This is a genomic window from Citromicrobium bathyomarinum, from assembly GCA_001306305.2.
GTDB lineage: Bacteria > Pseudomonadota > Alphaproteobacteria > Sphingomonadales > Sphingomonadaceae > Alteriqipengyuania > Alteriqipengyuania bathyomarina.
Map to the genome: position 1 here is coordinate 1797665 of CP155577.1, position 224061 is coordinate 2021725.

General features: G+C 64.7%; 227 protein-coding genes and 5 tRNA genes (2 of these 232 only partly in view). 132 read left to right on the top strand and 100 right to left on the bottom strand.

Translation table 11 applies throughout. The annotated features are described in order from the left end of the window. The 13 genes from VO57_009005 to VO57_009065 all read left to right on the top strand — a co-directional run. Positions 1 to 606: the 3' portion of a heme o synthase gene (locus tag VO57_009005; protein ID XBL68283.1), read on the top strand. 345 nt of this gene lie to the left of the window's left edge; only the last 606 of its 951 coding nucleotides appear in the window; the start codon falls outside the window, past its left edge; it ends in the stop codon at positions 604 to 606. After that, positions 603 to 755, top strand: coding sequence for a hypothetical protein (locus tag VO57_009010; protein XBL68284.1), 153 nt, complete (start codon positions 603 to 605; stop codon positions 753 to 755). Before VO57_009005 ends, VO57_009010 begins: the two co-directional genes overlap by 4 nt. Continuing rightward, positions 755 to 1336, top strand: coding sequence for a cytochrome c oxidase assembly protein (locus VO57_009015; protein ID XBL68285.1), 582 nt, complete (start codon positions 755 to 757; stop codon positions 1334 to 1336). The genes VO57_009010 and VO57_009015 overlap by 1 nt, the downstream gene beginning before the upstream one ends. A 62-nt stretch (positions 1337 to 1398) precedes the next feature. Beyond that, entirely contained in the window at positions 1399 to 2262 is an 864-nt protein-coding gene (locus VO57_009020) for a cytochrome c oxidase subunit 3 (GenBank protein XBL68286.1), read from the top strand. Between the two features lie 187 nt (positions 2263 to 2449). Continuing rightward, the gene (locus VO57_009025) at positions 2450 to 3058 is read left to right on the top strand and encodes an SURF1 family protein (protein ID XBL68287.1); all 609 of its coding nucleotides are present in this window, start codon (positions 2450 to 2452) and stop codon (positions 3056 to 3058) included. Between the two features lie 2 nt (positions 3059 to 3060). Continuing rightward, the gene (gene thrC / locus VO57_009030) at positions 3061 to 4455 is read left to right on the top strand and encodes a threonine synthase (protein XBL68288.1); all 1395 of its coding nucleotides are present in this window, start codon (positions 3061 to 3063) and stop codon (positions 4453 to 4455) included. After that, complete coding sequence (locus VO57_009035; GenBank protein ID XBL68289.1) at positions 4455 to 5354, top strand: class I SAM-dependent methyltransferase; 900 nt, start codon at positions 4455 to 4457, stop codon at positions 5352 to 5354. Before thrC ends, VO57_009035 begins: the two co-directional genes overlap by 1 nt. 9 nt (positions 5355 to 5363) lie before the next feature. After that, positions 5364 to 5735: a dihydroneopterin aldolase gene (locus VO57_009040; GenBank protein ID XBL68290.1), complete on the top strand. Its 372-nt coding sequence runs from the start codon at positions 5364 to 5366 to the stop codon at positions 5733 to 5735. Between the two features lies 1 nt (position 5736). Next, positions 5737 to 6117: a Rossmann fold domain-containing protein gene (locus tag VO57_009045; protein XBL68291.1), complete on the top strand. Its 381-nt coding sequence runs from the start codon at positions 5737 to 5739 to the stop codon at positions 6115 to 6117. After that, on the top strand, positions 6101 to 7138 hold the full coding sequence (moaA, locus tag VO57_009050) for a GTP 3',8-cyclase MoaA (protein ID XBL68292.1): 1038 nt from the start codon (positions 6101 to 6103) through the stop codon (positions 7136 to 7138). The genes VO57_009045 and moaA overlap by 17 nt, the downstream gene beginning before the upstream one ends. 1 nt (position 7139) lies before the next feature. After that, on the top strand, positions 7140 to 7382 hold the full coding sequence (locus VO57_009055) for a MoaD/ThiS family protein (protein ID XBL68293.1): 243 nt from the start codon (positions 7140 to 7142) through the stop codon (positions 7380 to 7382). 3 nt (positions 7383 to 7385) lie between these two features. Continuing rightward, complete coding sequence (locus VO57_009060; GenBank protein XBL68294.1) at positions 7386 to 7853, top strand: molybdenum cofactor biosynthesis protein MoaE; 468 nt, start codon at positions 7386 to 7388, stop codon at positions 7851 to 7853. An 86-nt stretch (positions 7854 to 7939) separates the two neighbouring features. Further along, a complete protein-coding gene (locus VO57_009065) occupies positions 7940 to 8470 on the top strand; it encodes a hypothetical protein (protein ID XBL68295.1) in 531 nt (176 codons plus the stop codon). A gap of 72 nt (positions 8471 to 8542) precedes the next feature. Here VO57_009065 and VO57_009070 read toward each other — a convergent pair whose 3' ends face one another. Beyond that, positions 8543 to 9115: a hypothetical protein gene (locus tag VO57_009070; protein XBL68296.1), complete on the bottom strand. Its 573-nt coding sequence runs from the start codon at positions 9113 to 9115 to the stop codon at positions 8543 to 8545. Between the two features lie 200 nt (positions 9116 to 9315). Here VO57_009070 and rplU point away from each other — a divergent pair, with 200 nt between their 5' ends. From rplU to VO57_009085, 3 genes are all read left to right on the top strand, one after another. Next, complete coding sequence (gene rplU, locus VO57_009075) at positions 9316 to 9825, top strand: 50S ribosomal protein L21 (GenBank protein ID XBL68297.1); 510 nt, start codon at positions 9316 to 9318, stop codon at positions 9823 to 9825. A gap of 31 nt (positions 9826 to 9856) precedes the next feature. Beyond that, positions 9857 to 10126: a 50S ribosomal protein L27 gene (gene rpmA, locus VO57_009080; protein ID XBL68298.1), complete on the top strand. Its 270-nt coding sequence runs from the start codon at positions 9857 to 9859 to the stop codon at positions 10124 to 10126. A 163-nt stretch (positions 10127 to 10289) separates the two neighbouring features. Then, on the top strand, positions 10290 to 10847 hold the full coding sequence (locus VO57_009085) for a GNAT family N-acetyltransferase (GenBank protein ID XBL68299.1): 558 nt from the start codon (positions 10290 to 10292) through the stop codon (positions 10845 to 10847). Positions 10848 to 10872: 25 nt separating this feature from the next. Here the strand turns inward: VO57_009085 and VO57_009090 are convergent, their stop codons facing one another. Next, positions 10873 to 11718 (bottom strand): metal-dependent hydrolase, encoded by an 846-nt coding sequence (locus tag VO57_009090; GenBank protein ID XBL68300.1) that lies wholly within the window; start codon positions 11716 to 11718, stop codon positions 10873 to 10875. A gap of 132 nt (positions 11719 to 11850) precedes the next feature. Between VO57_009090 and VO57_009095 the strand changes: the two genes are divergently transcribed. Then, positions 11851 to 12456, top strand: coding sequence for a helix-turn-helix domain-containing protein (locus VO57_009095; GenBank protein ID XBL68301.1), 606 nt, complete (start codon positions 11851 to 11853; stop codon positions 12454 to 12456). A gap of 225 nt (positions 12457 to 12681) precedes the next feature. Further along, positions 12682 to 13821 carry an alpha/beta hydrolase-fold protein gene (locus tag VO57_009100; GenBank protein ID XBL68302.1) on the top strand — a complete coding sequence of 380 codons (1140 nt, stop codon included), beginning with the start codon at positions 12682 to 12684 and terminating at the stop codon, positions 13819 to 13821. Positions 13822 to 14028: 207 nt separating this feature from the next. On the opposite strand, the gene VO57_009105 is transcribed toward VO57_009100, so the two are convergent. After that, positions 14029 to 14772, bottom strand: coding sequence for a folate-binding protein YgfZ (locus VO57_009105; GenBank protein XBL68303.1), 744 nt, complete (start codon positions 14770 to 14772; stop codon positions 14029 to 14031). A gap of 215 nt (positions 14773 to 14987) precedes the next feature. Here VO57_009105 and pyrC point away from each other — a divergent pair, with 215 nt between their 5' ends. Next, complete coding sequence (gene pyrC / locus VO57_009110; protein XBL68304.1) at positions 14988 to 16028, top strand: dihydroorotase; 1041 nt, start codon at positions 14988 to 14990, stop codon at positions 16026 to 16028. On the opposite strand, the gene rarD is transcribed toward pyrC, so the two are convergent. The 3 genes from rarD to VO57_009125 form a co-directional block, all read right to left on the bottom strand. Next, on the bottom strand, positions 16025 to 16864 hold the full coding sequence (rarD, locus tag VO57_009115) for an EamA family transporter RarD (GenBank protein ID XBL71316.1): 840 nt from the start codon (positions 16862 to 16864) through the stop codon (positions 16025 to 16027). The genes pyrC and rarD overlap by 4 nt on opposite strands. Positions 16865 to 17169: 305 nt before the next feature. After that, the gene (astD, locus tag VO57_009120) at positions 17170 to 18570 is read right to left on the bottom strand and encodes a succinylglutamate-semialdehyde dehydrogenase (protein ID XBL71317.1); all 1401 of its coding nucleotides are present in this window, start codon (positions 18568 to 18570) and stop codon (positions 17170 to 17172) included. An 81-nt stretch (positions 18571 to 18651) separates the two neighbouring features. Beyond that, on the bottom strand, positions 18652 to 20076 hold the full coding sequence (locus tag VO57_009125) for a protein adenylyltransferase SelO family protein (GenBank protein ID XBL68305.1): 1425 nt from the start codon (positions 20074 to 20076) through the stop codon (positions 18652 to 18654). Positions 20077 to 20145: 69 nt separating this feature from the next. Between VO57_009125 and VO57_009130 the strand changes: the two genes are divergently transcribed. The 5 genes from VO57_009130 (at position 20146) to VO57_009150 (ending at position 25938) form a co-directional block, all read left to right on the top strand. Next, complete coding sequence (locus VO57_009130; protein ID XBL68306.1) at positions 20146 to 21033, top strand: alpha/beta hydrolase; 888 nt, start codon at positions 20146 to 20148, stop codon at positions 21031 to 21033. Then, complete coding sequence (locus VO57_009135) at positions 21033 to 22187, top strand: glycosyltransferase family 4 protein (protein ID XBL68307.1); 1155 nt, start codon at positions 21033 to 21035, stop codon at positions 22185 to 22187. The genes VO57_009130 and VO57_009135 overlap by 1 nt, the downstream gene beginning before the upstream one ends. A 129-nt stretch (positions 22188 to 22316) precedes the next feature. Beyond that, a complete protein-coding gene (locus VO57_009140; GenBank protein ID XBL68308.1) occupies positions 22317 to 23120 on the top strand; it encodes a tetratricopeptide repeat protein in 804 nt (267 codons plus the stop codon). Positions 23121 to 23172: 52 nt separating this feature from the next. Beyond that, on the top strand, positions 23173 to 24510 hold the full coding sequence (locus VO57_009145; protein XBL68309.1) for a PQQ-binding-like beta-propeller repeat protein: 1338 nt from the start codon (positions 23173 to 23175) through the stop codon (positions 24508 to 24510). 72 nt (positions 24511 to 24582) lie between these two features. Further along, positions 24583 to 25938, top strand: coding sequence for an isoprenylcysteine carboxylmethyltransferase family protein (locus VO57_009150; GenBank protein ID XBL68310.1), 1356 nt, complete (start codon positions 24583 to 24585; stop codon positions 25936 to 25938). Between the two features lie 10 nt (positions 25939 to 25948). On the opposite strand, the gene VO57_009155 is transcribed toward VO57_009150, so the two are convergent. Together VO57_009155 and VO57_009160 are read right to left on the bottom strand one after the other, a co-directional pair. Further along, the gene (locus VO57_009155) at positions 25949 to 27319 is read right to left on the bottom strand and encodes a glutamate--cysteine ligase (GenBank protein XBL68311.1); all 1371 of its coding nucleotides are present in this window, start codon (positions 27317 to 27319) and stop codon (positions 25949 to 25951) included. 40 nt (positions 27320 to 27359) lie between these two features. Beyond that, on the bottom strand, positions 27360 to 28127 hold the full coding sequence (locus tag VO57_009160; GenBank protein XBL68312.1) for a 16S rRNA (uracil(1498)-N(3))-methyltransferase: 768 nt from the start codon (positions 28125 to 28127) through the stop codon (positions 27360 to 27362). A gap of 40 nt (positions 28128 to 28167) precedes the next feature. On the opposite strand from VO57_009160, the gene ubiA reads away from it, so the two are divergent. From ubiA to VO57_009180, 4 genes are all read left to right on the top strand, one after another. Continuing rightward, the gene (ubiA, locus tag VO57_009165; protein ID XBL68313.1) at positions 28168 to 29091 is read left to right on the top strand and encodes a 4-hydroxybenzoate octaprenyltransferase; all 924 of its coding nucleotides are present in this window, start codon (positions 28168 to 28170) and stop codon (positions 29089 to 29091) included. A gap of 97 nt (positions 29092 to 29188) precedes the next feature. Continuing rightward, the gene (locus tag VO57_009170; protein ID XBL68314.1) at positions 29189 to 31960 is read left to right on the top strand and encodes an ATP-dependent DNA helicase; all 2772 of its coding nucleotides are present in this window, start codon (positions 29189 to 29191) and stop codon (positions 31958 to 31960) included. 27 nt (positions 31961 to 31987) lie between these two features. Beyond that, positions 31988 to 32515, top strand: coding sequence for a histidine phosphatase family protein (locus tag VO57_009175; protein XBL68315.1), 528 nt, complete (start codon positions 31988 to 31990; stop codon positions 32513 to 32515). Between the two features lie 51 nt (positions 32516 to 32566). Then, complete coding sequence (locus VO57_009180; protein ID XBL68316.1) at positions 32567 to 34048, top strand: S41 family peptidase; 1482 nt, start codon at positions 32567 to 32569, stop codon at positions 34046 to 34048. Here VO57_009180 and soxR read toward each other — a convergent pair. Continuing rightward, entirely contained in the window at positions 34045 to 34485 is a 441-nt protein-coding gene (gene soxR, locus VO57_009185; protein ID XBL68317.1) for a redox-sensitive transcriptional activator SoxR, read from the bottom strand. The genes VO57_009180 and soxR overlap by 4 nt on opposite strands. Before the next feature lie 114 nt (positions 34486 to 34599). On the opposite strand from soxR, the gene VO57_009190 reads away from it, so the two are divergent. Both VO57_009190 and VO57_009195 read left to right on the top strand, forming a co-directional pair. After that, entirely contained in the window at positions 34600 to 34971 is a 372-nt protein-coding gene (locus VO57_009190) for a VOC family protein (GenBank protein XBL68318.1), read from the top strand. A 76-nt stretch (positions 34972 to 35047) separates the two neighbouring features. Then, positions 35048 to 36694, top strand: a complete 1647-nt coding sequence (locus VO57_009195; protein ID XBL68319.1) for a lysine--tRNA ligase — start codon at positions 35048 to 35050, stop codon at positions 36692 to 36694. Between the two features lie 6 nt (positions 36695 to 36700). Here the strand turns inward: VO57_009195 and VO57_009200 are convergent, their stop codons facing one another. Then, positions 36701 to 37381 (bottom strand): 2OG-Fe(II) oxygenase, encoded by a 681-nt coding sequence (locus VO57_009200; GenBank protein XBL68320.1) that lies wholly within the window; start codon positions 37379 to 37381, stop codon positions 36701 to 36703. A gap of 67 nt (positions 37382 to 37448) precedes the next feature. Between VO57_009200 and VO57_009205 the strand changes: the two genes are divergently transcribed. Next, the gene (locus VO57_009205; protein ID XBL68321.1) at positions 37449 to 38006 is read left to right on the top strand and encodes a cytochrome b; all 558 of its coding nucleotides are present in this window, start codon (positions 37449 to 37451) and stop codon (positions 38004 to 38006) included. A 59-nt stretch (positions 38007 to 38065) separates the two neighbouring features. On the opposite strand, the gene VO57_009210 is transcribed toward VO57_009205, so the two are convergent. Then, the gene (locus tag VO57_009210; GenBank protein XBL68322.1) at positions 38066 to 38992 is read right to left on the bottom strand and encodes an RcnB family protein; all 927 of its coding nucleotides are present in this window, start codon (positions 38990 to 38992) and stop codon (positions 38066 to 38068) included. A gap of 211 nt (positions 38993 to 39203) precedes the next feature. Between VO57_009210 and VO57_009215 the strand changes: the two genes are divergently transcribed. Together VO57_009215 and VO57_009220 are read left to right on the top strand one after the other, a co-directional pair. Then, positions 39204 to 39773 carry a pyridoxamine 5'-phosphate oxidase family protein gene (locus VO57_009215; protein ID XBL68323.1) on the top strand — a complete coding sequence of 190 codons (570 nt, stop codon included), beginning with the start codon at positions 39204 to 39206 and terminating at the stop codon, positions 39771 to 39773. 33 nt (positions 39774 to 39806) lie between these two features. Next, positions 39807 to 41168 carry a chloride channel protein gene (locus tag VO57_009220; protein ID XBL68324.1) on the top strand — a complete coding sequence of 454 codons (1362 nt, stop codon included), beginning with the start codon at positions 39807 to 39809 and terminating at the stop codon, positions 41166 to 41168. Between the two features lie 8 nt (positions 41169 to 41176). On the opposite strand, the gene VO57_009225 is transcribed toward VO57_009220, so the two are convergent. The 3 genes from VO57_009225 to VO57_009235 form a co-directional block, all read right to left on the bottom strand. Then, positions 41177 to 41677, bottom strand: coding sequence for a hypothetical protein (locus tag VO57_009225; GenBank protein ID XBL68325.1), 501 nt, complete (start codon positions 41675 to 41677; stop codon positions 41177 to 41179). Positions 41678 to 41880: 203 nt separating this feature from the next. Beyond that, positions 41881 to 42162: an acylphosphatase gene (locus VO57_009230; GenBank protein XBL68326.1), complete on the bottom strand. Its 282-nt coding sequence runs from the start codon at positions 42160 to 42162 to the stop codon at positions 41881 to 41883. After that, positions 42152 to 42808: a TetR/AcrR family transcriptional regulator gene (locus tag VO57_009235; protein XBL68327.1), complete on the bottom strand. Its 657-nt coding sequence runs from the start codon at positions 42806 to 42808 to the stop codon at positions 42152 to 42154. The genes VO57_009230 and VO57_009235 overlap by 11 nt, the downstream gene beginning before the upstream one ends. A gap of 69 nt (positions 42809 to 42877) precedes the next feature. Here VO57_009235 and VO57_009240 point away from each other — a divergent pair, with 69 nt between their 5' ends. Then, a complete protein-coding gene (locus VO57_009240; protein ID XBL68328.1) occupies positions 42878 to 44311 on the top strand; it encodes a DUF1254 domain-containing protein in 1434 nt (477 codons plus the stop codon). 69 nt (positions 44312 to 44380) lie between these two features. On the opposite strand, the gene VO57_009245 is transcribed toward VO57_009240, so the two are convergent. From VO57_009245 to ettA, 5 genes are all read right to left on the bottom strand, one after another. After that, complete coding sequence (locus tag VO57_009245; protein ID XBL68329.1) at positions 44381 to 46144, bottom strand: methyl-accepting chemotaxis protein; 1764 nt, start codon at positions 46142 to 46144, stop codon at positions 44381 to 44383. 181 nt (positions 46145 to 46325) lie between these two features. Beyond that, positions 46326 to 46904 (bottom strand): TMEM165/GDT1 family protein, encoded by a 579-nt coding sequence (locus VO57_009250; GenBank protein XBL68330.1) that lies wholly within the window; start codon positions 46902 to 46904, stop codon positions 46326 to 46328. Positions 46905 to 47164: 260 nt separating this feature from the next. Then, on the bottom strand, positions 47165 to 47506 hold the full coding sequence (locus VO57_009255; GenBank protein XBL71318.1) for a DUF4238 domain-containing protein: 342 nt from the start codon (positions 47504 to 47506) through the stop codon (positions 47165 to 47167). A gap of 4 nt (positions 47507 to 47510) precedes the next feature. After that, positions 47511 to 48344, bottom strand: coding sequence for an IS5 family transposase (locus VO57_009260; GenBank protein XBL68331.1), 834 nt, complete (start codon positions 48342 to 48344; stop codon positions 47511 to 47513). Positions 48345 to 49044: 700 nt separating this feature from the next. Beyond that, complete coding sequence (ettA, locus tag VO57_009265) at positions 49045 to 50718, bottom strand: energy-dependent translational throttle protein EttA (protein ID XBL68332.1); 1674 nt, start codon at positions 50716 to 50718, stop codon at positions 49045 to 49047. Positions 50719 to 50831: 113 nt separating this feature from the next. Here ettA and VO57_009270 point away from each other — a divergent pair, with 113 nt between their 5' ends. The 3 genes from VO57_009270 to VO57_009280 are packed head-to-tail and all read left to right on the top strand — an operon-like array spanning position 50832 to position 53393. Then, the gene (locus VO57_009270) at positions 50832 to 51761 is read left to right on the top strand and encodes an FAD-dependent oxidoreductase (GenBank protein XBL68333.1); all 930 of its coding nucleotides are present in this window, start codon (positions 50832 to 50834) and stop codon (positions 51759 to 51761) included. Positions 51762 to 51799: 38 nt separating this feature from the next. Next, entirely contained in the window at positions 51800 to 52879 is a 1080-nt protein-coding gene (locus VO57_009275) for a L,D-transpeptidase (protein XBL68334.1), read from the top strand. Positions 52880 to 52895: 16 nt separating this feature from the next. Further along, positions 52896 to 53393 (top strand): DUF427 domain-containing protein, encoded by a 498-nt coding sequence (locus tag VO57_009280; GenBank protein ID XBL68335.1) that lies wholly within the window; start codon positions 52896 to 52898, stop codon positions 53391 to 53393. 13 nt (positions 53394 to 53406) lie between these two features. Here the strand turns inward: VO57_009280 and VO57_009285 are convergent, their stop codons facing one another. Continuing rightward, entirely contained in the window at positions 53407 to 53814 is a 408-nt protein-coding gene (locus tag VO57_009285) for a hypothetical protein (GenBank protein ID XBL68336.1), read from the bottom strand. A gap of 145 nt (positions 53815 to 53959) precedes the next feature. Between VO57_009285 and VO57_009290 the strand changes: the two genes are divergently transcribed. The 3 genes from VO57_009290 (at position 53960) to VO57_009300 (ending at position 56942) form a co-directional block, all read left to right on the top strand. Beyond that, complete coding sequence (locus VO57_009290) at positions 53960 to 55351, top strand: M20/M25/M40 family metallo-hydrolase (GenBank protein XBL68337.1); 1392 nt, start codon at positions 53960 to 53962, stop codon at positions 55349 to 55351. Between the two features lie 61 nt (positions 55352 to 55412). Beyond that, complete coding sequence (locus VO57_009295) at positions 55413 to 56675, top strand: cation:proton antiporter (GenBank protein ID XBL68338.1); 1263 nt, start codon at positions 55413 to 55415, stop codon at positions 56673 to 56675. Between the two features lie 117 nt (positions 56676 to 56792). Then, positions 56793 to 56942 carry a hypothetical protein gene (locus VO57_009300; GenBank protein ID XBL68339.1) on the top strand — a complete coding sequence of 50 codons (150 nt, stop codon included), beginning with the start codon at positions 56793 to 56795 and terminating at the stop codon, positions 56940 to 56942. A gap of 224 nt (positions 56943 to 57166) precedes the next feature. On the opposite strand, the gene VO57_009305 is transcribed toward VO57_009300, so the two are convergent. Then, positions 57167 to 57694 carry a nuclear transport factor 2 family protein gene (locus VO57_009305; protein XBL68340.1) on the bottom strand — a complete coding sequence of 176 codons (528 nt, stop codon included), beginning with the start codon at positions 57692 to 57694 and terminating at the stop codon, positions 57167 to 57169. A gap of 401 nt (positions 57695 to 58095) precedes the next feature. On the opposite strand from VO57_009305, the gene VO57_009310 reads away from it, so the two are divergent. Continuing rightward, positions 58096 to 60564, top strand: coding sequence for a TonB-dependent receptor (locus VO57_009310; GenBank protein ID XBL68341.1), 2469 nt, complete (start codon positions 58096 to 58098; stop codon positions 60562 to 60564). An 87-nt stretch (positions 60565 to 60651) separates the two neighbouring features. Here VO57_009310 and VO57_009315 read toward each other — a convergent pair. Together VO57_009315 and VO57_009320 are read right to left on the bottom strand one after the other, a co-directional pair. Continuing rightward, positions 60652 to 60728 (bottom strand) — tRNA-Pro (locus VO57_009315). 212 nt (positions 60729 to 60940) lie between these two features. Then, positions 60941 to 61678: a reverse transcriptase domain-containing protein gene (locus tag VO57_009320; protein ID XBL68342.1), complete on the bottom strand. Its 738-nt coding sequence runs from the start codon at positions 61676 to 61678 to the stop codon at positions 60941 to 60943. Positions 61679 to 62074: 396 nt separating this feature from the next. On the opposite strand from VO57_009320, the gene VO57_009325 reads away from it, so the two are divergent. The 3 genes from VO57_009325 to VO57_009335 all read left to right on the top strand — a co-directional run bounded on the left by VO57_009325 (position 62075) and on the right by VO57_009335 (position 64898). Then, the gene (locus VO57_009325) at positions 62075 to 62767 is read left to right on the top strand and encodes a helix-turn-helix transcriptional regulator (GenBank protein ID XBL68343.1); all 693 of its coding nucleotides are present in this window, start codon (positions 62075 to 62077) and stop codon (positions 62765 to 62767) included. Between the two features lie 20 nt (positions 62768 to 62787). Continuing rightward, entirely contained in the window at positions 62788 to 63357 is a 570-nt protein-coding gene (locus VO57_009330; protein ID XBL68344.1) for a HEPN domain-containing protein, read from the top strand. A gap of 521 nt (positions 63358 to 63878) precedes the next feature. Next, the gene (locus tag VO57_009335; protein ID XBL68345.1) at positions 63879 to 64898 is read left to right on the top strand and encodes a reverse transcriptase domain-containing protein; all 1020 of its coding nucleotides are present in this window, start codon (positions 63879 to 63881) and stop codon (positions 64896 to 64898) included. On the opposite strand, the gene VO57_009340 is transcribed toward VO57_009335, so the two are convergent. Next, positions 64878 to 65468: a recombinase family protein gene (locus VO57_009340; GenBank protein XBL68346.1), complete on the bottom strand. Its 591-nt coding sequence runs from the start codon at positions 65466 to 65468 to the stop codon at positions 64878 to 64880. The genes VO57_009335 and VO57_009340 overlap by 21 nt on opposite strands. Before the next feature lie 232 nt (positions 65469 to 65700). Between VO57_009340 and VO57_009345 the strand changes: the two genes are divergently transcribed. Next, complete coding sequence (locus tag VO57_009345; protein ID XBL68347.1) at positions 65701 to 67413, top strand: hypothetical protein; 1713 nt, start codon at positions 65701 to 65703, stop codon at positions 67411 to 67413. 149 nt (positions 67414 to 67562) lie between these two features. Here the strand turns inward: VO57_009345 and VO57_009350 are convergent, their stop codons facing one another. Further along, the gene (locus VO57_009350; protein XBL68348.1) at positions 67563 to 68105 is read right to left on the bottom strand and encodes a hypothetical protein; all 543 of its coding nucleotides are present in this window, start codon (positions 68103 to 68105) and stop codon (positions 67563 to 67565) included. A 122-nt stretch (positions 68106 to 68227) separates the two neighbouring features. On the opposite strand from VO57_009350, the gene VO57_009355 reads away from it, so the two are divergent. Next, positions 68228 to 68554: a helix-turn-helix transcriptional regulator gene (locus VO57_009355; protein XBL68349.1), complete on the top strand. Its 327-nt coding sequence runs from the start codon at positions 68228 to 68230 to the stop codon at positions 68552 to 68554. Between the two features lie 85 nt (positions 68555 to 68639). Here VO57_009355 and VO57_009360 read toward each other — a convergent pair whose 3' ends face one another. The 4 genes from VO57_009360 to VO57_009375 form a co-directional block, all read right to left on the bottom strand. Next, positions 68640 to 70370, bottom strand: a complete 1731-nt coding sequence (locus VO57_009360) for a site-specific integrase (protein ID XBL68350.1) — start codon at positions 70368 to 70370, stop codon at positions 68640 to 68642. Between the two features lie 85 nt (positions 70371 to 70455). Beyond that, a tRNA-Ile gene (locus tag VO57_009365) sits at positions 70456 to 70532 on the bottom strand. Positions 70533 to 70603: 71 nt separating this feature from the next. Next, positions 70604 to 71593 carry a polysaccharide deacetylase family protein gene (locus VO57_009370; GenBank protein XBL68351.1) on the bottom strand — a complete coding sequence of 330 codons (990 nt, stop codon included), beginning with the start codon at positions 71591 to 71593 and terminating at the stop codon, positions 70604 to 70606. A gap of 40 nt (positions 71594 to 71633) precedes the next feature. Further along, entirely contained in the window at positions 71634 to 73565 is a 1932-nt protein-coding gene (locus tag VO57_009375) for a histidine kinase dimerization/phospho-acceptor domain-containing protein (GenBank protein ID XBL68352.1), read from the bottom strand. A gap of 243 nt (positions 73566 to 73808) precedes the next feature. Here VO57_009375 and VO57_009380 point away from each other — a divergent pair, with 243 nt between their 5' ends. The 3 genes from VO57_009380 (at position 73809) to VO57_009390 (ending at position 75520) form a co-directional block, all read left to right on the top strand. Then, positions 73809 to 74273: an Lrp/AsnC family transcriptional regulator gene (locus tag VO57_009380; GenBank protein ID XBL68353.1), complete on the top strand. Its 465-nt coding sequence runs from the start codon at positions 73809 to 73811 to the stop codon at positions 74271 to 74273. An 11-nt stretch (positions 74274 to 74284) separates the two neighbouring features. Continuing rightward, positions 74285 to 74719, top strand: coding sequence for a GFA family protein (locus VO57_009385; GenBank protein ID XBL68354.1), 435 nt, complete (start codon positions 74285 to 74287; stop codon positions 74717 to 74719). 93 nt (positions 74720 to 74812) lie between these two features. Further along, positions 74813 to 75520, top strand: a complete 708-nt coding sequence (locus VO57_009390; GenBank protein XBL68355.1) for a class I SAM-dependent methyltransferase — start codon at positions 74813 to 74815, stop codon at positions 75518 to 75520. Positions 75521 to 75522: 2 nt separating this feature from the next. On the opposite strand, the gene VO57_009395 is transcribed toward VO57_009390, so the two are convergent. From VO57_009395 to VO57_009410, 4 genes are all read right to left on the bottom strand, one after another. Continuing rightward, a complete protein-coding gene (locus VO57_009395) occupies positions 75523 to 76182 on the bottom strand; it encodes a hypothetical protein (protein XBL68356.1) in 660 nt (219 codons plus the stop codon). 116 nt (positions 76183 to 76298) lie between these two features. After that, positions 76299 to 77654 carry an acetyl-CoA carboxylase biotin carboxylase subunit gene (gene accC, locus VO57_009400; protein XBL68357.1) on the bottom strand — a complete coding sequence of 452 codons (1356 nt, stop codon included), beginning with the start codon at positions 77652 to 77654 and terminating at the stop codon, positions 76299 to 76301. Positions 77655 to 77665: 11 nt separating this feature from the next. After that, the gene (accB, locus tag VO57_009405) at positions 77666 to 78121 is read right to left on the bottom strand and encodes an acetyl-CoA carboxylase biotin carboxyl carrier protein (protein XBL68358.1); all 456 of its coding nucleotides are present in this window, start codon (positions 78119 to 78121) and stop codon (positions 77666 to 77668) included. A gap of 105 nt (positions 78122 to 78226) precedes the next feature. After that, positions 78227 to 78661, bottom strand: a complete 435-nt coding sequence (locus VO57_009410; protein ID XBL68359.1) for a type II 3-dehydroquinate dehydratase — start codon at positions 78659 to 78661, stop codon at positions 78227 to 78229. Positions 78662 to 78815: 154 nt separating this feature from the next. Here VO57_009410 and VO57_009415 point away from each other — a divergent pair, with 154 nt between their 5' ends. Further along, positions 78816 to 79568 (top strand): SDR family oxidoreductase, encoded by a 753-nt coding sequence (locus VO57_009415; protein XBL68360.1) that lies wholly within the window; start codon positions 78816 to 78818, stop codon positions 79566 to 79568. A 102-nt stretch (positions 79569 to 79670) separates the two neighbouring features. On the opposite strand, the gene VO57_009420 is transcribed toward VO57_009415, so the two are convergent. From VO57_009420 to VO57_009430, 3 genes are all read right to left on the bottom strand, one after another. Beyond that, positions 79671 to 80126, bottom strand: coding sequence for a MarR family transcriptional regulator (locus VO57_009420; GenBank protein ID XBL68361.1), 456 nt, complete (start codon positions 80124 to 80126; stop codon positions 79671 to 79673). 8 nt (positions 80127 to 80134) lie between these two features. Further along, positions 80135 to 80560 carry an organic hydroperoxide resistance protein gene (locus VO57_009425; protein XBL68362.1) on the bottom strand — a complete coding sequence of 142 codons (426 nt, stop codon included), beginning with the start codon at positions 80558 to 80560 and terminating at the stop codon, positions 80135 to 80137. Between the two features lie 97 nt (positions 80561 to 80657). After that, on the bottom strand, positions 80658 to 81071 hold the full coding sequence (locus VO57_009430; protein ID XBL68363.1) for a holin family protein: 414 nt from the start codon (positions 81069 to 81071) through the stop codon (positions 80658 to 80660). A 126-nt stretch (positions 81072 to 81197) separates the two neighbouring features. Between VO57_009430 and VO57_009435 the strand changes: the two genes are divergently transcribed. The 12 genes from VO57_009435 (at position 81198) to VO57_009490 (ending at position 94152) form a co-directional block, all read left to right on the top strand. Next, positions 81198 to 81656 (top strand): MaoC family dehydratase, encoded by a 459-nt coding sequence (locus VO57_009435; protein XBL68364.1) that lies wholly within the window; start codon positions 81198 to 81200, stop codon positions 81654 to 81656. Positions 81657 to 81843: 187 nt separating this feature from the next. Beyond that, a complete protein-coding gene (locus VO57_009440; GenBank protein ID XBL68365.1) occupies positions 81844 to 82167 on the top strand; it encodes a hypothetical protein in 324 nt (107 codons plus the stop codon). 287 nt (positions 82168 to 82454) lie between these two features. Continuing rightward, positions 82455 to 83015 carry a lytic transglycosylase domain-containing protein gene (locus VO57_009445; GenBank protein XBL68366.1) on the top strand — a complete coding sequence of 187 codons (561 nt, stop codon included), beginning with the start codon at positions 82455 to 82457 and terminating at the stop codon, positions 83013 to 83015. Positions 83016 to 83019: 4 nt separating this feature from the next. Continuing rightward, positions 83020 to 83328, top strand: coding sequence for a TrbC/VirB2 family protein (locus VO57_009450; GenBank protein ID XBL68367.1), 309 nt, complete (start codon positions 83020 to 83022; stop codon positions 83326 to 83328). A gap of 21 nt (positions 83329 to 83349) precedes the next feature. Beyond that, positions 83350 to 83634, top strand: coding sequence for a VirB3 family type IV secretion system protein (locus tag VO57_009455; protein XBL68368.1), 285 nt, complete (start codon positions 83350 to 83352; stop codon positions 83632 to 83634). 23 nt (positions 83635 to 83657) lie between these two features. Further along, positions 83658 to 86096: a VirB4 family type IV secretion/conjugal transfer ATPase gene (locus VO57_009460; protein ID XBL68369.1), complete on the top strand. Its 2439-nt coding sequence runs from the start codon at positions 83658 to 83660 to the stop codon at positions 86094 to 86096. Next, positions 86093 to 87301, top strand: a complete 1209-nt coding sequence (locus VO57_009465) for a type IV secretion system protein (GenBank protein ID XBL68370.1) — start codon at positions 86093 to 86095, stop codon at positions 87299 to 87301. The genes VO57_009460 and VO57_009465 overlap by 4 nt, the downstream gene beginning before the upstream one ends. Next, the gene (locus VO57_009470; protein XBL68371.1) at positions 87298 to 88077 is read left to right on the top strand and encodes a TrbG/VirB9 family P-type conjugative transfer protein; all 780 of its coding nucleotides are present in this window, start codon (positions 87298 to 87300) and stop codon (positions 88075 to 88077) included. Before VO57_009465 ends, VO57_009470 begins: the two co-directional genes overlap by 4 nt. Before the next feature lie 25 nt (positions 88078 to 88102). Further along, positions 88103 to 89251, top strand: a complete 1149-nt coding sequence (locus VO57_009475; GenBank protein XBL68372.1) for a TrbI/VirB10 family protein — start codon at positions 88103 to 88105, stop codon at positions 89249 to 89251. Between the two features lie 21 nt (positions 89252 to 89272). Beyond that, the gene (virB11, locus tag VO57_009480; protein ID XBL68373.1) at positions 89273 to 90313 is read left to right on the top strand and encodes a P-type DNA transfer ATPase VirB11; all 1041 of its coding nucleotides are present in this window, start codon (positions 89273 to 89275) and stop codon (positions 90311 to 90313) included. Positions 90314 to 90445: 132 nt separating this feature from the next. After that, positions 90446 to 92596, top strand: coding sequence for an RNA degradosome polyphosphate kinase (locus VO57_009485; GenBank protein ID XBL68374.1), 2151 nt, complete (start codon positions 90446 to 90448; stop codon positions 92594 to 92596). Beyond that, on the top strand, positions 92596 to 94152 hold the full coding sequence (locus tag VO57_009490) for a Ppx/GppA family phosphatase (GenBank protein XBL68375.1): 1557 nt from the start codon (positions 92596 to 92598) through the stop codon (positions 94150 to 94152). Before VO57_009485 ends, VO57_009490 begins: the two co-directional genes overlap by 1 nt. On the opposite strand, the gene VO57_009495 is transcribed toward VO57_009490, so the two are convergent. After that, positions 94149 to 94817, bottom strand: a complete 669-nt coding sequence (locus VO57_009495; GenBank protein ID XBL71319.1) for a queuosine precursor transporter — start codon at positions 94815 to 94817, stop codon at positions 94149 to 94151. The two genes, VO57_009490 and VO57_009495, sit on opposite strands and share 4 nt — an antisense overlap. A 145-nt stretch (positions 94818 to 94962) precedes the next feature. Between VO57_009495 and VO57_009500 the strand changes: the two genes are divergently transcribed. Next, positions 94963 to 95039: transfer RNA gene (locus tag VO57_009500), tRNA-Arg, on the top strand. Positions 95040 to 95064: 25 nt separating this feature from the next. Next, on the top strand, positions 95065 to 95799 hold the full coding sequence (locus VO57_009505; GenBank protein XBL68376.1) for a DUF1499 domain-containing protein: 735 nt from the start codon (positions 95065 to 95067) through the stop codon (positions 95797 to 95799). A 4-nt stretch (positions 95800 to 95803) separates the two neighbouring features. Here VO57_009505 and VO57_009510 read toward each other — a convergent pair whose 3' ends face one another. The 3 genes from VO57_009510 to hppD are packed head-to-tail and all read right to left on the bottom strand — an operon-like array spanning position 95804 to position 98493. Then, entirely contained in the window at positions 95804 to 96727 is a 924-nt protein-coding gene (locus VO57_009510) for a mechanosensitive ion channel (GenBank protein XBL68377.1), read from the bottom strand. Positions 96728 to 96781: 54 nt separating this feature from the next. Then, the gene (locus VO57_009515; GenBank protein XBL68378.1) at positions 96782 to 97378 is read right to left on the bottom strand and encodes a VOC family protein; all 597 of its coding nucleotides are present in this window, start codon (positions 97376 to 97378) and stop codon (positions 96782 to 96784) included. Then, on the bottom strand, positions 97375 to 98493 hold the full coding sequence (gene hppD, locus VO57_009520) for a 4-hydroxyphenylpyruvate dioxygenase (protein ID XBL68379.1): 1119 nt from the start codon (positions 98491 to 98493) through the stop codon (positions 97375 to 97377). Before hppD ends, VO57_009515 begins: the two co-directional genes overlap by 4 nt. 230 nt (positions 98494 to 98723) lie before the next feature. Between hppD and VO57_009525 the strand changes: the two genes are divergently transcribed. From VO57_009525 to VO57_009535, 3 genes are all read left to right on the top strand, one after another. Beyond that, positions 98724 to 99065 (top strand): septum formation initiator family protein, encoded by a 342-nt coding sequence (locus tag VO57_009525; GenBank protein ID XBL68380.1) that lies wholly within the window; start codon positions 98724 to 98726, stop codon positions 99063 to 99065. 145 nt (positions 99066 to 99210) lie between these two features. Further along, a complete protein-coding gene (gene pdhA / locus VO57_009530; protein ID XBL68381.1) occupies positions 99211 to 100299 on the top strand; it encodes a pyruvate dehydrogenase (acetyl-transferring) E1 component subunit alpha in 1089 nt (362 codons plus the stop codon). 3 nt (positions 100300 to 100302) lie between these two features. Further along, a complete protein-coding gene (locus tag VO57_009535; protein ID XBL68382.1) occupies positions 100303 to 101715 on the top strand; it encodes a pyruvate dehydrogenase complex E1 component subunit beta in 1413 nt (470 codons plus the stop codon). A 60-nt stretch (positions 101716 to 101775) separates the two neighbouring features. On the opposite strand, the gene VO57_009540 is transcribed toward VO57_009535, so the two are convergent. Genes VO57_009540 through VO57_009550 form a run of 3 tightly spaced genes read right to left on the bottom strand, consistent with a single transcriptional unit; the run spans position 101776 to position 104968 of the window. Then, positions 101776 to 102549: a TadE/TadG family type IV pilus assembly protein gene (locus tag VO57_009540; protein ID XBL68383.1), complete on the bottom strand. Its 774-nt coding sequence runs from the start codon at positions 102547 to 102549 to the stop codon at positions 101776 to 101778. Next, positions 102543 to 103139 (bottom strand): TadE family protein, encoded by a 597-nt coding sequence (locus VO57_009545; protein XBL68384.1) that lies wholly within the window; start codon positions 103137 to 103139, stop codon positions 102543 to 102545. The genes VO57_009540 and VO57_009545 overlap by 7 nt, the downstream gene beginning before the upstream one ends. Next, a complete protein-coding gene (locus VO57_009550) occupies positions 103139 to 104968 on the bottom strand; it encodes a TadE/TadG family type IV pilus assembly protein (GenBank protein XBL68385.1) in 1830 nt (609 codons plus the stop codon). Before VO57_009550 ends, VO57_009545 begins: the two co-directional genes overlap by 1 nt. Positions 104969 to 105124: 156 nt before the next feature. On the opposite strand from VO57_009550, the gene VO57_009555 reads away from it, so the two are divergent. Then, positions 105125 to 105802, top strand: a complete 678-nt coding sequence (locus VO57_009555; protein ID XBL68386.1) for a hypothetical protein — start codon at positions 105125 to 105127, stop codon at positions 105800 to 105802. 24 nt (positions 105803 to 105826) lie between these two features. Continuing rightward, positions 105827 to 106285, top strand: coding sequence for an EF-hand domain-containing protein (locus VO57_009560; GenBank protein ID XBL68387.1), 459 nt, complete (start codon positions 105827 to 105829; stop codon positions 106283 to 106285). On the opposite strand, the gene trmFO is transcribed toward VO57_009560, so the two are convergent. Next, on the bottom strand, positions 106282 to 107649 hold the full coding sequence (gene trmFO, locus VO57_009565; GenBank protein XBL68388.1) for a methylenetetrahydrofolate--tRNA-(uracil(54)-C(5))-methyltransferase (FADH(2)-oxidizing) TrmFO: 1368 nt from the start codon (positions 107647 to 107649) through the stop codon (positions 106282 to 106284). The two genes, VO57_009560 and trmFO, sit on opposite strands and share 4 nt — an antisense overlap. 78 nt (positions 107650 to 107727) lie before the next feature. Here trmFO and VO57_009570 point away from each other — a divergent pair, with 78 nt between their 5' ends. Further along, positions 107728 to 108372, top strand: coding sequence for a lysoplasmalogenase family protein (locus tag VO57_009570; protein XBL68389.1), 645 nt, complete (start codon positions 107728 to 107730; stop codon positions 108370 to 108372). A gap of 78 nt (positions 108373 to 108450) precedes the next feature. On the opposite strand, the gene gyrA is transcribed toward VO57_009570, so the two are convergent. Next, entirely contained in the window at positions 108451 to 111276 is a 2826-nt protein-coding gene (gene gyrA / locus VO57_009575) for a DNA gyrase subunit A (protein ID XBL68390.1), read from the bottom strand. A 300-nt stretch (positions 111277 to 111576) separates the two neighbouring features. On the opposite strand from gyrA, the gene VO57_009580 reads away from it, so the two are divergent. Beyond that, the gene (locus VO57_009580; GenBank protein XBL68391.1) at positions 111577 to 112836 is read left to right on the top strand and encodes a hypothetical protein; all 1260 of its coding nucleotides are present in this window, start codon (positions 111577 to 111579) and stop codon (positions 112834 to 112836) included. 83 nt (positions 112837 to 112919) lie between these two features. On the opposite strand, the gene VO57_009585 is transcribed toward VO57_009580, so the two are convergent. Next, positions 112920 to 113648, bottom strand: coding sequence for an NYN domain-containing protein (locus VO57_009585; protein ID XBL68392.1), 729 nt, complete (start codon positions 113646 to 113648; stop codon positions 112920 to 112922). A gap of 79 nt (positions 113649 to 113727) precedes the next feature. Here VO57_009585 and lipA point away from each other — a divergent pair, with 79 nt between their 5' ends. Both lipA and VO57_009595 read left to right on the top strand, forming a co-directional pair. Further along, on the top strand, positions 113728 to 114696 hold the full coding sequence (gene lipA / locus VO57_009590) for a lipoyl synthase (GenBank protein XBL68393.1): 969 nt from the start codon (positions 113728 to 113730) through the stop codon (positions 114694 to 114696). Next, positions 114696 to 115154: a type II toxin-antitoxin system RatA family toxin gene (locus VO57_009595; GenBank protein ID XBL68394.1), complete on the top strand. Its 459-nt coding sequence runs from the start codon at positions 114696 to 114698 to the stop codon at positions 115152 to 115154. Before lipA ends, VO57_009595 begins: the two co-directional genes overlap by 1 nt. On the opposite strand, the gene VO57_009600 is transcribed toward VO57_009595, so the two are convergent. Together VO57_009600 and VO57_009605 are read right to left on the bottom strand one after the other, a co-directional pair. Further along, positions 115115 to 115615 (bottom strand): CinA family protein, encoded by a 501-nt coding sequence (locus VO57_009600; GenBank protein ID XBL68395.1) that lies wholly within the window; start codon positions 115613 to 115615, stop codon positions 115115 to 115117. The two genes, VO57_009595 and VO57_009600, sit on opposite strands and share 40 nt — an antisense overlap. 3 nt (positions 115616 to 115618) lie before the next feature. Further along, positions 115619 to 116773 (bottom strand): bifunctional 2-C-methyl-D-erythritol 4-phosphate cytidylyltransferase/2-C-methyl-D-erythritol 2,4-cyclodiphosphate synthase, encoded by a 1155-nt coding sequence (locus tag VO57_009605; GenBank protein ID XBL68396.1) that lies wholly within the window; start codon positions 116771 to 116773, stop codon positions 115619 to 115621. 62 nt (positions 116774 to 116835) lie between these two features. On the opposite strand from VO57_009605, the gene dusB reads away from it, so the two are divergent. The 5 genes from dusB (at position 116836) to hflX (ending at position 123794) form a co-directional block, all read left to right on the top strand. Further along, positions 116836 to 117855: a tRNA dihydrouridine synthase DusB gene (gene dusB / locus VO57_009610; protein XBL68397.1), complete on the top strand. Its 1020-nt coding sequence runs from the start codon at positions 116836 to 116838 to the stop codon at positions 117853 to 117855. Between the two features lie 117 nt (positions 117856 to 117972). Then, positions 117973 to 120192 carry an ATP-binding protein gene (locus VO57_009615; protein XBL68398.1) on the top strand — a complete coding sequence of 740 codons (2220 nt, stop codon included), beginning with the start codon at positions 117973 to 117975 and terminating at the stop codon, positions 120190 to 120192. Between the two features lie 28 nt (positions 120193 to 120220). Beyond that, entirely contained in the window at positions 120221 to 121600 is a 1380-nt protein-coding gene (locus VO57_009620) for a sigma-54 dependent transcriptional regulator (GenBank protein XBL68399.1), read from the top strand. A 182-nt stretch (positions 121601 to 121782) separates the two neighbouring features. Next, positions 121783 to 122430 carry an RNA chaperone Hfq gene (gene hfq / locus VO57_009625; GenBank protein ID XBL68400.1) on the top strand — a complete coding sequence of 216 codons (648 nt, stop codon included), beginning with the start codon at positions 121783 to 121785 and terminating at the stop codon, positions 122428 to 122430. 41 nt (positions 122431 to 122471) lie between these two features. Continuing rightward, the gene (gene hflX, locus VO57_009630; GenBank protein XBL68401.1) at positions 122472 to 123794 is read left to right on the top strand and encodes a GTPase HflX; all 1323 of its coding nucleotides are present in this window, start codon (positions 122472 to 122474) and stop codon (positions 123792 to 123794) included. A 96-nt stretch (positions 123795 to 123890) separates the two neighbouring features. On the opposite strand, the gene mazG is transcribed toward hflX, so the two are convergent. Further along, complete coding sequence (gene mazG / locus VO57_009635; GenBank protein ID XBL68402.1) at positions 123891 to 124661, bottom strand: nucleoside triphosphate pyrophosphohydrolase; 771 nt, start codon at positions 124659 to 124661, stop codon at positions 123891 to 123893. 196 nt (positions 124662 to 124857) lie between these two features. Here mazG and VO57_009640 point away from each other — a divergent pair, with 196 nt between their 5' ends. Further along, positions 124858 to 126072, top strand: coding sequence for an MFS transporter (locus tag VO57_009640; GenBank protein XBL68403.1), 1215 nt, complete (start codon positions 124858 to 124860; stop codon positions 126070 to 126072). On the opposite strand, the gene VO57_009645 is transcribed toward VO57_009640, so the two are convergent. From VO57_009645 to VO57_009685, 9 genes are all read right to left on the bottom strand, one after another. Beyond that, on the bottom strand, positions 126056 to 126223 hold the full coding sequence (locus VO57_009645) for a hypothetical protein (GenBank protein ID XBL68404.1): 168 nt from the start codon (positions 126221 to 126223) through the stop codon (positions 126056 to 126058). The two genes, VO57_009640 and VO57_009645, sit on opposite strands and share 17 nt — an antisense overlap. Then, the gene (locus tag VO57_009650) at positions 126220 to 126987 is read right to left on the bottom strand and encodes an MBL fold metallo-hydrolase (GenBank protein ID XBL68405.1); all 768 of its coding nucleotides are present in this window, start codon (positions 126985 to 126987) and stop codon (positions 126220 to 126222) included. The genes VO57_009645 and VO57_009650 overlap by 4 nt, the downstream gene beginning before the upstream one ends. After that, the gene (locus tag VO57_009655) at positions 126984 to 127778 is read right to left on the bottom strand and encodes a TatD family hydrolase (GenBank protein XBL68406.1); all 795 of its coding nucleotides are present in this window, start codon (positions 127776 to 127778) and stop codon (positions 126984 to 126986) included. Before VO57_009655 ends, VO57_009650 begins: the two co-directional genes overlap by 4 nt. Continuing rightward, a complete protein-coding gene (gene metG, locus VO57_009660; protein XBL68407.1) occupies positions 127778 to 129340 on the bottom strand; it encodes a methionine--tRNA ligase in 1563 nt (520 codons plus the stop codon). Before metG ends, VO57_009655 begins: the two co-directional genes overlap by 1 nt. Next, positions 129333 to 130232: a DNA polymerase III subunit delta' gene (locus VO57_009665; GenBank protein ID XBL71320.1), complete on the bottom strand. Its 900-nt coding sequence runs from the start codon at positions 130230 to 130232 to the stop codon at positions 129333 to 129335. Before VO57_009665 ends, metG begins: the two co-directional genes overlap by 8 nt. A 56-nt stretch (positions 130233 to 130288) precedes the next feature. Next, the gene (gene tmk / locus VO57_009670; protein XBL68408.1) at positions 130289 to 130936 is read right to left on the bottom strand and encodes a dTMP kinase; all 648 of its coding nucleotides are present in this window, start codon (positions 130934 to 130936) and stop codon (positions 130289 to 130291) included. Then, positions 130933 to 132084: a D-alanyl-D-alanine carboxypeptidase family protein gene (locus VO57_009675; GenBank protein XBL68409.1), complete on the bottom strand. Its 1152-nt coding sequence runs from the start codon at positions 132082 to 132084 to the stop codon at positions 130933 to 130935. The genes tmk and VO57_009675 overlap by 4 nt, the downstream gene beginning before the upstream one ends. 68 nt (positions 132085 to 132152) lie before the next feature. Beyond that, the gene (locus tag VO57_009680; protein ID XBL68410.1) at positions 132153 to 133352 is read right to left on the bottom strand and encodes an SPOR domain-containing protein; all 1200 of its coding nucleotides are present in this window, start codon (positions 133350 to 133352) and stop codon (positions 132153 to 132155) included. Then, entirely contained in the window at positions 133336 to 134355 is a 1020-nt protein-coding gene (locus tag VO57_009685) for a lytic murein transglycosylase (protein XBL68411.1), read from the bottom strand. Before VO57_009685 ends, VO57_009680 begins: the two co-directional genes overlap by 17 nt. A 116-nt stretch (positions 134356 to 134471) precedes the next feature. On the opposite strand from VO57_009685, the gene VO57_009690 reads away from it, so the two are divergent. Together VO57_009690 and VO57_009695 are read left to right on the top strand one after the other, a co-directional pair. After that, positions 134472 to 134561: transfer RNA gene (locus tag VO57_009690), tRNA-Ser, on the top strand. A 127-nt stretch (positions 134562 to 134688) separates the two neighbouring features. Further along, positions 134689 to 134844, top strand: coding sequence for a DUF1328 domain-containing protein (locus VO57_009695; GenBank protein ID XBL68412.1), 156 nt, complete (start codon positions 134689 to 134691; stop codon positions 134842 to 134844). A 30-nt stretch (positions 134845 to 134874) separates the two neighbouring features. Here the strand turns inward: VO57_009695 and VO57_009700 are convergent, their stop codons facing one another. The 5 genes from VO57_009700 to VO57_009720 form a co-directional block, all read right to left on the bottom strand. Further along, a complete protein-coding gene (locus tag VO57_009700; GenBank protein ID XBL68413.1) occupies positions 134875 to 135066 on the bottom strand; it encodes a hypothetical protein in 192 nt (63 codons plus the stop codon). Between the two features lie 31 nt (positions 135067 to 135097). Then, positions 135098 to 136510 carry a dihydrolipoyl dehydrogenase gene (lpdA, locus tag VO57_009705; GenBank protein ID XBL68414.1) on the bottom strand — a complete coding sequence of 471 codons (1413 nt, stop codon included), beginning with the start codon at positions 136508 to 136510 and terminating at the stop codon, positions 135098 to 135100. Between the two features lie 160 nt (positions 136511 to 136670). Next, positions 136671 to 137090, bottom strand: coding sequence for a hotdog domain-containing protein (locus VO57_009710; GenBank protein XBL68415.1), 420 nt, complete (start codon positions 137088 to 137090; stop codon positions 136671 to 136673). Positions 137091 to 137181: 91 nt separating this feature from the next. Next, a complete protein-coding gene (locus VO57_009715; protein ID XBL68416.1) occupies positions 137182 to 137682 on the bottom strand; it encodes a hypothetical protein in 501 nt (166 codons plus the stop codon). Beyond that, positions 137679 to 139001, bottom strand: coding sequence for a pyruvate dehydrogenase complex dihydrolipoamide acetyltransferase (locus VO57_009720; GenBank protein ID XBL68417.1), 1323 nt, complete (start codon positions 138999 to 139001; stop codon positions 137679 to 137681). The genes VO57_009715 and VO57_009720 overlap by 4 nt, the downstream gene beginning before the upstream one ends. A 170-nt stretch (positions 139002 to 139171) precedes the next feature. Between VO57_009720 and VO57_009725 the strand changes: the two genes are divergently transcribed. Beyond that, positions 139172 to 139630, top strand: coding sequence for a universal stress protein (locus tag VO57_009725; GenBank protein ID XBL68418.1), 459 nt, complete (start codon positions 139172 to 139174; stop codon positions 139628 to 139630). Between the two features lie 24 nt (positions 139631 to 139654). On the opposite strand, the gene VO57_009730 is transcribed toward VO57_009725, so the two are convergent. The 11 genes from VO57_009730 to radA form a co-directional block, all read right to left on the bottom strand. Then, on the bottom strand, positions 139655 to 140170 hold the full coding sequence (locus tag VO57_009730) for a peroxiredoxin-like family protein (GenBank protein ID XBL68419.1): 516 nt from the start codon (positions 140168 to 140170) through the stop codon (positions 139655 to 139657). A gap of 59 nt (positions 140171 to 140229) precedes the next feature. After that, positions 140230 to 142584 carry a ribonuclease R gene (gene rnr, locus VO57_009735; protein ID XBL68420.1) on the bottom strand — a complete coding sequence of 785 codons (2355 nt, stop codon included), beginning with the start codon at positions 142582 to 142584 and terminating at the stop codon, positions 140230 to 140232. 83 nt (positions 142585 to 142667) lie between these two features. Then, a complete protein-coding gene (locus VO57_009740; GenBank protein XBL68421.1) occupies positions 142668 to 143213 on the bottom strand; it encodes a DUF805 domain-containing protein in 546 nt (181 codons plus the stop codon). Between the two features lie 22 nt (positions 143214 to 143235). Next, positions 143236 to 144780: a proline--tRNA ligase gene (proS, locus tag VO57_009745; GenBank protein XBL71321.1), complete on the bottom strand. Its 1545-nt coding sequence runs from the start codon at positions 144778 to 144780 to the stop codon at positions 143236 to 143238. 84 nt (positions 144781 to 144864) lie between these two features. Then, entirely contained in the window at positions 144865 to 145458 is a 594-nt protein-coding gene (locus VO57_009750) for a hypothetical protein (protein XBL68422.1), read from the bottom strand. A 38-nt stretch (positions 145459 to 145496) separates the two neighbouring features. Next, positions 145497 to 146066 carry a polyhydroxyalkanoate synthesis repressor PhaR gene (gene phaR / locus VO57_009755; protein XBL71322.1) on the bottom strand — a complete coding sequence of 190 codons (570 nt, stop codon included), beginning with the start codon at positions 146064 to 146066 and terminating at the stop codon, positions 145497 to 145499. A gap of 38 nt (positions 146067 to 146104) precedes the next feature. Beyond that, on the bottom strand, positions 146105 to 147202 hold the full coding sequence (gene alr / locus VO57_009760) for an alanine racemase (GenBank protein XBL68423.1): 1098 nt from the start codon (positions 147200 to 147202) through the stop codon (positions 146105 to 146107). Then, a complete protein-coding gene (locus VO57_009765) occupies positions 147199 to 148833 on the bottom strand; it encodes an MFS transporter (GenBank protein ID XBL68424.1) in 1635 nt (544 codons plus the stop codon). Before VO57_009765 ends, alr begins: the two co-directional genes overlap by 4 nt. Before the next feature lie 35 nt (positions 148834 to 148868). Continuing rightward, positions 148869 to 149297 (bottom strand): iron-sulfur cluster assembly scaffold protein, encoded by a 429-nt coding sequence (locus VO57_009770; GenBank protein ID XBL68425.1) that lies wholly within the window; start codon positions 149295 to 149297, stop codon positions 148869 to 148871. Continuing rightward, positions 149294 to 149845 carry a CvpA family protein gene (locus tag VO57_009775; protein XBL68426.1) on the bottom strand — a complete coding sequence of 184 codons (552 nt, stop codon included), beginning with the start codon at positions 149843 to 149845 and terminating at the stop codon, positions 149294 to 149296. Before VO57_009775 ends, VO57_009770 begins: the two co-directional genes overlap by 4 nt. 25 nt (positions 149846 to 149870) lie before the next feature. Beyond that, positions 149871 to 151235: a DNA repair protein RadA gene (radA, locus tag VO57_009780; GenBank protein ID XBL68427.1), complete on the bottom strand. Its 1365-nt coding sequence runs from the start codon at positions 151233 to 151235 to the stop codon at positions 149871 to 149873. 86 nt (positions 151236 to 151321) lie between these two features. Here radA and VO57_009785 point away from each other — a divergent pair, with 86 nt between their 5' ends. Next, positions 151322 to 153637, top strand: coding sequence for a patatin-like protein (locus VO57_009785; GenBank protein XBL68428.1), 2316 nt, complete (start codon positions 151322 to 151324; stop codon positions 153635 to 153637). A gap of 24 nt (positions 153638 to 153661) precedes the next feature. Here the strand turns inward: VO57_009785 and dnaJ are convergent, their stop codons facing one another. Together dnaJ and dnaK are read right to left on the bottom strand one after the other, a co-directional pair. Next, complete coding sequence (gene dnaJ / locus VO57_009790; protein XBL68429.1) at positions 153662 to 154777, bottom strand: molecular chaperone DnaJ; 1116 nt, start codon at positions 154775 to 154777, stop codon at positions 153662 to 153664. Positions 154778 to 154863: 86 nt separating this feature from the next. Next, complete coding sequence (gene dnaK / locus VO57_009795; GenBank protein XBL68430.1) at positions 154864 to 156816, bottom strand: molecular chaperone DnaK; 1953 nt, start codon at positions 156814 to 156816, stop codon at positions 154864 to 154866. A gap of 174 nt (positions 156817 to 156990) precedes the next feature. Here dnaK and VO57_009800 point away from each other — a divergent pair, with 174 nt between their 5' ends. The 4 genes from VO57_009800 (at position 156991) to VO57_009815 (ending at position 159830) form a co-directional block, all read left to right on the top strand. Then, the gene (locus VO57_009800; GenBank protein ID XBL68431.1) at positions 156991 to 157455 is read left to right on the top strand and encodes a copper chaperone PCu(A)C; all 465 of its coding nucleotides are present in this window, start codon (positions 156991 to 156993) and stop codon (positions 157453 to 157455) included. A 23-nt stretch (positions 157456 to 157478) separates the two neighbouring features. Further along, positions 157479 to 158006, top strand: coding sequence for a vgr related protein (locus VO57_009805; GenBank protein ID XBL68432.1), 528 nt, complete (start codon positions 157479 to 157481; stop codon positions 158004 to 158006). Further along, positions 158003 to 158575, top strand: a complete 573-nt coding sequence (locus VO57_009810; protein ID XBL68433.1) for a hypothetical protein — start codon at positions 158003 to 158005, stop codon at positions 158573 to 158575. Before VO57_009805 ends, VO57_009810 begins: the two co-directional genes overlap by 4 nt. A gap of 91 nt (positions 158576 to 158666) precedes the next feature. After that, the gene (locus tag VO57_009815; protein ID XBL68434.1) at positions 158667 to 159830 is read left to right on the top strand and encodes an indoleamine 2,3-dioxygenase; all 1164 of its coding nucleotides are present in this window, start codon (positions 158667 to 158669) and stop codon (positions 159828 to 159830) included. A 53-nt stretch (positions 159831 to 159883) separates the two neighbouring features. Here VO57_009815 and VO57_009820 read toward each other — a convergent pair whose 3' ends face one another. The 4 genes from VO57_009820 to VO57_009835 all read right to left on the bottom strand — a co-directional run bounded on the left by VO57_009820 (position 159884) and on the right by VO57_009835 (position 162498). Continuing rightward, complete coding sequence (locus VO57_009820) at positions 159884 to 160192, bottom strand: glycine zipper domain-containing protein (GenBank protein ID XBL68435.1); 309 nt, start codon at positions 160190 to 160192, stop codon at positions 159884 to 159886. Positions 160193 to 160263: 71 nt separating this feature from the next. Beyond that, the gene (gene grpE, locus VO57_009825; protein XBL68436.1) at positions 160264 to 160887 is read right to left on the bottom strand and encodes a nucleotide exchange factor GrpE; all 624 of its coding nucleotides are present in this window, start codon (positions 160885 to 160887) and stop codon (positions 160264 to 160266) included. Between the two features lie 24 nt (positions 160888 to 160911). After that, a complete protein-coding gene (gene hrcA / locus VO57_009830) occupies positions 160912 to 161952 on the bottom strand; it encodes a heat-inducible transcriptional repressor HrcA (GenBank protein ID XBL68437.1) in 1041 nt (346 codons plus the stop codon). A 27-nt stretch (positions 161953 to 161979) separates the two neighbouring features. After that, a complete protein-coding gene (locus VO57_009835; GenBank protein XBL68438.1) occupies positions 161980 to 162498 on the bottom strand; it encodes a DUF6438 domain-containing protein in 519 nt (172 codons plus the stop codon). Positions 162499 to 162607: 109 nt separating this feature from the next. Between VO57_009835 and rph the strand changes: the two genes are divergently transcribed. The 4 genes from rph to VO57_009855 are packed head-to-tail and all read left to right on the top strand — an operon-like array spanning position 162608 to position 166053. Further along, entirely contained in the window at positions 162608 to 163321 is a 714-nt protein-coding gene (gene rph / locus VO57_009840) for a ribonuclease PH (GenBank protein ID XBL68439.1), read from the top strand. Then, positions 163318 to 163944: an RdgB/HAM1 family non-canonical purine NTP pyrophosphatase gene (gene rdgB / locus VO57_009845; GenBank protein XBL68440.1), complete on the top strand. Its 627-nt coding sequence runs from the start codon at positions 163318 to 163320 to the stop codon at positions 163942 to 163944. The genes rph and rdgB overlap by 4 nt, the downstream gene beginning before the upstream one ends. A gap of 40 nt (positions 163945 to 163984) precedes the next feature. Beyond that, positions 163985 to 165148: a radical SAM family heme chaperone HemW gene (hemW, locus tag VO57_009850; protein XBL68441.1), complete on the top strand. Its 1164-nt coding sequence runs from the start codon at positions 163985 to 163987 to the stop codon at positions 165146 to 165148. Then, positions 165145 to 166053, top strand: a complete 909-nt coding sequence (locus VO57_009855; protein ID XBL68442.1) for a tyrosine recombinase XerC — start codon at positions 165145 to 165147, stop codon at positions 166051 to 166053. The genes hemW and VO57_009855 overlap by 4 nt, the downstream gene beginning before the upstream one ends. On the opposite strand, the gene VO57_009860 is transcribed toward VO57_009855, so the two are convergent. Beyond that, positions 166050 to 166655 (bottom strand): DedA family protein, encoded by a 606-nt coding sequence (locus tag VO57_009860; GenBank protein ID XBL68443.1) that lies wholly within the window; start codon positions 166653 to 166655, stop codon positions 166050 to 166052. The genes VO57_009855 and VO57_009860 overlap by 4 nt on opposite strands. Positions 166656 to 166855: 200 nt before the next feature. Here VO57_009860 and VO57_009865 point away from each other — a divergent pair, with 200 nt between their 5' ends. After that, complete coding sequence (locus VO57_009865) at positions 166856 to 167596, top strand: SIMPL domain-containing protein (protein ID XBL68444.1); 741 nt, start codon at positions 166856 to 166858, stop codon at positions 167594 to 167596. Between the two features lie 132 nt (positions 167597 to 167728). Here the strand turns inward: VO57_009865 and gshB are convergent, their stop codons facing one another. From gshB to rsmI, 3 genes are all read right to left on the bottom strand, one after another. Then, positions 167729 to 168700: a glutathione synthase gene (gshB, locus tag VO57_009870; GenBank protein XBL68445.1), complete on the bottom strand. Its 972-nt coding sequence runs from the start codon at positions 168698 to 168700 to the stop codon at positions 167729 to 167731. Positions 168701 to 168797: 97 nt separating this feature from the next. Next, entirely contained in the window at positions 168798 to 169154 is a 357-nt protein-coding gene (locus tag VO57_009875; GenBank protein XBL68446.1) for a YraN family protein, read from the bottom strand. Next, on the bottom strand, positions 169151 to 170005 hold the full coding sequence (rsmI, locus tag VO57_009880; GenBank protein XBL68447.1) for a 16S rRNA (cytidine(1402)-2'-O)-methyltransferase: 855 nt from the start codon (positions 170003 to 170005) through the stop codon (positions 169151 to 169153). Before rsmI ends, VO57_009875 begins: the two co-directional genes overlap by 4 nt. Before the next feature lie 39 nt (positions 170006 to 170044). Between rsmI and VO57_009885 the strand changes: the two genes are divergently transcribed. Both VO57_009885 and parE read left to right on the top strand, forming a co-directional pair. After that, entirely contained in the window at positions 170045 to 171280 is a 1236-nt protein-coding gene (locus tag VO57_009885) for a penicillin-binding protein activator (GenBank protein XBL68448.1), read from the top strand. A 71-nt stretch (positions 171281 to 171351) separates the two neighbouring features. Beyond that, positions 171352 to 173340 carry a DNA topoisomerase IV subunit B gene (parE, locus tag VO57_009890; protein XBL68449.1) on the top strand — a complete coding sequence of 663 codons (1989 nt, stop codon included), beginning with the start codon at positions 171352 to 171354 and terminating at the stop codon, positions 173338 to 173340. A 100-nt stretch (positions 173341 to 173440) separates the two neighbouring features. Here parE and VO57_009895 read toward each other — a convergent pair whose 3' ends face one another. Then, positions 173441 to 173782: an endonuclease domain-containing protein gene (locus VO57_009895; protein ID XBL68450.1), complete on the bottom strand. Its 342-nt coding sequence runs from the start codon at positions 173780 to 173782 to the stop codon at positions 173441 to 173443. A 188-nt stretch (positions 173783 to 173970) separates the two neighbouring features. Between VO57_009895 and VO57_009900 the strand changes: the two genes are divergently transcribed. Together VO57_009900 and VO57_009905 are read left to right on the top strand one after the other, a co-directional pair. Then, positions 173971 to 174492 carry an RNA polymerase sigma factor gene (locus VO57_009900; protein ID XBL68451.1) on the top strand — a complete coding sequence of 174 codons (522 nt, stop codon included), beginning with the start codon at positions 173971 to 173973 and terminating at the stop codon, positions 174490 to 174492. After that, positions 174482 to 175054 carry a hypothetical protein gene (locus VO57_009905; GenBank protein XBL68452.1) on the top strand — a complete coding sequence of 191 codons (573 nt, stop codon included), beginning with the start codon at positions 174482 to 174484 and terminating at the stop codon, positions 175052 to 175054. The genes VO57_009900 and VO57_009905 overlap by 11 nt, the downstream gene beginning before the upstream one ends. A 26-nt stretch (positions 175055 to 175080) precedes the next feature. Here VO57_009905 and VO57_009910 read toward each other — a convergent pair whose 3' ends face one another. Further along, complete coding sequence (locus VO57_009910; protein XBL68453.1) at positions 175081 to 176295, bottom strand: bifunctional alpha/beta hydrolase/OsmC family protein; 1215 nt, start codon at positions 176293 to 176295, stop codon at positions 175081 to 175083. 103 nt (positions 176296 to 176398) lie between these two features. Here VO57_009910 and VO57_009915 point away from each other — a divergent pair, with 103 nt between their 5' ends. From VO57_009915 to VO57_009925, 3 genes are all read left to right on the top strand, one after another. After that, the gene (locus VO57_009915; GenBank protein XBL68454.1) at positions 176399 to 177718 is read left to right on the top strand and encodes a serine hydrolase; all 1320 of its coding nucleotides are present in this window, start codon (positions 176399 to 176401) and stop codon (positions 177716 to 177718) included. A gap of 71 nt (positions 177719 to 177789) precedes the next feature. Further along, complete coding sequence (locus VO57_009920) at positions 177790 to 178635, top strand: MoxR family ATPase (protein XBL68455.1); 846 nt, start codon at positions 177790 to 177792, stop codon at positions 178633 to 178635. Between the two features lie 74 nt (positions 178636 to 178709). Beyond that, complete coding sequence (locus VO57_009925) at positions 178710 to 179765, top strand: hypothetical protein (GenBank protein XBL68456.1); 1056 nt, start codon at positions 178710 to 178712, stop codon at positions 179763 to 179765. Positions 179766 to 179795: 30 nt separating this feature from the next. Here VO57_009925 and VO57_009930 read toward each other — a convergent pair whose 3' ends face one another. Beyond that, positions 179796 to 180848 carry a L,D-transpeptidase family protein gene (locus VO57_009930; GenBank protein ID XBL68457.1) on the bottom strand — a complete coding sequence of 351 codons (1053 nt, stop codon included), beginning with the start codon at positions 180846 to 180848 and terminating at the stop codon, positions 179796 to 179798. Positions 180849 to 181009: 161 nt separating this feature from the next. On the opposite strand from VO57_009930, the gene VO57_009935 reads away from it, so the two are divergent. Genes VO57_009935 through VO57_009950 form a run of 4 tightly spaced genes read left to right on the top strand, consistent with a single transcriptional unit; the run spans position 181010 to position 184339 of the window. Next, positions 181010 to 182191 (top strand): VWA domain-containing protein, encoded by a 1182-nt coding sequence (locus VO57_009935; GenBank protein ID XBL68458.1) that lies wholly within the window; start codon positions 181010 to 181012, stop codon positions 182189 to 182191. Positions 182192 to 182221: 30 nt separating this feature from the next. Beyond that, the gene (locus VO57_009940; protein XBL68459.1) at positions 182222 to 182593 is read left to right on the top strand and encodes a hypothetical protein; all 372 of its coding nucleotides are present in this window, start codon (positions 182222 to 182224) and stop codon (positions 182591 to 182593) included. A 34-nt stretch (positions 182594 to 182627) separates the two neighbouring features. Further along, positions 182628 to 183524 carry a DUF817 domain-containing protein gene (locus tag VO57_009945; GenBank protein ID XBL68460.1) on the top strand — a complete coding sequence of 299 codons (897 nt, stop codon included), beginning with the start codon at positions 182628 to 182630 and terminating at the stop codon, positions 183522 to 183524. Between the two features lie 11 nt (positions 183525 to 183535). Next, complete coding sequence (locus tag VO57_009950) at positions 183536 to 184339, top strand: lipid II flippase Amj family protein (GenBank protein XBL68461.1); 804 nt, start codon at positions 183536 to 183538, stop codon at positions 184337 to 184339. A gap of 22 nt (positions 184340 to 184361) precedes the next feature. Here VO57_009950 and VO57_009955 read toward each other — a convergent pair whose 3' ends face one another. The 3 genes from VO57_009955 to VO57_009965 are packed head-to-tail and all read right to left on the bottom strand — an operon-like array spanning position 184362 to position 187122. Further along, a complete protein-coding gene (locus VO57_009955; GenBank protein XBL68462.1) occupies positions 184362 to 185381 on the bottom strand; it encodes an aspartyl/asparaginyl beta-hydroxylase domain-containing protein in 1020 nt (339 codons plus the stop codon). Beyond that, positions 185381 to 186577, bottom strand: coding sequence for a DUF1343 domain-containing protein (locus VO57_009960; GenBank protein XBL68463.1), 1197 nt, complete (start codon positions 186575 to 186577; stop codon positions 185381 to 185383). The genes VO57_009955 and VO57_009960 overlap by 1 nt, the downstream gene beginning before the upstream one ends. Next, positions 186574 to 187122: a DOMON-like domain-containing protein gene (locus tag VO57_009965; GenBank protein XBL68464.1), complete on the bottom strand. Its 549-nt coding sequence runs from the start codon at positions 187120 to 187122 to the stop codon at positions 186574 to 186576. Before VO57_009965 ends, VO57_009960 begins: the two co-directional genes overlap by 4 nt. A gap of 64 nt (positions 187123 to 187186) precedes the next feature. On the opposite strand from VO57_009965, the gene tyrS reads away from it, so the two are divergent. The 5 genes from tyrS (at position 187187) to VO57_009990 (ending at position 191883) form a co-directional block, all read left to right on the top strand. After that, entirely contained in the window at positions 187187 to 188410 is a 1224-nt protein-coding gene (gene tyrS / locus VO57_009970) for a tyrosine--tRNA ligase (protein XBL68465.1), read from the top strand. Between the two features lie 134 nt (positions 188411 to 188544). After that, positions 188545 to 188877, top strand: a complete 333-nt coding sequence (locus VO57_009975; protein ID XBL68466.1) for a PilZ domain-containing protein — start codon at positions 188545 to 188547, stop codon at positions 188875 to 188877. Positions 188878 to 188960: 83 nt separating this feature from the next. Beyond that, entirely contained in the window at positions 188961 to 190265 is a 1305-nt protein-coding gene (locus VO57_009980) for an MFS transporter (protein ID XBL68467.1), read from the top strand. Further along, the gene (cysK, locus tag VO57_009985; GenBank protein ID XBL68468.1) at positions 190262 to 191179 is read left to right on the top strand and encodes a cysteine synthase A; all 918 of its coding nucleotides are present in this window, start codon (positions 190262 to 190264) and stop codon (positions 191177 to 191179) included. The genes VO57_009980 and cysK overlap by 4 nt, the downstream gene beginning before the upstream one ends. Next, positions 191176 to 191883: a dienelactone hydrolase family protein gene (locus VO57_009990; GenBank protein XBL68469.1), complete on the top strand. Its 708-nt coding sequence runs from the start codon at positions 191176 to 191178 to the stop codon at positions 191881 to 191883. The genes cysK and VO57_009990 overlap by 4 nt, the downstream gene beginning before the upstream one ends. Before the next feature lie 202 nt (positions 191884 to 192085). On the opposite strand, the gene VO57_009995 is transcribed toward VO57_009990, so the two are convergent. The 4 genes from VO57_009995 to VO57_010010 all read right to left on the bottom strand — a co-directional run bounded on the left by VO57_009995 (position 192086) and on the right by VO57_010010 (position 195836). Further along, positions 192086 to 193891, bottom strand: a complete 1806-nt coding sequence (locus VO57_009995; protein XBL68470.1) for an acyl-CoA dehydrogenase C-terminal domain-containing protein — start codon at positions 193889 to 193891, stop codon at positions 192086 to 192088. Between the two features lie 31 nt (positions 193892 to 193922). Further along, the gene (locus tag VO57_010000; GenBank protein ID XBL68471.1) at positions 193923 to 194363 is read right to left on the bottom strand and encodes a MerR family DNA-binding transcriptional regulator; all 441 of its coding nucleotides are present in this window, start codon (positions 194361 to 194363) and stop codon (positions 193923 to 193925) included. A gap of 32 nt (positions 194364 to 194395) precedes the next feature. Beyond that, on the bottom strand, positions 194396 to 194773 hold the full coding sequence (hisI, locus tag VO57_010005) for a phosphoribosyl-AMP cyclohydrolase (GenBank protein XBL68472.1): 378 nt from the start codon (positions 194771 to 194773) through the stop codon (positions 194396 to 194398). Positions 194774 to 195068: 295 nt separating this feature from the next. Then, the gene (locus tag VO57_010010) at positions 195069 to 195836 is read right to left on the bottom strand and encodes a ComF family protein (GenBank protein XBL68473.1); all 768 of its coding nucleotides are present in this window, start codon (positions 195834 to 195836) and stop codon (positions 195069 to 195071) included. A 42-nt stretch (positions 195837 to 195878) separates the two neighbouring features. Between VO57_010010 and VO57_010015 the strand changes: the two genes are divergently transcribed. After that, the gene (locus VO57_010015) at positions 195879 to 196643 is read left to right on the top strand and encodes a methyltransferase domain-containing protein (GenBank protein XBL68474.1); all 765 of its coding nucleotides are present in this window, start codon (positions 195879 to 195881) and stop codon (positions 196641 to 196643) included. On the opposite strand, the gene ppdK is transcribed toward VO57_010015, so the two are convergent. The 3 genes from ppdK to VO57_010030 are packed head-to-tail and all read right to left on the bottom strand — an operon-like array spanning position 196640 to position 202458. Further along, a complete protein-coding gene (gene ppdK / locus VO57_010020) occupies positions 196640 to 199309 on the bottom strand; it encodes a pyruvate, phosphate dikinase (GenBank protein ID XBL68475.1) in 2670 nt (889 codons plus the stop codon). The genes VO57_010015 and ppdK overlap by 4 nt on opposite strands. Before the next feature lie 57 nt (positions 199310 to 199366). Next, complete coding sequence (gene glyS / locus VO57_010025; protein ID XBL68476.1) at positions 199367 to 201562, bottom strand: glycine--tRNA ligase subunit beta; 2196 nt, start codon at positions 201560 to 201562, stop codon at positions 199367 to 199369. Further along, complete coding sequence (locus VO57_010030) at positions 201559 to 202458, bottom strand: glycine--tRNA ligase subunit alpha (GenBank protein ID XBL68477.1); 900 nt, start codon at positions 202456 to 202458, stop codon at positions 201559 to 201561. The genes glyS and VO57_010030 overlap by 4 nt, the downstream gene beginning before the upstream one ends. 301 nt (positions 202459 to 202759) lie before the next feature. Between VO57_010030 and VO57_010035 the strand changes: the two genes are divergently transcribed. From VO57_010035 to VO57_010110, 16 genes are all read left to right on the top strand, one after another. Beyond that, positions 202760 to 203080 carry a UrcA family protein gene (locus VO57_010035; protein ID XBL68478.1) on the top strand — a complete coding sequence of 107 codons (321 nt, stop codon included), beginning with the start codon at positions 202760 to 202762 and terminating at the stop codon, positions 203078 to 203080. Positions 203081 to 203176: 96 nt separating this feature from the next. After that, positions 203177 to 203311, top strand: coding sequence for a hypothetical protein (locus VO57_010040; protein XBL68479.1), 135 nt, complete (start codon positions 203177 to 203179; stop codon positions 203309 to 203311). Continuing rightward, on the top strand, positions 203308 to 203694 hold the full coding sequence (locus tag VO57_010045) for a hypothetical protein (protein XBL68480.1): 387 nt from the start codon (positions 203308 to 203310) through the stop codon (positions 203692 to 203694). Before VO57_010040 ends, VO57_010045 begins: the two co-directional genes overlap by 4 nt. Next, on the top strand, positions 203691 to 203888 hold the full coding sequence (locus tag VO57_010050) for a helix-turn-helix transcriptional regulator (protein XBL68481.1): 198 nt from the start codon (positions 203691 to 203693) through the stop codon (positions 203886 to 203888). Before VO57_010045 ends, VO57_010050 begins: the two co-directional genes overlap by 4 nt. A 2-nt stretch (positions 203889 to 203890) precedes the next feature. Then, positions 203891 to 204343 carry a hypothetical protein gene (locus VO57_010055; GenBank protein ID XBL68482.1) on the top strand — a complete coding sequence of 151 codons (453 nt, stop codon included), beginning with the start codon at positions 203891 to 203893 and terminating at the stop codon, positions 204341 to 204343. A gap of 57 nt (positions 204344 to 204400) precedes the next feature. After that, positions 204401 to 205282, top strand: coding sequence for a TraB/GumN family protein (locus VO57_010060; protein XBL68483.1), 882 nt, complete (start codon positions 204401 to 204403; stop codon positions 205280 to 205282). Next, on the top strand, positions 205279 to 206169 hold the full coding sequence (locus VO57_010065) for a TraB/GumN family protein (GenBank protein XBL68484.1): 891 nt from the start codon (positions 205279 to 205281) through the stop codon (positions 206167 to 206169). Before VO57_010060 ends, VO57_010065 begins: the two co-directional genes overlap by 4 nt. Positions 206170 to 206283: 114 nt before the next feature. Next, a complete protein-coding gene (locus VO57_010070; protein ID XBL68485.1) occupies positions 206284 to 206964 on the top strand; it encodes a 50S ribosomal protein L25/general stress protein Ctc in 681 nt (226 codons plus the stop codon). A 251-nt stretch (positions 206965 to 207215) separates the two neighbouring features. Beyond that, on the top strand, positions 207216 to 207785 hold the full coding sequence (gene pth / locus VO57_010075) for an aminoacyl-tRNA hydrolase (GenBank protein XBL68486.1): 570 nt from the start codon (positions 207216 to 207218) through the stop codon (positions 207783 to 207785). 8 nt (positions 207786 to 207793) lie between these two features. Continuing rightward, positions 207794 to 208402 carry a CPBP family intramembrane glutamic endopeptidase gene (locus VO57_010080; GenBank protein ID XBL68487.1) on the top strand — a complete coding sequence of 203 codons (609 nt, stop codon included), beginning with the start codon at positions 207794 to 207796 and terminating at the stop codon, positions 208400 to 208402. A 4-nt stretch (positions 208403 to 208406) separates the two neighbouring features. After that, positions 208407 to 209405 carry an SDR family oxidoreductase gene (locus VO57_010085; GenBank protein XBL68488.1) on the top strand — a complete coding sequence of 333 codons (999 nt, stop codon included), beginning with the start codon at positions 208407 to 208409 and terminating at the stop codon, positions 209403 to 209405. A 138-nt stretch (positions 209406 to 209543) separates the two neighbouring features. After that, a complete protein-coding gene (gene ychF / locus VO57_010090) occupies positions 209544 to 210644 on the top strand; it encodes a redox-regulated ATPase YchF (protein XBL68489.1) in 1101 nt (366 codons plus the stop codon). A gap of 71 nt (positions 210645 to 210715) precedes the next feature. After that, on the top strand, positions 210716 to 211516 hold the full coding sequence (locus VO57_010095; GenBank protein XBL68490.1) for a DUF1206 domain-containing protein: 801 nt from the start codon (positions 210716 to 210718) through the stop codon (positions 211514 to 211516). Between the two features lie 62 nt (positions 211517 to 211578). Next, positions 211579 to 212841, top strand: a complete 1263-nt coding sequence (locus tag VO57_010100; GenBank protein ID XBL68491.1) for an ectonucleotide pyrophosphatase/phosphodiesterase — start codon at positions 211579 to 211581, stop codon at positions 212839 to 212841. 28 nt (positions 212842 to 212869) lie between these two features. Next, positions 212870 to 213607: a MauE/DoxX family redox-associated membrane protein gene (locus VO57_010105; GenBank protein ID XBL68492.1), complete on the top strand. Its 738-nt coding sequence runs from the start codon at positions 212870 to 212872 to the stop codon at positions 213605 to 213607. A 20-nt stretch (positions 213608 to 213627) separates the two neighbouring features. Beyond that, positions 213628 to 214089, top strand: coding sequence for a MaoC family dehydratase (locus VO57_010110; protein ID XBL68493.1), 462 nt, complete (start codon positions 213628 to 213630; stop codon positions 214087 to 214089). A gap of 3 nt (positions 214090 to 214092) precedes the next feature. Here VO57_010110 and VO57_010115 read toward each other — a convergent pair whose 3' ends face one another. Beyond that, positions 214093 to 214617, bottom strand: coding sequence for a hypothetical protein (locus tag VO57_010115; protein ID XBL68494.1), 525 nt, complete (start codon positions 214615 to 214617; stop codon positions 214093 to 214095). After that, positions 214617 to 216446, bottom strand: a complete 1830-nt coding sequence (mutL, locus tag VO57_010120) for a DNA mismatch repair endonuclease MutL (protein ID XBL68495.1) — start codon at positions 216444 to 216446, stop codon at positions 214617 to 214619. The genes VO57_010115 and mutL overlap by 1 nt, the downstream gene beginning before the upstream one ends. Before the next feature lie 192 nt (positions 216447 to 216638). Here mutL and VO57_010125 point away from each other — a divergent pair, with 192 nt between their 5' ends. The 6 genes from VO57_010125 (at position 216639) to VO57_010150 (ending at position 222638) form a co-directional block, all read left to right on the top strand. Further along, positions 216639 to 217682 carry a rod shape-determining protein gene (locus VO57_010125; protein ID XBL68496.1) on the top strand — a complete coding sequence of 348 codons (1044 nt, stop codon included), beginning with the start codon at positions 216639 to 216641 and terminating at the stop codon, positions 217680 to 217682. Between the two features lie 31 nt (positions 217683 to 217713). Then, entirely contained in the window at positions 217714 to 218685 is a 972-nt protein-coding gene (mreC, locus tag VO57_010130; protein ID XBL68497.1) for a rod shape-determining protein MreC, read from the top strand. Further along, positions 218682 to 219239, top strand: a complete 558-nt coding sequence (locus tag VO57_010135) for a rod shape-determining protein MreD (GenBank protein ID XBL68498.1) — start codon at positions 218682 to 218684, stop codon at positions 219237 to 219239. The genes mreC and VO57_010135 overlap by 4 nt, the downstream gene beginning before the upstream one ends. Then, complete coding sequence (gene mrdA, locus VO57_010140; protein ID XBL68499.1) at positions 219239 to 221314, top strand: penicillin-binding protein 2; 2076 nt, start codon at positions 219239 to 219241, stop codon at positions 221312 to 221314. Before VO57_010135 ends, mrdA begins: the two co-directional genes overlap by 1 nt. Before the next feature lie 41 nt (positions 221315 to 221355). Continuing rightward, on the top strand, positions 221356 to 222432 hold the full coding sequence (gene rodA / locus VO57_010145) for a rod shape-determining protein RodA (GenBank protein ID XBL71323.1): 1077 nt from the start codon (positions 221356 to 221358) through the stop codon (positions 222430 to 222432). A 130-nt stretch (positions 222433 to 222562) separates the two neighbouring features. Beyond that, positions 222563 to 222638 (top strand) — tRNA-Lys (locus tag VO57_010150). A 336-nt stretch (positions 222639 to 222974) separates the two neighbouring features. Here VO57_010150 and VO57_010155 read toward each other — a convergent pair. Beyond that, positions 222975 to 223184 (bottom strand): hypothetical protein, encoded by a 210-nt coding sequence (locus tag VO57_010155; protein ID XBL68500.1) that lies wholly within the window; start codon positions 223182 to 223184, stop codon positions 222975 to 222977. A gap of 317 nt (positions 223185 to 223501) precedes the next feature. On the opposite strand from VO57_010155, the gene ribB reads away from it, so the two are divergent. Beyond that, positions 223502 to 224061, top strand: partial view of a 3,4-dihydroxy-2-butanone-4-phosphate synthase gene (ribB, locus tag VO57_010160; GenBank protein XBL68501.1) — the 5' portion only. The gene runs 706 nt beyond the window's last position; only the first 560 of its 1266 coding nucleotides appear in the window; its start codon is at positions 223502 to 223504; its stop codon lies off the right edge, out of view.

Here is a 224061-nt window from a genome sequence, read left to right on the forward strand (position 1 = left end):
GTGATGGGGCTGGCGATCGGCTGGCTCGCCGCCGCGATCCTCGCCGTCTCGATCTTCTACTACGTCGTCGTCTACACGATGTGGCTCAAGCCGCGCACACCGCAGAACATCGTGATCGGTGGCGGCGCGGGCGCGTTCCCGCCGCTGATCGGCTGGGTCGCGGTGACGGGCGACATTACGCTCACCCCGGTGCTGCTGTTCGCGATCATCTTCTTCTGGACGCCGCCGCACTTCTGGGCGCTCGCGATGTTCGTGAAGAGCGACTACGCGCAGGCCGGCGTCCCGATGATGCCGGTGGTGCATGGCGAGGCGGCGACCCGTCACCAGATCCTGGCCTATGCGCTGTTCATGGTCCCGCTCGCCGCGGCACCCTGGTATCTGGGCACGGCAGGCGTGGTCTACGGCGCTGCCTCGCTCGCGCTGACTGGCTTCTTCGCGGCACTCGCAGTGCCCGTGGGCCTGCGCCGCTCTGTCGACGGCGACACGATGAAGCCCGAAAAGCGGCTGTTCGCCTATTCGATCCTTTACCTGTTCGCGCTGTTCGGCGTGCTGGTGATCGACCGCGTGCTGCAGAACGCCGGTATTATTGCAGGAGGTCTCGCATGAGCGACGACAACCGTCCGCCCCGCATGAGCCCCGAAGAGGAAGCGCGCTTCAAGGAAGCCCGCAAGGGCCGCAATCTCGCGATCGGCGCGGTGCTGCTCTTCTTCGCCGTGCTGTTCTACGCGATCACGATCGTGAGGATGGGCGACTGATGTCGAGCGCGTCCGCCTCCAGTCTCGACCGTCGCAATCTGCGCATTGCGGCCCTCGCTTTTCTGGCGGCGGCCTGCATGGTCGGCCTCGGCTTCGCATCGGTGCCGCTGTACCGGATGTTCTGCCAGGTGACGGGCTTCGGCGGGACCACCCAGGTGGCGAACGAGAGCGATGCCGCGATCGCCGAACGGCTCGCCTCGAGCGCGGGCACGCCGCCGATCTCCGTCCGCTTCGATGCGAATACCGCGAGCGGGATGCCGTGGACCTTCAAGCCGGTGCACACCAGCGATTCGGTGCAGATCGGCGTACGCGACCTCGCCTTCTTCACCGCGAAGAACAATTCCTCCGTGCCGATCACCGGGACCGCGACCTTCAATGTCGAGCCCGAGCAGGCGGCACCTTATTTCAACAAGATCCAGTGTTTCTGCTTTACCGAGCAGACCCTGCAGCCGGGCGAGGAGGTGCGGATGCCCGTGCTCTTCTATGTCGATCCGGCCGCGCTCGACGATCCCAACATGGAAGGGGTCGAACAGATTACCCTGAGCTACACCTTCCACCGCAAACCGCCTGAAGACAGCTGACCCTCTGGACCGCGGCAAGCCTCCCGGTTAAGGGCGGAGCCGCTGAATAGGAAAGACGAAAAATGGCCGGCGCCAAGAACCACGATTATCACATTCTCGCTCCCGACATCTGGCCGTTCGTCGGTGCCTTTGCGGCGCTGACCTTCACCACGGGCATGGTTTTCTTCATGCACACGATGGCCGGATGGGAAGTGATCCTTGGCGCAGGCATCGCGCTGCTGATCGCCACCTTCTGGGGCTGGTTCTCGAAGATCGTCAAGGAAGCGCAGGCGGGCGACCACACTCCGGTGGTCCAGCTGCACATGCGCTACGGCATGATCCTGTTCATCCTTTCCGAAGTGATGTTCTTCGTCGGGTGGTTCTGGGCCTTCTTCGATTTTGCGCTGTTCCCGGCGCCGCTGGAGATGGTTGCCGAGGGCACTTGGCAGAACCTGATCGGGCAGGATGGCGCAGCTGCACTCGTCCAGTTCCCGGCCGATGGCATTCACGTCATCGACCCGTTCGACCTGCCGCTCATCAACACCCTTATCCTGCTGTGTTCGGGCACCACGGTCACCTGGGCGCACCACTCGCTGATCAATGGCGATCGCGAAGGGCTCAAGCTCGGCCTGTGGGCGACGATCGGCCTCGGCGTTCTGTTCACCGCGATCCAGGCTTACGAATACCTGCACGCGCCGTTCGGCTTCGGCGGTGTGAACTATACCAGCGCCTTCTACATGGCGACTGGCTTCCACGGCTTCCACGTGATCGTCGGCACGATCTTCCTGATCGTCTGCCTGCGTCGCGCCTATCTCGGCCACTTCACCCCGCGCCAGCACTTCGGCTTCGAAGCTGCTGCTTGGTACTGGCACTTCGTCGACGTGGTGTGGCTGTTCCTGTTCATCTCCGTTTACGTCTGGGGTGGCTGGGGCGCCGAAGTCCACTGATGACAGATAACGGCCGTGAGGCCTCCGGCGATCATGCCGGGACGAAAGGGCAGCCCGCCTTGCGCGAGGCTGCCCTTTTCGGCCTGTGCGCCCCGCGCGCAGCTGGGCGATCGGTCCGCGCAGTGCTGGCTTGCAGCGATGTGCTGATCGGGTCCGGATATCGCCTGAATGCGCAGAAGGCTGGACGATGAATTATCTGCAACGCCTGCCGCTGATCCCCACGATTATCGTGGCGCTCGCCATTGCGGTGATGATCGCGCTCGGCTTCTGGCAACTGGGGCGCGCGGATGAGAAGGCAGAACTGCTCGCGCGTTACGCCGCAGCGGGCGACAATCAGGAACTGGTCGCGTGGCCGGGCGAAGACAAGGACGCGCTCAAGCAGCGGCTCTATCGTCGCAGTAAGGTCGTGTGCGCGCGGGTGACCGAACTCTCTGCGGTCGCCGGCACCAACGCGAGAGGATCGCATGGCTGGGCGCAGATCGCTCAGTGCGAGGTGAAGGGCGGGGGCACGGCGCGGATTGCGCTTGGCTGGACCCGGGTGCCCGACGGCCCGCTGTGGAATGGCGGTGGGGTGACGGGAATCGTCGCGCCGGGGCCGCGTCTGGTTGCCGATCCGCCGCGCGCTGGCCTGCTGCCGTTGCAGAAGCCCGATCCTTCGGAATTGCCCAACAATCACATGGCCTATGCCTGGCAGTGGTTCCTGTTCGCGATGACCGCGCTGGTGATCTACGGGCTTGCGGTGAGGAAGCGCCTGCTGGGGCAGGATGCGAGCAGCGGCGATAACGCGGGGGAATAGAAATGCGGTACGTTTCGACGCGCGGGCAGGCGCCCGTGCTCGATTTCGAAGATGTCACGCTGACCGGGCTGGCGAGCGATGGCGGGCTTTATCTGCCGCAGGAATGGCCGCAGTTTTCGCGTGAGGAGATCGCCGCGCTGCGCGGGCTCCCCTATTCCAAACTCGCTGTGCAGATCATGGCGCCGTTCGTGGGCGAAAGCCTGACCGAAGCGGAGCTGCGCGACCTGTGCCAGCGCGCCTACGGCAATTTCTCGCACGCTGCGACGACCCCGCTGGTCCAGCTCGACGAGCAGCACTGGCTGCTGGAGCTGTTCCACGGGCCGACGCTGGCGTTCAAGGATGTCGCGCTGCAACTGCTCGGGCTGTTTTTCGAGACGTTTCTCGAAAAGCGCGAACGTCCGCTGACGATCATCGGTGCGACCAGCGGAGATACCGGATCGGCCGCGATCCATGCGGTTGCGGGGCGCGAGAATGCCCAGATCTTCATGCTCCACCCGGAAGGCCGGGTGAGCGAGATCCAGCGCCGCCAGATGACCACGGTGAGCGCGCCTAACGTTCACAACATCGCGATTGCCGGCAGCTTCGACGATGCGCAGGCGATGGTGAAGCGCATGTTCGCGGACCCGGCGCTGACCGCCACGCTCGACATCGGCGCGGTCAATTCGATCAACTGGGCGCGGCTGATGGCGCAGGTGGTGTATTACTTCTACGCCGCGCTGCAGCTCGGGGCGCCCGACCGCAAGATGAGCTTCAGCGTGCCGACGGGCAATTTCGGCGATGTCTTCGCGGGCTATGTCGCGGCGCAGATGGGCCTGCCGGTCGAGCGGCTGATCGTCGCGACAAACAAGAACGACATCCTCGCGCGCGCCATTCGCGACGGCGACTATTCGATGGGCGAGAGCCACGCGACGATCACCCCGTCGATGGATATCCAAGTCAGCTCCAATTTCGAACGCCTGCTGTTCGAAGCCAACGGGCGCGATGCGGCAGCGCTCGCAGCGCAGATGGATGGGTTCGCGTCGAGCAAGACGCTCCCGCTCGAGTCCGCGCAGCGCGAGGCGATCGCGGCGATGTTCTCGGCAGAGCGCGCCACGCCCGAAGAGACGCTGGCGGCGATGCGCTGGGCGCATGAGCGCTGCGGCGAGGTGATCGACCCGCACACGGCCGTGGGCCTGCACGCCGCGCGCGCGCTGGCAGCCGAGGCAGCAGTGCCCGTCGTCACGCTCGCCACCGCGCATCCCGCGAAGTTCCCCGACGCGGTGGAGCAGGCGATCGGCATCGAGGCTGAGCTGCCCGCGCGGGTCGGCGATCTGTTCGCGCTGGAAGAACGCTTCGAAACGCTGCCCGCCGATTACGATGCGGTGCGCGATTACATTTCCGCCAAGGCTACGCGCTGATGGCGCAGCTGCGCCTCGACCCGCAGCTGATGATCGGCGAGCCTTGGGCCGATTACGCGCTGCTCGACAGCGGACATGGCCGCAAGCTGGAGCGATTCGGAGAGTTCCGCTTCGTCCGCCCCGAACCGCAGGCGATGTGGAGTCCGCGGCAGGACGACTGGCAGGCCGATGGCGAATTCCTCCCCGGCGCGGACGAGGATGGCGGCGGGCGTTGGAATCTCTCGCCCGAAGTGCCCGACAGCTGGCCGCTCGCGTGGGACGATGTCCGCTTCCGCGCACAATGCACCCCCTTCCGCCATCTCGGCTTCTTCCCCGATATGGCCCCGGTATGGGAATGGATGCGCGGCGAGCTGGCGGGCAAGCCGGACGCGCAAACGCTCAACATGTTCGGCTATACCGGCGTCGGCACGCTTGCACTCAGCCAGTGCGGCCCGGTCACCCATGTCGATGCGTCGAAGAAATCGGTCGCGCAGGCGCGTGAGAATGCCGCGCTCGCCGGAATGGAAGACCGCCCGATCCGCTGGCTGGTTGACGATGCGGCGAAGTTCGCCGCGCGCGAGGTCCGGCGGGAGAACCGCTATGACGGGATCATCCTGGACCCGCCCAAGTTCGGGCGCGGGCCGAAGAACGAAACCTGGCGGATCGAAGAAGGCCTCGCCCCGCTGATCGGCGCTTGCCGCCAGCTGCTGGACGAGAACAGCCGCTTCCTGTTCCTCACTGTCTATGCCGTGCGGATGAGCAGCCTTGCGCTCGCCGCGCTGCTCGACGAGGCGTTCGCGGGCCTGCCCGGCACGATCGAGCATGGCGATCTGGGCGTGCGCGAGGAAACCGTCGATGGCGGACAGGCGGGCCGCGTTCTGCCAACTGCCATCTTCGCAAGATGGCGCAACAGCGTCTAGGGAGCCCCGATGAAAGACACTCTCACCCTGCGCGTCGCCGATCTCGAAACCGATGTGCTCACCGGCATCTATTCCGAAGAGACGGGCAAGCCGCAGCCGCTGCGCATCACGATCGAGGCGCGGATGAAGCCGCTCGACCGGTATGATCCAGACACGCCGCTGGCCGAGAGCAAGAACTACATGGACCTGCGCCATGCCGCGACCGAGGCGGTGCCCGAGGGTGTCCATTTCAAGCTGATCGAGAGCTTCGCCGACCATATTTGCGAAACGCTGTTCCTGCAGGACGAGCGGATCGAGGCGCTGACCGTGCATATCATCAAGCTGGCGATCGGGATCGGCAGCGAGAAGATCGGGATCACGCTCCATCGCGAACGGCCCTGACGTGAGCGATAGCGCACCCGCGATCATCCGGGTGGAGCGCTTGCCCGGGCCGGCGCTCGACGCTGCGGCTACCTTCCACGCGCACTGGGCGCAGCAGGTGGGCAACGCCGCCAAAGGCAGCGAATTCGTCATTGTGGTGATGGACCCCGCTCCGTTCGACCATGCCGACTGGCGCCGCGCTGCTGCCCGCGATCTGGCCCGTGCACACCCCGACAATTGCATCAATGTCGTCGCCGGACTGGAAGGCCCCGCACTCGCCCGAATGGTCGAATTCCTGAGCCGCGCGCCTGCCATCACCGGACAATACCTGCCGTTGGTGGACAGCGCCCCTTGCGAGAGCGGCAGCGATGGCCGACTTGGGGATGATGACACGGACGGTTGATCGCCTCGACACGCAAGCTCGGCCTGCGGCTGCGCCGCTGGTCGACACGTATCAGAGGCGAATCACCTATCTGCGCCTGTCGGTCACCGATCGCTGCGATCTGCGCTGTACCTATTGCATGCCCGAGCGGATGCAGTTCCTTCCCAAGGCCGAGGTTCTCTCACTCGAAGAACTTTACGTGCTGGCGTGCAGCTTCATGGCACGCGGTGTGCGTACGATCCGGCTGACCGGGGGCGAACCGCTGGTGCGGCGCGATGTCATCGATCTGGTACGCGCGATCGGGCGGCATGTCGGGTCTGAGCTGGACGAGGTGACGCTGACCACCAATGGCACGCAGCTGGCGGGCCATGCCAATGCGTTGGCGAGGGCAGGGATGCGGCGGATCAACGTCTCGCTCGATACGCGCGATCCGCAGACCTTCCGCATGCTGTCGCGCCGCGATGCCTTGCCCCAGGTGCTCGAAGGGATTGCCGCGGCGAAGGATGCGGGGCTGCAGGTCAAGCTCAACACCGTGGCGATGCGCGGCGTGAACGATCGCGAGATTCCCGATCTCGTCGCCTGGGCGCATGCCCAGGGCCACGCGATCAGCCTGATCGAGACGATGCCGCTGGGCGAGGTGGACGAGGCTCGCGAGGATCGGTTCGTCTCGCTGGCCGATGTCCGCCGCGATCTGGAGTCGCGCTGGACGCTGACGCCCAGCGATGCGCGCACCCCCGGCCCGTCGCGCTACTTCGATATTGTCGAGACCGGCGGGCGGATCGGTTTCATCACCCCGATGAGCGAGAATTTCTGTTCCGGCTGCAACCGCCTGCGCGTGACCGCGACCGGTCAGCTTTATCCCTGCCTTGGCGGAGGAGAGCGGGTCGATCTGCGTGCCGCGTTGCGCTTCGATGCTCCGCAAGCGCAGGTCGCCGACGCGCTCGACCGCGCGATGGCGATCAAGCCGGAGAAGCACGATTTCCGCATCGGTGCAGGGCTCGCGCCGACTCAGCTGCGCCACATGTCCGTGACCGGAGGTTGAGATGAGTGTCACCGTTCTTTTCCTCGGCCCGTTGCGCGATCTCACCGGGGCCGACCGGATGAATCTGCCGGCACCGCTGTGCTGGGAGGGGTTGCTCGGCGCGGTTCCGCGGACGGTCGCGGATCGGCTTAGCGAAGCGCGCGTCAGGATCGCGGTCGCGGGCACGTTGCTGGAAGACAAGAAGGCGCTGATGGCAGGCGACGGCGAAGAGGTGGCGCTGCTGCCGCCGGTCAGCGGAGGCTAGCGCATGCCGCGCCTCACACTCGAAACCCCAGCCGATGTGCGGCTGCTCGATTCGGGAATGTCGGTCGGCGAGGCGCTGGCTGCGTTCAACGCGGCGCATCCCGACGCGGGCGGGATCGCGACCTTCCTCGGCAAGGTGCGGCCCGACGACGACGTGCGCGTGCTCGAACTGACGCATTACGAGCCGCTGACCCTGCCCGGAATGCGCGAACTGGCGCATGAGGCGCTGACGCGCTGGCCGCTCGACGGGGTGCTGGTGTGGCACCGAATCGGGGTGATGCATCCAGGCGAGGGGATCGTGCTGGTCGCGGCCGCCGCGCGCCATCGCCGCGATGCCTTCCACGCGGTCGATTTCCTGATGGACTATCTCAAGAGCGCGGCGTGGCTGTGGAAGCGCGAGAAACGCGCAGATGGCTGGCACTGGGTCGAACCGCGCGCGCAGGACTTTGCCGACCGCAATCGCTGGGAGTGATTTTTCCGCGCGGCATTTGATCGAGATCAAGGCGCGGCGCGGCGGATCGGCGCACATCCTTCCTCAAGACAACGAGGAGTGATGAAATGTCCGAACGTCTCAACAGCGCCGCCGTCGCCGAAAAGGCGATCGTCCATGCCGAACTGCCCCGCGCGCGCGCTGCTGGGCACGCTCTTTTCGAACGCAGCGAGCCCACGCTTGCCGAAGCGATCGCCACCTATCGGGCTCCCGATGCGGTCGAGAACGCCAATATCCGCCAGGATGTGGATCGCACGTTCGAAATGCCGAGCGTGCTTTACGGGGCGACCGTCGCGCTCTATCTGGGCTTTATCGCGATCCTGGGTGTCGGCCTGTCGACCCCCGAACTCGCAATCCCGATGGCGATCTTCGCGATCTTCATCGTCGGCCTGTTCGGCGCACCGGCGCTGTGGCTGGGCCTCGGGCGCAAGCCGGAGGCGAAGGCGAAGAGCTTCGGCGAACTGATGCGCGGCGGAATTCAGACGCACACCGGCTTTCTCAAGGGTCGCGACGCGGTGGCCCAGATGATGGTGCTGCCGGTGCTGATCGTTCTCTGGGGGTGCACCGTGCTGGTGATTGCCGGGGTCGTCTCGGCCTGACCGGCTCGCCCCGGAGTTGGGGGAGGCGCGCGGGGTCGACTGGTTCGATCCCGCGCGTTTTTGCGTGTGCGGTCAGTTGGCGGGCGCGAGTTCGTTCAGGATCGCGTCTTCCTCGGCGATCAGCCTGGCGACTTCCGCGTGCGCTTTGGCAACCGCCTCGACCGGTTCGCCATCGACAGACCGGAGCGCCAGCATGCTGTCGAGATCGGCGAAGGGAATCGCCGTGCGCGCACGGATCGATTCAAGGTTCGCATAGGCGACCTGCGCACGGCCCCACGCCTTGGACCCCACGCTGCCACTGCCCCGAACCGCCGCGCGGGTGGCGGGCACGGCTTTTTCGAAATCGGCATGAGCGGCGCGCGCCTGCTCTTCCAGCTGGACGACCCGCTCGGCGAGATCGGCGGACAGGACGGGGGGCGGTGGAGGCGGCGGCGCGACCGGGTCCGTGGGCTCGAACTGGCCGGTCACGGGTGCTGGTCCGTCGGGCGCGCAATCGCCGGTCGGGCGGGGGAACTCGCCGCTCTCGTATTCGGCCTCGCGCACTCCCAGAGAGGGATAGGCGCTGTCGGGCGTAGTGGCGCAGGCGGCGAGGGCACCCATGGCGGGGAGTGTGGCGATCGCGATCGCAAGGCGTGCAGCGGACATGCGCGCACCCTTAGCACGCGCGTCGCGCCGTGGTAGAGGCGATGGCACGCTGCGGCGCTTTTCTGGGCTGCCCGGCGTTGACTTTCGCAAAACCATACCGTAAGCGCGCCCTTCTTTGGGGGGCTCACCACGGTGTTGCCCGTCGATACGCTGTCTCGTTAGGGGCAGGGTCACAGCTAAACGATTGAAAGTTGATACCGATGTTCGCAGTGGTGCGCACGGGCGGCAAGCAATACCGGGTTGCCGCCGGAGACAAAATCGCGGTCGAAAAGCTCGCAGGCGAAGCCGGCGACACGATCACCCTGGGTGACGTTCTGCTCGCAGGTGAGGGCGACAGCCTTGCCGACGCCGGCAAGGTGTCCGTTTCGGCGGAAATCATCGCCCAGGCGAAGAGCGAAAAGGTGGTGGTGTTCAAGAAGCGCCGTCGTCACAATTACCGTCGCAAGAACGGCCATCGCCAGCAGATGACCCTGCTGCGCATTCTCGAAGTGGGTGAAGGCACCAAGAAGGCTGCTGCCAAGCCCGCCGCGAAGAAGGCCGATGCTGCCGACGACAAGGCTGCCGAAAAGGCTCCGGCCAAGAAGGCTGCTGCGCCCAAGGCCGAAGCGGCTGACAAGCCCGCTGCCAAGAAGGCCGCGCCGAAGAAGGCTGCAGCGACCAAGAAGCCGGCCGCCAAGAAGGCCGACACCAAGGATTCGGGCGACGCGTAAGCGCGGCCCAGACGGATAAGGACTAAGCGCAATGGCACATAAGAAAGCAGGCGGCTCTTCGCGGAACGGTCGCGATTCGGCAGGCCGCCGTCTTGGCGTGAAGAAGTTCGGCAGCGAAGGCGTCGTTGCGGGCAACATTATCGTGCGCCAGCGTGGGACCAAGTTCTACGCGGGCACCAATGTCGGCATGGGCAAGGACCACACCCTCTTTGCGCTGACCGACGGTATTGTGCGCTTCCACGACGGGAAGCTCGGCCGCAAATACGTATCGGTCGATCTTATGGCGCAAGCTGCCGAATAATCGGGCAACTCGATAACAGGGGTTGTCCACCGGGACGGCCCCGCCGGAGGTAAAATCCGGCCATCAAGGGAGAGGGGGCCAGCCCCGTCTCCCTTTCTTCGTCTCCCTTGTCACCGTGGCCGCCCGCCGAGGAAGGGCGCGCCGCGCGAGGGGAGAAACGACGATGTTTCACAGAAGCGAGAGGTTGCTGCTGCGGCCCGCGTGGCCCGAGGACTGGCAGGCTGTGCACGCAGCGATTGCGGACGAGGGTATCGTGCGCAACCTCGCCACCGCGCCGTGGCCCTATTCGGCTGCCGACGCGCGCGCGTGGTGCGCGCTCCCCTTCACGCCCGAAGCACCCCGTTTCGTCATTACCCTGGCCGATTCCGGCGAGGTTATCGGCTGCATCGGCATCGGTCCGCTGCCCCCCGAAGAGGGAGGCGGTGATGGCACGATGGAGCTGGGTTACTGGATCGCGCGCCCGCACTGGGGCCGCGGCTATGCCGGCGAGGCGGCGCGCGCGATGGTCGAGATCGCCCGCGCCTGCGGCCATCCGCGCATCGTCGCGAGCCATTTTCTGGACAATCCGGCATCGGGCCGCGTGCTGCGCAAGGCTGGCTTCCTGCCCACCCGCAAGGGCGGGCGGCACTTCAGCCTCGCCCGCGGCTATGAAGCGCAGACCAATGGCTATGCGCTCGACCTGGCAGAGGAGGTGGAGCGATCGCTCCCGGCGGCGGCCTAGCTCAGGCCGCCGCCTTGGGGCGTCCTCACGCGGGCAGCAGCGCGTCCGCGTAATCGCCTTCGTACTTGCCGATCAGCGCGCGATCGTCGTGATCCCAAGGGTGAAAGCCGGGTTTGAAATAGCCCAGCCATGCGGGGAAGCAGCGGCGCAGAACGCCCGGCGTGCCGAACAGATACTTCGCCAGCCCCCAATGGGCACGCGCACCGGTGATCCCGTCCTGCGCGAGCAGTTCGATCGCGTCCTTCCAGCGGTTGTTGAGGAACCGCTTGGTCACTGCCAACATGATGATGCTGCGCCGCGCCCAGCGCTGGAAGCCGGTCCATTGTTGCGTTGCGTGGTTCCAGGTGTCGTAGGCGACGCCCTTGTGCTCGATCTCCTCGACCGCGTGCCATTCCCACATCTTGCGGACCTCGGGGTCCGAATCCTTGAAATGCTGCGGGTTGGCGAGGAACTCGTGCGCCATCATCGCGGTGTAGTGCTCCAGCGCCATGGTGATGCCCAGCTTTGCGATCGTGGGCTTGTCCGCCGCCATATCGAGCAGTTCCTTCGTGCGCCGGTCGATCATCTCCATGTCGTAACCCGCATCTGCGGCGAGCCGGTTGAACGCGATATGTTCGCGCGTGTGGTTGATCTCCTGCTTCACGAAAGCGCGGATCTCCGCCGCCAGCTTGGGATCGGTCCCTTCGCGAAAGGCCTTTACCGATTCGATGAAGAAGGCCTCCCCGCGCGGGAAGGTGCCCGACAGCGCGTTATGCCACGCGGTGCCGAAAGGCTCGCCAGCCCACCAGCGGTTGGGCGTGGTGCCACGGTTGAAGCGTTCGTCGCGAATGGTGATCGCGGGGTTGGCAAGGGTTTGGTTATGGGCGGTCATGCTGACTACTCCGTATTTCCGTAAAGTCGGTTGTTCGGGTGCATTATAACTTACACCAATGTCAGTAGCATTAACAATAATGTCAGTAGGAGGTTCCTTGCCGCATCCGCGCCCGCGCACTACCACGCTGCGATGGCTACACGCAGACGTCTGAGTCCCGAAGAATCCCGCGCCGGAGCGCTCGAAGCCGCGCGCAACCTGCTGATCGAGGCGGGCCCGCAGGCGGTGACGCTGAAGGCGGTGGGCGCGCGGGTCGGGCGTACGCACGCCAATCTGCTGCATCATTTCGGCTCGGCCGCCGGCTTGCAGCACGCGCTGGGCGTCTATCTGGCGGAGTCGGTGTGCGACCGGATTGCGGCGACGATCCGCGCCAGTCGATCGGGCGCTGCGAGCCCGCGGATGGTGGTGGATCAGGCGTTCGATGCCTTCGATGGCGAGGGCGGCGGTGCGCTGGTCAGCTGGCTGCTCGCGACCGGGCAGGAAGACGCGCTCGAACCGTTCACCCGGGCGATTCACCAGATGATCGAGACCGTGCGCAAGGAAGAGCTGGGCGCGGATCAACCGACGGATCGCGATGCGCTGGAATCCACGCTGACGGTCGTGCTGCTCGCGCTGGGCCAGTCGCTGATCGGCGGGCCGCTGTCATCCGCGCTCAGACTGCCGAGCCACACCGCACGCGACATTGCCGAACGGTTCGTGGTCGATTCGCTGGAGGAGGCGGGCACGGCCTCAGTTTGAAACCATGCCGACGCCACTCGATCCGTGCAAAAACTCCGCTTTGGTGGCGGAGAATGCGCTGATAGCCGACTGACAGCTTCGCATCGGAACTTTGCTAAAACCGGCCCTTCGGCAAACGACTCCATTGCGGACAAAGGATGGGTTGTCACTTCTGCCTGAACGCATTCGTTGCGAGAGCACGACTCCAAAGGCTAGAGCGAATGCGATTTCCTGGGAGGGCGGTACGTGTTCAATAGTCATTTATCCTCGTATCTGCTGCTTGCTGGCATGGCCTTTGGTTCCCCCGCAATGGCGCAACCGGAAAGCGATCACGCTCAACTTTCCGATCCCGATGGAACCCCGATCGTCATCGGATCGGTCCACCGCATTGTCTCGACTGTCTATGGCGACGAGCAGATCATTACCGTGCGGCTGCCGAGGGGATATGCGGATGAGCCCCAGCGGCGCTATCCGGTGGTATTCTCGATCGACGGCGGGCCGGACCAAGATTTTGAACTCCTATCCGGTATCGCCGCCGAAGCCGAATTCTCGACCAGCTTCGAGCCATTCATCCTGATCGGTGTGCAAACGAAGGATCGCTATCGCCAGCTTACGCCGGAATGGACCCGGCTCGATCCGGAGCGCCTGAGCGATACGTTTGGCGATCGTATGGTGCCGGGCGGGGCCGACCAGTTTCGACGTTATCTCGAAACCGACATCATCCCCTGGGCGACCGGACGTTATCGGACTGGACGCAAAGCTCTGACATCGGTCTCTTTGGGCGGCCTGTTCGTCATGGATACTTTCTTGGAAAAGCCCGAATTGTTTGACGATTATATCGCGTTGACGCCCAGCGTCTGGTGGGATGGCGGGCGGATCGTGGACGAGGCTGCTGCCAAACTGGCCAAACAGGATGCCTCGAACCGCCGCGTATATTTCACGATGGGCGACGAGGGCGTCGGAAACCGAACCGGCCCGTGGCTGAAAACGCTGGTAGCGGCGTTCGAGACCTCTGCTCCCGAAGGTCTCAAGTGGGCGTTCGTAGATCGCTCTTCCGGAGAAGAGCACAGAACGATGGCGCTGACGGGTTGGCTCGATGCTTTCCGCACTCTTTATCTGGTCCCTTCGCGGAGCGGCAATCCGCTGCCACTTGTTTACGACGATTTCGAGGCTCCGACATACTCGTCCGAAGCACGCGCCAACATCGATGCGGGAACCTGCCGTCATGCGATCGCAACCGCTGTCACATTTGAGGAAAAGAACAGCGCTCCCGCAGCGTATTACGGTCGCTGTCTGCTGATGAAGCCAGGTCAGAAATTAACGGCGGGCAATTTCGCGTTGGGCGAACTCGGTCTTGACGACGATACGCAAACAATTCCGAAATGAGGAATGTCGGGTTTTAGTCGTTTGATCCGGGAAGCCGATCGTCGCAAAAGCACACACATTCGGAAGCCGGAGCAACGCAAACCGCTTATGGTTGGCCGACAGTCGGAAAGACGCGCTTCCAATGACCGATGCATCGAAACTGGTGCGTGTGTTGGTTCCATTACCCGGGAAAGTTGAAACAAACGGCCCGATCCCAGCCCCTTCGCGCTATTCTGCTGCTTCCAGCCGCATCCACCCAAGCGCGAGATCGGCGGTTATATCCGCCACCCGCAAATGATCGACCGCCAGACCGAGATCGGGATACTCCGCCTTGCGCCGCTTCTCCTCCGACCGGTCGAGCGGGACGACAACCAGCCGGCGGTTAACCTTCTGCCGCCAGTTCATCCGCGCGGTGTTTTCCTGCCCGATATAGCAGCCCTTGGAAAAGCTGACGCCGTGTAGCTCGACTGCATTGGTTTCCAGCCACAGGATGTCGCCCAGTTCGGCGCGGCCCTCGGGCACACCGAGCGAGAGGCGGTGGGCCAGCCATGCCGCATCGGCAGGCTCGCTGTCGTCGGCAGGGGCGAGCCAGCGATGGCCGAGCGCGGGGAGGCGGGGATCGGGCGGGTGCGCATCGATCGCCTCCACGCTCCAGTGCACGGCTAGGCTCTCGTCACGCGCGATCTCGATCTTGCGGCGCAGGCGGTAGAGGGAGAGGCGCTTGACCAGATCGTCCGCCATATCCGCCTCGCAATCGAGCAGGATCGTCGCCCCATGCTCGCCCGCGCGACCCGGCCACACGATCATGTCGAACATGGTCTTGCCCTGCGCGCTCAGCAGCGCGGCATAGGCGGGCAGTTCTCCGGTGACGTCGTTGGTCAGCAGGCCTTGCAGGAAGCCTGCGACATCCTCCCCGGCTGCGGTCGGGCTGAGGCGGATTACGGCGCGGTTCTGGAGGCGGGTTGCTGTCATGTCTGACGAGATAGGGCTCCGCGTGTCATCATGCCACCCGGCGCTGTCCTACAAGCCAAGCGGCGCGTACATCGGTTGCGCGATGCGCTGCGTGCCCACCTCCTCCTTCCGCCTGTTTGTCATGGCTGCGAGGGGGCAGAGTTTTTGGTCCTTGGACTGTGTGTCAGGTGTGTCAGGGCTCCCCTGCGCGGGTCTGTTGGGCTAGGGGGCAGGGCATGACCGAGACGCTGACGATCCGCCGCCCCGACGACTGGCATGTGCACCTGCGCGATGCCGCGATGCTGGAAAGCGTGGTTGCGGCCACCGCGCGCCAGTTCGCCCGCGCGATCGTGATGCCCAATCTCACCCCGCCGGTGACGAGCGCCGCGCTGGCGCGCGCCTATCGCGACCGGATCATGGCGGCCGTGCCTGAAGGCATGGACTTCACGCCGCTGATGACCGCCTACCTGACCGACGATACCGATCCGGCGGACCTGATCGGGGGCTTTCGCGACGGCGTGTTCACCGCAGCCAAGCTCTACCCCGCCAATGCCACCACCAACTCCGCGCATGGCGTAACCGATATCGGCAAGCTGCGCCCGGTGTTCGAGGCGATGGCCGAAGCGGGCATGGTGCTGTGCGTCCATGGCGAGGTGACCGATGCCGAGATCGACATCTTCGACCGCGAGGCGGTGTTTATCGACCGCATTCTCGCGCCGCTCCACCGCGACCTGCCGCAGCTGAAGATCGCGTTCGAGCATATCACCAGCCGCCATGCGGTGGATTTCGTGGAAGGCGCCGGCGAGAATGTCGGTGCGACGATCACTCCGCATCACCTCCACATCAACCGCAATGCGATGCTGGTCGGCGGGATGCGGCCGCACGCCTATTGCCTGCCGGTCGCCAAGCGCGAGGAGCACCGTCTCGCGCTGCGCGCCTTCGCGACGGGCGGCTCGTCCAGGGTCTTCCTCGGCACCGACAGCGCGCCGCACGAGCAGCATGCGAAGGAAAGCGCGTGTGGCTGCGCGGGGATCTACAATGCGCCGCACGCGCTGGAGGCCTATCTCCAGGTGTTCGAGGAAGAGGGCGCGCTGGACCGGTTCGAAGCCTTCGCCTCGCTCAACGGGCCGCGCTTCTATGGGCTGGCGGTGAACGAGAGCACGGTGACGCTGGTAAGGCGCGAGCAGGCGGTGCCCGAGAGCATTCCGGCGGCAGCCACGCAGGTCGTGCCGTTCATGGCCGGGCGGACGATCGGGTGGAGCCTTGCCGAGGGCTAGGCGGTCGGGACCGGCTTGCGCGCCGCGCGGCGCTTGGCCAGCAGGTCCCACACGAAGATCGCCGCGGCGAGCCAGATGCAGCTGAAGCAGAACAGCTCTGCCGGATGCAGCTCCTCGCCGAACACGGTCAGGCCCAGGATGAAGACGATGCTGGGCGCGAGGAACTGCACGAAGCCGAGCACCGAGTAGTCCATCCGCCGCGCGGCGATCGCGAACATCAGCAGCGGCACGGCGGTCAGCAGCCCGCCGAGCATGATCGAGAAGGAGAGCGCGAGGCTGTTATCGAAGGAAGAGCCCTGCGGGCTCGCCCAGTACCACGCGGCAACGCCGAGTGCTGGGATCAGCAGGATCGCGCTCTCGATGGTGAGGCCGGGCAGCGCGCCGACCGGCACCTGCTTGCGCAGCAGGCCGTAGGTCGCGAAGCTGAAGGCGAGGGTCAGGCTGATCCACAGGGTCGAAAGCGCACCCGCGGCGAGGATCGCGATCCCGACCGCAGCCAGCGCCACCGCGACCCACTGCGCCCGGCTCAGCCTCTCCTTGAGGATCAGCGTGCCGAGCAGGATGTTGACCAGCGGATTGATGTAATAGCCAAGGCTGGCGGCATAGACCTCACCCTGTTGGATCGCCCAGACGTAGACGAGCCAGTTGATCGCAATGAGGAGTGCACTCGCCCCCAGCACCAGCACCGCGCGCACGTCTCTCAGAGCCTCGCGGATGGCGGGGAACTGGCCGCGGAAGGCGACGATGAGAAGGCAGACCGGCAGCGTCCAGACGATCCGCCAGCCGACGAACTCGAACGCGGGCACCTGCTTCACCAGCAGCAGGTACAGGGGCATGAAGCCCCATACGACATAGGCGCCCAGCGCCTGCGGAAGGCCGGAAGGCCGGGGTGCTTCGTTCTCGCTCACGCGTGCGCCGTAGTCCTGTACGAAAGCCTGAACAAGCGTTGCTAGTTGTTCAGCTTAATGCCGCTATTTATGAACGCATACCGATTCGGGAGGCCAAATAGTGCGCCTGCCAATCGGCCCGGAATTACGAGCTTTGGCGCTTCCACGGGAGGGCCAAGGCGCGGCGTCCCACCAGCGTCGCGGAAAACGCCTCGGCACGAAAGTGTCGGGGCGTTTTCACTATGACAGCCCGCTCAATCGGTCTTGAAGCCAACACCCATGCTTGCGCGCGGCTGGCCGATCTCGCTGCTGGCGACCGGGTAGGCGCAGTAATCCGCGGCGTAATAGGCAGCCGGGCGATGATTCCCCGACAGGCCGAGCCCGCCGAAGGGCTGCTTCGAGGAGGCGCCGTTGGTCGGCTGGTTCCAGTTGACGATGCCGGCGCGGATATTGGCCCAGAAGTGGTTGTAGTCTTCCGGAGCACCACCGATCAGCGAGGCCGACAGGCCGAAGCGCGTGTTGTTCGCCTCGGCAATAGCAGCGTCCAGATCGGTCACCTTGATCACCTGCAGCAGCGGGCCGAACAGCTCGACATCGGGGCGCTCTTCCATCGCGGTCGTGTCGATCAGCGCGGGCGTGACGAAGGGCTTGTCCTCCTGCGGCCGCTTGAGGTGGCGAATTGCCTTGCCGCCGTTGGAAAGCAGATAGAGGAAGCTCTCCGCCAGCTGGTCGGCTGCCTGGTTGTCGATCACGCAGCCCATAAAGGGGGCGGGGTCGGCAAAAGGCTCGTCGACGATGATTTTGGGGATCAGGTCTTTCACGGCCTGAACCGTCGCATCATACATGTCTTCGGTCACGATCAGTCGCCGCGCTGCGGTGCAGCGCTGGCCTGCGGTGGTGAAGGCGGAGCGGGCGATCAGCAGCGCCGCATCCTCCACCTTGGGTGTCTTCATGACGACGATCGGGTTGTTGCCACCCATTTCAAGCGCCAGGATCTTGCCGGGATTGGTCGCGCATTTGCGGTTGATCGCGATCCCCGCCTGCGCGCTGCCGGTGAACAGCACGCCGTCGACTTCGGGATGCGCAACCAGAGCCTTGCCTTCGTCCGGCCCGCCGATCAGCGCCTGGACGACATGCTTGTCGATCCCGGCGCGGTGGAAGCATTCGACCAGCAGTGCGCCTACTGCCGGGGTCTTCTCGCTCGGCTTGAAGACCACCGTGTTGCCCGCGATCAATGCAGGGACGATGTGACCGTTGGGCAGGTGCGCGGGGAAATTGTAGGGGCCGAGCACGGCCATGATGCCGTGCGGCTTGTGACGCACGGCGGAACTGCCGCCCAGCGCGCTGTCGAGCTTCTTCTGGCCGGTGCGTTCGAGATAGGAATTGATCGAAATCTCAACCTTGCCGATGACCGCTTCGACCTCGGTCTTGGCTTCCCACAGCGGCTTGCCGGTTTCGCGAGCGATCAGCTCTGCGAATTCGTCGGTCGCGGCGAGCACTTCGTTGGCGAAGCGGCGGACCAGTTCCATCCGGTTGGCGACCGGGCGCGACGCCCAGCCGGGAAACGCCTCGCGCGCGCGGGCCACCGCTTCATCGACATCGCCGATGGACGAGCGGAAGAGTTCCCGCCCGGTGGCGGGTTCGAAAGACACAATCTCGGAAAGTGGCACTCCGGGCAGTTCCTCAGTTCCTCGTCTCGGCAGTTATGCTGCCGCATTCTGGCCTAGCGGCGCGCATTAGCGTGCCTTTTCGCTTTCGTCACCTGTTCCGCGCGAGGCGGGAACCGGCGGGGTGTCGTGCGCCTGCCCCATCCTGCGGACCGCAGCGACCTTGTCCAGCAACGGCTGCCAGTCGTCGTCGCGGTCGATTGCGGACCAGATCGCTTCAACCTCGTCGTACAGCATGCTCTGCGGCGCGCCGTCGTGCCAGTAGTCGTGGTCTAGGCCGGTCGCCTCATAATCGGCGAACAGCGCCTGAAGTTCCGCGCTTGTCGCCCGTCCGCCGCGATGGGCGTAGAAGAATGCGTCGGGCGATTGCCCGGTTTCGCGCATGTGTCGCTCGCAGCCCGTGATCAGCGCTGCGTCGCGCGCCTCGTCCAGCGGGGCGACGCCGAGCCGCCACAGCCAGCGGCGTCGCAGGTGGGCGGGATAGAGCGCACCGAAGCGCTCAAGCGCGGCAATAAGGCCTTCGGACGGGGCAACGAGCCGCAAGGCAGTGGCAAGCTGTGCACAATTCCACCCGAGCGACTCTGGCTGGCGTCCGAAGGCATAAAGCCCCGCGTGATCGAAATAGGCGGCGGTGAATCCTGGCTCCCACTTCGGCAGCCAGCGCCACGGACCATAATCGAAACTTTCGCCCGAGATGTTCATGTTGTCGGTGTTGAGCACGCCGTGCACGAAGCCTGCGACCATCCAGCTCGCGGCGAGATCGGCCATCCGGTCGACCACCTGGTTCAGCAGGCGCACTGCCGGATCGTCGCGGTCGGGGGCATCCTCTGGCGGGGGCGGGCCGGGGAACTGGGTCAGGCAGTAATCGACCAGCTGGCGCATATGCTCCGGCTCGTCGTGCGAGAGCAGCCGCTGGAAGGTGCCTATCCGGATGTGGCCGTGGCTGAGCCGGGTGAGCACGGCTGAGCGGGTGGGCGAGGGTTCGTCGCCGCGAACCAGCTGTTCGCCCGTCTCCACGATCGAGAATGTCTTGGAGGTGTCGACGCCAAGTGCCTGAAGCATCTCGGTTGCAAGCAGTTCACGCACCGCCCCCTTAAGCGTCAGCCGCCCGTCGCCCGCCCGGCTCCAGGGCGTCTGGCCTGAACCCTTGGTGCCCAGATCCATCAGGCGGCCACGCTGATCGCGCAGCTGGGCGAACAGGAAACCGCGCCCGTCGCCCAGTTCCGGATTATACACCCGGAACTGATGCCCGTGGTATCGCAGCGCGAGCGGCTGCGGCAGATTGCCGGTGAGAGATTGGAAGCGACCAAAATGGGCCAGCCATTCGTCGTCCGACAGATCGGCGAGGCCGATATCGCCCGCCGCCCGGTCGTTACGCCAGCGCAGCGTCGTGCGCGGGAAGTCGGCGGCCTCCACCGGATCGGCGATCCAGTCGGCCAGATCGAGGATCGGCGGGGAGCCGGTGTCGCGGTGCTGTTGCGGAATTTCGACCATCGCGGCAATAGTGGGGCCGCGCGGGCTCCCGCGCAACCGACCCGTCCAGATCACGTTTGAAAGATGCCCATGGATCAGCGCTTTACCGATGGCTTTTGGCGCAGTTCAGACGGCCTCAAGCTCTATTACCGCGACTATCCGGGGGGCGAAGACGGGCGTCCGCCGATTATCTGCATGCACGGGCTCACCCGCAATTCGCGCGATTTCGCCGATCTGGCAGAGCGGCTTTCGCCCGAATGGCGCGTGATCGTGCCCGAAATGCGCGGCCGCGGGCAGAGCGATTATGCCGAAGACGCGGCGACCTATACCCCGCTCAACTATGTCGAGGATGTCGAGGCGCTGCTTGCCGAGCTGGGCATCGACCGCTTCGTCGCGATCGGCACTTCGCTGGGCGGACTGATGACGATGCTGCTGGCCAACCGCGCTCCCGATCGGCTCGCGGGTGCAGTGCTCAATGATGTCGGCCCCGAGATCGACGAGGCCGGGCTCGACAAGATTCGCAGCTACGTGGGCCAGGGGCGCAGCTTCCCGACCTGGATGCACGCCGCGCGCGCCCTTCAGGAAACGCACGAGGACGCGCACCCGACCTACCAACTGGACGATTGGCTGCTGGCGGCCAAGCGCGTGATGGTGCTGGGGCAGAACGGGCGGATCAGCTTCGACTACGACATGGCGCTGGGCGATGCCTTCCGCGAGACGCCGGACAGCGGCGGTGCCCCGCCTGCCAACCTGTGGCTGGCGTTCGAATCGCTCGGCAACATACCGCTGCTGCTGGTGCGCGGTGCTCTGTCCAATCTGTTGTCGGAAGAAACCGTGCGGCAGATGAAGGTCCGCAACCCGGGGATGGAGGTCGTTCTGGTGCCCGATACCGGGCACGCGCCGATGCTCGACGAGCCGGAGGCGGTCGCCGCGATCGACGCGCTGCTGGCGAAGGTCCGCACCCGGGAAACCGTCTGATGGCGGGCTCCGCGCGCGAAGGGGCACCGCGCGTCCTCCATCTCCACTCCACCTTCGCGGCCGGGGGCAAGGAGCTGCGCAGCGTGCAGCTGATCAACGCCTTCGGCGAATCGCTGCGCCATGCAATCGTCTCTGCCGATCCGGGCCAGTACGGTGCCGCAGAGCATATCGAGCAGGGGCCTGAGGTCCGCTATCCGCGCGATTTCCCCTCCTTGCAGGGAAAACCCATGCCGCGGCGGCTCCAGAAACTCGCCCGCGCGATGCAGCCATACGATCTGGTGCTGACCTACAACTGGGGCGCGATGGACGCGGTGATGGCGCATACGCTGTTCACCGATGCGATGGGTCTGCCACCGCTTATCCATCACGAGGATGGCTTCAACGAGGATGAGCAGGAGCGGCTGAAAACCAGCCGCAACTGGTATCGGCGGATCGCGCTGGGCAAGACTAGCGGGCTGGTCGTCCCGTCCGAGGTGCTGGAGGGGATCGCGCTGCATGCCTGGCAGCAGCCGATCGGCCGCGTGAAGCACATCCCGAACGGGATCGACACTGCGAAATTCTCCGCCAGTCCGCCGCCCGATGCGCTGCGCGGGGTGATCAAGCACGAGGGAGAGCAGTGGATCGGCGCGCTGGCAGGCCTGCGCCCTGTGAAAAATCTCACCGCTCTGGTCCGTGCGGTCGCCCACTTGCCCGAGGACTGGCAGCTGGTGATTGTTGGCGAAGGGCCGCAGCGTGACGCGATCCGCGATGCTGCGGAAGCGGCGGGGATCGCCCATCGCGTCCATCTGCCCGGCTTCGTCGCCAACCCGGCAAGCTATATCGGACTGTTCGACATCTTCGCACTGTCTTCCCGGTCCGAACAGTTCCCGCTCTCGGTGGTCGAGGCGATGGCTGCCGCGCTGCCAGTTACCGCGCCCGCCGTGGGGGATATCGCGGCGATGGTGGCGCAGGAAAATGCGCGCTTCATCGTGCGCCCGAACGACGAGGCTGCGCTGGGCGAGGCGTTGCAGGTGCTGGCCACCGACCCGGATCTGCGGGCGCAGATCGGGGAAGCCAACCGGGCGAAGGCGCGCAAGCACTTCGACGCGGCGGACATGGTTGCGGCCTACCGCCGGCTTTACGACAGCGCACTGGGCGGCGGAGTGATCCGCTGACCGGCAGCCGGGCGTGCTTTCAGCGCCCATTCACCCGCGCTGCTGTTCAACCGGTGGCTATTGAATTGACGGCGTCATGGTTTAAAGAACCGCCCCGTTCCCGGCAGTTTTAAGGAAAGTCCCCCAGGCGTGGCCCTGTTACCCAATCGCGACAGCGCAAAGGCGGGCGACCGCAAGGCCAAAACCCAGGCCGCACAGGACGAAGCGTTGCTGCGCGAGGTGGACGATGCCGTCCGCACCGACCAGTACCGCCATGTCTGGACCCGTTACGGCATCTACATCATCGGTGTGGTGCTGCTGGGGCTGCTCGCTTTCGCTGCGGTGCTGTTCTTCAGCGGGCAGAGCGAAGGCAACCGCGAATCCGAATCCGAAACGCTGGTGACCGCGCTCGACCAGGTCGAGGCGGGCAATCTGGATCAGGCCGACGAGGCGCTGGCACCGCTGGCCGAAGATGGCCGGGGCGGCGGCAAGACGCAGGCGCAGATGCTGCGCGCGGGGATCGCGCTGGAGCAGGGCCGGGCGAAGGAAGCCGCAGAGCTGTTCGGCCAGGTCGCCGCCGACGAGGACGTGCCCCAGTCGATCCGCGATCTTGCAGAACTGCGCGCGGTCGTCGCCGGCTATGACTCGATGAAGCCTGCAGAGGTGATCCGCCGTCTGACGCCGCTGGCCCAGCCGGACCAGCCGTACTACGGCAGCGCGGGCGAGATCCTTGCGATGGCCTATCTCGAAGGCGGCGATAAGGAACGCGCCGGCAAGCTGTTCGGCGAGATTGCCATGGATGACGACGTGCCCGACACGATCCGCGGCCGCGCGCGCCAGATGGCCAGCGTGCTGGGTGTGGATGCGGTCGGCGATGTCGACGAACTGATCAAAAGTCTGCGCGGGCCCGCCGGCGCGGGCGGTGCGCCGCCGACAGGCGCACAGCCGGAATAAACGGCGCACACACCTAACACTTGGCCCCCGAGGCGGGGCGACATTTCGGAGGATGACCTTGCGATCCATTGGTGCCACCCCGCTTCTTCTCGCGGCGCTGTTCGTCACCGGCTGTTCGGGCGGTCTGTTCGGCGGCGGAGACAAGAAGGTTACCCCGACCGTGGGCAACCGCGAGCCGGTTCTCTCCCGCATTGAAAGCGGTGCCAAGGTCGACCCCAGCATCTCCGGCGTTTCAGTGGTGCTGCCTCCCGCACGCGTCAACGAAACCTGGGCGATGGCCAGTGGCACGCCGAGCAAGAGCTATGGCAACCTCGCGCTGGGTGCCAGCCCGACCCGCGCGTGGAGCGCGCAGATTCCGGGATCGAGCAACAAGCGCCGTCTGGGCGCCGCCCCGATCGTTGCCGGCGGTACGCTCTACGTCACCGATACTGCGGGCACTGTGCACGCGTTCGATGCGGATACTGGTGCACGCAAGTGGGAATACCGGCCGGAGATCGACTCGGATCTGCGCGGCACGGCCTTCGGAGGCGGCATCGCGGTCGCGGGCAATCGCCTGTTCGCGACCAGCGGCACCGGCCAGGTGGTCGCGCTGAACGCCGCCGACGGCAGCGTAATCTGGAGCGCCAGTCCCGCCGGGCCGCTGCGCGATTCGCCCACGCTCGCCTTCAACCTTGTGCTGGTGATGACCCAGGACAACCGGATCATCGCGCTCAGCCAGGATGATGGCTCAGTCGAATGGGAAAACTCCGGCTCGACCGCGCAGGCTGGCGTGTTCGGCGTGGCGTCGCCTGCAGCCGGGCAGGGCACGATCGTTGCGGGCTACAGCTCGGGCGAACTGGTCGCCTATCGTTACGAAAACGGGCGCGAGCTGTGGGCCGATGCGCTGGCGCGCACCTCCATCTCGACCGAGGTCGGCAGCCTGACGGATATCGATGCCGATCCGATCATCGATGGCGGCCGCGTCTATGCGCTGGGCCAGGGTGGCCGCATGGCCGCCTACGAACTGGTTACCGGCCAGCGCGTGTGGGAACTCAACCTCGCCGGGATTTCGACTCCGGCGCTGGCGGGTGAGTGGCTGTTCACGCTGACCAGCGATGCGCGCCTGCTGGCGATTGCCCGGGGCAGCGGCAAGATCCGCTGGATCACCCAGCTCGCCCGCTATCGCAATGAGGAAGACCGCAAGGGCCCGATCTTCTGGACCGGTCCGGTGCTCGCCAACAACATGCTCTACGTCGGCAATTCGAACGGCGAGCTGTGGCAGGTGAGCGTGGGCGAAGGCGCGGCCAACCTGATGACCGAGCTCAAGGCCGGCGTCACCCTGCCGCCGATCGTCGCCAACAACACGCTCTACGTGCTCGACGACAGCGGTACCATCACCGCGTTCCGCTAAGGGAAGTGACGCGGCGGCCTGCGAGCCGCCGCGTTACCGAGCATTTAACCCTTTTGGGCCTAAGGCGGCGTCATGCGCGAAGACGCCTCCAGCTCACAACCGCCCCGCAGCGATGTCTCCGCTGGCGTAGGTATTGTCGGCCTTGCCGGGCTTCTCGGCTGGATCGCGTTCTGCCGCGCCTTCCCTGACATCTCGACCGCGCTCGACCTGCCCGGCCCCCATGCGCGGCTGGCCGGTCCTTATGCGGCGCTGTGCGGCCTGCTCGCCAGTGGTGTGCCGATGGTGCTGTGGTCGATCCTGGTCGACAAGGTCCATCGCCGCCCTTCGACCGGACTGGTGCTGGGCAAACAGGGCCCGGCACACAGTACGCGGGCAATCTCCTTCACCAAGCTGACCGGCCTGTGGGCGACCTGGGCGGTGATCGCCGTGCTCTACGGGCTCGGACGCTGGTACTGGGACGGCAATTATCTGTTCGCGATGGAGGTGCTGGCCTACGCCGCAGTTCCCGCGCTGATCCTGTCGGTGCCGTACATCTTCTGGATCGACCGGCGGATGGAAGACCCGCGCGACGGCACCTGGCATTTCGGGGCCTTCCTGCTCGCGCGCGAGCAGTGGGACCGCGAAAAGGTCATCGGTCACTGGCGCGCGTGGATCATCAAGGGCTTCTTCGGCGCGTTCATGATCTCGATCCTGCCCGGCGGTTTCGCCGAGGTGGTGAACGCCAACCCCGCCGAGCTGGCGACCCGGCCCGGTGCGCTGGCACTGGCGGTCATCTCGCTGCTGTTCGTGATCGACGTGCAGATCGGGACGGTCGGCTATGTGATGACGATGCGCCCGCTCGATACGCATATCCGCAGCGGCAACCCGTTTCTCGCCGGCTGGATCGCCGCGCTGCTGTGTTACCCTCCGTTCGTGTACGGCATCACCGGCGCGGGCGGCCTGCTATCCTACGAGAACAACGCTCCCGGCTGGCAGCACTGGCTGGCGGGTGAGCCGTGGCTGATGGCGCTGTGGGGCGGCTGGCTGGTGGTGCTGACCGGCATGTATGCCTGGGCGACGGTGGTCTTCGGCCTGCGGTTCTCGAACCTGACCTATCGCGGCGTGATCACCCACGGGCCTTACCGCTTCACCCGCCACCCGGCCTATCTCTCCAAGAACCTGTTCTGGTGGAGTGCGGCGCTGCCGTTCCTCGTCACGAACGGAGGCCTGCTGGAGGCGGTGCGCAACGTCGTCGGCCTCGCGCTCGTCTCGGGCATCTACTACTGGCGCGCACGCACCGAAGAGGCGCACCTGCTGCGCGAAGATGCCAAATATCGCGAATACCACGCGTGGATGAGCCGCAACGGCCCGCTCACGGTCGCCATCGGGGCGCTGGGCCATGCGATCTCGCGCGGGCGCAGCCAGCAGCCGCTCCATCCCGCGGAATGAACGCCGCAGGTTAGAAGCTGTATTTGTAAACCCGCGTAATATCGCCGCCCCATTCGCCGTGATAGCGATCGAGCATCCGCTGCGCGGGCGACTTACCGCTTTCGACGATTTCGTCGAGCGTCTGCAGGAAGCCGGTCTCGTTATCGCCGCCCGTGTTCAACCGCGCACGCGCGGTGAGGCCCGACCGGGCGATTTCGAGCACGTCCTTGCCCAGATCCTGCAGCGTGCGCCCACCGGGGACGCTCGCGGCGAGCCCTTCCTTCGGCACCGCGTTGCGCAGCGCCTCGCGCTCTTCCATCGACCAGTCCTTGACCAGATCCCACGCTGCATCGAGCGCGCCCTGATCGTATAGCAGGCCGACCCATAGCGCGGGCAGCGCGCAGATCCGGCTCCAAGGCCCGCCATCGGCCCCGCGCATTTCAAGGAAGCTCTTGAGCCGCACTTCGGGGAAGGCGGTCGAGAGGTGGTCCCACCAGTCGCTTTCCGTCGGCTTTTCGCCGGGCAGGATCGACAGCTTGCCATCGAGAAAATCGCGGAAGCTGAGGCCCGCCGCGTCGAGATATTTCCCGTCGCGGAAGACGAAGTACATCGGCACGTCGAGCATGTAGTCGACATAGCGCTCGTACCCGAAATCCTCGTCGAACACGAAGGGCAGCATCCCGGTGCGATGCGGATCGGTGTCCGACCAGATGTGGCTGCGATAGCTCAGGTAGCCGTTGGGCTTGCCCTCGGTGAACGGCGAATTGGCGAACAGCGCGGTGGCGAGCGGTTGCAGCGCGAGGCCGACGCGGAATTTCTGCGCCATGTCGGCTTCGGAGGAATAGTCCAGATTGACCTGGATGGTGCAGGTCCGCAGCATCATGTCGAGCCCGAGATTGCCGACCGTCGGCATGTGCCGCGCCATGATGTCGTAGCGCCCCTTGGGCATCATCGGCAGGTCTTCGCGGGTCTTGTCGGGCCACATGCCCAGGCCGAGGAAACCGACTCCGCAGCGTTCGCCGATTTCCTTCACCTGGCTGAGGTGCCGACCCGCCTCGTTGCAGGTCTCGTGCAGGTTTTCGAGCGGCGCGCCCGAGAGTTCGAGCTGGCCTGCCGGTTCGAGGCTGACCGTGCCGTCATCGCCGCTCATCGCGATCACCTTGCCGCCTTCTTCCACCGGCTTCCAGCCGAAATCCTGCAAACTCAGCAGGATATCGCGGATGCCGCCGGGTTCGTCATAGCTTGGCGCGTGAAAGTCGTCGCGCTTGTAGACCAGCTTTTCGTGCTCGGTCCCGATCCGCCAGGCGGATTTGGGCTTCTCACCCGCTTGCATCGGAGCGACCAGCTGGTCGCGGTTTTCGATGACGGGTTCGTCTTCGTTCGATGCGTTGCGTGTGCTCATCGGGTGGCGTTAGAAAACTGGTTCTCGCGAGGGAAGGAAATTATTCTTCGCCTCCTGACACAGGAGACCAGTCGCCCGCCTGCGCCATCCAGATCGAGATCGCGGCAATGGTCGCGGTCTCGCCGCGCAGGATACGCGGGCCAAGCGTGATCGGGATCGCCTGGGGCAGGGCGCGGATCGCCGCGCGTTCGGCATCGTCGAAGCCGCCTTCGGGGCCGGTGAGAATTGCGGCAGGGGCACCGTGGCGGGCGAATGCGCTGGCCGCATCCTCGCCCCCTTCCTCATCCGCGAAGAACAGCGCGCGCTCTGCGGGCCAATCTGCCAGCAGCGCGTCCAGCTTCACCGGCCCGGCCACCTGCGGCAGCGCGGTGCGCGCACATTGCTCCGCCGCCTCGGTGACGATGGTCGCCGCGCGTTCGGGATTGAGCTTGTCGGCGACGCAGCGGCGGGTGACGACCGGGCGGATCGCCGCGACGCCCAGCTCGGTCGCCTTTTCCAGCACCAGGTCGAAACGGTCTTTCTTGAGCAGGGCGGGGCACAGCCACAGGTCGGGCACCGCCTCACGCTCGCGCAAGCGCTCGACCACGGTCACATCGACTCGCCGCTTGTCCACCTGCCCGACTCGGGCGGCCCATTCGCCGGTGAGGTCGTCGCACAGGATGACCGTGTCGCCTTCGGACACGCGCATGACCTTGCCCAGATAATGCGCGCGATTGCCATAGAGAGCGATGGTGCGGCCTTCGCCAAGCTCGTCCTCGACGAACAGGCGCGGGGCGCTTTTCGGGGGCCAGGCGGGGGTGGCGGGCATGGCTGGGCAGGTGCCACGCGGCGCGCTAGGGAGCAAGTCCATGAGCACCAGCGACTCCGTAGAAACGATCGTCCCCGACAGCGAGCACAGGGGGCTGATCGAGCGGCTGCCGCAGCTCCCCCGCGATCTTGCCCAGCTGGCCCGGTTCGACCGCCCGATCGGCTGGTGGCTGCTGTTCTGGCCCTGCGTCTTCGGCGTGTGGCTCAGTGGCACCGGCTGGCAGTTCGGCCTCCTGCTGTGGTTTCTCGCCGGCGCGATCGCGATGCGCGGCGCGGGCTGCGTCTATAACGACATCACCGATGCCGAACTGGACCGGCAAGTGGCACGCACCGCCAGTCGCCCGATCGCCAGCGGTCGGGTGAGCAAGCGGACCGCGTGGATCTGGCTCGCGGTGCTCAGCTTCGTCGGCCTGATCGTGCTGCTGCAACTGCCGCTGCAGGCCCAGATCATCGCGCTGGCGAGCCTGCTGCTGGTCGCCGCCTATCCTTTCATGAAGCGGATCACCTGGTGGCCGCAGGCGTGGCTGGGCCTCACCTTCAACTGGGGCCTGCTGGTCGGCTGGGCGACTCTGGCCGACACGAACTGGGGCGTGGCGATCGCGGTCTATCTGGGCTGCGTTGCATGGACGGTCGGCTACGACACGATCTACGCGGTGCAGGACAAGGAAGACGACGCGCTGGTCGGCATCCGGTCGAGCGCGTTGCGCATGGGCGGCAAGGTAAAACAGGGCGTGGCGGCATGTTACGCGCTGGCGGTTGCGCTGTGGGCGCTCGGCTTCTGGTTGGTGCGTGCGGACCCGGTCGCGTGGCTCACGCTGCTGCCGGTTGCATGGCACCTTGGCTGGCAGGTTGTGACGCTGGACGAGAAAGACCCGGGCAACCCGCTGCACCGTTTCCGCGCCAACCGCTGGGCCGGATTCCTGTTCGCGGCGGCGTGCTTCGTGGTCGGTAACGCAGGGGCCTGAGTTTCGGCACTTTTGTCGTGAGCGATCCCGGTTTTCGCCGGGATGACGCCCGCGCAACTGTTTACTTTTCGTTCCACGGACCCGAAACTGGACTGCGATGGCCGCGCCGACCCCCGAACCGCCTGCTCTGCCCGCGCTTCACGCCAGCCATGCCGGGCTGTGGCTGGCCGCGCCCGATGGCACCACGCAGGAGATCGGCAAGGGGCAGGCGATCAACGCCTGCGCCGATACGCCCGTGCTGCTGCTCAACGCGCCGCTGGTCGCCGCGCGGCTGGGCTATCCCGATCTTTCCGGCCTCGACCTGCTGGAGCTGTACGCCTTCCTCCATCCTGCGCGGTTCTGCGTGCCGACGCCCAAGGGGCTGGCTGCGACGCTGGGGATCGACCCGCCCGAGGACGAGGGCGCAACGCCTGCCTTCCTCCAGCGCGCGCTCGCCGCGATGCTGGCGGTTTGTGGGCGGGATGACTGGGCGGAGCGGCATGGTGCATGGAGCACGCTGCAATCGCTCGCCCGTGCGCGCTGGCCGTGGGCGCAGGTGCTCGGGCCCTTCGTGGAGCGACCCGAACGGGCCGAGCGCTGGCTGTTCGCAACCCTGCCCGAGTGGGAAGATGCGCCCGAGCGTCCGCAGCCCGCGCAGGTCTCGATCGGCGAGGAAGAGGTGCAGGCTCAGCTTGCCCGGCTGACCGGCGAAGGCGCGGAGAAGCGCGAGGGGCAGCGCGCCTATTCAGGCGATGTCGCCCGCATCTTCGCCCCCCGTGAGGGGCGGGGCAAGCCGCATCTGCTGCTGGCACAGGCGGGCACCGGGATCGGCAAGACGCTCGGCTATCTCTCGCCTGCAAGCGTGTGGGCCGAGCGCGCGCGGGGCACGCTCTGGGTCAGCACCTACACCAAGAACCTCCAGCGCCAGCTGCGGCGCGAGAGTCGCCGCGCGTGGCCCGAAAAGCGCGCCGATGGCAGCGCGCCGGTGGTCGTGCGCAAGGGGCGCGAGAATTACCTGTGCCTGCTCAACCTCGAAGACGCGATGCAGGGCGGGTTTGCGGGCCGGGGCGCGGTGCTCGCCCAGCTGGTCGCGCGCTGGGCGCAATATTCGCGCGATGGCGACATGATCGGCGGCGACCTGCCCGGCTGGCTGGGCACCCTGTTCCCCCGGCGCGGGATCACCGCGCTGACCGACCAGCGCGGCGAGTGCGTCTATGCCGGGTGCCCGCATTACCGGAAGTGCTTCATCGAACGCGCGGCGCGGACGAGTGCTCAGGCGGACCTCGTGATCGCCAACCACGCGCTGGTGATGATCAATGCCGCGCGCGGGCGCCATCATGGCCAGCCACCCACGCGGCTGATCTTCGACGAAGGCCATCACGTGTTCGATGCCGCCGACAGCACCTTCGCCGCCGCGCTGAGCGGGCAGGAAGCGATCGAGCTGCGCCGGTGGATCATCGGCCCGGAACGCAACACGCGCGGGCGCAGACGCGGGCTCGCCGCGCGGCTGGCCGACATCGCCTCCTACGACGATGCTGGCGGCGAGGCGGTGGAAGCCGCGATCGAGGCGGCGCAGGCGCTGCCCGCCGAGGGCTGGCTGGGGCGGATCGGCGAGGGGGCACCCTCCGGCCCGCTGGAAGAACTGCTCGCGCAGGTCCGCGCAACCGTGTTCGCCCGCGATGAAAGCGGCGGCTCCGAAGCGGGCTACGGGATCGAGACCGAAATCGCCGATCCTCCCGGGCCGCTGGTCGATGCCGCGCAAGAGGCGCAGGGCGCGCTGGCCGATATCCGCAAACCGCTGCTCAAACTCGGCCAGCGGTTGGAGGCGGTGCTGGAAGACGCGCCCGATTGGCTCGACGGGCAAGGGCGGGCACGCATCGAAGGCGCGCGGCACTCGCTCGCCTGGCGGGTCGATCTGATTGCCGCGTGGGAGGCCTTGCTCGGCAGGATCGGAGGGCCGACCGACCCCGATTTCGTCGACTGGCTGGCGGTCGACCGGTTCGAGGCGCGCGAATACGACATCGGACTGCATCGCCGCTGGCTCGATCCGATGAAACCCTTCGCCAAGATCGTGCTGGAGCCCGCGCATGGCGTGATGCTGACCAGCGCGACCCTGGCCGACCGTGACCCCGAGGGTGAGCCCGACTGGGCGCGCGCGATCGCATCGAGCGGGGCGGAGCATATCGGGTTGACCCCGCAGCTCGCCAGCCAGCCGAGCCCGTTCGACTACGCGAGCAAGGCAGAGGTGCTGATCGTCACCGACATCAAGCGCGGCGACATTGCGGGCCTTGCCGGAGCCTACGCCCGCCTGATCGAGGCGGCGGGCGGTGGAACCCTGGGTCTGTTCACCGCGATCAAGCGGCTGCGCGCGGTCCATGCGCGGATTGCCGACCGGCTCGCGCGCGGCAACCTGCCGCTCTACGCGCAGCACGTCGACCCGATCGACACCGGCACGCTGACCGATATTTTCGGCGACGATCCGCGCGCCAGCCTGCTCGGCACCGATGCCCTGCGCGACGGGATCGACGTGCCGGGCGACAGCTTGCGCAGCGTGGTGCTGGAGGCCGTGCCCTGGCCGCGGCCAACGATCCTGCACCGCGCGCGCCGCGCCGCCTTCGCGGACGAGGCGGGCGGCGGCAGTGCCTATGACGACCGGATCATCCGCGCGCGGCTGGCGCAGGCCTTCGGGCGGCTGATTCGCTCGCGAGAAGACAGCGGGCACTTCGTGGTTCTCTCCCCTGCGTTCCCCAGCCGTCTGCTCAGCGCCTTTCCCACAGGCACGCCGATTCACCGCGTCACGCTGGACGAAGCCGTATCGCGCCTTGCAGCGGGGCCACCGGCAAGGCAGGGAGGAACCCTGCTCGCGCGTGAAGACACGACGACGGGCTGAGGATGCAGCGCTCATGAGGCGGATCACGTGAAATATCTCGGCCTGTTCCGGCATGCGAAGTCCGATTGGGACGACAGCAGCACGCGCGATTTCGATCGCAGCGTGAACGAGCGCGGTCGCGAAGGCGCGCGAATCATGGGCCGCCATATCCGGCGGCAGGAGCCCGCGTGGGATATGATTCTCGCCAGCCCTGCAGAACGGGTGCGCCTGACGCTGGAAGAGGCGGCGATCGGTGTAAAGCCGACCTTCGACCAGCGGCTTTACCTCGCCGGGCCGGAGACTCACCTCGAAGTGATCAAGCACAAGGCAGGCGATGCCGACGCGGTGCTGATCGCGGCGCATAATCCCGGTTTGCAGGATCTGGTGTTGGCGCTGGTCTCGCAAGAGAACGAGACGCCCGATTTCCGCGAGGCGATGGTCAAGTTCCCGACCGCGTCCTTCGCCGTACTCGAACTGCCGATCGACGACTGGAGCGAGCTGGGCGCGCAGAACGCCAGGCTGGTCCATTTCAAGCGCCCTCGCGATCTCGACCCGTCGCTGGGCCCGCTCGACTAACGACATTGCGGCCGGTTGATCGTCGTGACGGGCGATTTATCAACGGGTCTCATGACCTCTCAAGCTCTCGTCCGCAGGCCGCGACGGGCCGCCGCAGTGATGCTCGCCGCGCTGGTCGCGCCATGCGGCCTGAACGCCCAACCGGCCCACATCTCTGAATCGCAGCCGTGGCTGGAAGCCGCGCCGCTCAAGCGCATTGTCGATTCATCGGGAAGGACAGAGCCTGCGGCCAGAGGCGTGTGGAAATCGCGCGGCTATGGCTGGATTCTCGCGATCGATGAGACAGGCGTCACGCGGTATCAGGATGGCGTCCAGTGCTACACCCCGCCCGGCGAGAACGGCGGTCAGAGTACGATGGACTCGATCGAATATCGCTTCTTCCGGATGCTGCCCGGAGATCGCGCCGCGATCTTTCAGCTGCTGGAGGGAGATACCAATGTCGTGTTCGACCGGCTCGATCGCCTGCCGGCACGGTGCACCGATGCGCCCGATACATCGCCGCAGGCCGTCGCCGACGAGTTTCTGAACGCCTTCGGGCAGCACTACGCCTTCTTCGATCGTCGCCCGCCCGGCCATGAAGAACGCGCCGCGCGGCTGCGCGCTCTGATCTCCGACGACACAAGCGAGGCCGAGCTGTGGGATGCTCTGGCGGCCTATATGGAGGGGCTCTCCGACAGCCATACCAAGCTGATCGGCACGATCGATGACGAGCGACGGCGGGTTCAGGACGGTCAGGGGACGACTCTGCCGATGATCCGCGCGAGCCAGGGCGGCGAGGGCGCATGGCTGGGCGGACTGATCGATCAGGCCAAGGCAAAGCTGGGCGACAGCGCGCATCATGAGGGGCAGGACCGTATCCTGTGGGGCGTGATCGGCGGCCCGGACGGAGCGCGGATCGGCTATCTGCAGGTGTTCGTCATGGGCGGCTTTACCCCCGGCGAGGATCTCTCCAGCGATGCATGGGCTGCGGCGGAAATGGCCGAACTGAATCGCATTCTGGACGAGGCGCTGGGCGCGTTTCAGGATGCCGACGCGGTCATCGTCGACCTGTCGAACAATCGCGGTGGGTGGGATCGTGTGGCGAAGGCTCTGCCGAGCCGTTTCACCGACGCCGCGTTCACCGGCTTTACTACTCAGGCTCGCGGATCGGGCCTTGCGCCGTTTCCCAACCGCATCGCGCCCGCCGATGGCCTGCGCTTCACCGGGCCGGTCTATCTGATGACGAGCGATGTGACGGTCAGCGGCGGCGAGCTTGCCACGCTTGCCTTCCGCCAGCTGTCCAATGTCACCCAGGTGGGCGGGACGACGCGCGGTGCGTTCTCCACCCCGCTGGCCAAGCCGCTGCCCAATGGCTGGCTGCTGGAGCTGTCGAACGAGACCTTTGCGGATGAGGCCGGGAATGTGTTCGAAGAAAGCGGGATCGCGCCGGACGTTGCGCTCGAAATCTATCCGGCGGACGACCCGGTTGCAGGTCACTGGCGCGCGGTCGAACAGGTCGCGGCGATGGCGCGGCGGCGCACCCCTGCGGACTAGCCCAGTACCGTCCTCGGCCCGGGGCCTTCTTCTGCAAGCCTGTCTTGCGGGTTGTAGAGCGCACAGCGCTTCAGGCTCAGACAGCCGCAGCCGATGCAGCCGTCAAGGTTTTGCCGTGCGCGCTCCAGTTCCGCGATTCGCGCATCCAGCTGGTCGCGGATCGCGCGGCTGATCGCGCTCCAGTCGCGCGCATTGGGCGTGCGCCCATGGGGCAGGCGGGCCAGCTGCGCCTCGATCTCACCCAGCGACAGGCCCAGCCGCTGCGCGATCAGGATGAAGCTGAGCCGGCGGATGTCGGAGCGCAGGAAGCGCCGCTGGTTGCCGCCGGTGCGGTGCGGTTCGATCAGCCCCATGCTCTCGTAATAGCGGATGGCCGACACGCTGAGCCCGGTGCGACGGGCCAGTTCGCCAATGGGCAGGAGATCGTTCGCTTTCATCGATCACGACGATAGGCATATTGATGCTTGACCTCAAGTGAGGTTGAGATTGCATTGATGCCTGCATCGCAGTCGCGGGGCCGATCCGGCCTCGCTCAATCAAGGAGAACAGCGATGCCCAAGGGCTATCTTGAACACGCCAATATTTCCGTCACGGATCTTGAACGCAGCACCGCGCTGCTGGTCGATCTGCTCGGCTGGCACAAACGGTGGGAGGGGCCATCGCTCAACAATGGCCACACGATCCATGTCGGGGGCGAGGTCGATTATGTGGCGCTTTACACCGGTGAGCACGTGACCGGCAATTTCGCCAAGGGCCATCCGCTCAACCACATCGCCTTCGTGGTCGACGATCTCGACGCGGCGGAGGAAGTGGTGAAGCGCCACGGGCTCGAACCCTTCAACCATGCCGACTACGAACCCGGCCGCCGGTTCTACTTCTTCGACTGGGACGGGATCGAGTTCGAAGTGGTCAATTACGACTGAAGCGAGGGGCCGGGGCGGCACCGCTCCGGCCATTCGCGCTTGCAACATGGGGGAGCCTGCGCAACAGGCTGCTGCCATGAGCATGCAAGATCTGATCGAAGCCGCCCACGTGTCCAAGGCCTGGCCGTTCCAGGAGGCGCAGCGTCTGCTCAAACGCTATCCCGACGGAACGAAGCCCGGCGGCGAGCCAGTGCTGTTCGAGACGGGCTACGGCCCCTCGGGCCTGCCGCATATCGGTACGTTTCAGGAAGTGCTGCGGACCACGCTGGTGCGCCGCGCGTTCGAGGCGCTGATCGGCGCGAAGCCGGAAGACGGCAAGACGCGGCTGGTCGCGTTCAGCGACGACATGGATGGCCTGCGCAAGGTGCCCGACAACGTGCCCAACGCGCAGTTGTTGCAGGACAATCTGCACAAGCCGCTGAGCCGCATCCCCAACCCCTTCGGCACCGATCACGACAGCTTTGCCGCGCACAACAACGCCAAGCTGCGCGAATTCCTCGACCGGTTCGGGTTCGATTACGAATTCATCGCCAGCCACACCCAGTACGATACCGGTGTCTTCGACGAAGCGCTCAAGAAGGTACTCGCGCACAACCAGGCGATCCTCGACATCATGCTGCCGACCCTGCGGGCGGAGCGTGCGGCGACCTATTCGCCGATCATGCCGATCAGCCCGGTGACGGGCCGCGTGCTGCAGGTTCCGGTCGAGGTGATCGATGCCGAAGCGGGCACGATCCGCTTTACCGACGAGGATGGCACGGTCGTCGAACAGTCCGCGCTGGGCGGGCAGGCCAAGCTGCAATGGAAGGTCGATTTCGCCATGCGCTGGGTGGCGCTGGGCGTCGACTATGAAATGTACGGCAAGGACCTGACCGATACCGGCATCCAGTCGGGCAAGATCGCCAAGGTGCTGGGCGGACGCAAGCCCGAAGGCCTGATCTACGAGCTGTTCCTCGACGAGAAGGGCGAGAAGATTTCGAAGTCGAAGGGCAATGGCCTGACGATCGAGGAATGGCTGACCTATGGCAGCGAGGAATCGCTCGGCTTCTACATCTTCCCCAATCCCAAGAGCGCGAAGCAGCTGCATGTTGGCGTGATCCCGCGCGCGGTCGACGATTACTGGCAGTTCCGCGAACGGCTGCCCGAACAGGCGCTGGACAAGCAGCTGGGCAATCCGGTGTGGCACTTGGCTCGCGCCAATGGCGGGTATGAGGCGGAGGAAGCACCGGGTGCGGGCGACAGCCTGCCGGTGACCTATGGCCTGCTGCTCAACCTGGTCGGAGTGATGGGTGCGACCGCGACGCGCGAGCAGGTGTGGTCCTACCTCGGCAACTACATCGAGGATCCCGATCCGGCGAAGCACCCGGAGCTGGACGGGCTGGTGACAACCGCGCTCGCCTATAACCGCGATTTCGTCGCCCCGACGCTCAACCGCCGGGCGCCTACGCCCAACGAAGCCTCCGCACTCGCCGCGCTCGACGGCGAATTGTCTCAGGTGTCCGCGGATACGAGCGCGGAAGACCTGCAGACGATCGTTTACGAAACCGGCAAGCGCGAGGAGTTCGGGTTCGACAATCTGCGCGACTGGTTCAAGGCGCTCTACGAGACCCTGCTCGGGTCCGAACAGGGTCCGCGCATGGGCAGCTTTATCGCGCTCTATGGGGTCCAGAACACCCGCAAGCTGATCGCGGAGGCACTGGCTGCGGCCAACACCGCAGGCTAGCCCGGCTCACCCCCACTTGCGCGTGCGATACCAGCGCGTGATGACGTATTTCGCGCTCGACGCGACAGGCGTGCCGGCATGCAGCGTATCCTCGTTCGGCGTGCCGTCGGGGTTGGCGTTGTTCCAGAGCAACAGGACACCGGCCTTGGGTTCGATCTGGATACCGCAATTGGGAAAGGCGGTCGCGCCGCTGCCCTTCAGCGTGTTGAGGAACATCATCGCGGTCCAGCTGCGCTGGCCGCCATTCTTCCTCTCCTGCTTCCAGTAATCCTCGCCCGGATAGAAATAGTCGTGGTGATCCTTGAACTGCTGGCCCGGCAGATAGCGCTGGCCCTGCATCGTCTCGCCGAACTTGCCGGGCAGGCCCAGACAATCGTCGATCCGGCGGCTGACCATCTTCACCATCGGGTCGTCGCGGTCGAAATTGCCCGAGTACGATGTGCGATACCCGTCCTTGTAAGTGCCTTCGTAGAGCGAGCTGGGCCGGGCGACCTGATCGATCATTCCGGCCAGCTTGCGACATTCGTTGCTCGTCAGGAATTCGCCCACGGCGTAGATTTCCGCTTTGTCCGTCGGAACGCGGTAGGCCTTGGGATCGGCGTCGAGCCGCTTGCGGACGGTTTCGCCGACTTTGGCGAGGGCATCCTGATCGGGCACTTTGGCGGGCTTGGTGGTCGAGTCTGTCATGCAAGTTTTCTAGCAAGTGCACCGCGTGCCCGCTAGACAGCGGGAACACATGTGAGGGGAAGCAAGCATGAGCACAGCTAACCAGAAGCGCTACAGCATCGGCGCGATGATCTTTCACTGGCTGATCGCCGTTCTGGTAATCGTGAACTGGCGGATCGCGGAAAGCGCGGAGAATCTCTCGGACGCCGAGAAAGGCGCTGCTTTCGCCAATCACAAGGCGCTGGGGATGCTGATCCTCGCGCTTACGCTGGGCCGCATCGCCTGGCGCCTGACGCACCCGCTGCCGAGCCTGCCGAACACCTACGCACCGTGGGAGCGGATGCTCGCGCGGACGACTCACGTGGTGTTCTACGTCCTGCTGATCGGTCTGCCGCTGGGCGGCTGGCTGGCGACTTCGATGTTCGAACGCCCGATCGATTTCTTCGGCATCTTCACCATCCCGACGCTGCCGGTGGGCGAGAACAAGGATCTGGGCGGCACCATCTTCGACGTTCACAAGACCGCGGGCACCATCATGATCTACCTGATCGGTCTGCACATCCTGGGCGCGCTGAAGCATACCTTCATCGACAAGGATCTGGGCATCTTCCGGATGCTGCCCTTCGGCGGAAAGGCGCGCCAGTAAGCGAAACGCCCCGCCGATCGCACTGATCGGCGGGGCGTCCGTTTGGGGTGAGCGATCGCTTACCAGAAGAAGTCGTGAATGACGTCGACCACTTCGCCGGTATAGGTGTTCACCAGCAGCACGTCGTCATAATAGCGGACCCAGCGATAGGGGCCGTAGGTCTGCGGCAGGCGATAGCTCCACGGATCGTTGATCTGGTAGCGGCTGCCGAAGAACAGACTGCCTAGCGAGAAGCCGATCCCGATCCGGCGATAGCTGTAGTTGCGATAGGGGGCGTAATAGCGGCCCAGGTTGTAGTGCCGCCGGTTCTGCGCACGATAGCGGTGCCAGTTGTAGCGGTTGTCGTTCCGCCAGCTGCGGTTCCACCGGCGATAGTCGCGGCGCGCCTCGCGGCGAGCATCCCGACGGACATCGCGTCGATAGTCGCGCCGTGCTTCCCTGCGGACGTCGCGCCGATAGTCGCGGCGCGCTTCCCGACGGGCATCGCGGCGTGCATCCTGACGATAATCGCGCCTCGCATCCCTGCGGGCTTCGCGGCGCTCTTCACGGCGTGCTTCCCTGCGTGCATCGCGGCGATCTTCCCACCGGTCCTGCCGTACGTCCCGACGCGCCTCGCGGCGCTGCTCGCGGGCGTAGTTCGCGCGCGACTGCATCCGGGCGTCCCACGCCCGCTGCTCGGCCGCAGAACGCTGGCGCGTCTGCTGTCTGTCCTGCCGTGCTTCGCGGCGCTGTTGCTGACGCGCCTCGCGACGCTGCTCGCGGATCTGCGAACGATCGCCCCTGTTGCCGCGTGCCTCGCGACGCTCGGCGCGACGCTCTTCGCGCGAGGGCTGCCCGGCAAACTGGGTGTCGGCCTGAAGATAGGTCGAAACCCGGTTGGCCGGTACCGGAGCAACGGCGGCGTTGGCCGGCAGGCCGGTCGCGGCGAGCGCGAGGCCGAGCGCAGTCAGCCCGCCATATCGAAAAAGATCTGTTGGATTATACATGGTGCTAGCGGTTCCCTTCATGGCGATGGACCATTCGCGCCGCACCCACCAGGCGGCCCCTTTGTCCGTATGTATTACATGCCTGATACGGCCTGACACGTTTCTGAACCGGAGTTAGGGTTTCTTGTTCATATTTCCAGTCGCAATGATGAATGACGCAATTTTCACGGGACATTGACATGCGCGGCTGCGCCATGTGTTGATCGCGGCAATGTTCGACAGTCTCGACAAGGTCCGCGCCGATGCGCAGGCGCGGCTGGAGCGCGCGGCACGAGATCGCCGCTCGCCGATGCATACGCCGGTGATCGCAACCGGCGATGCCGATGCCCGGGTGATGGTGCTGCGCGCCTTCGATCCCTGGACCCTGCGATTCCATACCGATGCGCGCGCGCCCAAGGTCGGCGTGATCGAGGCCGATCCGCGAGTCGGCGTGCTGTTCTACGACAAGGCGGAGAAGGTGCAGATTCGCGTGCAGGGGCAGGCACGTATCGAGCGTGACAGTGCGGTCGCGCAGGCGGCGTGGGAGGCGGGCAACAACTTTGCGCGCCGCTGTTACCTCGGCGATGGGCCGGGCACGGTCGCGCAAACCGCATCCTCCGGCCTGCCGCCGCAGTTCGAAGGCCCCGAGCCGAGCGACGAGGACCTGATCCCCGCGCGCGAGCACTTCGCGGTGTTGCTGGTCGAGCTGACCCGGCTCGACTGGTTCCATCTCGCGCATGATGGCCATTGCCGCGCCCAGTTCGATCTGGCGCAAGGCACTGCGCGGTGGGTGACGCCCTAGACCGCGCGCGCTGCTTGCCATAGGGGAGGCAGCATGAAGCGCCCCCACTTGCCTGCCAGAGATCTGTTGCCGGGCATGGGCGAGGAGCTGATCAGCGCGAGCGACTGGAGCCGCCGCGCCGCCACCCTGGTGGGGGCGGTGCTGATCGGCCTGGTCGCGATCGGCTTCGCGATTGCGGGCGACCATGCTTCCGAGCTGTTCAACCGCACCACCGCCGCACATCCATGGGTCTATCTCGTTTCCGCACCGCTGGTGTTCGTCGCGATCGTCGCGATCACCAACCGGGTTGCCCCCGATGCACGCGGATCGGGCATTCCGCAGGTGATCGCCGCCAGCCGCATGCCCGGCAGTGCGGCGATGGCCGGGCTGGTCGCGATCCGCACCGCGCTGTTCAAGGCGGTGCTGACCGTCGCTGCGCTCCTGGGCGGGGCATCGGTCGGGCGTGAAGGCCCCACCGTGCAGCTGGGTGCGGCGATCATGGTGCAGGTCCACCGCCTGTTCCGCGTCCAGGCAAGCGCGGGCGTGTACATCGCTGGCGGTGCCGCAGGCGTGGCCGCGGCGTTCAACACGCCGCTCGCAGGGATCGCCTTCGCGATCGAGGAGCTTTCTGTCGCGTACGAACAGCGGGTCGCGGTGCTGGTGATGGGCGCGGTGATGATCTCCGGCCTGACCGCGCAGGGTATTTCGGGCGACTACGTCTATTTCGGCCAGCTGGGCGGCAGTCTGCCGATCATGACCGTGCTGATCGCCGCGCCGATCGCGGGGCTTTTGGGCGGAGCGGCAGGCGGCCTGTTCTCGCGCGCGGTGCTCGCACTGCGGGGGCCAGGGGGGCGCTTTGCCTCCCGGCTCAAAGCGCGTCCGCTGGCGACCGCGCTGGTTTGCGGCGTGGTGGTCGGCGTGCTCGGCTTTCTGACGGCGGGCGCAACCTCGGGCACCGGGTACGAGCCGACGCGTGATCTGCTGACCGGAGCGGACGCGGAATACTGGTTCGGTCCGGCCAAGTTCCTCGCCGCACTGGCGACCACCGCCAGCGGCATTCCGGGCGGCATCTTCGCTCCATCGCTGGCGGTTGGTGCCGGTTTCGGCGAGCTGCTGACCCCGCTTTTCCCGCCCGAACAGGCTGGGCTGATCGTGCTAATCGGGATGGGCGGCTACTTCACCGGCGTGGTTCGCGCGCCGCTGACCTCGGTCATCATCCTGAGCGAGGCGACCAGCTCCAGCCACGCGATCCTGCCGCTGTTCGCGACCGCGCTGATCGGTGACTGGGCCGGATCGATGGTATGCAAGGAGCGGCTCTACCACGCGCTTTCCCGCGACTTCCTGCCGGGCAAGGGCGACAGCGAGGGCGACGACGCGCCAGCCGCGACCGACGCCAAGCCTGACAAGGGCAGCTGAGGCCCCCGCTAGACATCGTCCCCCGGAGTGATGTGCGAGACGATCGAGCGGATCGTCATGAACACGATCGTCACACTGGCCGAGGCGAGCGCCACCATCCCCACGGTCAGCGCGAACAGCGCGGTGTAGAGGTAGTTGTACCAGCCCTTCGGCAGGTTCTCGAACTCGCCGATCGGCAGGGTGAAGGCCAGTAGCACGAGGAAGCTGATCATCAGCGTCGCTGTGGAGAGCACCGCGATCCGGGTGACCTGCTTGTAGGTCTTGCGGTCGAATTCGGTCTCTATCCGGCGGATCATGCCGATCAGCGTCAGCATCAGCGCGAGCGTGGTCGCAGAGGCGGTGGCGATCGCCGAGCCGAGGTAGAGCCCCGCGCGGCTGAGCGCCTCCAGAAGGTCGCGCGCTTCGGCCGCGCCATAGACGGTGCCGATCGCCTGACGCGCGCCGAGGCCGATGAGGCAGAAGACGAGGAAACTGAGGACGGGCCAGAGGAGGGTGTGTTTGTATGCCATGTCCCCGCAGCGGTTGAGCGCAGGCAAAGCTCCGAAACCGACAATTGTGGGTCTGCCCCCCGCCAGCCTGACACACCTGACACACAGTCCAGGGGCAAGAAAAACTCCCCGTGCACGCCCCGCCTTCCAGACAGGGGCAGGGCATCGGCGCGGCAAGAGCATTGCGCCGGTCTAGTGCGCGCGGGGCGAGTAGGAAAACCCGATCAGCGCCGCTCGAACCGGTCGAACCCCTCGGCTGGTATATCGTGCTGCTCGATCCGGTCGACCGCAGCGCGCGGCGGGCCATCGTGCATCGCCTCGATCATCCGGGCGAGGGCAGTCTCCTCGCCTTCCAGATGCGCCTCCACCGTGCCGTCGGGAAGATTGCGGACCCAGCCCGCAAGGCCCAGCGAGCGCGCGGTCTGCACCGTCCAGTCGCGGTAGAACACGCCCTGCACGCGGCCATGCAGGATCAGGTGACGGGCGACCTGCATACTAGCCGCCATCCCTGCCCAGAAGCAGTTGCGCCATGGCCTCGCCCATCCGGCTGGCAGTCTCGTCCACCGGATGCCCAGGGGACAGCAGCGCGAGCGCGGAGGCGACGCGATCGGGCTGGCCGAGCGAGAGGTTGAGGATCACGAAGACGATCGCCGGATCGCCGATAGGAATGATGCCCGCGTCGATTCCCTGCCGGATCAGTGGGCGGGCCGCCTCGTACAAAGGCTTCAGCAGCCGTTCGGAGACAATGTCGCTGCGCGGCGGCGGCTCCACGCTGGCCCGCGCAACGAAGCCGCGCAGATCCGGATGGCGGTCGTAATAGCCTGCAGTCATGCCGATCGCGAGCCGCAGCCTCTCGCGCAATGGCGTCTTTGCGTCGTTCGCCATCGCGGTCAGCGCGGCGATATTCGGCGCGAAGGTCTCCGTGAGCAGATCGACGCAGGCGAGCCACAGCCCCTCCTTGTTGCCGAAATGGACCGCGACGAGGTTGGGTGCCGCCCCCGCGCGGCTGGCGATCATCCGCACGCTCGCCGCCTCGAACCCGTTATCGGCGAAGCACCGCGTCGCCGCACGCAGCAGCGCATCGCGCCCCGCGGGGGCATCCGCCGTCCGCCGTCCGCGACGCGGGGCCGATCCGTCTTGACCTTCGCTCATCTTGCTTCGTATATGTACGGTCGTACATATAATGCCAAGTCAGGTTTTTCGGGCGAAAGGATCATTCTCATGCGTCATGGTATCACCCGCCGCGCTGCGCTTTTCAATCTGTCCGCAGCATCGCTCATCGCATTGCCCGGCTGTGCATCGATCCAGCCGGACCCGAACTCGCGCCAGGACCAGCTGACCGGCGCGCTCGACGGGACGGTGATCGATGCGTTCTTCTACGCTTTCGGCCCGTATGAATTCGCCCGGTCGATGCAGGCACTGTCCGGCCAGATCGATGTCGGCGATACGCTGGTATCCGAAGAGGCGCTGGCCGATGCGGCCAAGCGGGCGGGTGATACCAACGTGCTCATCAACCGGCACATCCACGTGCGCGATCTGGCGGACGAGCGCATCCGCTCGGTCACCGCGCCGAACAACGACACGCTCTACACCTCGGCGGTGCTGGAGCTTTCCAAGACTCCGGTGCGCCTGACTTTGCCCGACTCGGGCGACCGCTATCTGTCGGTCGCGCTGATGGACATGTTCACCGACCAGACGATGGTCGGCCATGCCGAAAAGGGCGGCAAGGGCGGGACCTATCTGATCGTCGGGCCTGACAGCACGGTGAGGGACGGCCCCGACGTCATCCGCATGCCCTCGAACGATGTGTGGCTGCTGGCGCGCACCTTCGTGGCCGGGGTGGACGATCTCGATGCCGCGCGCGCGGTCCAGAGCGGGATCGTGGTGGAGCCTGTCGATACGAAGTCGAAGCCGCTGCTCTTCACCACGCTCGCGCCGTCCGAAATGGAACCGCACAGCTTCCTCGCCCTGACCAACGAAGTGCTCGGCCGTTCGCCGAGCCACCCGCAGGTCGCGCGCGCCGTGAAGTTTGCGGACAAGGGCATTGTGCCGGGCGATCTGAGCGTGTGGGACGGCCTATCCCTGCGCTCGCGCGCCGCGTGGGATGCGTGGCTGCCCCGTTCGCTCGACATGCTGCGCAAGGGCCTCTCGCGCTCGCAGGACAAGCCTGGCTGGAACGCGCCGCCCCTGATCCTAGGCGATTACGGCAATAATGATCTGGTCCGCGCCGCCATCGCGCTGATCGGCTTCGGCGCGCTCAAGACGCAGGATGCGCGCTATTTCCGCACCGAGACCGATGCGGCGGGCGACGCGCTGAGCGGCGACGCCGCCTACCGGATGGTGATCCCGCCCGCAGGCGTGCCGGTGAAGGCGTTCTGGTCGCTCAGCGTGTACCAGCCCGATGCCGACGGGCGGCTGTTCTTCTTCAAGGTGCCGATTGATCGGCATTCGATCAATTCGGGCTCGTCCGATCTGGTCAGGCGCGCCGATGGATCGATCGTCCTCCACCTCTCGCGCGAGCGCCCGGAGGAGAAGGACGTGGTCTGGGTGCCGACACCCGAAGGGCCTTTCGAGGCGATCTTCCGAACCTATCGACCAGAAGAGCCGGTGATCGATGGCAGCTGGAGTGTCCCGCCGCTGGCAAAGCAGGGCTAGCGGCCGGCCGCGCGCGCGGACCCAGTTCCTACCCCCCGGCTGGGTACGCGCGCGCTATCTTGCCCCGGCCTAGTGCACCATCGCGGTGCTTGCCGCGGGTGCGAAGGACATCGGTTTCGCCGTGCCGGCCAAGGTGCGGAAATGGCCAGCTTCTTCGGCCAGGGTCGTCACCTCGGACGCCAGCTGGCGCGATGCTGCCGAGGTTTCCTCGACCATGGCCGCATTCTGCTGCGTGGAGGTGTCCATGTCGGTGACGGCGGAGACAATTTCGGAGATGGCCGAGGCCTGCGCCTGATTGTCCGCCGCCATCGTATCGAGCAGCTGGTTCACATTGCCCACGCTGGTCGAAATCTGTTCCAGTGCCGCATCGACGCGCTGGACGCGGCCCACCGCATTGCCGACCTCTTCCTGCGTGGTGGTCAGCTGTTCGCGCGCGGAGCCGGCCTCTTCCTCGGCCCGCATGGCCAGCGCGGAGACGAGATCGGCGACGACGGCGAAACCGCGACCCGCTTCGCCCGCACGGCCCGCTTCGACTGCGGCGTTCATGGCGAGCACACGGGTCTGGAAGGCGATCTTGTCGAGCCCCTCGATGACGGTGTCGATCCCCTCGGCGCTTTCCTGCACCCGGCCCATCGCCTGCATCGCCTCTTCGGCGAGCGAGCGGCCTTCGTGCACGACGCCGTTGGCCTCGTTGGCGCTGTGGGCGGTGTCCTTGGCCGCAGCAGCCCCGCGCGAGATGCGGTCGTTCATCTGGGCGAGCGCGGCGGAGGTTTCTTCCAGGCTGGCGGCGTTGGCTTCGGTCCGGCGGGCGAGCGATTCGGAGCTCTGCGCAATTTCGCTGGAGCTCAGGCGGATCGAATCGGTCCCCTTGGTGACGCGTTCGATCAGCCCGCGCAGCGATTGGACCGCTTCGTTATAGTTGGCTTTCAGGCTGGCATAGGCCGGCGGATAGGTCGCGGTCACCTCGGCGGTCAGATCGCCCGCCGCGAGTGCGGAGAGACCTTCGGCCAGCGTATCGGTGACCATCTTCTGTTCGCGGGCGATCGCCGCCGCCGCCGCCCGGTCCTTCTCCAGCACGGCATTCAGGAAGGCGTCGATCGCGCGGGCCATGTCGCCGATCTCGTCCTTCTGGTCGAGATGGGGCAGCTGGCCGTCGCCCGATTTCGCGAGATCGTGAACCACGCTCGACAGATTGGTGATCGGGTGGACGACCTTGCGGGTGACGATGAAGATCGAGATCGCGATCGCCGCGACCGCCAAAATGGCGAGTACCAGCGCGATGGTCAGCGCGACGTTTGTTTCGCTCAGCGCCTGCCCGGTGACATCGCTGGCGATGTCGATCTGCATTTTGGTCAGCGCCGCGATGCTCTCGGACACCGGATCGATGGTCTGGTAGAGTTCGTTGTCGACGAAGCGCTTCAGCGCGTCAGAATTGCGGGCTTCCAGGATCGCTTCCAGCCGCAAGACAGCCGCGTCGGCGGTCGCCATCTGTGCTTCGACCTGCTTTGCCAGCACTTCCTCTTCGCCCTCGATGCTGGTCGCACGATAGGATGCCCACGCCTTCTCGATCGCGGCCTCGCCCTCGCGCACGTTCTTTTCCGCTTCAGCGTAGCCGATATTGCCGTTGAGCGCCTTGTGCGCGTTATCGACGATCAGCACCGCATAGGTGTCAGCGACCGTCTTGAGGTCTTCGAGCGGCTCGACGCGGTCGACCAGGATAGTCGAAAAGGCCGCCTCGTTGTTCTGCGCGGTGTGATAGAAGGCCCCTGCGAGCGCCAACAGGGCGGCGCTTAAGATCGCGAGGCAGGCAAAGAGCTTTAGCTTCAGGGTCATCCGGGAGGATCTTCTCTTCAGTGGAAATGGGAAATACCCGTCCATTCTAGATGAGAAGCGCCGGTTTTGGCGGAAGACCGCCATTTTCTTCGATGGCAGACCAAGTGGCTGCCCCCGCATGCGTCTGCAACAGCCTGTTCGCAGAGGGTTAATCGGCCCTTCGCGACATCCTGCGTGCCGCCTACCCTCCGAGAATCCCGGCGGCCTGAGCGATCACCCACAGCCCGATGACGAGGAACAGCAGCGCGGCGATGATCCGCACGGCCTTGAGCGATACGCGCTCGATAATCGCATTGCCGAACCACACCGCGGGCACGTTCGCCAGCATCATGCCAGCCGTGGTGCCGATGGTGACCAGCAGCACGTTGCCGAACTGCGCGCCGAGCGCGATGGTCGCGATCTGCGTCTTGTCGCCGATCTCGACCAGGAAGAAGGCGATTGCTGTGGTCAGGAACGCGCCGAAGCGGCCTGTCTTGGGCTCGTCGTCGTCTTCGAATGTGTCCGGCACCAGCGTCCACGCCGCCATCGCAACGAAGCCGATACCCACCGCATAGCGGAACCACTGCCCGTCGAGCAGTCCGGCGATCGCATGGCCGAGGAATGCGGCGATGCCATGGTTGGCGAGCGTGGCGACGAGGATGCCGAGGATGATCGGCACAGGCGTGCGAAACCGCGCGGCGAGCACGATGGCGAGCAGCATGGTCTTGTCGCCGATCTCGGCCAGAGCGACCACGGCGGTAGAGGTGAGGATGGCGTCCACTTTGACTATCTCCGGGCCGGGCGAACAAGACAGCAACGGCACATGACCTCCCGCCCGGCCAGGCGAAAGTCAGGTGCCATTGGTCTTGCCCGTGCGGATCACTCCGCGCCCCTGCGCCACGACCTCTCGGCCGAGTATGTTGACGCGAGGGAACCGCTGCGCGTGAGCTGCGGCGGGCTACTCCCCAGATGACGGGCGCGAGCTAACAGGGGGGAGGGGGTGGTGCAAGGGTTGCAGTGGAGAGGCGAACTGGCCTGAAATCATAAATCATGATCTTCAGGAACTGGACCTGACATCGGCGCAATTTGATCTACGCCAAATCTATTTCTAATAAAGCGTTCTTGGCGCTTGTCGGTCGCAGCAACAAAGTTTTCAGCTTTTTCGACGATCCAGCGATTAACCTGCGTCACTAAATCTTTGGTCGTCATCGCGCTAATATCGCGCAGAGTTTTCTTTTGGTGTGCTGCAACGAGAAGGCGTCGGGGGCTTAGAGGAATGGCGTAATGGGCTCCGTCAGTTGCTAACCCGTTAGTTCTGATGGGTACGCCGTCCGAGATAAGGAACGTATTAGCTGGAGGCGAGGTGGTAAGAGCCTGACTCAGAAGTTTATGCGATCTGGCAGTGGCTTGCGATGAGGCGGGTGAGGCGGCGGATGTGGGCGATGGTAGTCCATGCGGTGGAACTTTCGATAGTTCTTTCCCAGTCCTTTGCGAGCCGTCGACATCTGCCGAGCCAGGCGAAGGTGCGCTCGACCACCCAGCGGCGCGGGAGCAGAACAAAGCCCCTGGCGGTGTCGCAGCGGCGCACGATCTCGAGCGTCCATTGCCCATGCCCTTGAAGCGCGCCGATGAGCTTGTCGCCTGCGTAGCCCCCATCGGCGAAGAGGTGGCGCAGCCACGGGAAGCGGTAGCGGATTGCCTTGATGAGATCGACCGCCCCGTCGCGATCCTGAATGCTGGCAGCGTGGATGGTGACGAACAACATCAGTCCGAGCGTATCGGTGATGATGTGACGCTTGCGTCCCATGATCTTCTTGCCCGCATCGTAGCCCCGTGGGCCGCCACTCTCGGTGGTCTTGACGCTCTGGCTATCGATCACCCCGGCGCTGGGGCTGGCCTCGCGCCCTTCGATCTGGCGCGCAGCCATCACCAGCAGGTGATTGATCGTCTGCCATAGGCCGCTGTCGCGCCAGGCATAGAAATAGCGTTGAACCGTCGAGAGCGGAGGGAAATCCTTGGGCAGCATCCGCCATTGGCAACCGCTTGTTGCCAGATAGAGGATCGCGTTCATCACCTCGCGCAGGTCGGCGCAGCGCGGCCTGCCGCCAGGTTTCGCGGGCGGCAACAGAGGCTCGATCAAGGCCCACTCGGCATCGCGCAAATCGCTTGGATAACGTAGACCCGGGCGGCTATGCTGCTGCCGGGAGGTATCGGTCCACATCGCTTATTCCTCGGTCGTTTCTGGCGAAACCCCGGAATCAGCGATGCACCAGCGCGTCAAGCGCAACCAGCTGATATCTCCCAACTACTTTTGAAGACAGGCTCTAAGGTAAGCGTGATGGAGGTTGTTGAGGAACTGGCCAACCCTACTGCTCATCATAGTATCGGGAAAGTGCTCTAAGACCTGATCATATGCGGCCCCATTGATCCCCTCTCGAATGTATTCATCTATAGTTTCTGGATCGTCGGGGCCCTTCATTTGTGCATACCGCGGTCCGATTTCCCTTACAGTCTCCTCCCAAATTCTTATGCTATGGAACTGGGTCGATTTGAATCCACTTGGAGATCTATGGAATAGAGTACGCACGAATATACTCCATGCGGACATTTCTGCGTCAGAGAGCCCCACGACAGGAGATTGGACCATCTTCGCGTGCGATCGTGCAGCCATGCTATCGACTCTCTGAAGAAAATCGTTTTCAAGCCAATTGCGACCGCGACGGGATGGATTTCTCGTCGAGTAGAGGTGTTTTTCAAATCCGACCTGAGATGGATAAACCCATTCCGCCATCAACTTGGTAGCATGAGGTTTATAGAATCTAACAAGTCGCCCATCTTCGCCAGTCCACTGGCGAAGAAGGAACTGCGGAATGTAATGGTGGTCCTTTTGATTACTCACATTTGATTATGCACTGACTAATTCACCTCGTCAGCTTCTTATACGCCAAACGCGTAGGCCGATCCGCCGCGTCGCCCAGGCGCCGCCGCTTGTCCTCCTCGTAAGCCTCGAAGTTCCCCTCGAACCACTCCACGTGCGAATTGCCCTCGAACGCCAGAATGTGCGTTGCGAGCCGATCCAGGAAGAAGCGGTCGTGCGAGATGACCACGGCGCAGCCGGCGAAGTTCTCGATCGCGTCTTCCAGCGCGCGCAGGGTTTCCACGTCGAGGTCGTTGGTCGGCTCGTCCAGCAGCAGCACGTTGCCGCCTTCTTTCAGCATCTTGGCCATGTGCACGCGGTTGCGTTCACCGCCCGAGAGCTTGCCGACGTTCTTCTGTTGGTCCTGGCCCTTGAAGTTGAACGCGCCGACATAGGCACGCGTGCTCATGTCGTGGCCGTTGACCTTCATGTAATCGAGCCCGTCGGAGATTTCCTCCCACACGTTGTTGCTCGCGGTCAGGTCGTCGCGGCTCTGGTCCACGTAGCCAAGGTGCACGGTGTCACCGATCTTGATCGTGCCGCTGTCGGGCTGTTCCTGACCGGTGATGATCTTGAACAAGGTCGACTTGCCCGCGCCGTTGGGCCCGATGATGCCGACGATGCCGCCCGGGGGCAGGGTGAAGCTGAGGTCTTCGAACAGCAGCTTGTCGCCGAACGATTTCGAGATGTTGTGCGCCTCGATCACCTGGCTGCCGAGACGTTCGGGCACCTGGATGACGATCTGCGCCTTGCCCGGCTTGCGGTCGCTCTGCGCGTCCTGCAGCTGCTCGAACTTGCGCAGGCGCGCCTTGGACTTGGTCTGGCGGCCCTTGGGCGTCTGCCGGATCCACTCGAGCTCTTCGGACAGCGCACGCTGGCGGCCCGAATCCTCGCGCTCTTCCTGCGCAAGACGCTTGGCCTTCTTGTCGAGGTAGGTCGAGTAGTTGCCTTCGTAGGGGTAGTAAGACCCGCGATCGAGCTCGAGAATCCAACCCACCACGTTATCGAGGAAGTAGCGATCGTGGGTGATCATCAGCACCGCGCCGGCATATTCGGCGAGGTGGTTTTCGAGCCAGTTGACCGACTCTGCGTCGAGGTGGTTGGTCGGTTCGTCCAGCAGCAGGATGCCCGGCTTCTGGATCAGCAGGCGGGTCAGCGCGACGCGGCGCTTCTCACCGCCCGACAGGTTCTCGACCGACGCATCGGAGGGAGGGCAGCGCAGCGCTTCCATCGCGATTTCGAGCTGGTTGTCGAGCGTCCAGCCGTCGACCGCGTCGATCTTGTCCTGCAGCTGCGCCATCTCTTCGCTCAGCGCGTCGAAATCGGCGTCTTCCTCGCCCATCTCGATGCCGATCTGGTTGAAGCGTTCGACCATGTCGGCGGTCTCGCGCGCGCCGTCCTTGACGTTTTCGAGCACGGTCTTGTTCGGATCGAGCTCGGGCTCCTGCGGCAGGTAGCCGACGGTGATGTTCTCGCCCGGCCATGCCTCGCCCGCATAGTCGGTATCGATCCCGGCCATGATCTTCATGAGGGTGGACTTGCCCGCGCCGTTGGGCCCGACGATGCCGATCTTCGCGCCTTGGTAGAACTGCAGGTTGATGTTGTTCAGCACCGGCTTGGGGGCGCCGGTGAAGGTCTTGGTCATGTTCTTCATGACGTAGGCGTATTGCGCGGCCATCGTGGGTCCTTCGGATCAATCTGTCGGGTTCGGGAATTGGGCGGTGAGATAGGCGCGAAGCGGCGAGGGGGCAAGCGTCCGCCCGCCCGCGCACCCACACGACAGGATGTTCTATGCACGTTGCAGTTATCGGGGCCGGAATGGCCGGGCTTACATGCGCCTCTCGCCTGGTCGAGGCGGGCCACAATGTCGCAGTGTTCGATAAAGGGCGCGGGCCCGGCGGGCGCATGGCGACTCGCCGGGTGGAGCATGACGGGGCGACCTTCCGCTTCGATCACGGCGCGCAATATTTCACCGCGCGCGAAATGGCGTTCCAGACGCAGGTGCGGGCGTGGGAAGCCGACGGCATCGTCGCCCCGTGGCCCGCCGCGAAGGACGGCGCATGGGTCGGCACGCCGGGGATGAACGTGCCGATCCGGGCGATGGCAGAGGCTCTGGAGGTGCGCTTCGGCACTCGAATTGCCGGGCTGGTGCCCGATCGCGGTGGCTGGCGGGTGGAGGGCGAGGGCGCCCCCGACGACCGGTTCGACGCGGTCGTGATCGCGGTCCCCGCCGAACAGGCGGCGCCGCTGCTGGCCGTCCACGCACCCGATTTCGCCGAGGATGCGCGCGATGTGAAAACCGAACCGTGCTGGACCGCAATGGTCGCGTTCGAGAGCCGTGTCGATGCGCCCGACACCTTGGCCGATGAAGGCGCGATCGGCTGGGCGGCGCGCAACTCGGCCAAGCCGGGGCGCGATGCGGACCAGGAATGCTGGGTGATCCAGGCCAATCCGCGCTGGTCGCGCGCCCAGCTGGAGCGGGAGGCGGAGAATGTCGGAGAGGAACTGCTCGCCCATTTCGCCCGCGCGGTCGGCGATCTGCCGCCGCTCCTGTTCAGCAACGCGCACCGCTGGCGCTATGCTAAGTGCGAGAAGAACGACGCGGGCGCGCTGTGGGACGCCGGGCTGCGCATCGGCGTGTGCGGAGACTGGCTGTCGGGCCCACGGGTCGAGAACGCATTTCTCTCCGGTCTGGCGCTTGCCCGGCGCATCGCAGATTAGTCGGGGAACGGCTTGCGCGCTGCCGCCGTTCGGGTGGCATGAACAGGATATTCAGCCCGCTGTGCCTCGCCCTTTCCCTCACCGCGCTGACGGGCTGCGGCCTGCAAGGAACCGACACCGACAAGGACGAACAGACGCCTGTCGAGCGCAAGGCTGAGGCGCCTGCCGCGACCGGCGGCTACGACGATCCGCGCATGGCTGCCGAGCCGGAAGCGAGCGTGAGCGATGGCAAGCTCTCGCTCAAGCTGCCTGACGGCATGACGCAGGAGATGCTGGGTGACCGCACCCCGGAGATGATCGCGGTGCAGGTGATGCTCGACCACACGGCCCACGCGCCCGGCGTGATCGACGGCTTCGGCGGTGGAAACACCGACAGCGCGATCCGCTACTTCCGCGAGGCGCACGGGATGTCCGCCGATGGCGGTGTCGATGACAAGCTGCTCCAGGCGCTGTTCGACGAGACGAGCGGCGATATCTTCCGCACCTACACCGTGACCGAGAAGGATGCGAAGGGCCCGTTTAAGAAGCTGCCCGAGGACTTCGCCGACATGGCCGAGATGGATGCGCTGGGCTACGAAACCCCGCTGGAGATGCTGGCCGAGCGGTTCCATATGGACGCGGAGTTCCTGCAGGCGCTCAACCCCGATGCCGATTTCGGCAAGGCGGGCACCAAGCTGGTGATCGTGAGCCACGGCAACGAGAAGGTGGCAGGCGACATCGCCAAGCTGGAAGTGCGCAAGGGCGAGGGCAGGCTGGTCGCGTTCGACGACGCGGGCGAGATCGTCGCGAGCTTCCCCGCCAGTATCGGCAGCGTCGAATTCCCGAGCCCGAGCGGGTCGATGTCGGTCAACACCGTCGCGCCCGAACCCAACTACACCTTCGATGGAGACAAGCAGGAGTGGGGGCCGGACGGCACCTTCATCCTGCCGCCGGGGCCGAACAATCCGGTCGGCGGGACGTGGATCGACCTGACCAAGGATGGCTACGGCATCCACGGCACGCCGGACCCGGACTTTATCGCCAAGGGCAAAAGCCACGGCTGCGTGCGGCTGACCAACTGGAATGCCGCCGCGCTCGCCAAGGTGATCGAGAAGGGCACCAAGGTGGTGTTCGCATGACCGGCAGGTGCACCGCATGAAACGGCCCGATCCGATCCCGCCCGGCCCGGGGCAGGAAAGCGTGTGGGACTATCCGCGCCCCGCGATTGCCGAGCCGACGGACGTCCATATCGTGATCGAGCATCGCGGTGTGCGGATTGCGGAGACGCGGGCCGCGATCCGCGTGCTCGAAACCAGTCATCCGCCGCAATATTACATTCCCCCGCAGGACATCACCAATGGCGTGCTGGAGCCCGCACCGGGCCGCTCGCTATGCGAGTGGAAGGGGCAGGCGCGCTACTGGGATGTCGTCGCCGGGGGCGATCGGCTGGCGAAGGTCGGCTGGAGCTATTCCGACCCCACGCCCGGTTTCCGCATCCTGACCGATCATGTCGCGTTCTACCCCGCACCGTTCGACCGGATCACGGTGGATGGGGAGGTCGTGACCCCGCAGCCGGGCGAATTCTATGGCGGGTGGATCACGTCGCGGGTGGTCGGCCCGTTCAAGGGCGTTCCCGGCAGCCGCTTCTGGTGATCGGCCCGCGCGGCTAGCGCACGATCACGACCACGGTGCTCATCAACCGGCGCGCGGCGGTCCAGATCGAATTGCGACCCGCGCGACCGATCATGTCCTCGACCAGCTCGTCGAACACGCCGCGTTCGTTGCGCGCGGCGGCGGTGCACAGGTCGACCAGCAGCATCTCGTCATAGCTCAGTGCCATCTGGCACGGCCGGTTGAGCGCGATCGGTTCGGGCCACGCCCTGCCTGCCTCGTCCATGAAGACGTGAAACGGGCGCACCGCATCCGACGTGCCGATCTGCGCGGCCAGCGCGCGGCAGCTATATTTGCCCTCGCACCGGGCGAGGTGGACGTAGCGCATCGCGCAGACCAAGCGGGCGTGGATCGGCGAGACATCGTCGAGATTGGGGGTTGCGAGCAGCGTGTGCAAAGTCATCGGTTGAGCCCTGTCTATCATTGCGAGTGCTTCGCAATAGCGTTTAAAGCCTGCTTGCAGGGCGCGTCAAGCAGGCTTCCCCAAAAACACCTCCGACTGTCGACAGGCTTGGCAGATCGTGGCGAGTGGCTTAGCGCTGCGGGCCATGAAAACATCGCTCGTCGCGCTCGCTGCGCTCTCGCTCGCCGCCCCGTTCTGGGCTTCTCCCGCTCTTGCTCAGGAGGCACCCGACCGGCTCTCCGCAGTGGCCGATGAGGCGCTGGCAAGCGACACCGCCGCGTGGGACTTCGTCGAAGGAATCACCACCGAGGTCGGCCCCCGTCAGGCGGGCACCGAGGCGGAACAGCGCGGGCGCGACTGGGCGGTCGAATGGCTGCGCGCCAACGGCTTCCGCAATGTCGCTGACGAACCCTATCAGATGCAGACCTGGGTGCCGGGCAGCAACGCGACCGCACGCGTCACCGCGCCCTATGCGCAGGATCTGATGATCGTGCCGCTGGGCAACAGCGCCAGCACGGGCGAAGCGGGGATCGAGGCCGAAGTGGTCTATTTCCCCAGCTACGCCGATCTCGCCGCCGCGCCCGAAGGTTCGCTGACCGGCAAGATCGCCTTCATCAGTCACGATATGCGTCCGACTCAGGATGGCTCGGGCTACGGCTTTGCCGGGCCGGTTCGCTGGACCGGCGCAGGGCTGGCCGCGAGCAAGGGCGCGGTCGCGACCGTGATCCGCTCCATCGGCACCGAGACCGAGCGTACGCCGCATACCGGCGGCACCAGCTTCCCCGCTGGCGTCGAGCCGACCCCGGCAGGCGCGCTGTCCAACCCGGATGCCGACAATCTGGAGCGGATGTTCGCCCGCGCCGACGGCAAGCCGATCACCATGAAACTGGTGCTGACCCCGCGCGTCATCGGAGAGACGACCAGCGGCAACGTGGTCGGCGAGATCGTCGGCCGCGATCCCTCGCTGCCGCCCGTGCTGCTCGCCTGTCACCTCGACAGCTGGTGGAACGGCACCGGCGCGTTCGACGATGGCGCAGGCTGCGGGATCGTGGCGGCCGCCGCGCTCAACGTTGCCAAGGCGGGCCAGCCGCTGCGGACCATTCGCGTGCTGTTCGCCGGGGCGGAGGAAGTCGGCCTGTTCGGCAGCACCGCCTATTCGGAGGCGCATATCGACGAGCCGATCGCGGTCGGTATCGAAAGCGATTTCGGCGCGGATAGGATCTGGCGGATCGACAGCAATTTCACTGCCTCCAACCCCGATCTCTACGGCAAGCTGGCGCGGGCCGTCGCCCGCTTTGGCGTGGCACCCTCGCGCGAAGTCGCCACCGGCGGTGCGGACATCAACATCGTGCGCGACCAGGGCGGTGCGCTGATCGATCTGCAGCAGGATGGCAGCCGTTATTTCGACCTGCACCACACCAACAACGACACGCTGGACAAGATCGACCCGGCGCAGCTGCGCCAGAACGTCGCGGTCTACACGCAGGTGGCCGGCATCCTCGCCAACACCCGCGAACCGTTCAAGCCGGCGGAGTGACGGGGCGAGGGGGCCTGAAGCCGCTTCGGGCCCCCATCCGCTGCCCGCGCGTTGAAGGCTGATGGACAAGGCAACCTTCGGTCTCGATCCCTACCATATCCTGCTGACCGGTTGCGGGCTGGCGATCATCGCCGCCTATTGGCTGCCGCGCTACTTCCGGGGGCGAGAGCCAGCCGCATCGGGCCTGCTGATCCTTGGCGGGCTGGCGGTCTTCGGGCTGCTGCCCGGCGTGCCCAACGCGCTCAACCCGATAGACAACCCGCGGGTGTGGGAACTGGCGTCGGAATTCGCGGTGATCATCGCGCTGTTCGGCACCGGCATCCGGATCGACAAGATCCGCGGCCACAACCTGTGGAACACCACGATCCGGATGCTCACCATCGCGATGCCGCTGTGCATCCTTTCGGTGGTGGTGCTGGGGCTGGGAATCGGGCTGTCGATCGCCGGGTCGGTGCTGCTGGCGGCCGTGCTCGCCCCGACGGACCCGGTGCTGGCGGCCGACGTGCAGGTCGGGCCGCCGCTCGAAGGGGGCGAACACCCGGTTCGATTCGCACTCACGACCGAGGCGGGCCTGAACGACGGGCTGGCCTTTCCCTTCGTCTATCTGGCGATCTTCATCGTCGCGGCGACTGGTGGGGTGGGCGAGTGGATCGGCGAATGGCTGGGCTTTTACGTCGTGTACAAGATCGCAGTCGGTGTGGTTGCGGGCTGCGCCGCCGGATGGGTTCTCGGCCGGGTGCTGTTCACTCTTCCGGGTGATAATCCGCTGGCCAATGCCGGAACCGGGGTGATCGCGCTGGCCGGTGTGCTGGTCACCTATGGTCTGACCGAACTGATTGAGGGCTATGGCTTCATCGCCGCCTTCTTCATGGGGTTGGTGCTGCGCCGCAAGGAGGCGGAGCATGAGTATCATGGGCGGCTGCACAGCTTTTCGAGCGCGCTGGAACACTCGGTTACCGCCGTGCTGCTGGTGCTGCTGGGCGGCGCGATTCCGGCGCTGCTGGGTTATCTCGACTGGCAGCACGCGCTGCTGGGCGTTGCGCTGATCTTCATCATCCGCCCGATCAGCGGGATGCTGGCCCTGTGGGGCGATCCGATGTCGCTGCGCCAGCGCGGGGTGGTCGCCTTCTACGGGGTGCGGGGGATCGGTTCGATCTATTACCTCGCCTACGCCGGCGGCCAGCTGAACCTGGTGGACGAGGGCGCGCTGTGGGCGACGGTCACTTTTACGATCCTGCTATCGACCATCGTCCACGGCTTCAGCGCGGGCAGCGTGGTGTGGGCGGCGACCCACGAAGGCGAGCGGCCAAGCGAGCCGACCTGAGCGGTCCGCGCTGATGCCTCGATGATCGACGCGATTGACAGTTTAAGAGCTTCTCTAACTTGACTTGTCAAATGCCCCAAAAGTAAGGTTTTTCGGCCAACTTGTTAGGAGCGACCCTTGGCCAGCCGAATCCCCAATACCGAAGAAGGTCGCCAAGCCTATTTCAAACGCCGCCGCGACCGCAAAACGCTGGGCAAGGCGATCGTGATCGGTCTGCTGCTGCTTGCTGCGGCGCTGCTGGGCGTGGCCTACACGCAAGGGCTTTGATTCTCCTCGCCTAGCGACCCCGATATCGGGGTGAGCAGGCGCGGGAGCAGACTGACCAGTCGGCCCCGTGGTGCCTTTTCCACCGGCAGGACGACAGCGACCGCACGCCGGAAGAAGCCCGCTTCGAGGATACACGATCCGCGCCGCAGGATCCGGTCGGATCGCGGCACGCCGTTGATCGATGCAGTATTGCTTGGAGGTGGTCGCGCCTATCTGGCTGCGGGTTATTCTGGCCAATCGCGTCGTTCGCTGAAATCCGCTCCGCTTCGTGAGCCGCGGTGGATGCCCGGCTGGTCGAAGAAGGAATGGTCGGCGGGCTGGTCGGTCACCCAGTCGGTGACAAGCCGCCGCTTCGCGATGCGCCACTCACCGTTCCTGCAGGCGTATTCGTCGACATAACGGCCCGCGATGAACAGGTCGCGCGGTGCGCCGTCCTCGCCGGTGCTGTTGTGCCACGCCTGGAAATAGCATTCCCCGCTCGCGGTGTCCGCACCGGTGAAGATGATCGACACCTGTCCCAGCTGATGGTGCGAGGCACCGGCCTGGCCGAGGAATTGCTGGCAGAAGGCGACGAATTCGTCCGGCCCGCCTGCCGACAGCCCGGCATCGACATGCGCGTCGTCGTGGAAGGCGCTGCGCTGAAGCGGGGCATCGAGCCGGTCGAGTCCGCGCACGTAGCGCTGTACTGCCGCAGTAATATCGCGCCGCGCTGCGAGATCCCGAACTTCCGCTTCCAGGTCGAACCCGCTCATTTCGGCGTCTCGCAATTTATCGTGGGGTCGATGGCCCGACCGCGGTGCGAACTGTGCTCATGCACGCTCGTAGAGCCGCCGCCGGTGCGCGGGCTCGGCACTGTCTTCATCGGAAACTCCCCCTCTTGGTCCGCGCTCTTCGCAGGTCGGCTTGCTGCCAGGATGGTGGAGGCTAGGCACTGCGGGATGCGCCATCCACTCGCCATCTGGTTAGGTGGCCGCATGGTCGCGGAGGCGCCTCTGCCGCGCAGTTGTTCGGTATGCAGGAAGGCTGGTGCCCGCAGAATGCACTAAGAGGCGAATGTTCGCAGCCAGCGCGCCAGACACGCTAGCCATTGGACTAGTGTGGCCAAGTAACGAAATCTCCTAAGCCAATACCATAACAAAAATGGGAGTGGATCATGAACCTCGTTCTTCGCGGTGTGTTGTTGTCGTCTGCTGCGACCGCGCTGGTGGCTGGTGTTTCTCCGGCCCTTGCGCAGGACAGCGAGGTCTCATCGGATAGCCAGGCGGACGAGCCGCAGGAGGGCGGGATCGGAGAGATCGTCGTCACCGCGCGCAAGCGTGAGGAAAGCCTGCAGGACGTGCCCGTTGCTGTCAGTGCCTTCGACGAAAAGCTGATCGAGAACCGGGACATCACCAGTGTCGAGAAGATCGCCGCGATCGCGCCGAATTTCAATGTCGGGCGCGCGTCGAACGGTTCGGGCGCGCAGCTGACCCTGCGCGGTATCGGCTCCTCCTCCACCTCGATCGGTATCGAGCAGTCGGTCGCGGTGGTGGTCGACGGGGCATACTACGGTCAGGGCCGCGTCATTCAGGAAGGCTTTTTCGATCTGCAGCGGGTCGAGGTTCTCAAGGGGCCGCAGGCGCTCTTCTTCGGCAAGAACGCGACGGCCGGCGTCATTTCGATTACCAGCGCAGACCCCGGGCCGAACCCTGAATTCATGCTGCGCGGCGGCTACGAATTCCAGGCGCAGCAGTATCGCGTCGAAGGGGTTGCCTCGGTTCCGTTGTCGGACACGGTCGGCGTCCGCCTCGCCGCGCGCTACTCGAACTCCAACAAGGGATACTACCGCAACGAAAGCGTCGACCGGACCTATTCGGTCTTCGACCTGGCGACTAGCACGACCGAAGACCTGATCGCGACGCCCGCGCCAACCTGGCAGCCTGCGGAAGAGGAATTCATCGGTCGCGCCACGCTCAAGATAGAACCGAGCGATCGCCTTACGCTCACCCTCAAGGGGACGTTCGACAGCAATAATGTCAACAACTCCTCGTGGAATTACGTCCCCTATGCATGCGGCCTGCCCTCGGGCGTCTCGCAGCTCACCGAATATGCGTGCGAGAGGGACTTCGTCACGCACCAGAACAACATTCCCGCAGCGATCGCCGCCAGCGGCTTCCCTTTTGCAAGGCAGGACGGCTCGCTCTACAACCGCTATCGGTCGGCCGCGGGCACGCTGAACGTCCAGTATGATGCGGACGTGCTGCAGATCAGTTCGGTGACCAATTACCAGTGGACCAACAACCGCTGGGCCTGCGCCTGCGACTTCCAGTCGAGCGACATTTCCAACTGGGCGACCGAGAATTCGAGCTGGAAGGCGTTCTCGCAGGAGCTGCGCGCGCTGAGCCAGCTCGACGGCCCGTTCAATTTCATGGTCGGCGCGCTCTATCAGACGACCAAGCGCGACTTCGAGCAGTACATCATTCTTGGCGGTGTCGCCAACAGCGCGGCCCCTCCCGGCTTCGAGTATGTCGGGACTTCAAAGACGAGCTTCACCGACGGCGACACCCTCGCCGTATTCGGTCAGGCGACTTTCGAGATCACGCCGACCCTCGAAGTTTCGGCCGGTGGCCGGTATACGACTGAATCGAAGGACAGCTTTTTCACCCAGCCGTACAACAATCCCGGGCTGGCCGCGATCTTCCGTCCGCAGGACGATCCGGACGGGCTGGGCGTCATCACCGCGAGCCAGGACTTCACCGATTTCTCGCCCGAAGCGACGATCACATGGAAGCCTTCGACCGGCCTCATGATCTATGGCGCGTACAAGACCGCCTACAAATCGGGCGGCTTCTCCAACGGCGGCATCAACTCCAAGTTTTCCGCGGACCCGAAGGACGACCTGACATTCGATCCCGAGACTGCCGAGGGCTTCGAATTCGGCATTAAATCGACGCTGCTGGATCGTCAGCTGCGCCTGAACCTGACGCTGTTCACCTATGACTACAAGGATCTGCAGGTCGACTTCTTCAACTCGCCGATCTTCGCGTTCCAGACGCTCACGGCAGATGCCCGGACGCGCGGCGTCGAGCTGGAGTTCGAATTCGCCCCCCGCGGCGTTCCCGGACTGAACCTGAGCGGCTCGATCAACTACACGGACGCCCAATATACCGATTTCCCGTTGGCCCCCTGCTATGCCGGCCAGACAGTTTCGGAAGGATGCACGCTGATCGGCGGGATCACGGCCCGCCAGGATCTGACCGGCGCTGCGCTGTCGGTCGCGCCGGACTGGACCGGAAATCTTGGCGTGGTCTATGAAATGCCGGTGGGCAGCAGCATGAAGCTCGGCTTCAATGCCGATGCTCGCTATTCCGACGAATACCTGGCATCGGGCTTCGGCAATCCCCTGTCGCTGCAGGATCGCTACGTCACGCTCGACGTTGGCGTGCGCTTCGGTGCCGACGACGATAACTGGACGCTGGCGGTGATCGGCAAGAACCTGACGAACCAGTTCTACGTGACCGGGGTCGTCGATGGCCCGCAGACGGGTAGCGGGACGGGCACCGCGACCGGCGTCAGGGCCGACCAGGTCGGCTTCGGATCGCTGCCGCGCACCGTGATGGTGGAAGTCACCAAGCGGTTCTGATCGACACGGTTCGCGGCGGATGTGCGGCTCGCAAGCCACCGCTCCTGCCCTGGCAAGCAATGCGGAGGTGAGGCTTCTCGCGAAAAATGGTCGGGGAGACAGGATTCGAACCTGCGACCCTCTGCTCCCAAAGCAGATGCGCTACCAGGCTGCGCTACTCCCCGACACGGGATATCTTATGGCGGTCGCTTCCGGTGGGCCCGGCAGGACCGCAACCCCCATTAAGCCGTCATCAGCAAAAACAAGGTCTTACGTCGAACTGAGACCTTACTTGTGTCACACTACTGTGTCACACACTGGCTCCGTACGGCTGGCGGATATAGCGGTCAAGCAATGCGTAACTGAGCCCCGCACGTTAGGCTCGTAAGCGGTATCTCTACGGCGTGTTTCCGTCCTCTACAGTAGCGCAATATGCCACAAATGCCTCTTCGGCTGCGGGGCTTGGCCCTTCTCTGAAAAATTGATCAATGCGCTCATCTCTAACGGTAGTCACACCTTCAGAAAGATCGCAGTTGAAGATGTCGATAGCTTCCGAAGGCGGTCGAAGCTTCTCCGTGCTGATGGCAAATCCGTCTGCCGCAAGAGCACGCAAGGTCGTTTCATAGGCCGCTTCCAGCGCATCACCATCGTCTGAAGAAAGAGAAATGTCATCCACATAGGCTGCCACGTGGACGTCGTCTGGAAGCCCGCACAAGTGTCTACCAACATCCGAGCTCGCCACAACTAGGGATGCAAGGATAGTTGATTGAGGAAAGCCGTAGGGCAGAGCATATGGCGGGTTGCCGAACGGGTTCGAGACCGTTGACCATTTGGCGTAAAACCGCTCGTTCCCGATCCCGGTCCGTTCCAGCGCGCTTTGTACGCGTCGCCGTGAGATGCTGTAGAAGAAATTGGCGATATCGATACGCGCGAATAGCTTATTCTTCCGGTGATCATGGATCGCCGCAACATGCCCACCTTTCCTCAGGTGATAATAGATTGGATCGAAGGCATAGGCCTTTTCGACAGCTTGTTTAAGCTCCTGACCAATCCGCCTGCCGATCTTGCTCGGGACGAAGATTGGTTTTCCGTTCCGATTGTAGGAATAAGAGAAATTTGGGATTGCCACGGGCATAGCTGACAGCCTTGATCACGATTTCGACTACCACCTGAACCAATCCGAGGATTGCAGTCCAGAGCAGAAGCTTCTCGCGATCAAGGCCGGTGCGCGGCTTTTCAGTCATAAGCACCTCCCTCATCAACGCGTCCGGCAAACCACAAACCCTCTTAAGAGGGGTTGTCAGCCAAGAGACCCGATGGGCTCAAAACGTGAATTCCCGGATGGCTGAAAAGCTAAATCTGGGATTTCCGACAGGTGGGCATGTGGACCTATCGCCGAACGTGCAAGCAGAATAGGATGGCACCGGTCGCTGCACAAGGGTTTAGTCGTTCGCGAGCGTTCGGGAGAGGTTCGGGGACGATCCGCGCTCCATTGTTCATGTCTGTTGAACCAATAATACGGAGACCGAGCATGGACACGTTGAAGCGAGACCCGGAATACATCGCTGAGCAGGTGAAGCTCATTCGGAAAATGTTTAGCCTTACCCAAGAAAACTTGGCTGATGCGGCAGGCCTGAGCTCGCGCACGATAGAGAAAATTGAAAGCGGTCGGCATCGGCCAGAGATACAGACACTGCGCAGCATCGCGAGGGCGGTGCAATTCGATGTGAACGTATTTGCAAAGCCGAGCCCTGAAGAGGAAGAGCGCCAAAAGTCGGAAATGCTCCGCGCTTTCCGGAAGACTGTCGTTGCACCCATAAACCCAGTTCGAACTGTAAATGACTTCCTGCACGCTCTGGAAGCCCGGGATGCATTCCGTATCGATACCTCTGCCGTCAGCGAAGATGCCGCCCTTTCTATAGCGGCTGAGATGACTGATTGGATCAGAGATTTGGGGGACATATGGGACGAGTGTTACATGTCTCAACGAGTAGAGTACGCGAGAGAGTTCGTGAACTTGTGCCAGCAAATTGAGGGCGCAGGCTACATTTGTTATATGGGCAGACACCGCCAACAGATGAGATATCGTGAGGGGTCTAGAACTATCCTGACTGTCGGACTCATGATCATCCTCCCCAAAAATTCAGATGCGACCCGATATACAATCATTCCTCTAGAAGGGGTTTGGGAAAGTGTGGAAGAAGAACGCGCTAATTTGGAATAGTTCAGGACTTTTTAAATAATATGTCGCAGGGACTTCGGGATCAGATTGTTGAGAAGATTGTTCAAGGCCAACCTTCTCTCGGAGCATTTCTTCATAGTTCTCCAAATGCTCTCGACCTGAGCGTTGGTTCTTGGGATTTTCAGTCCTATGCATTTCAACAGGGCTTCGAGACCCTATGGGATCATGCGCGAGCGGATCGCTCGGGGTTGCTGATCCAGCCCATGCTCTCGCTCTGGCGGCAAAGCATCGAATTGTCTCTAAAGGCAGCGATAATTTACATTGCCGGTGAAATCCCGGGCAATCCGGGCCACAAGCTGGACGCACTTTTTTCTGAACTCATAGCCGCAATATCCTCATTTGGATTGTCTGTCGATGACCATTTGACCGCTAGCGTCAGTGATATGATTGCTCTGGCGCAATCAATCGATCCGATTGCTGACCGGTTTCGATATCCGACCAATAAGAAGGGCGAGGTATTTGAGAGGCTCTCAACTGATCTCGACGAGCTATTTCAAGCTCATTGGATCATCGTCACCTATTGCGAGGGAGCGGCAATAGAGGTGGAGGCCCTCAGAGGATCGACATCCTAGCGGCTGCACCCGCAGGTCATTCGGAGCGCATTTGGGCGAGGGAAATTAGCTCTTACTATTGCGAGCAGCTGGATTGATTTTGCAACTGGTTGCAACGCTGAATTAACGAGAATGCTGATCGAGTTCATTGCAACGGGTTGCAACCGATAGTTGTTGCAGAGCGTTTCCCTGTGCTTATAAGCCCCAGCTCCTTTTGATCCTCAGGAGCTTTCGTGGCCATCTTATTTTGCCCTCACTGCGATGTTTCCGCATCGGGCAAGTTGTTCACGCCCGAGCGATTTGTATCAGAAATTACTTCGGATCAGTCGCGGCCTGTCTACCTTTGCGCGACTGCGGAGAGGCAACTACGTGAGTGGACCCGAAGTGCCGCCAATCGTTCGCTAAGGAGGATCGAAGACGCGTACGCTCTAGGTCGCTACAAGATCGCTCGACGTGAAAGACGCGAACACATCGCGAGGCGGGCGGTTCATCTCCATGCGCTCTTCCTCGCGTTGCGGATGCAGTGGCCTGTTCTTAGCAGCATGTCATCAGAAGAGCAGGAACGGGTGAGGCGGCATCGGATACGAGTTGCCTTCGAACAGCTTCCACGCATCGGCAACTTCCGCAAGCCTGCCCGCGCGCGAATGCGTCTCAAGCCAAAGCGCAATGGGCAAGGGCATCGCGGAATTACCTCTTTCGGCTGGGTAGATAAAGCGCGTCAGTTTGTGCTCCGCTCAGCCTTCCAACCCTTTGCGAACCTCCACGAGGCCCAGTTCATGTATGCGCATGAAGGAATTCCTCGTGGACCAGCGGCGGTTCGCGAAGCTCTCCTCTCGTCCCTCGCTGATCGCGGTGATGGATGGTCGTTCCTGCAATTCGACATCGTGGACTTCTACGGGTCGATCTCGCACGCATGGCTGGAGAGTAACCTCGGCATCGATCCGATGGTCGTATCTCGTCATGTCCATACCGGGCAGATGATGATTAAGCGTCCTAGGAAGATGGCCACCGTTCATGCCACGCATGAAGCAAACGCAGAGGGGGGTCTGCGGGGAATACCGCAAGGATCGGCGCTCTCTCCCATCATCGCCGACTGGATAATGGCCCAGGTTCTAAGAGATACCGCTGTCTTCGACGAACTGCCGGTCTACGTTTGGTCGGACAACGTCGGCGTGCTTGCACCCCGGCATAGGGAGAGAGAGATCGTCGGCCTTGTCCGAGAAGCTTTCGAGCGACACGGCGCAGGCCCCTTCAAACTAACATACAGCGCCAAGCCGACCGTTGAAGAGTTCAAGTTCCTTGGCACCAATTATCGAGTGGACGAGTGCGGGGTGCCGCACGCCTATATTGCAGAGCAAATCTGGTCCAACTGGGTCTCGTCGATCGGGAGCCGACTGCTGATCGCGGGGTCCAACGAAATTGCAGATATTGAGCGTCACGTGGCCGGAAAGCGGGCGGCGTGGTCTTGGTGGGGCGGGTGGCCTGCAATTGAGGATGAGGTTGCTTCGCTTATCGCCAGCGCGAAGATGCAACCGGGCGTGTCAGAACGCATCGCTGCCTGACGAGCAGTAGCGAGAAACGGTATTCTTCGAGATACCGAACTGCGCCATCGTTTGTGAGATGCTCGCGCTGTTTTCGCGACGCCACTTGCGGACTTCCGACGGGTCGGCGGCATAAGGACGACCGAGGCTTTCTTTGCCGCGATGAGTTTTTCCCGTCGTCGCAAGCGCCGCTCGCGCAGCGTCTCGGCCTGCATCGCATCGTTCTTTGATCCGTTGGCGCTCCATGTCCGCGATCTGTGCAAGCACGGCCACAATGAGCTCGCCCACGCCTTTGCCAATCGGTCCGAGGCCCACAACGTCGAGCGTAACTCCTTGCGAAATCAAATTACGAACGTTCGCCTGTACGTCGAGCGCGTCACGTCCGAGACGGTCGAGAGCATAGACACAAACAGTGTCGCCCTCGCGCACGTAGGATAAAAGATCGCTAAATCCGGGGCGGGTGGCAGCGGGCGTTGCTCCGCTCACACCTTCGTCGCTGAACTCACGATCAAATGGACCTTGGAGAGCACTGCGCTGTGCGTCGAGGCTCTGCCCTCCCGTAGATACTCGAAAATAGGCGATCCGGCTCATTCCTGTTCTCCCTACACCCAGAAGATAGCTAAGCTTTTTAGGGCATCCCCAAAACGTCTCCACCCTATCTTATGGGGCAGGAGGTGCAAGCCGAAATGCGCGCCCCAGAACTTACAAGTTTTGCTCTGCATTTTGACAAACGGGGCCCAATCGATATCACGGTGTAACAAACCTTTCTTTTTGAGAGGGCAGCATAGTTTCTGGTGGCATCTTTCTGGGGGGAGTGAATTTGATGCGTTCGTCGTTTCTATTATCCGCTGCTTTTTTTACGATTGCGGGCATGTTCGCAGCACCCTCACCCGCTCATGCAACGGCGGACACTGACGCTGCTACGCCCCAAAGCCTGTGGCAATTTCTTGATGATTCCTTTGAGGAGATTGCGTCAGCATGCATCAAGGAGGGTAAATTCAAGGCGAAAGAGCGAATTTTAGACGGTACGAAGTATCAGACTTTCGTGCCCGACTATGTTTGGAACTCCGATCGCCTAGATGGTCAACTAAGAGATCAGGTTACGGGCTCGAATGTAAATGGATTGCAAACCTACTGGGGAGGTATTTACAGCTCGCGATCTGTGACGAGCAGGCTACCCAATACCTCGTTAGACATCTTTTGGGGTGGTGATGAGCTAATAATCTCCACCGACCAAACTGACCGAGACATCGAGTTTACAAACTGTGTTACAATGGTAGCTGCACAAGGTGGAGTCGAAGCGAACTTCTCCGCTTTTCAAGCGGCTGTAGACTCGTCATTGGCCTCTTCAGAGAAGACTACAGCCTACGTATTTATAGGCAAGGCCTTTTCTCCCTATGCGATAGCTTTGGGAATGGAAAATACACAGGGGACTAGTCTCCCGCCAAACAGAAGTCCTCTACAATACATGACTAGGCTCTGGCACTGGTATAAGAGAAATCCGACTCAAGCAGCTAACACCCTCTATATCCCCGCGTCTGTCGACACTGTTCAAGTTCGCAGGGAAGCAAACGTTTCCTTAGAGACTTTACTCGACGCCCGCGCGAGTGCTGCATTTGGACTGGGTGTTGTGCAGGGCTCCGTATCTTCGAATGCGAAATACGATATGGCAATTGATCGCTCAAGTATTGATACGGACGTGGCTTTGCTGGGAGATTTTTCCTTTCTGGAAATTGATGACGCAAACCAGCTGGCGAAAAAACTGACCAATGCTCTTAAGTTGGACGTCGCTGGGCCTGAAAATATCCAAGAAATCGGCGCTAACAACTTTTCGTACACCGCAGAGATCGAGGGTATGAGCCGGGCTCTTTGTGACAGCGCAGAACTCGAAACGGACAGCGGTGGCGATTTCCCGGGCGTGAAGGCGTCTTACATCAGGCCAAAGCAAGACGCGGGCGGTGGCGAGACTGATGCTTGTATTGTTCGTTGGGACTTCCAAGGGCCGTCTCAAATCCGGGAAAAACACAGGCTTCAGCTTATAGTACGGTCTCGCTTAAGCAATGAGGGTGGCGGTGCATCGTTCGAAATTAAAACAAATGACGAACTCGCGTTAGCTGATGTAAGAAATAAAATAGGGCTCGGTGGATCGAGATTTCCTACTTTGACCTTGCGTCCAGAAGATGCGACCATGGATAAAGAGTACTCGTTAAATTACCTGATCAAGGAAGAAGACGGTGTGCGCTTAGAGCGCATCTTGGTCAATCCTTCTAATGTTTCAGTCGAGTGTGAGGGAAGGGATGCTAGCTTAAATGGTTTCGCCGAGTTGTGGGATGCCAACATTACGCAACCCGATACGAGGCGACTAGTCGGTCTCACTCTTCGCTTTAGCGCTGACTATTTCCGTTTCCTCGGGAAGGGGGACACTACTACGTGCTCACTTTCCGGCACTCTCCGCTCTGACAGATCCGGTATTAGCCCCGCAAGGTTCGATCTTCCCCTCCCAACAAAGGAGTTTTCGGTCGTTAGGCCGGAATGATCAAAATCTGACCAAGAGCAACGCCGCTTGGGCCCGTGCTATGGCTCATTTAAGGTGGAGAAATTACGGCGTCCAACCGCTTGTCATCATGAGGGCAGGAGACATCGCTTTGCAACAGGTTGCACAGGGCGCGGAGCGCTGAGCAGACCTCAAAATGCCAACTTATCTGAGAGGTCAGCCGGATCAGTTTCCACTGCTTCGGCGCCACACATGATGGCAACATGTTCGTCGTAAAGGCTACTAGACAACATAAGTTTTGGCTTCTCGGCGATGTTCGTCTCCTCGGGCTCACGCTTCATCGGCCTGCTAGACATATCCATCGAGTAAAGAGTGACGATGTCGGTCTGGCTCGGTTGCAGCGCGAATGGCTCCCATCCGGTGTAGCCACCCATCCGGTTTTTCGCATTAATTTCGCCACAGAAAATTAGCACTATCCCACCTCGATGCTTCCACGGAACCTTGTCTGATTGCCCTTCATCGGAGGTGTACACGGAACGAACGAGACGTGCCTGGACATTCCTAAACCGAGCCGAAGGATAATCCGTAAGCGCATCATCCAAGGTCGCCCGCGCTTCGGGGATAGCCGCCATTGCTCTAGCGTTGAGGGTTTCTTGGGCAGTGTCAGTTTGAGCCGCTGCCATGACTGGAATGGAAATGAGAGTAGCGCCAAGCACGGTCGCGAGCTTCAACATTCGATCTCCTGTCGTTCGTAAATAGGTACTATAAAGCCCTGTTTGCTAACTGCAAACCGGCATTGTGCGTGCCTGTCGCAATCGGTCCTTCGCCTCCAAAAGTCTCACCTTGGGAGGCGCGATTGGCCACACTGGCGAGAGAGTTTGGGAATGGGGTCCGTGTTCGCCGGAAAGCGCGCGGGCTCACGCAAGCAAAGCTCGGTGAGGCAGCTGGACTGAGCGAGGAGTGGTTACGTCGCATCGAACGGGGTGCCGGTACGCCGTCGTTTGACGCTATCGAAGCCTTATCAGAAGCTCTCGGGTGCTCGGCTGGTGATCTCTTCACCGTGCCGTCAACTCGTGATCAGAACCTCACGAGAATCGATGCAATGCTCGCCGATCTGCCCATCGATGATTTGGCATGGGTGGAGGAGCTGCTTTCGGTCGCTCTGCGCGGTAGAGGCGAATAACGCGAACGTGAGGCAGACTTACATCTGGATCACAGCCGCTCAGGTTGTGTTGCAACCGGTTGCAAAATTGGGCTGAAGAGACTGCCTATGTGGAGTCCTTCCGAAGCACACTTATGAGGCTGAAATCGTCATACTGCACTTTCTGGAGAGCCCGGTGTAGCAGCGGGACTGCGGTCCGGTCTCCGTACCGCTGGCCCTGATTGATTGCTGCCCAGCCGCCCAAGGCGTTTGCGGTGTCATCGGGTATGTCAGCCATCCGACAGGCATCCCTAAATCCATGCCGGAAGCTATGAAATACGAGCGAGGCGTCGCGCAGTCCGACACCGTCCATAAATCGTCCAAACCACTTCGAGAAATTATCTGAGTAACTGCCTTTGGCGCTTCGGGTAAGTCCGGGGAAAAGCCGGTCGGTCTTTCCGCAGCTTCGGACGTAATCCTCAAACCCTGCTGCGAGCAACTCATCGTGGATGGGGAGGATGCGTTCACTGTTGCGGTTTTTGAAGCGCTTCCCCTCCACCGCTCTACCGGTTCGGTCGAAACGCGTAAGATTGAGACATCGGACCCCATTGACCGTCACCGCGTCCTCAGTTCGCAGTTGGCATAGCTCGCCAGCGCGGGCTCCGGTGTACGCTGCCAAAGCAGGTATCCAAAACTTGTGAGGGGCTTCAATGCGGAATGCTGCAAGATGCCGAAAGATCGTCCTCAATTCATCCGGCGTCATTCCGCGTCGCTCGACTTCGGCCTCCCGCTTTGGCTTCAAACCTTCGGTTTTGACGGTTACGCCGTAGCCGTGAAGTGCGCCCCAGCGAAGGATGGTGCAGAGCCCTTGCACGTAGCTCCTTACAGTATTCGGTGCGAGGCGCTTATGATCGCCGTCATCGGCAGCCACGATGGATTGAGCAAAAGTCAGCCTTGGGAACTTCTTGGTTCCATTCGCGGGGAGCCGTTCGATGAAGGCGACCAGATGGGCGCAACGCTGCCGCGTGATCTGAGAGGTAGGTAGTTCTCGTCCCCATTCTTCCTCAATGAGACGGAAGAGTAAGCCGTACTTTCGAGCGGTGCTCTCGGTGCCATGGAGGCGCTCCCGCTCCGCGCGATAGTCGTCCAGAAGGTCGCCAACGGTGCCCCTATGCTCCTCACCAGCGTGTCCCATGGGATTAAAGATGGGATGGGCAGGCGTTCGCGCCTCACCGGTGAGGTGATCCCTCGCGAGCATGGTTTCATGCCGCAAGCCTTCCGCTACCAGCGATCTCAAGCGTCTGAAGGCTGGGCCGTCGTGATCGACCGACGCATAGTGGACCGCAGTTTTTATCCTACCGAGCTTAAGGGGCCTACTCGCGGCACCTGCTTCTACAAGCAGCCGATCGGCCATATCGGTAGCCAAGTCTCGCCCCTCTTCTCGGGCTTGAGACCCTAGTGCCTGATCCGCCTCGATGGCTTCGATAGCACCTTGAATGCCTGTGTCGTCATCCGGGGAGGGCTGGCGGATTGCGCTCCGACCGTTCCACCAGTCGCGAACGAGGTTTTCCAACTCACCTCTACCGAGTGCATCGATGCAACCGGTTGCAATGGCCGCTCGTTTAGCAGGCATTGATCGGAGCTCGTCCCTAGCTCTCGCAAACATCAGCTCAATCTCAGCCATCTTGATCGGGTAGAGCCGGATCGCTTCCCGCTTGCTCTCGGTACCCAAGCTGCGGCGGATCGATTCTTTTCCAACAACCGCGACGATCTCCATTGGCGTGCGCTTGCGCACCCACCAGCGGCTGGAGTTTTTCGGTCTGTGTAGCCCGGGGTAGTTCGCCATTTCATCGTCCATGTGTCACGCATATGTGTCACAGTTCGACGGGAAAACCCTATATTTTGCGATGGCTTACGCATTTCTGCGCCGTCCGGTGGGGGGGTGGTGGGCCCGGCAGGACTCGAACCCGCGACCTAGCCGTTATGAGCGGCCAGCTCTAACCAACTGAGCTACAGGCCCCCGGATCGCGATGCCATCGCAAGGCCGGGCGCTAGCCGCGATTGCGCGAGCCTGCAAGCGGGCAGTGGCCCTCAATCGTGGTCGGCGGCTGCCCAGATATCGGCAACCGTGCTCGGCGCGACCTTGTGCGCGGCCATGTGCGCGTAAACCCCGCTCAGCCAGCCATACAGCCGGTCCACATCCGCATCGCTATGGGTATAGGGCGTGTTACCGGGCGCGAGGGAGGGACTGTGGAACGACAGGACCAGCACCGGCAGCCCCGCATCAAGCGCGGCATCGACTGCTTTCTTTGCAGCGCCCAGCGGCGTACCCTCTGGCGTCAACCGCACCCGTTCGAGCAGGCCGGTGCGCGATGCGATTCCGGCACCTCGGGGCAGCCGGGTGAGCTTTGGGAACAGCGTCGCGCCAGAGCGCCTCAGCGCGCCGCGATAGACGCTGGTGACCGGCAGTTCGAGCAGCTCGGGCTCGCGAGAGACCCAGTAGGGGTGGTTGGGGAAATCCTCGTAATTGGGGCCGTCCTGCTCCGAATAGTCGAACAGCGCGCGGACCGATGTGTCCACGCGAATGCCGGTGTCGTGCAGGATCGCCTTGGTCGAAGGGCCCAGACCATATCGGCCCGCGCGGTAGGAAATCGGCGCGGTGCCGAACCCTTCCTCGATCGCATCGCGCAGGCGGGTAAACTTCTCGCGTTCCAGCTCTGCCGGAAGATTGCCTGCGAAGCTGTTGAAAGTAGTCACTTCTTCATCGAAGGGTGGATTGACCCAAGGGTGCAGCTGCACGCCGACCTCGGCCTTCCCGCGACGCACGGCATCGCCGATGATCTCGCGCGCGCGGGCCGACTGGACGATCGGCCAATCGACCAGATAGAGCGGCGAGACGCCCAGCTCTTCGCAGAAGGACTGGAACCGGGGGATCTGCTCGACATGGTCGAGATCGTGCTGGTCGCGGGTGAAGGGCTTGTCCCAGTCGAAGCCTTCTTCGGTATCGACGGTCAGCAGCGAAACGGGCGCGAAGCCGGGCGCGAATTGCGCCGCCTGGTCCGCCGTCGGCAATCTCAGCATAGGTTTTGGCCCCCGTCAGGTCGGGCGCCACGCCCGCAGTTCAAACCGCGTGTTCGGGCACTCCGCCACGTTGATTAGCGGCGGGTTCGCTTGCGGTCAAAGCGGGCAGCGTGAGTATCAACTGTCGGTTCTCGCGCCGTAGGCTGCCGCCGATCGCAAGCGCTTCGGCCCGCGCGAGGCGCAGCGCGAAGCCGGGGCCGAACGGCCCGGCGCTGATCGCGACCGACAGCGGCTTGCCGCGTGCGGCGAAGATATCGTCACTGCCGTTGAGTGAGGCGGGCAGGTCGGCAATGAGTTGCGCCGTCCCCGCGTGGGTTTCCAGCGTCAGCGCGAGCTTCTCGCTCGGCGCGGCAGCCGAGCCGAGCGTGGCGAGGATGCGCCAGCTGAGCAGCTCCGCGTCCGCGCGGGCCAGATCGACCTTGCACACCCCGCCCAGCGTGGCGACGAAGCTCGCACTGCGGGGCTGCAGCATCGGGATCAGTTGCGCGACATGCTGGCGGAAGATCGCGGCAATATCCGCATCGCCGCCGGCCGGGCGCAATTGGCCGCTCTCCAGACGGCTGAGGCGTTCCAGATCGTCGAACCCCGCGAGCATGCGCGCACTGTCGCCCGCAATTCCTGCTGCAAGCGCGCGATAATCGTGCGGGACGGGGCCGACCACCTGCTGCTGGATGACCTCGGCAAAGCCCTGGATCGCGTTCACCGGCGTGCGCAGCTCGTGCAGCAGCTGGCGCAGGCGATCGCTGTGGTTGCCAGGCTCCTCCGCCTCCAGCGCGCGGCGCATCCCGCCTGCAAAGCCGAGGAAGCGCCCGTCCGGGCTGGAAAAGCGCGGCTGTGCATCGAGAATCCAGTCGCCCGTGATCGCCGGACCACCTTCGAGCTTTACCTGCACGGCGCGCAGCGGCTGCTGCAGCGCGATCGCTTCGGCGAATTCCTCGGGCAGGATGGAGGGGAGCGACAGATACATCACGCGCGAGGCGGCGAAGCTGTCTGCCCAGTCGATCGTGCCTGTGGTGTCGGTCGCAAAGCCGAAGCCGGTCAGCTCCTCCTGCCGGATGCTCGCCTCGGTGAAGGGCAGGGTGGGGGCGGTGCGGTCGGGCTCTGCCGGGGCGGCAGCGCGGCGATCTTCGTCGTTGCTCGCTCCGCCCCCGGCGTTCTTCTCTTCCTTGGCGCGCTGGAACGCTTCGATCCGGTGGCGCAGCGCGGCAATTTCGCCCTGTGCGTCGGGTTGTGCTTGGGGTTGCGGCTGAGCTTGGGGCTCCGGCGCGGGCTCGCGATCCGAAGCGGAAGGCGATTCGGTGCGGGCCGCGGCCTGCGCGCCGGCGATACCCGCCGCGAGCGCGCCGATCGCCGCAGCCATTTCGCTACCGCCGGCGGTGGCGGGCGCATGTACGGGCTCGGCCTCGGTGGTCTCGTCGACCTCGGTGAATTCGCCATCGACGATGTCGTCGTCCTCCGGTTCGGGCTCCGGTTCTTCAGCCACCGGCGCTTCGTCAGTCGGCGCGTCTTCCACCAGCGGCTCTTCTGCGTCCGGCAGCGGCAGCGCGCGGTCGCGCACGCCGAGCCTTTCGAGCAGATCCTCAACCTTTCCGGGCAGATCGCGGCGCAGGCGCATAAACCCGCGCGCGCGCACCGGTAGCTCGGGAATCAGTTCGAGCCACTGCTCTTCCGTGAGTCGTGCGGTGGACAAGGTGGCGCAGGCGACGTCGGGTTCGCCTTCCGCGAAATGCGCGACCAGCTCCGGATCGTTCAGCCGTCGGCCCTGTTCGCGAATGATCTCGGCCCGCTCGCGCACCGAGATGGTTTCGGCGAGTGATTCGAGCCGCAGGCGCGCAGCCGCAAGCAGGCTCGGATCGCGCCCTTCGCGGGGACGACCGAGCAGGTCCAGCAACTGGCGATATTGCGTGCGCGCACCCGCGCTCGCGCTCGCTTTCTGGCGCAGGACAGTGGCTAGGCGATCGTCGAACTGCATGATCGGGAAAAGACGCGGGCTCCGGCGACAAACGAAAGGGTCCGCCGGCCCGGGCGGCGCGACGTGTATGGTGCATAACCCTTTAACACGCAGCAGGAATGCCAGTCAGTCCCCACGTTGCAAAGCGGGACATTCGCTGTCATGAACAATAATGTTAGTCGCTCGAATTATTAACAAAGGTGATCCTTTCAGGATTGGTTCGGATGGCGACAGGGATGATGGATTGTTGCGGAAGGGGGGCCTGTGGCCAATCTTGATGAGATCGATCGGCAGCTGCTGCAGGAATTGCAGGCTGAAGGGCGGATTACGAATGTCGAACTGGCGCGCCGTGTCGGGCTGACGGCACCACCATGCTTGCGCCGCGTGCGCGCGCTGGAGGATATGGGCGTGATCCGCGGCTATCACGCCGATCTGGAACCCTCGAAGCTGGGTTTTGCGATCGTGGTCTTCGCAATGGTCAGCCTGAAGAGCCAGGCCGAGGATTCGCTGCGCGAGTTCGAGGCCGCGATGCAGGATCTGCCCGAGGTGCGCGAGGTCCACATGCTCAACGGCGAGATCGATTTCGTTCTCAAGATCGTGAGCCGGGATTTGCAGAGCTTCCAGGAATTCCTGACCAGCAAGCTGACCCCTGCGCCCAACGTAGCGAGTGTAAAGACCTCTCTGACGATCCGGACCAGCAAATATACCCCGGGCGTTCCGCTCAAGTAAGCGGGGCGAGAATGACTTCTTCCGAACCGTTTTCGGGCCATTGCCTGTGCGGCGAGGTGGCCATCGTGCTGGCGCAGCCCTCGCGCGAGGTGGAGATCTGCCAGTGCGATATGTGTCGCCGCTGGGGCGGGGCATTCTATGCCGCGCAGAGAGGTTCCGAGGCGACGGTAACGGGCGAGGATTTCGTCACCGAATACCGCTCTAGCGAGTGGGCCAGCCGGGCCTTTTGCAAACAGTGCGGCAGCGGGCTGTGGTTCCGCTTCCTGCCGACGGGCAACCGCAGCTTTTCCGCAGGATTGTTCGACGGCGCGGCGCACCACGCAATCGAGAAAGAGATTTTCATCGACGAGCGCGCCGACTGGTGCCGGATCGAGGGCGCTCACCCGCGCCAGACCGGCGCGGAAGTGATTGCGGAGGCCAAGGCGGCGGGTTTTACCTTCGACTAGGCGGGCGTCGGCGGGTTGGCCCGCTCTCTCGTCATTTTCCAATACCGGCAAAATGGGCGAGACAGCGCGTTGATAAGATGATACATTGTATCAATGAGCAACCCTGCATCCAATTCGACCTCCGACTTCTTCGACCAGAATATCGCCGACAGCTACGACGAGCGAAACAGCCGGCTGGCCGCGATTTCCGACGGCTTGCACTTCCTGCTGCGGCTGACGCTTGCATCGCTGCCCGAGAACGCCCGCGTGCTATGCGTGGGCGTTGGCACGGGGGCGGATATTTTCGCGCTCGCCAGCGAACGTGCCGACCTGACATTCGTCGGCGTCGACCCTTCGGCCCAGATGCTGGAGATTGCCCGACATCGCCTGGACGAGGCAGGCATCGGCGCCCGGTGCGAGCTGGTCCACGGCTATGTCGACGCGGTGGCGGAGCGCGATTTCGCTGCGGTGGTCAGCCTGCTCGTCGCTCATTTCGTGCAGCGCGCGGATCGCCCCGCGTTCTACCGCGCGATTTACGATCGGCTCGCGCCGGGCGGGCGCTTCCTCAGCGCGGAGATCAGCGGCGACCTCGACGCACCGCAGTTTCCCGCGATGGTCGACGACTGGCGGCAGGTTCACGCGCTGATGGGCGCGAACGAGGAATCGCTCGCCTCGCTGGGCGACACCTTGCGCAACGTTCTCGGCGTGATCGGCCCGGCGGAAACGGAGGCTTTATGGCGCGAGGCAGGCTTTGCTGTGCCGGTGCCGTTCTTCCAGGCATTCATGATTCGCGGATGGCATGCGGACAAACCGTCCGCCTGACTTCAGCCGCCCGTGACCGCGAAGCTCTGCCTCAGCTTGAGCAGGCTGGCGGGCTGCCAGAACAGCTTTTTCCCGCGCGGAAAGCTGGCGAAGACGGGGTAATCCTTGCCACTGACATTGAGCCTGACCAGGACCGGCAGGTCGCCCGACTGATTCAGGAAATCGCGCAGCGTGCTCCAGTTGCCGACGATCTGGACGAAACACCCGCTCTTCTCTCCGGCGGTGAACTTGCGCGTGGTGGCGCTGTCCAATGTCAGGCTCCCCGCTCTCGAAGCGAGGGTCAGCGCGAAAGTGTCTTCGGCCAGATTTTCGCAGCTATCTCCGATTCCGGCATTGAGGATGGCAACCTTGAGGTTGGCCTTGCTGTCCAACCCGATGAGCAAGTCCTGCCGGAAGTCGCCGGTGGTCAGATGGCGACCGAACACATGGTTCGCCCGCATCTGGCTGAAAATCTCGCCGTTCACCCCTTCGGCACGCGGCTTGCCCCAGTCCTTTGCCAGCTCGTAGTTGCGATCCCGTGTGTCGCCTTCCGTGGCCATCCGGGTCTCCCCGACGGCCAGCGCGGCTCCAGCTTCGCCGGGTCGGGTATCGCTTTGCGACGCGAACGCCGCGGTTCCGGCGCACAGGGAAATTGCGGCAATGGTGCAGATCAACTTACGCATGGGCTGGTCCTCCTGCGGGCGAGGATCAGCCGCCCCGCACGCCTATTCCGCGATCGTCTTGTCGGTGAAGACAGCGGATAGGATCGCGCGGGGCGAAGCGTAAGTTACAAGTGCCGTTAGCTTTCGCTCTCGCGCTGCGCGAGCCACTCTTCCAGCCACTTGATCGAATAGTCGCCGTTGAGGATGTCGGCCTCTTTCAGCAGCGCCTGGTGCAGCGGGATGTTGGTCTTCGGACCTTCGATGACCATTTCCTCCAGCGCGCGCTTCAGCCGCATGATGCAGCCCTCGCGCGTGCGACCATAGACGATCAGCTTGGCGATCATCGAATCGTAGTAAGGCGGGATCGAATAGCCGGCGTAGAGCCCGCTATCGACGCGCACATGCATGCCGCCGGCCGAGTGGTAATAGCTGACCTTCCCGGGCGAGGGGGAGAAGGTGAACGGGTCTTCGGCGTTGATCCGGCATTCGATGGCGTGGCCCTTGAACGCGATCTCGTCCTGCGCGACCGACAGCGGCCTGCCTTCGGCGACGCGGATCTGTTCGCGGACCAGATCGACCCCGGTGATCGCTTCGGTCACGGGATGTTCGACCTGCAGGCGGGTGTTCATCTCGATGAAGAAGAACTCGCCGTTTTCCCACAGGAATTCGATCGTGCCCGCGCCGCGATAGGCCATCTGCGCCATCGCATCCGCGCACACCTTGCCCATCCGGTCGCGCTCGGCAGAGGTGAGCACGGGGGAGGGCGCTTCTTCCAGCACCTTCTGGTGGCGCCGCTGGAGCGAACAGTCGCGTTCGCCCAGATGGATCGCGTTGCCATTGCCGTCGCCGAACACCTGGAATTCGATGTGGCGCGGATTGCCGAGATACTTCTCGAGATAGACGGTGTCGTCGCCGAACGCGGATTTCGCTTCCGACTTGGCCTGGCTCATCAGGCTTTCGAGCTGGCTTTCCTCAGGCACGACCTTCATGCCGCGCCCGCCGCCGCCGCTTGCCGCCTTGACCAGCACGGGATAGCCGATTTCGGCGGCGATCCGCTTCGCTTCCTCGACGCTTTCGACAGCACCCGGGCTGCCCGGGACCAGCGGCAGACCCAGATCGCCGGCGGTTTTCTTGGCAGTGACCTTGTCGCCCATCGTGCGGATATGTTCGGGCTTGGGGCCGATCCACTTGATGTCGTGCGCCTCGACGATCTCGGCGAACTTGGCGTTTTCGGACAGGAAGCCATAGCCGGGATGGATCGCATCCGCCTGGCTGATCTCGGCGGCCGAGATGATGTTGGCGATGTTGAGATAGCTGTCGGTCGCGCTCGGCGGGCCGATGCACACCGCATGGTCCGCGAGCCGCACGTGCATCGCGTCGGCATCGGCGGTGGAGTGCACCGCGACCGTTTCGATCCCCATTTCGTGCGCCGCGCGGTGGATGCGCAAGGCGATTTCGCCGCGATTGGCGATCAGGATGCGGGTAATGCCCATTGGTAGCGTCCTCAGTCGATGACGACGAGCGGCTGGTCGAACTCGACCGGCTGGGCGTTGTCGACCAGGATCGCCTTAACGGTGCCGCTGCGCGGGGCGGTGATCGGGTTCATCACCTTCATCGCCTCGACGATCAGGATGGTCTGGCCTTCCTTGACCTGCGCACCGACCGAAATGAAGTCCGCCGCGCCGGGCTCGGGCGCGAGGTAGACGGTGCCGACCATGGGGGAGGGGACTGCGTTGGAAAGATCCGGCCCGCTATCGGCTGCGGCGGGCGCGGCCTGCGGCTGCGCGGCCGGAGCCGCGGCGGGCGCGGCCTGCGGGGCCGGAGCGGCGGTGTAGGATGCGGCGTGCAGCTCGCGCGCGACGCGCAGCTTGCGATCGCCATCCTCGACCTCGATCTCGGACAGGCCGGTTTCGGAAAGGAGTTCTGCCAGCTCGCGAAGGAGCTCGATGTCGACGTTCATTTTCGATTTGCGACCGGAATTGCGGCTATGCTCTGCCATGGACAACCTTGATCGGTGAATGGGGGAAGAGGGGCGTATGCGCTGCTGCCCGCGTTCATGCAAGGTTTAGCGGGCGGCAACCGCGTCGATTGCGTCGAGATAGGACTGAAGCCCCTTTCCCTTGAAGCAGGCGACGGCAGCCTCGCCGATATAGGATTTGTGGCGGAATTCCTCGCGCGTCTGCGGGTCCGACAGGTGCACCTCGATAACCGGCGGGGTGACCGCCTTCGCCGCGTCGAGCAGCGCGATGGAGGTGTGGGTATAGGCCGCCGCGTTGATGATGATCGCGCGCGCCTTCGCCTTGTGCGCCTGGTGCATCCAGTCGACCAGCACGCCTTCGTGGTTGCTCTGGCGAAAATCGACCGAAAGACCATGCTCGCGCGCCTTGGCGACGCACGCCGCGTCGATCTCGGCCAGCGTGGTGGTGCCGTAGATCTCTGGCTCGCGCGTGCCGAGCAGGTTGAGATTGGGGCCGTTGAAGATGAAGATATTGGTGCTCATCCCCCGCGCGTAGCGTCTCGCGAGGCGTCAAGGAAGCGCGGCGCGATGCCTGTCCCGAGGCGAATTCGAGCGAGCCCCGTTTGAACGCATGTTCCGGGACGCATCGACGCGACACCCGCCCCTATCGCGTGGCCGAGCAATAGGAGCGCACATCATGAAATTACTCGACGGCAAAGCGGCGATCATTACGGGAGCCAGCGCTGGCATAGGCAGAGCCGCTGCCGGCCTGTTCGCAGAGCATGGGGCCTCGCTCGTCCTCGTCGCAAGGCGGGCGGACCGTCTGGAAGAGGTCGCAGCCCAGATCGAGCGGCAGGGCGGCCAGGTGAGGGTCGTGGTCGGCGATGTTACGCAGGAGAATACGCATCGGGATGCCGTCGCCACCGCGCTCGATACCTTCGGCAGACTGGATGTCGCGTTCAACAATGCTGGCCTTGTGGGCGAAATGGGCCCGCTGGCCGACACGAGCATAGAGACGTGGACGCAGGTTATCGACGCAAACCTGACAGCCGCTTTTCTGGGAGCGCGGAGCCAGATTCCGGCGATGCTTGCCGGGGGCGGCGGGGCGCTGGTGTTCACCAGCAGCTTTGTCGGGAACAGCGTCGGGCTGCCTGGCATGGGCCCCTATGCCGCTGCGAAGGCAGGGCTGATGGGGCTCGTCCGGGCGATCACGGCGGACTATGCCGCGCAGGGGATCCGCGCCAACGCACTGCTGCCCGGCGGGACCGCAACCGAAATGGCCGACGATGCGGATCAGCGCGAGTGGGCCGCCAGCCTGCACGCCATGAAGCGAATCGCAGACCCTCGCGAAATTGCGCAGGCGGCGCTGTTCCTCGCCAGTGAGATGGCCAGCTTTGTGACGGGTTCGGCTCTCTGGGCGGATGGCGGCAACGCAGCGGTCAAGCTTTAAGCAGTGGTACCGGAGCGGTGGTGAAACGGGCCTGCCACCGCTCCAGACCTCTGATCACGCCGCGTCGAGCTCGGCCAGCGTGGCGCTAAGCTCGTAAGGGGGTCAGTCTTCCGAATTCTGATCCGCTAACATGGCGACGAGCTTTCGCACGCTGTTGCCGAGTTCCTCGATTCCTTCGGGAGTTCGTCCACTGGCGATGGTCTCGGGCACGTGCAGGGCCTGTTCGCGCAAGGCTCTGCCCTTTTCGGTAAGCCCGATGACCACGCGCCGTTCGTCATCCGGATCGCGCGACCGCGTGACGTGGCCTGCCGCTTCCATCCGCTTGAGCAGGGGCGTCAATGTCCCGCTGTCGAGATAAAGGCGCGCACCAAGGCCGCCCACGGTCTGGGGCTCCTCTTCCCATAGCACCAGCATGACAAGATACTGGGGATAGGTGAGGCCGAGCGGCCGTAGAACCGGCCCGTACCGCCGGTTCAGCAGGTTGGTGGCAGCATACAGGGGAAAGCAGATCTGCCGATCGAGCAGCAGGGGGTCATCCCGGTCGCGTGATGCTGCCACCGGACCACTCACTGCGCGAAGACGGTCAGAGTGACGTCGACATTGCCGCGGATTGCATTCGAGTAGGGGCACACGGCGTGGGCGGCTTTCACGATTTCCTCTGCCTTGGACTGTTCGACACCGGCAATCTCGACATCGAGCGCCACGACGAGCTTAAAGCCGTCTTCGCCGTTCGGCGCCAGCCCAACTTCGCACGAAACCTCGATATCCTCGTCGCGCACCTTGTCGGCCTGGGTACGGGTCACGTGGATCACGGCATTCTCGAAGCAGGCGGCATAACCTGCCGCAAACAGCTGCTCCGGATTGGTTGCGCCGCCCTTGCCGCCCAGTTCCTTGGGCAGGGCGAGCGGCATATCGAGGATGCCGTCCTCGCTTCTGATCGTTCCGCTGCGCCCACCATAGGCATTGACGCGTGTCTTGTAGAGATTGCTCATCGTTAGCTCCTTAGGTTCAACGACAAACAATGTAGTGAGCAATCATATTGTGCGCAATATGAATCGCGAGATGTGCCCGAAGAGCGTGGCGACATACCTACCGCTCCACGCCCTTCACCTTACCCCACTGGCGCGCTGCGGTGTAGCCGAGGTAGCCGGTGCCGAAGAGCGCGTAGAGTTCTTCGGGCAGGCCGCGCAGGTAGGCGGTGATGCCGTTGCCGATGTTCACCGCCATGCGCGGATCGAAGGCGGACAGCACGCCCATCGGCAGCGCGAACAGGATCATCGCGTACATCACGTAGAGGAAGCTGGGGCGCGCGCGGCTGGTCCACGGGTCCGCCGATTGCGCCTCCGCGACGATTGCGGACATGCGCGCCTCGATCGCCCTGAGTTCCTGCGATCCCTCAAGCGCGAGCAGTTCCAGCTTGGCCTTGGCGCGCGCTTCCTTGTCCGGGATGATCTTGTCGATGATCGAGGCGACGGGTCCGATCAGGCTTTCGAGGAGGGGCATGGCACGACTCCGGATTGTTGGAGCTGCATCACGTAACCAGATCGGTTCGAGTAGGAAAATGGTTTGCGGGCCCGAGAGCCGCAGCTACGCCCGCCACAAACGCATTCAAGCAAAGGAGAGATGCACATGGCCGGGATGTGGTTCGACGATATGGAAGTGGGCCAGGTGATCGACCATCCGATCCGCCGCACGGTGACCGAAACGGACAATGTCATGTTCACCTGCATGACGCATAATCCGGCGCAGCTTCACCTCGACGAGGAATACATGAAGGGCACCGAGTTTGGCACGCGGATCGTCAACTCGTGCTTCACCCTCTCGGTGATGGTGGGGATTTCGGTCAACGACACGACGCTGGGTACGGCTGTGGCCAACCTCGGTTGGGACGAGGTGCGCTTCCCCAAGCCGCTGTTCCACGGCGACACGATCCGGATCGAGACCGAGATCGTCTCCCTGCGCGAAAGCAAGTCGCGCCCGAATGCCGGGATCGTCACCTTCGAACACCGCGCGTTCAACCAGCACGGCGATCTGGTCGCCAGCTGCAAGCGCAGCGGGCTTCAGATGAAGCGCCCGGCGGATAGTTGATCGGCGCGTTTTCTTGGCAAAAGCACTATTTGTGACACCGCGTCATTTTCCGAATCTTGTGTGAAAGCGTCGGAAGACCGCCGATTTGGCCTCTGAAGGCGTGACGGAAAGATGACAATGTTTCAGTTTTGTTGCAGTTTCGAGGCGAAAGGTTCATAAACATCTCCTGAAAACAGGAGAGCGAAACATGATTGTCCAAAGTCTGATCGTGGGTGCCATGATGCTTCAGGGAGCGCCCGCCGCCGAGCCGCTCGCGCCGACGCCGATTGCGCTGATCGAATCGCAGGAAGACCCGGCTGCGCTGCTCAACCTGGGCGTGAAACTGGCCGAGCAGGGCGAGACCGAAGCCGCCCGCCGCGCGTTCGAAAAGGTCCGTAGCATGCGGATCGACTATACGCTGGAAACCACCGACGGACGCTATGTCTATCCGGCGGATCTGGCGCGTGACGGGCTAAGGATGCTCGACCGGGGCGAGTTCGCCCAGCGGAGCGACAAAGTCGCCACCCGCTAGCAACCGATCAAAACTTGCGTGCGCGCGGCCGTCCCCGGGATGGCCCGCGCATGTGCTTTTCGTCGCCGCAATTCGTGCCTTCCCGACCCGGGCGGGCGCGATTTGCGGCGACAAGCCGTTGCGAAATCGGGATTACGGGCGGGAACCGTTCAGCTATATGTCACTGCGCTGTCATGTATGATGCGCAAGGCGGTCGGACGGAGGGCTCGATGATTCTCGGGACAACGGGTCGGTTGGCGATTCTCGCCTCCCTTACCCTGCTTTCGGCCCCGGCGCGGGCCGATGTAATGGAAATCGGAGAGAATGGCGCGCGCTGGATCGCGGGCCAGCAGGCAGGCATGCCCGCGGGCGACCTGTCGATGACGCCGGCCCAGCTCGCCGCGCTCGATGGCGCAGCAGTGCTGGAAGATGTGCCGACGCATGTCACATCCGATCCGCGACTGACCGCACGCGCGGTTCCCGATACCTACAAGGCCAAGGTGGCAGAGCTTGCCGCGCGCTTCGACCTGAGCCCCAGCCTGATCGAGGCGCTGGTATGGCAGGAAAGCCGCTGGCGCGCCGATGCTCGCTCCCCGGTGGGCGCCCGGGGCCTTGCCCAGCTGATGCCCGGCACCGCGCGCGATCTGGGCGTGAACCCGGACGATCCCTTCGCCAATCTGGAGGGCGGGGCGCGTTACCTGCGCGAACAGCTCGACCGGTTCGACGGCAATCTCGAGAAGGCGCTGGCAGCCTACAACGCGGGGCCCGGACGGGTGATCCGCGCCAATGGCGTGCCGCGCATCCGCGAGACGCAGGCTTACGTGGCGGCGATCATGGGTCGCCTCTCCAATCATTCACGGAACGACTAAAGGTATGAAGATGAACCCGCTTTCCCGGTTTGCGACGCTTCTGGCGCTGGTTTCTCCCAGTGCGGCACTCGCGCAGGTCCAGGCGAACGATCCGCAGGGCGCGGGGCCGATCGTCAACGCGCTGGCGTGGCTGCAGGGCACGCTGCTCGGCTCGGTCGCCACGGCGGTCGCGGTGATGGCGGTGGCTGCGGTCGGCTTCATGATGCTGACCGGCCGGATGAATTGGCGCTTCGGCGCGACCGTGATCATCGGCGTGTTCATCCTGTTCGGTGCCGCCTCGATCGTCGCGGGCATCCAGGCGGCGGCAGGCTAGGCCGGGGAAGGGGGCAGACGCATGGATCAGCTCGTTCGCCATCCGGTCCACCGTGCGCTGACCCGTCCGCAGATGTTTGCGGGCGTGACGCTGAACTATTTCATCATCAATATCGGCGTCACCACCGAAGTGTTTCTGATCACCGGCAGCTGGCTGGCACTGCCGGTCGCCGCCGCGATGCACGGCATCGGTTATTTCGCCTGCCTTCGCGAACCGCGCATCTTCGACCTGTGGATCACCAAGGTCAGCAAGTGTCCGCGGGTCAAGAATTACAAGCGGTGGGGCTGCAACAGCTACGCCGCCTGAACTCGACCTAGGAGGGTCGACGCATGAGCAAATGGATCGGAGCTGCTGCCTGGAGCGCGAAGGAAGCCCGCGTCGGCGACCGGCTGCCTTTTGCGCGTCTGGTGGACGAGCACACGCTGATGCTGCGCGACGGCGCGCTGCTCACCGCCATCCAGGTGCCCGGCTTGCTGTTCGAGACCGAGGATACCGAGGCGCTCAACGCCCATGCCGCCACCCGCGAGGTGATGCTGCGCAGCACGCTCGACAGCCGCTTCGTGATGTACCACCACGTGATCCGCCGCCGGGTCGAGGTTGAGCTGGACGCGGAATTCGAAGACCCGCTCGCCCGTCATATCGATGCGCGGTGGAAGGAACGGCTCGGCTCGGGATCGCTGTTCATCAACGACCAGTTCGTCACGCTCATCCGTCGCCCCGCGCGCGGCAAGGCGGGCTGGGTCGAGAAGGCGGGCAAGGCGCTCAGCAACCGCAAGAAGCAGGCGGTCGAGGTCGATCCCAAGGACTTGCGATCCTTGCGTGCTGCCGCGACCGGCCTGGTCGCCTCGTTGCAGCCCTACGGGGCGGCGCTGCTGGGCGATTACACCGGCCCCAAGGGCTACACCAATTCAGAAATTCTCGAGCTGCTATCTGCGCTGTATAATGGCGAGATGCAGCCGGTCCGCCGTCCGGCGGAAGACCGGGATATCGGCCACATGCTGCCCTATCGCCGGGCGAGCTTCGGGATCGACGCGATGGAGCTGCGCGGCTTTGGCGAGCCCGATTTCGCCGCGATGCTGAGCCTCAAGGACTATCCCGACGCGACCAGCCCGGGCCTGCTCGATGGGCTGCTGCGGCTGCCCTACGAAATGGTCGTCTCGGAAAGCTATGCCCCTTCGGAACGGACCACCGCGCGCGAGCGGATGGACCTTGCGATCCGCCGCCTGCGCTCGGTCGACGAGGAAGCGCAGGCCGAACGCGCCGACATGCTCGCCGCGCGCGATGCGCTGGGCAATGGAGCGGTCGGCTTCGGCGATCATCACCTGAGCGTGCTGGTGCGTGAGCGCACGCTCCCCCGGCTCGACGACGCGACCGCCGCCTGCGCCGCCGCGCTGGCCGATACGGGCGCCATCGTCGTGCGCGAGGATACCAATCTGGAACCCGCCTTCTGGGCGCAGTTCCCCGGCAACGAGCAGTATATCGTGCGCCGCGCGATGATCTCTTCGGCCAACATGGCGAGCTTCGGTTCGCTGCACGGCTTCGCGCTCGGCCAGGCCGAGGGCAATCACTGGGGCGAGGCGGTGACGCTTCTGGAGACGACCAGCGCGACGCCGTTCTTCTTCAACTTCCACAATGGCGATCTCGGCAATTTCTCGGTCATCGGGCCGTCGGGTTCGGGCAAGACCGTGGTGATGAACTTCCTCGCCGCGCAGGCGCAGAAGTTCAATCCGCGCACGATCCTGTTCGACAAGGATCGCGGTGCCGAACTGTTCGTGCGCGGGATCGGCGGGCGCTACGACCGGATCTATGCGGGCGAGCCGTCGGGTTTCAATCCGCTCGCGCTGCCCGACACACCCGCCAACCGCGCCTTCCTGCGCGATTGGCTGGGCGTGATGCTTAAGGCCGAAGGGCCTGAGGAACTGCAGACCATCAGCCACGCGGTCGATGCGGCGTACGAGAATGATGCGAGCCTGCGCCGTTTGCGCAATTTCCGCGAGCTGCTCAGCGGCACGCGTCGGCCCGAGCCGGGCGATCTGGCGGATCGTCTCTCGGCATGGATCCATGGCGGCGAGCATGCCTGGCTCTTCGACAACGAGACCGACGAGCTCGACTTGGAGCGCAAGACGCTCGGCTTCGACATGACCGCGCTGCTCGAAAATCCGCGGCTGCGCACGCCGACGATGATGTACCTGTTCCACCGGATCGAGGAGCGGCTGGACGGCGAGCCGACCATGATCCTGATCGACGAGGGCTGGAAGGCGCTGGACGACGAGGTGTTCGCAGCGCGTATTCGGGACTGGCTCAAGACGCTGCGCAAGCGCAACGCGCTGGTCGGCTTCGCCACGCAGAGCGCACGCGATGCGCTGGAAAGCCGCATCTCCACCGCGCTGGTCGAACAGACCGCGACGATGGTGTTCATGCCCAACAGCCGCGCGCGGCCGGAAGACTATTGCGACGGGTTCGGCCTCACCAGCCACGAGCTGGCGCTGATCCGCACGCTGCCCGCGCACAGCCGCTGTTTCCTCGTCCGCCAGCCCGATGCGAGCGTCGTGGTGCGGCTCGACCTGTCGAATGCGCCCGAAGTCCTCACGATCCTCTCGGGTCGTGAGAGCAGCGTGCGCCGGCTCGACCTGTTGCGCGAAGCGGTGGGCGACAATCCCGCAGACTGGTTCCCCGCACTCACCGGCCATGCCTGGCCGGGCGAGCGCAGCGATGGCGCGGCGGATGACGACAACGTCGTCCTGCCGTTCAAGCAGGCTGCCGAATGACCCCGACCGGCGCCTGCGATCTGGCGATGTCCGAGGCTGCGGGCGGCGTTGCCGCTGCGCTGGAGGCGGTCAATTGCGTCGCCGCCGACGTGACGGGCACCACCTTCGGGCGGTTGTTCGCCCCGGGCGGCGTGCTGGTCACCGTGCTGACCATAATGCTGACGCTGTATGTCGCATTCTTCGCGATCCAGCTGGTGACCGGACGCAGCACGCTGGGCGTCAGCACTCTGACCCCGCGGATGCTACGGATCGGCCTGGTGCTGACCTTCGTGACCAGCTGGATCGCCTATCAGGCGGTGTTCTGGAACATCTTCGTCGAAGGGCCGGACTGGCTGGCGAGCGTGCTTACCGGAGACAGCGGCTCCGCCACGCAGACCTTCGCGACCAAGATCGACGTCGTCTTCGCCGCCGTGCAGCAGGCGAGTGAAGGGCAGACCGATATCGAGACCTTCTCCCCCGCAGGGATGCTGTGGATGGGTGCGCTGCTGTTCATGCTCGGCACCGTGGGCCTGCTGGTGACCGCGCGGATCGCGCTGGCGCTGCTGGTCGCGCTCGGCCCGATCTTCCTGGTGATGGCGCTGTTCGATGGCACGCGCGGTCTGTTCGTCGGCTGGCTCAAGGGGCTGACGATGATGGGGCTGACCCCGCTGTTCGCGGTGCTCGGCGGATCGATCATGCTGGAGATGTCGGTACCGATCCTGGCCTCTCTGGTCGCCGTACCCGGCGATATTCCGGCGCGCGCGGCGATGGCGTTCTTCATGATCGGCGCGGTGCACGTCGCGCTGATGGTGATGGTGCTGAAGGTGATGGGCACGCTGGTCGGTGGGTGGACCGTGTTCGGCCTCGCCAATTCCGACAGCGAGCGTGACCGCGGCCGGTCGAGCGCCGCTGCGCCCGCTCCCGCCGCCGCCGTCTCCAGCCTTTACAACAACGCCAGCGCTTCCGCCCCGGCGCAGTCGAGCGCGGCGCGCCGCACGGCTGTTGTCGCCGCCACGCCGACCATGGCGGCAAACGATCTTGGCAATCGTGGCGGAACGGAAGGCTCTGGCGGCGCCCGTGTGACCAAGGTTTACGCCACCTCTTCAGGGGATGGACATGCCGGCGTGGCCAGCAAGGCCGCCTCGCGCACCAGCGGCTTGGGCACGCGGTTCAAGACTGCATCCGGCGCTTCGGGCGCAGGACGCCAGACGGAGAAAATGAAATGATCGCCGCGCGTTACACAGCGCTCGCCTTCCTCGCAGTGATGGTCGCGAGCCCGGCTCTGGCCGACGACCCGCGGCTGGTCGAACGCCTGTACGATCCCGACGAGGTCGTGGTGATCCAGGGCAAGACCAAGGTTCAGGCGACGATCCAGTTCGGCGAGGATGAATCGATCGAGAATGTCGCGATCGGCGATTCCAACGCCTGGCAGGTAACCCCCAACCAGCGCGCCAACCTGCTGTTCGTCAAACCGCTGGAGCCCAGCGCGCAGACCAACATGACCGTGGTCACCAACCGCCATACCTATCTGTTCGATCTTGTCGCAAGTCCGCGCGCCAAACCGCTGTATGTGCTGCGTTTCACCTATCCGGAGCCGCCGGAAGAAGACGCCGGCGCACAGCTTGCGGCGGGGCCTGTGCAGGAGGCCAATCCGGTCGAGCTGGCGGCGGCGAATGATCCGCTCGCGGTGGTCGACCCCGCGCTGCTCAACTTCAAGTGGGAGCCGGAAGGCCAGCGCGAGCTGTATCCCGACGAGGTCTACGACGATGGCCGATCGACCTACCTCCGGTGGGAGCAGGAGCGGCCCGTGCCCGCGATCCTGATCGAGAATTACGAGGGCGATGAAGGCCCGGTAAACTCCACCGTGCGCGGAGACACGGTGATCGTCGATGGCGTGCCGAGGCAGATCATCCTGCGCTCGGGCCGCGAAAAGGCTGTATTGGTGAACAATGGTCCGGTCCGGGCAACCGCTGCGAGCGGGCCGGTCGGGGGTGGCCGCTAGGGCCGCCGAGGAAGGGAAGCGAACTATGCGCCTCGCAATGAAGATGCCGCCCAAGAAGCGCCCCACCGATGGCGATTTCGCCAACGGGGCCCACGATACCGATCCGCGCGAGAACCAGAGCGCGGAGGTGATCGACCTCGCCAGCCGCAGCGTCCTGCCCAGCGTTGCGAACAAGAAGAGTTCGGACACGATGGGCATGGTCGCAGGGATCGCGATCGTCGCCGCTCTCGGCCTGGTCACGCTATGGAGCATGAACAGCGCGCGGCTCGACGATGCGGACGCTACTCCTGCGGGCGATGTGGCCGCCGATGCCGGCGCAGCCCCCGCCGCGATCGCGGTGGGCCCGGCCCCGGTCACGACCGGCGTCGCGCCACAGCAGCAGGTCGTGCGCGCGGACCCTGCGCCCGCACCGATCCTCTCGAACAATCCCAACCTTGCGCCGGGCACCGCGTCCAATCCCAACAACAGCCCCACGATCGTGTTCGACGCGTCGGGCAGGGCGGTCGCCAGCGTGCCAACCAGCGCTCTGCCCGAAGCCGCTGCCGCCCCCGGCAGCAATGGCGCGACCGGCACTGCGGCGGGCGATTTCGCCAGTCGCGTGGGCGGCGTGGGCGGCAGCACTGCGCGCGCGCAGGCGATGGCCAATCCGGGCACCACGGTGACGCAGGGCACGCTGATCCCCGCGATCCTCGAAACCGCGATCGATACCGACGTGCCCGGCTATGTGCGCGCGGTGGTGAGCCAGGATGTGAAGAGCTTCGACGGCAAGAACGTGCTGATACCTCGCTCCAGCCGCCTCGTCGGCCAGTACCAGTCCGGCCTGCAGGCGGGGCAGAAGCGCGCCTACGTGATCTGGACTCGCCTGATCCGCCCCGATGGGGCGAGCGTGAACCTGCAATCGCCGGGGATCGGCTTCGATGGCACCACCGGCCTGCCCGGCGATGTCGACAGTCGCTTCTTCCAGCGCTTCGGGTCCGCGATGCTGCTCTCGGTGGTCGGCGGCCTGTCGGCGATCGGATCGGGCGGTGCCTCGGTCATCGTCGGTGGCGGCGGGCAGGCGGCGGCCGCCGCTGCCGTCTCGCAGGACAGCCAACTCGGCCCCGTGGTGCGGGTGCGCCAGGGCGAGCCGATCCGCGTGTTCACCGCGCGCGACCTCGATTTCTCCGGCGTCTGACCGCTGGGCGAACGACCGATCATGAGTGCCGATATCCAGCCTCTGACCCCTGCGAGCGGTACTGCCGACCGGCAGGGGCCGGGCACGACGGGTGGCGGTAGCGTCTATCTCGACGCCTATCTCGCGCCGTTCCGCCAGTGGCTCGACCGGGACACGGTGACCGAGATCATCGTCAACCGCCCCGGCGAAGTGTGGATCGAGGATGCCGCCACGCCGGGCGGGATGCAGCGGATCGAGACCGACGCGATTACCGACATGTTGGTCCAGCGGCTGGCCGAACAGGTCGCGCGGGTCAGCCACCAAGGCATCAACCGCGAGCATCCGCTGCTCGGCGCGACACTGCCCGATGGCGCGCGGGTCCAGTTCTGCGGACCGCCCGCCTCTCGCAAGCACTGGGTGATGGCGATCCGGCGCCACCGGCGTCTGGACCTGCCGCTCGATGCCTACGACACCGGCCCGCTCAAGCAGCAGGAAAAGGCCGCGATGCCCGAACCGCAGGCAGAGCCGATCGCGTTTCTGCGCGAGGCGATCCTGCAGCGTCAGACGATCCTGATCTCGGGCGGGACCAGCACCGGCAAGACCACCTTCCTCAACGCGATGCTCGGCGAAATCCCGAAGGACCAGCGCGTCGTGCTGGTCGAGGATACGCCCGAGCTGAAGCTGCCGGGCGAAAACGGCGTCGGGCTGGTCGCGGTGAAGGGCGAACTCGGCGAGGCCAAGGTGACCGCCAACGAGCTGCTTCAGGCCGCGCTGCGCCTGCGGCCCGACCGGATCGTGCTGGGCGAACTACGCGGCGAGGAAAGCGTCAGCTTCCTGCGGGCGATCAACACCGGCCATCCAGGCAGTTTCTCGACCGTGCACGCCAATTCGCTGCACGGCGCGCTGGAACAGCTATCCCTGATGGTCATGCAGACCGGCATCGGCCTGTCGCGCAGGGACATCATCGCCTACGCCGCCAGTGTCATCGACGTCATGGTCCAGCTGGGCCGCGGCGCGGACGGCAAGCGCGGCATCGCCCAGATCGCGCGTAGCGCCGATCTGTTGAAATCGGACGCCTGGTAGGCGAACGAAGCCGCCGCGCAGGCTGGTCAGTCGCGCCGCCAGCCGATAGATGCGCGCCCAAATCCCCCATGCGCCTCACCCCGCCGCGCGGGCGCGGTGAGCCGCCACAATCGAAGCGAGTGCCGAAGCCCGATGGACACCCCGCTAAGCGCCAGCCCCGACCGCGATATCAGTGCGCGTTTCTTCAATCGCGAACTGAGCTGGCTGGCATTTAACGACCGGGTTCTCTCCGAAGCGCGCAACCCCGATTATCCACTGCTCGAACGGCTGCGGTTTCTTTCCATTTCCGGAAGCAATCTCGACGAATTCATGATGATCCGCGTGGCCGGGCTGGTCGGGCAGGTCCAGCGCGGGATCGACAAGCCTTCGGTCGACGGACTGACCCCGGCGCAGCAGCTTTCCGAAATTCGTACACGGCTCGCCGCGCTGAACGAACGCCAGCAGAGAACGCTGCGCGACCTTCGGGAAATGCTCGCCGAGGCGGGCATCCACATGGCCGACGACCGGCGGATCGACCGCGAGGCGCATGAATGGCTGCGACGGCATTTCCTCGACGAGATCATGCCGGTGATCACGCCACAGGCGCTCGACCCGGCGCACCCCTTTCCCTTCATCGCCAATGAGGGGCTGGGCGTGCTGTTCACCGTGCGCCGCGAGGAGATCAAGGCGAACCAGGAAGAAGAGCTGGTCGAGATGGTGCTGATCCCCTCGGCACTGCCACGCTTCCTGCGCGTGCCCGGTGAAGAGGCGATCTATATCGGGATCGAGAATCTCATCACCCGCTTTGCCGAGCACTTGTTCCCGGGCTTCGAGATGTGCGGCAGCGGCGTCTTCCGCGTGCTGCGCGACAGCGATATCGAGATCGAGGAAGAAGCCGAAGATCTGGTCCGCACCTTCCGCAGCGCGATCCAGCGGCGGCGGCGCGGGCAGGTGATCCAGCTGGAACTGGAGACCGAGTTCGATCCCACAGCCGAGGCACTGCTGCGCGACCGGCTGGCAACGCCGGGCGCGACTTTCGTGAAGATCGACGGCATGCTGGGCATTTCCGGCCTGTCGGACATCGTGAAAGAAGACCGGCCGGATCTGAAGTTCGATGCCTATTCCCCCCGCTACCCGGAGCGGATTCGCGAGCATGACGGCGATTGCTTCGCCGCGATCCGCGAAAAGGACATCATCATCCACCACCCCTACGAAAGCTTCGATGTGGTGGTCGATTTCGTGCGGCAGGCGGCGAACGACCGCAATGTGGTCGCGATCAAGCAGTCGCTCTACCGCGCGGGCAACCAGTCCGAGGTAATCGAGGCGTTGGTGGAGGCGGCGGAGAACGGCAAGTCGGTGACCGCCGTGGTCGAGCTGAAGGCGCGTTTCGACGAGGAACAGAACCTCTACTGGGCGAACAAGCTCGAACGCGCGGGCGTGCAGGTTATCTACGGCTTCGTCGACTGGAAGACCCACGCAAAGGTCGCGATGGTGGTTCGCCGCGAGGAAGAGGGCTTTCGCACCTACTGCCATTTCGGGACCGGCAATTATCACCCGGTCACGGCCAAGTTCTACACCGATCTCAGCTATTTCACCGCCGATCCGCGACTGGGGCGCGACGCGGCCAAGCTGTTCAATTTCGTGACCGGTTATGTCGAACCGCGCGGAACCGAACTGCTCGCGATCAGCCCGATCGACCTGCGCGAAACGCTCTACGAGCGGATCGATGCCGAAGTGGAGGCCGCGCGGCAGGGCCGGCCGAGCGGGATCTGGCTCAAGATGAACCAGCTGACCGATCATGACATGATCGAGCGGCTTTATGCCGCGAGCGAGGCGGGCGTGGAGATCCAGCTGGTGGTGCGCGGGATCTGCAATCTTCGCCCGGGCGTGCCCGGCCTGTCGGAGAATATCCGCGTAAAATCGATTATCGGGCGTTTTCTTGAACACAGCCGGATATATGCGTTCGCGAATGGCGCAGCGATTCCGGGTGCGGAGACCAAGGTGTATATTTCGAGTGCGGACATGATGGAACGCAACCTCGACCGGCGGGTGGAACAGCTGGTCCCGATCGAGAACAGCACGGTGCACGATCAGGTGCTGCAACAGGTGTTGCTTGCCAATCTGCTGGACAACGAGCGCAGCTGGTTCCTCCAGCCCGACGGGACGTACGAGCGCGCCGATCCGGGCGAGAAGCCGTTCAATTGTCACCGCTATTTCATGACCAATCCCTCACTTTCCGGGCGCGGTGGCGCGCTGGAGGCGGGCGGTGTGCCGACGCTGGCACTGCGACGAGGAGCTGTCTGATGGCACGCAAGGACAAGCGCGGCCGGTCGACCATTTCCGGTTCCGAACCGCTCGGCGCGATTATCGATATCGGGTCCAACACGGTCCGTCTGGTGATCTATGGCGGCCCGCCGCGCGCGCCGAGCATCCTGTTCAACGAGAAGGTTACCGCCCGGCTGGGCCGCGATCTGGACGCGAACGGGATGCTCGCCGATGAATCGATCGAGCTGGCTCTCGCGGGGCTGGAGCGTTTTGCGCTCCTGCTGGCCGACCTGGAGGTCAAGCGGGTCGATACCGTGGCGACTGCCGCGGTGCGCGACGCGAAGAACGGCAAGGAATTCCTCGCGCAGGTCAAGTCGCTCGGCCTCGAACCGCGGCTGCTGAGCGGCCTGGACGAGGCGACCTACAGCGCGCAGGGCGTGCTCGGTGCATTTCCGATCGCGCGCGGAATCGTAGCTGATATCGGCGGTGGCAGCCTCGAACTGGTGCCGGTGGAAGACGGCACGGTGGGCGAGGGATGCAGCCTGCCTGCGGGCACCCTCCGGCTGCCCAATCTGGGCGGCGGCGACCGCAGCAAGCTGCGCGACAAGCTGCGCAAGATGATCGGCAAGAAGGCCCCCGAGATGGTCGGCGAGGGCGATCTGTATCTGGTCGGCGGCACCTGGCGCGCGCTCGCCGCGTTTGCCCGCGACGGGTCCGACTTCCCGCTGACCGATCCGCATGGTTTCATGATGAGCCGGGAGGACGCCGGCGATCTGGTAAAAACGCTCGCCAAGACGGATATCGAGACGATCAGGGCGAACCCGCGGATTGCCTCTTCGCGCGTGGAGAGCCTGCCCGACGCCGGGCAGCTGCTGCACGTGCTGCTGAAGCATTACGAACCCCAGCGGGTGGTGATTTCCGCCTGGGGGCTGCGCGAAGGGCTGATGATGGGGCGGATCGACCCCTACCAGCTGTCGCAAGACCCGCTGCTGGCGGGCGTGGTCGATTTCGCCGAAAGCCGGGGGGCCTCGGCTCTGCAGGCAACCCGTGTGGCCGGGTGGACCGTGGACACCGTCAGTTCGCTGCGCACGGGTGCGGAGCGGCTGCGGCTGGCGGCGATCATGCTTGGCATGGCGGCGATGCAGACCGAGCCGAACCTGCGGGTCACGCAAGGGGTCGACTGGGCGCTGCATAAGCGCTGGCTGTCGATCTCGCCCGAAGGGCGCGCGATGCTGGCCGCCGCGATCTGCGTCAATTCCAATCAGCTGGAGCTTCCCGAGATGCTTCCAAGGCTGGCCTCGAAAGATGCGCTGGACGAGGCGATTACCTGGGGGCTGGGGCTGCGGCTTGCCCGGCGGCTGGGGGCAGGCTCGGCACGCTCGCTCGACGCCACGCGGCTGACGCGTGAGGACGACGCGCTGGTGTTGACCCTCGCGAAGAGCCACGCCGCGCTCTACGGTCCGCCAACCGAGCGCGACCTTGCGCAACTGGCCGCCCATCTCGGGCTCGAGCCGAAGATGCGGGTGAAGGGTGAGAAGAAGCTGCCCGAAAAGGGCGAAGCGGCTGTGCTGCTGGAACAGCAGATCAAGCGCTAGCGGTCACCGGTCGCGAAGGGCGAGAAATCGGTGTCGGTATCGAAGATTTCGACACCCTCCTCGCGCTTCAGCCAATTGACCGCGAGATAGGTGAACGGGGTCAGGATCGCTTCCCAGGCGGTCTTGATCAGCCATTGCGAGATGACGACCTGCCACAGCAGCTCGGGCGGCCATCCCGCGAGGCCATAGAACGCGAGCGGATAGAAGATCAGGCTGTCGAGCCCCTGGCCCACCACCGTAGATCCGATGGTGCGGGTCCACAGCGCCTTGCCCTTCGTCCAGACCTTCATCTTGGCAAGAACATACGAATTGGCGAATTCGCCCGCCCAGAAGGCGATCATGGAGGCCGCGACGATGCGCCAGGTGTTGCCGAAGACCTTTTCGTAAGCCTCCTGCCCGTCCCATCCATCGGCGGCGGGCAGCGAGACCACCGCCCACGCCATGAAGGCCATGAACAGCAGCGCGGCAAACCCGGTCCAGATCACGCGGCGCGCGCGGGCGTAGCCATAGACCTCGGTCAGCACGTCGCCGATGATGTAGCTGACGGGGAAGAACAGCACTCCGGCGCCGAAGCTCCATTCCATGCCGCCGGGCAGGGTGACGTAGCTGGGCTTGGACGCGCCGATCAGGTTGGACAACAGCAGGATGGTGACGAAAGCCGCCATGATCCGATCGTAATGCTTGAAGCGCGGGGGCGCGCCCTGGTCCGCTGTTTTCACCGGTTCGTCCGACATCGTTACACCCCCCGAAGCCAATCCTTGCATAAGCCGGTTTTGCACCGCCGCAAAGATGGCTATGCGCATCGCACAAGCGCCCTTAGCTCAGTTGGATAGAGCACGGGACTTCTAATCCTGAGGCCGCAGGTTCGAATCCTGCAGGGCGCGCCACAGCAATCCCGGGGGGAATCGAACGATGAGTCACAAGTGGACCAGGGGCCTGTCATGGCTCGCGCTGGTGCTGGCGCTGGGCGGTACGATTGCCGCGTTCACCGGGATGACGCTGGCGCGGTTCGATACCATCGGCAAGCTGGAAGGCTTTGAGTACCTGACCCTGTCCGCCCCCGTCATGGTCGGCGCGCTGGTTATCGCGATCATCGCACTGCTGCTCAACTGGCGTACTGGGTGGCCTGCGCGCCGGGCGGCGCTCATCGGTTTCCTGTTCGCGGCCGGATTCGTCGGCTCGCTGGCGGTTCGCGTGGCCATGGGGGCCGACGCACCGATGATCCACGACGTCACCACCGACCTTGCCGATGTCCCGCAGTTCGAGACGATTACCCTGCCGGACGACAATATGCGCGGGCTAAGCGAACCTTCGGAATGGGTGAGCCTGCACGAGATCGGCTACCCCGACCTGCGCAGCGTGGTGCTCGATAGGCCGGTTGCGCAGACCATCAGCGATGCGGAGATGCTGGCGAAGGAACGCGGCTGGACGATCCGTGCGGTCGATCCCGAAGCGGGGCGGCTGGAAGCGACTGCCTATGCCTCATACATCCGGTTCGAGGATGAGGTGGTGCTCCGCGTGCGCCCCGACGGTGCCGGGCGCAGCCTGGTCGACATGCGCTCGGTCAGCCGGGTTGGGGTCGGCGATCTGGGCGTCAACGCGCAGCGGATCCGCGACTTTCTCGAAGATCTCGCCGCGGTGAGGTGAGGGGCTAGCCCGCCGCGCTTTCGCCCGGTTCGCGGCCCAGCGGGACGCGCTCCTTGAAGGTGTGGGTGATGTAGGGGAAGGGGATCTCGATCCCTGCCTCGTCCAGCCCGCGCTTGATTGCGCGCACGACCTTGTCCTTCGATTCCCACCCGTCGCGCGGGGTCGAGCCTGCGTGCCAGCGCACCAGAAAATCGACCGAGCTGGAGTTGAAGGTGGTCGCGAAAATGTCGACGCCCTTGTCTTTCTCGATCCCCTCGACCGCTTCCACCGCCTTGCGGATCACCTCGGCCGCGTGGTCCAGATCGGTGTCGTAGGAGACCCCGGCAACCACTTCGTGGCGGCGCACCTGCTCGTCGGTCAGGATTTCGACCGGGTTCTTGAAGATCATCGAGTTGGGCACGATCGTCAGCTCGCCCGACAGCTTGCGCACATGGGTTTCGCGCAGCGTGATGTGCTCGACCTTGCCCTTGATCCCCTCGCATTCGATCACATCGCCGATGCGCATCTTCTCGCGCAGCATGATGAGCACGCCGGCGAGGAAGTTCTCGAAGATGTCCTGAAAGGCAAAGCCGATCGCGACCGCGCCGATCCCGAGACCGGCGATCAGGCTGGCGGGCGTCATCCCGGGCATGACCACGATCAGTGCGATCATCAGGCCGATGATCCAGATGCCCAGCTTCACGACGGTATCGATCAGGTTCTGCAAGGAGGGGCGCATATCGGTCTTGCCGATGGCGCGGCTCACTCCTCGCACCGCGATGCGCGCGACGATCCAGGTAATCAGGATGATCACGAGGGCGATCGCCATATTGGGAAGGGCGCGGACGAAGCCTTCGCCCATATCGACCAGCTGGTCCTGCAAGGTGGCCAGCGTATTGACAGTCTGGTCGTAGGTTTCGCCCGAAGGCGTCTTCGTCGGTATGCTCATGGAATTCCCCGTTTTGCGGCTCCAACGGCGGCAAAACGGGGACGGTTCCGAAAATCAGGGCAAGTCGGGTTCTTCGGCAGGCTTGACCTTGGCATGTTCTTCGCGAGCGATCTCGTGCAGCCATGCCGCGTGCTGCGGAGCTTTCTTGGTCTCGCTCCATTCGTCCAGCATCGGCATCGCGACCCGCTTGAGCTCGGCATATTGTTCGTCTGTGCCGATGTCGGCAGCCAGCTCGACCCGGTGGCCGTTGGGATCGAAGAAGTAGATCGACTTGAAGATGCCGTGGTGGGTGGGGCCAAGCACATCGATACCGAGGCCTTCGATGTGGCTCTTCGCCGCGATCAGCGCGTCTTCATCCGCGACCTTGAAGGCAAGGTGCTGGACCCAGATCGGGGTATTCTCGTCACGGCCCATATCCTTCTGGTTGGGCAGTTCGAAGAAGGCGAGGATGTTGCCGTTCCCCGCGTCGAGGAAGACGTGCATGTACGGATCGTACTCGCCGGTAGAGGGCACGTGGTCCTCCGAAAAGGCGCTGGTATATTCCATACCCAGCACCTTCTCGTACCACTCGACGGTCTCTTTCGCGTCCTTGCAACGATAGGCGGCGTGGTGGACGCCGCCCAGTTTCACGGGGTGGCTCGCTTCGTTCATTCTGCCGGCTCGGACACGGTCTTGGCGTCTTCGACGTTCAGCACGCCGCGGCGGACCTGGTCGCGCTCCATGCTTTCGAACAGCGCCTTGAAGTTGCCTTCGCCGAAGCCTTCGTCACCCTTGCGCTGGATGAATTCGAAGAACACCGGGCCGACCTGCGCCTCGGCGAAAATCTGCAGCAGCAGGCGCGGCGAGCCGCCTTCGGTCGTCCCGTCGAGCAGGATGCCGCGTGCTTTCAATTCATCGACCGGCTGGCCGTGATTGGGCAGACGCTCGGGCAGCATTTCGTAATAGGTTTCGGGCGGCGCGGTCATGAAGGGCACGCCGAACTGCTTGAGCCTGTCCCACGCGGCGATCAGGTCGTCGCAGATCAGGGCGATATGCTGGATGCCTTCGCCGTTGAATTCGCGCAGGAACTCCTCGATCTGGCCGCCGCCACCCTTGGCTTCCTCGTTGAGCGGAATGCGGATCTTGCCGTCGGGCGCGGTGAGCGCCTTGGAGGTCAGGCCGGTATATTCGCCCTTGATGTCGAAGAAGCGGATTTCCTGGAAGTTGAACAGCTTCTCGTACCAGTCGGCCCAATAGGCCATACGCCCGCCGTAGACATTGTGCGTCAGGTGGTCGATCCGCTGGAAGCCCGCGCCTTCGGGATACTTTTCCACCCCGTCGAGATATTCGAAGTCGATGTCGTAGATTGACAGGGCTTCGTCGCCATCATCTGCATAGCGATCGATGATGTAGATCAGCGCGCCGCCGATGCCCTTGATCGCGGGGATCGAGAGTTCCATCGGCCCGGTCTGGGTATCGACCGGCTCGGCACCCGCGTCCATCAGCTTCGCCCATGCTTCGGCCGCGTCCTTCACGCGGAAACCCATGCCGCACGCACTCGGCCCGTGTTCGCGGGCGAAATACCACGCCGCGCTCATCGGTTCGTAATTTGTGATCAGATTGATATTGCCCTGCCGCCACAGCTGCACATCCTTGGAGCGGTGGTTGGCGACATGGGTGAAGCCCATCGCTTCGAACACCGGCTCAAGCGTGCCTTTTTCCGGCGCGCAGAACTCGACGAACTCGAAGCCATTGAGGCCCACGGGATTCTCGAAAAGGTCGGCCATATCGGCATCCTCCGTAGCGGTGACTGTGTCTTGGCGGGCGGCAGCAGCGTATCCGGGGGAGGGCGCGCGCCGTTTCCCGCTCGAGCTAGGTCTGACCAGCCTGCCTGTCAATCGGTGTAACGGGTGCGGGACATGCCCGGTTCCTGCGCTGAGACGGGATGAGGGCGGGCGGATTTCCCTTGCGTCAAAGGGGCTTGCCTCCGCCCGGCGCATGTGATTCAAGGGCGTCCATGAACCTCGCCAGGAAAACCATTGCCAAGCAGAACCGTGCGGCCCGGCGTGAGCGCCTGACCCAGGGCCTCGCTCTCGCGGCGCTGCTGCTGATGGGCGGCATGGCGATCGCAGGGCCGAGCGGGATTTTCGCGTGGAGCGATGCCTCCAAGGCGCTGGCCGAGCGTGAGGCGCGGATTGCCAAGCTGCAGGATCAGCGGGCGGACCTGCGCCAGCGGGTCGACGCGCTCGACCCCGACAATGCCGATCCGGACATGGTCGTGGAAATGATGCGCCGCAATCTCAACGTGGTTCATCCCGACGAGGTGATCCTGCCCAAGCCGGACGCTCCGGCACGCTGATCGCCGCCTTCATCCGGGCGCGCTCCACAAAGCTCAAGATTTTTCGCAACCATTGCAAGCCGCGCGACGTTACGTCATGGGGCTACGCCACGCCCCTGAGGAACACGTGCCGGGCCGCCGTGCGGCCTGCGTGAAGGAGTTACCATTGGCCAAGAAACCCGCTGCGAAGAAGTCCCCCGCCAAGGCCGAGAATCTGGCCGCCGTGGATGATCCGGACTTCGTACTCCATTCGCTGCAAGAGGAGTTCGACAAGAACAAGCTCTACGACGCGAGCGAAGAGCAGATGCTGCACTTTTACGAGCAGATGCTGCTGATCCGCCGGTTCGAAGAACGCGCGGGCCAGCTGTACGGTCTCGGCCTGATCGGCGGGTTCTGCCACCTGTATATCGGGCAGGAAGCGGTCGCGATCGGGCTCCAGTCGGCGCTCGATAACGACAAGGACTCGGTCATCACCGGCTATCGCGACCATGGCCACATGCTCGCCTACGGGATCGACCCCAAGGTCATCATGTCCGAGCTGACCGGGCGCCAGGCCGGGATTTCGAAGGGCAAGGGCGGCTCGATGCACATGTTCAGCACCGAGCATAAGTTTTACGGCGGGCATGGCATCGTCGGCGCGCAGGTGCCGCTGGGCGCGGGCCTCGCCTTCGCGCACAAGTACAACGAGGACGGCGGCATCTGCCTCGCCTATTTCGGTGACGGCGCGGCGAACCAGGGTCAGGTCTACGAAGCGTTCAACATGGCCGCGCTGTGGAACCTGCCGATCTGCTTCGTGGTCGAGGACAACCAGTACGCGATGGGCACCGCGACCAAGCGCTCCAGCGCGGAAACGCGGTTCTACCGCCGCGGCACGAGCTTCCGCATCCCGGGAATGGAAGTCGACGGGATGAATGTGCTCGAAGTGCGGCAGGCGGCCGAAGTTGCGTTCAAGCATATTCGCGAGGGCAACGGCCCGGTGCTGATGGAGTGCAACACCTATCGCTATCGCGGGCACTCGATGTCCGACCCGGCGAAATACCGCACCCGTGAAGAGGTGCAGGACCAGAAAGAACACCACGACCCGATCGAGCGGATCAAGAAGACGCTGATCGAGAAGGGCAAGAGCGAGGACGAGTTGAAGGAGATCGACAAGGGAATCCGCTCTCAGGTTTCCGAAGCTGCGGACTTTGCCGAGAATTCGCCCGAGCCTGAGGCTGCCGAACTCTACACCGACGTTCTGGTGGAGGAGTACTGAGCGATGGCGACCGAACTGAAGATGCCCGCGCTCTCTCCGACGATGGAGGAGGGTACGCTCGCCAAGTGGCTCAAGTCCGAAGGCGACAAGATCGAAATCGGCGACATCATCGCCGAGATCGAGACCGACAAGGCGACGATGGAATTCGAAGCGGTCGACGAAGGCACGTTGGCGAAGATCCTCGTCGATGAGGGCACCGAAGGCGTTTCCGTCGGCACGGTCATCGCGATGATGGCCGATGAGGGCGAGGATGTCGGCGATGTCGAAGCGCCCGCCGCGAAGTCCGATAACTCGTCCGACCAGAAGGAAGACGTCGAGGGCGAAGGCAAGGATGTGGGGCGCGAACCTTCCGAAGCCGAAGTGACGCAGACGGCGGAAAAGCCGACCCGCTCCCCGGCCAGCGATCCCGCGATCCCCGAGGGCACAAACATGGTTTCGACCAGCGTGCGCGAGGCATTGCGCGATGCGATGGCCGAGGAAATGCGCCGCGACGAGCGCGTGTTCGTGATGGGTGAGGAAGTCGCCCAGTATCAGGGCGCGTACAAGGTGACGCAGGGGCTGCTCGACGAATTCGGCGACAAGCGCGTCGTCGACACGCCGATCACCGAATATGGCTTTGCCGGGCTCGGCACGGGCGCGGCGATGGGCGGCCTGCGCCCGATCGTGGAATTCATGACCTTCAACTTCGCGATGCAGGCGATCGATCACATCGTGAACTCGGCGGCGAAGACCAATTACATGTCTGGTGGCCAGATGCGCTGTCCGGTGGTGTTCCGCGGACCCAATGGCGCGGCCAGCCGCGTCGGCGCGCAGCACAGCCAGAACTACGGGCCCTGGTACGCCAGCGTTCCCGGCCTGATCGTGATCGCGCCCTATGACGCGGCCGACGCCAAGGGGCTGATGAAGGCCGCGATCCGCAGCGAAGACCCGGTCGTCTTCCTTGAGAACGAGCTGGTCTACGGTCGCAGCTTCGACGTGCCCGAGCTGGACGATTACGTGCTGCCGATCGGCAAGGCGCGGATCGTGCGCGAGGGTAGCGATGTGACTATCGTCAGCTATTCCATCGCGGTCGGGCTGGCGCTCGAAGCGGCGGAGAAGCTGGCGGAAGACGGGATCGATGCCGAAGTGATCGACCTGCGCACGCTGCGTCCGCTGGACAAGGAAACGGTGCTCGAAAGCCTCAAGAAGACCAATCGTATGGTGGTCGCCGAAGAGGGGTGGCCGACCTGCTCCATCGCCAGCGAGATCGTGGCGATCTGCATGGAAGAAGGCTTCGACTATCTCGATGCGCCGGTGACGCGGGTCAACAACGAGGACGTGCCGCTGCCCTACGCCGCCAATCTGGAGGCGATGGCGCTGATCGATACGGACCGGATCGTGAAGGCGGTGAAGAAGGTCTGCTACGTCGAGGAGTAGGGGCGCCGGCAGGGCGCCCCACCACGCCGCCCATCAGCGCACGGTTCCTGCCACTTCTCGTCAGTGACAGTGGTAGCCGTCGAAAGCGGTTGTATGGCAAACACCGGCGGCAGCGTTGTCGCGAAAGGGATTGGGCAGCGCGGGCACAGGGGCACAGACGGGATCGGGCGCGCCATCATCTGCGACACCGGGCAGAAGGTCTCGGTCGTCACGGATCGGAAAGGCGGCTTCGTGCCTGATCACGCGGTTGCCGAGGAACATGTCGCCGAACAGCCCCTGATATTCGTAGAACACCTCGACATACATCACCGCATCGCCGACCGGCGCGCGGATCTCGCGGCCCGTTGGGCCCATCCCGGTGAAACTGGGATCGGTGACCTCGCTGGTAAGCTCCGGCCCGTAGCGTGACGCGTAGGCAGCCGAACCCGTGCAGCGCTGCCAACGGATCAGCTGCTTGTCGAGAACGCCAACCGTCTCCAGGCTGGAGAGCACGACCCGGCCATGCTCGGTCAGGTCGATGTTTTCGCCCTGCTTCGCTGCGCCGGCGAAGATCGAATTGACGTCCGACCGGTAGATGGTCTTGGTCGTGCTGCTCGACGAGGTCTGGCCCATCCGGGCGGCGTTATCCGCGATGGTCAGCGAAATCTGGCTGACGTTCATGCTGGTCACCGCGTAATTGGCCAGCTCGATCCCGAACATGCCCAGGCCGAGGAAGATCGGCAGGCTGATCGCGAATTCGATCAGCGCGAGGCCACGATTGTCGCGGCGCAGGCGTTTGAGGCGGCGGCCGAACTGGCGCAGTCGCGCGGGAACAGGGGGGAGGGAGGTCAGCATGGCTCGGTCTCCGGCACCGCCTTGCCATTCTGCTGGGCGTAGGGCTGGTTCTTGAGCACCGTGCTCATCTCGATGCTGGCTTCCTGGGGCAGACCAAGCAGACCGTAGAGCGGAAACAGCTTATCGTAGGTCGCGGTGACGGTGTACATCGTGATATCGCGCGCGCCGCCGAAACCGCCACTGCCGACATCGGAATCCCAGCTTCCATTGCCGTTTTCGTCTTCGAAGGTTTCGCCCGCGTCGCATTCGCCATTGGCGTTATCGTCATTGATCGCTTCTGCCCGCTCGATGTCGGTGAAGTCGTAGTAGCTCTTGCGATCGAAAGAGAGTTCTGCGCTGCGCAACACATGCTGGACGCGGGTTTCAACCATCCCGTCGATGGCCGCTTCCGCAGTGGGGCCACTTTCCAGCGTGGAATCGCGCGCGGCCTCCTGCATCGCGCCATTCATCACCGCGCGCAGGTAGACCGCCTGGCCGAGATCGAACACGCCCATCAGCAGGATCATAAAGGACGGCGCGATGATGGCGAACTCGACGATGGTCGAGCCACGCGTGTCGCGGCGCAGACGGTTGAGAGCGCGCGCCAGCATCAGTCGACCAGCCTCAAGTCGGCAATTTCTTCGGCGATCTGGCCGAATGCGTCGTTGAGCGCGCCCGAATTGTTCGCGGTGTAGCTGCTGTTAGGGCTGGCGCATTCGGTCATGTCGGTGGTCAGCGTGGTGTTGAATGCGACCACCCACAGGCGGATACCCTTGGCCTTGATCGCCTTGCACAGCTCTTTGTAGCGGCGGGTGTGCCGGGTGTGCTGTTCGTTCCTGATCGCAGTCTGGCTGTTCGACGTTTGCATGCCGGTGATCCGGCCGTCGTGCTGCTCGATCCCGTATGCATTGTAATAGGTTGGGCCGGGAGACAGTTCGCCATCGGTCATGAACACGATATGCCGACCGACGTAGCTATTGTTGGATGGGGCGGCGTTCACGGTGCTGGAGAAGATGCCTTGGGGGGAACTGACCCGGGCCCCCCACAGCAAGCCGATATCATGGTAGGTACCGCCATCGGGGGAGAGATTGTTTGTGTAGCTCCGCAATGCCGAGAGAGAGTCGTAGGTCCCGAGAAGCTCCGCCTGATATGGACAGCTTATCTGTGGCTTCCCGTCCGGGTACCCTGGAGTGTTCGACTGCGTAGTGTTTGGATCGCGATAAAACACGACCTCCGGCCAATAAGGCCTCCACTTTGTTGCGTTATTGCTCGGCGCGCTGTCGATATCCAGGTCGTAAAGCCCGTTCGGGCTGAAGGTCTTGGTGCTCGCGTTGAAAGTGACCGAGTCCGAGGCGACCGTATCGCGCTCTTCGATGCAGCCTTCCCATGTATAGCTGTCGCTTGTCACACCCGTCGGGTCGGGAGTGGCTGAGAAGGTCTTGTAACTCGACGTGGGGTGCGTGACCTGCCGGTAGACCGTATTGTAGGTATTGGTTCCCTCATGGTAATCGCGCCAGATGCATCCCGAGAAGGTGGTCGCGTTTTCCCCCCGAATACTGGTGTTGTGATAGGTGTAGTAGCGCGAGGTGCAGTTTTGTCCGGCGTTGGGATTAACCCAGCAATTCCACCAGCCGGAGCACACGGCTTCCGTGCGGTGCACAACCCATTGCGCCGGCGTCGTACCGGTCACTTCGTTCTTGCGAGACTGGTAGGCATGGCTGTCGACGATGTAGTTCTGCGGCAGCAGTCTGCCTACGTTGACCGTACCGGTGTATGGCACGAATGAGTACCGGATGCGGCCCCCGCTACCAGCGGAGGCTGTGGCGAGCGTGTTGTAAAAGCTGTCAATCGCGTCTTTTAGCGCGCTCATCCGCGAAGTTCTGGACAGGCTGCCGTAGGCGCGTCCTTCCTTGTCGGCGTAGCTATTATAGTAACTGAGATAAGAGTTGCACTGGCTCGTATCGGCATCGCTCGGGCATGCCATCGAGCCGGTCGTGTCGAGCACGAAGGTCACGTCCGCATTGCCGACGTCGTAGCGCGCCGCGCAGTCGACCGCGAGGTTGAGCTCGCTGAACGTGAAGAACTGCATGATGACCGTGGGCAGGCGGACCGAGGCGGTCCCCTCGACCGTTGTCGTGCCGGAAGGGTTGGTCGGTACGAAGCTGACGTCCTGCGAACCGAGGTAGTCGCTGGCGTAGTTGACCTCGAAATATTCGGAGGCGACGTTCGCAGCGGCAGTGGTCCAGGTGCTGTTGCCCATTTCCTTGCGACCGGCAAGCACGCCCGCGTCGCACGCCTGCTGGAGACGCGATTCCACCATGTAGGCGCGGCTCATGTCGACGCCGCTGCCGATCAGCGCGACCAGCGGCACGAGTGCGGCCGCGACGATGGCGACGGTATTGCCCGCCATATTACGGCGCAGGCGCGTCAGAAAATTCATGCCTGCCCTTTCCCCGTCATTCTCGTGGTCCCGTCTTGTGGCTTGCGTGTCGGACGATGGTTAACCGCCATCATCCTTCCGCTTAACCTACCAGTGGTTGTCGGGCTTTGACCGATCAGGGTTGAAGCGAGGTTAAGAGCCGCGCATTGGCGTGCCATGGCGAGCGCACGAACCGAGGGAGAATCAGGTCCGGCAGCGGACCCTTCGCTTACGCTGGCGCTGGCCTACGCCCCGCGCGATGCGCGGCCGGTATTCGACGATCTGTTCGCGCTCGACCGGCGGCTGGCGGATGCGGTGCGGCAGGCGAGCGAGCCGATCATCGCGCAATTGAAGCTCGCCTGGTGGCGCGACCGCTTCGCGCAGGATCGCAGCGACTGGCCGAAGGGGGAGCCGCTGCTGGCCCGCCTTGCGGCGTGGGATGCGGATGTCTCGCAACTGGCATCGCTGGTCGACGGGTGGGAGGCGCTGCTGGCCGAAGGTCCGCTGACCGAGGAGGCGATTACCGCGTTCGGCGAAGGTCGTGCCGATGCTTGGGCGCTCGCCGCAGCGGCGCTGGGTGAGCCGGGACCTCCGCTCCCCCATCATACCGCGCTGCTGTGGTCCTACGCCGATCTGGCGCAGCATTGCTCCACGCCCGAGGATGCCGAACGCGTGCGGGCTGTGGCGCGGGGACAGGGACTGCTCGACCAGACGCCGCCCAGGCTGCCGCGTGCCTTGCGGCCCTTCGCCGTACTCGGCACGCAGGGCTTGCGCAGCCTGCGTTCGGGCAGGCCAATGATGTCGGCAGGCGGAGATTTCCTCGCGGCGGTGCGGGCGGGTATGCTAGGCCGCTGACAGGGTATCGAAGGGGGAGGACTGATGGATCGCGTGGTGCTGGGTGCAGTGCTGGGGCTGATCCTGGCGGGTGTCGGGATTTTCTGGTGGCAGGGCCGCGCGCAGGTGGAAGAGGCCGCTCCGCCGCCGCCTGACGTTGCTGCAACTCCGGCAGAGGACGCGCTGCCCCAGGCCGATCCGGCCGACCTTACCGGCCCGGCTCCTCCCGAAGCGACCGAGCTGACCCGCGAACAGCGGCGCTTCTTCCGCTACGACCGCAATCGCGACCTCAAGATCACCCGCAACGAGATGCTCTCGACCCGCAGCGATGCGTTTCGCAAGCTGGACAAGGACGGCAACAACCTACTCGATTTCGAGGAATGGGCAGTGGCGACCGTCGACAAGTTCGAGGGTGCCGACGCGGATGGCGACCGCGTGCTGACGCAGGCCGAGTTCGCAACCACCGCGCCCAAACCGAAGAAAAAACCGCGCTGTAGCTGCTAGGCAGGCACGCGCGCGCGCGCGGCAAGCCATTCGCCCAGATCCGCCTTTGCGCGTCTGGTATAGGCTTCCTTGCGCTGTTTCTTCTTCACTTCGTGGAGCGGCGGGAAGAGCCCGAAATTGACATTCATCGGCTGGAAGGTCTCCGCCTCGGCATCGCCGGTGACGTGGCTCAGCAGAGCGCCGAGCGCGGTGGTGCGCGGGGGAGGGGACCAGTCCTCGCCGCGATGCTCGGCGGCCACCATCAGTCCAGCGAGCAAGCCGATCGCCGAGCTTTCGACATAGCCCTCACACCCGGTGATCTGTCCGGCGAAGCGGATGTGGGCCGCGTTCTTCAACCGCAATTGCCGGTCGAGCACCAGCGGCGAGTTGATGAAGGTGTTGCGGTGCAGCCCGCCCAGCCGCGCGAATTCAGCGTTCTCCAGACCGGGGATCGTCCGGAACAGCTCCACCTGCGCGCCGTATTTCAGCTTCGTCTGAAACCCGACCATGTTCCAAAGCGTGCCCAGCTTGTTGTCCTGCCGCAGCTGAACGACCGCATAGGGCCAGCGGCCTTGCGGATGTTCCTCGGTGGTGTCGTAGGGGTTGTCGAGTCCGACGCCCTTCATCGGTCCGTAGCGCAGCGTTTCGACACCGCGCGATGCCATCACCTCGATCGGCATGCAGCCGTCGAAATAGGGGGTGTCGGCCTCCCACTCCTTGAACTCGGTCTTATCGCCGTCGATCAGCGCCTGCACGAAGGTTTCGTACTGCTCTCTGGTCATCGGGCAGTTGATATAGTCGCCATCCTCGTTGCTGGCCTCAGTCCGCTTGTTCCAGCGGCTCTGAATCCAGCATTTGCTCATGTCGATCGAGTCGCGGTGGACGATCGGGGCGATGGCGTCGAAGAAGGCCAGCCGATCCTCGCCGGTCGCCTGCACGATGCTTTGTGCGAGGTTCTGCGCCGTCAGCGGCCCGGTCGCGACGATGGCGAGGCCTGCATCGGGCAGCGTATCGACCCGTTCGCGCACCACGGTGACGTTGGGATGCTCGGCCAGCCTGCGTTCGACTTCTGCCGAAAAGACGTCGCGGTCCACCGCCATCGCGCTGCCAGCGGGCACGCGCGCCTTTTCGCCAGCGGACATCACGATCGAATCCAGCCGCCGCATTTCGTCGTGCAGCAGGCCGACCGCGTTCTTGTCGCTGTCGTCGGAGCGGAAGGAGTTGGAGCAGACCAGCTCGGCCAGTCCGTCGGTCTGGTGCGCGGGTGTCATCTCGCCGCTGCCGCGCATTTCCGACAGGCGAACCTTCAGCCCCGCCTGCGCCAATTGCCACGCCGCCTCGCTGCCCGCGAGACCGCCGCCGATAATGTGTACGTCATGTGTCATTGCCAGCGCACCTAGGCGCAGTACTGCAAAAGTTCAAAGCATGTGGCGAGTACGCGGCACCCGCGTTAGAGACGGGCCATGCCGCGCCGTGCCCTCGTCCAGTATCGCCCTTGGCTTGTCCTGAGCCTGATTGCGGCAATCGCCTTGCCGCTGCTCGAGCAGACTGCGCTGGGCGGGGTCTGGCTGATGGCGATCAAGACCAGCGCGGTGGGCTTCCTCGCACTTTATGCTGCGCAGCGGACAAAGGGCCTGAGGGCCGGGCTGTTCGTTCTCGCGCTCGCTTTGAGCGCTCTGGGCGACCTCGCGATCGAGCTGTCGTTCATTGCGGGGGGCGTGGCGTTCTTTGCTAGCCACGTCGTCGCGATTTTGTTCTACCGCCGCTACCTGCGGCCGGAGCCGAGTGTGGCACGTACCTGGGTGACGACGCTGCTGTTTCTTGGCGTTCCGCTGGTTGCCTGGTGGCTGAGTGGCGACATCCTGATCGGGCTCTACGGCCTCGCGCTGGGCGGGATGGCGATGGCCGCGTGCCTAAGCCTGTTCCCGCAATCGCGGGTGGGGCTGGGCGCGCTGCTGTTCGTCGTGTCCGACTGGCTGATCTTCAGCCGCCTTGGCCCGTACGACCTCGCGCCGCTGCCCGACCTGCTGGTCTGGCCGACATACTACGTCGGACAATTCCTGATCGCGACCGGAGTGGTGCAGACGCTGCGCCGGTTCCGGCGGTAAACCAGTCGCCCTTCCAGCGACCGCTCGCCCCGATGTGTTCGAGGGCGAGCGGGCTTTGTCTGGGAGCGGGACTACGCCCTAGACATCCGTGGGTGTCGGATCGTCCCGGTCCAGCGTGGTGTGCGGCGAGGTGGTCTGGTCTTCGCGCGCCATGCGTTCGTCCATGATCGCCTCTTCGGCCTCGTTTTCCGGATCGGCATCCTCGTCGATCCGCGCCGCGCCGACGATCTGTTCGCCCTTGGCGACGTCGAACACCTTCACGCCCGAGGAGCCGCGGCCGTAGATCGACCAGCCCTTGTGGTTTACGAACCCGTCGGGAATCAGGTGGCGGAAGTCGATCGGCAGGCGGATCAGCTTGGCCTGGTCGGTCACCAGCATCAGCTGCATGCCGTGGCGCACGGGGAAGCTGGCGACGACCGGGCCGTTGCGCTTGGAATCGCTAGGCTCGCCGATATTGGTAATGCCCTGGCCGCCGCGCCCGATGGTACGGTATTCGTAGGCCGAGGATATTTTGCCGTAGCCATTGGCGGTAAGGGTGAGGATGAACTCTTCGTTCTCCTCCATCTCCTGCGCCAGCTCGGTATCCAGCGTGTGGTCGGTGTCGTTGTTCTTCCACACCGCGCCGCGAAGGTAGGCCTCGCGCGTTTCCATGTCGTGGCTGAGCGGGTGGAGCACGGCGAGGCTGACGACCTTGTCGCCTTCCTTCAGCTTCATGCCCCGAACGCCGATGCCGGTGCGGCTCTTGGTTTCGCGCGCGTCCGTGGCGGCGAAGCGGATCGCCTTGCCCGCGTCGGAGGCGAGGAAAATCTCCTGATCCTCGTTCAGCAGGCGCACGCCGATCAGTCGGTCGCCGCTGTCCTCGACGAAGCCCATCGCGTATTTCCCGTTGGACGGGATTCTGGTGAAGGCGTCCATCGAGTTGCGGCGGACCATTCCCTGTTCGGTCGCGAAGACGATGTTGAGCTTGCTCCACTCGGCCTCGTCCTGCGGCAGGGGCAGCACGTTGGTCACACGCTCGTCCTCGCCCAGCGGCAGCAGGTTGACCATCGGGCGGCCCTTGGTGGTCGGGCTGCCTTCGGGCAGCTTCCATACCTTCAGGCGATAGACGCGGCCCGTATTGGTGAAGAACAGCACCGGATTATGGGTGCTGGTGACGAACATCTCGACCACCGCATCCTCGTCCTTGGTGGCCATCGAGCTGCGGCCCTTGCCGCCGCGCGCCTGGGCGCGGAAGGCGTGCAGGGGGGTGCGCTTGATGTAACCGCCATGGGTGACGGTGACGACCATGTCTTCCTGCTCGATCAGGTCTTCGTCGTCGACGCCATCCCATGCGGGCGCGATTTCGGACATGCGCGGCGTCGCGTACTGGTCGCGGATCGCCTGCAATTCCTCGCGCATGACCTGGTACAGCTTGCGCCGGTCGGCGAGGATCGAGAGGTAGTATTCGATCTTGGTCGCGAGTTCTTTCAGCTCGTCGCCGATCTCGTCGCGGCCGAGCGCGGTCAGGCGGTGCAGACGCAGGTCGAGGATCGCCTTCACCTGCCGTTCGGACAGGCGGTAGGTGCCGCCGTGTTCGTCGGAGCTGGGCTCGATCGCCTCGACTAGCGCGATGTACTGCGCGATATCGCCGATCGGCCATTCCTTGCGCAGCAGCTTGCCGCGCGCCTCGGCGGGGTTTGCGGCGCCACGGATGATCGCGACAACCTCGTCCATGTTGGAAACCGCGACCACCAGGCCAAGCAAGATGTGCGCCCGGTCGCGCGCCTTGTTCAGTTCGAACTTGGTGCGCCGGGTGATGACCTGTTCGCGGAAGCTGATGAACGCCTGAATGATGTCGCGCAGCGCGAGCACTTCGGGCCGCCCGCCACGGATCGCCAGCATGTTCGCCGGGAAGCTCGCCTGCGCGGGGGAATAGCGCCACAGCTGGTTGAGCACGACTTCGGGCGAGGCATCCCGCTTCAGGTCCACGACCACGCGCACGCCTTCGCGGCTGGATTCGTCGCGGATGTCGGAGATGCCTTCGATCCGCTTGTCCTTCGCGGCCTCGGCGATCTTCTCGACCAGCATGTTCTTGCCGACCTGATAGGGGATCGAGGTGAGCACGATCGACTGGCGATCATTGCGCCCGGTTTCGACCTCGTGCCGCGCCCGCATCATGATCGAACCGCGACCGGTCAGGTAAGCCGAGCGTGCGCCCGACTGGCCCAGGATCAGGGGCGCGGTGGGGAAATCGGGGCCGGGAATGTACTCGATCAGCTCTTCGGAGGTGATCGCGGGGTTGGCGATGAAGGCGAGGCAGCCGTCGATCACTTCGCCCAGATTGTGCGGGGGAATGTTGGTCGCCATGCCGACCGCGATGCCCCCTGCACCATTGACCAGCAGGTTGGGAAAGCCCGCCGGCAGAACCGTCGGTTCTTCGCGCGAACCATCGTAGTTCTCCGCGAAATCGACGGTGTCCTTGTCGAGATCGTCGAGCAGCGCGTTGGCGACCTTTTCGAGCCGCGCCTCGGTGTAACGCATCGAGGCCGGCGGATCGGGGTCCATGGAGCCGAAGTTGCCCTGGCCGTCGATCAGCGGAACCCGCATCGACCAGCTTTGCGTCATGCGGGCGAGAGCATCGTAGATCGCGCTGTCGCCGTGAGGGTGGTAGTTACCCATCACGTCGCCGACGATCTTGGCGCTCTTGCGATAGGGTCGCCCGGCGACGAAGCCGCCTTCCTGGCTGGCGAAGAGGATCCGGCGGTGGACCGGCTTCAGACCGTCGCGCACATCGGGCAGCGCGCGGCTGACGATTACGCTCATCGCGTAATCGAGATAGCTGGTCTTCATCTCATCGACGATGTCGATGCGGTCATATTCGCCCATGGGGCTGGGCGGGGTGAGGGTGTCGGTTTCGTCGCTCAAGGAATGTCCGGTCCGTCTGTTATTCGGATGCGTCTGACGCGCAGTCGGGGAAGGCTAGGGGAAAGCGTCCGGCGGTGCCAGCAATGGCAGCCAGACATGGGGATTGAAGGGCGGTTTTTCCACATTTTCTGCGGAGTTGGGCGTCGATTTACCTGAAGCACCCATTCAACCTCGGTTCAACCGGTTTCAGCCACTCTCTGGACGTTGGCGTGGCACTATCGCATAGGCCGCGCGTTATTCCGATAAGCAGATGACAAACGCTGCGCGACACTGCGCGGCTGAACAGGAGAGACGATACGTATGGCCAAGTTTGCCTTTTTCCCCGCCAAGAGTTCCGGGTTCGCAATCGCTGCGGCGATGATGGCGGTCGGCACGCTCGGCGCGACCGCGATCGCCACGCCCGCCTATGCGCAGAAGCAGGCTAAGTTTTCCAAGGAATTCCTTGCGGCGTTCCAGCCGATCGACGAGGCGATCAAGGGCGAAAACCCCGATTACGCCGCACTGCGCGCGCAGGCCGAAGCTGCCAAGGACACGGTCAAAACCGATGACGAACGCTTTTTCTACGGCAGCACGATGTACACCATTGGCGGTAAGCTCAACGATGTCCCGCTGCAGCTCGAAGGCATGAACATGATGCTCGACAGCGGCAAGGTGCCCGAGGCCAACGTGCCGCAGTATACCTACGTCGCCGGCCAGCTTGCCTTCAACTCGCAGGACTGGGCATCCGCTCGCGCACGCTTCGAGAAGGCGATCGAGCTTGGTTACGAGGTCGAGCAGGCACGTGCGCTGATCGCGCGAACCTACAGCGAGGAGGGCGATTTCACCGCCGCGCTGCAAACGGTGAATGACCAGATCAACGAACAGATTGCCGCCGGCGGCGCACCGGATGAAACCCTGCTCAAGCGCGGGCTTACCACGGCTTATAACAACGATCTGTTTGAAGACGCGATCAATTACAGCCTGATGCTCGTGAAATACTACCCGAGCGCGACGACGTGGGCCGATGCGGTCGCGATCCAGCGTAATTTCGGTCAGTGGTCTGATGCCGAAATGCTCGACCTGCTGCGTCTTGCGCGCGCCGCGAATGCAATGCGTGAGGCGCGCGATTACACCGACTACATCGATGCGGCCAACTTCCGTCGTCTTCCGGCAGAGGTTGCGGCTGTCACCGCCGAGGGCATCTCTTCCGGCAAGCTCAAATCGAGCGACACCTTCGTCGCAGAAGCACAGCGCGAATCTCAGTCGCGTACCGCCGGTCTCAAGGCCGACCTCGGAGCGCTTGAAAGCGACGCCAAGGCATCCGGCGCGTCGGCCAGCCTCGCGGTTGCTGCAGGTGATGCCTACCTGAACTTCGACAATGGTGCGAAGGCGGCCGAGCTTTACGAGCTCGCGCTGACACGGCCCGATGTCGATCGCAGTCTCGCTCTGACCCGCCTGGGGATCGCACAGGTCAAGGCAGGTGATTATGCCGCGGCGCAGGAGACTCTGGGCAAGGTTCAGGGCCAGCGCGCGTCCATCGCCAGGTTGTGGGCGGCTTACGCCAAGCAGCAGGCGGGCTGATTTCAGCCGCTTTCAAGCCGATAAAGGAACGGCGCGGGAGGGAGACCTTCCGCGCCGTTTTCTTTTCTCTTGCGGTGATAAGATCAGCGCAGGCGTTTGACGTACATCCCGCTATTGTCGCGCCGTTCCACCTTGAACTCGTCGATCGCCTCAAACAGGTCGGACAGCCGCTTGTAGCCATAATTGCGCACGTCGAAGCTGGAACGGTTGCCGGCGATCTTGCCGACCTCGCCCATCGGCGCATAACCGTTTTCGTCGCGCTTCGCCGCTTTCCACGCGGTGCCGAGCAGTTCGACCAGTTCGTCGTCGATCTGGCCTTTGCCCTTCGCAGCGCGCGCCTTGGGCGTTTCCTGTTCATCGGAGGCGCCCTTGATCAGCGCGTCGATATCGATGAAGCGCGTGCACGCGCTCTTGAAGGCGGCGGGCGTCTTGTTCGTGCTACCAAAGCCGTAGACGACCAGCCCATCCTGGCGCAGCCGTGTGACCAGCGGGGTAAAGTCGCTGTCCGAGCTCATTATCCCGAAGCCATCGACCTTGCCCTGATACAGCAGGTCGATCGCGTCGATGGTCATCGCCATGTCGGTCGCGTTCTTGCCCGCCGTCAGATCGAACTGCTGCTGCGGACGGATGCCGTATTTGTGGGTGATCTTGTCCCAGTTGGCGAGGTTGTTCTTCGCGAAGTTGCCGTAGGCCCGCTTGATGTTGACCTGGCCGAGCTCGGCCATGACGGTCAGCACCGGGTCGATGCCCTTAGGCGTGGTATTGTCCGCGTCGATCAGCAGCGCGATATTCTTGAGGGTCTCTTCGGTCATGCCCGCCACATGGGCGAGCGGAGGCCTACTGGCAAGGCGCGGCATTGCCTCTGCCGGGCGAGGCTCCTAGATGGCGGGCATGAACGACCTCTCCTCCGCCCCCGAACCGCAAGACAACCGCGCACCGCGCCCGCGCAAACCCGACTGGATCAGGGTCAAGGCGCCGGTGAGCAAGGGCTATCACGAGACGCGCCGTCTGATGCGCGACCTCAGCCTGAACACGGTGTGCGAGGAAGCGGCCTGCCCCAATATCGGCGAGTGCTGGGAGAAGAAGCACGCCACCGTCATGATCCTCGGCGACGTCTGCACGCGCGCCTGCGCGTTCTGCAACGTCAAGACCGGGATGCCCCGGCTGGTCGATCCGATGGAGCCTGAGAATGTCGCGGTCGCGGCGGGCAAGATGGGTCTGGAACACATCGTCATCACCAGCGTCGACCGCGACGACCTGCCCGATGGCGGGGCGGGGCAGTTCGTGAAGGTGATTCAGGCTCTTCGTCGCGAGACTCCGAACACGACGATCGAAATCCTCACGCCCGACTTCCGCGGCAAGATGCGCCCCGCGATCGAGGCGATCTGCGAAGCCGGGCCGGACGTGTTCAATCACAACCTCGAAACCGTCCCGCGGCTGTACCCGACGATCCGCCCCGGTGCGCGCTATTACGCCTCGCTGCGCCTGCTCGAAGAGGTGAAGTCGCACGACCCGCTGATCTTCACCAAGTCCGGCATCATGCTGGGCCTGGGCGAGCAGCGCCTCGAAGTTCATCAGGTGATGGACGACATGCGCAGTGCCGACGTCGATTTCATCACCATGGGCCAGTACCTCCAGCCGACGCCCAAGCACGCGAAGGTGGAGGATTTCGTCACGCCTAAGGCGTTCGACGCGTTCGGTTCGATCGCGCGGGCGAAGGGCTTCCTGCAGGTCGCGGCGAGCCCGCTTACCCGATCCAGCTATCACGCGGGCGACGATTTCGCGCAGATGAAGGCAGCGCGTGAAGAGCGTCTTCAGCGCGACGCGGCGCGCAAGACCGGAAACGCCGGAGGCCGCTGATGCCTGGCATCCACCAGCAGCGCGTGCTGCCGTTCACGCCCGAACAGATGTTCGATCTGGTCGCCGACGTGAAGCGTTACCCCGAGTTCCTGCCATGGGTGATCGCGACCCGGATCCAGTCCGACAGCGAGACTGAGATGGTTGCGGACATGGTCGTCGGCTTCAAGGCGATCCGCGAGAAGTTCACCTCGCGGGTGGAGAAAAACCGGCCCGAGAGTATCCGGGTCCACTATATCGACGGCCCGCTGAGCGACCTGCAGAACGATTGGCGTTTCGACGCGGTGGAAGGCGGATGCGAAATCGATTTCTGCGTCGATTTCACGTTCAAGAACAAGATTTTCGAGCGGCTGGCCGGGGCCTATTTCGACCGTGCCTTTCGCCGGATGATGGCCGCGTTCGAGGAACGCGCCCACGAACTCTACGGCAATAGCAGCTCCAGCGCACACAGCGTCGCCTGACGGCGGATTTCGCCGCGGCCCAAGTCGCCGAAGGATTTTAGTTCGCCCTCAGGCTCGCCATCGTGCCCGCGCACGGCCCGCGCGAACACGACCGTGCCGACCGGCTTGGTCGCACTTCCGCCGCCGGGGCCGGCCACTCCGCTGATCGCAACCGCGACATCCGCGTTGCTGTTGGCAAGCGCGCCCTGCGCCATCGCCCACACGCAGGCGATCGATACCGCACCGAAGGTTTCGATGATGTCCTGCGGAACCCCCAGCATCTCCATCTTCGATTCGTTGGAATAGGTGACGAAGCCGCGATCGAGCACGGAGGATGACCCCGGAATTTCGGTGATCGCCGCGCTCACCAGCCCGCCGGTGCAGCTTTCGGCCAGCACGAGCGTGCGGTTCGCATCGCGGTTCGCATCGACCACCTTAGTGGCCAGTTCGACGACATTGGTGGGGAGCAGGATGTCGGTCATGCGCTAGAAATCCTCCCTGATCAGCGTGGCGACCGCCTGTGCGGCAATGCCTTCGCCGCGGCCGGTGAAGCCCAGCTTTTCGGTAGTGGTCGCTTTTACGCTGATCGCATCGGCCTGAACACCGGCGATTTCCGCAATTGTCTCACGCATCGCGTCCTTGTGCGGCCCGATCTTGGGGGCTTCGCAGATGATCGTCAGGTCGAGATTGCCGATCCGGTAGCCTGCCTCGCTCGCCAGACTGACCGCGTGGGCCAGAAACTGGCTGGATCGCGCGCCTTTCCAGCGTTCGTCGCTGGGCGGGAAGTGGGTGCCGATGTCGCCATTGCCGATTGCGCCGAGGACGGCATCCACCAGCGCGTGGAGCGCGACGTCAGCATCGCTATGGCCCGCAAGGCCCTGATCGTGATCGATTTTCAGGCCGCCGAGCCATAGCTCTTCGCCATCGGCCAAGCGGTGAACGTCGAAGCCGGTGCCGGTCCGCACGGGTGGTGCCTGCATCGCGAAATCCTCTGCGAAGGTGAGTTTTGCAAGGCGCTGCGAGCCTTCGACGATGGCGACTTCGCCGCCCGAATGGCGCAGTACCTGCGCGTCATCCGTCGGTTCCGTTTCGCTGTCCCACGCGCGGTGCGCCGTGAGAATCTCTGCAAAGCGGAAAGCTTGCGGGGTCTGCACGCGGGCCAGGGCGGAGCGGTCTTCCTGCCCAGTCATCACCCCGTTCTGCGTGCGAGCGATGGTGTCCACCAGGGGCAGGGCGGGGATCGCGCCAGCATGGCGCTCAAGCGCATTCAACACGCGTTCAACGACAGCTAGCGGGACAGAGGGGCGCGCGGCGTCGTGGATCAGCACGGCTTCCGGCGGATCGAGTGCGAGTGCTTCCAGCCCGGAGGCGACCGAGGCCCGGCGGGTGTCGCCACCCTCGACGAACAGAATGTTTTCGAGCCCGGCGGTCGCCTCGCGGGCGAGGTCTTTCGCATCGGGGGCGATCGCGATCACGATGCGGTCTGCGCCTGCTTCGAGCAGGTGCTCCACCGAGTGGCGCAGCACCGGCTTGCCGCGCCAGCGGACATATTGCTTGGGGATCGCCTGCCCAGCACGTGTGCCGGAGCCTGCGGCTACGATAATCGCGGCGAAGCGGGGGGCTGGTGCGGGGGATGGCATGGAGCCGAGAGGGCTACGCGCTTGCGGGAAGCGCGGCAATCCACTATTTGGCGCGTTTCCCCATGATGCAAGTACCAACCCCTCCCTCGGCCCCGAAGCCGATCGCCATCGGCGACGTGCGCGTCGAGACGCCCGTGGTCCTCGCGCCGATGACCGGTGTGACGGACATGCCCTTCCGCACGCTGGTGCGCCGCTACGGCTCGGGCCTCAACGTGACCGAGATGATCGCGAGCGAGGCCGCGATCCGCGAGACGCGCCAGAGCGTGCAGAAGGCCGCGTGGGACCGGATCGAGGAGCCGGTCAGCATGCAGCTGGTCGGCTGCGATCCGGCGAGCATGGCCGAGGCCGCGAAATTGCAGGAAGGCAACGGCGCGGCGATCATCGACATCAATTTCGGCTGCCCCGTCCGTAAGGTCGTCGGCCAGCTGGCGGGCAGCGCGCTGATGCGCGAGGTTCCGCTGGCGACCAAGCTGATGGAAGCGACGGTCAAGGCGGTCGATGTGCCAGTGACCGTGAAGATGCGGATGGGGTGGGACCACGACAGCCTCAACGCGCCCGAACTCGCGCGGATTGCCGAGGATCTGGGCGTGAAGATGATCACTGTCCACGGCCGTACCCGCAACCAGATGTATAAAGGCAGCGCCGACTGGTCGTTTATCGCCAAGGTGAAGGACGCGGTGAATATACCCGTGATCGTCAACGGCGACATCTGCTCGATCGACGATGCGGCCAGGGCGCTGGAGCAATCGGGCGCGGACGGGCTGATGATCGGGCGCGGTGCCTATGGCCGCCCGTGGCTGCTCGGCCAGGTGATGCACTGGTGGCAGACGGGCGAAAAGCGCGCCGATCCGCCGCTGAACGAGCAATATGCCGTGGTGGTGGAGCATTTCCGCCGGATGCTCGACCATTACACGCCCGAAGTCGGCGTGAAGATCGCGCGCAAGCATCTGGGCTGGTATGTGAAGGGCCTCTACGGCTCGTCCGAGTTCCGCAAGGCGGTCAACTTCATCGACGATCCCGCACAGGTGCTGGGCGAGATCGAGCGCTTCTACGAACCCTTCCTGGTCCGCAACGCTGCCTGAGCCCACCGTCCCGCAAACATGCAGGCTACGAAGCGTTGCCAAAATGCGACGCGAAGTGGGACGTATCGGCGTTTGTAACTTGTATTATGGCAACAGCGATGTTGTAAACTGGCAACGATGAGCGCTTCGGACGGCACAACTCCACGCGGATCGCGCCTCGCACGGCGCATGGTCGTGGCATCGCGTCGGGCGAACCTGTTCCGCTGGCTGGAGATCGGCGCCGGGGTTGCGCTGGCAATCATGATCGTCGCGACCTGGACCGCGTTTGCCAAGACTCCGGACGAGACCCAGCTCTTGCCCACCCGGCAGACCTCTATGCTCCTCGTCGGTACGCTGATCCCGGCGATGGCGCTGCTCGTGCTGCTGGGCCGCAGGCTGGCGCTTCGCCGGGCGGCGGGCAGTACCGCGCGGATGCACGTGCGGCTCGTGTTCGTGTTCTCCATCATCGCGGCGGTGCCCACTTTGCTGGTGGCGACGTTTGCGGCGATCCTGTTCCAGTCGGGCGTGGACTTCTGGTTTTCGGATTCCTCGCGCGGATTGATGGATAGCGCCAATAATCTGGCACGCGGGTACTACGAACAGAACCAAGTCGATGTGTCGCAGGAGACCCGCGCGATGGCGGGCGACATGCTGTACCTACTGCGTGAACGCGCGGCCGACGATCTCGCCAATCGCGATTTCCTAGAAGACTACAACTACCAGATGCAGCGGCGCGAGATAAACGAAAGCGCCATTCTGCAGGCTTTCCCGGACGGCACGGTCAACACCGCTGTCGCGATCGGTCTGGTCGAGGGCAACCAGCCGGCGCTGGCAGGCGAAAAGGCCCTCAAGAAGTTCGCCGATGGAGCGATCGAGGTCGTGCAGGCAAACTCGATGCGGGTGGAGGCCATCATCCCGATCGATCGCGAGGCGGGCATTTACCTATACAATGCACGCAACAATGAATCCCTGTCCTTCAGCCAGTGGGAAAAGGCGACCGACGTGGTCGCCCGCTATCAACAACTGACAGAGCGCGCGCGCGCCTTGCAGCTGCGTTTCAATCTGGCGCTGTTCTTCGTCTCACTGGCGCTGGTCGGCTTTGCGGTGTGGTTCGCGCTGCGCTTCGCGGACCGGCAGGTCGAGCCTCTGACCAATCTGGTGCTCGCCGCGGGCAAGGTGGGGGCGGGCAACTTCTCGCTGCGTGTCGAAGGGCGCACCGGGGCGGACGAGATCGGCCTGCTCAACCGCGCGTTCAACCGGATGACCGCGCAGCTGGAAGCGCAGACCGACGATCTGATGCGCGCCAACCGCGAGCTGGACGAACGGCGTGCCTTTATCGAGGCAGTGCTGGAATCGATGACCGCCGGGATCGTCTCGATCGACGAGGATGGGACGATCCAGCTGATGAACACCTCGGCTAGGGCGCTGCTGTTCGACGATCCGTCGCAAGATGGGCGGGGGAGGGCCTTCGCCGAAATCTCCCCGCAGATCGCCGGGGTGATGGAGCAGGGCGGGGATCGCGGCATCGTGACCCTGAACAGGGGCGCAGACCTGCTGACGCTGGCAGTGCGGATCGCGCCCGCAACCGGCGGCAAGGTGATTACCTTCGAGGATATTACCCGCCAACTGCTCGACCAGCGGCGTGCCGCATGGTCCGATGTGGCGCGGCGGATCGCGCACGAGATCAAGAACCCGCTGACGCCGATCCAGCTCGCGACCGAGCGGCTCAAGCGCCGCTACCGCACCAAGGTGGGCGATGACGCCGCGCTGTTCGACGAGCTGACCAGCACGATCGTGCGGCAGGTAGGCGCGCTGCGCAAAATGGTCGACGAGTTTTCGTCCTTCGCGCGGCTGCCCAAGCCCGTTTTCCGCGACGAGAATGCTCTCGACCTGGTGCGTCAGGCGGTCTTCCTGCAAGAGGTCGCGCATCAGGACATCGCCTTCACGTTCGACACGCCTGAGGACGAAGTGCCGCTGAGCTGCGATCGCCATCAGTTCGGCCAGGCGATGACCAACGTGCTCAAGAACGCGGTCGAGGCGGTCGAGGCGCGCGCCGCCGAAGAGGGCGAGGGCTTTGCCGGAAAGATCGCGGTGTCGATCGCGCCGGGCGAAGACGTGGTCGATATCTGCGTGACCGATAATGGCGTGGGGCTGCCCGCCGATCGCGACCGGATCGCAGAACCTTACGTGACCACGCGCGAGAAGGGCACGGGTCTCGGCCTCGCAATCGTAACCAAGATTGTGGAGGAGCACGGGGGCGAGATGAGTTTCGCGCCGGCCCCCGATGGCGGCACGCAGGTGATCCTGCGCTTCGCCCGCACCCCCGAAGAACCTGCGTCCGAAGAGACGCCGGCATGATGCCGAACACCCTTGGAAGGAGGCGCTGATGGCGCTCGATATTCTGGTCGTCGACGACGAACGCGACATTCGCGATCTGGTCTCCGGCGTGCTCAGCGACGAGGGCTACGAATGCCGCGTTGCGGGTGACAGCGGGACCGCGCTGCGACTGGTCGACGAACGGCGGCCCAGCCTCGTGCTGCTCGACGTGTGGCTTCACGGAAGCCCGATGGACGGGCTTGAGGTGCTCGATGCGATCAAGGCGCGCGAGCCGGAGCTCCCGGTGATCATTTTCTCTGGTCACGGCAATATCGACACGGCCGTTTCCGCGGTCAGCCGCGGTGCGATGGATTTCATCGAGAAGCCGTTCGAGACCGAGCGGCTGCTGCTGCTGGTCGAGCGGGCGACCGAGACCGAGCGGCTGCGGCGGGAGAACACCCGGCTGCGACAGGATAATGGCGGTGCGGGCGAGGAATTCACCGGCAATTCCGCCGCCGTGAACCAGGTCCGCGCGACGCTGAAGCGAGTAGCCAGCACGGGCAGCCGCGTGCTCATCAGCGGCCCTGCGGGATCGGGCAAGGAAGTCGCCGCGCGGCTGCTGCACAGCTGGAGTCCGCGCAGCGAAGGCGGCTTCGTGATCGTCAATTCGGCGCGGATCACGCCCGAGCGGTTCGAACAGGAGCTGTTCGGCGAAGAGGCGGAGGGCAAGCTGGTCCGGCCCGGGCTGCTGGAAATGGCCGACGGCGGCACGCTCTATCTCGACGAGGTAGCGGATATGCCGCTCTCCACCCAGGCCCGTATCCTGCGCGTGCTGACCGAACAGAGCTTCGTGAGGGTGGGGGGCAACCGCCAGATCGGGGTGGACATGCGGGTGGTCTCCTCCACCTCGCGCGATCTGCAGAAGGAAATCGAGGAAAAGCGTTTTCGCGAGGATCTGTTCTACCGCCTCAACGTGGTGCCGGTGGAAATCCCCTCGCTGGCCGACCGGCGCGACGATATTCCCGCGCTGGCGACCCATTTCTTCGCCCGCTATGCCGCCGAACAGGGCCTTCCGCCGCCCGAGGTGAGCGAGGAGGCGCTGGCGACGCTGCAGGCTTACGACTGGCCGGGCAACGTGCGCGAGCTGCGCAATGTGGTGGAGCGCACGGTGATCCTCTCCCCGCGCGACCAGATGAGCGTTATCGAGCCGGACATGCTGCCGGGCGAGATCACCGAGGGCGGGGTCAAGGGCGGTATCGGCCTGTCCAGCCTGATGGGTGTGCCGCTGCGCGAAGCGCGCGAGGAGTTCGAACGTGAATACCTCACCGTGCAGATCCGGCGCTTTTCGGGCAATATTTCCAAGACGGCGAGTTTTATCGGAATGGAACGCTCGGCCCTGCACCGAAAGCTGAAGATTCTCGGCATGACCGATCGCAAGGACGACGGCTGAACGCGCATCTTCCGCCCTTGCGGGAGTTAACGAACTCCGCTTACCGGAACGCAAGGCCGCGGCGCGCATTTTTTGATTGAGTGGCGGTTGTTGCCTTCCCCCGGGCGCGACAGCCGCAGATATACGAGCGCCCGCTAGCCGTGCCGTATGCGCGGATGGCCAAGAACAATAGGAACAGGGTCATGCCCGAAGGAAAAACGCTCTCCATTCGCACCAAACCCAAGGCCGCCGACGACGAAGTCGCCAGCGCCGCCGAGTCCAGTGCGGCTGCGCCCGCACCGGCGCGGAAGACCACGCGGCCAGCACCCGCGCGCCCGCGCGGAGCCCGCGCTTCGGACGACAAGCAGCCGGGCCTGCAGGATTCCTTCCTCAACCTGCTGCGGCGTGAAAAGGCGCCGGTCACGGTGTTTCTGGTCAAGGGCGTGAAGCTGCAGGGCATCATCACCTGGTTCGACAATTTCAGCCTGCTGCTGCGCCGCGACGGCCAGTCGCAGCTGGTCTACAAGCACGCGATCAGCACGATCATGCCGGCATCCGCGATGGATGCGGAGCAGTTTTCCAGCCAAGACGGCAGCCGCAAGCAGCGCCAGCTTCAGGACGTGTTCCTGAGCCGGGTGAGCGAGGCGGAGGTTCAGGTGACCATGTTCCTCGTCAACGGGGTCATGCTCCAGGGCCGGATCGCGGCCTACGACCTGTTCTGTACGCTGCTGGAGCGCGACGGTTACGTCCAGCTCGCCTACAAGCACGCGGTATCGACCATCCAGCCCGCCGAACCCGTCGACCTGAGCGACTGGGAAGAGGACGAGCCGGATCACGACGACGACGATTGACAGGAACGACCTAGATTTTCGAAGATGACCTGCAAGGCGAGGTGACGCGCGGTGCGCGCGCGCTCGTTATCTGCCCCGACATTCGCGGCCAGATCCACGACCTGCCGGCCGAGGAGCGCCTCGCCGAGGCGGTCGGCCTCGCGCACGCGATCGGGATCGAGGTGGCGGAAAGCTATATCCAGCCGATCCGAGACGTGCGGCCCGCCACGCTGTTCGGGGCAGGGCAGGTCGAACAGATCGGCACCCAGGCCGAACTGGCCGAGGCGGAGCTGATCATCGTCGACGGCGCGCTCACCGCGATTCAGCAGCGCACGCTGGAGGAAAAGCTCGCGCGCAAGGTGATCGACCGGACCGGGCTGATCCTCGAGATCTTCGGCGAACGCGCGGCTACCGCCGAAGGGCGGTTGCAGGTGGAACTCGCCCATCTCGACTATCAGGCCAGCCGGCTGGTGCGCAGCTGGACCCACCTTGAACGCCAGCGCGGCGGCTACGGCTTCCTCGGCGGGCCGGGCGAAACCCAGATCGAGGCCGACCGGCGGATGATCCGCACGCGCATGGCGCGGCTGCGGCGCGATCTCGAACAGGTCAAGAAGACCCGCGCGCTACACCGGGAGCGGCGCACCCGTGCGCCCTGGCCGGTGATCGCGCTGGTCGGCTACACCAACGCGGGCAAGTCGACGATCTTCAACCGACTGACCGGCGCGGATGTGATGGCCGAAGACCTGCTGTTCGCCACGCTGGACCCCACGATGCGCGCGATCAGCCTGCCGGCGGTCGAGAAGGCGATTCTGTCCGACACGGTGGGCTTCATTTCCGACCTGCCTACGCAGCTGGTCGCGGCCTTCCGCGCGACGCTGGAAGAGGTCACCAATGCGGACCTGATCCTGCACGTGCGCGACATCGCCAATCCGGCGAGCGCGGCGCAGAAGACGCAGGTACTGGAGGTGCTGCGCGGGCTCGGCGTGGTCTCCGGAGGCGAGGAGGGGGAGGAGCCGGTCAGTTCGATCCCCATGCTCGAAGTGTGGAACAAGTGGGATCTGCTGGCCGACGATGCCCGCGAAGACCTCGCCGCGCGCGCCGCGGAGGACGATACGGTGGTGCCGCTATCCGCCGAAACCGGGTTCAATATGGATGCGCTGGAGACGCGGATCGGCGATGCGCTGACCCGCGAGGCGAGCGTGTGCGAATTCGTACTGCCGACATCGGCCGGGCGCGAGATCGCGTGGCTGCACGCGCACGGCGATGTGCTGGAGGAAGAAGAGCTTCCTGCCGGGGAGGGCGGTGCACCGCGCCACCGGCTGCTGGTCCGCCTCGGCCCCAAGGAACGCGGGCAGTTCGAGAGTTTCGGGGTGAGTTCGTCGTAGTGACGTCATGCTGAACTCGTTTCAGCATCCAGATCTCAATCCGAATGAGTCGGACACGAGGAAGGCTGGACCCTGAAACGAGTTCAGGGTGACGGCCTATCTTTCCTTCTCCGCGCGCTTGACCGCCTGCCACAGCGCCTCCTGCGCATCCAGGTCGAGCGTGGCGAACTCCCCCTCGGCCAGCGCTTCCATCCCGCGATAGCGCCGTTCGAACTTGTCGTTCGCGGAGCGCAGTGCGGCCTCAGGCTGGATCCCGTACGCGCGGACCAGATTGACTGCGGCGAACAGCAGATCGCCCGCTTCCTCCTCGCGCGTTGCATCATCCGCTTCGGCCAGTTCTTGCGTCTCCTCGACGATCTTTGCTGCCGCGCCGGAAGGATCGGGCCAGTCGAACCCGTCGCGTGCCGCGCGTTTCTGCAGTTTTTCCGCGCGAAGCAGTGCGGGGAGGGCGCGGGCGACGCCGTCCATCGCGCTTTGCTGGCCCTTCGCTTCGCGCTCCTGCGCCTTCAACGCTTCCCAGCGAGTCTCGTCCATCGTGCCGTCGCTGCCGCCGAAGATGTGCGGATGGCGGGCCTCCATCTTGTCAGAGATTGCCTGCGCCACGTCCTCGAAGCCGAACAGGCCGCGCTCCTCGGCCATGCGCGCATGGAACACGACCTGCAGCAACAGGTCGCCCAGTTCCTCGCGCAGTTCCGCCATGGCGTCACGCTCGATCGCGTCGGCGACCTCGTAGGCTTCCTCGATCGTGTACGGCGCGATGCTGGCGAAATCCTGCGCCAGATCCCATTCGCAGCCGTGTTCGGGATCGCGCAGCCGCGCCATGATGGCGAGCAGGCGATCGATCTGGGGTGTCAGTGTGTGCGTCATGACGCACGAGTAGGGGCAAGCGCGCGCCGCGTCAGCAGCGGATTGCCGGACACATTAGATGGATAATATATATTATGTTAAATAAAGTTGATTGGTGGCGGATTGCGTAGGTCCCACTAAAAAAGCCGGACTTGACGCCGTGCCGCCGCACCCAATGTAGCACGCTCTCTTCTCGCCCCTTGGAATGACAAGCACAATGACCGCAAACTCGCAGCCGCTTTCAGCGGGTCGCATCGCTTTCGTCATCCTCGCGCTCGCTCTCGGCGGATTCGCGATCGGCACGACGGAGTTTGCCGCGATGAGCCTGCTGCCGTTCTACGCGGCGGACTTTGCAATTACCGAACCCGTCGCCGCGCACGCGGTCAGCGCCTATGCACTGGGCGTGGTGGTTGGAGCGCCCATCCTCGGATTGTTCGGCGCAAACTGGCCCCGCAGGCGCCTGCTGGTCGTACTCATGGTCCTGATCGCTCTCGGCGATGCAGCGACCGTGATGGCGCCCGGTTATTATGCGCTCCTGGCTTTTCGCTTCCTGAGCGGCTTGCCGCATGGTGCCTATTTCGGAGTAGCAGCGCTGCTTGCCGCTTCGCTCATGCCGGAAAGACGAGCGGCCGCAGCTTCTTACGTGATGGCCGGCCTCGCCGTCGCCACCGTCATCGGCGCGCCGCTGGCCAACTGGCTGGGCCTTACGGTGGGCTGGCGGGTTGTGTTTGGCGGCGTATCGGGGATTGCGCTGGCGACTGCGGCCGCGCTTCAGCTACTGGCACCGCTGCAACCCGCTGAATCCGGTCGAAGCGTGCGCAGGGAGCTCAGCGCGCTGGCGCATCCGCAGGTGCTGTTGACGCTCGGTGCTGGCGCGGTCGGGTTTGGCGGGCTTTTCGCGGTCTACAGCTTCCTTGCGCCCGTGCTGACCGAATATACCGGCGTTGCGCCGGCATCGGTCCCGTGGGTGTTCGTCGTGTTCGGCTTCGGCATGCTGGCGGGAAACCTGTTGGGAGGCTGGGCGGCGGACATCTCGCTCAAGACTGCGGCGGTCGGCCTGCTCGCATGGAGCGCCGTCTTTCTGGCCGCGTTCACCTTCGCTGCCAGCAATACTTGGCTGATTTCGCTGGTCTGCTTCGCCATCGGCATGGGTGGCGGCCTCGGGCCGATTCTTCAGGTGCGCCTCATGGATGTCGCAGGGGAAGCGCAGACGATGGCCGCGGCGCTGCATCATGCCGCCTTCAACCTCGCCAATGCGCTGGGCCCATGGCTGGCGGGTCTGGCGATCACCGCCGGACTGGGCTGGACGGCCCCTGGCTGGGTCGGTTTCGGCCTGGCGCTGGGAGGTATCGCGATACTGTTGGTGGCGTTTTCGCTTGAGCGACGCGGGTCGCGCCGCGCCTCGGGTCAGGATGCTATCGCACCATCGTAATCAGCAGCATCAGCCCTGTTATGATCACCGCCCAGATCAGCGCGTGGCGCAGCGACGTCTTCCAGTTAAGCCCGCGCGCTGCGAACGCGCTGACCGCCAGGATCAGCCAGCCAACCAGCGCGATGATCTGGACGACTTCGAACTGGTTCACGCGGCGACCACCATTCCGTCGTAACCGACCTGGACGCCCGCTGGAACTTCGCCCGATAAAGTCTTGTAATCCATGCTTTTATCAAGGTGGGTCAGCACGATCTTGCCGACCTTGCAGCGCTTGCCGAGTTCCAGCGCCATGGCGAGGTTCGCATGGGTCGGATGTTCTTCCCGGCGGAGGCAATCGCACACGAGCAGGTCAACGCCCTTGAACAGCGTCACCATCTCGCTGGTTATCTCACTAAAATCAGTGGCATAGCCGATGGACTTGTCATCGCATCCGAAGCGATAGCCGGTGCTTTTCGCGGGGCCATGCGGCATCACGCACCAGTTGACGGTGAAGCCCGCAAACAGCCGCAGCCGGTCGAGCACCTCCAGCTTCACAATCGTCGGATAGCCGTGTTCCCCTGCGAAAACGTAGGAAAAGCGCGCCTTCAGCCGGCGCACAGTCTCCTCGACGCCATAGCCCGGGATCGGCCCGCTGCGGCCGTATCTCAGCGCGCGCAGATCGTCGATTCCGTGGCAATGGTCCGCATGGTCGTGGGTCCAGAACACGCCGTCGACATTGGTGATCTTGTTGCGCAGGAACTGGTCGCGCAGATCCGGCGGCGTATCGACCAGCAGGCGTGCGCCCGCGTCGTTTTCCACCACGATCGACACCCGCGTGCGGCGGTTGCGCGGTTCGGACGGGTCGCACGCACCCCAGTCGCCATTGATGCGCGGAACGCCGGTCGACGTGCCCGAGCCGAGCAGCGTGACCTTCACGCCGTCGCCTTGCCTTGCTGGCGCGTCTTCGCAAACAGCGCGTGGAAGTTGCGCGTGGTCTGCTCGGCCAGTTCTTCTACGCTGGTCTCGCGCAAATCCGCCACGAATTGCGCGGTATTGGCGACGAAGGCCGGCTCGCAGGTCTTCCCGCGATGCGGCACGGGCGCGAGGAACGGGCTGTCGGTTTCGACCAGCAGCCGGTCCGCTGGGATGATCTTGGCGACCTCCTGCAGATCCTTCGCGTTCTTGAAGGTAACGATGCCGGAAAGCGAGATCGACAGGCCGAGATCGAGCACCTTGCGCCCGAAGCTTTCCGATGCGGTGAAGCAATGGATCAGCGCGGGATAGGCCCCCTTCCCCATTTCTTCCTCGAGGATCGCGGCGGTGTCATCCTCGGCATCTCGGGTGTGGATGATCAGCGGCAGCCCGGTCTCGCGCGCGACGTCGATATGCATGCGGAACAGCGCCCGCTGCGTTGCCCGGTCGGACTTGTCGTAGAAGTAATCGAGCCCGGTCTCGCCGATCCCGACCACTTTGGGATGCTGTGTCGCTTCGAACAGCGTCTCGCGCGCCAGATCGGCATGGCCATCGGCATTGTGCGGATGGATGCCGACGCTCGCCCAGACGTCCGGCTCGCGTGCAGCGGTGGCGACGACCTGGTCCCACTCGGCCTGCTTGGTCGAGATGTTCAGGAAGCCCTGAACCCCCGCCTCGCGCGCACGCGAAAGCACCGCGTCCTGATCGTCGACCAGGCCTTCGTATTCGAGATGGCAGTGGCTATCGATCAGCATCAGCCTGCGTCCTCAGCCTCGGGCAGTTCAAGGCGCGGGAACAGCGGGCTCGGCGGTGCGACGCGGTATCCGGTGCGCACCAGCGCGCCGTACCAGCCCTCATCGGCCAGATCCTCGAAAGTCCGCGCGTCTTCGGCAATTCCCAGCATGGTCAGCAGGTGGTCCGCTTTCTCCGGAATCACAGGCTGGATCGCGATGGCGAGGTCTCGCAGCGCGATAAACAGCGTCTGCAGCACGGTGCGCATCCGCTCCGGGTCGGTCTTCTTGAGCGCCCACGGGGCCTGCTCGTCGACATACTGGTTGCAGGCGTAGACCGCCTTCATCCACGCCTCGATCCCGGTCGAGAAGGCGAGCTTTTCGAACTGCTTGGGCAGACCTTCGCGGCAGGCGTCCTGCACCGTGGTCAGCAGCGCCTTGTCGTCGCCCGCGGGCGAGTAGGCCCCCAGCTCGCCGTCGAGGTTCTTGGCGATCATCGAAAGCGTGCGCTGCGCGAGGTTGCCGAAGCTGTTGGCCAGCTCCGCATTGGCGCGGGTTACGATCGCTTCGGGCGAATAGCTGCCATCCTGCCCGAAGGCGATTTCGCGCATCAGGAAGTACCGCAGCGCATCCACGCCGAACTGCTCGGCCAGCACATTGGGATCGGTCACATTGCCGAGCGATTTGCTTTCCTTCTGCCCGCGGTTGAGCAGGAAGCCATGGCCATAGACCTGCCTGGGCAGATCCACGCCCGCGCTCATCAGGAAGGCCGGCCAGTAGACCGTGTGGAAGCGGATGATGTCCTTGCCGATCAGGTGCAGATCGGCGGGCCAGTATTTCCAGTCAGCGCCCTCTTCCGGGTAGCCGAGGCCGCTGATGTAGTTGGTCAGCGCGTCGACCCACACGTACATCACGTGGTCCTCTGCGCCCGGCACCTGCACGCCCCAGTCGAAGCTGGTGCGGCTGATCGAAAGATCGCGCAGGCCGCCTTCGACGAAGCGCATCACCTCGTTGCGGCGGCTGTCGGGCTGGATGAAATCCGGCTGCGAGGCATAGAGGTCGAGCAGCTTGTCCTGGTACTTCGACAGGCGGAAGAACCAGCTTTCCTCAACGGTCCATTCGACCGGGGTGCCCTGCGGGGAAAGCTTCTCCCCTCCTTCTCCTTCGACCAGTTCCTTCTCGTCGTAGAAAGCTTCGTCGCGGACCGAATACCAGCCTTCGTAGCGGTCGAGATAGAGGTCGCCATTGGCTTCCATCCTGCGCCACAGCGCCTGGCTGGCGGTGTGGTGGCCAGCTTCGGTGGTGCGGATGAAGCGGTCGTAGGAAATGTTCAGCCGGTCGAACAGGTCGCGGAAATAGCCGCTCATCTCGTCGGCGAGTTCGCGTGGGGTCTTGCCCTGCTCTTCTGCCTTGCGGGCCATCTTCAGCCCATGCTCGTCCGTGCCCGTCTGGAACCGCACGTCGCGGCCCTTCAGGCGCTGGAATCGCGCGATTACGTCGGCAGCGACCGTCTCGTAGGCGTGGCCGATATGCGGCTTGCCGTTGGGGTAATGGATCGCGGTGGTAATGTAGTAGGGTTCAGCCATCGGAAGCGGCTCTATTCGGCGCAGCCGAAGCGAGCAAGGTGCCGATTTCCATCGCGAGGAAACCGGGGTCGAAATTATAGCTTCGCGCCTGGCCCGAAATGGTCACCAGCCGGGCATGCGCGTCGACCAGAGCGGGAATGTCGATCGAGTCGGGCGATTCCAGCTTCTGCGCCAGCACGGTGCGCGCAAGGTCGAGCGTGGCGGACAGTCGCGCCCGGTCGGGCCGGGCGCCGATCTCCTCACCCAGCTTGCCGCGCAGGACGAAAGCCGGGTCTCCCTCGCTCGCGATCTGGCGCATCAGCGCCTCCGCAGGGGCGAGCTCCTGTGCGATGAACGACAGTGCGGCCCCCGGCGCTCCGCCGCTGGCGCGCGCGGCCAGCGCGATCTCGGCCGGGTCGGCCTGGTCGCCGGTGGCGCGCAGGGCATCCTCGACCGCGCCCATGGACAGCGGATTGAACCGCAGAATCCGGGCGCGCGAGCGGATCGTGGGCAGCAGCAGACCGGGGCGATGGGTCACCAGCAGGAAGAACGTGCCCGCAGGCGGTTCCTCCAGGCTCTTGAGCAGCGCGTTGGCGGCGCTCCGCTCCAGATCGTCCGCCGGTTCGATGATGATCGCGCGAAAGGCGCCCAGCGTCGGCCGCGTGGTCAGCCGTGCCTGCATCGCGCGTATCTGGTCGATAGAGATGTTGCGCTTGGTTTCGAACGCCTCGCCCTTCTCCGCCTTCTTCGCTTCCTTGTCGTCCTTGGGCAGGTGGGTCAGCAGCTGGATGTCGGGGTCGTTCTCCGCCACCGGCGCATCGCGTCCGATGGCGACCAGCTCGCGCGCGGCGGCGAAGGCGAAGTCGTGCTTGCCCAGCCCCTTCTTCCCCGCGAGAATCCACGCGTGATGCATGCGCGGACTGGCGAGCGCGGCGCGCCATTCGCGCCACTGGGGGGCGTGATGATCGGTCACGCTTCGCCGGCAAGCAGTGGAGCAAGCTCCCTCATCACCGCTTCATGGACCGCGTCCGCGCTGCCCGACGCATCGATCTGGACGATGGTGTCGTCATCCTGCGCCAGCCCGGCGAAACCGCGCGCAACATCCGCATGGTAGCGTGCGTTACGCCCGCCGATCGCGTCCGCTTCGCCTCCGTCGCGCTTGCGCAGCCGTTCGGCGACGTCGTCGCCCGGCGCTTCGAGCAGGATGGTCCGGCACGGCTGCAGTCCGCCGCTGCCGATCTGGTGCAGCGTGCGTACCTCTTCATCGCCGAGCCCGCCGGCAAGCCCCTGATAGGCGCGGCTCGACAATACGAAGCGGTCGCACACGACCCAGCGGCCCGCCATCAGCGCGGGCTTAATCGCCTTGGCCACATGGTCGGACCGCGCGGCGGCGAACAGCAGCGCTTCGGCTTGTACGCGCCAGCCGGTGCCCGGCGGTTCGAGCAGCAGCTTGCGGATCATCTCCGCCCCAGTGGTGCCGCCCGGCTCGCGCGTCAGCAGCGCGTCGATCCCGTGATTGGACAGCGCTTCGACCAGCCGTTTTGCCTGAGTCGACTTGCCGACGCCTTCGCCGCCCTCGAACGCGATAAAGCGCGCCTTGATCTCGTGGGCACTCACCGGAACAGCCCGGCAAACCCGTTGCCGATCCGCTGGAACAGGCCCGCTTCGGGCACATCGCGCGCCGCGTAAAGCGGCATGGTGGAAGGCTCCATCCCCGGCACCGCGATCTCCAGTGTGGCGACCGCTTCGCCCTTGGCGATCGGTGCGCGCAAGGGACCATCGTAGCGGACGGTGAGTTCAGGCCGCGCCCCATCGCCGCGAGGGGTCGCGACACGGATATCCTGCGCCGCGACCAGCGGCAGCTGGTCAACCGCGCCGTTCTGAACCTGCGCGGAGGCGGCAGGCTTGCCTTTCCTGACCAGCAGCGTGCTGTCGAACGCGTCGAAACCCCATTCGATGAAGTCGCGCGCAGCCCGGTTGCGCACCTGGCCGCGATCAGCCCCCGCAACCACCATCACCAGCCGCCGTCCGTCGCGCTCTGCCGTGCCGAGGAAGCCATAGCCTGCCTGATCGGTATAGCCGGTCTTCAGCCCGTCCGCGCCGTCCACCCGACCGGTGATCGGATCGTGATTGTCCTGCGCGATGCCATAGGCCTTCAGGCCGGTGCGGCCGTAGTAATAGTCGAAAAAGTCGGGATGGCCGCGGATGATCCGCTTTGCCAGCAGCCCCAGATCGCGTGCGCTGGTGAAGGTGTGTCCCTCGTCCGGCCAGCCATTGGGCGTGCCGAAATAGCTGTCGTGCATGCCGATCGAACGGGCGGTGGCGTTCATCCGCGCGGTCCACTTGTCCACGCTTCCCGACGCGCCTTCGGCCAGCACGACCGCTGCGTCATTGGCAGAGACCGTGGTGATCCCGATCAGCAGTTCGTTCACCGAGGGCCGCGCACGGCGCGGGAGGAACAGGGTCGACCCCTTGCGGTGCCATTCGTCGAAGCTCGCGTCTCGATAGGGCATGCGCTGGTCGCGCCGCAGCTTGCCATCTGCGAGCATGTCGAACGCCACCAGCGTGGTCATCACCTTGGTGATCGACGCGGGGACGAAGCGGCGGTCGATATCGCGCGCATAGAGCGTCTGTCCGCTCGACAGATCGATCATGTAGGCGATCGGAGCCTGTTCGGGGGTCGGGGGCGAAGGCTGGGCGCTGAGCCCGGTTGGCAACGCGAGCGACAGGGCGGCGAGAAAACCCACCACCCGGGCCCGGTTCACCAGAAATGAAGACAATGCGGTTGCTCCTGCTACGGCGAGTTTGCGCCGTCGGGGGACTGGCGCAGCCGCTATTCGCTCGTGTCTATGAACGCATCCCTATAGCCGACCCTGCGCGCGCTGGCGAGGGCGGCATCGGCTTCTCCACGGGTCGCGAACGGCCCCGTGCGCACGCGGTAGAAGCGGCCCGACTGGACCACGAAGCCGCCCAGTTTGTCGGCCGCCTCGATCGCATTGTTCTTGCTGGAGAAAGACGCGATCTGGATGACGTAACGTCCACGCCTGGCCGCCGATTGCGTCGTTCGCGCAGGCACCGACCGCGTAACCGGCGGCGAAGGTGCAGCCCGCGCCGGTGGCGGCGCGGCGCGCGGCGCAGGGGCCGGGCGCGGCGTTTCCATCCGCGCGACCTCGACCGGGGCCTGACGCCCTGCCCCGGTCGGCGTTTCCCCGATCGGGGCGAGCGCATAGCGGGTCGGCGCCGCCGGAGCGGGCGCCGGAGCGGGCGGAAGCGTCTCATATTCCTCGAAAGCGTCGGCGACCGCACTGGATGGTCCCGGGTCGACTTCGGCGAAGGTCGTGTCGAATTCCCGCTCCACCGTGCGGTAATCGGTGTCCGCAGCGCCGCCGGTTCTTGCCGAGGTGCTGCGCGCGTCGTTCCGCGCAAGGCTGACCGATCCGGTGGCAGGCAATTGCTTGCGCAGCACGGCGAGCAGCGTTTCGGGCGTATCGAGCCGCGATCCGGCAGGCTGGCCGGAGCGCAGGGCCGCGCGTTCGTATTCGGGCGGATTGACCCGGCGAACCCGAATCGGAGCGCCCTCGCCCGCGCCCAGCTCCTGCGCGGCACCGGGCGACAGGCCGAGAATCCGGCTCGACGTCATCGGCCCGCGCCGCTCCGCGCGGGCAAGAATGGTGCGCCCGGTGTCGAGCGAGGTCAGCTCGACATAACTCGGCAGCGGCAGGGTCTTGTGCGAAATGGTGATGCCCGGCCCGGCAGCGTCATCGATCGTCGCGTAGCCGACCGCATCGTAGCTGAGCACGTCAGCCGGGGTGTAGGTCTGCCCGTCGACCACATAGGGCTCGCCCAGCACCTGCGGGTAATCCGCCTGCGGCCCATTGATCGCACCGACAGGCGTCGGCGCGGCGCGATCGACCGCGTAGTAATCTGCATTGGGTGCCAGATCGCCGCCCCCTCCCCCGCCCGAACAGGCGGAAAGGCCGGCGATCAGGCCAAACGCAATTCCCAAAATCCGGATATTACCGGGCAATCTCATCGGCCAGAAGCCCCACACTCATCGCGTAATAGTTGGAGCAGTTATATTCGAGGATAACGCGATAATTTGAGGTTAACAGCCACGCAGGAGTTCCCGGCCCGTCGGGCTGGAACAGGCTGGCGAGCGTGCCCGGCGGCAGGCTGCGATACGGCGTAACGCCCAGCGCGCGCCATTCCTCCACCGTCTTCCACTGGCTGTGGCGTTCGTGCACGCGCGGGCATACCGGGGCGACGAGTTCGGTGCGGTGGGCATCCACATTAAAGCCCGAAGGCACGCTTGCGCCCACGCCCCAAGGAATTCCGGGCCGCCAGCCCGCATCCTGGAAATAGCGCGCGATGGAAGCCATCGTGTCGGCCTGGTTGGTGAAGATGTTCGCCATCCCGTCACCATCGCCATCGGTGGCGAGGCGCAGATAGACGCTCGGCAGGAATTGCGGATTCCCGAAGGCACCCGCCCAGCTGCCGACCAGCCGCTCACGCGAATAGCCCTTGTCGGCTACCTTCAGCAGCGCGATGAATTCGCTCTCGAACAGCTCGCGCCGACGCCCTTCCCACGCCAGCGTGGCGAGCGAGCGGGCGAGGTCGAAATTGCCGCGATAGCCGCCGTAATTGGTCTCGTGCCCCCAGATCGCGATGATGATCTCGGGCGGAACGCCATATTGCTGGCGGATGCGATCGTGGAGATAGGTGGTCTCGTTGTAGACCGAGCGCCCGCCGCCGATCCGCGCATTGTCGACGTGACGGTCCAGATAGGGCCTCAGTGGCGGATAACCGGGCGACGAGGACGAGCCGGGCTGCGACTGGTCGAGTTCGATCACGCGCGGGTTGGGCGTGAGGTCCGAGGTCATCCGCCGGATCGTATCCTCGCTCACCCCCTGGGCACGCGCCTTGGCGATGACCAGCTGCATGTAGGCATCGAACGGCATGTCCTGCGCGGCGGCAGGGCTTGCGGCAAGCGCGGCGAAGCACGCGGCGAGAGGGAGGAGGGAGCGGCGCAAACTCATGCCGGTATCTGTGTCACACCGTGCATGACTCGCCAATGACTTAGATGGTGTGGAATTACCCGGCGTGCCGGAGAGTGACAAACGCGCGATGAAGCGTTAGCCGACATTCCCAGTGCGGACAGGTGGCCGAGTGGTTTAAGGCAGCGGTCTTGAAAACCGCCGTGGGTTTACGCTCACCGTGGGTTCGAATCCCACCCTGTCCGCCATTTCCCCCTCCGCCTCGCCGATCCGCTGTGGCGTTTTCATGCATAACAAATGTTTAGAGCGGGGCCGCACGCGCCCTTCCGGCATATGGCCTAGGTTCAATGCAAGGTTCTACCAAGGGGAAACCAAATGCTTCGCTGGGCTATCATCTTCCTGATTATCGCACTGGTCGCCGCCGTACTCGGCTTCGGGGGAATCGCGGGCGTATCGTCCAACATCGCCTGGATCCTGTTCGTCGTCTTCCTGGTGCTGGCGGTGATCGCGTTCCTGCGTCGGAACGTCTGACCCTGCCTTAATGCCAGACAAACGGCGCGATCAGTCAGGCTGATCGCGCCGTTTGTCTTTCTGGACCAGCGATTGCGCATCGCGCTCGCTTTCCGGGTAATCCTCCGGCTTGGCGGAGCTCTGGTTCATCAGCGCGCGATGTTCGCGCGTGATTTCGCTGTCGTTCTTGCCATCGGGCTTGTCGCCGCGCGGCGGCGTGCTGCTCTTGTCCTGTTCGCTCATGCCCTACCAACGGGCGAGAGGCCCGCAGGTTTCAGATGTGCAGCGCGCGCCCGTAGCTGGCCAGCACGCTCTCGTGCATCGACTCAGAGATCGTCGGGTGCGGGAAGACCGTCTGCATCAGTTCGGCTTCCGTGGTCTCCAGCGTCTTGCCGACGACGAAGCCCTGGATCATCTCGGTCACTTCGGCGCCGACCATGTGCGCACCCAGCAGTTCGCCGGTCTTCGCATCGAACACGGTCTTGGTGAAGCCTTCCGCCTCGCCCAGCGCGATCGCCTTGCCGTTGCCAATGAAGGGGAAAGTGCCCGCCTTCACGTCGTAGCCGGCTTCCTTCGCCTTTTCCTCGGTCAGGCCGACCGACGCGATCTGAGGGTGGCAGTAGGTGCAGCCCGGGATGTTGCGACGGTCGAGCGGGTGCGGATGGACATCCTTGTTGCCCAGCTCCTGCGCGATCGCCTCTGCCGCGGTCACGCCCTCATGGCTCGCCTTGTGCGCCAGCCACGGGCCGGGCGTGCAATCGCCGATCGCCCACAGGCCCTTGCTCTTGGTGCGGCCGTAGGGGTCGATCTGGATGAAGCCCTTCTCCATCTCGGCCAGCTTTTCGAGCCCGATATTCTCGGTATTGGGGACGATCCCGATGGCGGTGATGCAGTGCGAGAATTCGCTCTCGCTCACCTTGCCGTCCTTGTCCTTGATCTTGGCCTTCACGCCCTTGCCGTTCGCCTTGATGTCTTCGACACCCGCGCCGGTCATGATCGTGATGCCCTGCTTGGTCAGGCTCTTGTGGAGGAAGACGGACACGTCCTTGTCCTCCACCGGCACGATCCGGTCGAGCATCTCGACCACGGTCACATCGACGCCCATGTCGTTGTAGAAGCTGGCGAATTCGATCCCGATCGCGCCCGATCCGATCACCAGCAGTTTCTTCGGCATTTCTTTGGGCGTCATCGCGTGGCGATAGGTCCAGATCCGCTCGCCATCCGCCTTGGCGAAAGGCAGGTCGCGCGCGCGGGCACCGGTGGCGACGATGACGTGCTTGGCTTCGAGCTTTTCCTCGCCCTTCTCACCTTTCACGGTCAGGCTGGTGGGGCCGGTCAGCTTGCCCTCGCCCATATGTACCGCGATCTTGTTCTTCTTCATCAGCCCGGTGACGCCCTTGTTCAGCTGGGCTGCGACGCCACGGCTGCGCTTCACCACCGCGTCCAGATCGGCTTCGATCTCGCCCGCGATCTTCAGCCCGTAATCCTTCGCGTTCTGCGCATAGTGCAGGATTTCCGCCGAGCGCAGCAGCGCCTTGGTCGGGATGCAGCCCCAGTTGAGGCAGATGCCGCCCAGCAGCTCACGCTCCACGATGGCGACCTTCAGCCCCAGCTGCGCGCCCCGGATCGCCGCGACATAGCCGCCCGGCCCGCTGCCCAGCACGATAAGGTCGTATTTCTCAGCCATCGAATCCTCTTTTCAGTTCACTGCCCTGACACACCTGACACACAGTCCAGGGACCAAAAAATCAGGGGCCGCACGGGCGGCCACGATCGGGCGCTTAAGGGAGAAGGTCATGGCGGTCACGCTCCCACCATGGCCAGTTGCACAGGTGTAGGACAGGCCCTCACCCATCATTATCCGACGCATGACCTGGCGCGCGCTGCGCGGCTGCGCCCTGCATCCGCACCGGGCGCGGTTTGCCGTCGTCGTCGGCCAGCACGAACACGAAGGTGCCCTTGCACACAAGCTTGGTCTCCTCGCCGTGGCGCGCGCGCGCGATGCCCTCTGCGGCGATGGTGATCGAGGTGTTCCCCTCTTTCAAAATCTCGCAATAGACATTGAGCTCGTCGCCCAGCGCCATTGCGCCGGGAAAGGCGAAGTCGGTGGCCGAGACCACCACGGCCTTGCCCTGCCCTTCGCGACTGGCGAGCGAGCCTGCGCCGAGCGCCATCTGGCTCATCAGCCACCCGCCGAACACGCCCCCATAGGGGTTCATGTCGGTCGGCATCGCGGTGACGCGGATCTGGGGTTGGCGGTCCATCAAAGTGCTGCTTCTCGTGTTCTTCCCACGCGTTGGTGCGCGCGGGCATGTTCCTCTCCCGCGAGGGGAGAGGAGAGTTGGGCGCTGCCTGCTATCACCCCGCCGTGACGTTCACGTACTTCGCTTCAACCCAGCCCTGCGCGCAGGGGCCGGTGTAGTTGCGCGGGGTGTCGAGCGTCTCGTCGACCTGGCAATCCTTGCCCTCGTCGTCCTTGTCGTAGACCACGCCGAACCAGTCACCATCCTCGGAGCAGATGTGCACGCCCTGTCCGGGATCGAGCCGGTCGCGTTCCTTGACCTGCGTGCTGGGCGAGTCGCGGACGGAGAGGTAGGTCTCGCCCCCGGACTCCAGATCGTAGACCTCGCCATAGCTGGCGCAGGAATCCATGTTCGGGCCCTTCAGCCCCACGCGGATCGGCTTGGGAATCGGGCCGTCATAGGGGGCAGCTTCGGTCTGGGCAGGCACCGCGACATCGGCAGGGGCCTGCGTGGTGACTTGCGGCGCGGGCTCTTCCGCGGTTCCGTCGGCGGGCGCCCGCTCGCACGCGGCGAGCGAGAGGCCAAGCGTGGCAATCGTGGCGAGTGCAATCCTCACAGCATCATTCCCATCGGTTGTTCGCACATCCGCTTGAACGCTTCCATCAGCTGCGCGCCTTCCGCGCCGTCGATCGCGCGGTGATCGAAGCTGCCGCTGGCGGTCATGATGGTGGCGGGCGCGATCTGGCCGTCGATCACCCACGGGCGCTGCTCGCCCGCGCCGACCGCCATGATCATGCCCTGCGGCGGGTTGATGACCGCGTCGAACTGCTTGATTCCGAACATGCCGAGGTTGGAGATGCTGGCGGTGCCGCCCTGGTATTCGTGCGGCTGCAGCTTGCCCTCGCGCGCCTTGCCGGCGAGTTCCTTCATCTCGGTCGCGATCTCGGCGAGGCTCTTGCGATCCGCACCACGGATGATCGGAGTGATCAGCCCCTTGGGCGAGGCAACCGCGACGCTGATGTCGGCGCGCTGGTAGCGGTGGAGCGTGTCGCCCTGGAAGCTGACATGCGCCTGCGGGGTGCGCATCAGCGCCTTGGCCAGCGCCTTGATCAGCAGATCGTTGACGGAGAGCTTCACGCCCTCTGCCTCGAGCATCTTGTTGAGGTCCGCGCGCGCGGCGAGCAGCGCGTCGAGGTTGATGTCCACGCTGAGGTAGTAGTGCGGCACTTCCTGCTTGGCAGCGGTGAGCCGCTTGGCGACGACCTTGCGCACGCCGGAGACCTTCTCCTCCTCGAACGGCGCATCGCCATCCATCGAGGCATTGGCAGACCCTGCAACCGCGCCGGGCTTCGCTTCGTTCGCCGGACGACCGCCCTCGGCACCTTCAACGTCCGCCTTCACGATCCGGCCGTGCGGGCCGCTGCCTTTCAGCTGCGTCAGGTCGAGACCCTTCTGGTCCGCGATCCGGCGCGCGAGCGGCGATGCGAAGACGCGTTCGCCGTCCTTCTCGGGCGCGGCGAGGTCTTTCGAGGAGGCTTTCTGCGGCTCGGCGCTCTCGCGCGGCTGTGCCTTGGCGGGTTCGGCGGGGGCCTCGCTCTTCTTCTTGTCGGAGTCGTCGGCCTTGGTCTCTTCGGCTTTCTTCGCTTCGGGCTTGTCGCCCGGCGCAGCCTTCGCCGCGTCTTCCACGCTTTCGCCATCGGCGGCGAGCATGGCGATCACGGTGCCGACGGCCACGCCTTCGGTCCCTTCGTCGATCTCGATCGAGGCGATGGTCCCTTCGTCGACCGCTTCGAACTCCATCGTCGCCTTGTCGGTCTCGATCTCGGCGAGCAGGTCGCCGGCGGCCACGCTGTCACCCACCTTGACCAGCCAGCGGGCAAGCGTGCCCTCCTCCATGGTCGGCGAAAGCGCGGGCATCTTGATCGGAGTGGGCATAAATGGCGTGTCCTGCGGTTGCGTCAGCTTTGCGTCTGGCGGGAGATTGGCCCCCGCCGTAGCGGCACGGTGTGCGTCTTGCGCCGCTTTGGCCAATTTGATTGGCGGGGGCAAGCACCTTGCCCTACCACACGATCTGTGCCCAATGCTGGCCTCAGGGAGATATCCGAATGGGCAAATATCTTGTCATTATCGACGAAACCGACGAGGCGCGAAAGGCGCTGCGTTTCGCGATGCACTGGGCGCAGTCGAGCGGGGGATCGGTGCAGATCCTCGCGATCGTGCAGCCGCAGAACTTCAACGCCTTCGGCGGCGTGCAGGCGACCATCGAGGAAGAAGCGCGCGACCGCGCCGAAGCGATCGCGACCAGCGCCGCGGGCAATGTCTTTTCCGAAAGCGGCAAGATGCCCGCGATCGCGGTGAAGGTGGGCGAGGCGAGCCGGATCGTGCGCGACTATCTGGCCGACCACCCGGACGTGCTCGCGCTGGTACTGGGAGCGGGCGGTGACGGCGCGCCGGGGCCGCTGGTGACGCACTTCTCCGCGCACTCGGGTGCCCTGCCCTGCCCGCTGGTGATCCTGCCCGGCGCGATGCCGATGGAGGATATCGAGCGGATCGCGAGCGCGTAAGGGAGCGGTCAACGCCATCGCTGCCTAGCTCGCGGTGCCGCGCACCGGATAGTCGTTCTCCAGCACGAACTGGATCGCGCTCAGCATCTCGTCTAGCGGCGGGCGCGCGAAGGGCGCGCTCTGCACCTCTTCGAAATAGAGCGTGCCGTCGGGTTTGATCAGGAACAGGCCGGGTTCGGAAAACCGCTCCGGCTCGTCGCTGTCTTCGCGCTTCTCGGAGATGAACAGGCCCCACTCGCGCGCCTGGTCTTCCGACAGGCCCAGCGCCAGTGGCAGGTCGTGGGTATCCCATTCCTCGTGCGTGACCATCGCCCGCTCGCGGCTGTCCATCGAGATTGCGAAGGGCGTAACGCCCAGCGCGGTGAACTTGTCCAGCTTGCCGCCCAGCTCTTCCAGATAGCGCTTGCAGATCGGGCAGTGCTTGCCGCGATAAAACACCAGCATGGTGAAGTTTTCGGGGCTCTGCTTGGAGAGCTGGAAGCGCGCGCCGATGGTCAGTTCCAGATCGAGATCGGGCACGCTCTGGCCGGGGATAAGCATGGGCAAGGTACTCCTTTGCCCTTGCGAACGGTGCGAGCGGTGGCGCGTTCCGCCCGATACTACTTCTTGCCGCGCCCCTGGTGGCGAATATTGCCCGGCCTGCCGCGCTTGCCGACCTGATGCTTGCCCGCCTTGTCCTTCTTGGCGGTGTCCTTGCGCGGGCCGCCCTTCTTGGGGCCATGCTTGCGCGGCCCCTTCGGCCCGCTGCGCAGCGGACGCCCTTCGCGCGCTTTCGAGGCATCGCCGCCGGGCACTTCGAAGCGTAGCGCGCCGGTCAGCGCATTGGCCTCGACCAGCTTCATCTTGAGCCGCTGCCCGGTCTCGTACCGCGTGCCGCTGTCCGCGCCGATCAGCGCCTTTGCCGCTTCGTCGTAATGGAAGTACTCGTCGCCGATGGTGGAGATCGGGACCAGCCCGTCGCCGCCCAGCCCCACGATGGTCGCGAAGAAGCCGAAGTTCTGCACGCCGGTGATGCGCGTCTCGAACGTCTCGCCCACACGGCCTGCCAGCCACGCGGCGACATAGCGGTCGATCGTATCGCGCTCCGCCTCCATTGCGCGGCGCTCGGTCCGGCTGATCGCTTCGCTGATCTTGCCCAGATCGTCGCGGTCGATATCGCTGAGCCCGCTGCTCTCGGGCAATTTGCTCTTCGGTTTGGGCTGCTCCAGCTTGAACGCGTCGACCAGCGCGCGGTGCACCAGCAGGTCGGCATAGCGGCGGATCGGCGAGGTGAAGTGCGCGTAGCTGCCCAGCGAGAGGCCGAAATGCCCCTGATTGTCCGGCCCGTAATAGGCCTGCGTCTGCGTGCGCAGCACCGCCTCCATCAGCAGCGCCTTTTCCTGCTCGTCGCTCACGTCTTTCAGGAAGCGGTTGAACAGGGTCGGCGTGATGACCTGACCCATGGCCAGCTTCATATCCAGCGTGCCGAGATATTCCTTCAGCGCCAGCAGCTTCTCCCGGCTCGGCTGTTCGTGGACGCGGTAGACGACGGGCGAGTTCTTGCTCTCCAGCGCCTTGGCCGCCGCGACATTGGCCGAGATCATGAATTCCTCGACCACGCGGTGCGCATCGAGCCGTTCGCGCACGACGATTTCGTCGATCCCGCCCTCTGCGTCGAGCACCACCTGCCGCTCGGGCAGATCGAGGTCGAGCGGGTCGCGCGCCTCGCGCGCTTTCCACAGCGCTCCCCAGGCTTTCCACAGGTTGTCCAGCCGTTCGTCCCCAGCCTTGTCATCGATCCGGCGCTGGGCTTCCTCATACGCCATGACCTCGGCGATACGCACCACCGCGCGGGTGAAACGCCACTTCAGCAGCTCGCCGTCGGCCGAAATTGTCATGTGGCACACCATCGCCGCGCGATCCTCGCCCGACTTGAGCGAGCAGACATCGGCGGAGAGGACTTCGGGCAGCATCGGGATGACGCGGTCGGGGAAATAGACCGAATTGCCGCGCTTCCTCGCCTCGCGGTCGAGCGCGCTGCCGGGGCGCACGTAGTGCGAGACGTCGGCAATCGCGACGATCGCGCGGAAGCCGCCCGCGTTGTCCTCGCTCTCGTCAGGCGCGGCCCAGATCGCATCATCGTGGTCGCGCGCGTCGGCGGGGTCGATCGCGACGATCGGCACGTCCCGCAAATCCTCGCGCTTGTCCGGGGTCACCGGCAGCTTGGCCGCCAGCTGCGCCTCGTTCAGCACGGCCTCGGGGAAGACATGCGGGATGCCATGCTTGGCGATCGCGATCATGGAGAAGCTGTTGGGGGCCAGCGGATCGCCCAGCACTTCGGTCACGCGAACGCCCGAACGCGTGCCGCGCCCGACCGGTTCGGCAGAGACCAGCTGGCCTTCCTCTGCCGTTCCGACATCGGAGATTGGCGAGGAGTTGCGGACCTTCTTGTCCACCGGCGCGAGCCAGAACTTGCCGCGCCCGTCCTTCTCGACCACGCCGATCAGGCCCTCGGTCTGCTGGGCGAGCTTCTTCATCGGATGAGCGCGCCAGCCGCGCGGGGTCTCTTCGGTCCGCGCAAGCACCCGATCGCCGACCTTGAGCGCGGGCATGCCCTTCGAGCCTCTCCCGCGCGATTTCTCGATGATCGTCAGGCGCGGGGGCTTGGCCGCGTCGTCGGGCTCCCACTTCTCGGGCACCGCGATCGGGTCGCCATCGTCCAGCTCGACCACGCGCAGCACGGTCACCTTGGGCAGGCCGCCCATCCGGTGGAAGGCGGTCTTCTTGCCGTCGATCAGGCCTTCCTCGGCCATGTCCTTCAGCAATTTCTTGAGCGCGATCTTCTCCTGCCCCTTGAGGCCGAAGGCGCGCGCGATTTCTCGCTTGCCGACCGTGCTGTCAGACGTTTCGATGAATTCGAGGACCTGCTTCTGGGTGGGCAGTCCTTTTGGGAGGTTCTTTGCGCGTTTGGCCATATCATGGCTCTAAACGCATGGGAGGGGCGGTGCTATCCCGCACGCGCCCCCTGCCCCCGATCTGTGAGCGCCGCTATGCGGCTTCAGTCGACATTCCGGCTCGGGATCAGGCCGCACACGATCACCACCAGATAGCCGATATAGGCGACCAGCCCGAGGCCGGAGCTGGCAGCGGCAGTATCGCTCATCGTCTGCATGTTGTCGCTCATCATCGCGGCGCGGATATCGTCGACCGCCGCCACGCTGACATAGGACGCGAACAGCGTCGTCAGCACGGGGATGATCGCGATTCCCACCGGCAGGCGCGCATCGCGCAGGCGGCGCACGAAAGAGGCGATCAGCAGCGCCAGCCCGATGAGCGAGATTGCCACCCCGATCCATGCCTGCGTTTCCACGCTGCCAGCCATGTTGCGCATCATCTCCATCTGGAGCTGATCCTGGTCGACACCCGACGTCGCGCCCTGAAACGCAGTGCCCATCGCCCCGGCGGTGAAGACGATGCCCGAGATGAAGCTGAGGCCGAAAGTGATGACCACGATCAGCAGCACCCACCACCAGAACAGCGTGCGGCTGTCGCGGCCCGCAAAGTTCGTCAGGTTCGCAAACCCGTGCTTGATCGCCTCGCCCATGAATAATTCCCCTTCGTTTCGATCAGTACGCCCGCGCGACGTAGACCCGCTCGACCGCAGGTTCGCCGGTGAAGATGCAGGTGCCGTCTGCGGGCGTCGCGTCCCGCGGCACGTTGCGCACGGTCAGCTTCTGATCTTTCAGCTTCTCGACCACCTGCTCCAGTGGATCGCCGGTCGGCTTGGCCCACTGTACCTCGACCCAGCCGGGATACTTGCCGTTATTGGCGAAGAACTCGACAACGCCGTCCCAGCTGTCGATGCCGGTCGCGATATTCGCGTCGCGGCGTTCGGCGGCTTCGGTAAACAGCGCCTGCTGGATGTCGCCCAGCAGGCCCGGAATCGTCTCGCCCGCACTCTCACGGGTCGGGGCCTGCGAGTTGAGCTTGCCCGTTTCCATGTCCCACAGATTGTCGCGCCTGATCAGCGTGACGACGCCGTTCTCCATGTCGCGCCCGCCGACCTCGACGATCACCGGCGCGCCCTTGCGCACCCAGTCCCACCGCTTCTGCGCGGGCTTGCCGGGCTTGGTGTCGAGCAGCACGCGCACCGGTTCGCCCAGCGCCTGCTGCCCGGCGAGCGTGGCGCGCAGGCCTTCGCAATATTCGATCAGCGCAGCATCGTCGTCGTTGCCGCGCAGCATCGGCAGGATCACGACCTGCCACGGCGCGAGCTTGGGCGGCACGCGGAGCCCGTCGTCGTCGCCGTGCGTCATGATGATGCCGCCGATCAGCCGGGTGGAGACGCCCCAGCTGGTGGTGTGCGCGAACTGCTCGCCGCCTTCCTGCGCCTGGTACTTGATGCCCGATGCCTTGGCGAAATTGGTGCCCAGATAGTGGCTGGTGCCCGCCTGGAGCGCCTTGCCGTCCTGCATCATCGCCTCGATCGACCATGTCTCGACCGCGCCGGGGAAGCGCTCATGCTCGGGCTTCTCGCCCGCGATCACCGGCAGCGCGAGATCGTCCTCTGCCATCGCGCGGTAGACTTCGAGCATGGTCAGCGTGTGGTCCTTCGCCTCTTCGGGCGTGGCATGCGCGGTGTGGCCTTCCTGCCAGAGGAACTCGCTGGTGCGCAGGAACATGCGCGTGCGCATTTCCCAGCGGACCACGTTGGCCCACTGGTTGAGCTTCAGCGGCAGGTCGCGCCAGCTCTGCACCCAGCGCGCCATCGCATCGCCGATGATCGTTTCGGAGGTGGGACGAACAACAAGCGGCTCTTCCAGCTTCGCCTCGGGATCGGGGATCAGCCCGCCCTTCCCATCCGCGATCAGGCGGTGGTGCGTGACGACCGCCATTTCCTTGGCGAAGCCTTCGACGTGATCCGCCTCACGCTCGAAATTGGAGAGCGGGATGAACAGCGGGAAATAGGCATTGTCGTGCCCCGTCGCCTTGATCCGGTCGTCGAGCAGGCGCTGGATGCGCTCCCAGATGCCATAGCCCCACGGCTTGATGACCATGCACCCGCGGACGCCGGACTCTTCGGCCATCTGCCCTTCGGCAATGGCGGCCTGATACCAGGCGGCGAAGTCGTCTTCGCGTTTGACGGAAAGGGCGTGACGGATTGCGGGCACGGTGATGGCGTCCTGTTGGCTGGGTGATCGGTAGGGCAGGCTCGATAGGCGAGGCATCGGTCCGCGCCAAGCCTTCGACAGGCGTTATTCGGCGGCCGGGCAGTGGAGGAAGCCGGTCATCACTTCCTTGAATGTGGCCTGCGGGTCGAAACCCTCCGGCGCGCTCCCCTCGTTGCCCGTGAATGCGCCGAGCCCGTGGCGCGACATGTAGCGCGGCTGATAGGTCGGCGGGCCGAGCGCGGCGATCGCGCTGCACAGCGCGCCCAGTTGCGCCGGATCGTCGGCAATGCGCCGGACCGTTTCGGACAGCTTCGCTTGCTGCGCCTCTTCGAGATCGCCGAACGCGCTCATCTGCGCGACCATCACCGCCTGATGCGCTGTCCGGTCGGACACGCGGCGCATGTCGTAGCGGCCATAGAACCCGCCCAGCGCAAACAGGCTGGCCGCGTCGTCCCATTCCTCGCGCGCGATACAGGCGGCCGCGCCGCGGTAGAGATCGACCGGGTTATAGGCGGGTCTTGCCTGATCGATCCGGATGCAGCCGATATCGTTCGGGCTCTCGAGGTCGCCCTCCATCTGGTAGTTGCGGATCACCGGCCCGTCGTTCTGCGCGCCGACTGGCGCGGCAGGCATTGCCACGATGAACAGCGCGCCCATCGCCATCGATATTCCTCGCATCACGGATCCCTTCCCGTCCTGAGCGGGCAGGTGTCGCGCTACTTGCCCAGTTCGTCGAGCTTTTTCTGCATCGCGGCCATCTGGTCGCGCATCGAGGCGAGTTCCTGCGCGGTCTCGTCCGACGAGCTTTCGGCGCGGGGTGCTTTCTTGCCTGCGCCGGCCTGCCCGGTGAAGGCGTCGGTTGCGGCGCGCATCATCGCCAGGTTGGTCTCGGCCATCTTGGCGAAGGGGTTGCCGGCCATGCCGCTCTGCCACGCCTCGGCGATCTTCGCCTGGTTGGCGCGGAAATTGGCCATGCTCGCTTCGAGATAGCTGGGCATCATCGACTGCATCGAATTGCCGTACATCGAGATCAGGTCGCGCAGGAAGCTGACCGGCAGGATATGCTCTCCATTGGCCTCTTCCTCGACGATGATCTGGGTGAGGATGGAATGGGTGATGTCATCCCCGCTCTTGGCGTCGACCACCGTGAATTCCAGCCCCTCGCGGGTCATCTTCGCCAGGTCTTCGAGCGTGATGTAGCTTGAGGAATGCGTGTTGTAGAGTCGCCGGTTGGCGTATTTCTTGATGACGATCGTGTCGCCCTCGGTGTATTTCTTGTTAGGCATGAAGAGTGCCGGGCTCCAGTACTGAATGCTGCGCAGCATCAGGCCTTAGCATTTGCAGCATCGCTTGGGCAATGCGCCTTGACGCTACGTTCGAACCGGTGGCCGAGCGTGGTCAGCAATTCATACTGCGAGAGGCCGGAATGCTGCGCAGCATCGGGCAGGTGGTACGGCACGTCGAGCCAGTCGCCGACATCCAGATCGGGTGCCTGCGCGAGGTCCACCACCACCATGTCCATCGAGACCTTGCCCAGCAGGCGCAGCGTGCGGCCCTGGTGGCGCAGGAAACCCTTCGCGCCCCAGCTGCGCAGGAACCCGTCGGCATAGCCGAGCGAGACGGTGCCGACGCGCATCGGCCCGCTGGCGGTGAATTCGCGGTTGTAGCCGACCGCATCGCCCGCTTCGATGCGGCGGACATGGATGATCGCGGCCTGCGGGAAGGCGACCTGGCGGATGTGACCGGCAAGATCGGGCGTCGGCACACCGCCATAGAGCGCGAGGCCGGGGCGGGTGAGGTCGCAGGAATAATCGCGGCCCAGCGCAATCCCTGCGCTGTTGGCGATGCTCGTCTCGCGGTGCGGCAACAGCGCCTGCGCGGCGCGGAACGCGGCGAGCTGGTGGCCATTGGCCGCCGAATGCTCTTCCGCCGAGGACAGGTGCGACATCAGTACCTGCACGTCGAGCCGGGCGAGCAGCGGGTCGCTCAGTTCGGTGGGGGCAAGGCCAAGCCGGTTGATCCCGGTATCGACCATCAGGTTGCACGTGCCCCCTCCGGCATCGAGCCAGACCTTCGCCTGATGGAGCGAGTTGATCACCGGGCGCACCCCGGTCGCGATGGCGTAGCGCGCTTCCTCGCCGGTCATCACGCCGTGCAGCACCGCCACCTGTTGCGGTGCGACATGGTCCAGCACGGGCGCGACCTCGCTCCAGTGCGCAACGAAGAAATCGCGAGCGCCCGCTTCGACCAGCGCAGGCACGCAGTTCTGCGTACCCAGCCCGTAGCAATCCGCCTTGACCGCCGCGCCTGCCCGCGCAGTGCCCGACAGCCTGTCGAGCGCGCGCCAGTTATGCGCCAGCGCGGCGGTGTCGATCGCGAGGCGGAGCGTCGGGGGCGGCGGTGTTTGCGGGTGCGTGTTCACGCATCCCCGAAATCACGTGGCGGCCCGCTCGGCAAGCCCCACCATGCGACAAGCAGGCCGAAAGCGACCACGATCCACGTATACCATAGGCCTGCGTAGATATCCCCGCTGCGCGCGACGATGATCCCCGCGATCAGCGGCAGGAACCCGCCAAGGTATCCAGCGCCGATGTGATAGGGGATCGACATCGACGAATAGCGGATCTGTGGCGGGAACATCTCGGTCAGCAGCGCGGCGACGGAGCCATAGGTCAGCGCGGAGAGCATCCCCATCACCAGCAGCAGGCCGACGATTCCGAGGATATTCGCGACCGGCGGCACCTGCGTGCTGAAATCGAAGCCCTTGGCGCTCAAGGCGTCGCGCACGCCGTCGCGCAGCGCTGGCCCTTGCGCGAACAGCGCCGGGTCGAGCGGCTGTGCTTCACCGCCCACGGACAGCCCGAGCGCCCCGCCCTCACGCAACTCGTAGCGCACGCCGCTGGAAGTCATCGCGTCGAGCAGCTTGCCGCAATCGGTCTGTTCGCGGCCGAACAGTTCGGCGAAGGGGTCGGGCGTGCAGTTCTGGCCCGTCACCACAACCGGCGTCCGCTCGGCTGCGGCGGAGAGGCCCGGATTGGCGAGATGGCCCATCCCCCAGAAGACCGGGAACAGCAGCGCCAGCGACAGCCCGGCGCCCAGAATGATCGGCAGCTTGCGCCCGATCCTGTCCGACCAGCGCCCGATGACGAGGTAGAAGCTCATCGAAATCAGCCCGCCTGCCAGCAGCATCCATTCGACCACGCTCTCGTCCACCCGCATCGGCCCGCGCAGGAACGACAGGCTGCTGAAGAACGCGGTGTACCAGATCGTGGTCAGCACGCCGGTGATGCCGAAGAGCGCGACGAAGATGCGCTTCTTGTTACCCGGGTAGGTAAAGCTCTCGATGAAGGGATTGCCGCTGGTCTCGCCCGCCTCCTTCATCGCCTTGAACACCGGGCTTTCGGAGAGTTTGAGGCGCATCCACAGCGAAATGCCAAGCAGGATGATCGACAGCAGGAACGGCACGCGCCAGCCCCAGGCGGCGAATTCCTCCGCCGGGATCAGCCAGCGGCAGGTCAGCACCACGATGATCGACAGCACGAAGCCGCCGACCACGCTGGCCTGAATGAAGCTGGTGTAGAACCCGCGCTTCTCGGGCGGAGCGTGTTCCGCGACATAGATCGCCGCACCGCCATATTCGCCGCCCAGTGCAAGGCCCTGCAGGATGCGGAAGCCGATCACGATGATCGGCGCAGCGATGCCGATGGTCGCCGCGTCGGGGATCAGCCCGACACCGGCGGTGGCGATGCCCATCAGCGTGACGGTGACGAGGAAGGTGTATTTGCGCCCCAGTTTGTCGCCCAGAAAGCCGAACAGGATCGCACCCAGCGGTCGGAAGCCGAAGCCGACCGCAAAGCCTGCCCACACCAGCAGGATCTGCAGGGTCTCGTTACCGCTGGGGAAGAATGCCGCGCCGATCAGCCCGGCGAGCGTGCCGTAGATGAAGAAGTCGTACCATTCGAAGATCGTCCCTGCCGAACTGGCGGCGATGACGAGCCGGATTTCCTTGTCGGTCGGCTCACGGTTGGCCGATGCTGCGGCGGACGCGCTCATATTCCGATTTTCCCCCTCCGTTTTATGGAGTTGGTCTAACGCGGCTGCGCGGCCTTGCAAAGCGCGTCTGTCGCGGCCCTCCAAGGGAGCAGGATCGCGCCGTGCCGTCCGGGGAAGGCGCGTGCGGGTTCCAGCACGGCGAAGCCCGGCCAGTCTGGGAGCTGTGCGTTCTCATCCGCCAGCCATGCCTCGATTTCCTTGAGGCTGGCGCGCATGTCTTCCGCCGTGCGGCCCTGCGCCGCTTGCGCGAACACCGCCGCCGCCGCCTGCCCGATCGCGCAGGCCGATACGGCCAAGCCCAGCGCCTCCACCCGATCTTCGGCGTCGAGCGCCACGTCGAGCGTCAGCGTGCCGCCGCAGATGCGCGAGCGTACTTCTGCGCTGGCATCGGGCGCGGACAGGCGCGGATAACCGGCCAGCGAGACCGCGAGCGAGAGGATTTCGGGCGTGTAGAGCTTGGTCACTGGCTGACGGTGTCGCCGGTTACTGGGCCACTATCCTCCGACCGCGCCCGGCGCACTTCGGCGCGGCGATCGTGGATATAGCCGACCAGCGCTTCGCTGCCCGCGTTGATCGAGGGGTAGGTGCGCGCGGTGACGATCCAGTTCGGGCGGCCCTCTTCGCCCCACACCGTATCATAGCCGAGCACCAGCAGCGCAAAGCCGATCACCACGATGATCGCGCCCTTCACCGCGCCGAAACCGAAGCCGAGCACCCGGTCGAGCGGGCCGAGCAGCGAATCGCGCGCTCTGGTGCCGACCATCGATGCGATCAGCTTGACCGCGCCGAAGGGGATCAGCAGCAGCAGCGCGAAGGCGACGATCGCGGCGGTGGTCGCCGAGCCGACCTGCGGTTCGAGCAGCGCCTGCACCTGCGTGTGGAACTGCCGGATCGCAAGCAGCGCGAGAATCCACGCGGCGAGCGAGAGCATTTCCTGCACGAAGCCGCGCATGAAGCCGCCCGCAGCGGCCACCGCGACGATCAGCAGCACGATGATGTCGAACCCGGTCATAGAATTTCAGCCTAGCACGCCATTGCTATCGCATCACGCGATCCACCAGTTGCGATAGCTGCCTTATTCCGTCGAATTGAATGCCGCGTGAAGCCTTTTCTTCCATGAATGGGCCCTGCGCGCTCGAAAAACCGAGCTTGGCCGCCTCGCGCAGCCGCAGCCCGCCATGGGCGACCGGGCGGATTTCCCCGGCGAGCGAGACTTCGCCGAACCAGACCGAGCGATCCTTCAGGGGCCGGTCGGCAAGTGCGGAAACCAGCGCAGCGGCCACCGCCAGGTCTGCCGCAGGGTCCGCCAGACGGTATCCGCCCGCGACGTTGAGATAGACCTCCGCCGCGCTGAAATTGAGGCCGCAGCGCGATTCGAGCACCGCCAGCAGCATCGCGAGGCGGCCATTGTCCCATCCCACCACCGCACGGCGCGGGGTCGCGCCCGATTGCAGGCGCACGATCAGCGCCTGAATTTCAACCAGCACGGGCCGCGTGCCTTCCATCGCGGGGAACACCGCGCTGCCCGCGAGCGGCGCGTCGCGCCCGGAGAGGAACAGCATCGACGGGTTCTCGACCTCCTCCAGCCCCTCGGTCGCCATCGCGAACACGCCGATCTCGTCGACCGCGCCGAAGCGGTTCTTGAGCGCGCGCAGGATGCGGTACTGGTGGCTGCGTTCGCCTTCGAAGCTCATCACCACGTCGACCATGTGCTCCAGCACGCGGGGGCCCGCGATATTGCCGTCCTTGGTCACATGGCCGACCAGCACCAGCGCGGTGCCGCGTTCCTTGGCGTAGCGGATCAGTTCGAACGCGCAGCCGCGCACCTGGCTGACCGTGCCCGGCGCGCCCTCGATCGTGTCCGAATACATGGTCTGGATCGAATCGACGACCAGCAGGTCGGGCGCTTCGTCCTGCGCGCCCAGCGTGGTCAGGATGTCGCGCACATTGGTGCTGGAGGCGAGCCGGACCGGCGCATCGGCCAGCCCCAATCGCTCCGCCCGCAGGCGCACCTGCGCGGAGGCTTCCTCGCCGCTGACATAGACGACATCGCCGCCCTTGCGCGCGATCGCGCCCGCGGTTTGCAGCAGCAGGGTGGATTTGCCGATCCCCGGATCGCCGCCGATCAGGATCGCGGCGCCGGGCACCAGCCCGCCACCCAGCGCGCGGTCGAATTCCTTGAGGCCGGTGGTCGCCCGCTCGGGCGGCTTCACCGCATCGCTCAGCGAGACGAATTCGAGCCTGCGCCCGCCGCCCGACAGGTCGTGCTTCTGGCTGAAAACGGTCGCGGGGGCATCCTCCACCAGCGTGTTCCATTCCGCGCAGTCCGGGCATTGTCCCTGCCAGCGCGGCGAGACACCGCCGCAGGCCTGACAAACATAGCGTTTCTTCGGCTTGGCCATGCCACCTCCTTAAGGCGGGGAGTTAGGTGGAACATTAACGGAACGCAAGTTGCTATTCAGCCCCCTCCCCCTCTAGAATATCAACCATGCGGCAAAAGGAATTGAGGATCGGTCTTGTCTGCTACGGCGGGGTCAGCCTCGCCGTTTACATGCATGGCGTGACCAAGGAGGTGTGGAACCTGGCGCGCGCCAGCCGCGACTTCCATACACCCGGCCATTCCAGCCACGGGGTCGCGGGCGAATACCGCCGCCTGCTCGACCTGCTTGCCGACCGCCACGATCTGCGCCTGCGCGTGCTGCCCGACATTTTCAGCGGCGCGAGCGCGGGCGGGATCAACGCGGTGTTTCTGGCGCAGGCGATCTTCTCCGGCCGGTCGCTGGAGCCGCTCACCAACCTGTGGCTCGACAATGCCGATATCGACCGGCTGACCGCCGAGGACGCGCGGCCGGGCTGGCGCTTTGCCAAGGTGTGGGCGCAGCCGCTCGCCACCTTCGTGCTCAGGCGGCCGGGCAATCTGGTGTCCGAAAGCGTCGCGCCAGAGACACGCTCCGAAGTGCGCGAGAAGGTCTCCAAGCTGGTGCGCGGGCGCTGGTTCCAGCCGCCGTTTTCCGGCGAGACGATGTCGCGCATGCTGCTCGAAGCGCTGGAGGCGATGGATGGCTCGCCCGCCGACGGGCCGCTGCTGCCGCCCGGCCACCCGGTCGATCTCTACGTGCCGACGACGGATTTCCACGGCTACCTCGCCCGGCTGCGGCTCAACAGCCCGCCGGTGGTGCTGGAGAGCGAGCATCGCATGCCGATCTCCTTCACCGGGCGCACGCCGGAGCTTGCCGGGGGCTGGCTTGCCGATCCGCTTGAACTGACCTTCGCCGCGCGCGCGACCGCCAGCTTCCCGGGCGCGTTCCCGCCGCTGCAGCTGGGCGAGATCGACACGATCGCGGCGGAGAAGAACCTGTCGTGGCATTCTCGCGACCGGTTCCTGCGGCAGGTGATGCCGGTGCATTGCGATGACGGGACGGCGGAAGGAGTGTCGCTGATCGACGGGTCGGTGCTGGTCAATCGCCCGTTCGAAGGCGCGATCGACGCGCTGCGCGGGCGGCCGGCGGTGCGCGAGGTGGAGCGGCGCTTCGCCTATGTCGATCCGCGGCCCGAGCGATACATGCGCGACAGGGAGAAGATGCGCGCGCCGGTCGGCTTCTTCGAGAATATCTTCGGCTCGCTCTCCACCCTCCCCCGCGAACAGCCGATCCGCGACAACCTGGAGGTTATCGGCGAGCAGTCGCGCCACGCCGCGCGGCTGCAGGCGATGATCACCGAACTGCGCCCGCAGGTGGAGGGCGCGGTCGAAAAGCTGTTCGACCGCACGGTGTTCTTCGACCGGCCCACGCCCAAGCGACTGTCCAACTGGCGCAGAAAAGCGCAGCAGGCGGCGGCGGAACAGGCGGGCTACACCTTCGCGGGCTATGCCGAGCTCAAATATGTCGGGATCGTCGAGCGGATTGCGGAGCTGGCGCGCAAGGCTGCGCCCAGGGATGCCGAGCCCGATCCGCAGGTGCTCGCCGTGGTGCTGCGCGCCTGTCTGCGCGAGCGGGGGCTGGAAACGCTTGGCGGGGCGACCGGCGGGGCGAGCCCGGGGGCGATCGAGTTCTTCCGGACATACGATCTGGCGTTCCGCATCCGCCGCCTGCGCCTGCTCGCCCGTCGCACCGCGCGCGATTGGGAGGCGGACCCGGAGATCCCCAACGAGGCGCTCGATAGCGCGCGCGAGGCGATCTACACGATCCTGTCCGCCTATTTCGAGCGGGACGGCCTCAACCCGATGGGCCCGGAATTTCGCGATCTGGCGCGCAATGCGGTGTCGGACCCGGGCGCGCTGCTCGATCATATTGCGCAGCGGCGCGGGCTGAAGGATCTCGATACGCAGGCCGAAGAGGCGCTGTCGCTCGCGCTGAGCGACATGCCCCGCAGCCTGCGGCGGCGGATGATGTACGCCTATCTGGGCTTCCCGTTCTACGATGTCGCCACGCTGCCGATCCTCGGCACGCAGGGGATGAACGAGTTCGAGCCGGTCAAGGTCGACCGGATCAGCCCCGAAGACGCCCAGGCGATCCGCGAAGGCGGTGCGGCAGAGACGCTGCGGGGAATCGAATTCTACGACTTCGGCGCCTTCTTCAGCCGCGCCTATCGCGAGAACGATTATCTGTGGGGCCGCCTGCATGGCTGCGAGCGGATGATCGACATCGTGCTGTCGACCAGCGACGAGGCGATTCCCTTCGAGGAACGTCGCGCGATCCTGCGCAGCGCCTTCCTCGCGATCATCGAGGAAGAGCGCGAGGCGAAGCGCTGCGCGGACGGAACGCTGAAGGCATTGCGCGACGAGATCGAGGCGCGGTTGGGCTAGCGGGACCCATCCAGCTGCGGGGCGTCAGGCCCCGAAGGCGTCCTTGATCCGGTCGAAGAAGCCGCGGCTTTCGGGGCATTCCTCGCCCGTTTCGGTCTCGCTGAATTCTTCGAGGATTTCGCGCTGGCGCTTGGTCAGCTTGGTCGGCGTTTCCACCGTGATTTCCGCGACCAGATCGCCCCGACCGCGACCCTGCAGCACGGGCATGCCCGCACCGCGACGGCGCAATTGCTTGCCCGACTGGATGCCGGCGGGAATCTCGATCGTGTTGGTCGACCCGTCGAGGTCGGGAATCTCGACCTTGCCGCCCAGCGCGGCGGTCGTGAAGCTGATCGGCACGCGCGCGATCAGGTTCGATCCGTCGCGCGCGAACACGCTGTGCGCGCGGATGTGGATGAAGATGTAGAGATCGCCCGGAGGCGCGCCGCGCGGGCCTGCCTCGCCCTTGCCGGACAGGCGGATGCGGGTGCCGGTATCGACGCCCGGCGGAATATCGACCGAGAGCGACTGCGGCGCATCGACGCGCCCGTCACCGCGACAATTGCGGCACGGGGTCTCGATCACCTCGCCGCGACCGTGGCAATTGGGGCATGGCCGCTCGACCACGAACAGGCCCTGCTGCGCCCGCACCTTGCCGTAGCCCGCGCACATGTTGCACGCCCGCGTGCCGGTGCCCGGCTCCGCGCCGGAGCCGGTGCACACCTCGCATTGCTGCGAGACTTCGATTTCGATGGTGGTCGACTTGCCGTGGAAGGCCTCCTCCAGCGTGATCTCGAGGTCGTAGCGCAGGTCCGCCCCGCGCCGTGCGCCCTGGCGCATTCCGCCAAAGGCGCTGCCGAAGATCGTTTCGAAGATATCGCCGATATCGCCGAAGTCGGCCTGATGACCGCCACGGCCGCCACCCCCGCCCTGCTGGAAGGCGGCGTGGCCGTACTGGTCGTAGGCGGCGCGTTTCTGAGGGTCTTTCAACACCTCGTAAGCAGCGCCGATCGCCTTGAAGCGCGCCTCAGCCTCGGCATCGCCTGGGTTGCGATCGGGGTGATACTGCATCGCCATCTTGCGATAGGCAGCCTTGATCGCCGCCGCATCCGCATCGCGCGAGACGCCAAGCAATTCGTAAAGATCGGGTTCGGAAGCCATTATTCAGAGCACCGGTGCAACAAACATAGGCGGGCCCGCGCAGGCCGGGTGGTCTGCGCGGAGCCCGTTTCTCATGACCGTCCGGCTCAGGACCGGTCGGCGTTGTCGCTGTCGCCAGCGCTGTCGTCTACTTCGGAGAACTCGGCGTCGACCACGTCTTCGTCCTGCGAGGACGATGCGCCTGCATCGCCGGCCTGCCCGGCATCTGCGCCGCCGCTGGCCTGTTCCTTCTCGTAGATCTGCTGGCCCATCTTCATGGCCACTTCGGTAAGCGCCTGAGCCTTCGCATTGATCGCGTCGACATCATCGCCTTCGAGCGCGGTCTTGGTCTCGGCGATCGCTGCCTCGACATCGGACTTGAGCGAAGCGTCGATCTTGTCGCCGTTTTCCTGAACCTGCTTCTCGGTCGCGTGGACCAGGTTATCGGCCTGGTTGCGCGCCTCGGCAGCTTCGCGACGCTTCTTGTCCTCTTCGGCGAAGCGTTCGGCGTCCTTGACCATCGATTCGATGTCGTTGTCCGACAGACCGCCCGAGGCCTGGATGCGGATCTGCTGTTCCTTGCCCGTGCCCTTGTCCTTGGCGGACACGTTCACGATGCCGTTGGCGTCGATGTCGAAGGTGACTTCCACCTGCGGTACGCCGCGCGGTGCAGGCGGGATGCCGACCAGATCGAACTGGCCGAGCAGCTTGTTGTCGCCCGCCATCTCGCGCTCGCCCTGGAACACGCGGATCGTCACCGCCTGCTGGTTGTCCTCGGCGGTCGAATAGACCTGCGTCTTCTTGGTCGGGATCGTCGTGTTGCGGTCGATCATCTTGGTCATGATGCCGCCCAGCGTCTCGATACCCAGCGACAGCGGCGTCACGTCGAGCAGCAGCACGTCCTTGACGTCGCCCTGAAGGACGCCGGCCTGGATCGCTGCACCCATGGCGACGACTTCGTCGGGGTTCACGCCGGTGTGCGGCTTCTTGCCGAAGAATTCTTCCACGACTTCGCGGACCTTGGGCATGCGGGTCATCCCGCCGACCAGGATCACTTCGTCGACTTCACCGGTCTTCATGCCGGCATCTTCGAGCGCCTTCTTGCACGGGTCGAGCGTGCGCTTGACGAGGTCGCCGACGAGCTGTTCCAGCTTGGAGCGGGTCAGCGTTTCAACGAGGTGCAGCGGCGTGGAGCTGCCGCCTTCCATGCGCGCGGTGATGAAGGGCAGGTTCACTTCGGTCTGCTGCGCGCTCGAAAGCTCGATCTTCGCCTTTTCGGCGGCTTCCTTGAGGCGCTGCAGGGCCAGCTTGTCCTGCTTCAAATCCATGTTTTCCTTGGATTTGAACTGCTCGGCCAGATATTCGACGATCGCGCTGTCGAAGTCTTCACCGCCGAGGAAGGTGTCGCCGTTGGTCGACTTCACCTCGAACACGCCGTCGCCGACTTCGAGGATCGAGATGTCGAACGTACCGCCGCCAAGGTCGTAGACCGCGATGGTCTTGTTCTCGTCCTTGTCGAGGCCGTAGGCGAGCGCCGCCGCGGTCGGCTCGTTGATGATGCGCAGGACTTCGAGGCCTGCGATCTGGCCGGCGTCCTTGGTCGCCTGACGCTGCGCGTCGTTGAAGTAGGCAGGCACGGTGATGACCGCCTGCGTCACGTTCTCGCCAAGATAGCTCTCGGCGGTTTCCTTCATCTTCTGCAGGATGAAGGCGGAAATCTGGCTGGGCGAATACTTGTCGCCGCCCGCTTCGACCCATGCATCGCCATTGTTGCCCTTGACGATGTTGTAGGGGACCAGCTCCATGTCCTTCTTGGTCATGGGGTCTTCGAACCGACGGCCGATCAGGCGCTTCACCGCGAAGACGGTGTTGTCCGGGTTGGTGACGGCCTGGCGCTTGGCCGGCTGGCCGATCAGGCGCTCGCCATCCTTGGTGAAGGCCACGATCGAGGGCGTGGTGCGTGCACCTTCCGCATTCTCGATGACCTTGGGCTTGCCCCCATCCATGACCGCGACACACGAGTTCGTCGTACCGAGGTCGATACCAATTACTTTTGCCATGATACCCCGCATCCGTTTGGCTATGTTGGACACTGCCCTTCGCGACACCCCCGTCAGTGGGCGATGCCGCTCGGCAGCTCTGGTTGAGCCGCGGATATAGGTGCGCTTGTTCTTGGCACAAGAGATGCCAGCGCCTAGTCGTCAGGCGGGACACAAACCTGGGAGGAGCCTGACATGAAATCGATTTACCTCGCCTGCGCACTTGGCCTTGGTGCCGTGACACTGGCCGGATGCGATCAGAAACCCGCCGAGGAAGAGGTTGCAGCCGCACCGCTGACCGCGAGCGAAGGCAAGCTGTTCCTGCCGGCGGTCTCAGGCAATCCGGGGGCGGTCTATTTCAAGCTGGAGAACCCGGGCGACCGGGCGATTTCGGTCCGCAAGGCCGAAGTGGAAGGCGCGGGAAGCGCGGAATTGCACGACTATATGGAATATGACGATACCGAGATGGGATCGATCGGCGTGGTCACCGTGCAGCCGGGCGAAACCGTCTCCTTCGAACCGGGCGGCAAGCACGTGATGGCGTTCGACCTCTCGCCCGAGCTCAAGCCCGAAAGCGTCACCTCGGTCACCCTGACCATGGCCGGGGGCAAGACCATGGCGTTCGATGTCGACGTGCTGCCCGCCGACGCGGAACGCTGAAGCGCGATCAATCGACGAGCGTCATGGATCACCCGATAGATGCCGAGACGCATGAAGCCCGCGTCGCTCCCTGCCCTGCGGGTGGGGAGCGGCGGCTGACGCCGGGCGAGGTGGCGCTGGCGCAATCGGTGTTCGGCACCGCGATCGATTATCGCAAGGTCACCATCCGGCGGCGCAAGTGGGCGTTCTTCCAGCCGAAGAACACCACCATGGCCCCGCGCGGCCACCTGCATTTCCACCCGGATGCGGCAGGATATTGCGACGATTTTTCCGCCGGAAATCACCATTCGCAGGGCCATTTCATACATGAGATGACGCATGTGTGGCAGACCCAGACCAGGGGCGAGTGGTACCTGCCGCTCCACCGCCATCCCTGGTGCCGCTACGACTACAGCATCAAACCGGGCTGGGGCCTCGAAAAATACGGGATCGAGCAGCAGGCGGAGATCGTGAAGCACGCCTTCTGGCTGAGGAACGGCGTGCGCGTGGCAGGCATCGCCAGCCGCGAGACCTATGATCTGCTGGTGCGCTTTCCCGGGGCAAAGCCTTGACCGATTACGAGTTTATCTTCGCGCTCTATGCGCTGCTCCTCGGCCTCTCGCTGGTCGAAATTCTCTCCGGCCTCGGGCGCACGCTGGAATTGCGTTTCGCGAGCGATGCTGGGGGTGAGCGGTTCTCGATCGGCTGGCTGACACCGCTGCTCGCCGTGTTCGTCATCCTCGACCTGCTGTCGTTCTGGATGTTCTCGTGGACGGTGCGCGATGTGATGGCGGTCAATCCCGCCACGCTGCTCGCCGTAGTCGGCTTCGCGAGCGCCTATTACCTCGCGGCAAGGCTCGTGTTCCCCGGCGACCCGGAGCGGTTCCGCGATCTCGACACGCATTATTTCCGCGTCTGCCGCACGGTGATGGGGATGCTGATCGCGCTGGTCGTCGTGCAGTGGGCGTTTCTGCTCGGCCTGCCGCAGCTGCGCGAGAACTTGCTGTCCCCGATCGTCATATGGATGACCGCATTGTTCGTGGGCCTGATGGGCACGCTGATGTTCGTCCGAAACCGGCAGGTTCACGCGGTGCTGCTGGTCGCGCTGATCGTCCGCTATCTGGTGATCTATCTGCGGTGACGTAGCGTCATGGCTTGAGCGGCCCCGCGCCGCTTGTTAGTCGATGCGCCGTCCGGGCGGCCCAACCCGCGCCCGGCGAATGGTCCCAACAATGGAGCTGAGCAATTACGGCATGTCGCGGGAACGCGGCTACCTTTCGCATTACGAAATCGACACGATCACCCTCCCCACCCAGTTCGCCCCGATCGTGGAAGCGGCAGGCAATCTTTCCGCCCTGCTGACCACCGGCCGAGTACGCCACTGGCTGGACGCGCTGCCTGATCCGCAGATCGGCGAATGGGCCAAGGACGCGCCCGAGGAAGAGGTCCGCACCGCGATGGTGCACTATTCCTTCCTGGTGCAGGCCTACGTGTGGGGCGAGGACGATCCCCCCGCGCACCTTCCCGCCAATCTCGCCCGCCCGATGGTCGCGCTGGCCGACCGGCTCGGCCAGGCGCCGCTGCTGCCCTATTCGGGCTACGTGCTCGACAACTGGTACCGGCTCGACAAATCCGGCCCGGTCACGCTCGACAATATCGCGATGCACCAGAACTTTCTCGGCGGTGCGGACGAGAACTGGTTCGTGCTGGTCCACGTCGCGATCGAGGCCGAGGCGGGCGTGCTGCTCGACAATGCGGCGAAGCTGGTCACCGTGTGCCGCGATGGCGACGAAGATACCGCGCTCACCCTGCTGCGCGAGATGGATGAGGCGTGGGAGCGGATCTACGCCCACTTCGCGCGGATGCCCGAGCGGTGCGATCCGTACGTCTATTTCCACCGGGTGCGCCCCTATATCCACGGCTGGGCGAACAACCCGGCGCTGGACGGCGGACTGATCTATGAAGGCATCGAACGGTTCGGCGGCAAGCCGCAGGCGTTTCGCGGGCAGACCGGGTCGCAGTCCTCCATCGTCCCAGCGATGGATGCGCTGTTCCAGGTCGGCCACAGCGACGACCCGCTCAAGAGCTTCCTCGACGAGCTGCACGCGTATCGACCGGTCGAGCATCGGCGCTTCATCGAAGACCTCGCCGCGCAATCGACGCTGCGCAGCTTCGTCGCCGACAGTCGCAATGCGGCGCTGAAGGAAGCGTTCAACGCCTGCCTCGAACAGGCTGCGCGATTCCGCACGCGGCATCTCGAATATGCGGCGAGCTACATCAACAAGCAGGCGGGCAGCATCGCGGGGAACGACCCCGATGTCGGCACCGGCGGCACACCGTTCATGAAGTATCTCAAGAAACACCGCGACGAGAACCGCGCGCAGGTGGTCGACTGATACGAAAAGGGCCGCCCTTCGCGGGGCGGCCCTTCATTCAACGCATTGCGAGATCAGCGACGCGGATCGGCCGGATAGCCGCGGGTGCCGAAGCAATCCTCGTCCAGATAGCCGTCGCGGTCGTAACCGTCGCAGCGGTCGTTCTTGTCGACGAAATAGCCTGCCAGCGCACCGGCGGCGGCACCGGCGAGTGCGTAGCGGGCAATATCGCCACCCGTCACGGCCGCGAGGCCGGCACCGGCTGCGGCGCCCGCAAGGCCGCCTTCAGCCGAGTAGTTTTCCGCACACGCGCTGAGCGAGAGGGCGGAAATCATCGCCACTGGGATGAGGGCGAAACGGGTCTTGCTTTTGTTGGCAATCATCGGGGGTCTCTCCTTGCACCTTGTGCTGGGTGAAAGCCCCGATAACGCTGTTTTGTTCCGCAGGTTTACGCTCAGTCCGGCTTCTTCGCGACACCGACCAGCGCAGGGCGCAGCAGACGATCTCGGATCAGATAGCCGGCCTGCATCTCCTGGACGACGGTGCCCGGCTCGGCCTCATCGTTGGGGATTTCCATCATCGCCTGATGAACGTTGGGATCGAGGGGCAGGCCCATCGCAGCCACGCGCGTCACGCCATGCTGGCCGAACACGCGGTCGAGCTCACGCTGGGTCGCTTCGATCCCGGCGATCAGCCCCTTGAACTTGCCGTCTTCGCGCAGCTCTTCGGGGATGGAATCGATCGCGCGCGACAGGTTGTCCGAAACCGACAGGATGTCGCGGGCAAAGCCGGTCGCCGAATAGGCGCGCGTGTCGGCAATGTCCTTTTCCATGCGGCGGCGCACGTTCTGCGTCTCGGCGCGGGCATAGAGCACTTCCTGCCGCGCGGTCTCCAGCTCTTCGTTGAGCTTCGCGACCGTTTCGGCAAGCTTGGCTACGCCCTGCTCGCTCTCGTCGTCGCCATCGTCGCCCTGGTCGCGCAGGTGTTCGGGAACGCCTGCCAACTCACGTTCGGCTTCCGCGTCGAGCGTGCTATCTTCGCGGACAGGCTCGTCCTTGGGATCATGTTCGTCTTGCATAGTCTTTACGTGAATTCTGCCCTGTTAGCCGGTCAATCGGCCCAGTGATTGTGCGGTGAAATCCACCATGGGAACGATGCGCGCGTAGTTCAAGCGCGTGGGGCCGATAACCCCCAGTACCCCCACGATGTTCCCCTCGCGATCGCGGAAGGGTGAGGCGATAACAGACGACCCGCTGAGCGCGAAGAGGCGATTTTCGCTGCCTATGTAGATCCGCGTAGCCTGCGCCGTGCGCGCGCGCTCCAGCACCTCGGCCACCGCCTGCTTGTTCTCCAGCTCGTCGAGCAGTTGGCGCACCCGCTCGACATCGCCGACCGCTTCGTCGTCGAGCAGCTTGGCCTGTCCGCGCACGATCAGCACCGGGTTGCGATCGGGCGCCTCGCTCCACATCGCGATCCCGCGCCGGACCAGATTACTGCTCGCCGCGTCCAGCGCGCTGCGCCCGCTGTCGATCTCGTTCTCGATTTCCTTCAGCGCTTCGCCAAGGCTGCGATTGGCGAGGCGGGCGGAAAGATAGTTGGATGCCCGGTCGAGCGTGGCGCTGTCGACCCCGTCGAGTTCGATCAGCCGGTTCTCGATCTGCCCGTTCGCATCGACCAGCACCGCGAGCGCGCGCGCGGCGTCCAGCGGGACGAAGCTCATCTGCGCCAGCCGCCGCTCCGCCGTGGGCACGAACACCATGCCCGCCGCGCCCGACAGGTCGGACAGCATAGCACTGGCCGCCTCCAGCCGCGCTTCCAGCGGGCCGGGATCGCCCAGCTTGGCCTCGATCGCTCGGCGCTCGTCCTCGCTCGGCTGGGTGATCTGCATCATCCCGTCGACGAACAGGCGTAGGCCCGTCTCGGTCGGCTTGCGCCCGGCGGACACATGCGGCGCGGCCAGCAGGCCCAGCTTTTCGAGATCTGCCAGCACGCTGCGGATGGAAGCGGGCGAGAGGTCGACCGCCCCACCCTCGGACAGCGTCTTCGATCCGACCGGCTGCCCCGTCGCCAGATACTGCTCCACCACCACGCGAAAGATGTCGCGCGTCCGGGCGGTCAGTTCGGTTAGCGGCGGGGTGCTCATGCTCGGTGGTTCAGCCTTGTTCGCAGCTCATCTGTTCTGGTCGTAAATCTGGCGGTTCTCGGCGGTGCCGACAAGGTCGTCCACGGGCAGTTCCTGCCAGGCCTGGTAGAGCGCGTCGCGGTTCTCGGCGAGGCCGGGCTGGCGGCAGCCCATGTACCAGTTCAGCGTAACCGGCTGTTTGCCCGCTTCGTGCCAGGTGATTTTTACCGACGGGGAGTCGGTCGCCACGGGGCCGTCGCAATTCTCGTATCCGTACTCGACAGAACTTTCCGGGCGGAACGGCGCGAGCCGCCGGGCGAAGGCCTCGACCTCATCCGGGCTGGCGGTGAAGGATGCTGCGCCCTTTTGCTGCACGAAACGCTCGCCGCGATAAGTCCCTGCACCATCCTGCGCCACGGAGAGTGTGAAGGACGGGCAGAAGCCGAAGCACGGGGTCACGGCGTAGTCGATTTTCTCGACCGGCGCCGTACTGCCGGGGCCTGTTGCAGGCGTGACGCAGCCTGCGATGGCGAGGGGCAGCGCGCAAATCGATAAAGTACGGATCATCCGGGATGCCTTTCGTAACGGGGGTGCTGGTGATGCAGCATGTCCACTGGCCACCCGATGAATAGGCCGCTAGGGCGCTCGCGACCATACAGACCAGAGGATTTCCCCCATGCGACCTTCAGGCCGCGCGCCCGACCAAATGCGCGCTATCTCCATCGAAACCGGTTTCACCAAGCACGCGGAAGGCAGCTGCCTGATCAGCTTCGGCGATACCCGCGTGCTGTGCACCGCCAGTGTCGAGAACTCCGTACCGCCGTGGATGCGCGGCAAGGGTGCAGGCTGGGTCACCGGCGAATACTCGATGCTCCCGCGCGCGACGCACACCCGTGGTAGCCGCGAGGCGGCGCGCGGCAAGCAGTCGGGCCGGACGCAGGAAATTCAGCGCCTTATCGGGCGTTCTTTGCGCGCTGTCGTAGACATGAAGAAGCTCGGTGAACGCCAGATCACGCTCGATTGCGATGTCATCCAGGCCGATGGCGGCACGCGCACAGCGGCGATTTCCGGCGCGTGGGTCGCGCTGCGGCTCGCGATCGACGGCCTCAAGAAGTCGGGCGCGATCCTTGAAGACCCGATCACCGGCAAGATCGCCGCGATTTCCTGCGGCGTCTATAAGGGCACCCCGGTGCTCGACCTCGATTACGACGAAGACAGCTCGGCCGATGCCGATGCCAACTTCGTGCTGATCGAAGGTGGCAAGATCGCCGAAGTGCAGGCCACCGCCGAAGGCGCGGCCTATGACGAAGAAGCGCTGCTGCGCCTGCTCCGCCTTGCGCAGATGGGCTGCGGCGAAATCTTCAAGGCACAGGACGCGGCGGTGAAATGACTCGCCGTATCGGCTCGGGCAAGCTCGTCATCGCGACGCATAATGCGGGCAAGCTGAAAGAGATTTCGGCGCTGCTCGCACCTTATGGGGTCGAGTGCATCTCCGCCGGTGCGCTCGGCCTGCCCGAGCCCAAGGAGACGGGCACCACCTTCGTCGAGAACGCGCTGCTCAAGGCGCGGGCGGCGGCGGAAAGCTCGGGCATCGTCAGCCTCGCCGACGACAGCGGGCTGTCGGTCGCCGCGCTCGATGGCCGGCCCGGCGTCTACACCGCCGACTGGGCCGAACGGCAGTGGTTCGAAGGCGAGCCGGGCCGCGACTGGTACATGGCGATGGGCAAGGTCGAAGGCCTGCTCGCGCAGCAGGGGCCGGACGTGGATCGCAGCGCGGCGTTCCACTGCACGCTGGCGCTCGCCTGGCCCGATGGCGAATATGCGGTCTACGAAGGGATCGCGCCCGGATCGCTCACGTGGCCGCCGCGCGGGAAGCTCGGCTTCGGCTACGATCCGGTGTTCGTGCCGAATGGGCGCGAGCAGACATTCGCCGAGATAGAGCCTGCGGAAAAGCACACGATCAGCCACCGCGCGGACGCCTTCGCCAAGCTGGTCGCCGAGCAGTTCGGCTAACTCGCTGGCCATCGCGGCCCGCGCCACCTAGATTCGCTCCATGCCCGCAGCAGACGATCTTGCGCTTTATATCCACTGGCCCTTCTGCCTGAAGAAGTGCCCCTATTGCGACTTCAACAGTCATGTTCGCGATGATGTGGATGCCGACGCGTGGCAGGCGGGGCTGCTGGCCGACCTGGCGCACGAGCATGCGCTGACGCAAGGCCGCCGCGTAGGCTCGATCTTCTTCGGCGGCGGCACGCCCTCGCTGATGCCGCCCGCGCTGGCAGGTTCGCTGATCGAGCAGGCACAGCGCCTGTGGGGCCTCGCGCCCGATGCCGAGATCACGCTCGAAGCCAATCCCACCTCTTACGAGGCGGGCAAGTTTGCGGATTTCCGCGCCGCCGGGGTCAATCGCGTGTCGCTGGGCGTGCAGTCTCTGCATGAAGAGGCACTGGCCTTTCTCGGGCGCGAGCATAGCGCTGCCGAGGCGATGGCAGCGGTCGAGAGCGCGCAGGGCCTGTTCGGGCGCGTCACCTTCGATTTGATCTACGCGCGCCCCGGTCAAAGTGCCGAGGCGTGGGAGGCGGAGCTGGCGCGCGCCCTCGCCTTCGGGACCGAGCATCTATCGCTCTACCAGCTGACGATCGAGCCGGGGACGGGCTTTGCCGGTGCCGTGGCGCGCGGGCGGCTGACCCCGATGGACCCGGACGAGGCCGCCGACCTGTTCGTGCAGACGCAGGAGCAGATGCGGGCTGCGGGCCTCCCGGCCTACGAGATCAGCAACCATGCACGGCCTGGTGCCCAGAGCCATCACAACCTCACCTATTGGCGCTACCGCGACTATGTCGGGATCGGTCCGGGCGCGCATGGGCGGCGTGGTGGCATGGCGACGATCCGCCACAAGAAGCCCGAGGCGTTCCTGCGCCGTGTTGGCGAGAACGGGCACGGCATATCCGAAGAGCGCGCGCTGGGCCGCGAAGAGCAGTTGAGCGAAGCGCTGCTGATGGGCCTGCGGCTAGCCGAGGGGCTCGATCTGGCGGCGCTTGCCACTCGGTTCGGGACGACGCCTGATGCGCTTGTCGATGCAGACCGCGCCGCGTTCTACGCCGATCTCGGGTTCGTCGAACTGGACGGCGACCGGCTGACGATCACCCCGCAGGGCATGCCGCTGCTCGACGCGCTGCTGGCGGAGCTGGTCCCGGCGCACCTCGTCGCGGCATGAGTGGGTTGCTCGCCCGCTGGGAGAGCCATCTTGCGACCGAGCGCCGCCTGTCGCCGCATACCGTGCGCGCATACATCCGCGCCGCCGAGCGGTTGCTGGAGGAGACGCCTGCGACCGACTGGCAGGGTGTTGCCAGGCTAGGGGCCCCGGCCCTGCGCGCCCAGCTCGCCCGCCGCCGCGCCGATGGCCTGTCCAACCGCTCCGCCGCGCGCGAGCTCTCTGCCCTTCGTGCCTTCCTTGCCTTCGCCCGCGCCGAGGCAGGCTTCGACGACGCGCAGGCACCGCGTCTGCGCGGCCCGCGGATCAAGCGCACCCTGCCCCGCCCGGTGACGCCCGACGAAGCGCTCCATCTCGCCGAGAGGATCGGCGAGGAGCGGCGCGAGGAATGGACGGGCCTGCGCGATCGGGCGGTGCTGCTACTGCTCTACGGCGCAGGGATGCGGTTGGGCGAAGCTCTCTCGCTGACCGGCGAACACGCGCAGATCGGCGAGACGATCCGCGTCACCGGCAAGGGCGGCAAGACGCGCGTGGCCCCGATCCTGCCCGCGATCCGCAGCGCGATTGCTGCCTATGTCGCCGCGTGCCCGCATGATCTCGCACCCGACAAACCCCTGTTCCGGGGCCAACGCGGTGGCCCGCTCTCTCCGGGACTGGTGCAGAAGGCGATGGCACAGGTGCGCGGCGAAATCGGCCTGCCCGCCAATGCCACGCCGCACGCGCTGCGCCATTCCTTCGCCACGCATCTGCTCGGCGCGGGCGCGGACCTCAGGAGCCTGCAGGAACTGCTCGGCCATGCGAGCCTCGGCTCGACGCAGATCTATACCGAGGTGGATGCGGCAAGCCTGCTCGACACCTATCGCAACGCGCATCCCAGAGAGAAGAAGGCGCCCGAACGGGGCGACTAACGCTCGGCGCGCGGCTTCCATGTGTAGAGCCGCCACCCGTAACCGGCGACCGCCAGCAGCAGCGAGCCGATTACGATCCATCCGACCAGATCCTGGATCTGCGAGAAGGTGCCGACCAGCCAGCGCGTGCCGTAGATCAGGATCGCATTCCAGATCGCCGCGCCCGCCGTGGTGAAGACCAGGAATTTCCAGAGCTTCATGTGAGCGAGACCCGCCGGGAGCGAGATCATCGTGCGCATCACCGGGAAAAACCGCAGGAAAAACACCGCCCATTCGCCGCGCTGCTTGAAGAAGCGCGATGTGCGCTCGATGTCTTCCCATTCCAGCGTCAGCCACCGGCCCCAGCGCTCGATAAACGGCCCCAACTTTTCGTAGCCGACCCGGTCGCCGAACCAGAACCAGCCGTAATTGCCTGCAACCGTGCCGATGGTCGCGAAGATCAGCAGCGGCCAGAAGCTCATCCTGCCATTCTCGATCGCGAGCGCGCCCGCGCCCATGATCGCCTCCGACGGAAGCGGCGGGAAGATGTTTTCGAGGGCCATGAGAACGGCGATGCCGAAATAGCCGAGCCGCTCGACGATGGAGACTATGATCTCGTCCATGGGGCACCAATGCACGGGACGGCGGAAAGTTACGGCGCGGCTTGGGAGATTTTTCGCTAGTGCGCTCAAACGGTTCACCGATAAAATGACACGTTTCATCGCTCATTCATCTCGTTTCATCGATAGGATTGCACGGTTTATCGCAGGGCGAACCAGCCAATCGGGGCTCCGCCGCTGCGACCTGTCGAGGAGAATGAGGGATGGCCGGGTTTAGGGAAGACAATCGTTTCGTGGTGCTGGGTTCCGTCGCGATCGTGATGGTCGGGCTGATGGGCAGCGGCTTCCTGCTCGGCGATGGCTTGCGCCGCGCGAAAGAGGCCGACCGCGAGGTGACCGTGAAGGGCGTGTCCGAACGCGACGTCACCGCCGATATCGCCACTTGGTCGATCCGCTTCTCCGACACCGGCAATGATCTGGCGAGCGTGCAGGGATCGGTCGACCGGCAGGCGCAGGCTGTGCGCCAGTTCTTCACCGAAGCGGGCTTCAAGCCGAGCGATTTCACCGACAGCGACATCTCGCTGATGCGCGATCAGCAGCGCGATGCCTATGGCAATCCGCTCCCCGAAAGCCTCACCGTCTCACGCACGATCCAGCTGCGCACCAATGACGTCATGAAGGCTCGGGCGGCCTATGCGAAGCAGGCCGACCTGCTGCGTGCCGGGGTCGAGATGGGTGGCGGTTCGGTCAACTACACATTCACCGGCCTCAACGAGTTGAAGCCCGACATGATTGCGGAGGCCAACCGCAGCGCGCGCCAAAGTGCGCAGCAATTCGCCAACGACAGCGGCGCGTCGGTCGGCAAGATCAAGACCGCCAGCCAGGGCTATTTCTCGATCAGCGCGCGCGACGGGGTCGACTGCGAATATTGCGACTCGAGCGGTGCGAATACGCTGTTCCAGAAGGTCCGCGTGGTGACGACCGTGGCGTATGAGTTGAACTAAACGCGCCGGGACGCGACCCCCAACCAACCTATCAGCGCAATCCGTTCGTGCTGAGCTTGTCGAAGTGCGGACGGATTGCTCGGCGCCCCTTCTCTCGCCCTTCGACAGGCTCAGGACGAACGGCGGTCCATCTCACATCTCGCGATGCCGCCTCTCGGTCGCGTCCCACAGGGCGCCTGCAGTGTCGGTGCCGTTGAAACGGTCGATCGCGACGATCCCGGTGGGCGAGGTCACGTTGATCTCGGTCAGCCACTCGCCGCCGATCACGTCGATGCCGACGAACACCAGCCCGCGACGCTTCAGCTCGGGCCCCATTGCGGCGCAGATCTCCTCTTCGCGCGCGGTCAGCTGCGCGGCCTCGGCCGAGCCGCCCTGCGCGAGGTTGGAGCGGAACTCGCCCTCGCCCGGCTTGCGGTTGATCGCGCCTGCGACTTCGCCGTCGACCAGTACGATGCGCTTGTCGCCCTCGCTCACCGTCGGCAGGAAGGCCTGCACCATGTGCGCCTCGGGCCACTGGTTGTCGAACACCTCGGACAGCGCGGACAGGTTCGTACCGCTCTCATCGATCTTGAAGATCGCCTTGCCGCCATTGCCGTGCAGCGGCTTGACCACCACCGCGCCGTGTTTCTTCTGGAACGCCTGAATATCCGCCAGCCTGCGCGCGATCAGCGTGGGCGGCATGAAGCGTGCGTAATCGAGCACGAACATCTTTTCGGGCGCGTTCACCACCTCGCGCGGATCGTTGACCACCAGCGTGGTGCCCTTCAGCCGGTCGAGCAGGAAAGCGGCGGTGATGTAGCCGAGGTCGAAGGGCGGGTCCTGCCGCAGCCAGACGACGTCGATGTCCTTCGCGAGGTCGATGATGCGCCGCTCGCCCAGCCATTCAAAGTGATCACCCCCGACGCGCTTCACGCGCACAGGGCGCGCGAAGGCGGTGATCTTTCCGGCGGGCGAGCCGTCGCTTTCCCAAGCGAGGCTTTTCACATCGTAATGCCACACCTCGTGCCCGCGCTCCTGCGCCGAGAGCATCAGCGCGAAGCTGCTATCGCCCGCGATCTTGACGCTCTCGATCGGGTCCATCTGGAAGGCGGTGCGTAGGGTCATATTCGGCTTTCTCCGTTCGTCCTGAGCCTGTCGAAGGGCGAACAGGCCTCGCGCTGGAAGTTCGCGGTTCGACAGGCTCACCACGAACGGTGATGTTTCACGGCATCCAAGCGTTCGCGATGTGGCGAGGGTGCGCGCCGGGTGCAAGCAGGATCACGTCGATCCGTATGTCCTCTCCATCGTTCGCATATTCATGAGCCACCGCGCCCACTGCCGCCGCGACCCGCGCCAGCCGCCGCTCGTCGATCGCAAGGTCGAGGTCGGGCACGCTGCGCCGCCACTTCACCTCGACGAAGGCGATCAGATTTTCGCGCCGTGCGACAAGGTCGATTTCGCCCAGCGGCGTCTTGCGGCGACGGTCGATGATCTCCCACCCCTCGCCCTCCAGCCAGCAGGCAGCCTCTTTCTCCCCGCCGCGACCGGCCTTTTCGGCGCGTTCGCGTTTCTGGCTCATCCGCGCAGTTCCATCGCCCGGGCATAGAGCGCCTTGCGGTCCGCACCGGTCGCCTTGGCCACTTTGGCCGCGGCCTGCGAAGCCTTCTCGGTCTTCAGAGCCTCGCGCAGCAATGCATCGACATCCTCCGCGCTCGCCTCGGTCTCGTGCGGAGGTTCGACCAGCAGCACGATCTCGCCCTTGGGCGGCTTGGCTTCGTAATGCGCGATCAGCGCCGCAGGTGTATCCACCCGGCATTCCTCGTGCAGCTTGGTCAACTCGCGCGCCACGCCCACCCGGCGGCCGGGCAGCGCGGTGTCGATCGCGGCGAGCGATTTCGCCAGCCTTCCCGCGCTCTCGTAGAACAGCAGCGTCGCATCGATCCCGCCGAGTTCGGCCAGCATGTCGCCGCGCGCCTTGTCCTTCACCGGCAGGAAACCTGCGAAAAGGAAGCGGTCGCTGGGCAGACCCGCCAGCGTGATCGCGGCGATCGCGGCGCACGGGCCGGGGATCGTCTGCACCTCCACCCCCGCCTCGCGCGCGGCGTTGACCAGGCGGTATCCGGGGTCGGAGATCAGCGGCGTGCCCGCGTCGCTGACCAGCGCCACGGCGCGGGTCTGCATGCTCTCGATCAGCCGCGCCCGGTCCCGCTCCTCGGCATGGTCGTTGTATCGCCACAGCGGCTTGGACAGGCCGAGGTGCTTCATCAGCTTGCCCGTGACGCGCGTATCCTCGCACGCAACACCGTCGCACCGCGAAAGCACGTCGACTGCCCGCAAGGTTATGTCGCTCAGATTGCCAATCGGGGTCGCGACGATATACAGGCCCGGCGCAAGCGCGGCGTTCGGATGGGCGTCGCTGGTATCGTTCACGAATCCAGCCATGGACCAACGCAGGGGATATTCGCAAGCATGATGGGCTCCACCAAGACCGGCTTGATCCACTGCCGCCGCCTGATCCTCACGCTCGGCATGGGCCTGCTGCTCGCCGGGTGCCAGATCATCCCGCAGGTCGATCCGCCCTATTCCCCGCCGCCTCCCTCGCAGCCGACGGGACAGCAGGGGACGACCGACGACCGGCGGACCCCGCCCCCGATCGATCGCAGCCGCCCCACCCCTCTGCCGCAGGAACCGGGCGACAGCACCCGCCACCGGGTCGCGCTGCTGGTGCCGACCACGGGGGACAACGGGCGCGTCGGCCAGTCGATCGCCAATGCGACGACGATGGCCCTGCTCGACACCAATGCCGACAGCCTGCGGATCACCACCTACGACACCGCCGACAATGCCCGCGAGGCCGCGCGCCGCGCGGTGGCGGACGGCAACCAGCTGATCCTGGGCCCGCTGCTGGGCAGCAATGTCGCCGACGTGCTGGCCGAGGCGCGCCCGCGCAATATTCCGCTGATCGCCTTCTCCAACGATGTCAGCGTGGCCTCGCCCGACGTGTACCTGATGGGCCTGTCGCCCTCGCAGTCGGTCGCGCGCACGGTCCGCTTTGCGCAGAGCCAGGGCGCACGCACCTATGGCGCGCTGGTGCCCGAGGGCGAGTATGGCCGCCAGGCCGAGTTGGCCCTGCTCGAAGCGCTGCGCGGCGTCGGCGGTAGCCTGGTCGCGACCGAACGCTATTCGCGCAACGACGGCTCTGCCGCGAGTGCCGCGCGCCGCCTGCGTGCACGCGGCGGGTTCGACACGGTGATGATCGCCGACAGCCCCCGGCTCGCAATCATCGCCGCAGCCGAGCTGCGCGACGAGACCGGTGCCGGCCCCCGCCTGCTCGGCACCGAATTGTGGAGCGGCGAGAGCGCTATTCCCGCCGCCGGAGTGATGCAGGGCGCGCTGTTCTCCGCCCTCTCCGATGCGCGCTATCGCCGCTTTTCGGAAAGCTACCGCAGCCGCTTCGGCGATTCCCCCTACCGGATCGCGACGCTGGGCTATGACGGCGTGCTGCTCGCGTTGCGGGTGGCGGGCAATGGCTGGCAGCCGGGCCGCCCCTTCCCCACCGGTCAGCTGACCGATGCGGGCGGCTTCCTCGGCCTCGACGGTGCGTTCCGCTTCAGCAGCGACGGCACTGCCCAGCGCGCGCTCGAAGTGCGCGAGGTGCGTGACGGGCAGGTCGTGGTGGTCTCCCCCGCGCCCGAGAGCTTCTAGCACGCGGAAATTGCGGACATCGCGCCCCTTCCGGCTTGTTATAGTCGGGTCGGACGCGCACATTCACGACCATGTCCGATGATCTGTTCGAAGGTACGCCGACCTCCAGCGGCGATTACGATTCCTCCTCGATCGAGGTACTCGAAGGGCTGGAGCCCGTGCGCCGCCGCCCCGGCATGTATATCGGCGGGACGGACGACCGCGCGCTGCACCACCTCGCCGCCGAGGTTCTCGACAACTCGATGGACGAGGCGGTCGCGGGCCACGCGACCCGGATCGAGGTCAAGCTGGAAGAAGGCAACCGGCTGACCATCGCCGACAATGGCCGTGGCATGCCGATCGACGAGCATCCCAAGTTCCCCGGCAAGTCGACGCTGGAGGTGATCCTTTCCACCCTCCACTCGGGCGGCAAGTTCTCCGGCAAGGCCTATGCGACCTCGGGCGGCCTGCACGGCGTCGGGGTCAGCGTGGTCAACGCGCTGTCCGAACACACCCGGGTCGAGGTCGCGCGCGACAAGACGCTCTATGCGCAGGAATTCTCCAAGGGGCAGACGCTGGGCCCGATCGAGACGGTCGGCGCGGCGCCCAACCGGCGCGGCACCACGGTCAGCTTCACGCCCGATCCGGAGATATTCGGCCCGCGCCAGTTCAGTGCCAAGCGGCTGTTCAAGCTCGCGCGCTCCAAGGCCTACCTCTTCGCCGGGGTCGAGATCCGGTGGAAATGCGCCCCCAGCCTCGCGACCGACGATGTGCCCGAGGAGGAAACCTTCAAGTTCCCCGGCGGGCTTGCCGACCATCTGACGCAGCGCGTTGCCGGGCGCGAATGCGTGACCGCGCAGCCCTTCGCCGGCAGCCAGGATTTCCCGAGCGTCGATGGCGTGTCCAACGGGCGCGTCGAATGGGCGATCGCCTGGCCGCTGTTCTCGGACGCGGCGACCAGCTGGTACTGCAACACCGTGCCCACGCCCGATGGCGGGACGCACGAGCAGGGGCTGCGCAATGCACTGACCAAGGGCCTGCGCGCATTCGGCGAACTGGTCGGCCAGAAGAAGGCCAAGGACATCTCCGCCGACGACGTGATGGCGGGTGCCGAGGTGCTGCTGAGCGTCTTCATCCGCGATCCGCAGTTCCAGAGCCAGACCAAGGACCGGCTGACCAGCCCGGAAGCGACCAAGCTGGTCGAGAACGCGGTGCGCGACCATTTCGACCACTTCCTCGCCGACAATATGGAGCGCGGGAAGGCGTTGCTGGGCGAGGTGATGGAGCGGATGGACGAACGCCTGCGCCGCCGGGCGGAGCGCGAGGTCAAGCGCAAGACCGCCACTAATGCGAAGAAGCTGCGCCTGCCGGGCAAGTTGACCGACTGTTCGGGCGAAGGCGACAAGGAAACCGAGCTGTTCATTGTCGAAGGTGATAGCGCCGGAGGCAGCGCCAAGCAGGCGCGCGACCGCAAGACGCAGGCGATCCTGCCGATCCGCGGCAAGATCCTCAACGTCGCCAGCGCCAGCGCGGACAAGATCCGCGCCAACAGCGAAATCGCGGATCTGATCCTCGCGCTCGGCTGCGGGGTGCGCAAGGATTGCGACGCCGACCAGTTGCGCTACGACCGCGTGGTCATCATGACCGATGCCGACGTCGACGGCGCGCACATCGCGACGCTGCTGATGACGTTCTTCTTCCAGGAGATGCCGGATATAGTCCGCAAGGGGCACCTGTTCCTCGCCCAACCGCCGCTCTACCGCCTGACCGCGGGCAAGGAGAGCCGCTATGCCCGCGACGAGGAGCACCGGCGCGAGCTGGAAGAGACGGTGTTCAAGGGCAAGAAGATCGAAATCAGCCGCTTCAAGGGCCTCGGCGAAATGAACCCCGCGCAGCTGCGCGAGACCACCATGCATCCCGACAGCCGCAGCCTGATCCGCATCACCCTGCCCCCCGAGTTCGAGGACCGCGCGGCGGTGAAAGAGCTCGTCGGGCAGCTGATGGGCCGCAATCCGGAGCACCGCTTCCAGTTCATCCAGAACAAGGCAGGCGATCTGGATCGGGAGCTGATCGACGCTTGAGGGTTGTTGCCCCTCATCCAGGTGTCGCTAGTCACTGGCGTGACAAGCTCTGCCATCCTTCCCCAACGGGAGAAGGATATGCAGGCTTGGCGCGAAGCGCTTAGCCGGAGTTGGATGAGGGGCCTACCTGCCGCTCCAGTTCCGCCAGCACGCCATCGGTATTGTCCAGCACCTCGTTGTTCCAGAACCGCACAACACGATAACCTTCGCCTTCCAGCCATTGGATGCGCGACCGGTCGACCTCTTCGGAATGCTGGCCGCCGTCGAGTTCGATGACGAGCTGAAATTCGTGGCAATAGAAGTCGACGATGTAATGGCCGAGCGGGACCTGCCTGCGGAATTTGAGATTGCGGAACTGACGATTGCGGAGGTGCGACCAAAGCAGCGCTTCGGCATCGGTCGATGCCTTGCGTAGCGCGCGGGCGCGCTTGACTGGTTTCATCGACTCCCACCCCTCATCCAACTGCGACTAGGCAGCAAAGCTGCCAAGTCTTCATATCCTTCTCCCTCGGGAGAAGGATAGCTGAGCTTGTCGCGACAGCGACTAGCGATGCTTGGATGAGGGGGCTTGCCGACAAAAAAATCCCTTGCCCCCTGTAAGAAATCCGCTCCTTGGCCGACTAAAGGGGCATGACCGGGCAACAGGCCAGACTCTACCACCAGGCGGGCGAGCAGTTCGCTCCCGCAATCGCGCGGCTCGCGCGGGCGATGGAGCGCGATGCGGACAAGGCGCGCGATCTGGAGCAGGACATCCATCTGGAGCTGTGGCGCAGCTTCGAACGCTTCGATGGCAATTGCGCGCTCAAGACCTGGGTCTTCCGCGTCGCCCATAATGTCGCGGCGGACCATGTCGGGCGCGATGCGCGCAAGCCTGCCACCGTCGATATCGATGAACTCGACAGCCTGACCGCGACCGGTGAAGGCGAGGTTGCGCGGGCCGAGACCCATGCGCTCCAGCGCCTCCACGCCATCATCCGCACCCTCCCCCTGCTCGACGCGCAGGTGATCCTGCTGTGGCTCGAAGGCCATTCGGGGGCGGAGATCGCGGAGGTTACGGGCCTCTCCAGCGGCGCGGTCGCCACCCGCCTCTCGCGGTTGAGGGAGAAACTCGCCGCGCAATTCGAACTTCCGGAGATCGACCATGACCGATGATCTCAAGCAGATCTGGCAGACCGAGGGCGCTGCCGAAACCTTCACCAAGCCGGAGAATCTCATGGACCGCAGCAGTACATTCGAACGCAAGATCCGTCGGCGCAATATCCTGGAATATGCGGCGGGCGTGCTCGTCCTGCTCGCCAGCGTGCCGACATGCCTGATGTTCGCAGGGATGGGCGAATGGTTGCTGGCCGGATCGATGGGGCTGATGGTCCCGGCGACGCTGTTCGTCCTGTGGAACCTGCACCGCCGCGCATCGAACCTCGCGCGTCGTCCGGAAGAGGACTGCCGGAGCCATCTGAGCGCGCAGTACCGGCGGCAGGCGGAGGCGCTGCGCAAGGTTCCTCTATGGTACGTCGCGCCGTTCGTGCCCAGTGTTTTGGGCGTCTACGGCACGGTCGCGATCAAGGCGATGGGGGTACGCCCGGCAGCCGAGATCATCGAGAGGATCGGCTTGCCGCTGGGCGCGACGCTGGCCTTCTTCGGCTTTGTCATCTGGCTCAACCTGCGTGCCGCGAAGGCGCTGCAACGGCAGGCTGAGGAGCTGGAGGCGGCGTGACCCGCCAACCCGCCCTATCCTCCGCCCTACTCGCCGCGCGTGGTATGGATGTGCAGGGTGCCTTCCAGGGTCCGGTGGACCGGGCACTTGTCCGCGATCTCGATCAGCCTGTCGCGCTGCTCGGCGGTCAGATCGTCGCCCAGCAGGGTGATTTCGCGGTGGAGCGCCTGGACCTTCGCGTCGTCTTCCTCGCAATGGTCGCAGTCGCGCCCGTGGTCACGCTCGTGCGTCACCGCCACCCTCGCGCCCTCGAACGGCAGACCCTTGCGATCCGCGTACATCTTCATCGTCATAGCGGTGCAGGTGCCCAGCGCTGCGTTCAGCAGGTCGTAGGGCGTGGGTCCGGTATCGTCGCCGCCATGGCCGCGCGGCTCGTCGGCGACGAAGCGGTGCGAGGGGGTGTGCACCTCGGTGCCGAACTTGCCGTGGCCGGTGCACACGACAACGCCTGTTTCCGGATGCGGCCAGTCCGCCTTCATCGGCAGGTAGCGTGCGCCCCACGCGGCGATGATGTCCGCGATGAAATGCGCGTCGTCCGCCCTGGTCAGCAGATGATCCGCTTCGCCAAGGCTGATGAAGCTCTTCGGGTGACGCGCCGCCTCGTACAGCGCAGAGGCGTTCTCAATCCCCACGATCTGGTCGGTCGGCGAATGGGCGATCAGGATCGGCAGGCGCAGGCGGCCGACCACCTCGGGCAGGTCGATCGCGCGGGTCCGGTCGAGGAATTCGCGGCTGAGGTGGAAGGCACGCCCGCCGATGGTCACCTCGCCCTGCCCGTCACGCTCGATCGCGGCGAGATCGCCGTTGATGTTGCCGAGCACGTGCGGAACGTCGGACGGCGCGCCGATCGTGGCCACGCCCGCGATCCGATCGTGCCCGATCATGTCCGCCGCGGCCAGGACCGCCGCCCCGCCTAGGCTGTGCCCGATCATCAGGATCGGCCCGCCGAACCGGGTGCACAAATGATCGGCGGAGGCGACCAGATCCTCGATATCGCTGGCAAACCCGGCGCGGCCGAAATCGCCGCCGCTGCCGCCCAGCCCGGTAAAGTCGAACCGCAGCGTCGCGATCCCCTGCCGGGCGAGCGCGCGCGTCACCTCGACCGCCGCCTTGCTCTGCTTGGTGCAGGTAAAGCAATGCGCGAACACCGCCGCCCCGCGCACCAGCCCGGTCGGCATTTCGAGCGCCCCGGCGAGGTCGTAGCCGCGCGCGGTCGCGATGGTGATCTGTTCGGTGGGCATATCGGGAATCCTGAGAAATCTGAGCGATGGCGTGTAGCCATTTCGCCCAGTCGTGCAAATTTTGTCACGCAAATCGTTAGGCAACCGCAAGGGGAGAACCAGCATGCAAATCCAGACACTTCGCGCAATGATGATCGGGACCGCGCTGGCCGCCGCCAGCCTCGCCGCGACTGCCAGCCCGGCCTACGCCCAGACAGGCACCGAAGCGAGCGAGGGGGCCGCACTGCAGGCCCGCCTCGAAGCGCGCGCGGACGACGTGATCGCGGTCATCAATGGCGAGAAGCCGGCCGACGAGGTGTTCGCCCCGGCGTTCCTCGCGCAGGTTTCGCCCGAACAATTCGCGCAGATCAGCCAGCAGATGACCTCGCAGTTCGGTGCTGCGGTGGGCGTCGAAACGGTCGAGCCGGTCAATGCCAGCACGGCCAAAATCACGCTGCGCTTCGAAAAGGCGCTGGCGAGCGGGCCGCTGGGCCTGCAGGCGCAGGCGCCCTTCCTGGTCGAGACGCTGTTGCTGCAGGATTTCCAGCAGCTGGATGACGGGCCGGACAAGATCGACGCGGACATCGCCGCGCTTTCGGGCAGTACGGCGGCGTGGTTCGGTCCGCTCGATGGTGAGGCGATCTACAGCTATGGCGATCCGGCAAAGCCCTACGCACTGGGCTCCGCGTTCAAGCTTTACGTCCTCGCCGCGCTGTCGCGCGCGGTGAGCGAGGGGCGGCTCGCGTGGGACGATGTCGTGCCACTCGATGCCAAAAGCTTCCCCAGCGGCATCATGCAGACGTGGCCCAGTGGCACGCCGGTGACGCTCCAGACTGCGGCGATCCTGATGATCTCGATCAGCGACAACACCGCGACCGATCTGGTGATGCGCACGGTCGGGCGCGATGCGGTCGAGGCGGAGATGCGCGCCAGCGGCCACGCGGGCGGCGGCAAGACGCTGCCCTTCCTCACCACGCGCGAGATGTTCTCGATCAAGGCGGGTGACATGGGCGAAGCCTATGCTGCGGCGGACGAGGCGCAGCGGCGCGCGATGCTCGAAACGCTCGACAGCGACGAACTGACCCGCAAGCGGGTAATGGAGGTGTTCACCTCGGGCACGCCGGTGCTGATCGAGGATATCGAATGGTTCGCCAGCATGCGCGACGAGCTGGGCCTGATGCGCCTGCTCGCCGATCTGCCAGAGGATACCGCGCGCCGGATCATGAGCGTCAACACCGCGCTGAGCGAGGCGGAGAGCGAGGGCTGGAGCTATGTCGGCTACAAGGGAGGGTCCGAGGCCGGGGTGCGCAACCTCTCGTGGCTGCTGCGCGATGGCGACGGGCGCTGGTACATGCTGGCGATCAGCCAGATGGACCCCGCGAGCGAGATCGACACCACCGCACTGCTGATGATCGCCAAGCGCATCCTCACGCTCAAGGAATAGGCGCGGCCCCTTGCAGCGCGCCGCGCAGGCCCCTAGCAAGTTTCGAAACAGGACTTGATAGGGCTCGGTAGATGGAACGTTTCGAAGGCACAAAAGACTATATTGCGACCGACGATCTGAAGGTGGCGGTCAACGCGGCGGTGACGCTGCGCCGCCCCCTGCTGGTTAAGGGCGAGCCGGGCACCGGCAAGACCGTGCTGGCGCACGAGATCGCCAAGGCGGTGGATGCTCCGCTGATCGAATGGAACGTCAAGTCCACCACCAAGGCGCACCAGGGCCTGTACGAATACGACGCGGTCGCCCGCCTGCGCGATGGCCAGCTGGGCGACGAGCGGGTTCACGACATCTCGAACTACATCAAGAAGGGCAAGCTGTGGGAGGCGTTCGAAAGCCCCGAGCTGCCCGTGCTGCTGATCGACGAGATCGACAAGGCCGATATCGAGTTCCCCAACGATCTGCTGCAGGAGCTCGACCGGATGAGCTTCGATGTCTACGAAACGCAGCAGCGGATCGAGGCGAAGGAACGCCCGATCGTGGTCATCACCTCGAACAACGAGAAGGAGCTGCCCGACGCCTTCCTGCGCCGCTGCTTCTTCCACTACATCTCCTTCCCCGACCGCGAGACGATGCGCGAGATCATCGAGGTCCACTTCCCCGGCATCCAGAAGAACCTCGTCACCAAGGCGATGGAGATCTTCTACGACATCCGCGAAGTGCCCGGCCTCAAGAAGAAGCCCAGCACCAGCGAACTGCTCGACTGGCTCAAGCTGCTGCTGAACGAGGACATGCCGGTCGAGGTGCTGCAGGACGCCAACCCCAACAAGGCGATCCCGCCGCTGCACGGCGCGCTGCTGAAGAACGAACAGGACGTGATGCTGTTCGAACGGCTCGCCTTCATGAGCCGCCGCCAGAGCTGAGGCTGCTTCGGGCAGCATATTCCAGCTAGGTCGAGCGTCAATCTTCCCATATGCTTCCCCGCGAGGGGGAGCATATGTCACGCCTGTCACTTCTGATTTTCATCACGCTCGGTTGCGCGACGCCGGTTGCAGCCGAGCCGCAGCCGCTCGACGTCGATCCGCAGGCGGACTGGGTTCACGAACCGACCGGGCTGAACTTTCCCGCGCGGATCAGGGACCTCGGTCGCGATCGGATCGTCAGCTATCTGGCGGACGAGAACAATATCGGCGCGACCTATTTTACCGCCGACGACAGCGAGATCCTGTCGGTTTTCGCTTATCGGGCCGGCAGCTACGATGTCTCAATGATGGCCGATGCAGCCATCAGCGCGATTTCAACTAACGATCGGTTGGGCACCATCGATACGGAAGGCGCGCTTTTTTCGACTTTCGGTGATGAGGCGATTGGCAAGGATAGCGGCGTCCTGGCGAGCTTTCCGGTGGATGGCCCCTACCGATCGACCGCACTGGCCCTGTTCCGCTCCGGCAACTGGCTGATCAAGCTGCGCCTGTCGTCGAAACAGGTCGATGCACAGACGCTCGACAAGCGACTGGCGCTGCTCGCTTCGGGCCTTCCGCTGACGCCCCCGCCCTACTCCGCACCGCCCGCATACCGGCTCGCAGATTGCGGAAGCGTGCCCGCGCACGGGCAGGTCGGTCGGCGAGAGCTGTCGACGACCGACTGGATTATTGCGACCACGGTAATTTCGATTTCCTACGACGAGAGCGTTCAGGACCAGATTGCTGAGAAAACGGGTCAGCACGACACCCCGCGCCTGTGCCGCGACGCTCGCTCGGAGCCGGGGCGCATGTTCTACCGCGAGGCGGAGAGCGGCGAACCTTCGGCGATCGTGTTCGGCGATTCCGGGACGGTAGCCAGTGTTGGAACCGCCGATATCTCGCTGGACAAGAAGACGCCGCCTCCGGTGATCCTCGCGATCGGGAACGGCATGAAAACCGAATTTTTCCAGGGCTTCGGGAGCATTCCGGGGTTCGATCAGATGATGCAGGTGCTCGAGAAGGGCCGCGTCATGGCGAGCGTCGAGCGTACCCCCGAAGGGTCCGCAATCACGCTTCCCCCGCCTGATTAGGTGTTTGGCAGGAGGGCCTTGCCCCCTCCCTTACTGCACCGGGAAGCAGTCCGTGCCCGCGCGCTTGAGCGAGCTGCATGCGGCAAAGGCACCGGGGCCGGTCACGCGCAGGCGGTAATATTGCCGCCGGTCGACCACCGCAGGGATGATCGCCTTCTCGTATTCGCCGAGTTCGGGATAGCGCGCGCTGATGCGCGACCAGTAGGCTTCCGCCTCGCCGGGGCTGCTCTTGGCTGCCAGCTGGATCGTCTGTCCGCGAGCGCGCGGGCGGGCCTGGTCGAGCAGGTCGACCGGCTGCGGAGCCGGGCGTGCCACCTCGGCCAGCGCCGGGCGCCGCCGCTCGGATCGGGCCGTTTGGGGCTGGGGCTGTTCAGCCCGCGCCAGTCGCGGTTCGCTCTCCTGTAGCGGCGTCATCTCTTTCAGCGGCGGCTCGGGTCGCTGGACCAGATGGCCCCGTGCACCCGGCAGCGGATTGGGCATGTTGAGCGCGACCCGCCTTGCCGTCTCGTCCGAGCCGACGCGCTGGTCGGTCACGACCACGGTGGTGGTCTCCGGCCGGGTCAGCGCAAACAGCGCCCGCGCGAAATCGGCGGGCAGGCGGATGCAGCCATGCGATGCGGGATAGCCGGGCAGCTTGCCCGCGTGGATCGCGATCCCGCCCCAGGTCAGCCGCTGCATGTGCGGCATGGGCGCGTTGGAATAGATGTTGGAGCGGTGGAAGGTCCGCTTCTGCAGGATCGGGAACATGCCCGATGGCGTGGTGTGGCCGCGCTTGCCGGTAGAGACGGGCGAGCTGTTCCACAGCACACCGTCCTTGAACACGTACATCGTCTGTGATGGCTTGCTGATCACGATCAGCACGCCCGATTTGAGCACCGCGTTCACCGCCGGTGGCAATGTCGCGCCGTCCACCTTCGTCGCAGTGGCGGCGGGCACCGGCTTCGGCGGCCGCGGCGGCACTTTCTGGACCACGGGGTTGGAGACGAATTCGATATTCTCCGCCGCATTGGCCGAAGTCTGAATCTCCAGCACACGCCCTGCCGACGTGACGAGCAGCAGCGCCGCACACAGCGCGGTCGCCAAGCTGATTATGGTAAAGCCCGCTTTAACCATATTTTCATTGATGGGGCTGCGGGCGATTCGGTTCAATGCTATTTGCGCAGACGAGCGCGATTGAGCGCGGGACTGTTGCCCCATTCCCTCCATCATCCTAGGCATGCTGGCTGCTGAAGGAGCGGTTGCCAGTGTTTTTGAATTTCGTCGACGAGCTGCGCGCAGCGGGCATTTCCGCCAGCCTCAAGGAGCATCTCACGCTGCTCGAGGCGCTCGACAAGGATGTGATCGAGCAGACGCCCGAGGCGTTCTATTACCTCGCGCGCGCCACCTTCGTGAAGGACGAAGGCCTGCTCGACCGGTTCGACCAGGTCTTCGCCAAGGTCTTCAAGGGCATCATGACCGACTACGGCCAGAACCCGGTCGAGATTCCCGAGGACTGGCTGAAGGCCGTGGCCGAGAAATACCTCACCGAGGAGGAAATGGCCGCGATCGAGAAGATGGGTTCGTGGGACGAGCTCATGGATACGCTCAAGAAGCGGCTCGAAGAGCAGAAGGAACGCCACGAGGGCGGCAACAAGTGGATCGGCACGGGCGGCACGTCGCCCTTCGGCCACTCCGGCTACCACCCCGAAGGCGTGCGGATTGGCGGCGAGAGCAAGAACAAGCGCGCCGTCAAGGTCTGGGAAAAGCGCGAGTTCAAGAATCTCGACAACACCAAGGAACTGGGCACCCGCAACATCAAGATGGCGCTGCGCCGTCTGCGCCGCTTCGCGCGTGAGGGCGCGGCGGACGAGCTCGATATCGACCAGACGATCCGCGGCACCGCCAAGCAGGGCTGGCTCGACATCCACATGCGGCCCGAGCGCCGCAATGCGGTGAAGCTGCTGCTGTTCCTTGATGTCGGCGGGTCGATGGACCCGTTCATCAAGGTGACCGAGGAGCTGTTCAGCGCGGCCACCAGCGAATTCAAGAACCTCGAATTCTTCTACTTCCACAACTGCCTCTACGAAGGCGTGTGGAAGGACAACAAGCGCCGCTGGCAGGAGCGGACCAAGACCTGGGACATCCTCCACAAGTTCGGCCACGACTACAAGATCGTGTTCGTCGGCGATGCCGCGATGAGCCCCTACGAGATCTCGCATCCGGGCGGCTCGGTCGAGCATATGAACGAGGAAGCGGGCGCGACTTGGATGCAGCGCATGACCAATACCTATCCCGCGACCGTGTGGCTCAACCCGATCCCCGAGCGGCAGTGGAGCTATTCGCAGTCCACCAGCATGATGAAGAAGCTGGTCAACGATCGCATGTACCCGCTGACGCTCGACGGGCTGGACGATGCGATGCGCGAGTTGAGCCGCAAGCAGGGTTAGGATATGCTTCGCGGTGGAGGAGAGCCCCCAATGCGTATCGCCATCGTACTTGCAGCGCCTCTGGTCCTGGGCTTCGCACCGGCCGAGCAGGCACCGGGTGCGCCTGAGGCGCTGCCCTTCGACATGCCCGGCTATTCGAAGCCTGCCCCGCTCGCCACGGGCGACCTCAAGGATTTCGTGAACCGCGCCACCTGCCGCGACACGATCGAGCAGGCGCGCGAGGAAAGCGGCCAGCCCAAGCTGGAAACGCAGCCTGCCGAGGCAGCCGAGCCGCTGCTCTACAAAGCGGTCGACCGCGATGTGGACGGGTGCGACGTGCTGGTGATGGCCGACGATACGGACGATATCCGCCCGGTGCCCGAAGGCGGCCCCGCGGTGATCCGGCCCGCCACGGGCAACTAGGCTTCCGCCAGACCGACCACAGCAGCTGAGATCGATGGCTCAAACCTTCGGCGCGAGCCGCTTCCAGCAGATTCGGCAGCGACTAGAAGCCTTCGATCCCGGCGAAGGCTGGCGGCTGTGGCTCTACGAGTTCCTGCTGTTCGGCTTCAAGCAAGGGTGGGCCTGCCTGTTCGGCGGGTTGCTGCTCGCGCTGCTGTTGGCGACGCACCTGTTCTATCCGGATGATGCCACCCTCGCCCGCTACGATTTTCTGACGCTGGCCGCGCTGGGCATCCAGATCGGCATGCTCGCCTTTCGTCTGGAGACTTGGGATGAGGCGAAGGTGATCCTGATCTTTCACGTGGTCGGCACCGCGATGGAGGTGTTCAAGACCTACGCCGGATCATGGGTCTATCCCGAGGCATCGCTGCTTAGGATCGCGGGCGTGCCGCTGTTCTCCGGCTTCATGTATGCCTGCGTCGGCAGCTATATCGCGCGCGTGTGGCGGATATTCGACTTTCGCTACACCCACTACCCGCCCGCCTGGACCACGTGGCTGCTGGCGGTCGCGATCTACGCCAATTTCTTCCTCCACCATTTCTGGATCGACCTGCGCTGGCTGCTGTTCGCGGCGACCGCGCTGATCTTCTGGCGCACGCGCATCTACTTCCGCAATTTCCGCGAACACCGCTGGATGCCGTTGCTGCTGGGCTTTGGGCTGGTCGCGCTGTTCATCTGGCTGGCTGAGAATATCGCGACCTTCGCCAATGCGTGGAACTATCCCGGGCAGGAGGCAGGATGGCAGCCGGTCGGGCCGGAGAAGCTGGGCAGCTGGTTCCTGCTCATGCTGATCAGCTTCGTGCTGGTCGCGCTGGTGCAGCCGGTCCGGCGTCCCGGCAAATCGTCGGCCCCGGATGCGAAACCGATAGCGGAGCAGCCGGCACGCGCCTAAAGCAGCGCGCAATGGACGCCCAACTGCTGGTCATCTGCCTGCTGACCTTCGTCATTCATCTGATCGGCACGCTGGCCTACGCAGCCCGCATCGCAGGCGTGCGCACGCGGCGCATCGCGATGAGTTTTGCGCTGTTCAACGTACTGGTGCTGGTCTCGCGCACCGCCAACGGCTTCCTGGGGCCGTTCCTTGCCAAGCGGGTGGAGAACCGCTTGCAGTTCGGCGGCGGGGGCGATCTGGCTTGGGATTTCCGGCTCGTGCTGCTCTCCGCAAGTCTGGCCGTGCTGGTGGGCATCGTGCTGGTGCCGACCGCGCAGCGGCTGTTCGCGGTCGCGATCGGGCATTTCCAGCGCCACCGTTCGACCGGGCGGATGCTGCTGCGCAGCGCCTCGCCCACCGGCGTGCGGATCATCCGCGAATCGATCGCCGCGCCCTCACGCGCGACCTTCACCGGCCTCGGCAAGCCACGCGGCGTCAGCTGGACCGTGCTCGCGGCTAATGCATTGGCGCAGGCGCTGCTGGTGGTGGGGGTGCTCGCCTCGATCTACGCGGGCTATCTCAACCCCGAATTCCGGGTCACCGCCTCGCAGCTCTCCGCCGTCATCAACGGGGTCGCGACGATCCTGCTGTTTGCGCTGATCGACCCGCAGATTTCGGTGATGACCGACGATGTGGTCGACGGGAAGACAAGCGAGGCGGAGTTCCGCCGTACGATCGTGTGGATCAGCTTCAGCAGGCTGGCGGGCACCGTGCTGGCGCAGGCGGTGTTCATCCCCGGCGCGCTGGCGGTTGCGTGGATCGCCGGGGCGTTCTGACCGGCGGCTTCAGCGCGACCGATCAGTAGGCGTCGACCGTTGCGAACAGCGCCTGGATCTGTTCGCGTTCCACCTCTTCCAGCTCCGGCCGCCAGATATCGAAGATCAGCACCAGCCGATCCTTCGCCGCGTTGTTCCACGCTTCATGCTCGACACTATCATCGAACATCATCAGCTTGCCGACTTCCCAGCTTTTCTGAAGCGGGCCGACACGCAGCGCGCCCTCGCCCGGCACGATCAGCGGCAGATGGCAGATGAAGCGGGTGTTGATCATGCCGTGATGCGGCGGGATGCGCTTGCCCGCTGCGAGCAGCGAGAACATGGGCGTTGGCGCGCGCGACACAATCCGGCACAGCGGGGCGCGCTCGTTCAACGTTGCAGTCGTGATCGGGCACAGGGCGGTGCGTTCATCGACGAACACGCCCTTCTCGGTCAGTTCGAAACTGGTCCAGTCCCGGTTTTCGAGCATGCCGTGAACATCGCCCTGCGGGCGGTCATGAATCTTCTTCACGTAAGCGTCGAAACCGCCGGTCGCGCCCAGCAGGGCCTCTGCTTCGGTACGGATGGCGTCGGTCTGCGCCTCGACCGCTTCGGCCCAGGCGAACTCTTCGCGATCGGCAAAATGGACCAGCGGCAAGCCGTCGTAAAAGAAAGTCTGCGGATTTTGCGGATAGCGGACCGGCACCGGGGCACGGCTTGCCTTGCCCTGCATGATCGCGATCGAGTTGGCAAAGCGCGGGTGCCAGTCCTTGCGCGGGAAACCCATCGCAGCAAGACCCTGTTCCAGATGGTTGGCGAATTGCCGGTCGAGCCAGCCCATCATCTCGCTCACGTGGCCCGCAATCGGCTCCCCTGCCCGGCCGAGCCGGTGGAGATGTTGAAGGCCGACATTGTAATAGCCCGATGCCGCGCGGTTGTCGCCCGCGATGAGGTGGTGATCGGCCATCGCGATCATCGCTTCGACATCGCTGCCATTGGCGATAAGCCGCCGCTTTGCCTCGTCCTGAGACATAGCGGGTTGCGGGTTGGGGGTGCTGTTCATCAGTAAAGTAGGACCCGTTCGATCTGGTCGCGCCATTCGGTCTCGTCGTTCGCTGCCATCCGGTCGAGGTCTACCGGAGAGGCGGAGGGATTATCGACCCATTCGCGCAAGGCCGGGCCACCGTTGATCACGTCGATCGCCAGCCGGTCCAGCTCGTATTCGTAGGGAAAATCGCGCCAGATCTCGTAATCCGGATAGAGCGCGCGGATCGCCTTGAAGGCGAGCGCCTGCAACCGCCATGGGCGGAAATGCGTGTGGTCGTAGAATGGCCCTTCTGCGTGGATCATCAGCCCGTTGCACAGCTGGCCCGCGTGCTTGTGGAAGGTCGGTTCGAACCAGCATTCGCGAAGCGCGCAGCCTTTCAGCCAGCTTGGCGCGATCCGGCGCATTTCGGCGTGGACCGCCTTGGCGTCGATATCGGGCGCGCCGAACAGCACCTCGAGCGGGCGGGTCGTGCCCCGCCCCTCGCTCAGCGTGGCGCCTTCGATCATCACTGTGCCGGCATAGGCGCGGGCCATGTTGACGTTGGCGGCGTTGGGCGAAGGATTGATCCAGACGCGGTTTTCGGGCCAGCCATGGCCGGGGCCATCAGGCTCCCAGCCCTCCATCGCGATCACCCGGTAATCGACCTCGAGCCCGAAATGCTTGATGAACCAGTGGCCCATCTCGCCCATGGTCAGGCCGTGGCGCATCGGCATCGGCCCGGCCCCGACGAAGCTTTCCTGCCCCGGCATCAGCATCGTGCCTTCCACCGGGCGACCGGCGGGATTGGGACGATCGAGCACCCACACGCTCTTGCGCGTCTTCGCCGCCTCTTCCAGCAGGTAGAGCAGCGTGGTGACGAAGGTGTAGATGCGGCAGCCAAGGTCCTGCAGGTCGAACAGGAACACATCCGCGCTCGACATCATCTGGCCCGTGGGGCGGCGCACCTCGCCATAGAGGCTGAACACGGGGATGCCGTAGGTGGGATCGGTCTCGTCCGCCGTCTCCACCATATTGTCCTGCTTGTCGCCCTTGAGCCCGTGCTGCGGGCCGAACGCGGACGACACGTTCACCCCCGCGGCGACCAGCGCGTCGAGACTGTGCTCCAGATCCCTCGTGACCGATGCCGGGTGGGCAACAAGCGCGACCCGCTTGCCTTCGAGTGGTTTGCGCAGGTCCGGCTCTGAAAGAAGCCGGTCGATCCCGAATTTCATGCGTGCTGAAGTGCCTCTTTGGGTTTGGCCGGTGCGCTGCTGCCGAAACGGATGGCAAAGCTCATCGGATCATGGAAGTCGGGCTCGTCCCGGCGGTGGGCCATCGACCATAGCGAATGGTGCCCGCCTTCTTCCTCGATCACCGCGCATAGCGAAGCCGAGCTGACCCCGTCCAGTACGCGTGCGGGCAGCCGCACGGTTACCGTGATGACCTGAGGGCCTCGCTGGAAATCGATCTGCGGCGGCACCTCGGGCACATAATCGCCGGCGCGCTTGCGATAGGATGCGAACTTGAAAGCGGCCCAGTCACCCGCAGGCGCGAAGTTGAATTCGCGATAGCGCCCGTTCTGGTCGTAGACGAAGAATTCGAGGCAGGTCCGCCGCCACAGATCTTCCTCGCTACGATGCGCGAAGCCGCGCGGCACCACCACCTTGGCCGCCTGGTTGATGCGATAGCGCAGCAGCAGCTCGCCGCCCATCAGGCGCATCATGGTGACCGAGATCCCGCTCACGTCGAGCGGCGGCGTGGTTGGATGTGGCTTCAACCTGTACGTTTGCATTTTCGACCCCCCATGCTAGCGGGCCCGGTCATTCCCCCCGGAGGAACCAGTGCCCACCTATCGATCCGAACTTCTGAACGTGCTCGACCAGCGGCACTATACGCATCAAATCACCGATGCGGAAAGACTTGATTTGCTTGCTTCCGAGCAGATTGTCCCAGGATATGTCGGTTTCGATCCGACCGCGTCGAGCCTGCATGTCGGATCGCTGGTCCAGATCATGCTGCTGCGCCGGTTGCAGCAGACAGGGCACAAGCCGATCGTCGTGATGGGTGGCGGCACCGGCAAGATCGGTGATCCTTCGGGCCGCGACGAGAGCCGCCAGCTGATGACCGAAGAGGTGATCGCGGCCAATATTGCGAGCATTCGCAAGGTCTTCGAACGCATCCTGACCTTCGGCGACGGTCCTACCGATGCGGTGATGGTCAACAACGACGAATGGCTCAGCGGCCTCGGCTATCTCGATCTGCTGCGCGATGTCGGCCCGCACTTCACGGTCAATCGCATGCTGACCTTCGATTCGGTCAAGATGCGGCTCGACCGCGAGCAGCCGCTGACCTTCCTCGAATTCAACTACATGATCCTGCAGGCCTACGATTTCCGCGAACTGGCGGAGCGCTATGGCTGCCGTTTGCAGATGGGCGGCAGCGATCAGTGGGGCAATATCGTCAACGGAATCGAGCTGACGCGGCGCACCGGCGGAGGCGAACTCTTCGGCTTCACCACCCCGCTGCTGACGACCGCGGACGGCAAGAAAATGGGCAAGACCGCGAGCGGTGCGGTCTGGCTCAACGAAGACATGCTGCCCGCCTACGATTTCTGGCAATTCTGGCGCAATACCGACGACCGCGACGTGGGCCGCTTCCTGCGCCTGTTCACGGATATCCCGCTGGACGAGATCGAACGGCTCGAACGGCTCGAGGGCGCGGAGATCAACGACGCCAAGGTCGCCCTCGCCAATGCGGTGACCGCTTTGGTGCGCGGCGAGGATGCAGCGGCAGCGGCGGAGGCGACTGCGCGCGAGACCTTCGCCGGGGGCGCGGGCGGCGACCTGCCCACGCTTTCGGTCGGCGACGGCATGGGCCTGCCCGCCGCGCTCAGCGCGCTGGGCTTCACCGCTTCCAACAAGGAAGCCAAGCGCAAGATCGCAGAGGGCGCGGTGCGGCTCGACGACGAGGTTTTGAGCGACTCCGCCATGGTGCTGACCGTCGCGCAGGGCGAACAGCGCCGTCTGTCGCTGGGGCGCAAGAAGCACGCGATCCTGCTGCGCTAGGCTCTGCGTAAGTCTTTCGGAACGCATCCTTTTGTCCCGAATTAGGACAAGGGTGCTTAACCCAAAATCAGCCTTTGGGTCGGATAAGTCGGGGCCTTGGACATCCCCGTCAGAGCCGTGAGAGGAATACGCAAGTGGCATCGCATCTGAGTGTACCTGACCAGCGGGCGGCGATCCGTCATCCGGTCGATTACGATGTGATCGCGGACTATTTCGGTCGCGGCGACGTGCCGTTCCACATCAGCAACGTGTCCGCCACCGGCTTCATGATCGACAACGCCAGCGATGGCGCGCGCGGCGACCGCGTGATCGTGAGCTTCCCGGTGATCGGCCGGATCGAGGCCTATCTGATCTGGACCAAGGAAAATCGCGCCGGGTTCCAGTTCGAACGGCTGATCCGGGTGGACGATTTCCTGCTGCTAATCGACGAGTTGCAGCCCAACCCGCGCCTGCGCCGCCGCCGCTAGGCCGATCTGGCGGAAAGCCAGGCTTCAAGGCCCGATCCCAGAATTTGCTTTTGTAGCACCCGCGCGCCTGCCATGGCGCCTGTGTGACGGCTACCGAAAAACCAGATTCCACCCCGCTGCGGATCCATAATTTCCGCGCCTACCTGCTCGCCCGATTCTCGATGATCGTGGGCCAGTACGCGATGATGCTGATCATCGGGTGGCAGACCTACACCATCGCGCGCGGCAACGGCCTCAACGCGTTCGAGGCGTCGGGCCAGCTCGCGCTGATCGGGCTGCTGCAGTTCCTGCCGCTGTTCGTACTCTCGCCCTTCTCCGGCCTCGCGGCGGACCGCTTCAACCGCAAGACTGTGTCGCGGCTCACCATCGGCCTCCAGTTCCTGGGCGCGGCCTATCTCGCGTGGACCACCTATACCGGCCATATCGACCTGACTGCGCTGTTCTCGGTTGCGGTGCTGCTGGGCGTCGTGCGCGCGTTCAACGGCCCTGCCCTGTCCGCATTGGCACCGAACCTCGTCCCCAAGGCGATCCTGCCCAACGCGATCGCGTTATCTTCGATCGCGTGGCAGACCGGGATGATCGTCGGCCCGGCGGTGGGCGGCTATGCCTATGACGCGGCCCCTGCCCTGCCCTATGCCATCGCCAGCGGCCTGTTCCTGATCGCGATCATCTCCATCAGCACCATCGGCAAGGTGCCGCGCTCACCGATCAACGGCGCGCAGCATCCGATCGGCCAGATCGTCGATGGCTGGCGCTATGTCATCCATAACAAGATGGTGCTCGGCGCGATCACGCTGGACCTTATGGCGGTGTTCCTGGCGGGCGCGACCGCGCTGTTCCCGCCCTTCGCGTATGACATCCTGAAGGTGGGGGAGACCGGCCTTGCCCAGCTTGCCGCCGCCCCCGCGATCGGCGCGGCGGTGACCGCGCTGTGGTTCAGCTTTCGCCCCTTGAAGACCAATGTTGGCCCCAAGATGCTGTGGGCGGTGGCCGCGTTCGGCGTTGCCACCATCGTCTTCGGCTTCTCGCGCTTCATGCCGCTGAGCCTCGCGATGCTGGTGATCGTGGGCGCGGCGGACATGTTCAGCGTCTACATCCGCCAGTCGCTGATCCAGCTGCACACGCCCGACGAGAAGCGCGGCCGCGTCTCTTCCGCCAGCCTGCTGACGATAAGCGCCTCGAACGAAGGCGGCGATGCGTTCTCCGGTTTCCTCGCCAGCGTCATCGGCCCAGCGGGCGCGGTGATCTTCGGCGGGGTCGGCGCGATCGTGACGGTCGCGATGTGGAGCCGGATTTTCCCCGTCCTGCGACACACCCGGACCTTCGACCCGCCTGCGTCGTTGGAAGAGGAAACCCCTGAAGAGATTTTGCAGGAGAAGATTTCATGAAAGCCGACTCGATCCTCCAGACCATCGGCAACACGCCGCATATCCGCCTCTCGCGCCTGTTCCCCGACCATGACGTGTGGGTGAAGAGCGAACGCGCGAACCCCGGCGGTTCGATCAAGGACCGCATCGCGCTCGCCATGGTCGAGGATGCGGAGAAATCCGGCAAGCTCAAGCCCGGCGGCACGATCATCGAGCCGACCAGCGGCAACACCGGCATCGGCCTCGCGATGGTCGCCGCGGTCAAGGGCTACAAGCTGGTGCTGGTGATGCCCGAGAGCATGAGCCTCGAACGCCGCCGCCTGATGCTCGCCTACGGCGCGACCTTCGACCTGACGCCTAAGGAAGGCGGCATGAAGGGCGCCATTGCCCGCGCGCAGGAACTGGTCGAGCAGGACTCGAGCGCCTGGATGCCGAGCCAGTTCGATAACGAGAGCAACTGGCAGGTCCACGTGCGCACCACCGCCAAGGAAATCCTCGGCGATTTCACCGATCGCCCGGTCGATGCGATGATTACGGGCGTCGGCACCGGCGGCCACCTGACCGGCTGCGCCGAAGAACTGAAGCGCCACTGGCCCGAGATGAAGGCCTGGGCGGTCGAGCCCGCAGGCTCCCCCGTCATCAGCGGCGGGGAGCCCGGCCCGCACCCGATCCAGGGCATCGGCGCAGGCTTCGTGCCGGAAAACCTGCACACGCAGGCGATCGACGGCGCGATCCAGGTCGATCCCGAAGACGCCAAGGAAATGGCCCGCCGCGCTGCGAGCGAGGAAGGCATGCTGGTTGGTATCTCCAGCGGCGCAACGCTGGCCGCGATCGCGAAGAAGCTGCCCGACCTGCCCGAAGGCTCGCGCGTGCTCGGCTTCAACTACGATACCGGCGAGCGCTATCTCTCGGTCCCGGACTTCCTTCCGGAGTGAACGCATTCGAGGAAATCGCCTATGCCGACGGCGACACCCCGCTGACCGGGCTCGCCCTGCATCCGCAGGGGGGCGCCCGGGCGGCGGTGACGATTTTCCCGACCTTCATGAACAGCACGCCCGCGGTCGAGGCCAAGGCCCGGTCGCTGGCGGCGCAAGGTTATGCCGTCCTGATCGGCGACTTCTACGGACCCGATGCGCCTGCCGACATGCAGCAGGCCTTTGCCGCGATGACCCGCTTGCGCGCCGATCCCGTCGCCGCTCGCCAGCGACTGAGGGCGACGGTCCGGTTGCTGCGCGAACGGCATCCCGATCTGCCGCAGCTGGCCATCGGCTTCTGTCTCGGCGGGTTCGCCGTGCTGGAAATGGCGCGCGACGGCCAGGATCTGGCCGCCGTGGCGAGCTTCCACGGCATGCTCGAAACCGCGCTCCCGGCGACAAAGCCGATCCACCCGCGCATCCTCGTGTGCCATGGCGATGCCGACACGCTGGTCCCGCGCAGCCAAGTGATCGATTTCTGGGAGGAAATGGACCGCGTCGGTGCCGACTGGCATTTCCACAGCTACGCGGGTGTCGAACACGGCTTCACCAACCCGCGCACGCGCGATGGCGCGCCCAACCCGGCCTATGATGCGAGCGCGGACCGGCAAAGCTGGGCAGCAATGCTCGGCCTGTTCGACGAGGTTCTCGATCCGCAAGATTGAGACAGCGAAGATATCGAGGTCTTTCCAGCGAATGCCCAGGCTCGCAAACACCCGATTTTCCTACTCACCCCGCCGCTGCTAGCTTCGCACCGGCTCTTTGAACCTCAAAATATAACGTCAAACGCGGGATGCCCTATGGTGAGGGCACCCCGCGTCTGTACTTCATCAACTAGGTTCCAGCGTGACGCTGCGACTCGGGCGATCAGGAGGCGGTCGCGAAGGCCTCTTCGCCCAGCGCCATCATCGATTCGCTGCCGCTTTCGATCTTGCGGCGCAGCGCACCGGCATCGGGCACGAAGCGGTCGGCGAAGTAGCGGGCGGTGGCGATCTTGGCTTCGTAGAACGCCTTATCGTCGCTGCCCTCGGCTAGCTTGGCCTTGGCGACGCGGGCCATCTTGACCCACATCAGCATCAGGCAGGCGATGCCCATGATGTGCATGTAGTGATGCGCGCCCGCGCCCAGGTGGTTGGGGTTCTGCATTGCGTTCTGCATGAACCACATGGTCGCAGCCTTCTGTTCGCCGACCGCCTTCTCAAGTGCCTCGGCCAGTTCGGCCATGCCTTCTTCGCCCTTGGCCGAAGCGACTTCGTCGTCGACCAGCTTGAAGAACGCCTGCACCGCGCGGCCGCCGTGCATCGCGAGCTTGCGCCCGGCGAGGTCCATTGCCTGAATGCCGTTGGTGCCTTCGTAGATCATCGCGATGCGGGCATCGCGCACGAACTGCTCCATGCCCCACTCGGCGATGTAGCCGTGACCGCCATAGACCTGCTGCATGTTGTTCGCGACGTCATAGCCCTTGTCGGTGCCGTAGCCCTTGATGACCGGGGTCATCAGGCCGACGAGGTCGTCCGCCAGCTGGCGCTCGTCCTCGTCCTGCAGTGCGTGGCTCAGGTCCTGCTGCAGCGCGGTCCACAGCGCGAAGGCGCGCATGCCTTCGTTGAAGGCCTTGGCGTCCATCAGCATCCGGCGCACGTCGGGGTGAACGAAGATCGGATCGGCCTTCTCGTCCGGCTCTGCCGGGCCGGTCAGCGCACGGCCCTGACGGCGGTCGAGCGCGTAGGTCACGGCGTTCTGGTAGGAGACTTCGGCCTGGCTGAGGCCCTGGATGCCCACGCCAAGGCGCGCGGCGTTCATCATGATGAACATCGCGGCGAGGCCCTTGTTCTCCTCGCCGACCATCCAGCCCTTCGCATCGTCATAGTTCATGACGCAGGTCGAGTTGCCGTGAATGCCCATCTTGTGCTCGATCGAACCGCACATCACGCCGTTGCGATCGCCCACCGAGCCATCGTCGTTGACGAGGAACTTGGGCACCACGAACAGCGAGATGCCCTTCGAGGAATCGGGCGCCCCCGGCGTCTTCGCCAGCACGAGGTGGATGATGTTTTCCGCCATATCGTGCTCGCCGGCGGAGATGAAGATCTTGGTGCCGGTGATCGAATAGCTGCCGTCGGCCTGCGGTTCGGCCTTGGTGCGGATGAGGCCCAGATCGGTGCCGCAATGCGGCTCGGTCAGGTTCATCGTGCCGGTCCATTCGCAGCTGACCATCTTGGGCAGATACTTTTCCTTCTGCTCCTGGCTGCCCTTGGCGATCAGCGCTGAAATCGCGCCGTTGGTGAGGCCGGGATACATGCCGAAAGCCTGATTCGCGGACGAGATCATTTCTTCCATCGCGAAGGCTACGCAGTGCGGCAGACCCTGCCCGCCGAATTCCTCGGGCATGGAAAGCGTGCCCCAGCCTGCCTCGCGGAACTGGTCGAATGCCTCCTTGAACCCGGTCGGCGTGGTGACCGAACCGTCTTCGTGACGGGTGCACCCTTCTTGGTCACCGACTTGGTTGAGCGGTTGCAGCACTTCGGCGGTGAACTTGCCCGCCTCGTCGATGATCGAGGTGACCATGTCGGTGGTGGCGTTCTCGAAGCCGGGCAGGTTGCCGTAGCTTTCGAGATCGAGCATCTCGTTGATGATGAAGCGGAAATCGCGAGTGGGGGCAGTATAGCTGGGCATTCAAAGGTCCTCTGAAGCGGGGATTTGGGGATCAGTCCTGATCGATTTGCTCGATATGGGCGATAAACTCGGAAAGCTCGCTGATCGATGAGTCGATATCGTCACGCTGCTGTTTCAGCTTGGCGACGTGGGCGCGGCAACGTTCGATGGTGACCCTTCGCTGCTCCACCCGGCCGTCGCCCAGATCGTAGAGATCGATCATCTCCTTGATCTCGCCAAGGCTAAAACCGACGTTCTTGGCCCGCATGATCCAGGCGAGCCGGGCGCGGTCGCGCTTGGAATAGATCCGCGTCAGCCCGTTTCGGGTCGGCGCTATAAGGCCTTCGTCTTCGTAGAAGCGCAGCGCGCGCGCGGTGCAGTCGAACTCCGCAGTAAGGTCGGAGATCGAATAGCTCTCACGCTCCTGCGCATCGGGCCGGTCGAGATGGGCTCCGGCCCCGGTATAGGGCCTTTTGGCAGCAGCTTGGGTCATAGGCGGGAATATATATGCCCTTTACGTAAAGGTCAATCCGTGGCCGGTTCGAGTTGGCCGTCCGTCAGCCGGCGATAAAAGCAGCTGCGCGCGCCCGTGTGGCATGCCGGGCCCGCAGGCTCGGCGTGGATCACCAGCGCATCCTGATCGCAGTCGACCAGAATCTCGCGCACCCGCAGCACGTTGCCGCTGGTCTCCCCCTTGCACCAGAGCTTGCCGCGCGAACGGGAGTGGAAGTGCGCGAGCCCGGTCTTCAGCGTCGCGTCGAGCGCTTCGCGATCGAGATGCGCGACCATCAGTACTTCCCGGGTCGCGGCATCCACCACCACGCCTGTTAGGAGCCCGTCGGCGCCGAATTTCGGCAAGAACTGCGTGCCCGACTCGCGCTCCGCATCATGTGTGTGAGCCATGCTATCCTTTCGTTTCCCGTCGCCTAGCCGGTTAGACCGATTGTTGCCAATCGACCACACCGAGGGGTGAATCCTTTCATTTTTACAACGGCACCGTTGGCAAGAGCCCGTCGCTTTGGGAAGAATGCGTTCTGTGGCCGGGAACGGTCGCCCTTCAGGCCGAGGCGCCTCACAGATGCGCCGGGTTCAGGGGGATGCATTTTCCGGATGGGGGTTTTTCCGGAGGTGCGAAGACGATGGTTTTGGTCTGCCGATCGGCCTTTCGGGGGAATGGCCGGGCAGACTTGGAAATTCGTCACGCGGCGCCCGGGATCGTTTCGGTCCCGGGCGTTTCGTTTTCCGGCACCCTGGCAAAGCACGCGATTCTCACACTTTTTGCGCCCGCCTCCAGCAAGGCCGCGGTGCACGCAGTGCTGGTCGCACCGCTGGTGAGCACGTCGTCGACCAGGATGACATGACGACCCTCAATGTCTTCGCGGCACCGCGGCCTCACGCGGATCGCCCCGCGCAGAGCCTCGGCACGCCTCGCCCTGCCCAGCCCGCCCAGCTTGGGCGTCGCGCGAATCCGCTGCAACGCATCGACCAGCACCGCATGGCCACTATGTTTCGCAATCGCACGGGCGAGCAGCGCGGACTGGTTGTAGCCGCGCTGCCACAGCCGGATGCGGTGAAGCGGCACGGGTACCAGCAGCGAATCGTCGGGCACATCGGCAAGCCGGCTCGCCATCAGCCGCCCCATCAGCGCGGCAAGCCCGATCCGCCCGCCATGCTTGAACCTCAACACCAGCTGCCGGGCAGGCTCGTTATAGAGCGCCGCCGCGTCGATCCCTGCGTGTTGGGGCGGGTGCGCGAGGCAATGGCGGCAAACGCTGTCCGCCGTACCTTGCGAGAGTGGCGTCTGGCACTCACTGCACGCAGGCTCTCCCGGAAACTCGAAGCTTTCCCAGCAGGCGGCGCACAATCCCGGTCCTGCCGCGATTCCATCCCCGCAGAGCGGGCAGCGTGGCGGATAGACGAAATCGACCAGCGGCCTGAAGGCGGAGGACACGACATTGCTGGCCATCGCGGACTATGCTGCTCCCCTGCCCCGATGTAGGCAAGCGCGATGACTGAAGGCCCCATCGAACGTAGCGTCCCTCGCATCTTCTCCCCCGCCCGCAGACGGACCCGCTACCACCGTGCTCTCGCCCGGCAGCGCGTCGAGGATGCCGCGCGGTTCGTGTTCGACGACATGATCGAGGATGTGCTCGAGCGGTTCGACTTCACCCGCGCCGAACCCGGATCCGCCCTCGTGATCGGTGACGTCACCGGGCAGCTCGCCCCGGAACTGCGCGCGCGGGGCTTCGAGGCTGAGAGCGCGGGGCCTGACCGGCTCGACGAGGAACAGCCCTTCCCCCGCACCTATCGTTACGTTCTCAACCTCGGCCTGCTCGACACGCTCAACGACCTGCCGGGCGCGCTGGTCCATGCGCGCCATGCGCTGGAGCCGGGCGGGATGATGATCGCCCAGTGTCTTGGCGCGGGCACCCTCCCGGCGCTGCGGCAGGTGGTGCAGGTCGCGGATGGAGCGCGGACCTACGCCCGCATCCACCCGCAGATCGATCGCCCCGCCGCGAGTGGCCTGATGAGCCGCGCCGGGTTTGCCAAGCAGGTGGTCGACAGCCGCGTGCTCCGCGCCCGATACCGTGAGTTAGGCCGTCTGGTCGCGGACCTGCGCGATCAGGGGCTGACCGGCATCCTCGCCGATGCCCCGCCCGCTTTCACCAGCTCAAGCTGGGCACGCGCTCAGGCGGGGTTCGAACCGCTCAGGGAAGAGGACGGGAAGGTCACCGAGACCTTCGAAATCCTCTCCCTTACAGGCTGGAGCTAGGCTTTCCGCAACGCAGCCTGCGCCGCCGCAAGCCGCGCGATCGGCACGCGGAAGGGCGAGGCGCTGACATAGTCCAGCCCGACCTCTTCGCAGAACCCGATGCTGGCGGGATCGCCGCCATGCTCGCCGCAAATGCCCAGCTTGAGCTTGGGATCGGTCTTGCGCCCGCGCTCGGCCGCCAGCTCGACCAGCTGACCCACGCCATCCACATCGAGGCTGACGAAAGGATCGCGCGCGAAGATGCCGCGATCGACGTAAGAGCCGAGGAATCGGCCCGCATCGTCGCGGCTGAGCCCCAGCGTGGTCTGCGTCAGGTCGTTTGTGCCGAAGCTGAAGAAGCGCGCCTCTTCCGCGATCTCGCCCGCCATCAGCGCGGCGCGCGGCAGTTCGATCATCGTGCCGACCAGATACTCGACCCGCGTGCCCTTTTCGGCGAAGACCTCTTCGGCCACCCGGTCGACCAGTGCGCGCAGGATCTCCAGCTCGCGCTTGGTGGCGACCAGCGGGATCATCACTTCGGGCAGCGGCGCCTCGCCGCTCTTCTCCTTCACCGCGCACACGGCCTCGAAGATCGCGCGCGCCTGCATCTCGTAGATTTCGGGATAGGTGATCCCGAGGCGGCAACCGCGATGGCCGAGCATCGGGTTGAACTCGTGCAGTTCCGCAACCCGGCGCTTCAGGCGCTCCTCGTCCATGCCGGTCGCTTCGACCAGATCGGCGAAGTCGCCATCGTCCGCGGGCAGGAACTCGTGCAGCGGCGGATCGAGCAGGCGGATCGTGCACGGCAGACCCGCCATCACTTCGAAGATCGCCTCGAAATCGCTGCGCTGTTCGGGCAGCAGGCGGGCGAGCGCCTTGCGCCGGCCCTCTTCGTGCTCGGCGAGGATCATCTCGCGCACCGCCATGATCCGGTCTGCGTCGAAGAACATGTGCTCGGTCCGGCACAGGCCGATGCCTTCCGCGCCGAAGCTGCGCGCGGTCTTGCAGTCTTCGGGCGTTTCGGCGTTGGTCCGCACGCCCATCCGGCGCGCTTCGTCGGCCCATTCCATGACCTTCGCGAAGTCGCCCGCTAGCTCGGGCTCGATCGTGGGCACCTGCCCACGCATCACCTGCCCGTTACCGCCATCGAGCGTGATGACATCGCCTTCCGCGAGTTCGGCCTGGCCGATCCGCACGGTGCGCGCCTTGCGGTCGATCGAGACGCCGCTGGCGCCCGAGACGCAGGGGCGGCCCATGCCGCGTGCAACCACGGCGGCGTGGCTGGTCATCCCGCCGCGTGCGGTCAGGATGCCCTTGGCCGCGTGCATGCCGTGGATGTCTTCAGGCGAGGTTTCGACCCGCACCAGGATCACCGCATCGCCGCGATTGGCCCATTGCTCGGCCGTATCCGCATCCAGCGCGATCTTGCCGCTGGCCGCGCCGGGCGAGGCCGGGAGGCCGGTCGCCAGAATGTCGCGCGGAGCATCGGGGTCGAGCGTCGGGTGGAGCAGCTGGTCGAGCGCCATCGGGTCGATCCGCAGTACCGCGGTCTTGCGGTCGATCAGGCCTTCGCCCTCCATCTCCACCGCCATCTTCAGCGCGGCCTTGGCGGTGCGCTTGCCATTGCGGGTCTGGAGGAGGAACAGCTGGCCCTGCTGCACCGTGAACTCGATGTCCTGCATGTCCTTGTAATGCTTTTCGAGCAGGTCGAACACGCGGGCGAGCTCGGCATAGGCCTCGGGCATGGCTTCTTCCATGCTCGGCTTGTCGGCCCCGGCTTCCTCGCGCCGCGCCTTGGTGAGGTATTGCGGCGTGCGGATGCCCGCGACCACGTCCTCACCCTGCGCGTTCACCAGCCATTCGCCGTAATAGTACTTCTCACCGGTCGAGGGATCGCGGGTGAAGGCGACGCCGGTGGCGCTGTCGTCACCCATGTTGCCGAACACCATCGCCTGCACGTTCACCGCCGTGCCCAGATCGTGCGGGATGTCGTTCAGGCGGCGGTAGATCTTCGCCCGCTCGCTATCCCAGCTTTCGAACACCGCGCGGATCGCGCCCCACAGCTGGGTATCGACATCCTGCGGGAACGGCTCGTCCTGCTCACGCTCGACGATCTTGAGGTATTCGCCGACCAGCGCTTCCCAATGCTGCGCTTCCATGTCGGTGTCCGAGTAGAAGCCATTGTCCTCGCGCATGATCTCCAGCGCTTCCTCGAACAGGCCGTGATCGATGCCGAGCACGACGTCCGAGTACATCTGGATGAACCGGCGGTAGCTGTCCCACGCGAAGCGCGCGTCGCCGCTGGTCTTGGCGAGGCCCTTCACCGTCTCGTCATTGAGGCCGAGGTTGAGGACCGTGTCCATCATCCCGGGCATGGAGATCGCCGCGCCCGAGCGGACCGAGACGAGCAGCGGGTCCGCCGCATCGCCGAGCGTCTTGCCGACCGTCTGCTCGACATGGCCAACGCCCTTGGCAACCGCGTCCCGCAGTTCGGGCGCGAAGTCGCCGCCGCGATCGAGGTAGCGCAGGCACTCCTCGGTCGTGATCGTAAAGCCCGGAGGCACGGGCAGACCGATGCTGGCCATTTCGGCAAGGTTCGCACCCTTGCCGCCGGTGATGGTCTTGTCCTTCTGGCGCGCGTCCGAGTGGTCTGCGTTGCCGCCGAAGTGGTAGACTGTCTGCGTCATTTCGATCGTACCCCGGTATTCCCTGACACACCTGACACACTGTCCAGGCGCAAATTTCTATCCCTCGATTTTTCCGAAGTCCGCCACTTGGTGGACCGCATCTCTGAAACGCGCGAGCAGCCCAAGGCGCACCGAACGTTTTGTTTTATTCTCGTCGTTTACCGTCACATTCTCAAAGAAATCGTCAATCGGCGCGCGAAGCGAGGCAAGCGCGGACATCGCATCCGCGAACCGTTCTTCCCGCACTGCCGTTGCCGCCTGCGGGCCTGCCGTATCGAGCGCATCCATCAGCGCCTTCTCGGCCGGTTCGGGCGTGTAGGACAGCGATTTACCAGACGGGTGAGCGGATTTCTCTGCCATCTGGGCGGCGACGACGTCCTTCATGTCCGGATCGTCGACCATCACCAGCGGGTCTTCCTCGCCGGTATGCGGGGCATCGTCGACGCCCTGCCAGTCTTCCTTCTTGAGGATGTTCGCCGCGCGCTTGTACCCGGCGAGTAGGTTTTTGCCGTCCTCGGTTTCCATGAAGCTCTGGAGCGCGTGGACGCGGGCGAGCAGGCGAACGTTGTCGTCATCTGATCGTACCGCGTCGATCAAATCATGGCGCACACCTGCCTCACGCTGTTGAACCTTCAAGCGGTCCTGAAGAAACTGGTGCAGCAAGTTGCGCGGATGAACACCGGCGGCTTCCGGATAGTTCGAATTCTCTTTCAAGAAGGTCGACCAACCCCAGATGCCAAAACGCAGTCCGTTTTCGACCGTGAGTGAAAGAATGCCATTTGCAGCCCTTCGAAGTGCGAATGGGTCTTTCGATCCAGTGGGGTATTCTTGGATCATGAAAAACGCGAAAAGCGTATCCAGCTTATCCGCCAGACTCACCGCCACCGTCACCGGAGCAGTCGGCACCTCGTCGCCCTGCCCCACCGGCTTGTAGTGATCGCGGATCGCGTCGGCGACGGCATCGGGGAGGCCCTCGGCGCCGGCGTAGTAGCCGCCCATCAGGCCCTGCAGCTCGGGGAATTCGCCGACCATTTCGGTGACGAGGTCGGCCTTGCACAGTTTGGCAGCGTCTTCCGCCATCTGCGCCAGTTCCTCTTTCGTCACCCCCGCAGAGGCCGGGGTGACGATATCGGATTCCACCAGCCAGCGGGCCAGCTTGGCGACCCGTTCGACCTTGTCGGCGACGGTGCCCAGCTTCTCATGGAAAGTGATCCGCTTGAGCCCCTCGGCATGCTGCGCGAGGGTTTTCTTCTGGTCGACCTCCCAGAAGAAGCGCGCGTCGGACAGCCGCGCGGCGAGCACCTTGCGGTTGCCATCGACGATGGCCGCCCCGCCGTCCGCCGCCTCGATATTGGCGGTGCAGATGAAGGCGTTGGCGAGCGTGCCTTGCGCGTCCTCGCACACGAAATACTTCTGGTTGACCCGCGCGGTGAGCTGGATCGTCTCGGGCGGGACGGAGAGGAAATCCTCTTCGAACCGGCCGAGCAGCGGGATCGGCCATTCGGTCAGGCCCGCATTCTCGACCACCAGCCCCTCGTCCTCGACCAAGCTAAGCCCGGCCTCCGACGCGACCCTGGCCGCACCTTCGCGGATCAGCGCGGCGCGTTCCTGATGGTCGACGATCACGTGTGCGGCGCGCAGCTTCACTGCATAGTCGTCCGCATCGCCGATGGTGATGTCGCCCGAATGGTGGAAGCGGTGGCCCAGCGTGACCGCGCCGCTCGTGACGCCATGCACCTCGCACTCGACAACTTCGTCGCCCAGCAGCGCGACGATGCCGGACAGCGGCCGCACCCAGCGCATGCTTTCGGTCGAGATCGACGCCGCGCCCCAGCGCATCGACTTGGGCCAGGCGAAATCGCGGATGATAGCCGGGATCGCCTCGGCCAGCACGTCGCGCACCGCCCTGCCCGGCGTGTCGATCACCGCGAAGTACGTCTCGCGGCCCTTTACGTCGCGCACCTCGAGCTGGTCGCGGGTCACGTTGTTCTTGCGGCAGAAGCCGTCGACCGCCTGATCGGGCGCGCCCACCGGCGGCCCCTTGGCTTCCTCGCTGACGGCCTGCGTTTCGGTCGGCAGCCCGCGCGCGATCAGCGCGAGACGGCGCGGGGTCGACCAGACGGTAACCTCGCCCATGGAAACGCCCGCCGCGTCCATTTCGCGCCGGAACAGCTTTTCGAGCTCGGCGCGCGCGCCCGCCTGCATCCGCGCAGGGATTTCTTCGGAGCGCATTTCGAGGAGGAAATCGGTCACAGCGACCACTCCGGGTATTTCTCAGCCCATTCGGGCGCTTTCAGCTCGGCGTATTTCTCACAGGAGCCACGCGCCAGATCGCGCACGCGGCCCATGTAGCTCGCGCGTTCCTGTACGGAGATCACGCCACGTGCCTGCAGCAGGTTGAAGATGTGGCTCGCCTCGATCGCCTGTTCGTAGGCGGCGATGGGGACGTTGTTGGCGAGCGCGTTCTCGCACTCCTTCTCCGCCTTGGCGAAGAGGTCGAACAGCGCGTCGGTTTCGGCGACCTCAAAGTTCCATTTTGACATCTGCTTCTCGTTTTCGAGAAACACGTCGCCGTAGGATACGCCGCGATCGTTGAACTGGAGGTCGTACACATTGTCGACGCCCTGGATATACATCGCGAGCCGTTCGAGCCCGTAGGTCAGCTCGCCCGCGACCGGCTTGCAGTCGAACCCGCCCATCTGCTGGAAATAGGTGAACTGCGTCACCTCCATCCCGTCGCACCAGACTTCCCAGCCCAGGCCCCAGGCGCCCAGCGTGGGCGATTCCCAGTCGTCCTCCACGAAGCGGATATCGTGCTTGAGCGGATCGATCCCGATCACCCGCAGCGATTCCAGATAGAGGTTCTGGATGTCGGGCGGGCTCGGCTTCAGTATCACCTGATACTGGTAGTAGTGCTGCAGGCGGTTCGGGTTTTCGCCATAGCGGCCATCGGTCGGCCGGCGGCACGGCTGCACGAAGGCGGCATTCCAGGGCTCCGGCCCCAGCGCACGCAGCGTCGTCGCGGTGTGGAACGTGCCTGCACCCATGCGCATGTCGTAGGGTTGCAGGATGACACACCCCTGCGCGCTCCAGAAATCGTGAAGCGCAAGGATCATGTCTTGGAAACTGGACTGAGGGGACCGGCTCATGGTGCGAGCGGCCATGGCGAAGCCGCGCGACAGCGTCAACGGCGGGAACGGTGAAAGATTCGCAAGAGCGTGCGCGACACGCGCACCGCCATCGCAATGGATAGTCGAGAGTTTGCAGGAAAATGTTCCCAGCAAATACAGAGACATAGAACCATTTTCCCGCCTCACGTGTCAGGAATATCGGTCTTAATGTCAGGTCATGTTGACAAGGCCGGCGAATCGATCCATATAGTTAGCACAACCTGACATACCGGAAGGTTGGCATGACCATTGGACCCAATATCCAAAAAGGAATGAACTGATGAAGACCCGTATCCTGACCGCCGTCCTGTTCGCCGCCGCCCTCGTCCCCGTGAACGCATCGGCGCACACCCGCTCGATCGAAATCGATGCCGGCAATTTCGACCTGTCGACTGAGGCCGGGCGAGACATGCTCGATGCGCGGATCGACAGCGCGGTGCGCAATGTCTGCCGCAGCGGCCAGCGCGGTGTTGCCGCACGCCTCGAAATGCAGGCCTGCGCGGCGGATGTCCGCAGCGCGGTGCAGTCGCAGGTCGCACTGGCTCTGGCCGATGCACGCGGCGCTCACCTGGCCGGCCTGCCCGTCGATCCGGATGCGTGAAGCCGTCCGGGCGGAGTCGGCACCCCAAGGTCGGCTCCGCCCCTTTTCTTCGACATTCAGGTCTTCAGTTCCGAGCTGGCAAGGAGAATTTCCGAGATGACCGACACCCAGATTACACTGCGGCATCCCCTGTGGAAGCGCATCGCCGCCACCGCCTTCATCGTGCTCGCCGGATATGGTGCGGGCAACATCGCAGCAAAGATCGCCATGTTCGCCGAGAGCGCCGCATGAACCGGGACAAGCGCACACGCCTGTATCTCACCGCCGCGTCGATGGGTTTTGTCGCGACCATCCTGATGGTGGTTTCGCAGATTCTCGACTGGCCCGACTTCGTGGCCGGGCTGAGTGTCGGCGTATTGCTGGTCAGCCTGGTGATGCTTTTGCTGCGGCGGTTTCGCGACGAATATATCGAGCAGCTGTGGAACAGCGGCACCGGCTTCGCCTTCGTGGCGGTGGTTGCCACCTTCGCCTTCGCCCCCTTCCTCGAAGGGTTTGTCGACGGGGTGACCAGATCGGCCCGCGACCAGATGATCAGCCCCGAGTTCGTCGGCCCGATCGCCCTCATCGCCTTCTTCGTAGGCTTCCACCTCAAGTGGCTGAGGAGCAGCTTGTGAAGAACCGTCTCAAAGTTTTGCGCGCCGAACGCGACTGGAGCCAGGCGGAGCTCGCCGGGCGGCTCGATGTGTCGCGGCAGGCGGTCAACGCGATCGAGACGGGCAAGCACGACCCCTCGCTGGGCCTTGCCTTCAAGATATCGCGCGTGTTCGACATGCCGATCGAAACCATTTTCCTCGAAGAGGAGGACTGACAATGGACCATGAACCGGACGATATCCGCAATCCTGGTGAAGCGCGCAACCGTGCCCGCCAGCGGCGCAAGTGGGCTTTCCTGATCTTCGCCGGGCTGGTCGGTGCGGTGATCGGCGCGCTCCTCTCCGGGCTGGAGAACGGGGAAGGAAACTTTCTCGTCGGCCAGATCGAGACGCTGACCATGCCCGCATGGGCGGCGATCGCGATGGCGGCGGCGTTCTTCTTCGCCTTCGCGGTGCTCCCGGTCTGGGGGTTCACCCAGATCGACGACTACCAGATGCGCCAGAACCTGATCGGCTATGCCGGCGGCTGCATCGCTGCCGTCGCGGGCTACCCGATCTGGGCGGTGCTCGCGATGGGCGGGCTGGTGCCCCACCCCACCGCATTCGGAATTTTCGTCATTGCCTTTGCCGCTACGATGCTGACATTTCTTGCCGTTAAACTGCGCGGCTAGGCGGCAGCACCGCAGCTTTCGCTACACTTCCGCCTTTTTCTTCCAGGAGCACACAACATGCTTGCCAGAATGACCCGCAACACCCTGATCGGCCTTGCCGCCGCATTCTCCCTCACCACCGGCGCGATGGCGCAGGATGCACCCGCCCTGTGGCGCGTGGCGGACGAGGATACGACGATCTACCTGTTCGGCACGGTCCACGCCCTGCCTTCCGACGTCGACTGGTACAGCGGCCCGGTGAAGACCGCGCTGGACGAGAGCAGCACCCTCGTCACCGAAATCGACATGAGCCCTGAAGCGCTGGCCGAGATCGGCCCGATGATCCAGCAAATCGCCATCCTGCCGGAGGGAACCTCCCTGCGCGGCATGATGAGCGAAGAACAACGCGAAACCTATGAGGCAGCGATGGCCTCGCTCGGCGTGCCGCCGGAAGCGTTCGATAATCTCGAACCCTGGTTCGCGGCCCTGCAGCTGAGCAATATTGCCTTCGCCAAGGCCGGCTTCCAGCCCCAGAACGGCACCGAAACCGTGCTGGAGGCGACCGTGGGCGACACCAAGGGGCGCGATGCGCTGGAAACGCCGCGATACCAATTCTCGATCTTCGACGAACTGCCGATGGACGCGCAGATCGATTACCTCGTCGAAACCGCCGCGGAGATCGACACGCTCGGCCCGATGCTCGACGAGATGATCGCCGAATGGGCGGAAGGCGATGTCGAAGCACTTGGACACCTGCTTAACGACGCGCTCCAATCCGATCCCGTTCTTGCCGAGCGGCTGCTTTATGCCCGTAACGCCAACTGGGCGGTGTGGATCGACGACCGGCTCGATACGCCGGGCACGATTTTCATGGCGGTTGGCGCCGGGCACCTTGCGGGGACCAACAAGCTGCAGGATCTGCTGGCAGAGCGCGGCATCCAGGCAGTGCGGGTACAATGACCATACGCGCCGCGATCCTCGCGCTGCTGGCGCTGCTGGTCGCGGCTTGCGGCCAGCCCGACAAGGAGCCCCCGGTCGCGCCGGATGATCCGAACCCGCTGCTATGGGAGATCGCCCGGGCCGACGGGACCAGCGCAGGCTGGCTGATCGGCACCATCCACGCCCTGCCCGACGGGGTAGAGTGGCGCACCGCCTCGGTCGACACGGCGATCGCGCAGGCAGGCGTCCTCGCGGTGGAGATTGCCGACCTCGACGATCAGCGGGCGGTGACCAGCGCCTTCAAACCGCTTGCCTATTCTCCCGGGCAACCTCCCCTGCTCTCCCGCGTGCCCGCCAACCAGCGGGAGAGGCTGACTGCGCTGGTCGACGATACACCCTATGGGCTCGACGATTTTCGCGGGATCGAAAGCTGGGGCGCGGCGCTGATCCTGTCCCAGTCGGTCGATACCGGGGCTGACGCCGCGAACGGGATCGACCGCGCGCTGATCCGCGATTTCAACGGTCGCCGGGTGGTCGAGCTCGAAGGCGCGGCGCGCCAGTTCGCGGTGTTCGACGGGCTCTCAGAACGGGCCCAGCGCGCGATGCTGGGCGCGATCGTGGAAGAGGCCGAAGCCGACAGCGACCAGCGCCAGCGCCCGATCCGACTCTACCTTCAGGGCGACGAGGCCGGGCTGGCCGCGCTCACCCGCGAAGGCCTGCTGGCGGACGACGAAATTCGCGAAGCGCTGCTGGAGCGGCGCAATGCCGCGTGGATGCCGCGCATTATCCGCTTGCTGGAGAGCGACAGCCACCCGCTGATCGCGGTGGGGGCGGCGCACATGGTGGGCAAGGACGGCCTCGTCGCGCTGATCGAGGCCAAGGGTTACACCGTGCGCCGGGTACGCTAAGGCGGGTTGCTTTCCCGCGACTTTGTCCGTAACAGCGCGCGCTTCGGCGCCATGTGCATCCCTGGAGGCGTGGCGAGACCGAGCAAATATCAGCATTTCGAAAGGTAGTATACGATGAGCGACGCCATCACCCTGCCGGCCGAGACGCGCGACCGGGCTGGCAAGGGAGCCTCCCGGGCACTGCGTCGCGAAGGCCGTGTCCCCGCCGTGATTTATGGCGGCAAGGAAGAACCCACCCCGATCCACGTCGAAGAGCGCGAACTGGTTCGCCAGCTCGACACCGGTCACTTCATGAACTCGATCATCGAGCTTGAAGTCGGCGGCAAGAAAGTGCGCACCCTGCCCAAGGATGTTGCGCTGCACCCCGTCACTGACCGTCCCGAACACGTGGATTTCCTGCGCCTGACCAAGGGCGCGAAGGTGGATGTGAGCGTCCCCGTCGTGTTCGTCGACGAAGAAGAATCGCCCGGCCTCAAGAAGGGTGGCGTGCTCAACGTCGTCCGTCACGAGCTGGAACTGGTCTGCGAAGCGGACAAGATCCCCGGCGAGATCACGATCAGCGTCAAGGGCAAGGAAGTCGGCGACTCGATCCACATCAGCGAAGTCGACCTGCCCAAGGGCAGCGAATCCGCGATCACCGATCGCGACTTCACCATCGCCACGCTGGTTGCTCCGTCCGCCCTCAAGAAGGCCGAAGGCGCCGAGGGTGAAGACGAAGTCACCGAAACCGAGGTCATCGAGCAGCACGCCGAGACCGTCGAAGGCGAAGACGACCAGGTGGTCGACGGCGAATAAGCCGAGCTTCACGAAGATTGCGAACGCCGGGCATCCTTTCAGGGGATGTCCGGCGTTTTGCGTTTCAAGCGCTACCATTTCCCGTCATCCCGGGCTTGACCCGGGATCGGTGCCTCTTCCTGAATGCGCGTCGCTGAAAAAGAAGCCTGCCCCGGATCAAGTCCGGGGCGACGGTTTGAGATGATCGGGAGCGCAAAAATCCGCTGGTGGCAGGGTGACGCCGCCCCGTTGCCGCTCTAAGGCCCCACCCCATGCAAATCTGGACCGGCCTCGGCAATCCTGGACCGCGCTATGCGCTCCACCGGCACAATATCGGCTTCATGGCGTGCGACGTCATTGCCGAAACGCACGATTTCGGGCCCGTGCAGAAAAAGTTCCAGGGCTGGGTGCAGGAAGGCCGGATCGGCAACCAGAAGATCCTGCTGCTCAAGCCTGCGACCTTCATGAACGAAAGCGGCCGCGCGGTCGCCGAGGCGCTGCGGTTCTACAAGCTGGAGCCCGAGGCGCTGACCGTGTTTCACGACGAGCTCGACCTCGCGCCGTTCAAGGTGAAGGTGCGCATGGGTGGCGGGCTGGCCGGGCACAACGGATTGCGCAGCATCAACCAGCACCTCGGCCCCGATTTCCGCCGCGTGCGGATCGGCATCGGCCATCCCGGGCATAAGGACCGGGTGACCGGCCATGTGCTGGGCAACTACGCCAAGGCGGAGATGGACGATCTGGCCACCATGCTCGGCGCAATGGCGAGCGAGGCGCATTGGCTCGCCGATGGCGACGATGCGCGCTTCATGAACGACGTCGCGCTGCGGATACAGGACTGAGCCGCGCGATGCCGGGCCGGGCCACCCTGCTGGCGCTGCTGACCGGGCAAACGCTGTTCTTTACCGCAGTCGGCCTCGCCCTGTGGACCCTTTCGGGCCGCCCCGCCCGGTCCTTCGTCACCTTCGGTCAGAACGAATTCCTTATCGGAGCGCTGCTGGCGGGCGTCCTCGTCCTGCTGGCGGCCGCGACATTCTACGGCCTGCCGAAAGTCGCCGAATATCTGATCCGCGCGCAGGCAGAAAATTTCGCCTTCCTCGAAAAGCCCATGCCCTTTTCCGCAATCGTGTGGATTTCGCTGGGCGCAGGGATTGGCGAGGAAGCGCTGTTTCGCGCGGGCGTGCAGACGCTGGCGGCCGACTATGTCGGCGCCCCGCTGGCCATCGCGCTGGGCGCTGCGCTATTTGCGGTCGTACATTTCGCCAAGCCGGCGGTGGCGGCAATCATCCTCGTCATCGGGGTGCTCTTGGGCTGCGTGTTCTGGATCACCGGTTCCTTGCTGGCGGTAATGATCGGCCACGCGCTCTACGATGTGTTCGCCTTGTGGTATGTGCAGAAGGAGATGCACCGGCTCGGCGTGTTCGGGCAGGATGAGAAGTCCACATCATCGACGGAGTAAGCCCATGACCGCCCTCACCCGCCGCACCCTGCTTGCCGGAGCCGCCGCGACCGGCGTGCTCGCCGCCACCGCCACCCACGCGCAGGGCGACATGGTCGTCTCGAAGCCCGATCTTGCGGGCAAGAGCGTGCTGATCACCGGCTGTTCTTCGGGCTTCGGCCGCCTCGGGGCGGAACATTATGCGAAGCTCGGCGCGAAGGTGTTCGCGACGATGCGCAACCTCCCCCGGCCCGAGGCGGACGAACTGCGCACGCTGGCCGCCGAGAAGAACCTCGACATCACCGTGATCGAGATCGACGTCCTGTCCGACGAGCAGGTTGCCGCCGGCGTTGCCGAGGCGGAGCGGCTCAATGGCGGCGGGATCGACGTGCTGGTCAACAATGCCGGGATCGGGATTTCCGGACCGGTCGAGGTGCAGGACATGGAGGCGACCGAGCTGATCTTCGGCACCAATGTGCTGGGCGCACACCGGATGGCGCGGGCCGTGCTGCCCGGGATGCGCAAGAAGGGCGGCGGGCTGATCGTGCCCATCTCCAGCCAGCTAGGCCGCGTGATCGTGCCTTTCGCAGGGCATTATTCGGCAACCAAGTTTGCGCTCGAGGCGATGAGCGAACAGCTCGCCTACGAACTGGTGCCGCATAATATCGAGGTCTCGATTATCGAACCCGGTGGCTATCCCACCGAAGTCTGGGTCAACCGGAATATCTATACTGCCGCACTCAAGAGGCGCGCCGAGGACCTCCATACCGATGGCTACCCCCAGGTGGTCGCCAGCATGGGGACCGAGGACGGATCTGGCCGCAGCGCCAATCCGCTCGACATACCCGCAGCGATCGCGCGCATCATTGCAATGCCGGCAGGCACGCGCCCCCTGCGCACCGCAGTGCATCCCGGTGCGAAGCCGCAAACCCGGATCAATGCGGTTTCCGCCGAGACGCAGCTCAACTGGCTGGGCGGATCGGGCTACGGTCCGCTCATCAAGGCGGTGCACAACGTCGACTGACCGGGTCCGCCAGCTGCTTCCCCTAGCCAGATTGCCGAACATCGCACTAGGCACGAGCGGGCGTGAGCGTTACGGGCGGGCCCATCTCAATCACACAATCGCGGGCCTGCCGCCCGCCTGTCCGGACCAGGGAATATCATGGGTTTCAAATGCGGTATCGTCGGCCTGCCCAATGTCGGCAAGTCGACGCTGTTCAACGCTCTGACGCAGACGCAGGCCGCGCAGGCCGCGAACTATCCGTTCTGCACGATCGAGCCCAATGTGGGCCAGGTCGCGGTGCCCGACGACCGGTTGGACAAGATCGCCGCGATCGGCGGCAGCGCCAAGATCATCCACACCCAGCTGGCCTTCGTCGACATCGCCGGTCTGGTGAAAGGGGCCAGCAAGGGCGAAGGCCTCGGCAACCAGTTCCTCGCCAATATCCGTGAGGTCGATGCGATCGTCCACGTGCTGCGCTGCTTCGAGGATGACGATATCCAGCACGTGAACAACAAGGTCGATCCGATCGCCGACGCCGAAGTGGTCGAGACCGAGCTGATGCTGGCCGATCTGGAAAGCGTCGAAAAGCGGGTCGAGAATGCCAAGCGCCGTGCGACCAGCGGCGACAAGGAAGCCAAGGCGCTCGCCAGCGTGCTCGGCCAGGCGCTCGATTTCCTCAAGGACGGCAAGCCCGCGCGTCTGGTCGAACCGGGTGACGACGAGGAAGCGCGCCTGTTCGAACAGGCGCAGCTGCTCACTGCCAAGCCGGTGCTCTACGTATGCAACGTGGCCGAGGAAGATGCAGCGCAGGGCAATGCGCTATCGAAGCTGGTGGCCGAGAAGGCCGATGCGGAGGGCGCGCAGAGCGTCGTCGTCTCCGCCGCCATCGAATCCGAGCTGGTCGAAATGGAGCCCGAAGACCGCGCCGAATATCTTGGCGAGCTGGGCCTTGAAGAAAGCGGTTTGGCAAAAATCATCCGCGCCGGATACAAGCTGCTCGGCCTGCAGACCTTCTTCACCGTGGGCCCGAAGGAAGCGCGCGCGTGGACCTTCCCCGCCGGTGCCAAGGCGCCGCAGGCGGCGGGCGAGATTCACACCGATTTCGAACGCGGCTTCATCCGCGCCGAAACCATCGCCTACGACGATTACGTGACGCTGGGCGGCGAATCCGGAGCCAAGGAAGCCGGCAAGCTGCGGCAGGAGGGCAAGGAATACCTCGTGCAGGATGGCGACATTATGATGTTCAAATTTAACGTCTGACGCTTTTCGGCACGATAGTGCGTCCCCGCCGTTGGGTCGAAAACAACGGCAAAAACAGGGGCTCACGCAAGATGGTCGATAAATCCGAGAAGTTCAGCTGGCTCGTGCGGGTGGGCTATTTCAGCCGCGCGGTGCTTTATACCGTGGTCGGGCTGATCGCGCTCACCAGCGCGGGACGCATTGCCGAAGGTACCGCAGGCATCTTCAAGGCGATCGAGGATTTCCCGGCGGGCATCGCGATCCTGTGGATCATGGTCCTCGGCCTGTTCGGCTATGCGCTGTTCCGCTTCTGCTCGCCGCTGTTCGATATCGAGAACGAAGGGTCGGACGCCAAGGGCTGGGGCAAGCGGATCGGCCATGCGGGGAGCGCCATCGGCCACCTCGCGCTGGCATGGTCCGCGTTCAAGTTTGCGACCAACAGGAATTCCGGCGGCGGCGGCGCGCAAGAGGCTGCTGCGGGCGTGCTCGGCGTGGAATTCGGCGGCATCGTGATCGGCCTGCTCGGCCTCACCTTCTTCATCGCCGCGTTCAATCAGGCGAAGAAGGGCATCACCGGCAGCTTCATGAACCGGATCAGCCCGCAGGCACCCGATTTCACCCGGATGATCGGTGGCGCTGGTTACCTCGCGCGGGCGGTGGTGTTCGTGGTGATCGGCTGGTCGCTGGTTGGTGCCGGGTTCATGTCCAAGGGCAGCGATCAGGTGAAGACCATCGGCGATGCGGTGGCCAGCCTTGCCGATGACGGCATCTGGTTCACCATCACCGCGATCGGCCTGCTGCTGTTCGGCCTCTTCAGCTTCATCCTTGCCCGTTACCGGATCATCCCGGATCTGGGTTCGGAAGGAAAGGTGCCCGAATTCCGCGCGGGGTAAATCGGCCCTTGGCCCTAATTCCCCACTTAGCATTGTAACACGCCTGCCCTAGCGAACCCGGCATGACCTTCATCGCCAGATTCGCCGGGGCAGCGCTGTATGCGGCGCTCGCCCTCCTCGCCACTGCCGCGCCCGCTACGGCCCAGCCCGCCGACCCGGACCGGAAGCCGGTCACGATCCTGATATCGATCGACGGTTTCCGGACGGACTATCTGGATCGCGGGATCACCCCCAACCTCTCCGCGCTGGCGGCACGCGGGGCGAGTGCGCCGATGAAGCCGTCCTTCCCGACCAAGACCTTCCCCAACCACTACACGCTGGTGACCGGCCTCAGGCCCGACAATCACGGGATCGTGTCGAACAACATGATCGACCCGCGCCGCCCCGGAGTGCGCTTCAGCCTTGGGGACGCGAGGCAGGCGCTCGATCCGTTCTGGTGGGATGAGGCCGAGCCTCTGTGGGTCACCGCCGAACGAGCGGGGATCCGCACTGCGACCATGTTCTGGCCCGGTAGCGAGGTCGCAATCCGCACGATCCGCCCCTCCGACTGGAACCGCTTCGACCAGAACATAGACGAGCGTCAGCGGGTCGAGACGGTACTAGACTGGATGCGCCGTCCGGCGGAGATACGCCCGCGTTTCGTGGCGATGTATTTCGACAGAATCGATACGGACGGGCACCATTTCGGCCCCGACAGCGCTGAACTCAACGCCGCCGTCGCAGAGGTCGACAGCCAGATCGGCTATCTGATCGACGGTCTGGCAGCGCTGGGCCAGCAGGCGGACATCATCGTCGTCTCCGACCACGGAATGCGCGCGGTGGACGCGGCGCGGACGATCGACCTCGACGCGCTGCTCGCTCCGGAAAGCTACCTGCTGGTCGACAGCGGGCCCTTCGCCGCAATCGAGCCCGCGGCGGCAACCGACCGCACGGTCTACGACGCGCTGCTGACCCCGCACGATCACATGCAGTGCTGGCAGAAGGACGATATTCCCGCGCGTCTTGAGTATGGGACCAATCCGCGCGTGGCCGAGATCCTTTGCCTCGCCGAGCCGGGCTGGACCATCAGGCGCGGTGCGCCGCGCGAAAAAATGTCCGGCGGCACGCATGGGTGGGACAACGAGGATCCGCAGATGCAGGCGCTGTTTATCGCCGCCGGCCCGCGTATCTCCACGACCACGCCGGTCCGCAATCTGGACAACGTGGACGTCTACGCGTTGCTCGCCGCGCTGGTCGGGGTAGCTCCCCAGCCCAATGATGGCGACGAGGATGCGCTCGTGCTGTTTGCCGCACCGGAACCGGGGGCCGATAGACTGCTTGAATAATACCCCCATGGGGTATATCTGATGCGGCATGACAAAGACCGCAAAACTCTATCGCATGGTGATGGACAAGCACGTGTGCCCTTACGGCACCAAGTCCAAATGGCTGCTCGAGCAAGAGGGCTACCAGGTCGAGGATCATCACCTTGTCACTCGTGCAGAGACGGACGCGTTCAAGGACGAACACGGGGTCAAGACGACCCCGCAGACCTTTATCGATGGCGAACGGGTCGGCGGGTACGAGGCACTGCGCAAGTTCCTCGGCAAGAAGGTCAAGAACCCGGACGAGACCAGCTATCGCCCCGTACTAGCGGTGTTCGCCGTTGCGGCGGCCTTTGCGATTACGCTCAGCCTCGGGCTGCTCGATGGCCTCAGCATGCGCACGGTCGAATGGTTCGTCGCGCTGTCGATGGGCATGCTCGCCATGCTCAAGCTGCAGGATGTCGAGCAATTCTCGACCATGTTTGTCGGCTACGACCTGCTGGGCCGCCGATGGGTGCCCTACGCCTACGCCTATCCCTATCTTGAGGCGACGGCTGCGGTCCTGATGGCCGCGCACCTGCTGCCCTGGCTCTCAATCCCCATCGCGCTGTTCATTGGCACGGTCGGCGCGGTCAGCGTTTTTTACGCCGTCTATGTGCAGAAGCGCGAGATCAAGTGCGCCTGCGTCGGCGGGGGCAGCAATGTGCCGCTGGGCTTCGTGTCGCTGACCGAGAACCTCGCGATGATTGCCATGGGAATCTGGATGCTGCTACGCGCGCTTCTCTGACCAGCGAAGGGCGTGCGCGCATGAAGTACTACGAGGATCTGGAAGTCGGCTCGAAAGTGTCTTTCGGACATTACGAGGTCACCCGCGAAGAGGTGATCGAGTTCGCCACGAAATACGATCCGCAGCCTTTCCATCTGAGCGACGAGGCTGCTGCGCAAACCTATTTCGGACGGCTATCGGCAAGCGGGTGGCACACCAGTGCCATGACCATGCGGATGATGGTCGAGCATTTCTCGACCGAGCAGATGGCATCGCTCGGGTCGCCGGGAATCGACGAACTGCGCTGGCTCAAGCCGGTCTATCCGGGCGACACGCTGCGGGTCGAAGGCGAACTGATCGAGAAGCGCCAGTCGAGGTCGAAACCCCACATGGGCTTCACCAAGAACCGTCAGACCACCTTCAACCAGCATGACGAGCCGGTGATGACGATGATCAGCAATGGCATTATCCAGGTGCGCGACCCGGACGCCATAGCCGATTGAGGTTCAGCCGCCGCAGGCTACGCGGCCCTCGCTCATCGCCACTTCGCGGTCGTATCCATCGGCCATCGTAAGAGTCGCAGGCGCGGCCCACGAAGCCTCGCTTTCGCCTTCCTTCTTTGCCTGATCGATGGTGATGTTCAGCGAATATTCGCGCCCGTCGTACTGCTCGCGCGTGCCGAACGGGCCTTCCGTGCTACCCGCGTCGGCGGCCAGCCGCTGGATGCTGCCTTCGTATTTCACGAAGCCCACGCCATCGGCCAGAATCGCGAAGGGATCTTCCTCGCCGCCGGGCGTGAAAGAGCACCCTGCCCCCTCCATCGCGCTGTTCTCGACGATGTCTGCGGTGGTGATCGGCTGCAGAGCGAGTTCAACCGGCGGCGGGGTCTGCTGGGCTAGCACTGCTGCGACAGCCTCAGCATCCGCGCGATCCTGCGCCTCGGTACTGGCAGGCTCTTCACCGCAGCCCGCCAATCCCAATCCCGCAAAAGCCAGCGCCAGCAACCCGACCGCGTGCAACCCGATTAGCATCAATGTCTCCCGAACAATTTTTCTACTTCTTCCATCGACAGCTTCACCCAGGTCGGGCGCCCGTGATTGCACTGGCCCGAACGTGGCGTGCGCTCCATTTCGCGCAGCAGCGCATTCATCTCCTCGACGCGCAGCGTGCGCCCTGCCCTGACCGACCCATGGCAAGCCATTGTTGCCAAAACGTATTCGATCTTCTCGGTCAGCAACAGGGATCCGCCCTCCCCATCCACGCCATTGGTTGCCAGATCGTCGGCAATATCGCGCAGCAGCGCGTGCGGATCGGCCTTTGGCAGTGCGTGCGGCAGGCTGCGGACCAGCATGGCGGCAGGCCCGAAGCGCTCGATCGCGAGGCCCATCCGGTCGAGATCTGCAGCGATTCCTTCAAGGCGGTCGCATTCGGCCTCCGACAATTCGACCACCTCGGGCATCAGCAGCGCCTGGCTGCGCGCGGTCGCGCTGCCCGCGTCGGCGCTGCGCAGCCGTTCGAGCGTGAGGCGCTCGTGCGCGGCATGCTGGTCGACCAGCACCAGCCCATCGGCAGCCTCGGCGACGATGTAAGTGTTGGCAATCTGCCCGCGCGCGATCCCGAGGGGGTAGTCGCGGGCCTCCTGCGGCAGCGGCGCGGCTTCCTCGGCCCGGCCGGACGGAGGCGCGTCGGCAGCTTGCTGCGCGCGCCAGTCCATTCGCGGTTCCTGCAGGGCCGTGGCCGAAGCGCTGCCCCCCGCGAAGCGGTCGAAGATGGAGGCGGCGGGGGGCTCGGGCGCAACCGGCTCGGCCTGCCACTTCGCCATGGCGGAGGCATCGGGCGCCTGCGCGCTGCGCTTGTCACCGGTGGAAAGCGCGGCGCGCAATCCGCCCACAATCATTCCCCGCACGCCCTGCGGATCGCGGAACCGCACCTCGCTCTTGGCCGGGTGCACGTTCACGTCGACATCCTCCGGCGGCAGGTCGAGAAATAGCGCGAGCACCGCGTGGCGATCGCGCGCGAGCATCTCCGCGTAGGCTCCGCGCACCGCACCGACCAGCAACCGGTCCTTTACCGGGCGTCCGTTGACGAACAGGTACTGGTGGTCCGCTACGCCGCGGTTGTAGGTCGGCAGGCCCGCAATTCCCGTCAGCGTCATTTCGCCCCGCGCCAGGTCGATCGGGACACAATTGTCTTTGAGATCGCGGGAGACCAGGCGGACCACACGTTCCGGCAAGGCCTCACCGCGTTGCAGCTGCAGGCTGCGACGGCCATTATTGGAAAAGGTGAAGCCGATATCGGGCCGCGCCATCGCGAGCCGCCGGACGATGTCCTGACACGCCGCAAATTCGCTGCGCGGGGTGCGCAGGAACTTGCGCCGCGCGGGCACCTCGCGGAAGAAATCCTCGATCCGGGCGCGGGTGCCGGGGGGAACGGCTGACGGCTTGTCCTCCACCACCCGGCCATGATCCACCACGCGGCGCCATCCGCTGTCGGCGTTGTGCGGGCGGCTTTCGAGCGTGAAGCGCGCGACGCTGGCGATGCTGGGCAGTGCCTCGCCACGGAAGCCGAGCGTCGCGACCTGTTCGAGCGCGTGCCCCTCCCCGACCAGATCCTCGGGCAGCTTTGATGTCGCGTGCCGCTCCAGCGCCAGCGCCATCTCTTCGGGCGACATGCCGCAGCCATCGTCGACGACTTCGATTGCGCCGATGCCGCCGTCTTCGAGGCTGACCGTGATCCGAGTCGCGCCCGAATCGATGGCGTTCTCAACCAGTTCCTTCAGCGCAGCGGCAGGGCGTTCGATCACTTCTCCCGCTGCGATGCGGTTTATAAGGGCTTCGGGAAGGCGTCTGATTGTGGGCATTTGACGCAGAGTAGCCGGGACGGTGGAAAAATTCGACGGCCTGCGGGTAATTACGCCCAATTTCTGGTTAAAGGCATCGCGTTTTTCGCTAGGGGGCGCTAGTGGCCGTGCTTCGGCAGCCCGGCTCTACGGGATCGTCCCTTCAACATCAGACAAGGCCGACCGCACAATCGGCACGGAAGCATAGTACCTATGGGTTTCTTCTCGAATCTTCTGAAGTTCGGCACTCAGAACATGGCGATCGACCTCGGCACCGCGAACACGCTGGTTTACGTGCCCGATCAAGGGATCATCCTCAACGAACCTTCCGTGGTCGCTATCGAGACCCTCAACGGGATCAAGCGCGTCAAGGCCGTGGGTGACGATGCGAAGATGATGATGGGCAAGACGCCCGACTCGATCGAAGCGATCCGCCCGCTGCGCGACGGCGTCATCGCCGACATCGAAATCGCGGAAGAAATGATCAAGCACTTCATCCGCAAGGTGCACGGCAAGAAGAGCCTGTTCCGCTATCCCGAAATCACCATCTGCGTCCCCTCGGGCTCGACCTCGGTCGAACGCCGCGCGATCCGCGACGCGGCCAGCAATGCGGGCGCGAGCGCGGTTTACCTGATCCTCGAACCGATGGCTGCTGCGATCGGCGCCGACATGCCGGTGACCGAGCCTGTGGGCTCCATGGTGGTCGACATTGGTGGCGGCACGACCGAAGTCGCGGTGCTTTCGCTCCGTGGTCTCGCCTACACCACTTCCGTGCGCACCGGCGGTGACAAGATGGACGAAGCGATCGTTTCCTACGTGCGCCGCCACCACAATCTGCTGATCGGTGAATCGACCGCAGAGCGGATCAAGAAGGACTACGGCGTGGCCGTGGCCCCTGCAGATGGCATTGGCGAGCAGATCACCATCAAGGGTAGGGATCTGGTCAATGGTGTTCCGAAAGAGATCACCATCAATCAATCGCATATCGCCGAAGCCCTGAGCGAGCCTATCGGTGCGATCGTCGAGGGTGTGCGAATTGCGCTGGAAAACACTGCGCCCGAGCTTGCCGCCGACATCGTGGACCAGGGCATCGTGCTGACCGGCGGTGGTGCGCTGATCACCGGCCTGGACGAGCATCTGCGCGAAGAGACGGGCCTTCCCGTCAGCATTGCGGAAGATCCGCTGTCCTGCGTCGCGATCGGCACCGGCCGCGCGATGGAAGACCCTGTGTACCGCGGCGTGTTGATGACTGCGTAAAGCAACCGGGACCTTACCGGACGGAGGAATTATGGCCCTGTCGGGCTCGAAACAGCGGGTTTCGGGGCATTCCAAGAAGGCGCAGTACGGTGTCTTCACCGGTTACGTGGTCGCCTTGTCGGGCATCGTGCTCGGCATTGTCCTGATCGTCATCTCGATCATCCAGCCGGCCTCTTTCAGCGGTCTGCGCGGATTGTTCGGCGATGCGACCCAGCCTGTCTCGACGGTCAATGCCGGCGCCCGCAGTGGCGGGCGCGGGTTCATCGAATCCGTGCAGGGCTATCTCGAGGCGGGGCAGCAGAATGCCGAGCTGAAGAAAGAGGTCGAGATCGCGCGCATTCGCCTCGCCGAAGCGCGCGCGATCGAAGAGGAGAACGCGCGGCTCAAGGCGCTGCTCGGCCTCAACGAAACCGACGTGAAACCCGTGGCAGTCGCACGCCTGGTCGGCTCCAGCAGCTCCAGCACGCGCCGCTTTGCGTATCTCGGCGCGGGCCGAAACGACGGTGTGCGGCCCGGAATGCCCGTGCGCAGCGAACGCGGCATCGTGGGCCGCGTGCTGGAGGCGGCGGGCAACAGCTCGCGCGTCATGCTGATCACCGACACCGAAAGCGTGCTGCCCGTGCGGCGCGCAGGCGACAATACGGTCGCCTTTGCCGAAGGGCGCGGCGACGGGCTGATCAACATTCGCCTGATCAACCTGGGCATCAATCCGCTCAAGCGGGGCGACGTGTTCGTCACCAGCGGCGCGGGCGGGCTCTACCGCCCGGGCATCGCGGTGGCGATTGTCACCAGCCTGACCGACGACGGCGCGGTCGCACGGATCATCAGCAACCCTGCGGCAACCGATTTCGTCGCGGTGGAGCCGACCTGGCAGCCCGAGGCGCTGCGTGGTGCGCGCACTCCGATCGAGGAAGCGATCGGATCGAACCGGACCGTGGACGCGGGTAACGGCGATAATCCCGATGCACCCGCTACGGAGAGCGGCGGCGTGGTCACACCATGATCGAACGCCGCGCCTACAGCCAGCGCAGCGAACGGAACGGGCGCCAGATCAACCGGGACCACTCCCCCTTCCTGCTGGTCTTCGTCCCATGGGCGACGATCATGCTCGCGTCCTATCTCCAAAGCGTACCGATCGCTGTCGGTGGGCCGCTGCTGCCGCCGATCGGCTTCCTGTTCCTGCTCGCGTGGCGGCTGCTTCGGCCGGGTGTGCTGCCGATCTGGGCGGGGATCATTTTCGGCATGTGGGACGATCTGTTCAGTGGCCAGCCATTCGGATCGGGTATCCTGTTCTTCTCGGCGACCATGATGGCGATCGAGATCATCGACATCCGCTTCCCCTGGCGCGGCTTCGCGCAGGACTGGCTGATCGCGGCGATCATCACCGTCATCTATATCGTCGGGACGATGCTGATCTCCGGCAGCACCCTGGGGCTTCCGCTGTTGGCGGTCGTGGCCCCGCAGCTGCTGCTATCGCTCATCGCCTACCCGTTCATCGCGTTTATCGTTTCACGCCTAGACAAGCTTCGCCTCATGCGTTTCCGGACCGCCACCTGATGTCCTTCGGCCTTACCAAGCAAGTGCTCAACGAGAGCACGCTGACCAACAGTTTCGACCGGCGCAGCTTCGTGCTTGGCGTAGGCGGCCTGTCGGTCGGCATCCTGCTGGCCGCGCGGATGGGCTATCTGGCCATCGCGGAGAACGACAAGTACCGCGTCGAGAGCGAGAGCAACCGCGTCAATCTGACGCTGATCCCGCCGCGCCGGGGCTGGATCCTCGACCGCAACGGCGCACCGCTGGCCTCCAACGAAGCGGACTTCCGCGTCGATATCATCCCCGAGCGCCTTCAGGAGCCAGAGCGTGAGCTGGCGACCCTTGGCCGGCTGCTGAAGCTGGACGATGCGAAGATGCGCGATCTGCGCGCCAAGCTGGACGAATCCGCCGGCTATGCCCCGATCGAAGTCGCCAGCGGGCTCGACTACGACGCGTTTGCTGCGGTCAGCATCCGCCTGCCAGAGCTGCCCGGCGTCGTGCCTCAGCGCGGATTCTCCCGCTATTACCCCACGGGCACCTCGGTCGGCCACCTGATCGGCTATGTCGGCGCGGCGAGCCGCGAGGAGTTCGAGGAAGATCGCAATCCGCTGCTGATCACGCCGGGTTACAAGATCGGCAAGGACGGGCTCGAAAAGCAGTTTGAGAAGACCCTGCGCGGCAAACCTGGCGCGCGCCGGGTTGAGGTGACCGCATCGGGCCGGATCGTGCGCGATCTGTCCACCCGGCCCGACGTACAGGGCGACCCGATCCAGCTGAGCATCGACGGTCCCTTGCAGGACTACGCAGCCCGCCGTCTGGGCCTCGAAAGCGGGTCCGTGGTGGTGATGGACTGCGAGTCCGGCGATCTGCTGTGCATGGCCTCGATGCCCAGTTTCGATCCGAACAGCTTCTCCGACGGTATCGGCAGCGTCGAATATGCGATGCTGAGCGAAAACGACCGGGTGCCGCTTCGCAACAAGGTGCTCAAGGGCCTCTATCCGCCAGGCTCGACGGTCAAGCCGATGCACGCGATGGCCTTCATGCATGAAGGGATCGACCCGAACGAATCGATCATCTGCGGCGGCGGTCGCCGGATCGGCAATCGCTTCTTCAACTGCTGGAGCAACCATGGCCGGGTCGACATGGCCAAGGGCATCTACCAGTCGTGCGACAGCTATTTCTATCACTTCGCGCAGAAGGTCGGGTTCGACAAGGTTGCCGCCTATGCGCGCCAGTTCGGCCTCGGGCAGGAATTCGACCTGCCGGTGGCCAGCCAGTTCTACGGCACCGTGCCCGACCCGGCATGGAAGCTGAAGAAGTACGACCAGCAATGGCAGCCCTACGACACGGTCAACGCCTCGATCGGCCAGGGCTATTACCTCACCAACCCGCTGCAGCTGGCGGTGATGGCGACGCGTATCGCGACCGGACGGCATGTCGAGCCGTCCTTGCTCAAAAGCAACCGGACCAAGCCTTTTGCCTCACTCGACTTCAAGCCGGACCAGATCGCCTATATCCGCAAGGCGATGAGCGACGTGGTCAACGGCCCCGGCACCGCCGGGCGCGCGCGGCTGCCGATCGACGACGTGCTGATCGCGGGCAAGACGGGGACCGCGCAGGTCGTCTCGCTGAGCGTGTCCAACGGCAAGACCGGCCCCTGGAAGTATCGCGACCACGGGTTGTTCATCTTCTTCGCCCCGTTCGACAACCCGCGCTATGCAGGCGCGGTGGTGATCGAGCATGGCGGTGGGTCGGGTTCCGCCTACCCCATTGCGCGCGACGTGATGACCTTCCTCTTCGACCCGCAGAAGGGGATGGACGCACTGCGCGGCTTCGAAGAGCAGTGGGGCGGCACGGCGCAGCAGCGGCTCCAGCGCCGCTACGCCGAATATGCCCGCGCTGCAGGTGAGGCTGTCCCGGCGAGCCCGCCGCTCGACCGCGAGATACAGGCGAAGGTCGAGGCCGAAGCCCGGCTCGACGCGCAGCGCAGCGAAGCCTTCGCGCGCGACAATCCTCGCCGCCCCCGCCGGCCCGATGCCGACGTTGCGGCCGATAGCCCGGCCGATGGCGGCGCGCAGTCACAGGGGAACGCACAGTGAGCTCGATCATCCCCGCCCCCATCGCGCGCCAGCCATGGGCGATGCTGACCCCGCTGATCCTGCTCACCTTCTTCGGTGCGGCGGTGCTCTATTCGGCGGCCGGAGGCAATTTCTCGCCCTTTGCCGACACGCATCTGCTGCGCTTCGCGATAACCATGGTGATGGCTCTCATCATCGCCAGCATGCCGCGCGATTTCGTCAAGCTGATGGCCTATCCGGGCTATATCATAGTGCTGTTGCTGCTTGTCGCGGTGGAGGCGGCCGGGTCGCTGGGCGGCGGCAGCCAGCGCTGGCTCGAGGTCGGGCCGATCCGGATCCAGCCATCGGAGCTGATGAAGCCCGCGGTCGCCCTCGCCCTCGCCCGGTTCTACGACACGCTGCCGACCGGCATGATCGGTTCGTGGAGGGCGTTGCTGCCCGCAGGCGTGATCATCGCCCTGCCCGTGCTGCTGGTGCTGATGCAGCCGGACCTCGGCACGGCGCTGGCGATCCTGTTCTCGGGTGCGGTTGTCATGTTCCTCGCAGGGCTGCCGATGAGCTGGTTCCTGGGCGCGGGCGCGCTTGGCGCGGTGGCGGTGCCTTTGGCTTACAGCTTCGCGCTCAAACCTTATCAGCAGCGCCGCGTGACCACCTTCCTCGATCCCGAAAGCGATCCGCTGGGCAGCGGCTACCACATCACCCAGTCGAAGATTGCGATCGGCTCGGGCGGCTTTTCCGGCAAGGGCTTCAACGAAGGCTCGCAAAGCCACCTGCAATATCTGCCAGAGCCGCACACCGACTTCGTGTTTGCGACGATGGCGGAGGAATGGGGCTTCCTCGGCGGGCTGTTCGTGATCGTGTGCTTCGGCCTGATCCTCGCCTGGGGGCTCTCCGTCGCGCGCAATGCCCAGAACCGGTTCGATCGTCTGCTGGCCGCAGGGATGGTCGCCACGATGTTCTTCTACATCGCGATCAACCTGATGATGGTGATGGGCATGGCCCCGGTGGTGGGCATTCCCCTTCCCTTCATGAGCCATGGCGGATCGTCGATGCTGACCAACATGATGTGCCTTGGCGTGCTGATGATGGTCTATCGCTGGAACACGCAGCGGCACGGTGGCGGCCTGCTTTCGAGCTGATTGGGCCGATTGATTGGGTCGATGTGCAATTGGGGGCTTGCACGTTTCGCCACAGGCCCTATGTGACCGCCTCCCGCCGACGAATCGCAAGCGTGATCGACGGCGCGGCCTTCACCAAGCAGGCCGGTGTGGACGCATAGCTCAGTTGGTAGAGCAGCTGACTCTTAATCAGCGGGTCCTAGGTTCGAACCCTAGTGCGTCCACCACCTCCCCACCCATTAAATCACATCGATCACGGGCTCTTTTCCGTCGGGTCTGGTGACGATTAACCGCAGCGCGGATGTCAACGGGCTGCGGTTTGCATATTCGCCATCTGCCCAGATTGCGTGCCGGCAGGCCCAGCGCCTTGAACAAGGGAACAGTGGCCATGCGCAGCGTCGCCTCTGCCTGCACCAGGCTGGCCTCTGCCTCGCGATACGCGATGCGGGGTCCCGCGCCCTGCGGGCGGTCGCCACCTGGCTCAGCGCGGTTTCGGTGTCGTTCATGGCGACCAGAACGGTGCGCTGACAGGTCAGGTAGCTCTCGTCGGCGGACGCTTTGGCCTAGCCCACCAGCGTCTTGCCACGCCCGAAATCGAGAATCGGAAAACTCACCTGCCCCTGCCCCACGGCCTGGATGCTGTCGGTCAAAATCAGTCTCGAGAGATTGCCGGTGAGCAGCTCGACAATCCCCGTCAGGCCGACGTCCGGGAACAGACCTGCGGTCTGTACGCCGATCTTAGCGGTCGCGGCGTACAGCTGTGCTTCGGCCACGGCGATGTCCGGGCGGCGGCGCAGCAGGCTGGCAGGCGTGCCGGGCGCGATGGTGGGGACCGCAAAGCGATCGACCTCGGGCGCAGTGTCGACCAGCGGGGTAACCTCCTGAACAAGTCCGTCCCAGCAACAGGGCGAGCAAGGCCAGAGTGACCTGAGACTGCCCTCTCAATTGCGCGAGTGAGTCGCCCCTCGACATTGATCCGCGCGAACGCGCTATAATTGTCGGTCAGGGCAGTTACTCCGCCCAAGCCCAACATGCCAATGTGTCATTCAGGCTTTGGCTGTCACATCATAATGTGATAGCGGCCTTTGCCATGAGCGAATCGACCATTATCCGAGTCCGCGAAGCCATCGCCTCCGGCAGCATGACCCGCGCCGCCCTAGCCCGTGCGGCAGGGCTCCACGCCAACACCCTGCGCGATTGCGGGGACGACGATTGGAACCCCACCGCCGAGACGCTGCGCAAGCTCGACGCGTTCCTCGACGCGCAGGATGAGACGCCCGTGCTCGTCGGGATCGAGGAAATCATCGAGGAAGCGCGCAACGGCCGCATGTTCGTACTGGTCGACGACGAGGATCGCGAGAACGAAGGCGATCTCGTCATCCCCGCGCAGATGGCGACGCCCGATGCGGTCAACTTCATGGCGACCCACGGGCGCGGCCTGATCTGCCTGACGCTGCAGCGCCAGCGGGTCGAAGCGCTGGGCCTCGAACTGATGAGCCGCAGCAACGGCAGCCGCCACGAAACCGCCTTCACCGTCAGCATCGAAGCCCGCGAGGGCGTCACCACCGGGATCAGCGCCGCCGACCGCGCGCGGACCATTGCGGTGGCGATCGACCCGACCCGCGGTGCGCAGGATATCGTGACCCCGGG

Bases quoted from the DNA above. Each gene is read 5' to 3' on its own strand.
- VO57_009150 (XBL68310.1), top strand. From the start codon at position 24,583: ATGCGCGAAGACGCCTCCAGCTCACAACCGCCCCGCAGCGATGTCTCC.
- VO57_009125 (XBL68305.1), bottom strand. From the start codon at position 20,076: ATGGTCGAAATTCCGCAACAGCACCGCGACACCGGCTCCCCGCCGATC.
- VO57_010110 (XBL68493.1), top strand. From the start codon at position 213,628: ATGAAGTACTACGAGGATCTGGAAGTCGGCTCGAAAGTGTCTTTCGGA.
- VO57_009290 (XBL68337.1), top strand. From the start codon at position 53,960: ATGAAAACATCGCTCGTCGCGCTCGCTGCGCTCTCGCTCGCCGCCCCG.
- VO57_009515 (XBL68378.1), bottom strand. From the start codon at position 97,378: ATGAACGAAGCGAGCCACCCCGTGAAACTGGGCGGCGTCCACCACGCC.
- VO57_009865 (XBL68444.1), top strand. From the start codon at position 166,856: ATGGCCGGGTTTAGGGAAGACAATCGTTTCGTGGTGCTGGGTTCCGTC.
- VO57_009195 (XBL68319.1), top strand. From the start codon at position 35,048: ATGAGCATGCAAGATCTGATCGAAGCCGCCCACGTGTCCAAGGCCTGG.
- VO57_009960 (XBL68463.1), bottom strand. From the start codon at position 186,577: ATGAAATTCGGGATCGACCGGCTTCTTTCAGAGCCGGACCTGCGCAAA.
- VO57_009010 (XBL68284.1), top strand. From the start codon at position 603: ATGAGCGACGACAACCGTCCGCCCCGCATGAGCCCCGAAGAGGAAGCG.
- rplU (XBL68297.1), top strand. From the start codon at position 9,316: ATGTTCGCAGTGGTGCGCACGGGCGGCAAGCAATACCGGGTTGCCGCC.
- VO57_009200 (XBL68320.1), bottom strand. From the start codon at position 37,381: ATGACAGACTCGACCACCAAGCCCGCCAAAGTGCCCGATCAGGATGCC.
- VO57_009940 (XBL68459.1), top strand. From the start codon at position 182,222: ATGCGTATCGCCATCGTACTTGCAGCGCCTCTGGTCCTGGGCTTCGCA.
- VO57_009910 (XBL68453.1), bottom strand. From the start codon at position 176,295: ATGCCCACCGAACAGATCACCATCGCGACCGCGCGCGGCTACGACCTC.
- VO57_010115 (XBL68494.1), bottom strand. From the start codon at position 214,617: ATGCTAATCGGGTTGCACGCGGTCGGGTTGCTGGCGCTGGCTTTTGCG.
- VO57_009410 (XBL68359.1), bottom strand. From the start codon at position 78,661: ATGAGCACCAATATCTTCATCTTCAACGGCCCCAATCTCAACCTGCTC.
- VO57_009815 (XBL68434.1), top strand. From the start codon at position 158,667: ATGGAGCTGAGCAATTACGGCATGTCGCGGGAACGCGGCTACCTTTCG.
- VO57_009805 (XBL68432.1), top strand. From the start codon at position 157,479: ATGGATCACCCGATAGATGCCGAGACGCATGAAGCCCGCGTCGCTCCC.
- pth (XBL68486.1), top strand. From the start codon at position 207,216: ATGCAAATCTGGACCGGCCTCGGCAATCCTGGACCGCGCTATGCGCTC.
- VO57_010040 (XBL68479.1), top strand. From the start codon at position 203,177: ATGACCGACACCCAGATTACACTGCGGCATCCCCTGTGGAAGCGCATC.
- mazG (XBL68402.1), bottom strand. From the start codon at position 124,661: ATGACGCACACACTGACACCCCAGATCGATCGCCTGCTCGCCATCATG.
- rnr (XBL68420.1), bottom strand. From the start codon at position 142,584: ATGGCCAAACGCGCAAAGAACCTCCCAAAAGGACTGCCCACCCAGAAG.
- VO57_009615 (XBL68398.1), top strand. From the start codon at position 117,973: ATGAGCGCTTCGGACGGCACAACTCCACGCGGATCGCGCCTCGCACGG.
- VO57_009305 (XBL68340.1), bottom strand. From the start codon at position 57,694: ATGAGCGGGTTCGACCTGGAAGCGGAAGTTCGGGATCTCGCAGCGCGG.
- VO57_009240 (XBL68328.1), top strand. From the start codon at position 42,878: ATGCGTCATGGTATCACCCGCCGCGCTGCGCTTTTCAATCTGTCCGCA.
- virB11 (XBL68373.1), top strand. From the start codon at position 89,273: ATGAGTGCCGATATCCAGCCTCTGACCCCTGCGAGCGGTACTGCCGAC.
- VO57_009330 (XBL68344.1), top strand. From the start codon at position 62,788: ATGTCGCAGGGACTTCGGGATCAGATTGTTGAGAAGATTGTTCAAGGC.
- VO57_009095 (XBL68301.1), top strand. From the start codon at position 11,851: ATGGCTACACGCAGACGTCTGAGTCCCGAAGAATCCCGCGCCGGAGCG.
- ychF (XBL68489.1), top strand. From the start codon at position 209,544: ATGGGTTTCAAATGCGGTATCGTCGGCCTGCCCAATGTCGGCAAGTCG.
- VO57_009545 (XBL68384.1), bottom strand. From the start codon at position 103,139: ATGCTGGCGCGCGCTCTCAACCGTCTGCGCCGCGACACGCGTGGCTCG.
- VO57_009230 (XBL68326.1), bottom strand. From the start codon at position 42,162: ATGGCGGCTAGTATGCAGGTCGCCCGTCACCTGATCCTGCATGGCCGC.
- VO57_009465 (XBL68370.1), top strand. From the start codon at position 86,093: ATGACCCCGACCGGCGCCTGCGATCTGGCGATGTCCGAGGCTGCGGGC.
- VO57_009915 (XBL68454.1), top strand. From the start codon at position 176,399: ATGCAAATCCAGACACTTCGCGCAATGATGATCGGGACCGCGCTGGCC.
- VO57_009135 (XBL68307.1), top strand. From the start codon at position 21,033: ATGGCGGGCTCCGCGCGCGAAGGGGCACCGCGCGTCCTCCATCTCCAC.
- VO57_009020 (XBL68286.1), top strand. From the start codon at position 1,399: ATGGCCGGCGCCAAGAACCACGATTATCACATTCTCGCTCCCGACATC.
- VO57_009375 (XBL68352.1), bottom strand. From the start codon at position 73,565: ATGCAGTTCGACGATCGCCTAGCCACTGTCCTGCGCCAGAAAGCGAGC.
- VO57_009445 (XBL68366.1), top strand. From the start codon at position 82,455: ATGGAAATCGGAGAGAATGGCGCGCGCTGGATCGCGGGCCAGCAGGCA.
- VO57_009885 (XBL68448.1), top strand. From the start codon at position 170,045: ATGATGGGCTCCACCAAGACCGGCTTGATCCACTGCCGCCGCCTGATC.
- VO57_009740 (XBL68421.1), bottom strand. From the start codon at position 143,213: ATGGGCGAGGCGATCAAGCACGGGTTTGCGAACCTGACGAACTTTGCG.
- VO57_009560 (XBL68387.1), top strand. From the start codon at position 105,827: ATGGATCGCGTGGTGCTGGGTGCAGTGCTGGGGCTGATCCTGGCGGGT.
- VO57_010000 (XBL68471.1), bottom strand. From the start codon at position 194,363: ATGACCCAAGCTGCTGCCAAAAGGCCCTATACCGGGGCCGGAGCCCAT.
- VO57_009295 (XBL68338.1), top strand. From the start codon at position 55,413: ATGGACAAGGCAACCTTCGGTCTCGATCCCTACCATATCCTGCTGACC.
- phaR (XBL71322.1), bottom strand. From the start codon at position 146,066: ATGCCTAACAAGAAATACACCGAGGGCGACACGATCGTCATCAAGAAA.
- VO57_010125 (XBL68496.1), top strand. From the start codon at position 216,639: ATGGGTTTCTTCTCGAATCTTCTGAAGTTCGGCACTCAGAACATGGCG.
- VO57_009155 (XBL68311.1), bottom strand. From the start codon at position 27,319: ATGAGCACACGCAACGCATCGAACGAAGACGAACCCGTCATCGAAAAC.
- VO57_009190 (XBL68318.1), top strand. From the start codon at position 34,600: ATGCCCAAGGGCTATCTTGAACACGCCAATATTTCCGTCACGGATCTT.
- VO57_009475 (XBL68372.1), top strand. From the start codon at position 88,103: ATGCGCCTCGCAATGAAGATGCCGCCCAAGAAGCGCCCCACCGATGGC.
- VO57_009160 (XBL68312.1), bottom strand. From the start codon at position 28,127: ATGCCCGCCACCCCCGCCTGGCCCCCGAAAAGCGCCCCGCGCCTGTTC.
- VO57_009550 (XBL68385.1), bottom strand. From the start codon at position 104,968: ATGAATTTTCTGACGCGCCTGCGCCGTAATATGGCGGGCAATACCGTC.
- grpE (XBL68436.1), bottom strand. From the start codon at position 160,887: ATGCAAGACGAACATGATCCCAAGGACGAGCCTGTCCGCGAAGATAGC.
- VO57_009360 (XBL68350.1), bottom strand. From the start codon at position 70,370: ATGGACGATGAAATGGCGAACTACCCCGGGCTACACAGACCGAAAAAC.
- VO57_009490 (XBL68375.1), top strand. From the start codon at position 92,596: ATGGCACGCAAGGACAAGCGCGGCCGGTCGACCATTTCCGGTTCCGAA.
- VO57_009340 (XBL68346.1), bottom strand. From the start codon at position 65,468: ATGAGCCGGATCGCCTATTTTCGAGTATCTACGGGAGGGCAGAGCCTC.
- VO57_009460 (XBL68369.1), top strand. From the start codon at position 83,658: ATGAGCAAATGGATCGGAGCTGCTGCCTGGAGCGCGAAGGAAGCCCGC.
- VO57_009065 (XBL68295.1), top strand. From the start codon at position 7,940: ATGTCCGAACGTCTCAACAGCGCCGCCGTCGCCGAAAAGGCGATCGTC.
- soxR (XBL68317.1), bottom strand. From the start codon at position 34,485: ATGAAAGCGAACGATCTCCTGCCCATTGGCGAACTGGCCCGTCGCACC.
- ppdK (XBL68475.1), bottom strand. From the start codon at position 199,309: ATGACGCAGACAGTCTACCACTTCGGCGGCAACGCAGACCACTCGGAC.
- VO57_010100 (XBL68491.1), top strand. From the start codon at position 211,579: ATGACCTTCATCGCCAGATTCGCCGGGGCAGCGCTGTATGCGGCGCTC.
- VO57_009170 (XBL68314.1), top strand. From the start codon at position 29,189: ATGGCCGCGCCGACCCCCGAACCGCCTGCTCTGCCCGCGCTTCACGCC.
- VO57_009055 (XBL68293.1), top strand. From the start codon at position 7,140: ATGAGTGTCACCGTTCTTTTCCTCGGCCCGTTGCGCGATCTCACCGGG.
- VO57_009540 (XBL68383.1), bottom strand. From the start codon at position 102,549: ATGCTGACCTCCCTCCCCCCTGTTCCCGCGCGACTGCGCCAGTTCGGC.
- cysK (XBL68468.1), top strand. From the start codon at position 190,262: ATGAAAGCCGACTCGATCCTCCAGACCATCGGCAACACGCCGCATATC.
- VO57_009425 (XBL68362.1), bottom strand. From the start codon at position 80,560: ATGAGCAATCTCTACAAGACACGCGTCAATGCCTATGGTGGGCGCAGC.
- VO57_009875 (XBL68446.1), bottom strand. From the start codon at position 169,154: ATGAGCCAGAAACGCGAACGCGCCGAAAAGGCCGGTCGCGGCGGGGAG.
- VO57_009350 (XBL68348.1), bottom strand. From the start codon at position 68,105: ATGTTGAAGCTCGCGACCGTGCTTGGCGCTACTCTCATTTCCATTCCA.
- VO57_009570 (XBL68389.1), top strand. From the start codon at position 107,728: ATGCCGCGCCGTGCCCTCGTCCAGTATCGCCCTTGGCTTGTCCTGAGC.
- VO57_009310 (XBL68341.1), top strand. From the start codon at position 58,096: ATGAACCTCGTTCTTCGCGGTGTGTTGTTGTCGTCTGCTGCGACCGCG.
- VO57_009835 (XBL68438.1), bottom strand. From the start codon at position 162,498: ATGATCCGTACTTTATCGATTTGCGCGCTGCCCCTCGCCATCGCAGGC.
- VO57_009275 (XBL68334.1), top strand. From the start codon at position 51,800: ATGAACAGGATATTCAGCCCGCTGTGCCTCGCCCTTTCCCTCACCGCG.
- VO57_009685 (XBL68411.1), bottom strand. From the start codon at position 134,355: ATGAGTTTGCGCCGCTCCCTCCTCCCTCTCGCCGCGTGCTTCGCCGCG.
- VO57_009640 (XBL68403.1), top strand. From the start codon at position 124,858: ATGACCGCAAACTCGCAGCCGCTTTCAGCGGGTCGCATCGCTTTCGTC.
- VO57_009210 (XBL68322.1), bottom strand. From the start codon at position 38,992: ATGTATAATCCAACAGATCTTTTTCGATATGGCGGGCTGACTGCGCTC.
- VO57_009060 (XBL68294.1), top strand. From the start codon at position 7,386: ATGCCGCGCCTCACACTCGAAACCCCAGCCGATGTGCGGCTGCTCGAT.
- VO57_009925 (XBL68456.1), top strand. From the start codon at position 178,710: ATGTCACGCCTGTCACTTCTGATTTTCATCACGCTCGGTTGCGCGACG.
- VO57_010035 (XBL68478.1), top strand. From the start codon at position 202,760: ATGAAGACCCGTATCCTGACCGCCGTCCTGTTCGCCGCCGCCCTCGTC.
- rarD (XBL71316.1), bottom strand. From the start codon at position 16,864: ATGCCCCTGTACCTGCTGCTGGTGAAGCAGGTGCCCGCGTTCGAGTTC.
- ubiA (XBL68313.1), top strand. From the start codon at position 28,168: ATGAGCACCAGCGACTCCGTAGAAACGATCGTCCCCGACAGCGAGCAC.
- ettA (XBL68332.1), bottom strand. From the start codon at position 50,718: ATGGCCGCGCAATACGCCTACGTCATGAAGAACATGACCAAGACCTTC.
- hemW (XBL68441.1), top strand. From the start codon at position 163,985: ATGCCCGCAGCAGACGATCTTGCGCTTTATATCCACTGGCCCTTCTGC.
- mreC (XBL68497.1), top strand. From the start codon at position 217,714: ATGGCCCTGTCGGGCTCGAAACAGCGGGTTTCGGGGCATTCCAAGAAG.
- rpmA (XBL68298.1), top strand. From the start codon at position 9,857: ATGGCACATAAGAAAGCAGGCGGCTCTTCGCGGAACGGTCGCGATTCG.
- VO57_009655 (XBL68406.1), bottom strand. From the start codon at position 127,778: ATGCTGATCGATAGCCACTGCCATCTCGAATACGAAGGCCTGGTCGAC.
- VO57_010060 (XBL68483.1), top strand. From the start codon at position 204,401: ATGCTTGCCAGAATGACCCGCAACACCCTGATCGGCCTTGCCGCCGCA.
- VO57_009860 (XBL68443.1), bottom strand. From the start codon at position 166,655: ATGGACGAGATCATAGTCTCCATCGTCGAGCGGCTCGGCTATTTCGGC.
- VO57_009950 (XBL68461.1), top strand. From the start codon at position 183,536: ATGGACGCCCAACTGCTGGTCATCTGCCTGCTGACCTTCGTCATTCAT.
- VO57_009510 (XBL68377.1), bottom strand. From the start codon at position 96,727: ATGAGCATACCGACGAAGACGCCTTCGGGCGAAACCTACGACCAGACT.
- VO57_009585 (XBL68392.1), bottom strand. From the start codon at position 113,648: ATGACCGAAGAGACCCTCAAGAATATCGCGCTGCTGATCGACGCGGAC.
- hfq (XBL68400.1), top strand. From the start codon at position 121,783: ATGCCCGAAGGAAAAACGCTCTCCATTCGCACCAAACCCAAGGCCGCC.
- VO57_009390 (XBL68355.1), top strand. From the start codon at position 74,813: ATGAGCAACCCTGCATCCAATTCGACCTCCGACTTCTTCGACCAGAAT.
- dusB (XBL68397.1), top strand. From the start codon at position 116,836: ATGATGCAAGTACCAACCCCTCCCTCGGCCCCGAAGCCGATCGCCATC.
- trmFO (XBL68388.1), bottom strand. From the start codon at position 107,649: ATGACACATGACGTACACATTATCGGCGGCGGTCTCGCGGGCAGCGAG.
- VO57_010065 (XBL68484.1), top strand. From the start codon at position 205,279: ATGACCATACGCGCCGCGATCCTCGCGCTGCTGGCGCTGCTGGTCGCG.
- VO57_009945 (XBL68460.1), top strand. From the start codon at position 182,628: ATGGCTCAAACCTTCGGCGCGAGCCGCTTCCAGCAGATTCGGCAGCGA.
- VO57_009440 (XBL68365.1), top strand. From the start codon at position 81,844: ATGATTGTCCAAAGTCTGATCGTGGGTGCCATGATGCTTCAGGGAGCG.
- VO57_009430 (XBL68363.1), bottom strand. From the start codon at position 81,071: ATGCCCCTCCTCGAAAGCCTGATCGGACCCGTCGCCTCGATCATCGAC.
- VO57_009820 (XBL68435.1), bottom strand. From the start codon at position 160,192: ATGATTGCCAACAAAAGCAAGACCCGTTTCGCCCTCATCCCAGTGGCG.
- VO57_009025 (XBL68287.1), top strand. From the start codon at position 2,450: ATGAATTATCTGCAACGCCTGCCGCTGATCCCCACGATTATCGTGGCG.
- parE (XBL68449.1), top strand. From the start codon at position 171,352: ATGTCCGATGATCTGTTCGAAGGTACGCCGACCTCCAGCGGCGATTAC.
- VO57_009320 (XBL68342.1), bottom strand. From the start codon at position 61,678: ATGCCCGTGGCAATCCCAAATTTCTCTTATTCCTACAATCGGAACGGA.
- VO57_009235 (XBL68327.1), bottom strand. From the start codon at position 42,808: ATGAGCGAAGGTCAAGACGGATCGGCCCCGCGTCGCGGACGGCGGACG.
- VO57_009040 (XBL68290.1), top strand. From the start codon at position 5,364: ATGAAAGACACTCTCACCCTGCGCGTCGCCGATCTCGAAACCGATGTG.
- pyrC (XBL68304.1), top strand. From the start codon at position 14,988: ATGACCGAGACGCTGACGATCCGCCGCCCCGACGACTGGCATGTGCAC.
- VO57_009605 (XBL68396.1), bottom strand. From the start codon at position 116,773: ATGCCATCCCCCGCACCAGCCCCCCGCTTCGCCGCGATTATCGTAGCC.
- VO57_009070 (XBL68296.1), bottom strand. From the start codon at position 9,115: ATGTCCGCTGCACGCCTTGCGATCGCGATCGCCACACTCCCCGCCATG.
- moaA (XBL68292.1), top strand. From the start codon at position 6,101: ATGACACGGACGGTTGATCGCCTCGACACGCAAGCTCGGCCTGCGGCT.
- VO57_009905 (XBL68452.1), top strand. From the start codon at position 174,482: ATGACCGATGATCTCAAGCAGATCTGGCAGACCGAGGGCGCTGCCGAA.
- accB (XBL68358.1), bottom strand. From the start codon at position 78,121: ATGAACGTCGACATCGAGCTCCTTCGCGAGCTGGCAGAACTCCTTTCC.
- mutL (XBL68495.1), bottom strand. From the start codon at position 216,446: ATGCCCACAATCAGACGCCTTCCCGAAGCCCTTATAAACCGCATCGCA.
- VO57_009485 (XBL68374.1), top strand. From the start codon at position 90,446: ATGGACACCCCGCTAAGCGCCAGCCCCGACCGCGATATCAGTGCGCGT.
- VO57_010010 (XBL68473.1), bottom strand. From the start codon at position 195,836: ATGGCCAGCAATGTCGTGTCCTCCGCCTTCAGGCCGCTGGTCGATTTC.
- VO57_010045 (XBL68480.1), top strand. From the start codon at position 203,308: ATGAACCGGGACAAGCGCACACGCCTGTATCTCACCGCCGCGTCGATG.
- rdgB (XBL68440.1), top strand. From the start codon at position 163,318: ATGACTCGCCGTATCGGCTCGGGCAAGCTCGTCATCGCGACGCATAAT.
- VO57_009695 (XBL68412.1), top strand. From the start codon at position 134,689: ATGCTTCGCTGGGCTATCATCTTCCTGATTATCGCACTGGTCGCCGCC.
- hrcA (XBL68437.1), bottom strand. From the start codon at position 161,952: ATGAGCACCCCGCCGCTAACCGAACTGACCGCCCGGACGCGCGACATC.
- VO57_009435 (XBL68364.1), top strand. From the start codon at position 81,198: ATGGCCGGGATGTGGTTCGACGATATGGAAGTGGGCCAGGTGATCGAC.
- VO57_009180 (XBL68316.1), top strand. From the start codon at position 32,567: ATGACCTCTCAAGCTCTCGTCCGCAGGCCGCGACGGGCCGCCGCAGTG.
- dnaK (XBL68430.1), bottom strand. From the start codon at position 156,816: ATGGCAAAAGTAATTGGTATCGACCTCGGTACGACGAACTCGTGTGTC.
- VO57_009995 (XBL68470.1), bottom strand. From the start codon at position 193,891: ATGCCCAGCTATACTGCCCCCACTCGCGATTTCCGCTTCATCATCAAC.
- VO57_009015 (XBL68285.1), top strand. From the start codon at position 755: ATGTCGAGCGCGTCCGCCTCCAGTCTCGACCGTCGCAATCTGCGCATT.
- VO57_009395 (XBL68356.1), bottom strand. From the start codon at position 76,182: ATGCGTAAGTTGATCTGCACCATTGCCGCAATTTCCCTGTGCGCCGGA.
- VO57_010015 (XBL68474.1), top strand. From the start codon at position 195,879: ATGACTGAAGGCCCCATCGAACGTAGCGTCCCTCGCATCTTCTCCCCC.
- VO57_009505 (XBL68376.1), top strand. From the start codon at position 95,065: ATGAGTCACAAGTGGACCAGGGGCCTGTCATGGCTCGCGCTGGTGCTG.
- accC (XBL68357.1), bottom strand. From the start codon at position 77,654: ATGGGCATTACCCGCATCCTGATCGCCAATCGCGGCGAAATCGCCTTG.
- VO57_009785 (XBL68428.1), top strand. From the start codon at position 151,322: ATGCGGCAAAAGGAATTGAGGATCGGTCTTGTCTGCTACGGCGGGGTC.
- VO57_009900 (XBL68451.1), top strand. From the start codon at position 173,971: ATGACCGGGCAACAGGCCAGACTCTACCACCAGGCGGGCGAGCAGTTC.
- VO57_010080 (XBL68487.1), top strand. From the start codon at position 207,794: ATGCCGGGCCGGGCCACCCTGCTGGCGCTGCTGACCGGGCAAACGCTG.
- VO57_009225 (XBL68325.1), bottom strand. From the start codon at position 41,677: ATGGCATACAAACACACCCTCCTCTGGCCCGTCCTCAGTTTCCTCGTC.
- VO57_009085 (XBL68299.1), top strand. From the start codon at position 10,290: ATGTTTCACAGAAGCGAGAGGTTGCTGCTGCGGCCCGCGTGGCCCGAG.
- VO57_009270 (XBL68333.1), top strand. From the start codon at position 50,832: ATGCACGTTGCAGTTATCGGGGCCGGAATGGCCGGGCTTACATGCGCC.
- VO57_009730 (XBL68419.1), bottom strand. From the start codon at position 140,170: ATGCTTATCCCCGGCCAGAGCGTGCCCGATCTCGATCTGGAACTGACC.
- VO57_010135 (XBL68498.1), top strand. From the start codon at position 218,682: ATGATCGAACGCCGCGCCTACAGCCAGCGCAGCGAACGGAACGGGCGC.
- gshB (XBL68445.1), bottom strand. From the start codon at position 168,700: ATGACCCTACGCACCGCCTTCCAGATGGACCCGATCGAGAGCGTCAAG.
- VO57_009385 (XBL68354.1), top strand. From the start codon at position 74,285: ATGACTTCTTCCGAACCGTTTTCGGGCCATTGCCTGTGCGGCGAGGTG.
- VO57_009245 (XBL68329.1), bottom strand. From the start codon at position 46,144: ATGACCCTGAAGCTAAAGCTCTTTGCCTGCCTCGCGATCTTAAGCGCC.
- thrC (XBL68288.1), top strand. From the start codon at position 3,061: ATGCGGTACGTTTCGACGCGCGGGCAGGCGCCCGTGCTCGATTTCGAA.
- VO57_009855 (XBL68442.1), top strand. From the start codon at position 165,145: ATGAGTGGGTTGCTCGCCCGCTGGGAGAGCCATCTTGCGACCGAGCGC.
- VO57_009895 (XBL68450.1), bottom strand. From the start codon at position 173,782: ATGAAACCAGTCAAGCGCGCCCGCGCGCTACGCAAGGCATCGACCGAT.
- VO57_009955 (XBL68462.1), bottom strand. From the start codon at position 185,381: ATGAACAGCACCCCCAACCCGCAACCCGCTATGTCTCAGGACGAGGCA.
- VO57_009700 (XBL68413.1), bottom strand. From the start codon at position 135,066: ATGAGCGAACAGGACAAGAGCAGCACGCCGCCGCGCGGCGACAAGCCC.
- VO57_009285 (XBL68336.1), bottom strand. From the start codon at position 53,814: ATGACTTTGCACACGCTGCTCGCAACCCCCAATCTCGACGATGTCTCG.
- VO57_009725 (XBL68418.1), top strand. From the start codon at position 139,172: ATGGGCAAATATCTTGTCATTATCGACGAAACCGACGAGGCGCGAAAG.
- VO57_009555 (XBL68386.1), top strand. From the start codon at position 105,125: ATGGCGAGCGCACGAACCGAGGGAGAATCAGGTCCGGCAGCGGACCCT.
- VO57_009105 (XBL68303.1), bottom strand. From the start codon at position 14,772: ATGACAGCAACCCGCCTCCAGAACCGCGCCGTAATCCGCCTCAGCCCG.
- VO57_010070 (XBL68485.1), top strand. From the start codon at position 206,284: ATGAGCGACGCCATCACCCTGCCGGCCGAGACGCGCGACCGGGCTGGC.
- VO57_009765 (XBL68424.1), bottom strand. From the start codon at position 148,833: ATGAGCGCGTCCGCCGCAGCATCGGCCAACCGTGAGCCGACCGACAAG.
- VO57_009370 (XBL68351.1), bottom strand. From the start codon at position 71,593: ATGCTGAGATTGCCGACGGCGGACCAGGCGGCGCAATTCGCGCCCGGC.
- VO57_010030 (XBL68477.1), bottom strand. From the start codon at position 202,458: ATGAGCCGGTCCCCTCAGTCCAGTTTCCAAGACATGATCCTTGCGCTT.
- VO57_009145 (XBL68309.1), top strand. From the start codon at position 23,173: ATGACCTTGCGATCCATTGGTGCCACCCCGCTTCTTCTCGCGGCGCTG.
- VO57_010085 (XBL68488.1), top strand. From the start codon at position 208,407: ATGACCGCCCTCACCCGCCGCACCCTGCTTGCCGGAGCCGCCGCGACC.
- mrdA (XBL68499.1), top strand. From the start codon at position 219,239: ATGTCCTTCGGCCTTACCAAGCAAGTGCTCAACGAGAGCACGCTGACC.
- VO57_009035 (XBL68289.1), top strand. From the start codon at position 4,455: ATGGCGCAGCTGCGCCTCGACCCGCAGCTGATGATCGGCGAGCCTTGG.
- VO57_010105 (XBL68492.1), top strand. From the start codon at position 212,870: ATGACAAAGACCGCAAAACTCTATCGCATGGTGATGGACAAGCACGTG.
- VO57_009620 (XBL68399.1), top strand. From the start codon at position 120,221: ATGGCGCTCGATATTCTGGTCGTCGACGACGAACGCGACATTCGCGAT.
- rph (XBL68439.1), top strand. From the start codon at position 162,608: ATGCGACCTTCAGGCCGCGCGCCCGACCAAATGCGCGCTATCTCCATC.
- VO57_009525 (XBL68380.1), top strand. From the start codon at position 98,724: ATGAACCTCGCCAGGAAAACCATTGCCAAGCAGAACCGTGCGGCCCGG.
- VO57_009580 (XBL68391.1), top strand. From the start codon at position 111,577: ATGGCCAAGTTTGCCTTTTTCCCCGCCAAGAGTTCCGGGTTCGCAATC.
- VO57_009775 (XBL68426.1), bottom strand. From the start codon at position 149,845: ATGACCGGGTTCGACATCATCGTGCTGCTGATCGTCGCGGTGGCCGCT.
- hisI (XBL68472.1), bottom strand. From the start codon at position 194,773: ATGGCTCACACACATGATGCGGAGCGCGAGTCGGGCACGCAGTTCTTG.
- hppD (XBL68379.1), bottom strand. From the start codon at position 98,493: ATGGCCGACCTTTTCGAGAATCCCGTGGGCCTCAATGGCTTCGAGTTC.
- VO57_009720 (XBL68417.1), bottom strand. From the start codon at position 139,001: ATGCCCACTCCGATCAAGATGCCCGCGCTTTCGCCGACCATGGAGGAG.
- rodA (XBL71323.1), top strand. From the start codon at position 221,356: ATGCTGACCCCGCTGATCCTGCTCACCTTCTTCGGTGCGGCGGTGCTC.
- VO57_009260 (XBL68331.1), bottom strand. From the start codon at position 48,344: ATGTGGACCGATACCTCCCGGCAGCAGCATAGCCGCCCGGGTCTACGT.
- VO57_009680 (XBL68410.1), bottom strand. From the start codon at position 133,352: ATGAGATTGCCCGGTAATATCCGGATTTTGGGAATTGCGTTTGGCCTG.
- VO57_009415 (XBL68360.1), top strand. From the start codon at position 78,816: ATGAAATTACTCGACGGCAAAGCGGCGATCATTACGGGAGCCAGCGCT.
- lipA (XBL68393.1), top strand. From the start codon at position 113,728: ATGAACGACCTCTCCTCCGCCCCCGAACCGCAAGACAACCGCGCACCG.
- VO57_009470 (XBL68371.1), top strand. From the start codon at position 87,298: ATGATCGCCGCGCGTTACACAGCGCTCGCCTTCCTCGCAGTGATGGTC.
- VO57_009215 (XBL68323.1), top strand. From the start codon at position 39,204: ATGTTCGACAGTCTCGACAAGGTCCGCGCCGATGCGCAGGCGCGGCTG.
- VO57_009345 (XBL68347.1), top strand. From the start codon at position 65,701: ATGCGTTCGTCGTTTCTATTATCCGCTGCTTTTTTTACGATTGCGGGC.
- VO57_009595 (XBL68394.1), top strand. From the start codon at position 114,696: ATGCCTGGCATCCACCAGCAGCGCGTGCTGCCGTTCACGCCCGAACAG.
- VO57_009800 (XBL68431.1), top strand. From the start codon at position 156,991: ATGAAATCGATTTACCTCGCCTGCGCACTTGGCCTTGGTGCCGTGACA.
- VO57_010095 (XBL68490.1), top strand. From the start codon at position 210,716: ATGGTCGATAAATCCGAGAAGTTCAGCTGGCTCGTGCGGGTGGGCTAT.
- VO57_009335 (XBL68345.1), top strand. From the start codon at position 63,879: ATGTCATCAGAAGAGCAGGAACGGGTGAGGCGGCATCGGATACGAGTT.
- dnaJ (XBL68429.1), bottom strand. From the start codon at position 154,777: ATGGCTTCCGAACCCGATCTTTACGAATTGCTTGGCGTCTCGCGCGAT.
- VO57_009495 (XBL71319.1), bottom strand. From the start codon at position 94,817: ATGGCGGCTTTCGTCACCATCCTGCTGTTGTCCAACCTGATCGGCGCG.
- metG (XBL68407.1), bottom strand. From the start codon at position 129,340: ATGGCTGAACCCTACTACATTACCACCGCGATCCATTACCCCAACGGC.
- radA (XBL68427.1), bottom strand. From the start codon at position 151,235: ATGGCCAAGCCGAAGAAACGCTATGTTTGTCAGGCCTGCGGCGGTGTC.
- VO57_009600 (XBL68395.1), bottom strand. From the start codon at position 115,615: ATGACCGACATCCTGCTCCCCACCAATGTCGTCGAACTGGCCACTAAG.
- lpdA (XBL68414.1), bottom strand. From the start codon at position 136,510: ATGGCTGAGAAATACGACCTTATCGTGCTGGGCAGCGGGCCGGGCGGC.
- VO57_009220 (XBL68324.1), top strand. From the start codon at position 39,807: ATGAAGCGCCCCCACTTGCCTGCCAGAGATCTGTTGCCGGGCATGGGC.
- VO57_009325 (XBL68343.1), top strand. From the start codon at position 62,075: ATGGACACGTTGAAGCGAGACCCGGAATACATCGCTGAGCAGGTGAAG.
- VO57_009535 (XBL68382.1), top strand. From the start codon at position 100,303: ATGGCGACCGAACTGAAGATGCCCGCGCTCTCTCCGACGATGGAGGAG.
- VO57_009665 (XBL71320.1), bottom strand. From the start codon at position 130,232: ATGCATCACGCGTGGATTCTCGCGGGGAAGAAGGGGCTGGGCAAGCAC.
- VO57_009090 (XBL68300.1), bottom strand. From the start codon at position 11,718: ATGACCGCCCATAACCAAACCCTTGCCAACCCCGCGATCACCATTCGC.
- VO57_009450 (XBL68367.1), top strand. From the start codon at position 83,020: ATGAAGATGAACCCGCTTTCCCGGTTTGCGACGCTTCTGGCGCTGGTT.
- VO57_010055 (XBL68482.1), top strand. From the start codon at position 203,891: ATGGACCATGAACCGGACGATATCCGCAATCCTGGTGAAGCGCGCAAC.
- VO57_009920 (XBL68455.1), top strand. From the start codon at position 177,790: ATGGAACGTTTCGAAGGCACAAAAGACTATATTGCGACCGACGATCTG.
- VO57_009280 (XBL68335.1), top strand. From the start codon at position 52,896: ATGAAACGGCCCGATCCGATCCCGCCCGGCCCGGGGCAGGAAAGCGTG.
- VO57_009455 (XBL68368.1), top strand. From the start codon at position 83,350: ATGGATCAGCTCGTTCGCCATCCGGTCCACCGTGCGCTGACCCGTCCG.
- VO57_009130 (XBL68306.1), top strand. From the start codon at position 20,146: ATGGATCAGCGCTTTACCGATGGCTTTTGGCGCAGTTCAGACGGCCTC.
- VO57_009205 (XBL68321.1), top strand. From the start codon at position 37,449: ATGAGCACAGCTAACCAGAAGCGCTACAGCATCGGCGCGATGATCTTT.
- VO57_009750 (XBL68422.1), bottom strand. From the start codon at position 145,458: ATGCGAGGAATATCGATGGCGATGGGCGCGCTGTTCATCGTGGCAATG.